This window comes from Mycobacterium sp. NPDC050853, assembly GCF_040653875.1.
Lineage (GTDB): Bacteria > Actinomycetota > Actinomycetes > Mycobacteriales > Mycobacteriaceae > Mycobacterium.
This window is the reverse complement of the sequence record NZ_JBFAGW010000001.1, coordinates 795,811-1,026,496: the sequence shown is the minus strand read 5'-3', so window position 1 is coordinate 1,026,496 and position 230,686 is coordinate 795,811. Positions and strand designations below refer to the sequence as shown.

213 protein-coding genes and 5 pseudogenes (2 of these 218 running past the window's edge) are annotated in these 230,686 nt (G+C 63.5%); 145 read left to right on the top strand and 73 right to left on the bottom strand.

What is annotated here, in order from left to right; genetic code table 11:
* The 3 genes from AB0H22_RS05045 to AB0H22_RS05035 form a co-directional block, all read left to right on the top strand.
* Positions 1 to 901, top strand: the 3' portion of a protein-coding gene (locus tag AB0H22_RS05045) for an aldehyde dehydrogenase family protein (protein ID WP_180748968.1). 629 nt of this gene lie to the left of the window's left edge; the window shows 901 of its 1,530 coding nt (coding positions 630-1,530); its start codon lies off the left edge, out of view; the stop codon is at positions 899 to 901.
* Positions 902 to 991: 90 nt separating this feature from the next.
* A complete protein-coding gene (gene ppk2 / locus AB0H22_RS05040) occupies positions 992 to 1,858 on the top strand; it encodes a polyphosphate kinase 2 (RefSeq protein WP_180748967.1) in 867 nt (288 codons plus the stop codon).
* Positions 1,859 to 1,905: 47 nt separating this feature from the next.
* Positions 1,906 to 2,742, top strand: coding sequence for a hypothetical protein (locus AB0H22_RS05035; RefSeq protein ID WP_180748966.1), 837 nt, complete (start codon positions 1,906 to 1,908; stop codon positions 2,740 to 2,742).
* Here AB0H22_RS05035 and AB0H22_RS05030 read toward each other — a convergent pair.
* Both AB0H22_RS05030 and AB0H22_RS05025 read right to left on the bottom strand, forming a co-directional pair.
* Positions 2,719 to 3,171: a hypothetical protein gene (locus AB0H22_RS05030; RefSeq protein ID WP_180748965.1), complete on the bottom strand. Its 453-nt coding sequence runs from the start codon at positions 3,169 to 3,171 to the stop codon at positions 2,719 to 2,721. The genes AB0H22_RS05035 and AB0H22_RS05030 overlap by 24 nt on opposite strands.
* Positions 3,172 to 3,230: 59 nt before the next feature.
* Entirely contained in the window at positions 3,231 to 5,258 is a 2,028-nt protein-coding gene (locus AB0H22_RS05025; RefSeq protein ID WP_358145164.1) for a prolyl oligopeptidase family serine peptidase, read from the bottom strand.
* 79 nt (positions 5,259 to 5,337) lie between these two features.
* On the opposite strand from AB0H22_RS05025, the gene AB0H22_RS05020 reads away from it, so the two are divergent.
* From AB0H22_RS05020 to AB0H22_RS05005, 4 genes are all read left to right on the top strand, one after another.
* Entirely contained in the window at positions 5,338 to 5,616 is a 279-nt protein-coding gene (locus tag AB0H22_RS05020; RefSeq protein WP_180748963.1) for a putative holin, read from the top strand.
* Positions 5,609 to 6,430, top strand: a complete 822-nt coding sequence (locus AB0H22_RS05015) for a hypothetical protein (RefSeq protein ID WP_358145161.1) — start codon at positions 5,609 to 5,611, stop codon at positions 6,428 to 6,430. The genes AB0H22_RS05020 and AB0H22_RS05015 overlap by 8 nt, the downstream gene beginning before the upstream one ends.
* Positions 6,431 to 6,468: 38 nt before the next feature.
* Complete coding sequence (gene lpdA, locus AB0H22_RS05010) at positions 6,469 to 7,866, top strand: dihydrolipoyl dehydrogenase (protein WP_180748962.1); 1,398 nt, start codon at positions 6,469 to 6,471, stop codon at positions 7,864 to 7,866.
* Between the two features lie 161 nt (positions 7,867 to 8,027).
* Positions 8,028 to 8,531, top strand: a complete 504-nt coding sequence (locus AB0H22_RS05005) for a carbonic anhydrase (RefSeq protein ID WP_358145159.1) — start codon at positions 8,028 to 8,030, stop codon at positions 8,529 to 8,531.
* Here AB0H22_RS05005 and AB0H22_RS05000 read toward each other — a convergent pair.
* From AB0H22_RS05000 to AB0H22_RS04985, 4 genes are read right to left on the bottom strand one after another with little or no spacing between them, the layout of a single operon-like run.
* Positions 8,528 to 9,853: an NtaA/DmoA family FMN-dependent monooxygenase gene (locus AB0H22_RS05000; RefSeq protein WP_180748960.1), complete on the bottom strand. Its 1,326-nt coding sequence runs from the start codon at positions 9,851 to 9,853 to the stop codon at positions 8,528 to 8,530. The two genes, AB0H22_RS05005 and AB0H22_RS05000, sit on opposite strands and share 4 nt — an antisense overlap.
* Positions 9,854 to 9,860: 7 nt before the next feature.
* A complete protein-coding gene (locus AB0H22_RS04995; RefSeq protein ID WP_358145156.1) occupies positions 9,861 to 11,042 on the bottom strand; it encodes a GNAT family N-acetyltransferase in 1,182 nt (393 codons plus the stop codon).
* Complete coding sequence (locus AB0H22_RS04990; protein WP_358145154.1) at positions 11,039 to 12,298, bottom strand: acyl-CoA dehydrogenase family protein; 1,260 nt, start codon at positions 12,296 to 12,298, stop codon at positions 11,039 to 11,041. Before AB0H22_RS04990 ends, AB0H22_RS04995 begins: the two co-directional genes overlap by 4 nt.
* Positions 12,295 to 13,848, bottom strand: coding sequence for an amino acid permease (locus tag AB0H22_RS04985; RefSeq protein ID WP_180748957.1), 1,554 nt, complete (start codon positions 13,846 to 13,848; stop codon positions 12,295 to 12,297). Before AB0H22_RS04985 ends, AB0H22_RS04990 begins: the two co-directional genes overlap by 4 nt.
* Positions 13,849 to 14,104: 256 nt before the next feature.
* Here AB0H22_RS04985 and AB0H22_RS04980 point away from each other — a divergent pair, with 256 nt between their 5' ends.
* Positions 14,105 to 14,512, top strand: a complete 408-nt coding sequence (locus tag AB0H22_RS04980; RefSeq protein WP_358145152.1) for a MerR family transcriptional regulator — start codon at positions 14,105 to 14,107, stop codon at positions 14,510 to 14,512.
* A 1-nt stretch (position 14,513) separates the two neighbouring features.
* A complete protein-coding gene (locus AB0H22_RS04975) occupies positions 14,514 to 15,527 on the top strand; it encodes an aldo/keto reductase (RefSeq protein ID WP_180748955.1) in 1,014 nt (337 codons plus the stop codon).
* On the opposite strand, the gene AB0H22_RS04970 is transcribed toward AB0H22_RS04975, so the two are convergent.
* Together AB0H22_RS04970 and ramB are read right to left on the bottom strand one after the other, a co-directional pair.
* Positions 15,524 to 16,066 carry a carboxymuconolactone decarboxylase family protein gene (locus tag AB0H22_RS04970; protein ID WP_180748954.1) on the bottom strand — a complete coding sequence of 181 codons (543 nt, stop codon included), beginning with the start codon at positions 16,064 to 16,066 and terminating at the stop codon, positions 15,524 to 15,526. The genes AB0H22_RS04975 and AB0H22_RS04970 overlap by 4 nt on opposite strands.
* A 61-nt stretch (positions 16,067 to 16,127) precedes the next feature.
* Entirely contained in the window at positions 16,128 to 17,549 is a 1,422-nt protein-coding gene (gene ramB, locus AB0H22_RS04965; RefSeq protein WP_180748953.1) for an acetate metabolism transcriptional regulator RamB, read from the bottom strand.
* A gap of 537 nt (positions 17,550 to 18,086) precedes the next feature.
* Between ramB and AB0H22_RS04960 the strand changes: the two genes are divergently transcribed.
* The 3 genes from AB0H22_RS04960 to AB0H22_RS04950 are packed head-to-tail and all read left to right on the top strand — an operon-like array spanning position 18,087 to position 24,340.
* Positions 18,087 to 18,503: an MmpS family protein gene (locus AB0H22_RS04960; RefSeq protein ID WP_358145149.1), complete on the top strand. Its 417-nt coding sequence runs from the start codon at positions 18,087 to 18,089 to the stop codon at positions 18,501 to 18,503.
* Entirely contained in the window at positions 18,500 to 21,385 is a 2,886-nt protein-coding gene (locus tag AB0H22_RS04955) for an RND family transporter (protein ID WP_180748951.1), read from the top strand. The genes AB0H22_RS04960 and AB0H22_RS04955 overlap by 4 nt, the downstream gene beginning before the upstream one ends.
* Before the next feature lie 9 nt (positions 21,386 to 21,394).
* Positions 21,395 to 24,340 carry an RND family transporter gene (locus AB0H22_RS04950; protein ID WP_180748950.1) on the top strand — a complete coding sequence of 982 codons (2,946 nt, stop codon included), beginning with the start codon at positions 21,395 to 21,397 and terminating at the stop codon, positions 24,338 to 24,340.
* Between the two features lie 107 nt (positions 24,341 to 24,447).
* On the opposite strand, the gene AB0H22_RS04945 is transcribed toward AB0H22_RS04950, so the two are convergent.
* The 3 genes from AB0H22_RS04945 to AB0H22_RS04935 all read right to left on the bottom strand — a co-directional run bounded on the left by AB0H22_RS04945 (position 24,448) and on the right by AB0H22_RS04935 (position 25,931).
* Complete coding sequence (locus AB0H22_RS04945; RefSeq protein ID WP_180748949.1) at positions 24,448 to 24,786, bottom strand: hemophore-related protein; 339 nt, start codon at positions 24,784 to 24,786, stop codon at positions 24,448 to 24,450.
* A 117-nt stretch (positions 24,787 to 24,903) separates the two neighbouring features.
* Positions 24,904 to 25,770: a glucose-1-phosphate thymidylyltransferase RfbA gene (rfbA, locus tag AB0H22_RS04940; protein WP_180748948.1), complete on the bottom strand. Its 867-nt coding sequence runs from the start codon at positions 25,768 to 25,770 to the stop codon at positions 24,904 to 24,906.
* Between the two features lie 8 nt (positions 25,771 to 25,778).
* On the bottom strand, positions 25,779 to 25,931 hold the full coding sequence (locus AB0H22_RS04935) for a hypothetical protein (protein ID WP_180748947.1): 153 nt from the start codon (positions 25,929 to 25,931) through the stop codon (positions 25,779 to 25,781).
* A gap of 320 nt (positions 25,932 to 26,251) precedes the next feature.
* Here AB0H22_RS04935 and AB0H22_RS04930 point away from each other — a divergent pair, with 320 nt between their 5' ends.
* The 8 genes from AB0H22_RS04930 (at position 26,252) to AB0H22_RS04895 (ending at position 35,345) form a co-directional block, all read left to right on the top strand.
* A complete protein-coding gene (locus AB0H22_RS04930) occupies positions 26,252 to 27,511 on the top strand; it encodes a glycosyltransferase (protein ID WP_180748946.1) in 1,260 nt (419 codons plus the stop codon).
* 153 nt (positions 27,512 to 27,664) lie between these two features.
* A complete protein-coding gene (locus tag AB0H22_RS04925; protein ID WP_358146075.1) occupies positions 27,665 to 28,726 on the top strand; it encodes an NAD-dependent epimerase/dehydratase family protein in 1,062 nt (353 codons plus the stop codon).
* A 164-nt stretch (positions 28,727 to 28,890) separates the two neighbouring features.
* The gene (locus AB0H22_RS04920) at positions 28,891 to 30,018 is read left to right on the top strand and encodes an acyltransferase (RefSeq protein ID WP_358145146.1); all 1,128 of its coding nucleotides are present in this window, start codon (positions 28,891 to 28,893) and stop codon (positions 30,016 to 30,018) included.
* A 190-nt stretch (positions 30,019 to 30,208) separates the two neighbouring features.
* Entirely contained in the window at positions 30,209 to 30,943 is a 735-nt protein-coding gene (locus AB0H22_RS04915; protein ID WP_358145144.1) for a class I SAM-dependent methyltransferase, read from the top strand.
* Between the two features lie 218 nt (positions 30,944 to 31,161).
* Positions 31,162 to 31,962 carry a TylF/MycF family methyltransferase gene (locus AB0H22_RS04910; RefSeq protein WP_180749739.1) on the top strand — a complete coding sequence of 267 codons (801 nt, stop codon included), beginning with the start codon at positions 31,162 to 31,164 and terminating at the stop codon, positions 31,960 to 31,962.
* A 50-nt stretch (positions 31,963 to 32,012) separates the two neighbouring features.
* Positions 32,013 to 33,281, top strand: a complete 1,269-nt coding sequence (locus AB0H22_RS04905; RefSeq protein WP_180748944.1) for a glycosyltransferase — start codon at positions 32,013 to 32,015, stop codon at positions 33,279 to 33,281.
* Positions 33,278 to 34,402, top strand: coding sequence for an acyltransferase (locus AB0H22_RS04900; protein ID WP_358145142.1), 1,125 nt, complete (start codon positions 33,278 to 33,280; stop codon positions 34,400 to 34,402). The genes AB0H22_RS04905 and AB0H22_RS04900 overlap by 4 nt, the downstream gene beginning before the upstream one ends.
* Positions 34,403 to 34,556: 154 nt before the next feature.
* A complete protein-coding gene (locus AB0H22_RS04895; protein ID WP_180748943.1) occupies positions 34,557 to 35,345 on the top strand; it encodes a TylF/MycF/NovP-related O-methyltransferase in 789 nt (262 codons plus the stop codon).
* 12 nt (positions 35,346 to 35,357) lie between these two features.
* Here the strand turns inward: AB0H22_RS04895 and AB0H22_RS04890 are convergent, their stop codons facing one another.
* Positions 35,358 to 36,611 (bottom strand): glycosyltransferase, encoded by a 1,254-nt coding sequence (locus AB0H22_RS04890; RefSeq protein ID WP_358145140.1) that lies wholly within the window; start codon positions 36,609 to 36,611, stop codon positions 35,358 to 35,360.
* 177 nt (positions 36,612 to 36,788) lie between these two features.
* Here AB0H22_RS04890 and mtf2 point away from each other — a divergent pair, with 177 nt between their 5' ends.
* The 6 genes from mtf2 (at position 36,789) to AB0H22_RS04860 (ending at position 58,197) form a co-directional block, all read left to right on the top strand.
* Entirely contained in the window at positions 36,789 to 37,568 is a 780-nt protein-coding gene (mtf2, locus tag AB0H22_RS04885) for a fatty-acid O-methyltransferase Mtf2 (protein WP_180749737.1), read from the top strand.
* A 73-nt stretch (positions 37,569 to 37,641) separates the two neighbouring features.
* The gene (locus AB0H22_RS04880; protein ID WP_180748941.1) at positions 37,642 to 37,887 is read left to right on the top strand and encodes a hypothetical protein; all 246 of its coding nucleotides are present in this window, start codon (positions 37,642 to 37,644) and stop codon (positions 37,885 to 37,887) included.
* A gap of 919 nt (positions 37,888 to 38,806) precedes the next feature.
* Complete coding sequence (locus AB0H22_RS04875) at positions 38,807 to 39,037, top strand: MbtH family protein (RefSeq protein ID WP_180748940.1); 231 nt, start codon at positions 38,807 to 38,809, stop codon at positions 39,035 to 39,037.
* 23 nt (positions 39,038 to 39,060) lie between these two features.
* Positions 39,061 to 49,476, top strand: a complete 10,416-nt coding sequence (locus tag AB0H22_RS04870) for an amino acid adenylation domain-containing protein (RefSeq protein ID WP_358145138.1) — start codon at positions 39,061 to 39,063, stop codon at positions 49,474 to 49,476.
* Positions 49,473 to 57,227: an amino acid adenylation domain-containing protein gene (locus AB0H22_RS04865; RefSeq protein ID WP_358145136.1), complete on the top strand. Its 7,755-nt coding sequence runs from the start codon at positions 49,473 to 49,475 to the stop codon at positions 57,225 to 57,227. Before AB0H22_RS04870 ends, AB0H22_RS04865 begins: the two co-directional genes overlap by 4 nt.
* A 166-nt stretch (positions 57,228 to 57,393) precedes the next feature.
* Positions 57,394 to 58,197 (top strand): GAP family protein, encoded by an 804-nt coding sequence (locus AB0H22_RS04860; RefSeq protein WP_180748937.1) that lies wholly within the window; start codon positions 57,394 to 57,396, stop codon positions 58,195 to 58,197.
* 9 nt (positions 58,198 to 58,206) lie between these two features.
* Here AB0H22_RS04860 and AB0H22_RS04855 read toward each other — a convergent pair whose 3' ends face one another.
* A complete protein-coding gene (locus AB0H22_RS04855; RefSeq protein WP_358145134.1) occupies positions 58,207 to 59,154 on the bottom strand; it encodes a helix-turn-helix domain-containing protein in 948 nt (315 codons plus the stop codon).
* A gap of 127 nt (positions 59,155 to 59,281) precedes the next feature.
* Between AB0H22_RS04855 and AB0H22_RS04850 the strand changes: the two genes are divergently transcribed.
* Positions 59,282 to 60,562 (top strand): MFS transporter, encoded by a 1,281-nt coding sequence (locus tag AB0H22_RS04850; RefSeq protein ID WP_358146072.1) that lies wholly within the window; start codon positions 59,282 to 59,284, stop codon positions 60,560 to 60,562.
* Here the strand turns inward: AB0H22_RS04850 and AB0H22_RS04845 are convergent.
* Positions 60,470 to 61,378 (bottom strand): type II CAAX endopeptidase family protein, encoded by a 909-nt coding sequence (locus AB0H22_RS04845; RefSeq protein WP_358145132.1) that lies wholly within the window; start codon positions 61,376 to 61,378, stop codon positions 60,470 to 60,472. The two genes, AB0H22_RS04850 and AB0H22_RS04845, sit on opposite strands and share 93 nt — an antisense overlap.
* A gap of 242 nt (positions 61,379 to 61,620) precedes the next feature.
* Here AB0H22_RS04845 and AB0H22_RS04840 point away from each other — a divergent pair, with 242 nt between their 5' ends.
* From AB0H22_RS04840 to AB0H22_RS04825, 4 genes are all read left to right on the top strand, one after another.
* Complete coding sequence (locus AB0H22_RS04840) at positions 61,621 to 62,385, top strand: acyl-[acyl-carrier-protein] thioesterase (RefSeq protein ID WP_358146070.1); 765 nt, start codon at positions 61,621 to 61,623, stop codon at positions 62,383 to 62,385.
* A 272-nt stretch (positions 62,386 to 62,657) separates the two neighbouring features.
* Positions 62,658 to 63,950 (top strand): isocitrate lyase, encoded by a 1,293-nt coding sequence (gene aceA, locus AB0H22_RS04835; protein ID WP_180748933.1) that lies wholly within the window; start codon positions 62,658 to 62,660, stop codon positions 63,948 to 63,950.
* Positions 63,951 to 64,119: 169 nt separating this feature from the next.
* Complete coding sequence (locus AB0H22_RS04830; protein ID WP_358145129.1) at positions 64,120 to 64,989, top strand: 3-hydroxybutyryl-CoA dehydrogenase; 870 nt, start codon at positions 64,120 to 64,122, stop codon at positions 64,987 to 64,989.
* 105 nt (positions 64,990 to 65,094) lie between these two features.
* Positions 65,095 to 65,904 (top strand): alpha/beta hydrolase, encoded by an 810-nt coding sequence (locus AB0H22_RS04825; protein WP_358145127.1) that lies wholly within the window; start codon positions 65,095 to 65,097, stop codon positions 65,902 to 65,904.
* Here the strand turns inward: AB0H22_RS04825 and AB0H22_RS04820 are convergent.
* The 5 genes from AB0H22_RS04820 to AB0H22_RS04800 form a co-directional block, all read right to left on the bottom strand.
* A complete protein-coding gene (locus AB0H22_RS04820; protein ID WP_358145125.1) occupies positions 65,864 to 66,574 on the bottom strand; it encodes a helix-turn-helix domain-containing protein in 711 nt (236 codons plus the stop codon). The two genes, AB0H22_RS04825 and AB0H22_RS04820, sit on opposite strands and share 41 nt — an antisense overlap.
* A 133-nt stretch (positions 66,575 to 66,707) precedes the next feature.
* Entirely contained in the window at positions 66,708 to 68,693 is a 1,986-nt protein-coding gene (locus AB0H22_RS04815; protein WP_358146068.1) for a 5-oxoprolinase/urea amidolyase family protein, read from the bottom strand.
* Between the two features lie 38 nt (positions 68,694 to 68,731).
* On the bottom strand, positions 68,732 to 69,340 hold the full coding sequence (locus tag AB0H22_RS04810; protein WP_358145123.1) for an urea amidolyase associated protein UAAP2: 609 nt from the start codon (positions 69,338 to 69,340) through the stop codon (positions 68,732 to 68,734).
* Entirely contained in the window at positions 69,337 to 70,170 is an 834-nt protein-coding gene (locus AB0H22_RS04805) for an urea amidolyase associated protein UAAP1 (protein ID WP_358145121.1), read from the bottom strand. The genes AB0H22_RS04810 and AB0H22_RS04805 overlap by 4 nt, the downstream gene beginning before the upstream one ends.
* Positions 70,171 to 70,241: 71 nt before the next feature.
* Positions 70,242 to 71,804 carry an amino acid permease gene (locus AB0H22_RS04800; protein WP_358145119.1) on the bottom strand — a complete coding sequence of 521 codons (1,563 nt, stop codon included), beginning with the start codon at positions 71,802 to 71,804 and terminating at the stop codon, positions 70,242 to 70,244.
* Between the two features lie 272 nt (positions 71,805 to 72,076).
* On the opposite strand from AB0H22_RS04800, the gene AB0H22_RS04795 reads away from it, so the two are divergent.
* Complete coding sequence (locus AB0H22_RS04795) at positions 72,077 to 72,736, top strand: TetR/AcrR family transcriptional regulator (RefSeq protein WP_180748925.1); 660 nt, start codon at positions 72,077 to 72,079, stop codon at positions 72,734 to 72,736.
* A gap of 73 nt (positions 72,737 to 72,809) precedes the next feature.
* Entirely contained in the window at positions 72,810 to 73,679 is an 870-nt protein-coding gene (locus AB0H22_RS04790) for a cyclopropane mycolic acid synthase family methyltransferase (RefSeq protein WP_358145118.1), read from the top strand.
* 25 nt (positions 73,680 to 73,704) lie between these two features.
* Here the strand turns inward: AB0H22_RS04790 and AB0H22_RS04785 are convergent, their stop codons facing one another.
* Complete coding sequence (locus AB0H22_RS04785) at positions 73,705 to 74,544, bottom strand: polyphosphate kinase 2 family protein (protein ID WP_180748923.1); 840 nt, start codon at positions 74,542 to 74,544, stop codon at positions 73,705 to 73,707.
* A 40-nt stretch (positions 74,545 to 74,584) separates the two neighbouring features.
* Positions 74,585 to 75,301 carry a TetR/AcrR family transcriptional regulator gene (locus AB0H22_RS04780; RefSeq protein ID WP_180748922.1) on the bottom strand — a complete coding sequence of 239 codons (717 nt, stop codon included), beginning with the start codon at positions 75,299 to 75,301 and terminating at the stop codon, positions 74,585 to 74,587.
* 64 nt (positions 75,302 to 75,365) lie between these two features.
* Here AB0H22_RS04780 and AB0H22_RS04775 point away from each other — a divergent pair, with 64 nt between their 5' ends.
* The 9 genes from AB0H22_RS04775 to AB0H22_RS04735 all read left to right on the top strand — a co-directional run bounded on the left by AB0H22_RS04775 (position 75,366) and on the right by AB0H22_RS04735 (position 82,844).
* Positions 75,366 to 76,700, top strand: a complete 1,335-nt coding sequence (locus tag AB0H22_RS04775) for a DUF445 family protein (protein WP_358145115.1) — start codon at positions 75,366 to 75,368, stop codon at positions 76,698 to 76,700.
* A 99-nt stretch (positions 76,701 to 76,799) separates the two neighbouring features.
* Positions 76,800 to 77,216: a helix-turn-helix transcriptional regulator gene (locus AB0H22_RS04770; protein ID WP_180748920.1), complete on the top strand. Its 417-nt coding sequence runs from the start codon at positions 76,800 to 76,802 to the stop codon at positions 77,214 to 77,216.
* 32 nt (positions 77,217 to 77,248) lie between these two features.
* Positions 77,249 to 77,896 (top strand): heparin-binding hemagglutinin, encoded by a 648-nt coding sequence (locus AB0H22_RS04765; protein WP_358145113.1) that lies wholly within the window; start codon positions 77,249 to 77,251, stop codon positions 77,894 to 77,896.
* 48 nt (positions 77,897 to 77,944) lie between these two features.
* Positions 77,945 to 78,223: a DUF2516 family protein gene (locus AB0H22_RS04760; protein ID WP_180748918.1), complete on the top strand. Its 279-nt coding sequence runs from the start codon at positions 77,945 to 77,947 to the stop codon at positions 78,221 to 78,223.
* Positions 78,224 to 78,237: 14 nt separating this feature from the next.
* The gene (locus AB0H22_RS04755; RefSeq protein WP_358146066.1) at positions 78,238 to 78,603 is read left to right on the top strand and encodes a DUF2599 domain-containing protein; all 366 of its coding nucleotides are present in this window, start codon (positions 78,238 to 78,240) and stop codon (positions 78,601 to 78,603) included.
* Positions 78,604 to 78,958: 355 nt separating this feature from the next.
* The gene (locus tag AB0H22_RS04750) at positions 78,959 to 79,417 is read left to right on the top strand and encodes a transglycosylase family protein (RefSeq protein WP_358145111.1); all 459 of its coding nucleotides are present in this window, start codon (positions 78,959 to 78,961) and stop codon (positions 79,415 to 79,417) included.
* 307 nt (positions 79,418 to 79,724) lie between these two features.
* Positions 79,725 to 80,000 carry an acyl carrier protein gene (locus AB0H22_RS04745; RefSeq protein WP_358145109.1) on the top strand — a complete coding sequence of 92 codons (276 nt, stop codon included), beginning with the start codon at positions 79,725 to 79,727 and terminating at the stop codon, positions 79,998 to 80,000.
* A gap of 34 nt (positions 80,001 to 80,034) precedes the next feature.
* Positions 80,035 to 81,678: a long-chain-fatty acid--ACP ligase MbtM gene (gene mbtM / locus AB0H22_RS04740; RefSeq protein WP_180748915.1), complete on the top strand. Its 1,644-nt coding sequence runs from the start codon at positions 80,035 to 80,037 to the stop codon at positions 81,676 to 81,678.
* Positions 81,675 to 82,844: an acyl-CoA dehydrogenase family protein gene (locus AB0H22_RS04735; RefSeq protein ID WP_180748914.1), complete on the top strand. Its 1,170-nt coding sequence runs from the start codon at positions 81,675 to 81,677 to the stop codon at positions 82,842 to 82,844. The genes mbtM and AB0H22_RS04735 overlap by 4 nt, the downstream gene beginning before the upstream one ends.
* Here AB0H22_RS04735 and AB0H22_RS04730 read toward each other — a convergent pair.
* On the bottom strand, positions 82,841 to 83,455 hold the full coding sequence (locus AB0H22_RS04730; protein WP_180748913.1) for a GNAT family N-acetyltransferase: 615 nt from the start codon (positions 83,453 to 83,455) through the stop codon (positions 82,841 to 82,843). The two genes, AB0H22_RS04735 and AB0H22_RS04730, sit on opposite strands and share 4 nt — an antisense overlap.
* 59 nt (positions 83,456 to 83,514) lie before the next feature.
* The gene (locus AB0H22_RS04725) at positions 83,515 to 84,333 is read right to left on the bottom strand and encodes an isocitrate lyase/phosphoenolpyruvate mutase family protein (RefSeq protein ID WP_180748912.1); all 819 of its coding nucleotides are present in this window, start codon (positions 84,331 to 84,333) and stop codon (positions 83,515 to 83,517) included.
* 18 nt (positions 84,334 to 84,351) lie between these two features.
* Between AB0H22_RS04725 and deoC the strand changes: the two genes are divergently transcribed.
* Complete coding sequence (gene deoC, locus AB0H22_RS04720) at positions 84,352 to 85,056, top strand: deoxyribose-phosphate aldolase (protein WP_358145106.1); 705 nt, start codon at positions 84,352 to 84,354, stop codon at positions 85,054 to 85,056.
* Positions 85,057 to 85,068: 12 nt separating this feature from the next.
* Here deoC and AB0H22_RS04715 read toward each other — a convergent pair whose 3' ends face one another.
* From AB0H22_RS04715 to AB0H22_RS04705, 3 genes are read right to left on the bottom strand one after another with little or no spacing between them, the layout of a single operon-like run.
* Complete coding sequence (locus AB0H22_RS04715) at positions 85,069 to 86,001, bottom strand: DUF2993 domain-containing protein (RefSeq protein WP_358145104.1); 933 nt, start codon at positions 85,999 to 86,001, stop codon at positions 85,069 to 85,071.
* A gap of 15 nt (positions 86,002 to 86,016) precedes the next feature.
* Positions 86,017 to 86,805 (bottom strand): carbon-nitrogen hydrolase family protein, encoded by a 789-nt coding sequence (locus AB0H22_RS04710; protein ID WP_180748909.1) that lies wholly within the window; start codon positions 86,803 to 86,805, stop codon positions 86,017 to 86,019.
* A gap of 10 nt (positions 86,806 to 86,815) precedes the next feature.
* Positions 86,816 to 87,586, bottom strand: a complete 771-nt coding sequence (locus tag AB0H22_RS04705; RefSeq protein WP_358145102.1) for a class I SAM-dependent methyltransferase — start codon at positions 87,584 to 87,586, stop codon at positions 86,816 to 86,818.
* A 191-nt stretch (positions 87,587 to 87,777) separates the two neighbouring features.
* Here AB0H22_RS04705 and AB0H22_RS04700 point away from each other — a divergent pair, with 191 nt between their 5' ends.
* Genes AB0H22_RS04700 through AB0H22_RS04690 form a run of 3 tightly spaced genes read left to right on the top strand, consistent with a single transcriptional unit; the run spans position 87,778 to position 91,167 of the window.
* Positions 87,778 to 88,236, top strand: coding sequence for a lipoprotein LpqH (locus tag AB0H22_RS04700; protein WP_358146064.1), 459 nt, complete (start codon positions 87,778 to 87,780; stop codon positions 88,234 to 88,236).
* 55 nt (positions 88,237 to 88,291) lie between these two features.
* Positions 88,292 to 89,977, top strand: coding sequence for a hypothetical protein (locus tag AB0H22_RS04695; protein WP_358145100.1), 1,686 nt, complete (start codon positions 88,292 to 88,294; stop codon positions 89,975 to 89,977).
* Positions 89,974 to 91,167, top strand: coding sequence for a CHAT domain-containing protein (locus AB0H22_RS04690; RefSeq protein ID WP_358145098.1), 1,194 nt, complete (start codon positions 89,974 to 89,976; stop codon positions 91,165 to 91,167). Before AB0H22_RS04695 ends, AB0H22_RS04690 begins: the two co-directional genes overlap by 4 nt.
* Before the next feature lies 1 nt (position 91,168).
* Here AB0H22_RS04690 and AB0H22_RS04685 read toward each other — a convergent pair whose 3' ends face one another.
* Positions 91,169 to 91,606 (bottom strand): hypothetical protein, encoded by a 438-nt coding sequence (locus AB0H22_RS04685; protein WP_180749733.1) that lies wholly within the window; start codon positions 91,604 to 91,606, stop codon positions 91,169 to 91,171.
* A 68-nt stretch (positions 91,607 to 91,674) separates the two neighbouring features.
* Between AB0H22_RS04685 and AB0H22_RS04680 the strand changes: the two genes are divergently transcribed.
* Both AB0H22_RS04680 and AB0H22_RS04675 read left to right on the top strand, forming a co-directional pair.
* A complete protein-coding gene (locus AB0H22_RS04680) occupies positions 91,675 to 93,003 on the top strand; it encodes a hypothetical protein (protein ID WP_358145096.1) in 1,329 nt (442 codons plus the stop codon).
* Positions 93,000 to 94,079 carry a hypothetical protein gene (locus AB0H22_RS04675; RefSeq protein ID WP_358145093.1) on the top strand — a complete coding sequence of 360 codons (1,080 nt, stop codon included), beginning with the start codon at positions 93,000 to 93,002 and terminating at the stop codon, positions 94,077 to 94,079. Before AB0H22_RS04680 ends, AB0H22_RS04675 begins: the two co-directional genes overlap by 4 nt.
* Positions 94,080 to 94,093: 14 nt before the next feature.
* Here the strand turns inward: AB0H22_RS04675 and AB0H22_RS04670 are convergent, their stop codons facing one another.
* The gene (locus AB0H22_RS04670; protein ID WP_180748903.1) at positions 94,094 to 94,609 is read right to left on the bottom strand and encodes a DUF2505 domain-containing protein; all 516 of its coding nucleotides are present in this window, start codon (positions 94,607 to 94,609) and stop codon (positions 94,094 to 94,096) included.
* Between the two features lie 10 nt (positions 94,610 to 94,619).
* The gene (locus AB0H22_RS04665; protein WP_358145091.1) at positions 94,620 to 95,123 is read right to left on the bottom strand and encodes a DUF2505 domain-containing protein; all 504 of its coding nucleotides are present in this window, start codon (positions 95,121 to 95,123) and stop codon (positions 94,620 to 94,622) included.
* A 98-nt stretch (positions 95,124 to 95,221) separates the two neighbouring features.
* Between AB0H22_RS04665 and AB0H22_RS04660 the strand changes: the two genes are divergently transcribed.
* From AB0H22_RS04660 to AB0H22_RS04640, 5 genes are read left to right on the top strand one after another with little or no spacing between them, the layout of a single operon-like run.
* Positions 95,222 to 96,307, top strand: a complete 1,086-nt coding sequence (locus AB0H22_RS04660) for a UDP-N-acetylmuramate dehydrogenase (protein WP_358146061.1) — start codon at positions 95,222 to 95,224, stop codon at positions 96,305 to 96,307.
* A 40-nt stretch (positions 96,308 to 96,347) separates the two neighbouring features.
* A complete protein-coding gene (locus AB0H22_RS04655; RefSeq protein WP_358145089.1) occupies positions 96,348 to 97,124 on the top strand; it encodes a prolipoprotein diacylglyceryl transferase family protein in 777 nt (258 codons plus the stop codon).
* Positions 97,121 to 97,459: a hypothetical protein gene (locus AB0H22_RS04650; RefSeq protein WP_358145087.1), complete on the top strand. Its 339-nt coding sequence runs from the start codon at positions 97,121 to 97,123 to the stop codon at positions 97,457 to 97,459. The genes AB0H22_RS04655 and AB0H22_RS04650 overlap by 4 nt, the downstream gene beginning before the upstream one ends.
* Positions 97,456 to 97,911 carry a hypothetical protein gene (locus AB0H22_RS04645; protein WP_358145085.1) on the top strand — a complete coding sequence of 152 codons (456 nt, stop codon included), beginning with the start codon at positions 97,456 to 97,458 and terminating at the stop codon, positions 97,909 to 97,911. The genes AB0H22_RS04650 and AB0H22_RS04645 overlap by 4 nt, the downstream gene beginning before the upstream one ends.
* Positions 97,912 to 97,922: 11 nt before the next feature.
* On the top strand, positions 97,923 to 99,476 hold the full coding sequence (locus tag AB0H22_RS04640; protein ID WP_358146059.1) for a radical SAM protein: 1,554 nt from the start codon (positions 97,923 to 97,925) through the stop codon (positions 99,474 to 99,476).
* On the opposite strand, the gene AB0H22_RS04635 is transcribed toward AB0H22_RS04640, so the two are convergent.
* Positions 99,365 to 100,603 carry an MFS transporter gene (locus AB0H22_RS04635; protein ID WP_358145083.1) on the bottom strand — a complete coding sequence of 413 codons (1,239 nt, stop codon included), beginning with the start codon at positions 100,601 to 100,603 and terminating at the stop codon, positions 99,365 to 99,367. The two genes, AB0H22_RS04640 and AB0H22_RS04635, sit on opposite strands and share 112 nt — an antisense overlap.
* An 86-nt stretch (positions 100,604 to 100,689) precedes the next feature.
* Between AB0H22_RS04635 and AB0H22_RS04630 the strand changes: the two genes are divergently transcribed.
* From AB0H22_RS04630 to AB0H22_RS04620, 3 genes and pseudogenes are all read left to right on the top strand, one after another.
* On the top strand, positions 100,690 to 101,169 hold the full coding sequence (locus tag AB0H22_RS04630) for a helix-turn-helix domain-containing protein (protein ID WP_180748896.1): 480 nt from the start codon (positions 100,690 to 100,692) through the stop codon (positions 101,167 to 101,169).
* Positions 101,170 to 101,229: 60 nt separating this feature from the next.
* Positions 101,230 to 101,673 (top strand): hypothetical protein, encoded by a 444-nt coding sequence (locus AB0H22_RS04625; RefSeq protein ID WP_358146057.1) that lies wholly within the window; start codon positions 101,230 to 101,232, stop codon positions 101,671 to 101,673.
* Positions 101,674 to 101,772: 99 nt separating this feature from the next.
* Positions 101,773 to 103,146 (top strand): annotated as a pseudogene (locus tag AB0H22_RS04620) (Ig-like domain-containing protein); the annotation flags it as partial.
* A 265-nt stretch (positions 103,147 to 103,411) separates the two neighbouring features.
* Here the strand turns inward: AB0H22_RS04620 and AB0H22_RS04615 are convergent.
* Positions 103,412 to 104,161, bottom strand: a complete 750-nt coding sequence (locus AB0H22_RS04615; RefSeq protein ID WP_358145081.1) for an SDR family oxidoreductase — start codon at positions 104,159 to 104,161, stop codon at positions 103,412 to 103,414.
* Between the two features lie 305 nt (positions 104,162 to 104,466).
* Here AB0H22_RS04615 and AB0H22_RS04610 point away from each other — a divergent pair, with 305 nt between their 5' ends.
* The 21 genes from AB0H22_RS04610 (at position 104,467) to AB0H22_RS04510 (ending at position 128,172) form a co-directional block, all read left to right on the top strand.
* The gene (locus AB0H22_RS04610; protein ID WP_180748893.1) at positions 104,467 to 105,705 is read left to right on the top strand and encodes an ROK family transcriptional regulator; all 1,239 of its coding nucleotides are present in this window, start codon (positions 104,467 to 104,469) and stop codon (positions 105,703 to 105,705) included.
* 171 nt (positions 105,706 to 105,876) lie between these two features.
* Complete coding sequence (locus AB0H22_RS04605; protein WP_180748892.1) at positions 105,877 to 106,338, top strand: SRPBCC family protein; 462 nt, start codon at positions 105,877 to 105,879, stop codon at positions 106,336 to 106,338.
* Between the two features lie 71 nt (positions 106,339 to 106,409).
* Positions 106,410 to 107,732, top strand: a complete 1,323-nt coding sequence (mshA, locus tag AB0H22_RS04600; protein WP_358145079.1) for a D-inositol-3-phosphate glycosyltransferase — start codon at positions 106,410 to 106,412, stop codon at positions 107,730 to 107,732.
* Positions 107,729 to 108,232 carry a YbjN domain-containing protein gene (locus AB0H22_RS04595; protein ID WP_180748890.1) on the top strand — a complete coding sequence of 168 codons (504 nt, stop codon included), beginning with the start codon at positions 107,729 to 107,731 and terminating at the stop codon, positions 108,230 to 108,232. Before mshA ends, AB0H22_RS04595 begins: the two co-directional genes overlap by 4 nt.
* Positions 108,233 to 108,276: 44 nt before the next feature.
* The gene (locus AB0H22_RS04590; RefSeq protein ID WP_358145077.1) at positions 108,277 to 109,851 is read left to right on the top strand and encodes an AMP-binding protein; all 1,575 of its coding nucleotides are present in this window, start codon (positions 108,277 to 108,279) and stop codon (positions 109,849 to 109,851) included.
* Positions 109,852 to 109,911: 60 nt separating this feature from the next.
* Positions 109,912 to 110,466: a pyridoxamine 5'-phosphate oxidase family protein gene (locus tag AB0H22_RS04585; RefSeq protein WP_180748888.1), complete on the top strand. Its 555-nt coding sequence runs from the start codon at positions 109,912 to 109,914 to the stop codon at positions 110,464 to 110,466.
* A 124-nt stretch (positions 110,467 to 110,590) separates the two neighbouring features.
* Positions 110,591 to 111,511 (top strand): SDR family NAD(P)-dependent oxidoreductase, encoded by a 921-nt coding sequence (locus AB0H22_RS04580; protein ID WP_180748887.1) that lies wholly within the window; start codon positions 110,591 to 110,593, stop codon positions 111,509 to 111,511.
* Positions 111,511 to 113,550, top strand: coding sequence for an alpha/beta hydrolase fold domain-containing protein (locus AB0H22_RS04575; protein WP_358145074.1), 2,040 nt, complete (start codon positions 111,511 to 111,513; stop codon positions 113,548 to 113,550). Before AB0H22_RS04580 ends, AB0H22_RS04575 begins: the two co-directional genes overlap by 1 nt.
* Positions 113,551 to 113,567: 17 nt before the next feature.
* Positions 113,568 to 114,509, top strand: a complete 942-nt coding sequence (locus AB0H22_RS04570) for a ferritin-like domain-containing protein (RefSeq protein WP_358145072.1) — start codon at positions 113,568 to 113,570, stop codon at positions 114,507 to 114,509.
* Complete coding sequence (locus AB0H22_RS04565) at positions 114,506 to 116,038, top strand: NAD(P)/FAD-dependent oxidoreductase (protein WP_358145070.1); 1,533 nt, start codon at positions 114,506 to 114,508, stop codon at positions 116,036 to 116,038. Before AB0H22_RS04570 ends, AB0H22_RS04565 begins: the two co-directional genes overlap by 4 nt.
* Before the next feature lie 45 nt (positions 116,039 to 116,083).
* Positions 116,084 to 116,854, top strand: a complete 771-nt coding sequence (locus AB0H22_RS04560) for a phosphoglyceromutase (RefSeq protein ID WP_180748883.1) — start codon at positions 116,084 to 116,086, stop codon at positions 116,852 to 116,854.
* Between the two features lie 150 nt (positions 116,855 to 117,004).
* A complete protein-coding gene (locus AB0H22_RS04555; RefSeq protein ID WP_358145068.1) occupies positions 117,005 to 118,324 on the top strand; it encodes an ATP-binding protein in 1,320 nt (439 codons plus the stop codon).
* Positions 118,321 to 119,007: a response regulator transcription factor gene (locus tag AB0H22_RS04550; RefSeq protein WP_180748881.1), complete on the top strand. Its 687-nt coding sequence runs from the start codon at positions 118,321 to 118,323 to the stop codon at positions 119,005 to 119,007. Before AB0H22_RS04555 ends, AB0H22_RS04550 begins: the two co-directional genes overlap by 4 nt.
* Positions 119,008 to 119,193: 186 nt before the next feature.
* Positions 119,194 to 120,474 (top strand): TetR/AcrR family transcriptional regulator, encoded by a 1,281-nt coding sequence (locus AB0H22_RS04545; RefSeq protein ID WP_180748880.1) that lies wholly within the window; start codon positions 119,194 to 119,196, stop codon positions 120,472 to 120,474.
* Between the two features lie 74 nt (positions 120,475 to 120,548).
* The gene (locus AB0H22_RS04540) at positions 120,549 to 121,898 is read left to right on the top strand and encodes an AarF/ABC1/UbiB kinase family protein (protein WP_180748879.1); all 1,350 of its coding nucleotides are present in this window, start codon (positions 120,549 to 120,551) and stop codon (positions 121,896 to 121,898) included.
* 101 nt (positions 121,899 to 121,999) lie between these two features.
* Entirely contained in the window at positions 122,000 to 123,001 is a 1,002-nt protein-coding gene (locus AB0H22_RS04535) for an alpha/beta hydrolase (RefSeq protein WP_180748878.1), read from the top strand.
* A 34-nt stretch (positions 123,002 to 123,035) separates the two neighbouring features.
* The gene (locus tag AB0H22_RS04530; RefSeq protein ID WP_180748877.1) at positions 123,036 to 123,893 is read left to right on the top strand and encodes an SDR family NAD(P)-dependent oxidoreductase; all 858 of its coding nucleotides are present in this window, start codon (positions 123,036 to 123,038) and stop codon (positions 123,891 to 123,893) included.
* Complete coding sequence (locus AB0H22_RS04525) at positions 123,890 to 125,440, top strand: NAD(P)/FAD-dependent oxidoreductase (RefSeq protein ID WP_358145063.1); 1,551 nt, start codon at positions 123,890 to 123,892, stop codon at positions 125,438 to 125,440. Before AB0H22_RS04530 ends, AB0H22_RS04525 begins: the two co-directional genes overlap by 4 nt.
* Before the next feature lie 26 nt (positions 125,441 to 125,466).
* Entirely contained in the window at positions 125,467 to 126,030 is a 564-nt protein-coding gene (locus AB0H22_RS04520) for an SRPBCC family protein (RefSeq protein ID WP_358145061.1), read from the top strand.
* 40 nt (positions 126,031 to 126,070) lie between these two features.
* A complete protein-coding gene (locus tag AB0H22_RS04515) occupies positions 126,071 to 127,642 on the top strand; it encodes an NAD(P)/FAD-dependent oxidoreductase (RefSeq protein WP_358145059.1) in 1,572 nt (523 codons plus the stop codon).
* 14 nt (positions 127,643 to 127,656) lie between these two features.
* A complete protein-coding gene (locus AB0H22_RS04510) occupies positions 127,657 to 128,172 on the top strand; it encodes an SRPBCC family protein (RefSeq protein ID WP_180748873.1) in 516 nt (171 codons plus the stop codon).
* Here the strand turns inward: AB0H22_RS04510 and AB0H22_RS04505 are convergent, their stop codons facing one another.
* The 11 genes from AB0H22_RS04505 to AB0H22_RS04455 form a co-directional block, all read right to left on the bottom strand.
* Complete coding sequence (locus AB0H22_RS04505) at positions 128,173 to 128,982, bottom strand: hypothetical protein (protein ID WP_358145057.1); 810 nt, start codon at positions 128,980 to 128,982, stop codon at positions 128,173 to 128,175. It lies immediately after the preceding gene.
* Between the two features lie 3 nt (positions 128,983 to 128,985).
* A complete protein-coding gene (locus AB0H22_RS04500) occupies positions 128,986 to 129,774 on the bottom strand; it encodes a hypothetical protein (RefSeq protein WP_358145055.1) in 789 nt (262 codons plus the stop codon).
* A complete protein-coding gene (locus AB0H22_RS04495) occupies positions 129,771 to 130,844 on the bottom strand; it encodes an MlaD family protein (RefSeq protein ID WP_358145053.1) in 1,074 nt (357 codons plus the stop codon). Before AB0H22_RS04495 ends, AB0H22_RS04500 begins: the two co-directional genes overlap by 4 nt.
* Entirely contained in the window at positions 130,841 to 131,875 is a 1,035-nt protein-coding gene (locus tag AB0H22_RS04490) for an MlaD family protein (protein ID WP_358145051.1), read from the bottom strand. Before AB0H22_RS04490 ends, AB0H22_RS04495 begins: the two co-directional genes overlap by 4 nt.
* On the bottom strand, positions 131,872 to 133,119 hold the full coding sequence (locus AB0H22_RS04485; RefSeq protein WP_358145049.1) for an MlaD family protein: 1,248 nt from the start codon (positions 133,117 to 133,119) through the stop codon (positions 131,872 to 131,874). The genes AB0H22_RS04490 and AB0H22_RS04485 overlap by 4 nt, the downstream gene beginning before the upstream one ends.
* An 8-nt stretch (positions 133,120 to 133,127) precedes the next feature.
* Positions 133,128 to 134,156: an MCE family protein gene (locus AB0H22_RS04480; protein ID WP_358145047.1), complete on the bottom strand. Its 1,029-nt coding sequence runs from the start codon at positions 134,154 to 134,156 to the stop codon at positions 133,128 to 133,130.
* A complete protein-coding gene (locus AB0H22_RS04475; protein WP_358145045.1) occupies positions 134,147 to 135,160 on the bottom strand; it encodes an MCE family protein in 1,014 nt (337 codons plus the stop codon). Before AB0H22_RS04475 ends, AB0H22_RS04480 begins: the two co-directional genes overlap by 10 nt.
* The gene (locus AB0H22_RS04470; protein ID WP_358145043.1) at positions 135,157 to 136,239 is read right to left on the bottom strand and encodes an MlaD family protein; all 1,083 of its coding nucleotides are present in this window, start codon (positions 136,237 to 136,239) and stop codon (positions 135,157 to 135,159) included. The genes AB0H22_RS04475 and AB0H22_RS04470 overlap by 4 nt, the downstream gene beginning before the upstream one ends.
* Before the next feature lie 3 nt (positions 136,240 to 136,242).
* Positions 136,243 to 137,121: an ABC transporter permease gene (locus AB0H22_RS04465; protein WP_358145041.1), complete on the bottom strand. Its 879-nt coding sequence runs from the start codon at positions 137,119 to 137,121 to the stop codon at positions 136,243 to 136,245.
* 2 nt (positions 137,122 to 137,123) lie between these two features.
* Positions 137,124 to 138,086 carry an ABC transporter permease gene (locus AB0H22_RS04460; RefSeq protein ID WP_358145039.1) on the bottom strand — a complete coding sequence of 321 codons (963 nt, stop codon included), beginning with the start codon at positions 138,084 to 138,086 and terminating at the stop codon, positions 137,124 to 137,126.
* A 348-nt stretch (positions 138,087 to 138,434) separates the two neighbouring features.
* Entirely contained in the window at positions 138,435 to 139,094 is a 660-nt protein-coding gene (locus AB0H22_RS04455; protein WP_180748862.1) for a TetR/AcrR family transcriptional regulator, read from the bottom strand.
* Between the two features lie 292 nt (positions 139,095 to 139,386).
* Here AB0H22_RS04455 and AB0H22_RS04450 point away from each other — a divergent pair, with 292 nt between their 5' ends.
* From AB0H22_RS04450 to AB0H22_RS04425, 6 genes and pseudogenes are all read left to right on the top strand, one after another.
* On the top strand, positions 139,387 to 140,082 hold the full coding sequence (locus AB0H22_RS04450) for a TetR/AcrR family transcriptional regulator (RefSeq protein ID WP_180748861.1): 696 nt from the start codon (positions 139,387 to 139,389) through the stop codon (positions 140,080 to 140,082).
* A gap of 176 nt (positions 140,083 to 140,258) precedes the next feature.
* Positions 140,259 to 140,357: pseudogene (locus AB0H22_RS04445) on the top strand (metal-dependent hydrolase); the annotation flags it as partial.
* A 55-nt stretch (positions 140,358 to 140,412) separates the two neighbouring features.
* On the top strand, positions 140,413 to 141,342 hold the full coding sequence (locus tag AB0H22_RS04440; protein WP_180748860.1) for an SDR family NAD(P)-dependent oxidoreductase: 930 nt from the start codon (positions 140,413 to 140,415) through the stop codon (positions 141,340 to 141,342).
* A gap of 6 nt (positions 141,343 to 141,348) precedes the next feature.
* Positions 141,349 to 142,395: pseudogene (locus tag AB0H22_RS04435) on the top strand (ferredoxin--NADP reductase).
* 18 nt (positions 142,396 to 142,413) lie between these two features.
* Positions 142,414 to 142,692 carry a 2Fe-2S iron-sulfur cluster binding domain-containing protein gene (locus AB0H22_RS04430; protein WP_358145036.1) on the top strand — a complete coding sequence of 93 codons (279 nt, stop codon included), beginning with the start codon at positions 142,414 to 142,416 and terminating at the stop codon, positions 142,690 to 142,692.
* A 14-nt stretch (positions 142,693 to 142,706) separates the two neighbouring features.
* Positions 142,707 to 144,524 carry an SDR family oxidoreductase gene (locus tag AB0H22_RS04425; protein WP_358145034.1) on the top strand — a complete coding sequence of 606 codons (1,818 nt, stop codon included), beginning with the start codon at positions 142,707 to 142,709 and terminating at the stop codon, positions 144,522 to 144,524.
* 5 nt (positions 144,525 to 144,529) lie between these two features.
* Here AB0H22_RS04425 and AB0H22_RS04420 read toward each other — a convergent pair whose 3' ends face one another.
* On the bottom strand, positions 144,530 to 145,282 hold the full coding sequence (locus AB0H22_RS04420) for a class I SAM-dependent methyltransferase (RefSeq protein ID WP_358145032.1): 753 nt from the start codon (positions 145,280 to 145,282) through the stop codon (positions 144,530 to 144,532).
* A gap of 268 nt (positions 145,283 to 145,550) precedes the next feature.
* On the opposite strand from AB0H22_RS04420, the gene AB0H22_RS04415 reads away from it, so the two are divergent.
* From AB0H22_RS04415 to mca, 3 genes are read left to right on the top strand one after another with little or no spacing between them, the layout of a single operon-like run.
* Entirely contained in the window at positions 145,551 to 147,107 is a 1,557-nt protein-coding gene (locus tag AB0H22_RS04415; protein WP_358146055.1) for an NAD(P)/FAD-dependent oxidoreductase, read from the top strand.
* The gene (locus AB0H22_RS04410) at positions 147,097 to 147,642 is read left to right on the top strand and encodes an SRPBCC family protein (protein WP_358145029.1); all 546 of its coding nucleotides are present in this window, start codon (positions 147,097 to 147,099) and stop codon (positions 147,640 to 147,642) included. The genes AB0H22_RS04415 and AB0H22_RS04410 overlap by 11 nt, the downstream gene beginning before the upstream one ends.
* A 57-nt stretch (positions 147,643 to 147,699) precedes the next feature.
* Positions 147,700 to 148,587, top strand: a complete 888-nt coding sequence (mca, locus tag AB0H22_RS04405; protein ID WP_358145028.1) for a mycothiol conjugate amidase Mca — start codon at positions 147,700 to 147,702, stop codon at positions 148,585 to 148,587.
* On the opposite strand, the gene AB0H22_RS04400 is transcribed toward mca, so the two are convergent.
* Positions 148,582 to 149,403 carry a hypothetical protein gene (locus AB0H22_RS04400; RefSeq protein ID WP_180748854.1) on the bottom strand — a complete coding sequence of 274 codons (822 nt, stop codon included), beginning with the start codon at positions 149,401 to 149,403 and terminating at the stop codon, positions 148,582 to 148,584. The genes mca and AB0H22_RS04400 overlap by 6 nt on opposite strands.
* A gap of 34 nt (positions 149,404 to 149,437) precedes the next feature.
* Here AB0H22_RS04400 and AB0H22_RS04395 point away from each other — a divergent pair, with 34 nt between their 5' ends.
* The 9 genes and pseudogenes from AB0H22_RS04395 (at position 149,438) to AB0H22_RS04355 (ending at position 159,500) form a co-directional block, all read left to right on the top strand.
* Positions 149,438 to 150,385: a Ppx/GppA phosphatase family protein gene (locus AB0H22_RS04395; RefSeq protein ID WP_180748853.1), complete on the top strand. Its 948-nt coding sequence runs from the start codon at positions 149,438 to 149,440 to the stop codon at positions 150,383 to 150,385.
* A 66-nt stretch (positions 150,386 to 150,451) separates the two neighbouring features.
* Positions 150,452 to 151,684 carry a hypothetical protein gene (locus tag AB0H22_RS04390; RefSeq protein ID WP_180748852.1) on the top strand — a complete coding sequence of 411 codons (1,233 nt, stop codon included), beginning with the start codon at positions 150,452 to 150,454 and terminating at the stop codon, positions 151,682 to 151,684.
* 16 nt (positions 151,685 to 151,700) lie between these two features.
* Entirely contained in the window at positions 151,701 to 152,546 is an 846-nt protein-coding gene (locus AB0H22_RS04385; protein ID WP_180748851.1) for a sugar phosphate isomerase/epimerase, read from the top strand.
* Positions 152,547 to 152,551: 5 nt separating this feature from the next.
* The gene (locus AB0H22_RS04380; protein ID WP_180748850.1) at positions 152,552 to 153,391 is read left to right on the top strand and encodes a thioesterase family protein; all 840 of its coding nucleotides are present in this window, start codon (positions 152,552 to 152,554) and stop codon (positions 153,389 to 153,391) included.
* A gap of 31 nt (positions 153,392 to 153,422) precedes the next feature.
* Positions 153,423 to 153,878, top strand: a complete 456-nt coding sequence (locus AB0H22_RS04375; protein WP_358145024.1) for a nitroreductase/quinone reductase family protein — start codon at positions 153,423 to 153,425, stop codon at positions 153,876 to 153,878.
* Between the two features lie 41 nt (positions 153,879 to 153,919).
* Positions 153,920 to 154,363, top strand: coding sequence for a nitroreductase/quinone reductase family protein (locus AB0H22_RS04370; protein WP_358145022.1), 444 nt, complete (start codon positions 153,920 to 153,922; stop codon positions 154,361 to 154,363).
* A 129-nt stretch (positions 154,364 to 154,492) separates the two neighbouring features.
* Positions 154,493 to 155,051: pseudogene (locus AB0H22_RS04365) on the top strand (R2-like ligand-binding oxidase); the annotation flags it as partial.
* 379 nt (positions 155,052 to 155,430) lie between these two features.
* Positions 155,431 to 158,946 (top strand): DNA/RNA non-specific endonuclease, encoded by a 3,516-nt coding sequence (locus AB0H22_RS04360; protein WP_358145020.1) that lies wholly within the window; start codon positions 155,431 to 155,433, stop codon positions 158,944 to 158,946.
* A 41-nt stretch (positions 158,947 to 158,987) separates the two neighbouring features.
* The gene (locus tag AB0H22_RS04355; RefSeq protein ID WP_358145018.1) at positions 158,988 to 159,500 is read left to right on the top strand and encodes a hypothetical protein; all 513 of its coding nucleotides are present in this window, start codon (positions 158,988 to 158,990) and stop codon (positions 159,498 to 159,500) included.
* Here the strand turns inward: AB0H22_RS04355 and AB0H22_RS04350 are convergent.
* From AB0H22_RS04350 to AB0H22_RS04340, 3 genes are all read right to left on the bottom strand, one after another.
* Positions 159,492 to 159,761: a helix-turn-helix domain-containing protein gene (locus AB0H22_RS04350; RefSeq protein WP_358146053.1), complete on the bottom strand. Its 270-nt coding sequence runs from the start codon at positions 159,759 to 159,761 to the stop codon at positions 159,492 to 159,494. The genes AB0H22_RS04355 and AB0H22_RS04350 overlap by 9 nt on opposite strands.
* 131 nt (positions 159,762 to 159,892) lie before the next feature.
* On the bottom strand, positions 159,893 to 160,399 hold the full coding sequence (locus tag AB0H22_RS04345) for a hypothetical protein (protein ID WP_358145016.1): 507 nt from the start codon (positions 160,397 to 160,399) through the stop codon (positions 159,893 to 159,895).
* 274 nt (positions 160,400 to 160,673) lie between these two features.
* Entirely contained in the window at positions 160,674 to 160,877 is a 204-nt protein-coding gene (locus tag AB0H22_RS04340; protein WP_358145014.1) for a helix-turn-helix domain-containing protein, read from the bottom strand.
* Between the two features lie 359 nt (positions 160,878 to 161,236).
* Between AB0H22_RS04340 and AB0H22_RS04335 the strand changes: the two are divergent.
* A pseudogene (locus tag AB0H22_RS04335) lies at positions 161,237 to 161,401 on the top strand (R2-like ligand-binding oxidase); the annotation flags it as partial.
* Here the strand turns inward: AB0H22_RS04335 and AB0H22_RS04330 are convergent.
* Positions 161,398 to 162,642: a serine hydrolase domain-containing protein gene (locus tag AB0H22_RS04330; protein ID WP_180748846.1), complete on the bottom strand. Its 1,245-nt coding sequence runs from the start codon at positions 162,640 to 162,642 to the stop codon at positions 161,398 to 161,400. The pseudogene AB0H22_RS04335 and the gene AB0H22_RS04330 overlap by 4 nt on opposite strands.
* Positions 162,643 to 162,813: 171 nt before the next feature.
* Between AB0H22_RS04330 and proC the strand changes: the two genes are divergently transcribed.
* The 5 genes from proC to AB0H22_RS04305 all read left to right on the top strand — a co-directional run bounded on the left by proC (position 162,814) and on the right by AB0H22_RS04305 (position 166,614).
* Positions 162,814 to 163,701 (top strand): pyrroline-5-carboxylate reductase, encoded by an 888-nt coding sequence (gene proC / locus AB0H22_RS04325; protein ID WP_180748845.1) that lies wholly within the window; start codon positions 162,814 to 162,816, stop codon positions 163,699 to 163,701.
* Between the two features lie 142 nt (positions 163,702 to 163,843).
* On the top strand, positions 163,844 to 164,104 hold the full coding sequence (locus tag AB0H22_RS04320; RefSeq protein WP_180748844.1) for a helix-turn-helix domain-containing protein: 261 nt from the start codon (positions 163,844 to 163,846) through the stop codon (positions 164,102 to 164,104).
* 193 nt (positions 164,105 to 164,297) lie between these two features.
* Positions 164,298 to 164,399 carry an AURKAIP1/COX24 domain-containing protein gene (locus tag AB0H22_RS04315; protein WP_003402602.1) on the top strand — a complete coding sequence of 34 codons (102 nt, stop codon included), beginning with the start codon at positions 164,298 to 164,300 and terminating at the stop codon, positions 164,397 to 164,399.
* A gap of 63 nt (positions 164,400 to 164,462) precedes the next feature.
* Positions 164,463 to 165,527, top strand: a complete 1,065-nt coding sequence (locus AB0H22_RS04310) for an SDR family oxidoreductase (protein ID WP_358145011.1) — start codon at positions 164,463 to 164,465, stop codon at positions 165,525 to 165,527.
* Between the two features lie 22 nt (positions 165,528 to 165,549).
* A complete protein-coding gene (locus AB0H22_RS04305) occupies positions 165,550 to 166,614 on the top strand; it encodes a lysophospholipid acyltransferase family protein (protein WP_180748842.1) in 1,065 nt (354 codons plus the stop codon).
* 39 nt (positions 166,615 to 166,653) lie between these two features.
* Here the strand turns inward: AB0H22_RS04305 and AB0H22_RS04300 are convergent, their stop codons facing one another.
* Positions 166,654 to 168,030, bottom strand: a complete 1,377-nt coding sequence (locus AB0H22_RS04300; protein WP_358145009.1) for an oxygenase MpaB family protein — start codon at positions 168,028 to 168,030, stop codon at positions 166,654 to 166,656.
* Positions 168,031 to 168,218: 188 nt separating this feature from the next.
* On the opposite strand from AB0H22_RS04300, the gene AB0H22_RS04295 reads away from it, so the two are divergent.
* The 4 genes from AB0H22_RS04295 (at position 168,219) to AB0H22_RS04280 (ending at position 171,152) form a co-directional block, all read left to right on the top strand.
* Positions 168,219 to 168,845, top strand: a complete 627-nt coding sequence (locus AB0H22_RS04295) for a TetR/AcrR family transcriptional regulator (protein ID WP_358145007.1) — start codon at positions 168,219 to 168,221, stop codon at positions 168,843 to 168,845.
* Positions 168,846 to 168,912: 67 nt separating this feature from the next.
* A complete protein-coding gene (locus AB0H22_RS04290) occupies positions 168,913 to 169,842 on the top strand; it encodes a nitronate monooxygenase (protein WP_358145005.1) in 930 nt (309 codons plus the stop codon).
* A 358-nt stretch (positions 169,843 to 170,200) separates the two neighbouring features.
* The gene (locus AB0H22_RS04285) at positions 170,201 to 170,809 is read left to right on the top strand and encodes a DUF4352 domain-containing protein (RefSeq protein WP_358145003.1); all 609 of its coding nucleotides are present in this window, start codon (positions 170,201 to 170,203) and stop codon (positions 170,807 to 170,809) included.
* Positions 170,810 to 170,912: 103 nt separating this feature from the next.
* Complete coding sequence (locus tag AB0H22_RS04280) at positions 170,913 to 171,152, top strand: hypothetical protein (protein ID WP_180748837.1); 240 nt, start codon at positions 170,913 to 170,915, stop codon at positions 171,150 to 171,152.
* 16 nt (positions 171,153 to 171,168) lie between these two features.
* On the opposite strand, the gene AB0H22_RS04275 is transcribed toward AB0H22_RS04280, so the two are convergent.
* The 3 genes from AB0H22_RS04275 to AB0H22_RS04265 are packed head-to-tail and all read right to left on the bottom strand — an operon-like array spanning position 171,169 to position 173,301.
* Positions 171,169 to 171,447: a hypothetical protein gene (locus AB0H22_RS04275; RefSeq protein ID WP_358145001.1), complete on the bottom strand. Its 279-nt coding sequence runs from the start codon at positions 171,445 to 171,447 to the stop codon at positions 171,169 to 171,171.
* Complete coding sequence (locus AB0H22_RS04270; protein WP_358144998.1) at positions 171,444 to 171,794, bottom strand: heme-binding protein; 351 nt, start codon at positions 171,792 to 171,794, stop codon at positions 171,444 to 171,446. Before AB0H22_RS04270 ends, AB0H22_RS04275 begins: the two co-directional genes overlap by 4 nt.
* 16 nt (positions 171,795 to 171,810) lie before the next feature.
* Positions 171,811 to 173,301 carry a DUF1254 domain-containing protein gene (locus tag AB0H22_RS04265; protein WP_358144996.1) on the bottom strand — a complete coding sequence of 497 codons (1,491 nt, stop codon included), beginning with the start codon at positions 173,299 to 173,301 and terminating at the stop codon, positions 171,811 to 171,813.
* A gap of 52 nt (positions 173,302 to 173,353) precedes the next feature.
* Here AB0H22_RS04265 and AB0H22_RS04260 point away from each other — a divergent pair, with 52 nt between their 5' ends.
* Positions 173,354 to 174,358, top strand: a complete 1,005-nt coding sequence (locus tag AB0H22_RS04260) for an AraC family transcriptional regulator (protein ID WP_358144994.1) — start codon at positions 173,354 to 173,356, stop codon at positions 174,356 to 174,358.
* Here the strand turns inward: AB0H22_RS04260 and AB0H22_RS04255 are convergent.
* Both AB0H22_RS04255 and AB0H22_RS04250 read right to left on the bottom strand, forming a co-directional pair.
* On the bottom strand, positions 174,355 to 174,819 hold the full coding sequence (locus tag AB0H22_RS04255; protein WP_180748832.1) for a MaoC family dehydratase N-terminal domain-containing protein: 465 nt from the start codon (positions 174,817 to 174,819) through the stop codon (positions 174,355 to 174,357). The genes AB0H22_RS04260 and AB0H22_RS04255 overlap by 4 nt on opposite strands.
* Before the next feature lie 87 nt (positions 174,820 to 174,906).
* Positions 174,907 to 175,842, bottom strand: a complete 936-nt coding sequence (locus tag AB0H22_RS04250; RefSeq protein WP_180748831.1) for an HAD-IB family hydrolase — start codon at positions 175,840 to 175,842, stop codon at positions 174,907 to 174,909.
* Between the two features lie 98 nt (positions 175,843 to 175,940).
* Between AB0H22_RS04250 and AB0H22_RS04245 the strand changes: the two genes are divergently transcribed.
* The 11 genes from AB0H22_RS04245 to AB0H22_RS04195 all read left to right on the top strand — a co-directional run bounded on the left by AB0H22_RS04245 (position 175,941) and on the right by AB0H22_RS04195 (position 186,110).
* On the top strand, positions 175,941 to 176,195 hold the full coding sequence (locus AB0H22_RS04245; RefSeq protein WP_180748830.1) for a glutaredoxin family protein: 255 nt from the start codon (positions 175,941 to 175,943) through the stop codon (positions 176,193 to 176,195).
* 116 nt (positions 176,196 to 176,311) lie between these two features.
* Positions 176,312 to 177,655 carry a glutamyl-tRNA reductase gene (locus tag AB0H22_RS04240; RefSeq protein WP_180748829.1) on the top strand — a complete coding sequence of 448 codons (1,344 nt, stop codon included), beginning with the start codon at positions 176,312 to 176,314 and terminating at the stop codon, positions 177,653 to 177,655.
* A gap of 90 nt (positions 177,656 to 177,745) precedes the next feature.
* Positions 177,746 to 178,669, top strand: coding sequence for a hydroxymethylbilane synthase (gene hemC / locus AB0H22_RS04235; RefSeq protein ID WP_180748828.1), 924 nt, complete (start codon positions 177,746 to 177,748; stop codon positions 178,667 to 178,669).
* A gap of 31 nt (positions 178,670 to 178,700) precedes the next feature.
* Positions 178,701 to 180,350, top strand: a complete 1,650-nt coding sequence (locus AB0H22_RS04230) for a bifunctional uroporphyrinogen-III C-methyltransferase/uroporphyrinogen-III synthase (protein ID WP_180748827.1) — start codon at positions 178,701 to 178,703, stop codon at positions 180,348 to 180,350.
* Between the two features lie 14 nt (positions 180,351 to 180,364).
* On the top strand, positions 180,365 to 181,348 hold the full coding sequence (gene hemB, locus AB0H22_RS04225; protein ID WP_358144990.1) for a porphobilinogen synthase: 984 nt from the start codon (positions 180,365 to 180,367) through the stop codon (positions 181,346 to 181,348).
* 33 nt (positions 181,349 to 181,381) lie between these two features.
* Positions 181,382 to 181,861: a hypothetical protein gene (locus AB0H22_RS04220; RefSeq protein ID WP_180748825.1), complete on the top strand. Its 480-nt coding sequence runs from the start codon at positions 181,382 to 181,384 to the stop codon at positions 181,859 to 181,861.
* Positions 181,862 to 181,881: 20 nt separating this feature from the next.
* Positions 181,882 to 182,319: a hypothetical protein gene (locus AB0H22_RS04215; RefSeq protein WP_358144986.1), complete on the top strand. Its 438-nt coding sequence runs from the start codon at positions 181,882 to 181,884 to the stop codon at positions 182,317 to 182,319.
* Positions 182,312 to 182,830: a hypothetical protein gene (locus AB0H22_RS04210; RefSeq protein ID WP_180748823.1), complete on the top strand. Its 519-nt coding sequence runs from the start codon at positions 182,312 to 182,314 to the stop codon at positions 182,828 to 182,830. Before AB0H22_RS04215 ends, AB0H22_RS04210 begins: the two co-directional genes overlap by 8 nt.
* 20 nt (positions 182,831 to 182,850) lie before the next feature.
* Positions 182,851 to 183,081, top strand: coding sequence for a hypothetical protein (locus AB0H22_RS04205; RefSeq protein ID WP_180749728.1), 231 nt, complete (start codon positions 182,851 to 182,853; stop codon positions 183,079 to 183,081).
* 42 nt (positions 183,082 to 183,123) lie between these two features.
* Positions 183,124 to 183,882 carry a class I SAM-dependent methyltransferase gene (locus AB0H22_RS04200; RefSeq protein ID WP_358144984.1) on the top strand — a complete coding sequence of 253 codons (759 nt, stop codon included), beginning with the start codon at positions 183,124 to 183,126 and terminating at the stop codon, positions 183,880 to 183,882.
* 47 nt (positions 183,883 to 183,929) lie between these two features.
* Positions 183,930 to 186,110, top strand: a complete 2,181-nt coding sequence (locus tag AB0H22_RS04195) for a heavy metal translocating P-type ATPase (RefSeq protein ID WP_358144982.1) — start codon at positions 183,930 to 183,932, stop codon at positions 186,108 to 186,110.
* Positions 186,111 to 186,176: 66 nt separating this feature from the next.
* Here AB0H22_RS04195 and AB0H22_RS04190 read toward each other — a convergent pair whose 3' ends face one another.
* On the bottom strand, positions 186,177 to 186,956 hold the full coding sequence (locus AB0H22_RS04190) for a sulfite exporter TauE/SafE family protein (protein WP_180748820.1): 780 nt from the start codon (positions 186,954 to 186,956) through the stop codon (positions 186,177 to 186,179).
* Positions 186,957 to 187,088: 132 nt separating this feature from the next.
* Between AB0H22_RS04190 and AB0H22_RS04185 the strand changes: the two genes are divergently transcribed.
* On the top strand, positions 187,089 to 189,173 hold the full coding sequence (locus AB0H22_RS04185) for a M13 family metallopeptidase (RefSeq protein ID WP_358144980.1): 2,085 nt from the start codon (positions 187,089 to 187,091) through the stop codon (positions 189,171 to 189,173).
* A gap of 90 nt (positions 189,174 to 189,263) precedes the next feature.
* On the opposite strand, the gene AB0H22_RS04180 is transcribed toward AB0H22_RS04185, so the two are convergent.
* On the bottom strand, positions 189,264 to 189,635 hold the full coding sequence (locus AB0H22_RS04180; protein WP_358144978.1) for a nitroreductase family deazaflavin-dependent oxidoreductase: 372 nt from the start codon (positions 189,633 to 189,635) through the stop codon (positions 189,264 to 189,266).
* A gap of 21 nt (positions 189,636 to 189,656) precedes the next feature.
* Here AB0H22_RS04180 and AB0H22_RS04175 point away from each other — a divergent pair, with 21 nt between their 5' ends.
* The 10 genes from AB0H22_RS04175 (at position 189,657) to AB0H22_RS04130 (ending at position 199,564) form a co-directional block, all read left to right on the top strand.
* Complete coding sequence (locus AB0H22_RS04175) at positions 189,657 to 190,046, top strand: nitroreductase/quinone reductase family protein (protein ID WP_358144976.1); 390 nt, start codon at positions 189,657 to 189,659, stop codon at positions 190,044 to 190,046.
* A 226-nt stretch (positions 190,047 to 190,272) separates the two neighbouring features.
* On the top strand, positions 190,273 to 191,412 hold the full coding sequence (locus AB0H22_RS04170; RefSeq protein ID WP_358144974.1) for a DUF262 domain-containing protein: 1,140 nt from the start codon (positions 190,273 to 190,275) through the stop codon (positions 191,410 to 191,412).
* The gene (locus tag AB0H22_RS04165; protein ID WP_358144972.1) at positions 191,412 to 191,918 is read left to right on the top strand and encodes a HEPN domain-containing protein; all 507 of its coding nucleotides are present in this window, start codon (positions 191,412 to 191,414) and stop codon (positions 191,916 to 191,918) included. Before AB0H22_RS04170 ends, AB0H22_RS04165 begins: the two co-directional genes overlap by 1 nt.
* A gap of 114 nt (positions 191,919 to 192,032) precedes the next feature.
* Positions 192,033 to 193,355 (top strand): glutamate-1-semialdehyde 2,1-aminomutase, encoded by a 1,323-nt coding sequence (hemL, locus tag AB0H22_RS04160; RefSeq protein ID WP_219602830.1) that lies wholly within the window; start codon positions 192,033 to 192,035, stop codon positions 193,353 to 193,355.
* 8 nt (positions 193,356 to 193,363) lie between these two features.
* The gene (locus tag AB0H22_RS04155) at positions 193,364 to 193,966 is read left to right on the top strand and encodes a histidine phosphatase family protein (RefSeq protein ID WP_180748816.1); all 603 of its coding nucleotides are present in this window, start codon (positions 193,364 to 193,366) and stop codon (positions 193,964 to 193,966) included.
* Between the two features lie 3 nt (positions 193,967 to 193,969).
* Entirely contained in the window at positions 193,970 to 194,581 is a 612-nt protein-coding gene (locus AB0H22_RS04150; RefSeq protein ID WP_358144970.1) for a TlpA disulfide reductase family protein, read from the top strand.
* The gene (locus AB0H22_RS04145; RefSeq protein WP_180748814.1) at positions 194,578 to 195,357 is read left to right on the top strand and encodes a cytochrome c biogenesis CcdA family protein; all 780 of its coding nucleotides are present in this window, start codon (positions 194,578 to 194,580) and stop codon (positions 195,355 to 195,357) included. The genes AB0H22_RS04150 and AB0H22_RS04145 overlap by 4 nt, the downstream gene beginning before the upstream one ends.
* Positions 195,357 to 196,946 (top strand): cytochrome c biogenesis protein ResB, encoded by a 1,590-nt coding sequence (locus AB0H22_RS04140; protein ID WP_358144968.1) that lies wholly within the window; start codon positions 195,357 to 195,359, stop codon positions 196,944 to 196,946. The genes AB0H22_RS04145 and AB0H22_RS04140 overlap by 1 nt, the downstream gene beginning before the upstream one ends.
* On the top strand, positions 196,943 to 197,935 hold the full coding sequence (gene ccsB / locus AB0H22_RS04135; RefSeq protein ID WP_358144966.1) for a c-type cytochrome biogenesis protein CcsB: 993 nt from the start codon (positions 196,943 to 196,945) through the stop codon (positions 197,933 to 197,935). The genes AB0H22_RS04140 and ccsB overlap by 4 nt, the downstream gene beginning before the upstream one ends.
* 228 nt (positions 197,936 to 198,163) lie before the next feature.
* Positions 198,164 to 199,564 (top strand): MinD/ParA family protein, encoded by a 1,401-nt coding sequence (locus tag AB0H22_RS04130; RefSeq protein WP_180749726.1) that lies wholly within the window; start codon positions 198,164 to 198,166, stop codon positions 199,562 to 199,564.
* Between the two features lie 32 nt (positions 199,565 to 199,596).
* On the opposite strand, the gene AB0H22_RS04125 is transcribed toward AB0H22_RS04130, so the two are convergent.
* Entirely contained in the window at positions 199,597 to 199,758 is a 162-nt protein-coding gene (locus AB0H22_RS04125) for a hypothetical protein (RefSeq protein ID WP_180748811.1), read from the bottom strand.
* Between the two features lie 75 nt (positions 199,759 to 199,833).
* On the opposite strand from AB0H22_RS04125, the gene AB0H22_RS04120 reads away from it, so the two are divergent.
* From AB0H22_RS04120 to AB0H22_RS04110, 3 genes are all read left to right on the top strand, one after another.
* On the top strand, positions 199,834 to 200,139 hold the full coding sequence (locus tag AB0H22_RS04120) for a DUF4229 domain-containing protein (RefSeq protein ID WP_180748810.1): 306 nt from the start codon (positions 199,834 to 199,836) through the stop codon (positions 200,137 to 200,139).
* A gap of 129 nt (positions 200,140 to 200,268) precedes the next feature.
* Entirely contained in the window at positions 200,269 to 200,490 is a 222-nt protein-coding gene (locus AB0H22_RS04115; RefSeq protein WP_180748809.1) for a sigma-70 family RNA polymerase sigma factor, read from the top strand.
* 6 nt (positions 200,491 to 200,496) lie between these two features.
* On the top strand, positions 200,497 to 201,078 hold the full coding sequence (locus AB0H22_RS04110) for a Clp protease N-terminal domain-containing protein (RefSeq protein ID WP_180748808.1): 582 nt from the start codon (positions 200,497 to 200,499) through the stop codon (positions 201,076 to 201,078).
* Between the two features lie 882 nt (positions 201,079 to 201,960).
* Here the strand turns inward: AB0H22_RS04110 and AB0H22_RS04105 are convergent.
* Complete coding sequence (locus AB0H22_RS04105; protein WP_180748807.1) at positions 201,961 to 202,833, bottom strand: 1,4-dihydroxy-2-naphthoate polyprenyltransferase; 873 nt, start codon at positions 202,831 to 202,833, stop codon at positions 201,961 to 201,963.
* Between the two features lie 35 nt (positions 202,834 to 202,868).
* A complete protein-coding gene (locus AB0H22_RS04100; RefSeq protein ID WP_358144963.1) occupies positions 202,869 to 203,486 on the bottom strand; it encodes a superoxide dismutase in 618 nt (205 codons plus the stop codon).
* A gap of 433 nt (positions 203,487 to 203,919) precedes the next feature.
* On the opposite strand from AB0H22_RS04100, the gene AB0H22_RS04095 reads away from it, so the two are divergent.
* Positions 203,920 to 204,693 (top strand): S-methyl-5'-thioadenosine phosphorylase, encoded by a 774-nt coding sequence (locus AB0H22_RS04095; protein ID WP_180749725.1) that lies wholly within the window; start codon positions 203,920 to 203,922, stop codon positions 204,691 to 204,693.
* On the opposite strand, the gene AB0H22_RS04090 is transcribed toward AB0H22_RS04095, so the two are convergent.
* Positions 204,690 to 205,187, bottom strand: coding sequence for a pyridoxamine 5'-phosphate oxidase family protein (locus AB0H22_RS04090; RefSeq protein ID WP_358144961.1), 498 nt, complete (start codon positions 205,185 to 205,187; stop codon positions 204,690 to 204,692). The genes AB0H22_RS04095 and AB0H22_RS04090 overlap by 4 nt on opposite strands.
* A 52-nt stretch (positions 205,188 to 205,239) precedes the next feature.
* Between AB0H22_RS04090 and AB0H22_RS04085 the strand changes: the two genes are divergently transcribed.
* On the top strand, positions 205,240 to 205,698 hold the full coding sequence (locus AB0H22_RS04085) for an SRPBCC family protein (RefSeq protein ID WP_180748804.1): 459 nt from the start codon (positions 205,240 to 205,242) through the stop codon (positions 205,696 to 205,698).
* A gap of 8 nt (positions 205,699 to 205,706) precedes the next feature.
* On the opposite strand, the gene AB0H22_RS04080 is transcribed toward AB0H22_RS04085, so the two are convergent.
* From AB0H22_RS04080 to AB0H22_RS04070, 3 genes are read right to left on the bottom strand one after another with little or no spacing between them, the layout of a single operon-like run.
* Positions 205,707 to 206,225 carry a cupin domain-containing protein gene (locus AB0H22_RS04080; RefSeq protein WP_358144959.1) on the bottom strand — a complete coding sequence of 173 codons (519 nt, stop codon included), beginning with the start codon at positions 206,223 to 206,225 and terminating at the stop codon, positions 205,707 to 205,709.
* A 35-nt stretch (positions 206,226 to 206,260) separates the two neighbouring features.
* Positions 206,261 to 207,409, bottom strand: a complete 1,149-nt coding sequence (gene menE, locus AB0H22_RS04075) for an o-succinylbenzoate--CoA ligase (protein ID WP_180748802.1) — start codon at positions 207,407 to 207,409, stop codon at positions 206,261 to 206,263.
* Complete coding sequence (locus tag AB0H22_RS04070) at positions 207,406 to 207,744, bottom strand: DUF3349 domain-containing protein (RefSeq protein ID WP_180748801.1); 339 nt, start codon at positions 207,742 to 207,744, stop codon at positions 207,406 to 207,408. The genes menE and AB0H22_RS04070 overlap by 4 nt, the downstream gene beginning before the upstream one ends.
* 264 nt (positions 207,745 to 208,008) lie before the next feature.
* On the opposite strand from AB0H22_RS04070, the gene AB0H22_RS04065 reads away from it, so the two are divergent.
* Positions 208,009 to 209,304 (top strand): inorganic phosphate transporter, encoded by a 1,296-nt coding sequence (locus AB0H22_RS04065; protein WP_180748800.1) that lies wholly within the window; start codon positions 208,009 to 208,011, stop codon positions 209,302 to 209,304.
* A 28-nt stretch (positions 209,305 to 209,332) separates the two neighbouring features.
* Positions 209,333 to 209,614 carry a hypothetical protein gene (locus tag AB0H22_RS04060; RefSeq protein WP_180748799.1) on the top strand — a complete coding sequence of 94 codons (282 nt, stop codon included), beginning with the start codon at positions 209,333 to 209,335 and terminating at the stop codon, positions 209,612 to 209,614.
* Between the two features lie 47 nt (positions 209,615 to 209,661).
* Here the strand turns inward: AB0H22_RS04060 and AB0H22_RS04055 are convergent, their stop codons facing one another.
* Positions 209,662 to 210,048, bottom strand: a complete 387-nt coding sequence (locus AB0H22_RS04055) for a VOC family protein (protein ID WP_358146049.1) — start codon at positions 210,046 to 210,048, stop codon at positions 209,662 to 209,664.
* Between the two features lie 29 nt (positions 210,049 to 210,077).
* Positions 210,078 to 210,962, bottom strand: a complete 885-nt coding sequence (locus AB0H22_RS04050; RefSeq protein ID WP_180748798.1) for an SDR family oxidoreductase — start codon at positions 210,960 to 210,962, stop codon at positions 210,078 to 210,080.
* Positions 210,963 to 211,163: 201 nt separating this feature from the next.
* Here AB0H22_RS04050 and AB0H22_RS04045 point away from each other — a divergent pair, with 201 nt between their 5' ends.
* A complete protein-coding gene (locus AB0H22_RS04045) occupies positions 211,164 to 211,994 on the top strand; it encodes an NAD(P)-dependent oxidoreductase (protein ID WP_180748797.1) in 831 nt (276 codons plus the stop codon).
* Here the strand turns inward: AB0H22_RS04045 and AB0H22_RS04040 are convergent.
* The 4 genes from AB0H22_RS04040 to AB0H22_RS04025 form a co-directional block, all read right to left on the bottom strand.
* Positions 211,991 to 212,923 carry a 1,4-dihydroxy-2-naphthoyl-CoA synthase gene (locus tag AB0H22_RS04040; RefSeq protein ID WP_358144954.1) on the bottom strand — a complete coding sequence of 311 codons (933 nt, stop codon included), beginning with the start codon at positions 212,921 to 212,923 and terminating at the stop codon, positions 211,991 to 211,993. The genes AB0H22_RS04045 and AB0H22_RS04040 overlap by 4 nt on opposite strands.
* A gap of 53 nt (positions 212,924 to 212,976) precedes the next feature.
* Positions 212,977 to 213,630: a hypothetical protein gene (locus AB0H22_RS04035; RefSeq protein ID WP_358146047.1), complete on the bottom strand. Its 654-nt coding sequence runs from the start codon at positions 213,628 to 213,630 to the stop codon at positions 212,977 to 212,979.
* A gap of 156 nt (positions 213,631 to 213,786) precedes the next feature.
* Positions 213,787 to 214,245, bottom strand: coding sequence for a carboxymuconolactone decarboxylase family protein (locus AB0H22_RS04030; RefSeq protein ID WP_358144952.1), 459 nt, complete (start codon positions 214,243 to 214,245; stop codon positions 213,787 to 213,789).
* Complete coding sequence (locus AB0H22_RS04025) at positions 214,242 to 214,592, bottom strand: GNAT family N-acetyltransferase (protein ID WP_180748794.1); 351 nt, start codon at positions 214,590 to 214,592, stop codon at positions 214,242 to 214,244. Before AB0H22_RS04025 ends, AB0H22_RS04030 begins: the two co-directional genes overlap by 4 nt.
* Positions 214,593 to 214,641: 49 nt before the next feature.
* On the opposite strand from AB0H22_RS04025, the gene AB0H22_RS04020 reads away from it, so the two are divergent.
* The gene (locus AB0H22_RS04020) at positions 214,642 to 215,652 is read left to right on the top strand and encodes a pirin family protein (RefSeq protein WP_358144950.1); all 1,011 of its coding nucleotides are present in this window, start codon (positions 214,642 to 214,644) and stop codon (positions 215,650 to 215,652) included.
* Positions 215,649 to 216,827, top strand: coding sequence for a GGDEF domain-containing protein (locus AB0H22_RS04015; RefSeq protein WP_358144948.1), 1,179 nt, complete (start codon positions 215,649 to 215,651; stop codon positions 216,825 to 216,827). Before AB0H22_RS04020 ends, AB0H22_RS04015 begins: the two co-directional genes overlap by 4 nt.
* Positions 216,828 to 216,830: 3 nt before the next feature.
* Here AB0H22_RS04015 and AB0H22_RS04010 read toward each other — a convergent pair whose 3' ends face one another.
* Positions 216,831 to 217,298: a nitroreductase/quinone reductase family protein gene (locus tag AB0H22_RS04010; protein WP_180748792.1), complete on the bottom strand. Its 468-nt coding sequence runs from the start codon at positions 217,296 to 217,298 to the stop codon at positions 216,831 to 216,833.
* A 32-nt stretch (positions 217,299 to 217,330) separates the two neighbouring features.
* Positions 217,331 to 218,032, bottom strand: coding sequence for a Clp protease N-terminal domain-containing protein (locus AB0H22_RS04005; RefSeq protein ID WP_358144946.1), 702 nt, complete (start codon positions 218,030 to 218,032; stop codon positions 217,331 to 217,333).
* Between the two features lie 89 nt (positions 218,033 to 218,121).
* Between AB0H22_RS04005 and AB0H22_RS04000 the strand changes: the two genes are divergently transcribed.
* The 6 genes from AB0H22_RS04000 (at position 218,122) to AB0H22_RS03975 (ending at position 223,870) form a co-directional block, all read left to right on the top strand.
* Complete coding sequence (locus AB0H22_RS04000) at positions 218,122 to 218,760, top strand: histidine phosphatase family protein (protein ID WP_358144944.1); 639 nt, start codon at positions 218,122 to 218,124, stop codon at positions 218,758 to 218,760.
* A 17-nt stretch (positions 218,761 to 218,777) separates the two neighbouring features.
* A complete protein-coding gene (locus AB0H22_RS03995; protein ID WP_358144942.1) occupies positions 218,778 to 219,746 on the top strand; it encodes an o-succinylbenzoate synthase in 969 nt (322 codons plus the stop codon).
* 11 nt (positions 219,747 to 219,757) lie between these two features.
* Complete coding sequence (locus AB0H22_RS03990; protein WP_180748788.1) at positions 219,758 to 220,594, top strand: alpha/beta hydrolase; 837 nt, start codon at positions 219,758 to 219,760, stop codon at positions 220,592 to 220,594.
* Positions 220,595 to 220,606: 12 nt separating this feature from the next.
* Positions 220,607 to 222,229 (top strand): 2-succinyl-5-enolpyruvyl-6-hydroxy-3-cyclohexene-1-carboxylic-acid synthase, encoded by a 1,623-nt coding sequence (gene menD / locus AB0H22_RS03985; RefSeq protein ID WP_358144940.1) that lies wholly within the window; start codon positions 220,607 to 220,609, stop codon positions 222,227 to 222,229.
* Entirely contained in the window at positions 222,226 to 222,666 is a 441-nt protein-coding gene (locus tag AB0H22_RS03980; protein ID WP_358144938.1) for a DUF3592 domain-containing protein, read from the top strand. The genes menD and AB0H22_RS03980 overlap by 4 nt, the downstream gene beginning before the upstream one ends.
* Before the next feature lie 61 nt (positions 222,667 to 222,727).
* Positions 222,728 to 223,870, top strand: a complete 1,143-nt coding sequence (locus tag AB0H22_RS03975; protein WP_180748786.1) for a glycosyltransferase family 1 protein — start codon at positions 222,728 to 222,730, stop codon at positions 223,868 to 223,870.
* Between the two features lie 65 nt (positions 223,871 to 223,935).
* On the opposite strand, the gene AB0H22_RS03970 is transcribed toward AB0H22_RS03975, so the two are convergent.
* Together AB0H22_RS03970 and AB0H22_RS03965 are read right to left on the bottom strand one after the other, a co-directional pair.
* Entirely contained in the window at positions 223,936 to 226,953 is a 3,018-nt protein-coding gene (locus tag AB0H22_RS03970) for an RND family transporter (RefSeq protein ID WP_358144934.1), read from the bottom strand.
* Positions 226,950 to 227,363: an MmpS family transport accessory protein gene (locus AB0H22_RS03965; protein WP_219602573.1), complete on the bottom strand. Its 414-nt coding sequence runs from the start codon at positions 227,361 to 227,363 to the stop codon at positions 226,950 to 226,952. The genes AB0H22_RS03970 and AB0H22_RS03965 overlap by 4 nt, the downstream gene beginning before the upstream one ends.
* Before the next feature lie 209 nt (positions 227,364 to 227,572).
* Between AB0H22_RS03965 and AB0H22_RS03960 the strand changes: the two genes are divergently transcribed.
* Positions 227,573 to 230,686 carry the start of an SDR family NAD(P)-dependent oxidoreductase gene (locus tag AB0H22_RS03960; protein WP_358144932.1) on the top strand. Its footprint extends 3,354 nt past the window's final position, so 3,114 of the gene's 6,468 nt are visible here — the first part of the coding sequence; it begins with the start codon at positions 227,573 to 227,575; its stop codon lies beyond the right edge, outside the window.

Below are 230,686 nucleotides of genomic sequence, written 5' to 3'. Positions count from 1 at the left end.
ACTGATCGACAACGTCGACTTCATCCAATTCACCGGGTCCACGGCCACCGGAAAGAAGATCATGGAGCGCGCCGCGCGTCGGCTCACCCCGGTCAGCTTGGAACTCGGTGGCAAGGACCCGATGTTGGTGCTCTCCGACGCTGACGTCAAGCGCGCCGCGCATGCCGCGGTGTGGGGCAGCATGTTCAACGCTGGCCAGACCTGCGTATCCGTCGAGCGGGTGTACGTCCACGACTCGATCTACGAGCAGTTCGTCGACCTGGTGGTCGATGAGGTCCGGAGCCTGGAGATCGGTGCCGGGCTGGACCACAGTGTCGGCGCGATTATCGACGAGGCCCAGCTCGAAGTCGTGGACCAGCATGTGCGCCAGGCCGTCTCGGCGGGTGCGCGAGCGCTTACCGGCGGGGCGCGGGTCCCGGGCGGAGGCAGCTTCTACGCCCCGACCGTGCTGGTCGACGTCGACCATTCGATGGACTGCATGCGCGAGGAAACCTTTGGGCCGACACTGCCGATCATGCGGTTCTCCGAGGAATCCAAGGCGATCGCGCTGGCGAATGACAGCCAGTACGGCCTCTCGGCGAGCGTCTGGTCCAAGGATCGTAAGCGTGCCGAACGTGTTGCACTGCAACTTGATTGCGGCACCGTCAATATCAACGACGTAATCATGAACCTGTCCTGCCTCACCGCGCCGCATGGCGGCTGGAAGGGTTCGGGTATGGGCTCTCGCTTCGGCGGCGCCAGCGGCCTGCTCAAGTACTGCCGCACCGAGGCCATTGTCGACACCCGGGTGACTCTGCCCAGTGAGCCGCTTTGGTACAGCGGGCCGAGCTGGCTGGCACCAGTGGCGCTCAAGAGCCTCACCAAGCTCTCCAACAAGGCGCTGCGCCCCTTCCGGCGGTGATGAGCCTCCTGCGCGAAGAACCTCGAGCGTGACACCTCACGTTCATTCACCGGCCATCCACGCGACGGTTGGTGCGGTTAGTTTCCGCTGGTGACCGACACCATTACCGCCGCCGCACAGGGCTACACCGTCGACGATGACGATGACGATGATCCGGTACTCATTTCGCCCGACGGTGTCGCGGTAGATACGTGGCGGGAGAACTATCCGTACGACGAGCGGATGAGCCGCCAGCAGTACGAGCTGGAAAAGCGGCTGCTGCAGATCGAGCTGCTCAAGCTGCAGAACTGGAGCAAGCGCACCGGTGCCCGGCACGTCATCCTCTTCGAGGGTCGCGACGCGGCGGGTAAGGGCGGCACCATCAAGCGGTTCATGGAGCACCTCAACCCGCGCGGTGCCCGCGTCGTCGCGCTGGAGAAGCCCAGCGAGCGCGAGCGCACCCAGTGGTATTTCCAGCGGTATGTGCCGCATCTGCCCGCTGCGGGGGAGATGGTGTTCTTCGACCGGTCCTGGTACAACCGGGCCGGTGTCGAGCGGGTCATGGGATTCTGCTCCGACCAGCAGCACTCTGAATTCATCCACCAGGCACCGCTTTTCGAGCAGATGCTGGTGGACGACGGCGTCAGCCTGACCAAGCTGTGGTTCTCCGTTTCGTCAGCCGAGCAGCGCACCCGTTTCGCGATCCGGCAGGTTGATCCGGTGCGGCAATGGAAGCTCTCGCCGATGGACCTGGCATCGCTCGACAAGTGGGACGCCTACACCAAGGCGAAGGAAGAGATGTTCTCGCTCACCGACACCGACCACGCACCGTGGATCGTGGTGAAGAGCAACGACAAGAAGCGGGCCCGCGTCAACGCGATGCGGCACGTTCTGGGCAAATTCGACTACGACGACAAGGATGTCGAAGTTGTCGGCCAAGCCGATCCACTGATCCTGGGACGCGCGCTCACGGACTAGATCCCCAAAGTCGCTTCGCTCCCGCCCGCCGGACTAACCTGGGGTCAATGCGATTCCTCTTCGCGGTCCTGCTGTGGCTGCTGACCACCGCCGCACTGGCCGTGACAGTGGCGGCGGCCTGGGCGCAGTCCGGGATTGTCGACGAGAACGGCTACGTAGCGCTGACGGCACCGGCGGCAGCCGATCCGAAGGTCCAGCACGCGATCGCCGAGGAGCTCACCACCCAGATCGTATCGCTGGGTAAGAAACAAGGTTCGCGCGTCAACGAGACCCAGGTCGCCGCACTCACCGCCGCGTACACCAGTGGGCCGCAGTTCCGTGACGACTTCGCGTCTGTGAATCGGGTGGCGCACCAATGGGTGTTCACGAACTCCAGCTCGGCGCACCGTGATTCGCAGGGCAGTTGGCAGATTGACCTGGCGCCGATGATCAAGAGCATGGTGCCGCAAGGTCTTTCCATCAAGGCGCCGGAGACGCTGAGGGTCTCGGTTACCGATGACAATCTGGGTGGCCTGACCCCGGGGCGTTTGGTGCCGGTGGCACGCTTCGGCCAGCTCGTCGTGTGGATATCCCTCGGTCTGACCCTCGTTCTCGCCGGGCTCACCCAGCTGGCGGTGCATAGCCGCGCCAAGGGTCTTGCCGGGCTCGGTATTTCGGCGCTACTCGTGGGTGCGGCCGGCTGGGCGGGGCTGGAGATCGGTCGGCGCTACCTGGATCGGCCGTTGAACCGGATAACCGACAATCTCCGCGATGTGGCCGACAGCCTGGTCACCCAGGCGGTGAGCAACGCTCATCATTGGCTGAGCCTCACGATGGCCGCCGGTGGCCTGGTGATCGCGATCGGCGTCGTCTCTGGGGTGCTAGGCGGATTGCTGCGCCGCTAGCCGGATCTTCACCATGTGCTCCACTGCGGCAGCCCGGTCGATATCCGACTGATCGAAGCTTCCGTCGGGATTGCGTCGCACATTGTGATATTTGGCATCTCGAGGCACCCGCTGCAGCAGGTCGGCCAACGGTCCGGCGATCTGAGGTCCGGTAAACAGCTCGGCCGTGCCGTGCAGCTTCTTGCCGCGTATGAGTGCCGTCACAGGCCGGCCGTCTCGCAGATTTTTCGCCCAGGTCCTGTCCGTGAATACCGTCAGGACGTCGCCGTCGAGAACGTAGGTCGCGGCGACGTTGTATTCCGTACCGCTCTTACGTCCGGTGAAGGTGAACAGCGCGATATTGCTGCTGATCACGGGATGCAGTGGGCTGCGGAGCACGCCCTTGACCATCTTGTTGACCCATGGTGGAACGGTATTGGTTTCACTCATGCCGTCATTCTGCCGACGCGGCGCAGTGGCCGCATCGGGGATCGCCCTGAGATTTCGGCTCAGGGTGCGAGCTGCCGCCAGAGGAACTCGATGGCTAACGCGGCCTTGAAAGCGGACTGGTCGTTGTTGGCCGCTCCGCCATGGCCGCCCTCGATGTTCTCGTAGTACCAGACCGGTTTCCCGGCCTCCTGCAGTGCCGCGGTCATCTTGCGTGCATGTCCGGGATGCACTCGATCATCGCGGGTCGAGGTGGTTATCAGAACTGGCGGGTACCGTCGATCTGACGAAATATTTTGGTAGGGGGAGTATTTCGAGATGAACTCCCAATCGTCGGGATTGTCCGGGTCGCCGTACTCGGCAACCCAGGAGGCGCCGGCCAGGAGCAGGTGATAGCGCCGCATATCCAGCAGCGGCACCTGGCACACCAACGCACCGAACAGCTCCGGGTAGGCCGTGAGCATCACGCCCATCAGCAGGCCGCCGTTGCTTCCGCCCTGTGCGCCCAGCTGTGCCGCGGTGGTGATGCCTCGCACCACCAGATCCCGCGCGACGGCGGCGAAGTCCTCGTACACGAGATGGCGACCCTCGCGCATCGCCTGCGTGTGCCATACGGGCCCGTACTCGCCGCCTCCGCGGATGTTGGCCAGCACGTACGTGCCGCCGCGGGATAGCCACAGCTTGCCCAGTACACCGTCGTACCCGGGAGTCCTGGCGACCTCGAAGCCGCCGTAGCCCCCGAGCAGGGTGGGACCCGATCCGTCGGAACCCTTGGGGCGCACCACAAAATACGGAACCGACGTCCCGTCGTCGGACTGTGCGAAATGCTGAGCCACTTCAAAGGACTCACCGTCGAAGAAGGCCGGTGCCGACTTGATGGGCTGTACTGAGGCCTCCGCGGTGCTTGCTTCACCGCGTAGCAGCATTGACGGCTGAGTGAAACCCGAAGTGTCAAGGAATATCTCGTCGCCCAGGTCGTCGACGGCGACAATCTGTGTGGTGGCGTTCTCAGGTACCCCGGTCAGCGGCCCCGAGTCCCAGGTACCCGGGGTGAACACCAGGATCTCGCTGGCCACATCACGCAGGATCGCGACGGTGAGCCTGTCTTGGGTCCACGCGTAGTGATGCAGGCTCCGGTGCTCGTCGGGAACAAACACCGGGGTCACGGTGCGATTGCCGGCAAGGAAGTCGGCATAGTTGGCCGCCAGCAGCGTCCCCGCCGAAAACTCGACGGCATCCAGCTGCCACGGCGATTTGAGCTCGACGAGCAGCCACTCGCGGTGAACCGAGACGGAGGCGTCGGTGGGCACGTCGATGCGCCGCAGCTCGCCATCGACACTCAGCTCATGCACTTCCGAGTTGAAGAAATCGGTGGCCCTGCTGATCAGGGTCCGCTCGAAGCCCGGGGTGTCGTCAAAGCCGGCACCCACCATCACGTCTGAAGATTCACCGCTGAACACCAATTCGGCGTCGTCGACAGGCTGCCCGCGCTTCCAGCGCTTGACCAGACGTGGATACCCCGAGTCCGTGAGGCTGCTGGGTCCGAAGTCGGTGCCCACGAACACGGTATCGGCGTCAATCCAACCGATCTGAGTCTTGGCCTCGGGAAGCGCGAAACCTTCCGACACGAACTGCCGTGTTTCCAGATCGAATTCACGCACCACCACCGCGTCCGAACCGCCGCGCGACAAACTGACCAGCGCCCTGCTGTAGTCGGGGCGCAGCGCGGTCGCGCCGGCCCAGACCCAGTTCTCTCCCTCGGCGGCTGCCAGGGCGTCGACGTCGATGATGACGTCCCACTGTGGATCGTCCAGGCGGTATCGATCCAATGTGGTTCGCCGCCAAAGGCCGCGAGAGTTATTGGCGTCGCGCCAGAAGTTGTAGAGGTACGAGCCCCGGCGGCGCACGTAGGGGATCTGCGCGTCCGTGTTGAGAATCGCCAGCGCCTCGCCGCGCATCGCCTCGAAACGTGCCCCGGAAAACTCGCTGGTAGTTATCGCGTTGCGTTCGCGTACCCAGGTCAGAGGTTCGTCGCCGCCGATGTCCTCAAGCCAGAGATATGGGTCCGGGGAGCGGCGCGCCGAGGTCATGTGAGCAAGTGTGCCAGGGACCGCAGTATGGTCGGAGGTGGCCCGGGGGCGTAAATAAACACCGAGCAGGAGCTTTGTCGTGATACCACTGCCACGCGCGCAGGTTGTAGCTAGCGCGATGCTGCTGGGGATAGCAGTAGGACTCGGCGTCGGAATGTCGGGCACCTTGATCGTGCACGAGGCGGTCCGACCCGACCTCGTTATCGGTCTCGTCGTCGCGGTACCCAGCCTGATTGGGTTCCTGATCTTGATTGCGTCCACGCGCAAATGGATGACGGCGGTGGCGGCATTCGTTCTGGCGATCTCTCCCGGGTGGTTCGGGATTCTGGCGGCGATACAGGTGATTCACGGTGTCTGACAGCGAAAAGACGACTGACAAGAAGGTCGATACCAGCGAGTTGGTGGACCAGTTGGAGAAGCCCAGCCTCGTCGAGGGCGATCTCGCCGATCCGCTGGAAGTGCAGATCGATAACGATGCACCCGAGCCTGTAGCGGTGACCGCGTTCTCGGCCATGCCCGAGACGGACACTGGAGGCATCGATGGCGTCAAGATCAGGGACGGTCTGGATACCTCCACGTTCACCGCGTTCTCAGCGTTCAAGGACGACGACCTTGAACGAACCGGCCGCCTGGACACCGACGCGTTGCCGCTGACCCAAGCGTTCGACGTCGGCGCCGACCGCACCGGTGCGATGCCGGCGACGTCGGCCGAGTCGATGACTCCCGACCCGCTCACCGGCGCGGTACCCGTGGTCGCCGACGAGCCCGCCAAGCCCATCCGGGTTTTCGCCGAGCGAGAACCTGCGTTCCTGAAGCGCTGGGTGCTGCTACTCGTGCTGCTGGGGGTATGGATTCCCGCCGGCGCGATTGGACTACTGCTGTACCAGCATTGGTTCGAGACACTGCTCCCGCGTGACCGGCTCGTTTCGGTCGCCTACGTGCTGATCTGGGTGTTTACCTGTGTGTTGGTCGCGCTGCTGCTGGCCATGGTGGAACCGCGTCCGATAGTCGTCGCCCTGGCCCTCGCCATATTGACGGCACCGGCCATTTCGGTGGCGGCCGCAGGCTTCAAGTACGGATATGTGGCGTGCACCGCGCCCTCGTACCCCGGTGTCCAATCACTGTGCCCGGAGCCGCTGCGCACCTGGGGCATGCAGTACCGAGACCGCTGACCTACCCCGGGTAGCGGTGCCCTACTAGGGTGGGGATCGTGACTGCACACTATGACGTCGTCGTTCTCGGAGCCGGTCCCGGTGGCTATGTTGCGGCTATTCGCGCAGCCCAACTGGGCCTGAAGACAGCCATCGTCGAGGAGAAGTACTGGGGCGGAGTCTGCCTCAATGTCGGGTGCATCCCGTCCAAGGCGCTGCTACGCAACGCGGAGCTGGCTCACATCTTCACCAAGGAGGCCAAGACCTTTGGCATCAGCGGTGAGGCCACCTTCGACTTCGGTGCCGCATTCGATCGCAGCCGCAAGGTCGCCGAGGGCCGTGTCGCCGGTGTGCACTTCCTGATGAAGAAGAACAAGATCACCGAGTACGAGGGCGTCGGCACCTTCACCGATGCCAACACACTGTCGGTCAAGCTGACGGATGGTTCGGCCGAGACGCTGACCTTCTCCAACGTGATCCTCGCCACCGGCAGCAGTGTGCGGCTGGTACCCGGGACCTCGCTCTCGGAGAACGTGGTCACCTACGAGAAGCAGATCCTCACCCGCGAGCTGCCCGGGTCGATCATCATCGCGGGCGCCGGTGCCATCGGTATGGAGTTCGCGTACGTCCTCAAGAACTATGGCGTGGACGTCACCATCGTCGAGTTCCTGCCGCGGGCGCTGCCCAACGAGGACGCCGAGGTGTCGAAGGAGATCGAGAAGCAGTACAAGAAGCTGGGTGTCAAGATCCTCACCGGCACCAAGGTGGAGTCGATCACCGATAGTGGTTCCCAGGTCACCGTTCGCGTCAGCAAGGACGGGCAGGAGAGTGAGCTCGTCGCCGATAAGGTGCTGCAGGCCATCGGCTTTGCGCCGAATGTCGAGGGCTTTGGTCTGGAGAAGACCGGTGTCGCGCTGACCGACCGCGGCGCGATCGCCATCGACGAGCGGATGCGCACCAACGTGCCGCACATCTACGCGATCGGTGACGTCACCGCCAAGCTGCAGCTGGCCCACGTGGCCGAGGCCCAAGCCGTCGTCGCCGCCGAAACCATCGCCGGTGCAGAGACTTTGGAGCTCGGCGATTACCGGATGATGCCGCGCGCGACGTTCTGTCAGCCGCAGGTCGCCAGCTTCGGGCTGACCGAGGAGCAGGCGCGCGCCGAGGGGTACGACGTCAAGGTGGCCAAGTTCCCGTTCACCGCGAACGGCAAGGCACACGGCCTCGCCGACCCGACCGGTTTCGTGAAGCTCATCGCCGACGCCAAGTACGGTGAGCTGATTGGCGGGCACCTGATCGGCCCGGATGTCTCCGAGCTGCTGCCCGAGCTGACGCTGGCACAGAAGTGGGATTTGACGGTCAACGAGCTGACCCGCAACGTGCACACGCACCCGACGTTGTCCGAGGCGCTGCAGGAAGCGCTGCACGGCCTCGCGGGACACATGATCAACTTCTGATCTTCCGGACCCCTTCTCGCGAGCAGACGCTTATTGCACATGCCACCTGGCAGCTCTGTGCAATAAGCGTCTGTTCGCGGTTGAGGCCTTAGCTCCCGCATCCTTGGATCAGGGCGTTCGTAACCGTTGACGACGCGGGGACGGGTTCATACCGTCGCGTCATGTCGACCACTGACGAACTGCTTGACAATGCCAAGGCGTACGCGGCCAGCTTCGACAAGGGTGATCTGCCGCTGCCGCCGGGCAGGAAGATCGCGGTCCTCGCGTGCATGGATGCCCGGCTGAATCCCTATGGGTTGCTGGGGCTGCGGGAGGGTGATGCCCATGTCATCCGTAACGCCGGTGGCGTTGTCACGGAGGACGAGATCCGGTCATTGGCCATCTCCCAGCGGTTGCTCGGCACGGAGGAGATCATCCTCATCCACCACACCGACTGCGGGATGCTGACTTTCACCGACGACGCCTTCAAACGCTCGATTCAGGACGAGACGGGGATCAAGCCGCCGTGGTCCGCCGAGGCCTTCACCGATCTGGACGAGGATGTCCGCCAATCCATTGCGCGTATCAAGGACAATCCGTTTGTTCCGCGGAAGGACAGCGTGCGTGGCTTCGTGTACGACGTCACCGACGGAACGCTGCGCGAGGTTGTCGCAGTCGAGGGCTAGCGCGCTAGGGCAGCGGGTGTGCGCACCGGAGCCGGCCAGGGTAGACCCAGGTGTTCGCGCAGTGTCGACCCGGTGTAGTCGGCGCGGAAGATGCCCCGGCGCACCAATATCGGCACCACCTGCTCGGTGAAAAGCTCGAACTGACCGGGCAATCCCGAGGTGCTCAGGATGAACCCGTCGGCGGCCCCTTCGGTGAACCATCGCTCGATCTCGTCGGCCACACGCTCGGCGGAGCCGACGAACCGGGTTCCGAATGCGTTCAGGGTGCGGTACAGGAACTCCCGAACCGTCGGATTACCCACGGTGGCAAGGTGCTTGTACCCCGCGAGTGCGGTCCGATGGGTCTCGGTGCTCTCCGGGAAGGCGGATGCGGGAACGGGTCCGTCCAGGTCGGCCCCGATCACATCGACATCCACCTCGAGTAGCCACCCCGCCTGGTACTCGGGGATGAAGTGTTCGTAGACGGTCGATTCGACAGCTTGTGCCTCGGCGTCGGTGGATCCGACTACCACCCCGAGCGAGGGTGTGACGAGAGGAAAGCTGGTCCTTCCCGCGGCGCGGGCCTCTTGGCTGAGTTGCCGATAAAAGTTCTTGGCGCGGTCGATATCGGTCTGACCCGTGAACACCACCTCGGCGTGCTTGGCGGCGAAGGCTCTTCCCGTGGCGGACGATCCGGCCTGGAAGATGACCGGCTGCCCTTGTTGGGACGGCGTAACCCCAAGTGGACCTTTGACCTGATGGAACTCGCCGTCATGATTGGCGACGTGAATCTTGCTGATATCGCTATAGATTCCGCCGGTTCGGTCTTCGACAACGGTGCCTGATTCGAACGAGTGCCACAGGGTCTTGATGACGTGCAGCGTTTCCTCGGCCAGTCGGTAGCGCTCATCGTGTGGCAGGAAACCGCGGTCACCGAAGTTGGCGGCAGCCGCCTGCGCGAAGCTGGTGACCAGATTCCATCCGGCGCGGCCGGAACTGAGGTGGTCGAGGGATAACAGTTGGCGTGCCAGGTGGTATGGCGGCTGGAATGTGGAAGAGCCGGTGACTACCAACCCCAGACGCTCGGTAACCGCGGCCAGATACGAGGTGGTGGTGAGTGGTTCGAAGTCCTCGGTGGACTTGTGTGCCCAGGTGGCTTCCGGGCCGAAGTTGAGCCCGTCGGCGAAGAAGATGGCATCGAACTTGGCCGCCTCGGCAGCTTTGGCGGTCTTGACCAGTGTGTCCAGCTGATTGGCAGGGCCGTTCTGCACGCCGGGCAGCCGCCACGCGCCACCCGAACGCACGTTTCCGAATGCGAGAAGATGAAGTTGACGGGTGCTCATGGCGCTCCTAGAAATTGGTACCGGCGAAAGGCTTTGCACCGGTAGAGAACAGCGTGTCGGCGGTGTCGAATGCCCCGGCCGAATGTGCGGAGACCAATCCGGCCCGGCCCAGTTGTGTCCAGGTGCTGCCGCCGAGATAGACCGAGGCAAGGGCCGCGGCGTCGAGCGATACGTCCGGGATGTGCTGGGTGCGACGGACCTTGTCGGAACCTACGGCGAACCGTGCCGAGTTGTGTGGCAGCAGGTCATCCCGGACTTCGATCACCACGGGTGCAGTGTCCGCGTAGGTGCGGGCTGCGAGAGCCGCCTCGACATCGACAAGGCGCAGCCAGGTCTCGTCGCGGATGCCAGTGACCTCTATCGCACGGGGGTCGGTCACCAGGTGGGGAAGTGGATCGTCGACTGGGCGTGGGGCGAGTTCGATGACATCGACCAGATCAAGCCCGAGCAGATGGCCGACAAGCGCTTGGTAAGCCTTATCGCTATGTGCAACAAGATCATCAACGGTTACCGTCCGCGCGCTGCTGGTGAACCAGCTGGAGGTGTCCAGCGGCCGGTACCGTACGTAGCCGTCCTCGTGTGTGACCACGTACGGCTTGACGGGGTCACCTGTGTCGATGAGCTCGTGTAGCCGCCACCACTGCGGTGGGCGGGCGATGGATCCCGTCCACGCGGCGCGTTCGTAGATCGATGACAGCAGTTCCGCTGTGGCCGCGGTATCGAGCAGCGTGAGGGGGCCACCGTCAATCGCGTTCTGCGGCAATGCTCGCCGCCGCTGTATGCGGTACGTCGCGCTGCTGGTCGCGACGCCGTACCCGAAGCGCCGGTAGATCAACGCTTCGGAGGCACGCAGGCTCGCGACGATTTCTCCGCGCGCGGCGATATCGGTGAGCTGTTGGGTGACCAATGAGGTGAGGATGCCGCGCCGGGTGTGCGTGGGCAGCACCCCGATGTGTGTGACGGCGGCATGCGGAACCCGAGAGCCGCCTGGGACGGTGAGCCAGCTGGTATACGAATCGGCCCCGCCGACAATCTCCTCGCCGTCGAAGGCGCCCAAATATCTTCCGGTTTCCAGTAACTCGTCGACAGCGACATCACCCAAGGGCGGCAGCCCCACCATGGACCGCCAGAACACCGCGAAGGCGCGCTCGCGTTCCGCCGGTGTCTGCAGGAACCGGACGTCCGTCACGAAGCCTTGCCCTGGGTGGTATTCGCGAGACGGCCGAGGCCGTTGAGGCTGCGCGGTAACGGCCACTCATCGGTCAGTAGGTAACGCCCGATCTCCCGCTGCCGGTACGGCAGCGGATCGTGGGTGGTGTGCGTGCGCACATTGCGCCAATAGATATCCAGTCCAACGGAATTGGCCGTCGACCGGGCGCCGGTTGCCTGGTAGATATTATGTGTCACGTCCAGGGATATCTGAGTGGACACGGATTTGGCCTGGTCCACCCGGATCGCCAGCTCACCCCACTGCACTGCGGTGAGCGCCTCACCGAGTGCCAGCGTCTGCTCGAACTCATTTGTCACCGCGTCGGCAAGCGCGATTCCCGCGGCGATCCCCGCGGAGAGCTGGCCCAGCAGTTGCAGGTGGTACGGATCCTCGGTCACCTCCGTGGAGTGCGCCTCCGGCCACGGACGGCCCTTTTCTCGGATGTAGGTGACGGCGGCGGCCAGTGCGCCCTCGGCGATCCCGAGGTACAGGTGCACGAAGATCAGCTGGCTGAACAGCGTGCGGAGCCCGTCGCGGCGCTCCTGGTCTCCGCTGAATTGTGCGAGGCCAGTGAGTACCTCGTCATCGCGTAACAACACATTGTGGAATTCGACGCTGCCGCTGGCAGTAAGCCGCTGCCCCAGGTTGTCCCAATCATCGTTGAACCGCAGCCCTTCCCGGTCGCGGGGAATGATCGCATTGACCGGCTTGTCCTCATAGAGCAGCACGGTGATCAGATCCGCGACAGCGACACCGGTGGCGAAGGTGCGCTTACCGTTGACCCGGTAACCCTCATCCGTGTGGATGACGGTGATACCGGGGTCGCGCGGATTGCTCACGCTGCCTTGGAACCAGCCCTGCTCGCCGATCCCGCGTGCGATGTACTCGCGCTGCGCCGGGGACCCGAGAATGTAGGTCCAGACACCATTCGAATAGTGGTAGAGCAGCAGCTGGCCGATCGACCCGTCCGCGGCTGCGATGATGCGGCTGAGCTGCAGGGCTTGTCCCAGACTTCCCCCGGCGCCGCCGAATTCGCGAGGAGTGGCGAAGGACAACAGCCCGCCGTCACGCAGCAGCGCGATCTCGGCGATGGGACTCTGGTTGGCCCGGTCCCGTTCGAGCGCGGTCTCGGCAAGCTCGCCGGCGACTCGCTGGGCGACGTGCGTCCACTCGTCGAACTCGGTATCGTTCACTCCCTGATACGGGGTGGCTTCGGGGGCGGCGGCGATAGTCATTTGACGAGGACTCCTGAATCGGCGGCGGCTGAGGGTTCTGGCTCGGCTTCCTGCTTCTCGTGGATTTCTTCGTGCAGGACTTCAAGGATGCCGAGCTCGGCCAATCGTTCTTGTTCGTCCTCGGAAAGCGTTTGGATGGAACCGATCCGGGCCGCCACCTCGGGGCGTCGTGCCCGTAGGTACCAGTAACGCAGCAGCCCGGCGAGCAGGATCGTGCCGAAGATGAGCGGCAGAATGTTGAACGGGAACGTGGGCACAGGATAGAAGTTGCTGAAGATCACGTATCCGATCGCCAGGGTGGCGGCGACGGATACCGCCAGGCGGGCCGGAGTCAGTGCCTTGATCCGGTACAACCAGATCGGGGTGGCCACCACCACAAGTAGGTAACTCGTGAGAAAGCCCCAATTCGCAACGTAATTGCCGTACACGTCGAATACGAGACGGCCGACCGAGCTGAGCGTTGCGGTGACCGAGAAGGCTGCCGCGATGATCCCGATGAGGACGATACCCGCAATCGGGGTCTTGTAGACGGGATGCACGCGGGTGAGAACCGTCGGCAGTGCACCTTCATGTGCGAGGGTGAACAATCCGCGTGCCGCTGAGCTGATGACGGCGGTGACGAACACGATGAACGCGATGGTCACCGCGAGACTGATCGGGTAAATAGCCCACGCGACACCGGAATTCGTGGCGACCTGCGGGAGTATCGCGCTGTCGCCGTCGATGTTCCTGAACTGCAGGATCTGGGGGTAGGTCGCGAGGATGTAGAGCGCGCCGATGATCAACACCACGCGCAGCAGGGAGCGGGCGATGGTGCGGTGCGGATCTCGGGATTCGGCGCCCAGAGATGCCACGCTTTCGAACCCCGCGTACGCACCCACCGCGGTGACTGCGGCGATGAAGGTGGTGCTGTTACCGAGGTTGGACAAGGACCACTGTTCGGTATCTATGTGCCAGCCGTAGCTGACGTATGAGGCCACGATAATGATGAAAATCAGTGCGGTGGCGATTATTTCGAAGACGAGCTCGTACTTGGCGGAGATGGAGACTCCGCGGTAGGGCAGGTAGACGGCCACCGCGACTATCACCGCGACCAGCGCGAGTTTGAATCCGGTTGCTTCCGAGTGGATTCCGAAGGCTTCGAGGAAGGACTCGAAGTAGAGCACTCCGCCCAGGGTGCCGGTGGTGGCGAAGGTGATGTACCCGATGAGCAGGCTGAATCCCGCGGCGTACCCGACACCGGGTCCCAGCCCGTTGCCGGCATAGGTGCCCAACGAACCGGAGGACACCGTTCGTTTGGCTTGGAAGCTGATGGTGGTGGCGATCAGGATGACCGCCACCAGGCCGATGACGGCGGCCCAGGCGGCGCCTTTGCCTGCCGCCACGAACAGCGAAAACGGCACCGTCGCGACGGCGACGCTGGGTGCGGCCGCCGCCAGGCCCTGCGCGAAGACACCCCAGGAGCCCACGGCATTGCGTTCGAGTCCGTGGGATTCGGCGGCATGCAGGGATCTGCCGTTGACAGTGAGCTGACGGTGCGGAGCAGACATGCTGAGAAGGGCCCTTCGATTACGGGAGGTGAACTGAAACAGTCAGCGCGCAAATGAGATTGCGCGCCTAGCTACAGTCCGGGGCCAAGCGCATGAACCGATGGTGAGGTGCCGTCAAGAAGGTGTCAACGGCGCTCCCGGCGTCGTCGCCGGTACCTGCGACGACTTTCGTCGCGTCCTGCGCTTTTCTGTCCGATCCGAGTGAGTCGAGCTTGGCCTTGACCTGGAGTCGACTCCAGGTTCTACCGTGGCAGCTGTGAGCACAGATGCAGGGTTTCCCATCTCGCACGTCGCCCAGCGGACCGGTCTGTCGATCGATGCGCTGCGCTGGTTCGAACGCGAAGGTCTGTTTCCCCGGGTAGCACGCGATGCGGGAGGCCGTCGCCGGTTCAGCGATAACGACATCGAACGTGTTGAGCTGATGCTGCGGTTACGCCGCACCGGTATGCCGGTTCGCGATATGCGCAGGTTCATCGAGCTGTTGGTGGGCGGCGAAGAGACCCATGCCGAGCGTCTGGAGCTGCTGTTCGCGCAGCGCGTCCGGATCCTGGCGGCGATGGAAAGGCTTACCGAGGATCTCAGGGTCGTGGATTTCAAGGTTGCGTATTACACCGAGTCGGTCAACGGTGCCTCGGCTCAATCCGCTGGAGGAAAGAAGAACTGATATGAAGTACACGCAGATCGGTGAGCTGAAAGTATCGCGAATTGGCTTGGGCGCCATGTCGATGTCATCGGGGTATCAACCCCTCGACACGGATAAGGGTCCAGACGCCGATCGGTCCATTCAGGCCATCCGCCGTGCGCTCGATGTGGGAATCACCCTGATCGACACCGCAGAAATCTACGGCCCGTATGTCAACGAGGAGCTTGTCGGCAAGGCAATCTCGGACCGCCGGGATGACGTGGTGTTGGCCACGAAGTTCGGATTGATTTCGCATGCCACCGGTGCGACGTTCCAGCCGGATAGCTCGCCGGCGAATATCGCTGTTGCGGTCGAGGGATCGTTGCGCCGACTTGGGACCGACCACATCGACCTGTACTACCAGCATCGCGTCGATCCCTCGATTCCGATCGAGGAGGTTATCGGCGCAGTCGCCGAATTGGTGACGCAGGGCAAGGTTCGCCATATCGGGTTGTCGGAAGCGTCGGCGGCGACTATCCGCCGCGCTCATGCCGTACATCCGATAGCGGCGGTCCAGTCGGAGTACTCGTTGTGGACACGTGATGTCGAGTCCGCGGTGCTGCCGACTCTGCGGGAGCTGGGTATCGGCCTGGTGCCGTACTCGCCGCTGGGCCGTGGGTTCCTGGCAGGCGCCATCCGGTCGGCGGACCAGTTGGCAGACGGCGACTTCCGTAAGAACCTGCCGAGGTTCAGTCAGCAGAACCTCGACACGAACCGTGCGATCGTCGGCGCCGTGGAATCCGTCGCGGCCGAGACAGGGGCGACAGCGGCTCAGGTTGCGCTGGCCTGGCTGCTCTCTCGTGGCGAGGAAATCGTGCCAATTCCCGGGACTACGAAGGCCGCTCGTGTCGAGGAGAACGCCGCTGCCACGGATGTGACCCTCTCCGATGCGCAGTTATCGCAATTGGAGACTGTCGCTCCCGCGGTGGGCGACCGCTACAACGAGGATCTGATGGCCATGCTCGACTGGGGGCACCTCCCACTTGTGGGGGACTAGTGGTCCAGCGGGATCCGCAGCGATGACATGGTCGCGGCCAGACCGTCGTACTGGGTAACCAACAGTGTGAAGCCGATGAGCTGGCGACTATCCAGGAACTTCGAGAGCTCCTCCCACGCCTGGTCGGAAAGCGTTCTTGTGGTGAGGATTTCGTCGACGCCGGTGATGAGCGCGCGTTCCTTGTCGGAGAGGCCTTCGGAGCCGGCCCCGGCGAAGATGCGGTCCTGATGTGCGGCGTCGATCCCTGCGGACTTCGCGATCCGGGTGTGGTGCTGTAGCTCGTACTCGCATTCGCGTACATGGGCCACTCGGAGGATGACCACCTCGGTGTCTCGGGTGGAGAGCTTGGTGCCGCGCAGGATGGCGCCGGAATAGGCCAGCCACGGCCAGAACCGGGTGCCCGTCTGTCCGAGTGTGGTCGCCAGGTGCATTTCGGGAGCGTTGACGGCACGCGCCATGCCCTTGGCGATCAGCCAGTTGATGGGGCCCAGCTCGCGGAGCCCTGGGGACGGGATACGGCCTTCGGTGCTCTTGCTCACTGGCGGGCTCCTTCTTGTCGGTCTTCGCGCATGCTGGGGGTCCCTCCCGCTTGCGGGGGCCTCATCCTTCTTGCTGGACGAGGTATGGCGACACCGTACTGCGATGCTCGTCGAGGTCGAGTGCCCGGCCAAGCGCCGGGAAGGCACGCTGGGGGCACTTGTCCCGCTCGCAGACTCGACAGCCCACGCCGATCGGTGTCGTCGCACCCTCCGACGACAGATCAAGACCTTCGGAATAGACCAGTCGATGTGCATGCCGCAGCTCGCAGCCCAGGCCTATCGCGAACGTCTTACCCGGCTGGCCGTACCGGGACGCGCGCCGCTCGACGGTGCGCGCCACCCATAGATAGTTGCGTCCGTCGGGCATCTGCGCCACCTGGACCAGGATTTTGCCCGGGTTGCCGAAGGTCTCGTACACGTTCCACAGCGGGCAGGTGCCCCCGCTGGAGGAGAAGTGAAAACCGGTCGCGGACTGGCGTTTGGACATGTTCCCGGCGCGGTCCACCCGGACGAACGAGAACGGCACGCCGCGCATCGACGGGCGCTGCAGCGTGGACAGTCGATGGCAGACGGTCTCGTAGCTCACCGAGTAGAACGCCGAGAGTCGTTCGATGTCGTACCGGAAGTCCTCGGCCACACCGTGGAACTGTCGGTAAGGGAGGACGGTGGCGGCGGCGAAGTAGTTGGCCAACCCCAGCCGCGCCAGCTTGCGTGATTCCTCGGAGGTGAACTTGCCGTCGTCCACCATCGTGTCGATGAGATCGCCGTACTCCAGGTAGGCCAGCTCGGCGGCCAGCTTGAAAACCTGTTGCCCCCCGGAGAGGTGATTGCTGATCTCCAGTGTCTTAGTTCCCGGGTCGTACTTGTGCAGGACGCTGTCGCCCAGGTCGATGCGCCGGGCAATCTGTATGCCGTGTACCTCGGTGAGCCGGCCGGCGATCTCTCTGGCCAGGTCCGCGCGGTGCATGCGCATCCGGACCGTCAGATCTTCGGCGGCGGTGTCGAGCTCGTGTAGATAGTTGTGCCGCTGATAGAAGTAGTCGCGCACTTCCTCGTGCGGCATGGTGATGGAGCCGCTGCCGCTGCCGTCGGAGTACCGGTCCTCGGTGGCAGCCGCGAGCTGTGTAGTGGTGATCCGGTAGCGGCGGTGCAGGTTGACGATGGCGCGTGCCAACGCGGGATGCCCGGCGACGACATCGGCGATCTCGGCGGGGTCGACATCGATATCCAGGTCCTTGTCCTGCACCACCTCGCGCAGCTCGGCGATGAGGCGGCTGTCGTCCTGGGAAGAGAAGAACGTCGCGTCGACGCCGAACACCTCGGTGATGCGTAACAGCACCGCGACGGTCAGTGGCCGGACGTCATGCTCGATTTGGTTGAGATAGCTCGGGGAGATCTCCAGCATCTGGGCGAGCGCGGCCTGGCTGAACCCGCGTTCGCTCCGGAGTTGACGAAGGCGCCCACCAACGTACGTCTTGGACACGTTGACCAGCGTACGCGCCTTGCAAACTCCATCTTCGCAGTCTTGGCAAGGTCCCCCGATCCAATCCTGGATCCTCGTCTTCGCCGAGAAGGGTGAGCCAGATATCACGGAGCGATCAAGCAGGTTTGCTTTCTGGGCCTACCAGGATTGAGTCGACCGGCGAACATGGCTGGCTGAGCTGCTTCTCGCTATGACCGGCGCCACTGTGGCCGGCTGTTCGGCCCGGAGGTCACAAAGAGGGCTCCCAGCTGCTGATTAGCCATCTGTTCGCCCATTCGCACGAAATGGCAAAACCGGTCACCGTAGTTGCCCGCGTGAGAGTGCAGTAAATCTGTACACGCTCGTATCCTAAATAGCGTGCTACTCATCGCATATCGGGTGTGCAACGGGCACATACGCGGCTCTCATGCATGGTCTAATCTTTAACGGCCGGGAGCACCGCTGAGGTGTTCGGCGTTTTGCAATTGGGATGTATATGTCCGAGCATGGTGCCGGATGCGGAGATAGACGAGGAGGGTTACGATTCTTCGGCTTTTGATGCGTCTGTGGATTCCACTACTTGTGCTTGCGGTAATTGGCGCCGGTGGATTTACTGTGTCGCGGCTGCACGGCGTTTTCGGATCTGAGAACCGTCCGTCGTATGCCGATACGAATGTCAGTGATGCCCAATCGTTTAACCCCAAGAAAATGTCGTATGAAGTCTTCGGTTCGCCGGGGACCGTGGCTGATATCAGCTATTTCGACGTCAACGGCGAACCGCTATACATTCAGAAAATCACATTGCCGTGGTCGGTGAAATTCGACATCACCAAGACGAGCGCCGTGGGAAGCATCATGGCGCAGGGCGATAGTCACAGCATCGGCTGCCGTATCACCGTGGATGATGAGGTTAAATCCGAGAAGGTGACAAATCAGACGAATGCCTTTACCTCCTGCCTTCTGAAGGCCGCATGAGCAAGGAAGACGGCGGCAAAGTTCGATCGCACCGGCCGATAATGGCGACCATTATCCGCCGGGGGGCCCCGCTCATTATCCTGGGCTGGCTTGCGATCACTGTCCTGTTGAGCGTCACGGTGCCGCCGCTGGAGATCGTCGAAAGAGAACATTCGGTTTCGCTAAGCCCGCCCGATGCGCCGTCCGTCAAAGCGATGACGCAGATGGGGAAGGTCTTCCAGGAATCCAATTCCGAGAGCGTCGCGGTGATCGTGCTCGAGGGGGATCAGCCTCTTGGCGACGATGCGCATAAGTACTACGACGCCGTCGTTCGTCAATTGAAGGACGACCCAAAGCACGTGCAGCACGTTCAGGACTTTTGGGGTGACCCACTGACCGCTGGCGCAGCGCAAAGTGCCGACGGAAAAGCCACGTACGTTCAACTGAATCTCACCGGTCGCTTTGGCCAGGCCGAAGCGAACGAGTCCGTACTCGCCGTCCAGAACATCGTGAAGAACACTCCCGGGCTGCCTCCGGGGGTAAAGACGTACGTCACGGGTCCGGCGGCCATCGTCTCGGACATGGCGGAGAGCGGTAACCGGACGGTCATCCTCATCACCTTGGTGAGCGTCGGGGTGATTTTCCTGATGCTGCTCCTGCTCTATCGGTCCTTCTTCACCGTCATCATCTTGTTGTTCACGGTCGGCATCGAGCTGCAAGTCGCGCGAGGACTTGTCGCGTTCCTCGGCATGCACGGGATCGTGGGTCTGACCACCTTCGTCGTCAATCTGTTGGTCTCCGTGGGTATCGCCGCAGGTACGGACTACGGCATCTTCTTCGCCGGGCGGTATCAAGAGGCTCGCCAGGCGGGCGAAGATCGTGAAACCGCCTACTACACCGCCTATCGCGGGGTGGCCAAGGTCGTCTTGGCATCCGGCCTGACCATCGCGGGAGCGATTGCCTGCCTGCATTTCACCCGACTGCCCTACTTCCAGCCGCTGGGTATCCCCGGCGCGGTGGGCATCTTGGTCGCGGTGGCGGTTGCGCTCACCCTGGTGCCGGCGTGCATTGCCGCCGGCAGTCGCGTCGGGCTGTTCGATCCCAAGCGGCAGGTGACAACGCGCCGGTGGCGGCGGATCGGCACAGCGATCGTGCGGTGGCCGGGACCCATTCTCGCCGCCACGGTGGCGATCGCGCTCATCGGGCTCTTGACGCTCCCCGGATATAGCCCGAGCTACACCGACGCGAAGTACATCCCGCAGGACATCCCCGCGACTCAGGGTCTCATCGCCGCCTCACGGCATTTCCCGGAATCGAAGATGTCCACGCCCGACATTCTGTTGATCGAGGCCAATCACGATATGCGTAACTCGGCCGACCTGCTGGTGTTGAACAGGCTGGCCAAGGCGGTTTTCGCGGTTCCTGGCATTGCCAACGTGCAGTCCATCACGCGGCCCGAGGGAACGCAGATTGAGCACTCGTCGGTGCCGTTCATGCTCAGCATGTCGAATGCGAGTCAGCGGCTGAGTCTGCCGTTCCAGAGAGCACGCATGGAAGACATGCTCAAGCAGGCCGACGATATGTCGACAACGATCGCGCTCATGCAACGCATGGCCGACCTGATGAAACAGATGGTGGACACAACCCACCGTATGGTCGGTACCACGAAGGACCTGCAGGCGGATATGTCCACGTTGCGGGACCATATCGAGGATTTCGAAGATTTCTGGCGGCCGATCCGAAACTACTTCTATTGGGAGAAGCACTGTTTCGACATCCCCATCTGCTGGTCGTTCAGGTCCATATTCGATGCGCTCGACGGCATCGATCAGGTGACCGACAAGATGCAGGTTCTGATCGGTGATCTGGACGAGCTGGACAAGCTCATGCCGCAGATGCTCGAGCAGTTCCCCGTGATGATCGCCACCATGAAGAGCACGCGCGAATCCATGTTGACGATGCACAGCACAATGTCCGGCATCTTCGCCCAAATGGATGAGTCAACCGAGAATTCGACCGCCATGGGCAAGGCGTTCGACGCTTCGAAGAACGATGACTCCTTCTATCTGCCGCCTGACGTTCTGAAGAACAAGGACTTCCAGCGGGTCATGAAGATCTTTATGTCGCCCGACGGAAAGTCCTCGCGGATGCTGATATCGCAGCGCGGAGATCCGGCGACGCCCGAGGGCATTTCGCGGGTGGAGCCGATCAAGACCGCGGCCGAGGAAGCGCTCAAGGGGACCCCGCTCGAGCACGCCAAGGTCTCCCTGGCCGGCACGGCGGCGGGTGTGAAGGAGCTGGTCGATGGATCAAAATACGATCTCTTGATCGCCGGTGTGGCAGCTCTGTGCCTCATTTTCATCATCATGCTGCTGATGACCCGGAGCCTGGTTGCGGCGCTGGTGATCGTCGGTACGGTGGCGCTCTCGCTGGGCGCGTCCTTCGGGCTGTCCGTGCTGGTCTGGCAACACATTTGCGGTATCCAGATCAACTGGGTGGTGCTGGCCATGTCCGTCATCGTGCTGCTGGCGGTGGGGTCTGACTACAACCTGCTGCTGGTATCGCGAATGAAGGAGGAGCTGGGCGCCGGCCTCAACACGGGCATCATTCGGGCGATGGGTGGCACCGGCAAGGTCGTGACGGCCGCGGGCCTGGTGTTCGCCGCCACGATGGGATCGATGATCGTCAGCGATCTGCTCACCATCGGGCAGGTGGGAACCACGATCGGTCTGGGTCTGCTGTTCGACACCTTGATCGTGCGCGCGTTCATGACGCCGGCCATTGCCGCGCTACTGGGTCGATGGTTCTGGTGGCCGCTGAAAGTGGGTCCCCGCCCGGCCGGTGTGGTTCACGGCTGGAAGGGGCCTCGCCCACTGGTGCGTTCCCTGTTGCAGAGGGACTAGCGGAGCCGCATGAGAACCGAGCACTCGCGGCCGTTCATCGCGCGAACCATACGAACGCTGTCGCCCCTGATCATTCTGGGGTGGCTGGCGCTGATTCTGTTTACCACCTTGAGCTCAGTCAATTGGAATTGGGCGAAGGCGATCCCGGCACTGGAGACGGTGGCGGAGGAGCGCTCCGTATCGCTGATGCCACAGGATGCGCCGGCCGTGAAGGCCATCTTGCGTATGGGCCAGGACTTCAACGAATCGAACTCGGACAGCTCCGCGATGATCGTGCTGGAGGGGCAGGATCCACTCGGCGAGGATGCACATAAGTACTACGCGGAACTGGTCCGCGAGCTGCGAAACGATCCCAAACATGTGGAGCATGTGCAGGATCTATGGGGCGATCGACTGACATCCTCGAGCGTGCAGAGCCCCGACGAGAAGGCCGCGTACGTTCAGTTGAATCTCGTCGGCAATCAGGGCACCGCCCTCGGCGACGAATCGGTGGCGGCGGTCCGCGCGATCGTGGATCGGACGGCGCCGTCGGCTCCCGTCAATGTCAAGGTCTATGTGGCCGGTGCCGCGCCATTGGCCTCGGACATGCAGCACTCCGGCAACAATTCCATTCTGAAGATCACGGCGGTCACTGTCGTCATCATCTTCACGTTGCTGCTCATCCTCTACCGCTCGGTCGTCACGGTGATCCTGCTGCTGACGATGGTGGGTATCGAGTTAGCGGCGGCCCGCGGCATTGTCGCGTTTCTTGGCTACCACGACATGTTCGTGCTCTCGACTTTTGCCGTCAACATGCTGGTCTTCCTCAGCATCGCCGCCGGCACCGATTACGGCATCTTCTTCTTCGGTCGGTATCAGGAGGCGCGCCAGGCCGGTGAAGACCGGGAGACCGCCTACTACACCACGTATCGCAGTGTGGCCCCTGTTGTATTGGCATCCGGACTGACCATCGCCGGAGCCATCCTGTGTCTGCATTTCACGCGTCTGCCCTACTTCCAGACCATGGGTATCCCGTGTGCCGTCGGGATGTTGGCGGCGGTCGCGGTCGCGGTGACGCTGGTTCCCGCGGGCATTGCGGTGGCCAGCCGATTCGGGCTACTGGAACCCAAGCGCAAGCTGCGGGTTCAGCGGTGGCGCGGAATCGGTACGGCAGTCGTCCGCTGGCCGGCGCCCATCCTGGTTGCCTCGTTGGCAATAGCCCTGGTCGGCCTATCCACGCTCCCGGGTTATAAGACGAGCTATAACGACCGGCTCTACATCTCCAGCGATATCCCGGCCAATCAGGGGTTCGCTGCCGCACAGCGCCATTTCTCCGAGTCGCGCCTGACGCCCGACGTTCTCTTGGTTGAGACCGACCGTGATGTGCGGAATCCGGCCGATTTCCTGGTTTTGAACAAGCTGGCGAAGGCGCTTTTCAAGATTCGTGGAGTCTCTCGGGTACAGGGGATAACCCGCCCCGAGGGAACACCGATCGCTAACACGTCTGTGCCCTTCCTGCTCAGCTTGCAGAGTGCCGGCCAAGTACAGGCGACGCGATTTCAGAAGAAACGTATCGCCGACATGCAAAAACAGACCGACGATATGACCACGATGATCAAGACGATGCAGCGCACATACGAAGTGATGAAGCGGATGTCGGAAACCACGCACAGGATGACGACCCATACGCACGAGATCCAGCAGCTTACCGACGACCTGCGGGGCAGCATCGCGCTCTTCGACGACTTCCTTCGACCGATTCGCAACTATTTCTATTGGGAGAAGCACTGTTTCGACATTCCCATCTGCTGGTCGATCAGGTCCATTTTCGATGCGTTGGATGGAGCCGACGTACTTAACGACGGGCTGATCGTTCTCGTCAAGAACATGGACGAGTTGGACGCGATCATGCCGCAGCTGATGGTTCAGTTCCCTCAAATGATCGAGGTCATGCAGAGCATGCGGACCTTGATGCTCACCATGTACGCCACCATGTCGGGGCAGTTCGCCCAGATGGACGAAACCACTGACGACGTCATGGCCATGGGGCAGGCTTTCGACGCCTCCAAGAACGACGATTCGTTCTTCCTGCCCCCGGAGGTGTTCAAGAACGCGGACTTCCAGCGTGCGATGAGTTCTTTCATCTCGTCCGACGGAAAGACGGTGCGGTTCATCATCTCCCACAACGGTGACCCCATGTCGCCGGAGGGTATTACGCGGATCGAGCAGATTCGGAACGCGGCAGAGGAAGCGCTCAAGGGAACGCCCCTGGTGGGCAGCAAGATTTATCTTGCCGGCGCGGCATCGACCGCGAAGGACTGGAAAGACGGCTCGACCTACGATCTCCTGATCGCGGGGATCGCCGCGATCTGTCTGGTTTTCATCATCATGCTCATCACCACCCGGAGCTTCATCGCGGCGCTGGTGATCGTCGGTACGGTGGCCCTCTCGCTGGGCGCGTCCTTTGGTATGTCGGTGTTGCTATGGCAGTACATCCTGGGGATCAATCTGCACTGGATGGTGCTGGCGATGTCTGTGATCATCCTTTTGGCGGTCGGGTCCGACTACAACTTGCTACTGGTCTCGCGGATGAAGGAGGAGCTGGGCGCCGGCCTCAATACGGGCATCATCCGAGCGATGGGCGGCACCGGAAAGGTGGTCACCTCAGCAGGATTGGTGTTCGCGGCCACGATGGCCTCGATGGTTGTCAGCGATTTGCAAATCATCGGTCAGATCGGCACCACCATCGGTTTGGGTCTGTTATTCGACACGCTAATCGTCCGTTCGTTCATGACCCCGTCGATCGCGGCACTTCTGGGGCGTTGGTTCTGGTGGCCACAGCGAGTGCGGCCAAAGCCGGTGAGCGCTCTCCGTGAGCCCGTCGGTGCGCATGCGAGGGCATCTGCTGCGCCTGGAACCGATCCGCGCCGTGAGGATGACGAGCCGACCACGGAGCTTCCGCGGCTATCCGAGTAGTTTGTGTTGCCGTTCAAGCGGTTCCGCGTCGACGCGGCAGACCAACGCACGAAGGGCCGGGCACGAGAGGTTCTCGTGCCCGGCCCTTCGGGTTTGTCTAGGTGATCTCAGTACTTGTGGCAGGCGCGCACCATCTGCTGGAACACCGGTATGACGTACTCGATCCCCTGATTACCCCTGACTTGGTTAATCATGCTCACCCGCTTGTCCTTTGGTGAACCGAGGAACTCTTGCATGAACTGCTGATTCGCTGGCGATTGGTCGAAATACTGCGCGGCCGTGGGGTTCTCCGCGTGTAGCGCCGCATTCGCCTGATCGTACGTACAGGTGGTGTTCACCATCTCGTCAGTAACCGGGTCAGCGGATGCGAGACCGGCTCCAGCGCTCAGGGCCAGTGCCACACCGCCCACAGTCGCCGCAATTTTCGTCAGTGACAGTTTCATCATATTTCAATCGCCTCCTAGTACCGGCCACATCAACTCTAGCCATTCAGCCGAGCTCACGCCGCATGTCAAGCCCTTGCTGTCTTATCTTCCCAATATTCAATTGTGTTACTGCGTTGGTTATTTCCGCTCCAAAAGCTGGAGTAGGTAACCGCCGTATCCAGATTTGAGTAGTTCCTGAGCGCGGGCCGCGAGCTGGTCATCGTTGATGAACCCGGCCCGCCATGCGATTTCTTCGGGCACGCCGATTTTCAGGCCTTGGCGCCGTTCGATGGTTCGGACATAATCGCTCGCGTCTAGCAGCGAGTCGAATGTGCCGGTGTCCAGCCATGCGGTCCCGCGCGGAAGCACCTCGACCGAGAGCTGCCCTCGATCCAGGTAGATCTGGTTGATCTCGGTGATCTCGTATTCGCCCCGAGCCGACTTGCGCAGCGATCGGGCGATGTCGATGACGTCGTTATCGTAGAAGTACAACCCCGGAACCGCATAGTTGGATTTCGGCTTGGCCGGTTTCTCCTCCAGGGACAGTGGGACCCCGTCGATGCTGAACTCGACCACACCGTACGCAGACGGGTTGGCCACCCAGTACGCGAATATCGCACCACCGCTGACGTTCTCGAATCTGCGCAGACTGGTGCCCAACCTGGGCCCGTAGAACACGTTATCGCCCAACGCCAGCATCACCGTGTCGGAACCGATGTGGTCGGCACCGATGATGAACGCCTGGGCCAGCCCCTCAGGTTCTGGCTGGACCGCGTAGCGCAAGTTGATACCGAAGGCTGAGCCGTCACCGAGGAGTCGCTCGAATGCCGGGGCGTCGGCAGGCGTGGTTATTATCAGGATATCGCGAATACCGGCCATGATCAGCGTCGATAACGGATAGTAGACGAGCGGTTTGTCGTACACCGGCAGTAGCTGCTTGCTGACACCCATCGTTATCGGATGCAGACGAGTGCCCGAGCCGCCTGCGAGAATGATGCCGCGCATATGTGCTCCTACTCGACGACAAATACGAAGGGTTCGTTGAGTTCGGTTGCAGCGGGGACACTTTCTACGTTGTCCTGGCGCAACACGTAGGCCACCATATCGCGTATGTAGATGGAATGCCGACGGAATCGAACCTCGGGAAGCCGGCGTGCGGGCAGCATCGGTGAACGATGTGCCGCGACGAGTCTGTCAAGACGGTTTCGGCTCGCACCCCTTCGTGCATGGATATCGGGATCGCCCGCGGGCTCAGGCTGGCTCGTACTTGTATTGCCGCCTCCGATTGAGGCAGTTGTTTTACGTGTGGCAACCTATGAAACGGAATTCATTCAGCCGTAGCTGTAATGATGTTCTGGAATTTGGAGACATGCGTTCCCCCATTGTCTTGAGGCTATCCGTGGCGCGCGAAATCGGGTAATAATGACCGACAGCACTGATGGCAATTCTGCGAGTACAGACACACATCGGGGAGGTCGATACCGTCATGAAATTTGCCATGGCAAGTTATGGCACCCGCGGCGATATCGAGCCTGCCGTTGCTGTCGGGAGGGAACTGCAGCGTAGGGGTCATGAAGTGCGCATGGCCGTCCCGCCCGACTTGGTTGGCTTCGTGGAGTCGGTAGGGCTTTCCGCGGTGCCTTATGGCATTCATGTGGGGCCGCAGCTCGATGAATACCGAGACTTATGGATGTCGTGGACCCGTCATTTTTGGAGGGTCCAGGATCTGGTTGCATTGTGTCGGCAGGCCCTGAAACTGGTTACCGAACAGTGGGCAGAAATGAGTAGGGCACTCGTGTCAGTGGCAGACGGGGCGGACCTGCTGTCGACCAGCGTGGGTTATGAGGAGCCGGCGGCCAACGTTGCGGAGTTCTATGGGATCCCGCTGGTTGCCTTGCACACCATGCCGTGGCGTCCCAACGGTCAGCTCTTTCCGGTTCTGCCGCCGCTGCTGACGCGTACAGCGATGACCGCATACGACTGGCTGACCTGGCGGGTGACCAAGAAGGCGGAGGATGCGCAACGGCGTGAGCTCGGCCTGCCCAAGGCGACGCGCCCTTCGCCGCAGCGGATCGGCCAGCGCGGATCGCTGGAAATTCAAGCGTACGACGATATTTGCTTCCACGGACTGGCGGACGAGTGGGCGAAATATGACGGGCGAAGGCCCTTCGTGGGTGCGCTCACCATGGAGTTGACGACCGAGGCTGATAACGAGGTCATGTCGTGGATCGCCGCGGGGTCCCCGCCCATCTGCTTCGCTTCGGGGAGTATCCCTATCGATTCTCCGGGGGAGACAGTCGAGATGATCAGTTCAGCGTGCGCAGAATTGGGGGAGCGCGCGTTGGTGTGCGCGGGTGCGACCGACTTCAGCGGCGTCCGAACTTCCGGGCACGTGAAGGTGGTCGGGGTGGTGAACTACGCGGCGATCTTTCCGGTGAGCCGGGCGGTCGTTCATCACGGTGGTTCGGGCACCACGGCGGCCAGCCTGCGTGCCGGCGTGCCGACCTTGGTTCTCTGGACTGTTGGTGATCAGCCATTCTGGGGAAATCAGCTCAAGCGCATGAAAGTGGGGACGTCCCGGCGGTTTTCGACCACGACCCGAGAGTCATTGGTCTCGGACCTGCGGCAGATCCTCACCCCGGAATGTGCCATTCGGGCTCGGGCGATCGCTCCCCACATGACTAAGCCGCACGAAAGTGTCGGCAAAGCCGCCGACCTGCTGGAGGCGAGGGCCGCCAGTGCCTAACTCGATCGCCGCCTCACGGCAGCCCATGACGGATAGAGTTCCGCACGGTGACAACTAGACCATCGATATCATTGACCCGGAACGCATTACCGATGCGTGCCGGTCACCTAGCTGCTCTGTAAAGAACGGGAGGCGTCGGCTTTGTCAACATCCGTGCTCATTTCCGGTGGTGCAGGATTCATCGGATCCACGCTGTCGAACCGGCTCGTCCAAGCGGGTTACGACGTCGCGGTGATGGACGTCTTGCACCCCCAGGTGCACGCGAGAGGCCGGGAGATCGATCTCCCGCCCTCAGTGCGGCTGTTCACGGGCGACGTCACCCATGCCCCTGACTGGGATGCTGTACTGCGGTTGTTCGAACCCTCCCAAATCGTCCATTTGGCTGCGGAGACGGGTACGGCGCAATCGCTTTCGGAGGCGACGCGCCACGGCTTGGTCAACGTGGTGGGCACAACCCAACTCCTTGATGCACTGAGCCGTTCGGCACTTGTGCCGGACCAGCTCGTGCTGGCGTCGTCGAGAGCGGTGTACGGCGAAGGCGCGTGGAATTCCGGCGGACAGGTCTTCTATCCGCGCCCGCGCAGCCATGCACAGCTACTTGCCGGCGAGTGGGACCCGCAAGGACTCGCCGGTGAACTGTCGGAGCCGCTTCCCAGCTGTGTCAGCCGAACCGAACCCCGTCCGACCAACATCTATGCGAGTACAAAACTTGCCCAGGAACATCTGTTGGCATCGTGGGCGGCCGCGCACGACACCAACCTGAGTGTCTTGCGCCTACAGAATGTTTACGGGCCCGGCCAGTCGTTGACCAATTCGTACACCGGAATCGTCACCCTCTTCGCACGGCTGGCACGCGAGAAACAGTCGTTGGAGGTCTACGAAGACGGCCGGATAGTCCGTGATTTCGTCTTCATCGATGATGTTGTCGACGCACTCTTCGCTGCGGTGCACGCACCGGCGGCCGAGCGACGCACCCTCGACATCGGTTCTGGCACTGCAACAACCATTCATGAGTTGGCCCGTAAGGTCGCCGACGTCTGTGCGGCGCCCGAACCGGTTGTCGTCGGGAAATTTCGAGACGGGGATGTGCGCGCGGCAAGCTGCGATATCGGGCCGGCCGTCGAACAGCTCGAATGGAGCCCGAAATGGACGCTTGAGGACGGGTTGCACGCGCTACTCGAATGGATTGACAAGGACTGCCCGAATCGCTTTTGAGCTCGCCTTCGCGTAACCGTGCTGTGGCGGCCAGCGCATCCGCCCTGATAGTGAATCATTAGTTGTGACAATGTTTTCCAACTACATGTGGAAACACCGGAAAGCCTGATCTTAGACAGAGATGACGATACGATGACGCTCCCGGCGAAGAGTGGTGGAGGCGAATGAAGCTCGGTTCTGTATTTGATCCGAAAAATAACGCGCTGAACGCATGTCGACTCGCTTTGGCGACCGAGGTGATCCTCTTCCACTCGTTCCCACTGACGGGGCACGTCGTGGAATCGAAGGCGGTACTCCAACTGCTGTTCTCGGTGGGAGTTGACGGATTCTTTGCCCTTTCAGGCTTTCTGATCACCGCGAGTTGGCTCCGTAACCCCAGCGCGCGCGACTACTTCATCGCACGAGCCCTCCGCATCTTGCCGGGGTATTACGTCGTGCTGGCGGTGACGGCGTTTGTCATCGCTCCACTGAGTGTGTTGATCCAGGGGGGCTCTGCCGCGAGGCTGCTGTTCTCCAGCGCGCCGATCGAATACATGCTGAAGAACAGCGCGTTGATCCAGCTTCAGTTCGATGTGGGTGGGACACCACGCGATATCCCGTACCCAGGAATCTGGAACGCGTCCCTATGGTCGCTTGTCTTTGAGGTGATGTGCTACATCGCCGTGGCCGGGCTTGGGTTACTCGGGCTCGCCAGCCGCCGTTGGACAGCGCCGGTGATACTGATACTGGCAACGATTGCGGCAATCCTCCTGCCGCCGCTGACCTTCCCCGGGCTATGGACCATCCCGCAGCTCGCGGTGCGGAGCGCCATCATGTTCTCCGCTGGTGCGCTGCTGTATCAGTGGCGAGACGTGATACCCGCCCGATGGTCACTTGTGGTGGCGAGCGTCGCGATTGTGCTGGCCTCGGGCATGCTGCCCGACTATCGGGTGGTCGGTGCGCTCCCGCTCGCATATGCCGTCGTCGTTTCGGGTGTGCTGATCAAGAACAAGCGCATGAACATACACACGGACCTGTCGTACGGCGTCTACATCTACGCCTCGCCGACACAGCAGTTTTTGGCTGTTGCAGGTTTAGCCAGCCTGAATCCGTTTGCTTTCTTTGTTGTTTCGGCGGGTGCGACGTTAGTGCCCGCCGCATTCAGTTGGTTCCTGGTTGAGAAGCGCGCACTGGCGCTCAAATCGCGCCTCAAACGCAAGAAGGCCGATCCGACGGAGACGCGGGCCGGGCCGGTGGATTCGGAGAGTCCGGGACTGCGAGAACGGGCGTTGTCGCCGCGCGAGGACAGATAACGCAGAGGTGTCACCATGAAGATGTCGGTAGGCTGATTTCTATGGCGTTTCGGGATTCGGAGAATGTGCCCTGTTCTTTGAATATCAAAGAACAGCAAAGGATTTCGTGACCATGCCGCTCTTTCGCCTGGTGTTACAGCGTAAACCGCCGTTCATAGCGCGGCGTTATCCGTACGGGGGTCGTCGTCGGATGCTTGATGCGTTGGGCCCAGACCTGGCCCGAACGGTCTCGATGCAGGCCGATGACTCCGCACCCGTCGACACCCCGATCGGACGGATTTTCGAGAACGCCGACAACGTCCACAAACTGCGTCATTATCTGCCGATCTATCAAAGCGCTCTCGCTCGGACCGAGCGAATGCTCGAAATCGGGGTGGATCGGGGCGGATCCCTGCAGATGTGGCGAGAACACCTGCCAAACGCCACCATCGTGGGCCTCGATATCAACCCCGCGTCCGCGCAGCACGACGATCCCGAGCGCCATATTCATGTGCGGATAGGTGATCAGACTGATACCCGCTTTCTAGGGGCCGTGGTCGATGAGTTCGGGCAGTTCGACAGTGTTCTGGATGACGGCGGGCACACCCCCAAACAGATGATCGGTTCGTTCAGGTACCTGTTTCCGCGCCTGCGGCCCGGCGGGGTGTACATCGTCGAGGACGTTTGCGCTAACTACTGGACGATCTATCGCGACCAACGCGAATCGTTCATCGACTTCACGAAGTGGCTGATGGATGCGATGCACGCCCACTACCTGGAGATGAAGTCGGTCTACCAGATCATGGAGGACCACCCCAAGCGGGCTGAGGAAGTCCAGGTGCCGTTCGCGGCGACCATCATCGACCGGATTGAGGTGTTCGACTCCGTGGTCGTGATTCACCGCGCGGAGGAACCCAAGCGGCTGCCCCGTGCAGTATTCCGATGAGAGTGAATTTAACTCAAAGATGACTGACTCATCGCCAGGCAACGGGCTGCAGATATCTGGCTACATCTGTTCATAAGAATTCTTGACAGATACCGCCGAAAATGCCTTGCCCGCAAGGGGAGTGGTCAGTACCGAAACGTGTCGAAGGGGTCGCGGGAAGGCTATTCTTGACGCCGGGACGGGGTCCTGGCATTTTGAGATAGGGGCTGTTCTTGACCGTGACCGATTACGACACTCGATCCGCATATCTGGACCTGCTTCGGCAGGACCTCACTCGATACGGAGTCGACGAACTTGTGCCAGTGGGTTGGAACTGGCTGCACCGTCCCTTTCTCAAATTCGGCGACTACGTGCTGGTGCGCAAGCGCCCGTTCGATGCGCACAAGCGCGACTTGGGCCTGGACTGGCCGGCAGATGCGCTGACGATGATTGGAATGGGGCGGCTGACGAGTCTGCAGCAGTGCGTCGAGACGGCGCTCGCCGATGACGTGCCCGGAGACCTGGTCGAATGTGGAGTATGGCGCGGGGGCGCGTCCATCCTGATGCGCGCGGTCTTGGCCGCATACGGGGATACGACACGAAACGTCTGGCTCTGCGATTCGTTTGAGGGTGTGCCTCCTCCGGATACCGCGAATTACAAGGCAGACAAGGGAGATAGGCTGCACCTCGCGGCGCCCATCCTGGCGGTGACCGAAAAGAATGTCAGGGCGAATTTCCAGCGCTATGGTTTGTTGGACAACCAGGTGCGTTTTGTTCCCGGCTGGTTCAAGGACACGCTGCACGATGCTCCGATTGAACAAATCGCGGTATTGCGGCTTGACGGTGACCTCTATGAATCCACAATCCAGGCGCTCGACGGGCTCTACGCGCGTTTGTCTCCCAGAGGCTTTTGCATCATTGACGATTACCACGCGCTGGACTCGTGCAAGCAGGCCGTCACGGATTACCGTACGAAGCATGGGATAACCGCGGAGATCGTCGAAATTGACGGCACGGGTGTGTTTTGGCGCAAGGAATGAGGACCGTTCCGACTCCACTGCACCGGGACACCTGAAAGGCGTTAGAGGCCGTGAAATTTGTGCTGGCCAGTTATGGAACGCGAGGCGATATCGAGCCTTCTGTCGTTGTCGCTCGTGAGCTGCAGCGTAGGGGCCACGATGTGGTGATGGCCGTTCCGCCCGACCTGATGGGGTTTACGGAGGCGGCCGGGCTGGAGACGGTTTCCTACGGGTTGGACACGAAGACCTGGTTGGACGTGTACCGCAATTTCTGGACGTTCTTCTTCCACACCTTCTGGCGGGTTCGGGACATCCGGAGAATGTGGCGTCAGATGTGGGAGCTCAGCGATCAGTGCTGGGCGCAGATGAACACCACGTTGATGTCGGCGGCCGAGGATGCCGATGTGTTGTTCGCCGGGCAGAGCTATCAGGAGCCGGCCGCCAACGTCGCTGAATACCACGACATTCCATTGGTCACGTTGCATCACATCCCGATGCGGCCCAATGGCCAGCTCGTCACCATCCTGCCGTCCCGATTGGGCCGTCTGGCGATGACGGTATTCGATTGGCTGGCTTGGCGTCTGAACAGGAAGGTGGAGGACACGCAGCGACGTGAACTTCGCCTACCGAAGGCGTCGGCGCCCTCCCCGGAGCGGATCGCCGAACGCAGATCGCTGGAGATTCAGGGTTACGACGAGGTGTGTTTTCCGGGGTTGGCCGCCGAGTGGACAAAATGGGATGGCCTGCGACCGTTTGTCGGCTCGCTGACGATGGAGTTGACCGCCGAAGCCGATAAAGATGTCGCATCGTGGATCTCCTCGGGAACGCCGCCGATCTTCTTTGGGTTCGGCAGCATGCCCGTCGAATCTCCGGCCGCCGCACTCGAAATGATCGGCTCGGCCTGTGCGGAATTGGGCGAGCGGGCCCTGGTGGGCGCCGGGTGGAGTGACTTCAGCGATACGCAGCTGCCCGATCACGTCAAGGTTGTGGGAGCCGTCAATTTCGCGACGGTTTTTCCGTCCTGCCGGGCGGTCGTACATCACGGTGGTTCGGGTACCACGGCTGCAAGCCTGCGTGCGGGAGTCCCCACCCTGATCCTATCGATGGACCCCAATCAAACGCTCTGGGGCGGTCAGGTCAAGCGTCTGAAAGTAGGTACCACACGCCGCTTTTCGGCCGCTACCAGAGATTCATTGGTCGAGGACCTGCGGCAGATCCTTGCTCCGGACTACGTCGCCCGGGCCCGTGAGCTTGCGAGCGGAATGACGAAACCCAGCGAGAGTGCGGTGGCCGCCGCCGATGCCATGGAGCAGTTCGCGCGCTCGAGGTGTTCCGCGTGAGTCGAGGAGGCGGACCGCAACCGGCCGGGAACTCCACGCTTGGCCGGGTGTTCGACCCACGAAACAACGCGCTGAACGCGTGGCGGTTGGTGCTGGCGGTGAGCGTCATCTACTGGCATTCCTGGCCGCTCACTGGTCGAACGATCACCTACCGGCCATTCGAGCAGCTCATTGAACAGGTTGGGGTGGACGGTTTTTTCGCCATCTCGGGATTTCTCATCACCGCGAGCTGGTTACGTAAGCCCAAGCTTCGAGACTTCGCCATTGCCCGAGGATTACGAATATTTCCCGGTCTGTGGGTATGTCTGCTGGTCATTGCGTTCGTCATCGCCCCCATCAGCGTTCTCATCCAGCATGGTTCGGTTGCGAATCTGATGTCCTCGCACAAACCCATCGAGTACGTCCTCAACAACGGTCTGATGAACGTGTACTACGCCGGCGTCGACGGAACACCGCGAGGAGTCCCGTGGCCCGGTGTGTGGAACGGATCGATTTGGACACTGGTCTTTGAACTGATCTGTTACATCGCCGTGGCGGTCTTGGGTGTGCTCGGATTACTGAAACGGCAATGGGTTGTTCCGGCAGCCTTCGTGCTATTCCTTTGTGCCACGGCGTATCTCTCGTACCCGGTCTTCGCCGCGACGACCATTCCGCAGATGGTGGCTCGGTTCGCCGTCATGTTCGCGGCCGGGGCCCTGCTGAACCAGTACAAAGACGTCATCCCCGCGCGATGGTCGCTCGTTGCGGTAAGCGTCGTCATCGTCCTGGCCTCCGGTCTGTTGGAGAACTATCGAGATATCGCGGCGCTGCCCTTGGCGTACGCGGTCATCGTCTCTGGCGCACTCATTCACAATCAACGATTGAATCTGCGCAACGACCTGTCTTACGGCATGTACATCTATGCCTATCCCGTGCAGCAGCTATTGGTTGTCTTGGGTCTGGGCAGCCTGAATCTGTTGCTGTTCTTCGGTATTGCGACGGCGGTCACGGTGCCGCTAGCGGCCTTCAGTTGGTTCGTAGTGGAAAAGCACGCGATCTCGCTGAAGTCTCGGCTCACGCGGAAGCGCCCTGCGGTGGTCAGCGAGCCATCGGCGGTACCTGTGGATCGCGACGTTGGTTAGACGGCCCGTTCCTGAGGTTGGGGTGTTCATCGTGAGCCGAACATGCTATACAAGCCGATCGGCTTGTGAGCCACGGTGATTCGCATAACTTGGCATCGACTTACGTGTCCGGTTCCTCGCCATCGCCGTACCCGCGAATGCTATCGTTTCCGTTGTGGCAGATGAGCTATCGCTCCGTACCCGTATTTGGCTATGGGCGGTGCGCAAAGAATACGGGCTTGCGCGCAAGCTCTTACCGGATGTCTATTCGAATGATGCGCTGATCTGTTTCAACAGTCATGCGTTTATGGATGATCCGGAGTTTCAGCGCGCATATCAGCGCGGTGTCCGTGCTCTCGGTGGCACGGACTGGTATCAGTGGCACTGGCGGGTGCATGTCGGGTTGTGGGCCGCGGCAAGCGCCAGCAAGGTAGAGGGCGATTTCGTCGAGTGTGGTGTCAGCTACGGGTTTTTGAGCAGCGCCATCATGGAGTACCTCGATTGGGATCGGTTGGGCAAGACGTTCTACCTGCTCGATACCTTCGCTGGACTCGATCCGCGCTTCGTCAGCGCGGGTGAACGCGACGCCGGGGCGCTCGAGAAGAGCGAAGAGCTCGTACGAAACGGCATGTACGTGAGCTCGGTGGACAGCGTCAAGGCGAACTTCGCGCAGTGGAAGAATCAGCGTGTCATCGCCGGAGCCGTTCCCGAAACGCTTGAGGAAGTCGACGCGGACGCGGTGGCGTTCCTGCACATCGACATGAACTGTGCCCCGCCCGAAATCGCCACGCTCCGTCATTTCTGGCCACGACTTTCGCCGGGAGCGTTCGTGCTCCTGGACGATTACGCGAACCGCGGGCGTGACGAGCAGCGCCTCGCCATTGATGAGTTGGCACGCGAGCTGGGCGTGTACGTCGTTGCATTACCCACGGGTCAGGGTCTCATCATCAAGCCGCCACGCTAGCGACTAAATCCTTTACCCAGCCTTGCGGAGGGCGGCGGCTTCGAAGAGATCGGCCGCCTTCGTGACGCTTTCGGTGGGTGTTGTCATCCGGGAGGCGAGCTCGCGGGCGTTGGCGGCGCACTCCGGGGTAAGGATCCGGCGCAGGTCGGCTACCAACGATTCGCGGGTAGTGGACGAGAAGCGCCGGGCTGCACCGACTTTCAAGCTGCCGAGCTGATTGCCCCAATACGGCTGATCGGCCGAGCTCCACAGGATCAGGGTGGGAATTCCAGCGCGAAGGCTTGCCGCAGTGGTACCCGATCCGCCGTGATGCACGATGGCGCGTGAGGCGGCGAACACCGTCGCGTAGTTCACGGCACCCACCACCTTCACATGGTCGGAAGTTTCGATGTCGCCGAAGTCGGTCCCGCCGGCGCAGACCAACGCCCGCTCGCCCAGTTCTGCGCAGGCCGAGCTGATCATTTCGACTGTGTCGGCGGGAGATTCGACCGGGATACTCCCGGTCGCGAAACAGATCGGCGGTGTGCCCGCGGCAATCCACGAGGCCACGCCCTCATCGGCATCGGTAGTGAGTCCCATCGTGAGCGCACCCACAAAGGGGCGTTGGCCATTCCACTTCTTCCATTCGGCTGCCAGGCCCGGGACGCAAATATCGTCGTAGGCCTGGATTTCCAACGAGCCTCGTTCGGCGATCCGCCGCGGTGAGGAGCTGGTCGCTCTCGGCAAGCCCAGCTCACGCCGTTGCGCGTCCTCGGCGTCCTTCGTCGAGCGCCAGAACAACCATTCGGATGCGGCCGCTCCGGAGCGGACGAGAGCAGCGGGCAGCGCCGGGATCAGTCGGCCATTGGGCCGCATCGGAAAGTGGTGCAGCATGACCAACGGAATGTCGTAGTACTCGGCGACATTGGCGGCAGATTGTTCGAAATTCAGTCCGGTCGACAACAGATCGGCCCCGTCTGCCAGCGATGTCAGCGTCGCGCCTGTTTCTGCCCAATATCGAGCAATGGGTTCCCAGAGCTCGCGCAACGAGCCAACAGGATTTCGGATCACCTGAGCCCAGAAGTTTCGGAGGAAATCCTCGCGCAGGAACGCCTGTATCTCGGGGCCGTACGCGACTGTCTTGAGTCCTGCGGCCTGCGAGAAATCAATGAGGTCGGGCGGGACGGCCAGGTGCACGTCGTGCCCCCGGCGCAGCAGCTCGCGTCCAATACTGACGGACGGCTCGACATCGCCGCGAGTGCCGTAACACGCCAGCGCAAACTTCATACCGTTCCTGGCCCTTCAGTTGTGGTCGATGGTGGACCGAGTACTCGGTCATTATCTCTGGTTCTCCAACTGTCGCAAGGCAGTTCGGAGTTCGATAAGTAAGTCCGGAACTCGGAACTCTGTCATACTCCGTTTATGGCACGCAGTAATCAGGTGCGAAAGTCGCGAGACTGGGTCCTGTTCAAGCTGAACGAGCAGTTCACCCAGGGAGTCCAGAAGTTCATTTACCGGTATGCCACCGGCAGGCTTGAATCCGATGACGTCAGGTTCCTCAATTACGGTTACGAAGAGGATCCGGTAATGGATGTGCAGCTCGCGGCTTCCGATGAGCCCGACCGGTATTCCATTCAGCTTTATCACAGCACCGCCGCTCAAGCGGACCTCAATGGTAAACGGGTGTTGGAGGTCGGTTGTGGCCACGGCGGAGGAGCCTCGTACCTCGTGCGTACCGCGCATCCCGCCTCATACACCGGGCTAGACCTCAACCCCGTGGGTATCGACTTCTGTCGGAGGAGACACGATCTCCCGGGCTTGGAGTTCAGACAGGGAGATGCTGAGGATCTACCGTTTGCCGATCAATCTTTCGATGCGGTAATCAATATCGAATCCTCGCATCTATATCCACGCTTTCCGGTCTTCCTTACCGAGGTGGCACGTGTGCTGCGCCCGGGCGGATATTTCCTCTATGCAGATGCGCGTAGCTCTCAGGAGGTCGCCGGTTGGAAGGTGGCGCTCGCGAACGCGCCGCTGCGGATGGTCTCGGAGCGGCCGATCAACGCCGAGGTTAGGCGCGGGATGGAGAAGCACCTGGATCGGTGGCAATACGTGATCGACCGAGCGACTCCCGCACTCCTGCGCGGGTTGGTTCGTAGGTTCGCCCCAGCCCGGCGTGCTTACGAGGACCTGCGGAGTGGAGGTTCGGTGGAGTACCGGATGTACAGCTTCACCAAGGTCTAGGTGGAGCGGCAGATTCGTCTTGCGCCAGGGAATTTCATCGGTTGTCTACCCATCGCGTAGGTATAGTCGACCCATGAACGTCGTCGATTCAATTGAACGCGGTCTGGATTGGCTGGCGACGCCCAGGCACCTACCCGGACGCCTGGAGATGGAGACTCGGCGGGGGAGGCGTCTGGAACTCGAGGTTGTGTCTCTCGCGATCCGGATGCCTATCGCCGGAGGGGTCATGGTGCGGATCCCGGTGTTCATGATGTTGATGCCGGCCGGGTCATCGCCCATTGAGGGATCCCATGCTCGCTCCGAGCATCCAGATGACTAACTAATTTTCCGTAACGCCGCGCCACGTATCGCCTATAGGCCTGGTATATCGCCGACGCGGCGGCACCTCAAAGGCCTCCCCAGCATCTCTCTGGGTTTATGACTCGGACCTTGCCGGTGTCCGTGATCGCAGAACCTGTGAACTTGGTCTGCGCGACGTAATGCAGAACGGTATGGAAGACCGGTACGCTAGTGACCGAACCCTGCATAACAATGTTTTTCATGGAGTTTGTTGTGGCGTCGATGGAGGCCGTTGAGGTGGTCAAACGACGGTGGAAATCTGCGGTATTTCTTATAGATAAGAACTTAATTCGTAGTGGTATGTCACCACATTTACTTCTCGGCGGCTGCAGTCGTGGCACATCCTGTTGCTAGAACTGTCCTCCTGGTGTCAATTTGAAGATGAATCTTAATTCAGGTCGCCGTGAGTTCATTGGATGCGCACCAAGCCGTAACACTCTCGGCAAGACTCGCAATGTGGCGATGCCGACCTAGCCGTCTTTGAACTCGGAAAACTGTTCAAGCATTGAAGTATTGGCTACTTCTTCAAGCTACTTAATCAATACGCGCAGCAAGGTTTCATATTGGGTAACGCCCGTCTCCAGTTCTGGTGCAGTACTTTGCTGAATCGAGGCGATATTGACAGCAATCTAGTTGCTCTCGCGCGCGGACCGAAGTCCGACTTACGTGGCGGGCATAGACTTGGTATACTCGTGTGTGCAATCATCGCAACAGTTTGATGTATCTATAATGCTTTCTGACCTGGCTATATACTGAAATAATAAAATCATGGCTAATTGCTTGCAGTAGCGAACAGGGATGTGTCAAAGTTACGAAGATTAGAACTTTATGAAACCCCGTACGCTGCTATAAATTCAGTCGTATGTTTGCGATGTCCACCCAAGCAACCTGGAGAAAGCGTGAGCATCAATCCATTTGATGACGACAAGGGCAGTTTTTTCGTCCTGGTCAACGACGAGGAGCAGCACAGCCTGTGGCCGGGCTTTGCCGAGGTGCCCGACGGTTGGCGGGTGGTTTTTGGTGAAGCGGACCGCGCCGCATGTCTCGAGTACATCGAACAAAACTGGACCGATATCCGGCCGAAGAGCCTGCGAGAGAGATTGGCGCAGGGTGGGGGTCTCGAGCGCTGAACCTTCGGAGAGGGGGCAGTCGAATGTTGGAATCTGAAGGCGGTGCATTACCGCTTTCGCGCGGACAATTGGATATCTGGCTTTCACAGGAAAGCGGACTTGTCGGCGCAGAGTGGCAGCTCGGCCTTTTGGTTCGGATCGAGGGAAAAGTAGAACGAGTTCTACTTGAGCGGGCCATCCGTCAGGCAATGACGGAGGCTGAACCCGCTCGCGCGGCCTTCTTCGAGGTAAACGGTCAGATAGTTCAGAGGCCGATCGATCATTCGGATCTCGAGCTGGTCTTCGATGATCTGCGTGATTCAGATGATCCGGTCGCGCGGGCCCGCGAGATGGCATCGTCTATCCAACGCTCGCTGATGCCATTGACCGGCCAGCTGTTGAAATTCGCGTTGTACCGGACAGCGGAGGATGAGTACTACCTGTTCGGACTGTGCCATCACATCAACCTGGATGGGTTGGGCATGGCCGTGCTGAGCCGCCGATCCGCATCGATCTACACGGCGATGGTCGCAGGCGAACCCATTCCTCTCGCGTACTTCGGCACGCTGCAGGACCTGGTCGATTTGGAGTCGGAGTATGTCGCGTCCGGTGACTACGCCGAAGATAAGGAGTACTGGAGCCGCAACCTTCCCCCGGAAAGCGGGCTCGATTACCGGATGCCGCACGCCACGGAGGATTCCGACGGCTACAAGCCATCGGACTCCGCTCAGATGGCTGACAGCACGGTCGGCCAAATAAAAGACCTGACAAAGGTTTTGCGCATTCGCCGATACTCGGTCATCACCGCCGCATGCGCGTTGTTGGTGCGGGGATGGTCCACGACCGGCTCAGAGGTGGCCCTCGATTTTCCGGTGAGCAGGCGTGTCCGGCCGGAGTCCAAGACGCTCCCCGGCATGCTGGCCGGGGTGGTGCCGCTGGTACTCAACGCCCCGCCGGAATCCACGGTCGCCGAATTCTGCCGCCATGTTGACACGCGCATTCGCGAGCTGCTGAAACACCAGCGGTTCCCCGTGCACACTCTCGAGGACGGGGAATTCGGGCTCCGGGGCCCCCGGCATGCGGGAAATCGTGTCGCCGTCAACTTCATTCCGTCCAGACTCACCTTGGACCTCGGCGGTGCTCCCGCGACGGCGACGTTCACCAACCACGGCCCCATGGGTCACTTCGGGCTCTTCTTTATTGGAGCCAGTGATCAGCTGGTCCTCAGCTCATCGGGTGACGGGGAGCCGTTCGCGCAGTTCGGAGTGCCGAATCTGGCGGTCCGGTTGCAGCGCCTGCTATCTGAGATGGCTGCCGACCCAGATCGTCGACTTTCTACGCTGGACTCACTCGTCGGCGACGAGCGCGCCGGACTGAATGAGCTCGGCAACACGGCCGTGTTGACCCGGCCCGCGCCTACGCGAATATCGATTCCGGAACTATTCGCACAACAAGTGGCCGCCGATCCCGGGGCCGCTGCACTCACCTTCGCGGACCGCACCCTGACGTACCGTGAGCTCGATGACGCCGCCGACCGATTGGCGAGTCGGCTTGTGGCCCAAGGAGTGGGCCCCGGCGAACGGGTGGTCCTGCTCTCGGAGCGGTCGGCCAATGCGGTCATAGGAATATTGGCTGTACTCAAGACCGGGGCGGCGTACCTGCCGATCGACCCGGCGGTGCCGGCGTCGCGGCTGGAGTTCATCCTCGCCGACGCCGCGCCGATCGCGGCGATCACCACTGCCGGGCTAAGAACGCGCCTACAAGATTTCGACCTCGCCGTCATCGATCTCGATGAACCCGTCGCCGACACCGAACGTGGCGCCGTGCTGTCGGCGTCCACGCCCGGCCCAAGCGCAGATGACATCGCGTACATCATCTACACCTCGGGTACCACCGGAGCTCCCAAAGGCGTTGCCGTCACCCACCACGGCGTCACTCAGCTGATGGTTTCGCTGGATGCCGGTCTGCTCAACCCCGGGGTGTGGCCGCTCTGCCACTCCTTGGCGTTCGACGCTTCGGTCTGGGAGATCTGCGGTTCGCTGTTGCGTGGCGGCCGGTTGGTCGTGGTGCCCGAATCGGTCGCGGGGGCGCCCGAAGATTTCCAGGACATGCTGGTCGCGGAACAGGTCACCGTGCTCACACAGACCCCATCTGCCGTGGCGATGCTTTCGCCGGAAGGTCTGGAGTCCACGGCGCTGGTGGTGGTGGGCGAGGCCTGCCCTGCCGCCGTCGTTGACCGGTGGGCACCCGGCCGGGTGATGATCAACGCCTACGGCCCGACCGAGACCACCATGTGCGTGGCGATCAGTGCTCCTCTGAAAGCAGAGCAGCCGGGTTCGGGTGTGGTGCCGATTGGCTCGCCGGTGCCCGGGGCGGCGCTGTTCGTGTTGGACACCTGGATGCAACCGGTGCCCGCCGGTGTCGTCGGCGAACTGTATGTCGCCGGTGACGGCGTCGCGTGTGGATACATCGGCCGATCCGATCTGACGGCGTCGCGCTTTGTGGCCTGCCCGTTCGGGGAGCCGGGTACACGCATGTATCGCACTGGAGATCTGGTGTCCTGGGGCGATGATGGGCAGCTGCAGTATCTGGGCCGCGCCGACGAGCAGGTCAAGATCCGCGGGTACCGCATCGAGCTCGGCGAGGTCCAAACCGCGTTGAGTGCCCTCGACGGGGTGGATCAGGCGGCAGTGATCGCCCGTGAGGACCGACCTGGGGACAAACGCCTCGTCGGCTATATCACGGGTACCGCGGATCCTGTCGAAGTGCGCAGCACGCTGGCGAAACACCTTCCGCCCTATATGGTTCCGGCCGTGGTGGTGGTGCTTCAGGCGCTGCCACTGACCTCCAATAACAAACTGAACACCCGCGCTTTGCCGGCTCCCGAATATGGCGGCCTGGGTACCGACTACCGGCCTCCCGGTACTGCGGTGGAAGAGATCCTGGCCGGTGTCTACGCCCAGGTGCTCGGTGTCGAGCGCGTCGGAATCGATGACTCCTTCTTCGATCTGGGCGGTGACAGCATCCTGTCTATGCAGGTGGTCGCCCGTGCTCGGGCGGCGGGGGTGCTATGCCGACCGCGTGACGTTTTCATCGAGCAGACCGTGGCGCGGCTGGCCGTGGTGGCCGAAATCTCTGGTGGCGAAGCCGATGTCGTGGACGAAGGCCTCGGTCCCGTGGAAGTCACCCCGATCATGCGCTGGCTGCATGGCGTGCAGGATGCCGCTGGCTCGATCAACGAGTTCAATCAAACTCTCGTGGTGCAGGCACCTTCCGAGGTGACTGAGTACGACGTGACTGTCGTATTGCAGGCGCTGTTGGATCGGCATGCCACCCTGCGACTCCGCGTGCAGGAAGAGGTTGCGGACAATGGCGGCGGATGGTCGCTTCTGGTCCCGGAGACGGGATCGGTAGACGCCCGCGATTGCCTGCGTGTAGTCGACGCGTTATCTGATGAGGCGTTGGTGGCGGCACGTTCTCGGTTGAATCCGGCCACCGGATCGATGCTCAGCGCGGTGTGGGATCCCGGCGCCGGTCAGTTGGCATTGGTGATTCACCACCTGGCCGTCGACGGGGTGTCGTGGCGAATTCTGTTGGAAGACCTGAACATCGCCTGGGCACAGCATCACAGCGGAGGGGATGTGGTGCTGCCGACCGGCGGAATCTCATTCGCCCGCTGGTCGTCACTGCTGTCCGAGCATGCGCGTTCCGCGGATGTGGTGGGGCATGCCGATGCCTGGCGGCAGGTCTTGACCACCCCGACGCGGGTGTCGGCGGTGCAACCGGGTACGGACACCTATGCCAACGCCGGACGATTGTCGGTGTCATTGGATGCCGAGACCACGCGACAACTGCTGGGTGAGGTACCTGCGGCGTTTCACGCTGGGGTGCAAGACATTCTGCTGATCGCGTTCGGGCTGGCTTGGAACGAATTCCTGGGTGCCGGCGGAGCGCCGGTCGGATTCGATGTCGAGGGCCATGGGCGTCAGGAAGAGATCGGCGGGGCTGCTCATCGGCACCTTGACCTGTCGCGCACGGTTGGGTGGTTCACCACCAAGTACCCCGTGTCACTGGCTGTGGGTGAGCTGTCGTGGGCACAGGTGGCGGCGGGCGAGGCTGTTCTCGGCCAGGTGATCAAGGCCGCGAAGGAACAGCTGCGTGCGCTACCCGACGGCTTGACCTATGGGCTGCTGCGTTACCTGAACCCTGATGTCGATCTGAGCGAGTCGGAGCCGACCATTGGGTTCAACTACCTCGGGCGCCTGGGTGCGGGAGCGTCCGACCTCTCCGAGGAATTCTGGCGGATAAGCCAAGACAGTCTGTCGATGACCGATGTGGCCGCGGCGATTTCGATGCCGTTGGCGCACTCGGTGGAGCTCAACGCCGGAACAATGGATACCGAGTCTGGTCCTGAGCTCCGCGCCAACTGGTCCTGGGCACCTTCGGTGCTGGACGGTGCGCAGGCTGATCGGTTGAGCCAGTTGTGGTTCGACGCGTTGGCCGGGATCTGCGCACATGTGCGTTCCGGCGGAGGCGGACTGACGCCGTCCGATGTGTCACCGGCCCGACTGACCCAACAGCAGATCGATACGTTGGTGCAGCAGTACGAGATCGCCGACGTCCTCCCGCTGACCCCGCTACAGCAAGGGCTGCTGTTCCAGGCCGGTTTTGCTGAGGCAACTGGGGATTCGGTTGACGATGACGTGTATGCGGTGCAGCTGGCTCTTACCGTGACCGGTCCTCTTGATCCGGGCCGTCTGCACGATGCGGTTTACACCGTGGTGAAACGACACCCGAATCTTGCTGCTCGATTCAGCGAGGAGTACGGGGAGCCGGTGCAGATTATGCTTGCCGAGCCCGTAATCGCTTGGCAGCATGTTGAATTGAACGGCGATGTCGATGAGCAGGTGGAGCAGCTGTGCGCTGCCGAGCGTGCCGCGGTCTGCCAGATTTTCACCGAACCGGTCTTCCGGGCGACGCTCATCTCGGGGCTCGGCGGTCCAGCTGAGAACCGGCACCGGCTCGTGTTGACCGCGCACCACATCGTGATCGACGGCTGGTCGCTGCCGATCCTGTTGCAGGAAATCTTCACCGCCTACTACGGGCAGCGCTTGCCCACGGCTACGCCGTATCGCAACTTCGTCACCTGGTTGGCAGGGCAGGATCGCGATGCGGCGCAAGCGGTATGGGGCGCAGCTCTCGACGGCTTCGAGACCCCCACACTCGTGGGTTCGCTCGCCACGGCAGGACGCCGAGGTGTCGAGTCCTACCGGATGTCCGAGCAGGTCACCCGGTCACTCACCGAGCTGGCCCGCGCACAGCGCACCACTGTCAACACGGTGCTGCAAGCCGCGTGGGCTCAAGTGCTGACATGGCTGACCGGTCAGCATGACGTCGCATTCGGCACCGCGGTGTCGGGCCGCCCCGCCGACTTGGCCGGAGCGGACTCGATAGTCGGCCTGCTGATCAACACGGTGCCGGTGCGCGCGAACATCACCGCGGCCACCACCGTCGCCGATCTTCTGGATCAGCTGCAACGTACCCACAACGACACCGTCGAGCACGAGCACCTGGCGCTCAACGAGATTCACCACGCCGTTGGTCTCGACCGACTTTTCGACACCCTTTTTGTGTACGAGAACTACCCGATCGACGCGGGCGCTCTGTTGGGTGTGCAGGAGTTGGCCATCACCGACTTCACCAGCCGTGAATACAACCACTACCCGTTGTCGGTCGTGGCCATGCCGGGCCACGAGTTGGGTCTACGTGTCGAATTCGATACGGATGTATTCGAATTGGCCGATATCGAGACCCTTGTCGACAGGCTGCGTCAGGTGCTCACGGCCATGACTGCCGATCCCGCCACACGACTGTCCTCCATCGATCTGCTGGATTCCGGTGAACACGACCGGTTGGACCAGTGGGGTAACCGCGCGGTGCTGACCCGTCCGGAATCGGTATTGACGTCGATTCCGGAGCTCTTCGCCGCACAGGTCGCGCGCGCCCCGGAGGCGGTCGCGATCACTTGTGGCGAGAGGTCTTGGACCTACGGCGAATTGGATGCGAAAGCCAACCGGTTGGCGAACCATTTGGCCGGCTGCGGTGCCGGCCCGGGTGAGCGGGTGGCGCTGCTGCTTCCCCGTACCGGTGAGGCGATCGCCGCGATCCTGGCCGTGCTGAAGACCGGGGCGGCGTATCTGCCGATCGACCCGGCGCACCCGGACTCGCGGATCGAGTTCGTGCTGCGCGACGCAGCGCCGATCGCCGCGGTCACGGCAGCGGACCTGTTGCCGCGGCTTAGCGCGTCCGGTGTGCCCGCGATCGATATCGACGATCCTGCCGTGAACATGCAGCCGGACACCGCATTGCCCCTACCGGCCGTGGACGACATCGCGTACATCATTTACACCTCGGGGACCACCGGCGCACCCAAGGGTGTTGCGGTCACCCACCGCAATGTCGCCCAGCTGTTGGAATCGCTTGACGCTGAACTGGCCTTGGGGCAGGTCTGGACGCAATGCCATTCTCTGGCCTTCGACTACTCGGTGTGGGAAATCTGGGGTGCGCTGCTCTACGGCGGGCGACTGCTCATCGTGCCCGACGCGGTCGTCCGCTCCCCGGAAGAGCTGCACGCCTTGCTCGTGAGCGAGCAAGTCAGTGTCCTGAGTCAGACGCCTTCGGCGTTCTACGCGTTGCAAACCGCCGATGCGCTGCAGCCCGAAATGGGGCAGCAGCTCAAACTGCAGACAGTGGTATTCGGTGGAGAAGCGCTTGAACCGCAGCGCCTTTCCTCTTGGTTCGATAGCCACCCGGGGCTGCCGCGCATGATCAACATGTACGGCATCACCGAGACGACAGTGCACGCCTCGTTCCGCGAGATCGGTGACGGGGATGTCGATAGCAACAGCAGCCCAATCGGCGTGCCGTTAGAGCATCTCGCCTTCTTCGTTCTGGATGGCTGGCTGCGACAGGTGCCGGTGGGCGTCGTCGGTGAGTTGTACGTGGCAGGTTCCGGCCAGGCGAGCGGATACCTCGGCCGTTCGGATCTGACGACAACCCGGTTCGTCGCATGCCCATTCGGGGCGCCAGGCTCGCGGATGTACCGCACCGGGGACCTGGTGCAGTGGGGCGAAGACGGACAGCTGCGGTACGTGGGACGTGCCGACAAGCAGGTGAAGATCCGCGGGTACCGCATCGAACTCGGTGAGGTCCACGCGGCACTCGCCCGCGTGGACGGCGTAGACCAGGCGGCGGTGATCGCCCGCGAGGACCGCCCCGGCGACAAACGACTGGTCGGCTACTTCACCGAATCCGTCACCGGGACTTTGGATCCCGCCACAGTGCGTGCCGCGCTGGTCGAGCGCCTCCCTGCTTATATGGTTCCGACCGCAGTCGTGCTGTTGGACGCCTTGCCGTTGACTGTCAATGGCAAGCTCGACACCCGTGCGCTGCCGGCACCCGAGTATCAGGATGCCGACCACTACCGTGCCCCAGCGGACGCGATCGAGGAGATCCTGGCCGGTATCTATGCCCAGGTGCTGGGTGTCGAGCAGATCGGGGTCGACGATTCGTTCTTCGACCTTGGCGGCGACAGCATTTCGTCCATGCAGGTGGTGGCTCGTGCGCGAGCTGCTGGTCTGCTGCTGCGGCCGCGCGATATCTTCGTAGAGCAGACCGTGGCACGGCTGGCCCACGTAGCCACGTTTGCCGACGGTCAGACTGCCATCGTCGACGCGGGCACCGGTGCGGTGGTGGCCACCCCGATCATCCGGTGGCTGCACGGGCTCGGCAATCCGAGTGGCTCTGTGGCCGAGTTCAACCAGACGGTCGTGCTGCAAGCTCCCGCGGGAGTCACCGACGACGATGTGGTCACCGTGCTGCAGGCCCTGCTGGATCGGCATGCCACCCTAAGGTTGCGCGCGGAAGGCAATGGCGAAACCGGTAGCGCCGCGGGATGGTCGCTGACCGTGCCCGAGGCGGGATCGGTTGATGCACGTGAGTGCCTGCTGTCGGTGGATGTGCTCTCCGATGAGGCGCTGTTGGAGGCCCGGTCGCGTTTGAACCTCGCCACCGGGTCGATGCTCAGCGGGTTGTGGGAACGCGGCCGCAGCAGGCTGATATTGATCGTCCACCATCTGGCGGTTGACGCGGTTTCATGGCGAATTCTCTTGGAAGACTTCAACATCGCCTGGGCGCAGCATCATGGCGGTCAGCCGGTGGAGCTGCCGTCCGGCGGGACATCGTTCGCCCGGTGGGCGACGCTGCTCGACGAGCGCGCGCGCTCTGCCGACGTGGTGGCGTTGGCAGACACCTGGCGGCAGGTGGAGGCGATTCCGGCCGCGCTCCCGGCGGTGCAACCCACGATGGATACATACGCCAGCGCGGGACAGTTATCGGTATCGCTGGACTCCGACCTCACTCGACAGCTCCTGGGTGAGGTGCCCACTGCGTTCCACGCTGGGGTGCAAGACATTCTGCTGATCGCATTCGCCTTGGCGTGGAACGAATTCCTTGGCTCGGGTGGCACGCCGATCGGCATCGACGTCGAAGGACACGGCCGTCAGGAAGAGCTCGGCGACGCCGATCTCTCGCGCACAGTGGGCTGGTTCACCAGTAAGTACCCGGTGTCGTTGGCAGTGGCTGAGCTGTCGTGGGCACAGGTGGTGGCCGGCGATGCTGCTCTAGGTCCAATCATCAAGGGCGCCAAGGAACAACTGCGCGCCTTGCCGGACGGACTGACCTATGGGCTGCTGCGGTACTTGAACTCTGATGTCGACGTCGCAGGCCCGGACCCGGCGATCGGATTCAACTACCTGGGCAGGCTCGGCGCCGGTGGTGCCGACCTCACCGATGATCTGTGGCGGATTGACCAGGACGGGGTGTCGATCACCGCCGCGGCGACGGCAGTGCCCACACCGTTGGGACACACCGTCGAACTCAACGCCGGTGTGATGGAAGGCGCCTCGGCCGACTCAGGTCGTTTGCATGCGACCTGGACGTGGGCGCTCTCGGCGTTGAGCCACGACCAGATCGACAGGATCAGTCGGCTCTGGTTCGACTCGCTGGCCGGGATCTGCGCGCATGTGCGTGCCGGTGGTGGCGGCCTGACTCCGTCCGATGTCGTGCCGGCCCGACTGAGCCAGCGGCAGATCGACGAGCTACACGAACAACATCAGATCGCCGACGTGTTGCCGTTGACCCCGCTGCAGCAGGGACTGTTGTTCCACTCGAATCTGGCGCCAGACGCCGGCCCAGATGGTCTGGACGGCAGCGATGACCTCTATGCGGTGCAGCTAGATGTCGCGTTGAGCGGCCCGCTCGATCCGCAACGGTTACGCGAGGCGGTGCACACCGCGATCAAACGTCGCCCGAACGTGGTGGCGACGTTCTACGAAGAGTTCGGCGAGCCGGTGCAGCTCATCCCCGCTGATCCCGAGCTGGCGTGGCAATTTGTCGAGCTGGACGGCGCTGATGTCGAGGAGCAGGTCGAACTACTCGCGGCCACCGAACGGGCGGCGGTATGCGACCTGACTGGCCAACCGGCCTTCCGGGCAGCGTTGGCCAGGACCGGAGCAGACCAGTACCGGTTCTTGCTCACCAATCACCACATCGTGCTCGATGGATGGTCCAAGCCGATCCTGCTGCAGGAGATCTTCGCCAGCTACTTCGGTGAGCGCTTGCCTGCGCCGGTGTCGTACCGCCGGTTTGTCACCTGGCTGGCCGGACAGGACAACACCGCGGCAAGATCGGCCTGGCACAAGGTGTTTGACGGTTTCGAGACTCCGACGCTCGTCGGACCGGCGGGCCGGATGACGCTTGGACGGCGAGGCGTCGAATCCTTCCAGGTATCCGCCGAGACCACGCAGGCCCTCGGCGAACTGGCGCGCTCCTGCCGAACCACGGTCAGCACGGTGTTGCAGGCCGCGTGGGCGCAACTGCTGATCTGGCTGACCGGCCAGCACGACGTCGCCTTCGGCACCGCAGTGTCGGGCAGGCCGACCGATCTCGTAGGCGCGGAATCGATGGTGGGCCTGTTGATCAACACGGTGCCGGTCCGCGCAACCATCACTCCTACCACTACCATCGCCGACCTGTTGAACCAGCTGCAAGGCGCCTACGGAGACACGTTGGAGCATCAGCACCTGGCGCTCAACGAGATTCACCATGTCGTCGGACACGACCAGCTGTTCGACACGATGTTCGTATACGAGAACTACCCGATCGACACGGCCGCACTGTCGCGGGTGCACGAGTTATCGATCACCGCGTTCAGCAATCGTGAATACAACCACTATCCGCTGGCGGTTCAGGCGACACCGGGGCACGAGCTGGGTCTTCGCGTCGAATTCGACACCGATGTCTTCGACGTCGTCCGTATTGGGAAGTTGGTCAAGAGGTTCCAGCGCGTGCTGGAGGCCATGACATCCGATGTAAAAGGGAAGCAGAAGGAGCCGTCATGAGCGCCGACCCCAGCCGGACGTTGTTGTCGATGGATCTTCTCGACGACGGTGAGCACGACCGACTCGACGAGTGGGGTAACCGGGCGGTACTCACCGAGCCCGCGCCCGTGGCGGTCTCGATCCCGGTGCTGTTCGACACGCAGGTGGAGCGCGCTCCGGAGACCGTGGCGTTGGTATGCAGAGACCGGTCGTGGACCTACCGCCAGCTGGACCAGGTGACCAATCGCTTGGCCCACCTGTTGGCCGGGCAGGGTGCGGGCCCGGGTGAGGTTGTGGCGCTGCTAGTTCCGCGTTCGGGCGAGGCAATCATCGGGCTTTTGGCGGTGCTCAAGACCGGCGCGGCATATCTGCCGATCGACCCCGCCCATCCGGACGAACGCATCAGGTTCATGGTCTCTGATGCGGAACCGATAGCGACACTGACCACCTCGGACTTGAGCTCGCGGTTCGACGGACTCGATGTGCCGGTTGTCGAGATCGACGATCCGGTGGTCGACGGCCAACCAAGCTCTGCGCTTTCGGCACCGGAACCCGATGACCTCGCCTACATGACCTACACCTCTGGCACGACGGGTGTGCCCAAGGCGGTGGCGGTCACCCATCACAACGTCACCCAGTTGGTGGATGCGGTGCGTGCCGATCTGCCCGCCGGGCCGGGGCAAGTGTGGTCGCAGTGGCATTCGCTGGTCTTCGATGTTTCAGTGTGGGAGATATGGGGCGCGCTGTTGCACGGTGGCCGGCTGGTGGTGGTACCCGAATCGATCGCATCCTCGCCGGACGATCTCCACGATCTGTTGATCAATGAAAAAGTCAGCGTCCTCTGCCAAACCCCTTCGGCAGCAGGGATGTTGTCGCCGGAACGGTTGGAGTCGACAACTCTCATCGTCGCCGGTGAAGCCTGCCCGACCGAGCTGGTGGATCGATGGGCCACAAGCGGACGAACGATGATCAACGCTTACGGTCCGACCGAATCGACGATCTATGCGGCGATGAGCGGACCGCTGACACCGGGATCCAATGTGGCTCCGATTGGTTCGCCGGTGCCCGGGGCGGCGCTGTTCGTTCTGGACAAGTGGCTGCGACCGTCGCCGGAGGGCGTGGTCGGCGAACTGTATGTGGCCGGTAATGGGGTGGCGTCCGGGTACGCGCATCGCTCCGGGCTGACCGCATCGCGGTTCCTTGCCTGCCCGTTCGGTGGCCCGGGCGCGCGGATGTACCGCACCGGCGACCTGGTGCAGTGGGGTGAGGACGGCCAGCTGCAGTATCTGGGCCGCGCGGACGAGCAGGTGAAAATCCGCGGCTATCGCATCGAACTCGGGGAGATCCAGGCAGCACTGGCGCGGCTGGATGGGGTGGAGCAGGCGGTGGTGATCGCCCGTGAGGACCGCCCCGGCGACAAGCGCCTCGTCGGCTACATCATGGGAAACGCCGATCCGCTCGAAGCCCGCACCGCACTCGCCGAACGACTGCCGGCGTATATGGTTCCGGCCTCAGTGGTGGTGCTCGAGACTCTGCCATTGACGGTGAACGGCAAATTGGACAAGCGCGCCCTACCGGCACCCGAATACCGCAGTGTTGGTACGGATTACCGGGCGCCGTCCGGCCCGGTCGAGAAAATCTTGGCTGATATCTATGCCCAGGTTCTCGGGGTGGACCGCGTTGGCGTCGATGAATCATTCTTCGATCTGGGTGGCGACAGCATCCTGTCGATGCAGGTGGTGGCGCGGGCACGTGCGGCCGGGGTGCTGTGCCGGCCGCGCGACATCTTCGTCGAGCAAACCGTCGCCGGGGTAGCCGGGGTGGCTTCCCTCTCCGATGGCCAGGCCGATGTCGTCGATGAGGGTATCGGTGCGGTGCAGGCCACCCCGATCATGCATTGGCTCCACGGCGTGCAGGGTCCCGTAGACCAGTTCAACCAGACGTTGGTTCTGCAGGCTCCGGCCGGGGTGAACGAGGGCGACGTAGTCGTGGTGCTGCAGGCGCTATTGGATCGGCATGCGACCCTGCGGTTGCGCACGCAGGACAACGGTGCTTCCGAGAACGGAGCATGGTCGCTGCTGGTCCCGGAGAAGGGTGCGGTGGATGCGCGTGAATGCCTACGCGTTGCCGAAACCCTTTCCGACGCATCGTTGGTGGCGGCCCGTTCGCGCTTGAACCCGGCTGCCGGGGCGATGCTGAGCGCGGTGTGGGTGCCCGAGACCGGGCAATTGGCGTTGATGATCCACCACCTTGCTGTCGACGGTGTGTCGTGGCGAATTCTTTTGGAAGACTTGAACATCGCCTGGGTGCAGCACCACAGCGGCCAGCCGGTGGAGCTGCCAACGGGCGGGACGTCATTCGCCCGTTGGGCTTCGCTGCTCGAGGAGCACGCGCGTTCTGCGGAGGTGGTGGCCCAGGCCGATACCTGGCGAGAGGTGACGGCGGTTCCCGCGGCATTGCCCGCGGTGCTACCCGAGTTGGACACCTACGCCACGGCGAAAACGTTGTCGGTGTCGCTCGACACCGAGACAACCCGGGAGCTGCTGGGTGATGTGCCGGCGGCGTTTCACGCTGGGGTGCAAGACATTCTGCTGATTGCGTTCGGATTGGCCTGGAACGAATTCCTGGACTCCAACGCCGCCTCGATCGGCATCGGCGTTGAAGGCCACGGGCGTCACGAAGAGCTGGCAGACGATGTCGATCTGTCGCGCACCGTCGGCTGGTTCACCACCAAATACCCGGTGGTCCTGAGCGTCGGTGGACTTTCCTGGGAAGAGGTAGCGGGCGGAGCGGCCGCCCTGGGGCCAATCGTCAAGGGCGCCAAGGAACAGTTGCGTGCACTTCCGGACTCGTTGACCTATGGCTTACTGCGCTATTTGAACCCCGACGTCGATCTGTCCGCGTCGGAGCCGACCATCGGATTCAACTACCTCGGGCGCCTCGGCGCCGGTGCCGCGGATCTCACCGACGAGCTATGGCGGATCAACGAGGACAGTCTGTCCTCGACCGGTGTGGCCTCATCCGTGTCCATGCCGCTGATGTACACAGTGGATCTCAACGCCGGAATTGTCGAGGGGCGTGGCGAGGCGGGCGCAGATACCGACTCCGGACCACATCTGCGAGCGGGCTGGACGTGGGCACCCTCGTCAGTCACCGAGCCTCAGGTGCAGCGGCTGAGTCAGCTGTGGTTCGAGGCACTCGCCGGGATCTGCGCACATGTTCGCAGTGGTGGCGGTGGGTTGACTCCGTCCGATATCGCTCCCGCCCAGCTGAGCCAGCACCAGATCGACGAGCTGCACGAAGAGCACAACATCGTCGACGTGCTGCCGTTGACACCCATACAACAGGGCTTGCTCTTCCACACCACGTTCGCACGCGCGGCCGGGGTGCTGGGGGACGACGCGGCAGGAATCGACTTCTATGCGGTGCAGCTCGATATCACGGTGACCGGTCTTGTCGACCAGCTCCGGCTCCGCGACGCGGTTCACTCCGTCGTCCGCCGTCATCCCAACCTTGCCGCCCGCTTCTTCACTCAGTTCGGCGAGCCGGTACAGGTGATTCTTGCCGACCCGGTGATCGCCTGGCGATACCTCGACCTTCGTGGTGACGATCTGACCCCCGATGAGGAGATTCAGCAGCTCTGCGCCGCCGAGCGCGCCGCGGTCTGCGATCTCGCGGACCGGCCGACCCTCCGTGCGGCGTTGATTCGGACAGAGGGGAACCAGCACCGGTTCGTCCTGACGTTCCACCACGTCGTGATCGACGGCTGGTCGCTCCCGATCCTGCTGCAGGAGATCTTCGCGAGCTACTTCGGGCAGCGCCTTCCGGCGCCTGCGTCGTACCGCAACTTCGTCGGCTGGCTGGATAATCAGGATCGCGACGCCGCGCGAGCGGCATGGGCCAAGGCTCTCGAAGGCTTCGATGCTCCGACGCTTGTCGCCGCACCGGCCCCGCCGGGACCGCGAGGCGTCGAGTCCTATCGGGTGTCCGCCGAGATCACCCAGGCTCTCGGCGATCTCGCGCGGTCACAGCACACCACCATCAGCACGGTGTTGCAGGCCGCGTGGGCGCAGCTGCTCATGGTGGCGACCGGCCAGCAAGACGTCGCTTTCGGTACTGCGGTCTCGGGGCGGCCGGCGGAGTTGGTCGGGGCAGACTCGATTGTGGGCCTGCTGATCAATACGGTGCCGGTGCGAGCGCGTGCCACAGCGAACACGACGGTCGCGGAGCTGCTGGAGCAGCTGCAACACGCCCGCAACGACACACTCGAACACGAGCATCTAGCGCTCAACGACATCCACCATATTGCCGGGCACGAGCTGTTGTTCGACACTCTCTTTCTGTACGAGAGCTATCCGATCGACACCAGCGCGTTCATGGGCGTGCAGGAGTTGGCCGTCACCGAGTTCACCACCCGCGAGTACAACCACTACCCGCTGTCGGTGATGGCATTGCCGGGTCATGAGTTGGGTATTCGCGTCGAGTACGACACCGACAAGTTCGATGTGGCCGGCATCGCAGCGCTGATCGAGCGGTTGCAGCGGGTGCTGATTTCCATGACCGTCGACCCCACCCAACGGCTCTCGTCGATGGATGTATTGGACGCCGGTGAGCAGGAGCAGCTCGATGACTGGGGTAACCGGTCGGTTTTGGCCACGGGGTCGGAGCCGGTGCTGTCCATTCCGGAGGTCTTCGCCCAGCAGGTGGATCGGGCTCCGGAGGCGGTGGCGCTGACATTCGAGGGTCGCTCGATGACTTATGGCGAGCTCGACGAGGCCGCCAACCGGCTGGCCAATCTCCTCGCCGTCTACGGTGCCGGTCCCGGTGAATCGGTGGCGCATTTCATGCCGCGCTCCGACAAGGCAATCGTGGCGATGTTGGCGATCCTCAAGACGGGGGCGTCGTATCTGCCGATCGATCCATCGGTGCCGGACGCACGGCTGGAGTTCATGCTCACCGACGCCGTGCCGATCGCAGCCGTCACCACCGGTGATCTGCGCGCCCGGTTGGACGTGTCCGGCGTGCCGATCGTCGAATTCGATGATCCTGACGAGGATCTCACCGGTGCCATCTTCGGCAGCACCACGTTGTTGACCCCTGCTCCCGACGACATTGCGTACACGATCTACACATCGGGTACCACGGGCGTCCCCAAGGGCGTGGCTATAGCGCACGGCAACGTGACGCAGGCGCTGAAGTTGCCGCTCACGCACATGCCCACGGGACCGGGTGAGGTGTGGACGCAGGCGGGGTCTCTGGTTTTCGACATCACCGTCTGGGAGATCTTTGGCGCGCTGCTGCACGGTGGCCGACTGGTTATCGTGCCGGATTCGGTCGTTCGCTCGCCTGACGACTTCCGTGACTTGCTGATCGCCGAACGAGTCACCGTCTTGTTCCAGACTCCGTCGGCAGTCGGAATGTTGTCACCGGAGGGACTGGACGGCATCACGCTGATTGTTGCCGGTGAGGCGTGCCCGATCGAGCTGGTGGATAAGTGGGCGCCCGGGCGGGTGATGATCAACGGCTACGGACCGACAGAGACGACGATCTACGCCACGTTCGGAGAACTGACAGAGGGATCGGGCGCGGTGCCGATCGGTACCCCGGTGCCCGATGCCGGATTGTTCGTGTTGGACAGATGGATGCGGCCGGTGCCGGCCGGTGTGGTCGGCGAGTTGTACGTGGCAGGCCTTGGCGTCGGTATCGGGTATGTACGCCGCCCCGGGTTGACCGCGTCTCGGTTTACGGCCTGCCCGTTTGGGGAGCCGGGGGCGCGCATGTACCGCACCGGAGATTTGGTGCGGTGGGGTGTCTCAGGTGCTACGGCTGGGCAGCTCGAGTATCTGGGCCGCGCCGATGAGCAGGTGAAGATCCGCGGCTTCCGCATCGAGCTGGGTGAGATTCAGGCAGCCTTGGCGGACCTTGATGGGGTGGAGCAGGCGGTGGTGATCGCCCGTGAGGACCGCCCCGGCGACAAGCGCTTGGTCGGTTACTTCGTCGGGAACGCCGACTCGGCCGAGTTGCGCAGCGCGTTGGCGAAGCGACTTCCGCCGTACATGGTGCCCGCCGCGGTGGTGGCACTGGAGGCTCTGCCGCTGACGGTCAACGGCAAACTTGACAGGCGCGCCCTACCTGCACCCGATTACGACGACGCCACGCGTTACCGTGCCCCGGCGACGGCGGTTGAGGAGACCCTGGTTGGCATCTATGCCCAGATCCTGGGTATCGAGCGGGTCGGGACCGATGACTCCTTCTTCGATCTGGGCGGGGACTCGATATCCGCGATGAGGTTGGTTGCCGCGATCAACACGGCCTTCGATGCCCAACTGGCGGTACGAACCTTGTTCGAGGCACCGTCCGTGCGCAGCCTGAGCGTGCATGTGGACGCCGCCGCCGGTGCCGAAGCCAGCGGACCGAGCTACGCGTCCGTGCATGGGCCCGGTGCCACCGAGGTGAGGGCCAGCGACCTCACGCTGGACAAGTTCATCGATGACGAGACGCTGCAGATCGCTCCGACGCTGCCCCGTGCCGGCACGACCGTGCGGACCGTACTGCTGACCGGGGCGACCGGATTCCTCGGCCGCTACCTGGTCCTGCAATGGCTGAAAGAGCTGGAACAGGTTGACGGCACGCTCATTTGCCTGGTGCGGGCCAAGTCTGAGGAAGACGCGCGGCGCCGCCTTGACAACACCTTCGACAGCGGCGATCCAGAGCTCATCCGGGTTTACGAAGCCCTCGCGACTAACCGCCTGCAGGTGATTGCCGGCGATAAGGCAGAACCCAGCCTGGGTCTGGACGAAGACACCTGGCAGCGGCTGGCCGACACCGTCGACCTGATCGTCGATTCCGCGGCATTGGTCAACAGTGTTCTGCCCTACAGCGAGCTGTTCGGACCCAACGTGGTGGGCACGGCGGAGCTGATCCGGTTCGCGCTGACTGCGAAGCTCAAGCCGTACACATTCGTCTCGACAGCCGATGTCGGTCGCGAGATCGAGAAATCGACGTTCCTCGAGGACGCCGATATCCGGCTGATCAGCTCCACCCGGCCTTCCGACGGGAGTTACGCCAACGGCTACGGCAACAGCAAGTGGGCGGGCGAGGTATTGCTCCGTGAGGCCCACGAGCAGGTTGGGCTGCCGGTCACGGTGTTCCGCTCGGGCATGATCATGGTCGGCACCAGTTACGCGGGCCAAGTGAACGCCTCTGACACGGTCGCCCGGATGGTGCTGAGCATCGTCGCCACCGGCGTGGCACCCCATTCCGTCTACCGGCTCGCCGATGACGGCAATCGTCAGCGTGCGCACTTCGACGGGCTGCCCGTGGAATTCGTTGCGGAGGCGATCACCACGCTGGGAGGCCAGGCCGCCGGTTCATCCGCCGGATCCTTCACGGGATTCGAGACCTACCACGTGATGAACCCCCACGATGACGGTATCGGGATCGATGAGTACGTTGACTGGCTGATCGAGGCCGGTCACCCGATCGAGCGCATTAGCGATTTCAGCGAGTGGGTGACGCGGTTCGAGGCCGGCTTGCATGCCTTGCCGGATCATCAACGCCAGGGATCCGTGTTGCAGATGTTGAAGATCTTGCAGGATCACGGTTGGGACGGGAAGCCGCCGGAGCCCTCGCGGGGGTCCATGGCTCCGGCGGACAGGTTCCAGGCTGCCGTGCGACAGGCGAAAATCGGCTCCGGTCACGACATTCCGCAAGTCTCGGCGCCGATTATCGCCAAATATGCCAGCGACTTACAATTGCATGGATTGCTCTAGAGTGCGAGAAATGGTTGGGGCCGCAACGCAAGTTCTTCCATGATGGCTAAGTCAATTGAGCCGCCTTCTGTTGGAATGATTCGCTATCTATCGAATGCGCACAAAGCAATTCGGCGAATTTCGACTGGAGATGCCATTATCGAGCAAACAGAGTAAGGTTATCGGCATGTGGCGCGAATTGTTGGGATTGGCATTCCTGATGTCACTCAATCCCGTGCTGCTTGGCCTGATCTTGGTGGTGATCTCCCGGCCTCGGCCAGTGCAAAATCTCCTGGCCTTCTGGGTCGGTGCGCTGATTGTGAACGTGCCGTCCTTTGTGATTGCACTTTTCGCATTGCATCTCGTACCAAGTTTTGCTTCCTTCGCAAAGGAACTGGCGACGGCGGATCCGGGCTCGTCCGTCAAGCCCCTTCAACTCGCGACTGGTGTGCTCGCACTCGTGGTCGCGGGCTTCCTTGCGGTGCGGCTTTGGGTGCGTCAGCGTGCTCAGCAGCCCGTGGCGAGTGGTGCGAGTGGGGATTCTTCTGTCTTGGTACTTGATCCGGAGACGCCGCCGGCTACCGCTCGGCCGGTCGGCAGGATTAGGAATGCGATATCGGGCATCGGATCTAGGATCCGGCGACTTCTCCATCTGGGCAAGGGCGCATGGGAGAACGGCGCCCTCTGGGTCGCCTTGGTGCTCGGTATCGGATACATGCCGCCACCCCCGCTGGTCCTCTTGGTGGACACCATCATCGTGGGCTCGGGAACCGCGATGGGTACCCAAGTTCTCGCCGCCGTCGTATTCGTCTTCGCGATGCTTGTGGTCTTCGAGCTCGCTCTTATCAGCTATGTGATCGCTCCGGCGCGGACCCAAGCGGTCCTCGAACCGGTCCACAATTGGGCGCTTGCTCACCGCAGCTTGGTCCTGCTGATCCTCTTCGCGGTGGTCGGGACCTGGCAGGTGCTCACCGGTGTCGGCCTCGTCTAACTGCTGGATTTAGCTGCCCCGGAACGTCCGTCGGTAGTGGGTGGGGCTCATTCCGAACCCGCGGCGCAGGTGATGCCGCAGATTCGCGGCCGAGCCGAGGCCTGAACGCCGGGCCACCTCGTCCACGGCAAGGTCGTGCGACTCCAACAGCGCTCTGGCGCATTCGACGCGCTGCTGCCGTACCCAGTCGCCGGGGGCGAGTCCGGTCTCGCCGCGGAACCGCCGATTGAAAGTCCGCACACTCATGCGGGAATGATCGGCCAGCTGCTGCACGGTCAACGGTTCGGTCAGATTCGCCAGCGCCCAGCTGCGGGCGGATGCTGTTGAATCCCCGGTGTATTCGGGAAGCGGCCGGTCGATGAACTGTGCCTGACCGCCCTCTCGCCACGGTGGCACCACGCAGTACCGCGCGACGTCATTGGCCACCGCGGTGCCGTGGTCTTGCCGAATAATATGTAGGCACAAGTCAATTCCCGAGGCGAGCCCCGCCGATGTCAGGATGTCGCCGTCGTCGATGAACAGGACCGTTTCGTCCAGCAGCACCCGTGGATACAGCGCACGGAAATCGTCCGCCTTGTGCCAATGTGTGGTGGCGCGGCGGCCGTCGAGCAGTCCGGCGGCACCCAGTACGAAGGCTCCGGTGCAGATGGACACGATGCGGGTGCCCGGTCGGATGGTGTTGAGCGCGGCACCGAGTTCCGCGGTCAACTCGCCATGTTCCCGTGCCGGTCGATACCGAGTGCCAGGGATGATGACGGTGTCCGCACGGGCGAGCACGGCAGGACCCTCCTGTGGGGTGATCGCGTACCCCGAGGTGGTTTGGACTGGGGCTGAAGATAATCCACAGGTGATCACTCGGTAGCGGTCATCGCCGGCCTGGCCGAACATGAGCGATGGGATGGTCGCGTCGAAACCGATCAGCGGTTCCAGCATCAAGACGGCTACCAGATGGCTCATGGCATGATTTTTACACCTATTGGCATTTATGCCAATTGTGAGAAGCCGCGTCATCGGGCAGCCTTGGCGAGTGCCGCATTCCTTCGCGCCCGAGGCGCCCAGCCGCCGGCGGCTCCACCCTGCCTGGATGATCGCCGGGGTGGCCTTCGTCGCGGTGCTGGCTGCGGCCGGATTCCGCTCCATCCCAGGTGTTCTGATGGATCCGCTGCACTCCGAGTTCGGCTGGTCGCACGGCACCATCGGGCTGGCCATGTCGATCAATATGACGCTGTTCGGGGTCACCGCACCGTTCGCGGCCGCGTTGATGGACAAGTTCGGCGTGCGTCCGGTGCTGGTGGTGGCGCTGATGCTCGTTGCGACGGGAACCTTTCTGAGCGTGTTCATGACCGCGGCCTGGCAGCTGCTGCTGCTCTGGGGCGTGCTGGTGGGTGTTGGCACCGGGGCGATTTCGATGGGATTCGTGGCCACCGTGGCGACCAGGTGGTTCATCGCGCGCCGCGGATTGGTCACGGGTGTACTGACGGCCGCCAGCGCCACCGGTCAGCTCATCTTCCTGCCCGTGGCGGCGGTCGTGACCGGCGCCTATGGCTGGCGGTGGGCCTCGGTGATCGTCGCCGCGTCGGCTATCGCGGTGGTCCCCCTTGTTGTGCTGTTTATGCGAAACCGTCCAGCCGACAAGGGGGTTGGACCGTACGGGGCCGCAACCGACGATTCGGGGGCCGCATCAGGAGGGTTCGGCGCGGCGTTCGAGGGGCTGCTCATCGGGTTGCGGCAACCGGTCTTCTGGTTGTTGGCGGGAAGTTTTGCGATCTGCGGAATGACCACCAACGGACTGATCGGCACCCACTTCATTCCTGCCGCACACGACCACGGGATGCCCGCCACCATGGCAGCGAGCCTGTTGGCGCTCATCGGCGTCTTCGATGTCGCCGGGACGGTCTTCTCTGGATGGCTTACCGACCGTATCGACGCGCGCATCCTGCTGGGCATCTACTACTTCGGGCGTGGAGTCTCGCTGATGTTGTTGCCTGCGTTACTTTCTCCGCGCGCGGAGCCCTCCACCTGGGTGTTCATCATCTTTTACGGATTGGATTGGGTGGCCACCGTGCCACCGACTATTGCGCTGTGCCGTAAATACTTTGGCGAACGTACGCCCGTCGTATTCGGTTGGGTTTTCGCCTCGCATCAGCTGGGGGCCGCCGTTGCGGCGGCAGGCGCGGGGTGGCTGCGCGATCAGCAGGGTACCTATGACACCGCGTTCCGGCTGGCCGCCGGGCTGTGCGTCATCGCGGCAGTGATGTGCCTATCGGTGCGCTCACGTCCCGACCATCAGCAGGTCGAGGTAGATCAAGTTGACGGCGATGTGAATAGCTATCGGAGCCCAGATGTTTCGGTACCGGCTCCATAGATAGCCTTGCATCACGCCGAAGGTCCCTTGGACCGCGACGATCGACGCAAGGTCCACGGCCAACGTGCTCATGTGCACGTGTGAGGCGATGTGCATCGCGGCGAAGAGGGTCGACGAGGTCGCGATGGCAGGCCAGCGGCCAACCAGCGATTCCAGCCGGGTCTGGAGGAATCCGCGGTAGAACACCTCTTCTAGTACGCCCGCCGTCAGCAGGGTGAGCACCGATGCCACGGCTATGGTGACCGAATCGGGCAGGCTCCCCGGCGCGAGGGCCGGCGGTGCCAGGGGGCCGAGTCGTGCCAGCAGGATCCAGGCCACAACGGGAACGATCGGTGCCAGCGTGCGGGTGCGGTCCAGCCGACCGATCCAGTGAACCTTTGGAGCCTGGGGGACACCGCGGCGGAACACGCGGAACGCCAGCAGGGGAATCACGAGGAACATCAGGATCTTGATCGGGATGTACACGGCATCACGCGGTATCCCGGCGACCGTCGCCGTGATGACAAGGGCGGGAAACGCGAGCGCGGCACCGACCAGCACCCAGACCTCACGGGTGAGCCGCTGTCGATCAATGTCGGCGACAGGATCGAGGGCCGCGAGGCGCGCAGGCACGAGCCGTGTGAGCAGGAGCACGATCAGGGCAGAGGTCAGCGGCATCCATAGTGGATAAGGCTCGGCGGACTCGTCTGAGGAGAACCGGACTGAATGTTGGCCGGTGATCGTGAGGCCGCCGATGGCGATGGCGAATATCAGAATGGCGGCGACCAACAACCCCCGGCCGACCTGCTTGTCGGTCGTTGACGGTGTCGATACCACAGGATCATCGTATGGGCCCGCCGCGAGGACTACTTGGCGTCCCTGTCCGACCTGCTTCAAATGATTTGGGAGACAAGGGAAAACTATGTGACACGCCGATTGGAATGTGTCTGTTTCGCGTATGGGACGATGGATTGCAAAGGAGGCGCGTGGGACGCGCTTTCTGTCGTGCCGGAGTCGGCGTGGCCCCACGAAAGGATCGACCTGTGAGTGTGGAAGTCAGCACCGGCCTCGACAAGGACATGATGCCCGTTCCGCACGCGCACCCGCATGTCCATGAGGGCCGTTGGCCCGTCCGCATGGCCGATATCGACAAGGACGGGCGCTTGCGGCTGGACGGGGCCGCGCGGCATATCCAGGACGTCGGGCAGGATCACCTCCGCGCGGTCGAGGCCGAGGAGAGCCACCCACTGTGGATCGTGCGGCGCACCATGATCGACGTCATCAAGCCCATCGAGTTCACGGAGGCGCTATGGCTACGCCGTTGGTGCTCGGCCACGTCCAATCGGTGGTGTCAGATGCGGGTGCGGCTCGACGGTCGAGATGGGGGGCTGGTGGAGTCCGAGGCATTCTGGATTCACGTCAGCCGCGAGACCCAGGGTCCGTCCCGCATCGAGGACGACTTCCTCGCCACCGTCGCCTCCACCACGGATGTCGACCGGTTGCGGTGGAAGTCGTACAACAAACGCGGGAGTCGCGAGACCGCGACGGATATCCGGGACTTTCCGGTGCGGTTCACCGATATGGATCTGTTCGACCACATGAATAACTCCGTGTACTGGAGCATCGTCGAGGACCACCTCTCGCGGCACCCGGAGCTGCTGTCTGGCCCGTATCGGGTGAGCATCGAGCACGATTCGGCGGTTTCGCTGGGGGACAAGCTTGAGATCATCACCAACGTCTACGAGGACGGAGCCGAGTTCGGAGTGCCCGGTCGCAGTGTTACAACGCTCACATATGTGGTTGGCGACGAGGTGAAGGCCCTCGCCTCGATATTCGCTCGGTAACTAGACACGGCGTCGGTCGTTTAACAGTACGAGCGTTCTGAACAGGGCATTGTTGGTTACCGCCCAGTAGCAACAGTACGAGCGTACGATTAGCCGCTTCGCAAAGTTAGCAAAAGCCCGTCAATGCCTAGCTGAAATTGGCATCCGAAATGGGTGGACCTGCGCAGATGGTCTGTGCCATCGTCGTAACAGTCAACACAGTGAACATGCCTGAGCGTTAACAATCTGTCAGCGACAGCCAAACGTCAGGGCAAGTATCAGAGGGAGCACCAATGTCGAATGTCGGCAAGCCGCGCACCGCGGCTGAAATCCAGCAGGACTGGGACACCAACCCCCGCTGGAAGGGCATCACCCGCGACTACACCGCGGCTCAGGTCGAGGAGCTGCAGGGCAGCGTCGTCGAAGAGAACACCCTCGCGCGCCGCGGCGCCGAGATCCTGTGGGACGGCGTCACCAAGGGCGACGGCTCCTACATCAACGCGCTGGGCGCGCTGACCGGCAACATGGCCGTGCAGCAGGTCCGTGCCGGCCTCAAGGCCATCTACCTGTCCGGCTGGCAGGTCGCCGGCGACGCCAACCTCTCGGGCCACACCTACCCGGACCAGAGCCTCTACCCGGCCAACTCGGTGCCGGCCGTCGTGCGCCGCATCAACAACGCCCTGCTGCGCGCCGACGAGATCGCCCGCGTCGAGGGTGACACCAGCATCGACAACTGGATCGTGCCGATCGTCGCCGACGGTGAGGCCGGCTTCGGTGGCGCGCTGAACGTCTACGAGCTGCAGAAGGCCATGATCGCCGCGGGTGCCGCCGGTACCCACTGGGAGGACCAGCTGGCCTCGGAGAAGAAGTGTGGCCACCTCGGTGGCAAGGTGCTCATCCCGACCCAGCAGCACGTCCGCACCCTGACCTCCGCTCGCCTGGCCGCGGACGTCGCCGGCACCCCGACCGTCGTTATCGCTCGTACCGATGCCGAGGCCGCCACCCTCATCACCTCCGATGTGGATGAGCGCGACCAGCCGTTCGTCACCGGTGAGCGCACCGCCGAGGGCTTCTACAACGTGCAGAAGGGCATCGAGCCCTGTATCGCGCGTGCCAAGGCCTATGCCCCGTACGCCGATCTCATCTGGATGGAGACCGGCGTGCCGGACCTGGCGGTCGCCCGCAAGTTCGCGGAAGCCGTCAAGTCCGAGTTCCCGGACCAGCTGCTGTCCTACAACTGCAGCCCGTCCTTCAACTGGAAGCAAGCCCTGGACGACTCCACCATCGCCAAGTTCCAAAAAGAGCTGGGCGCCATGGGCTTCACGTTCCAGTTCATCACCCTGGCCGGCTTCCACGCGCTCAACTACTCGATGTTCGACCTGGCCTACGGGTACGCCCGTGAGGGCATGACCGCCTACGTCGACCTGCAGGAGCGCGAGTTCGCGGCCGAGGCCCGTGGTTACACCGCCACCAAGCACCAGCGTGAGGTCGGCGCCGGTTACTTCGACCGGGTCGCCACCACCGTGGACCCGAACACCTCGACCGCGGCGCTGAAGGGCTCGACCGAAGAGGGCCAGTTCCACTAGGTCTCTAGGCCACTAAGCCCTCATCTAGCCGGGCTAAGCGCCCACGTCAAGACTCTCGGTGTGACCCACTGAGTTGACAGCACAGGCCCCGCCCACGTATCCCGTTGGGCGGGGCCTGTGTGCTTATGGATCGCGAAAACTAACTGTGTCTACTTCAGGAGTTCAAAAAATGACGGACGGAATTACGCGCGTAGGGGTTATCGGCGCCGGACAGATGGGTGCGGGTATCGCCGAGGTATCGGCACGTGCCGGTGTGGACGTGCTGGTGTTCGAGACCACCTCCGAGCTGGCGCAGGCCGGTGAAGGCCGGGTCCGTAAATCCCTGGATCGCGGCGTCTCCGCTGGGAAGATCACCGAGCGCGAGCGCGATGCCGCCGTCGCCAACCTGAGGTTCACCACCGATCTGGCCGACTTCTCCGACCGCCAGCTTGTCATCGAGGCGGTCATCGAGGACGAGTCCATCAAGGCTTCGATCTTCGCGAAGCTGGACGAGGTGATCGCCGATCCCGATGCGGTTCTCGCATCGAACACCTCCAGCATCCCGATCATGAAAATCGCTGCAGCGACCAAGAATCCGGGCCGTGTACTGGGTCTGCACTTCTTCAACCCGGTGCCGGTGCTGCCGCTCGTCGAGCTGATCTCGACACTGGTGACCACGCCCGCTGCCGCGGCACGCACGGAGACCTTCGCGAGCGAGGTGCTGGGCAAGCAGGTGGTGCGCGCTGCCGATCGCTCCGGCTTCGTGGTCAACTTCCTGCTGGTTCCGTACCTGCTGGCCGCCATCCGGATGGCCGAATCCGGTTTTGCCACAGTCGAAGACATCGATAAGGCCGTCGTGGCCGGGCTCTCGCACCCGATGGGTCCGCTGCGCCTTTCGGATCTGGTGGGCCTCGATACGTTGAAGCTCATCGCCGACTCGATGTACGACGAGTACAAGGAGCCGCTGTACGCGGCCCCGCCGCTGCTGCTGCGCATGGTCGAGGCCGGACGTCTCGGCAAGAAGAGCGGCGTCGGGTTCTACGAGTACAAGGCCAAGTAGCCACCTAAACCGACCAACACGGCGAGGGCATACCGTACGCACAATCTGAGCCCGATTGTGTGCGTACGGTATGCCCTCGCTGCATTCGGGGGATAGCGTCGGCCCATGCCTTCGGTCTTGGTGAACGGTCAGTCCCTCCACTACACCGACAGCGGCGGCGACGGGTCGCCCATCCTGCTTTCGCACCCGATGTTTCTGGACGCTGTCCATATGGCTCCGTTGGCACACTTGCTGGCGGGGGAGGGCTATCGGGTGGTGACCTTCGACCAGCGGTGTCACGGTGCGACAGAGTTCGACGGGCAGCCGTTCACGCTCATCGAATGTGCCAAGGACGCTTTGGGTTTGGCGTCCGACCTGGGGATCGAGCGGGCGATCTTCGCCGGTGAGCTTCTCAGTGCCACCATCGCGCTGCACGCTGCGCTGCTGGATCCGGACCGGGTGGCGGGTCTGCTGCTCGTCGGTCCCACTGCGTATGCCACCGATCCCGGCGAAATCGCCTCACTGGGTGTCGGTCTGGCGCAATGGAAGGAGTTCGGGCCGCAGGCCTCCGAGTTCGCACGCATTGCGCAGGCTGCGACCGGGTCATCGCAGGCGGCCGCGGACTTGATGGACCGGTGGCGCAGCGCGGATTGGCAGCAGGTGCAGGCGATGGCGGACGCGTGGCTGGGCCGGCCGGGCATCACGGAGAATCTGGGGCGGGTCACCTGCCCGGCGGTGGTGATCCACGGCAGCAGTGAGTTCTACATTCCGCTGGCGCACGGACAGCATGTCTACGAAAACTTGGGTGGCTCAAAACTTTTCGGGACCGTCAACCGCCAGTTCCAGGCGCTGAGCATCGTGCAGGACCCGCAGACCCTGGATCTGGTGCGCGGGCTCATGCGGGATCGGTTTCCCGCACAGCGCCCAACAGCATGATCCCGGAGGACAAGCCGGCTCGCCAGATACGCATATCGATGTTCAGTACAGCGGAGTTGTCGATATCGCACACCGTCCATTGACGTGCCGACGGGTCTGCGGGAATCACGTTGTTTTCCCACTGTTGAACGAAGGTGGCGACCTTCAAGAGCTTCTCGATCGTCTCGGTGAGATCCGGATCCTCGGGGGCGATCGCCATATTCAGGCGTAGCCAGGCGATCAGCCAGTCCGATGAGGACTGCCAATCGAGAATGATCTCGGGAGTGCGCCGTCCGATGTAGTGCCAGTACAAGAAGTTCGGCGAAATCCACAGCCCCTTGAAGAGTCTCAAGAACTCCGAATTGGCGTTTATCACCGTCCATGCGGGTGTGAGAAATGCCGCGGGGTTCGGGTTCAGCGATTCGAGGTAGTCGGAGATATCCGCGGGAGGGGCGCTCATGATCGTTACCGGCGGCGGTTTGTGCACGAGGAGGTGCAGGTATCCACTCTCCCACTGTGGCAGTTGCAGGGCCTCTGCGAGGGATTTCAGTCCTCTGGCACTGGGCGGTACCCCCGACTCGACGCCTTGTATCCACCGCAGGCTGAACCCCGTGGCCTGTGCCAGACCCAGCTGAGTCATCCCGTGCCGCTCGCGTGCGGTCTTCACGAACGGACCAAATTCATTCGCCAAAGTCATTACCTTCGGTTGCGCAAAAAGACTGCGTGTCCAAGTGTATTGACCAAGATCATTCGGGATGGTTAATTCGGACAGCAACGTGGCACGCCCCGGTATTCGCTTGCGAGGGGTTCGGGGCGTTCACTTGCTAGACCCGGGCGAATTCGCCCGCGGTACTCCATGCTTCACGTTCGACGGCGTATGCCGTGCGCTGGTGGTTGCGGAACTCGCCTATTGACGTCGCATTTTGGGCAAGGAACGTCGAGTACTCCGCCATGGAGAACTCACCGTCGGTGATCGTGACACCGCCGTTGCCGCGTCCCGTGGCCAACTCATCACGCAGCTCGAGCAGCTCCTCGGCGCTCACCGGGTACCAGCTGATCTGGTCGAAGAATCGCAGCAGCCAGGGTGTTCCGGGCTCGAATACTCCGGCGTTCTCCGGATGCCGATGGTTCCAGATCTGCACGGTCCGCCCCACCAACTGATATCCGCCGGGACCCTCCATGCCGTATATGCACAGGTAGGCCCCGCCGATGCCGACGGCGTTCTCCGGTGTCCAGGTGCGCGCGGGGTTGTACTTGGTGGTGACGAGCCGATGCCGGGGATCGACCGGGGTCGCCACCGGCGCACCCAGATACACATCGCCCAGCCCGAGTGCCAGGTAGGACGCGTCGTACACCGTGCGATACACGTCATCAACGGTGTCCAAACCGTTGATCCGCCTGATGAATTCGATATTCCACGGCATCCAGGGTGCGTCCGCGCGTACGCCCAGGCGGTAGCGTTCCATCGCCTCTCTGGCCGACGGATCATCCCAGGAGAGCGGCATGGCCACCCGGCGGCTGGGCACGACGAGCTCATCGGAGGCCGGTAGATGCTCGTCGATATCGTCCAGTAGCCCCAGCACCTTGCCCATCGGCAGTCTGTCGGGATCGAAATGCACCTGTAGCGACCGGATACCCGGTGTCAGATCGACGATCCCGGTGGTGTGGGTGTCCTCCAGCCGTTGATGCAACGCGTGGACGCGTGCACGTAGCGCCAAATCCAGTGTGATATCACCATATTCGACCAAGACGTTGTCGTCGCCGCTGCGGCGGTACGTCATATCGGGTGCATTGTCGCGAGCCGGACGATACGCGAGCACGCCGTCATCGCCGTCGCCCTGGGTGGAGAACACCGAGGGCCAATGCCCGCGCCGGTCGATACCGATCGAGCGCAACGATGCGCTACGAGCGGCTTCGATCCGGATGAATCGCAAAGTGTCGCCGGCGCGCAGCTGGCCCAGCTTCCACCGGTCGGCAGACACCACCGTGACCGGGCAGACGAAACCACCCAGGCTGGGGCCGTCCGGACCCAGCAGAATCGGCGTGTCGCCGGTGAAGTCCAGTGCGCCGATCGAGTACGCGTTGTCGTGAATGTTCGACGGGTGCAGGCCGGCCTCTCCACCGTCGGCGCGCGCCCAATGGGGCTTGGGGCCGATGAGGCGCACCCCGGTGCGATCGGAATTGAAGTGCACCTCGTAAGCGGTCGACAACAGCTCGTCGATATCGCCGCGGGTGAAGAAATCAGGTGCGCCGTGCGGCCCCTCGGTGACGGCGAGCTCCCAGTGGTGGCCGATCGCCGGCTGGGCGGTACCGGGAATGCATTGCGGTTCAGTGCCATCGGTTTCGCCGAGGGTGAGGACGTCTCCGGCGGCCAGGGCGCGCCCCGCGGGACCGCCAAATCCGCCGAGGGTGAAGGTGGACGCGCTGCCCAGGAATTCGGGAACCGAGATGCCGCCGGCGATCAGTATGTAGATCCGCATCCCGGTATCTGCGGCGGCACCTACTGCGAGTGTTCCCTCAGCGGGAACGGTGACGGCACGCCACTGGGGAACCGGCCGACCGTTGACGGAGATCTGCGTTACCGGTGCACCGGTAACGCAGACGAGGGTCTCGTCCGTGAAACGTAGTGTGGGGCCGGAGAGTGTCGCCTCCAGACCCGCGGCGCCCTCGGGATTGCCGACGGCACGATTGCCCAGCCGGAACGACAGGTCGTCCATCGGGCCGGACGGCGGCACACCCACCTGCCAGTACCCGGTGCGGCCGGGCCAGTCCTGCACCGTGGTCAACATGCCGGGTGTCGTGACGGACACCGATGAGCCGCTTGCGCGAAGAGGATCAGACATGGTTCTCATGCGCTGTCCACCACCATCTGCACCGGGGTGGGATCGAACCCATTGCACGGATTGTTGATCTGCGGGCAGTTCGACACCAGGACCAGGGTGTCGACCTCGGCGCGGAGCTTGATCTTCTTACCCGGTGCGGAGAGGCCGTCGACGATGCCGAGCGTGCCGTCCTCGTCCACTGGGACATTCATATAGAAGTTGATGTTGGACACCAGATCTCGCTTGCCCAGGCCCCATTTGGCGCCTTCCAGCAGAAAGTTCTCGACGCATGCGTGTTGGTGCTTGGTGTGATGCCCGTAGCGCAGAGTGTTCGATTCCTGCGAGCACGCACCGCCGATGGTGTCGTGACTGCCCACCTCATCCTCGACGATGGTCATCAACGCGCTGCCGTCCTCGGCGCGCAGCACGGTTCCGGTGCGCAGAAACAGGTTTCCCTGCGCGGCGATGGTTGCCTGCGCCGAGTAGCGCACCGCGGTATCGGCTGCTGAGTACAGCAGGGTGTCGACGGCCTGGTTGCCCTTCAGGTCGATGATCGTCAACACGTCACCCGCAGCGACAACGGCGCTCCAGGGTGCGCGTGCGGGAACTATCTCATCGAGGACCTTGCTTGTCACAGGGAATCTCCGTTCTGTGCCGCGGCCCAGGCATCTTCGGTATTGAGTACGGCGCGTTGATATTCCGGTTCCTTATTGGGAAGGTCGACCAACTCATCCAGTGCCGGCCAGGCCAACACCTGGGCAGGGCCGGTGTCGAAGGTCTCCGAGGGGTCGAGCGGATGTGCGGTGTTGACCAGCAATGCGATCACCGGCAGGTGGATCAGCAGATCCACGGCGGCCTGTGGGCCGGCGGTGCCGCTACTGCGCAGCGCGCCATCGGCCTCGGCACGGACCCCGTGGAAGAACGACACCGACGGGCCGATATCGCGCGGAGCCAGCCCGTGCTTGGCTCCGGCCAGCGTGAACAGTTCGCGTCCGGCCGGGCTTCTCGAATAGAGTTCACCCGCACCGTATTTGGCGGTGTTCGCGGTCAGAGTGCTGGTCCCGCAGAAAGTGTCGTGATGTCCGGAACTATCGGCGACGATGGTGGCCAATACCCGGCCCTGATCTGAGAGCAGCGGATGCCCGGTGCCGAGATAGGCCTGCCACGGCACTTTGACGGTGTCGGCTACGTTGAGCCGCTCCCATGGGGCATCGGCGCGCAGCAGCACCACGCTCACACACGCGGAGCCCGTGACGTCGGTGAGCCGCAGCCGGGTGCCGCGGCCCAGCACCTTGGTGGCGTACCGGCCACCGGGGATGGTCTCGGCCCAGGTAAGTGTCAACGGGTCGACGTCATCAAGGGTCCAGGGCCAGCTCGAGGCGGGCAGCACCGGCATGGCGTCGGTGATCTGACCTGCCTGGGAGCGGGCGTGGTCCCGCGCACCTTTGGTGGTAGCGGTGGTCATAGCGGATATCTCCTAAGTTTCTTCTGGCGAGCAGACGCTCAATGCACACGCATCCTGGGCTTTTGTGTGCACTACGTGTCTGCTCGCGGGGAAAGAGGCTTGCGCCACGGGTAGGCCCGGGGGTAGGCCAAGATCCCGGCGATCAGCACCGCGGCAATACAGAGCGGGGCTATCCACACCAAGTAGGGGTGTGCACCCGTCGGGTCGAAGACAGCGGCGCGTGGCCAGGACAGGTTGAGCACCATGAAGGCCCCGTACGCGACGGCGAGGATATTGATAGGTAGTCCAAACCGGCCGAGTGAGAAGAGCTTTCGTCCATCGGCATCGGTCTGGTCCTTGTTGCCATCCCACTTGCTTCCGCCGATCCCGAAGCGGCGCAACAACAAGGGTGTGGTAACCATCAGGTAGGCCAGGTAGATCAATGCGATGCAGACGCTGCACAGACTGGTGAACAACGCAGCGTTGCCGAAGTTCACCACCAGGATCAGCACACAGCAGAGCCCGACCACGACGGCCGGTGCGATGGGGGTGCCGGTGCGGGTGTTCACCCGGGACAGCACCGACGAGAACGGCAGCTTGCCGTCGCGGGCCATCGAGAACATGAGCCGGGAGGCCGCGGTCTGGATGGCGAGAGTGCAGACGAATACCGCGATCGCGACATCGACGAGCAGCAGAGTTCCGAACGGCGATGCCAGCTTGCTATCCAATACATAGGGCAGACCGCCGGTGGCGAGCTGGCCGTCGGTGAGGCTGGGTGCGGCCATCAGTGCGCCCAAGATCATCAGTGCGCCGCCGATCGCCGAGACCACGATCGCGGACAAGATGGTGCGGGGGGCGACCCGACGCGGGTTGCGGGTTTCCTCGGCCAGCTCGCTGGCCGACCCGAATCCGACGAGGACGTAGGCGGCCATGAGCCCGGCCGCCAGGAACGCCCACGGGTACCCGCTGCCGGCATCGCCGGTGTGCAGCACTACCCCCGGGCCGCGCTCGGCGTGGGCGAACAGCATGCCGACGACGGCGATGACACCGACTATCTCGCAGGTGACGCCGATCGAGTTGATCCGGGACATCCAGTTGACGCCGACGGCGTTGATGGCGGTGGTCGCGACCAGCAGCAGGGATCCGAGCAGCACTGCGTTCGACGCGCCGCTGACACTGGTCAACGAGGGGTCGGTGCCGATGATCTGAAATCCACTCCAGATGGTTGGCAGGACGACCTGCAGGGCGATGGCCGCTGCGGACGCGGTGACGATCTGGGCGATGATCATGAACCAGCCGGCGAACCAGCCCACCACGGCACCGCCGAGGCGGCGTGCCCATTGGTAGATGGCACCGGAGATGGGATAGCGCGCGGCCAGCTCGGCGAAGTTCAGCGCGACCATGTACTGCCCGGCGAACACGATCGGCCAGGTCCAGAAGAAGGCCGGGCCGCCGAAGCTGAACCCGAATGCGAACAGCTGGAAGATCGTCGTCAGGATCGAGACGAACGAGAACCCCGCCGCGAAGGATGCGAATTTGCCAAGGCTTCGGTGTAGCTGGGGTTTGTAGCCGAACGCGGCGAGATCATCGGAGTCGGAACCGGCGATGCTCGTCGCGGTCCGGGCCGCGGAGTCGGTGGCCGTCAGGGCGTTCATGGGCACTCCCGGGTAGGTCTTCGGGCAACACATTCTGTGCCCTGTGTGGTCGGTAAAACCCACGTCTATGTGGGGAGAAATATCTGTCAAGCGATAGGTAAGTAAGTCTGGCGGGTGGCCGGTACGCACGGGTGACCGTGCCGTTTCGGAACGCGGGCGCGGTGTAACATTGTGGTTGCGCAGATGTCGGGGTGATGACGAAACGCTCACCGTGCAATGGAATCGGGACGTTGCCGAGGACTTGTCGACTAGAAGATGGATAGGGTCGGCAGATGTCAGGGCGGCCGCGGCGTATCAGTCCGATTCGCGAGGGGAACACCACTCGCGACGAGATCCTCGATGCCTCCGCCGAGTTGTTCACCGCCGACGGGTTCGCGGCCACCACCACTCGGCGCATCGCAGAGTCGGTGGGTGTTCAGCAGGCCTCGCTCTACTACCACTTCAAGACCAAGGACGACATCCTCGATGCGCTGCTGGCGATGACGATCGACCAGCCGCTCTACTACGCGGCGCTGATCGCCGATCGACCGGAGCCGCCAATCGTGCGCTTATACGCGCTGGCGCTTGCCGACGCCGCCCAGCTGGCGGCGAGCCGATGGAACCTAGGTGCTCTCTATCTATTACCGGATCTGCGAGCCGAGCGATTCGTGGCATTTCGGCGCAAACGTGATCAGCTGCGCGCTCACTATCAGGATCTGGCCGCGGCGGTCTGCCGCGCGGATATGGTCCGCGAGGGGGTGGAGCGCTTGCCCTTCCGGCTCGTCGAGTCGGTCATCATGCTCCGGGCCGATGGGGATTCGATCGCTCCGGAGGCATTGGCCGACGCGACCTTGCGCGTAGTGGGGTTCACCGAGGATGCTGGAGAGGTCGAGACGGCAGCCAGGGCGTTGTTGGATCAGCTGGACTGGGCGGTCGCCGTTCCTAAGAGGTAGGCACAGTCGGCCATGCTAGTCTGCCGTCCAGTGCAAGAATGCCGATGGTGATGGGAATTAGGTGCTCTAACAGATGTCCGATCTGAAGCCGTACTACGAGGAATCTCAGTCCATCTACGACATTTCGGACGAATTCTACGGTCTTTTCCTTGACGAAGAGACGATGGGCTATACCTGCGCGTATTTCGAGCCCGAGGATTTGACTCTCGCAGAGGCTCAGTTCGCGAAGTTCGACCTCGCCCTCGGCAAGCTCAACCTGGAGCCCGGGATGACCCTGCTGGACATCGGCTGTGGCTGGGGCGCCTGCCTGGATCGGGCGATGCGAAAGTTTGACGTCAACGTCGTCGGTATCACCCTGAGCAAGAATCAGAGCGAATACAGCCGTAAGCGTTTAGCGAAGGTGGCCGAGGAAACCGGTCGCACCGCCGATATTCGCATGCAGGGTTGGGAAGAATTCAGCGATAAAGTCGACCGAATTGTCACGATCGGTGCATTCGAGGCATTTAAGCAGGAGCGGTACCCGATATTTTTTGAACGCGCCTACGACATTCTTCCCAATGACGGTCGGATGTTACTCCACACAATTCTTGCGCACACTCAGCAGTTCTTCCGCGAGAATGGTATTCCACTTACCATTAGCGATCTGAAATTCATGCAATTCATCGGTAAGGAGATCTTCCCCGGCGGACAGTTGCCCGCGGTGGAGGATATCGAGAAACTTGCCGCTGGATCGGGGTTCACCCTGGATCGGGTGCATTTGCTGCAGCCGCATTACGCCAAGACCCTGGACATTTGGGCCGAGAACCTCGAGCAGCGCCGCGAGGAAGCTATCAAGGTTCAGTCCGAAGAGGTTTACGACCGTTTCATGAAGTACCTGACCGGCTGCGCGGACTTCTTCCGGCGCGGTATCACCAACGTTGGTCAGTTCACGCTGGTCAAATAGCGGGACTTACCGCGCCGCTAAAGTCTCACGCTTGCGCGAGACGGCGCTTCTGTTCCTCAATATCGAAATCGGCGGGCGGCCATGCGAGATCTAGGCCGTCCAGTGTCTCGTCGAGAAGTGCGGTGACCGCAAGCCTGCTGAACCACTTGCGATCGCACGGCACGACATGCCAAGGCGCGTACTCGGTGCTCGTTTTCTCCAGCACCGCCTGATACGCCTCCTGGTAAGCCGGCCAGAACGCGCGCTCGTCGATGTCGTTCGGATTGAACTTCCAGTATTTGTCGGGGCGGTCCAGCCGCTCGGCGAGGCGCTGCTTCTGCTCGTCGAGCGACACCACCAGGGCGACTTTGAGGAGAGTCATCCCGGCCTCGGTCAGCTCCTTCTCGAAGGCATTGATCTCGTCGTATCGGGCACCCCAGACCTCCGGCGGAACCAGGTCGTGCACGCGCACCACCAAGACGTCCTCGTAGTGGGAACGATCGAAAACGCCGAGCTGCCCACCCGCCGGCAGTGCATTGCGGATACGCCACAGATAGTGGTGCTTGCGCTCCTCCGCGGTCGGCACGCCGAAGCTCGCATGCTCAATACCTTGTGGATCAACTTGTCCAACAACATGTTTGACGATACCGCCCTTACCGGAGGTATCCATCCCCTGCAATACCAGCAGCACCGCGCGGTGGTCTCCGCTGCGTCCGTTGGCGTACAGCATTTCTTGCAGTAGCCCGAGGCGTTCGGACAGCTCGGCCTGGAGGGCTTCGCCGTCCTCGCGTGACCCGTCGAACCCGGGAGTGGAACGGGAATCGACGTCGGCGAATGTGATGCCGGGTTGATAACGCAGTGCAGACGTGTCGATCCTGAGGGCCATGTCGACTGACCCTAGCCGGATTGGCCTACACCGTTTGGGTTCAACGCACTTCAGGCGGTGGGGGAACGGGCGACGGGTGCGGCATGGCGACGAACTTCTCCCGCGAGCCACCCACGCCCACGATGCCCAGTACCGCGTTCCAGGAAATCATCGTCAGGTAGTCGATGAGTTCATCGGATGTCATCCGGGGATGCGACATCCACGAGTGGGTGGCCAGCTGGACGCCGCCGACGATCATGTAGCCCCACGGCTCCACGCCGTGGGTATCCATGGATGCTTCGGCCATCTGGCGGCGTAGCGATAAGGCAAGCATGCGGGCGATGATGCGTTCGGAGTCGGCGATGGCCTTGCTGCGGCTGGTGGAGCTGTTCGCCATGACGAACGGGTAGATCTCCGGCTCGGCAGCCACCGTCTCGACGTACACCTTGATCGCCGTGCGAGTGAGGTCGTAGCCGTCGAGGCGGGCCGACAGGGCCGCAGCCATCTTGGGGATGAGGGTGGTCTGTGCGAACCGGGTCATGACGGCCGTGGTCAGATCGTTTTTGTCAACGAAGTACCGGTAGAGCACCGTCTTGGATACGCCGATATCGGAGGCGATCTCATCCATGCTGATATCGCGCCCGCGATGCCTGATGGCATCCAGGGTGCCGTCTACCAACTCGGTACGCCGCTCCACCTTGTGCTTGTGCCAGCGGCGCTTGCGACCATCTGTCTTGATTGCCGCAGGCTGGGTTTTACTTGCCACAGTTATCGCCATATTTCCCTAGTTATCTGTAACCGATACTACTTGACGGGCCGGTTGGGGGTGCGCAACGCGCTCGATGCCGGATGATGGAGACGTGGCAGGAAAGCACACCGATCAGCCGCGTGCGCGGAAATCATCCGGCGGCGTCTTCGCGATGGGGAATTCGGCCGTCGACGAGGAGCGCGGGAAGCAGCTTCGTTGGATGAAAGCCGTGGCCGCGGGGTTCCTACTCGGGGCCACCGTGCTGTTTCTGGCATGCCGTTGGTGGCAGTCGGTGGGTGCGCCGGGCTGGGTGGGTTATGTCGGGGCGGCCGCAGAGGCGGGTATGGTCGGCGCGCTTGCCGACTGGTTTGCTGTTACCGCGTTGTTCCGGCATCCGCTTGGGCTAAAGATCCCGCATACAGCGATCATCAAGCGCAAGAAGGATCAGCTGGGCGAGGGGCTCGGGAACTTCGTCCGAGAAAACTTCATGTCGCCCACCGTCATCACCACCAAGGTGCGCGATGCGCAGATCGCGGGCCGGCTGGGTAAGTGGATGAGTGATCGGTCGCATGCCGAGCGGGTCGCGGCCGAGGCGTCCACGGTGCTTCGGGTCGGCGCGCAGATGCTGCGCGACGAGGACGTGCAACAGGCCATCGACAGCATCATCGTCCGCCGAATTGCGGAGCCCAAGTGGGGTCCACCGGTGGGCCGCGTGCTGTCGAGCGTGCTCAAAGAGGATCGGCACGCTCCGGTGATTCAGCTGCTGTGCGACCGGGCCTTCGAGTGGGCACTGGGTGCCAGCGACACCATAGACCGCGTGGTACTGCGAGACTCGCCGAACTGGACGCCGAAGTTCGTCGATCACTTCGTCGGCGACCGTATCTACCGTGAGTTGGTGGATTTCACCGACAAGGTGCGCCGCAATCCCGATCACGACCTGCGCCAATCCGTGAACAGGCTGTTGTTCGAGTTCGCCGACGACCTGCAGTACGACGAGCTCACCATCGCCAAGGCCGAGGCGATCAAGGCCAGGTTGATGGCCCGCGAGGAAGTGCAGAAGGCGGCGGCCACTGCCTGGTCGGCGGCCAAGAAGATGCTCACCGAATCCGTCGATGATCCGTCCAGCGAGCTACGGACCCGCGTCGCCGACACGATCGTGCGGATCGGGGAGACATTGCGTGATGACGAGTCCATGCGCGACAAGGTCGACAGTTGGGTGGAGCGGGCGGCACGCCATTTGGTCGAGCAATTCGGTGCGGAGATCACGGCCGTTATTACCGAGACGATCGAACGCTGGGATGCCGATGAGGCGAGTCGCCGGATCGAATTGCATGTCGGCCGCGACCTGCAGTTCATTCGGATCAATGGCACGGTGGTGGGTTCGCTGGCCGGTTTGGTGATCTACACGGTGGCTCACTTTCTCTTCTGATCGGGGCCTCACGTGCGTATTCCCGGTGTGGCGTGACATGGCCCACATCGCTAACAGAAGTGCTTGCAATAGCTAGCAGTGCAGCTTACGGTGGTTCTTATGCCGCAGGAATCAGATCTCGCTGTTGTGGTGAGCAACGCCGCCTCCGATATCGGAGGCTTTATCCGAGCGCAACGCGAGGCCGCTCAGGTCTCGGTGCGCCAACTGGCCGAAAAGGCCGGTGTAAGCAATCCGTACCTCAGTCAGATCGAGCGCGGTCTGCGCAAGCCTTCTGCGGAGGTTCTCAACCAAATCGCAAAGGCACTAAGGGTTTCGGCGGAGGTGTTGTACGTGCGTGCTGGCATTTTGGATCGCAGTGATGCCAGCCCGGTACGGGACGCCATCATTGCCGATACCGTCATTACCGAGCGGCAGAAGCAAGTGCTGCTCGATGTGTATGCCTCTTTTGTGCAGCAAATCACCGATAGTCAGGTGGATGCAGCCGAATCGGCCCCCGAATCTTCTGGCGACAACTGAATAACTTTCCCCATCCCCGAAAGGAATCTGGAATGAACAAGAAGAACCCCAAGCTCGACGATTTGAAGACCCCGTTCTACGCCGCCATCGGCGCCGGTGACCTGGCCCTGACCACGGTCACCGATGCCGTCACCCGGTTGCGTGAGGCCGCCGAGGAGGCCGCGTCCGAGGCCGGTGCACGTGTCGAGGAGACCCGCGACCGGTTGCGCGAGCTGGGCGCCGACCTGCCCACCGATGTCAATGAACTGCGCGACCGGTTCACTCCGGACGAGCTGCGCAAGGTCGTCGATGACTACCTGCAGGCCGTGACCGACGTGTACAACGAGCTGGCCGAGCGTGGTGCAGAGGCCATCGAGCGCCTGCGCAGCACTGCCGGTATCGAGGAGAACGTCGCCAAGGCTGAGGAGCTGGTCGACAGCACCCGCGAGCTGACCGAGCAGGCCTTGGGCACCGTGTCCAGCCGGACCCGCGCCGTTGGTGAGCGTGCCGCCAAGCTGGTCGGTATCGACCTGACCGCCAAGGCTCCGGCCAAGACGGCGGCCCCCGCCAAGAAGGCTCCGGCCAAGAAGGCGGCCCCCGCCAAGAAGGCCGCCCCGGTCAAGGCCGCGGTCCAGAAGGCGGCTCCGGCCAAGAAGGCTCCGGCCAAGAAGACCGCGACCCGCACGATCACCCAGAAGTAGGCAGTTCCTGCTCTGACGGCCACCCGATCAGCCACGTAGGCTGATCGGGTGGCTTTCTCTTTTCATGTCTTCGCGCTAATATCGCTCATCGCCCTCGTCGCGGCGATCGTTGCCCTGGTTCACGCCGCGATCCAGCCCGCAGATGCGTTTGTGGCGGCAGAGAAGCAGACCAAGACCACCTGGATAGTCATCCTCGCCGCGGCGGCCGTGTTCACCCTGATTCCGGGGATAGAGCTGCTGAGTGCTGGGATCGCCGCGGTAGCGGCCGGCGTGTACTTCGTCGACGTTCGTCCACGAGTGCTCGAGGTCCAGGGCAAGTCTCGGTGAGATATCGCGCGGCCGTGTCGGCCACGCTGACGGCCGCGCTGCTGGCGATGAATGTAGTGCCTGCGGCCGCTATAGAGCCCGCGCTTGTCGATCATGTGTCTTGGGCGGCAACGTCTTTGGGTCGGACCTTGCGTGTCTATCCGACGCCGCTGGGGCGTACGTACGAGGCGCCCGATGGCGCGGATATCGCATGGTCCGAGGTCGTCGCGCTGGCCCCTGATGCGCAGTCGCCGGGTATGCGGATGCAGTTCGATTGCCATTGGTACGGCCGGGTTTTCATCCCCAACAAGACGAGCTGGAACCTGGAGCCTTGGCGGCCCGCGGTTGACGCGACATTGATGACGGTGTCGCAGTGCAACCCCGGTGGGCCCGAGGTTTAGGCGCCGATCTGTCCGTCGCCGAGCGACAAGACCCGCAGGCTTGGGTAGGTGCTCATAGCGTGTCGCTTGTAGGCGGCACATTGCGCTGTGATGTTTATCAATTGCGCGCCCGAATTACAAATGTGTAATTCCCCCGAGACCACTGGGTGATCTCGATGTTATTGGTGGAAATAAGAAAACGCTAAAGTCTCAGGCGGCCCACTGGCAACTTTTCTTACCATTCTCCGCTTGCGTAACGCACACCCCGTGAGTAACGATTACAACAGTGATCACAATCTGATCACGACCGGCGTGGCAGGTGGTGCATCGCGCACCACGCGGTTTCGGCGGGAACAGAGGATCGGGGTGCAGTGACATGAAGGTCGTCATGGACAGGGCGCACTGGGTACGTGACAGGCGTGCGGTGTTCCTGATCGTCAATGTGCTGTTCGTGATGTCGCTGTCCATGACCGCGAGCGTCGCGTCGGCAGACTCCGTGAATTGGGACGCGATCGCCGAATGTGAATCCGGCGGAAACTGGGCCGCAAATACCGGAAACGGCTTTTACGGCGGCCTGCAATTCAAGCCCTCCACCTGGTCGTCCCACGGTGGCGTCGGAAATCCTGCCGAAGCATCACGCGAACAGCAGATTGCCGTTGCCGAGAATGTCCTGCAGTCGCAGGGTATTGACGCATGGCCCGAATGCGGTGGCGGGGGCAGCGGACCTAACGCCGGGCGCTCCGGATGTCAGTTCGTCCCCGGCGGCAGTATTTTCGGGATCGTCAACTTCCGCCAGATGTGCAGCGGAGTCGTTGGACTGATCCCCGCGGGCTAGTCATACATCGAGCCCGTTGGGCATTGTTGACAGCTCCTGCCTGTTGCGGCCGCGCGTGGCATTGATCAAGGCGCCACGGTGTCGCCCATCCTGTTCGTCCGGATGAGTGTTTCTCATGCGCCCGCGCGGGTGTTCTCACGCGGCTGCGCGTTCGGGATTACTCCCGCTCTGGTCGTGTGGGCGCCAACCGGTAGCCCCCCGACCGACCTGTCGAGATAGTAGGTTTGGCTTACCTAATGCCGGTTGTGGGGTTCGGTGCCGCTGAGCGCTGGTACCCACCTGTATTTGAGCCACAAGGAGAACACTCATGTCGACCGATGTCGCCGAGAAACTAGAGAAGATCCTGCGCGGAGAGCTTGCGGTCAGCGCGGATGAGATCACCCGCGACAGGTTGTTGATCGACGATCTTGGACTCGATTCGGTGGGATTCGCGCTTGGCCTCGTCCTCATTGAGGAGCAGTTCGGCGTCACGCTCACGGAGGATCAGCTACTCGTTTGTGACTCCTTCGGCGACCTTGTCGACATGGTCTCGGACGGGCAGGTTAAGGCCTCGACCCCAATCAGCAGTGCGCTCGCCGAGTAGAAGTTCACGGACCTAGAAGGCGGGAGAGAGAGTCATGACTATCACAGCGAATGTGCATGCAGTGCAAGGCAATACATTGGCGGAGAAGGTCTCCCATTCGATGCTGTCCTCGTCCGCCGATTTGGTGGTCATGGACGGCGCGACGCGAGAATGGCATCGGTTCCCGTGGGCCGAGGTGCACGCACGCGCGGAGACCGTCGCCGTCGACCTGCTCGACAACGCGAACGGACCAGTGGGTGCGCTGGGACTGATCGGCAATCCGACCGTCGACTTGGTGGCGAGTGTCCAGGGCGCCTGGCTCGCCGGCACGAGCGTGTCGTTCTTCCCCGGCCTGGTGCGCGGTGCGGACCTGGACCGCTGGGCGCATACGACCTTGGAGCGTTGCGCGGCCATCGGTGTGCGCACCATCTACAGCAATGGCCGGGAGCTGGAGCAGCTGCGTGCAGTGGAGTCCAGCATCCGGATCGAGGACGTCGCGCAGGTCGGTGCGAGGCCCCGGCCGCAGTCCTTCACCCCCGTGCAGACCGGGGACGACACCACGCCGGCGGTCCTGCAGAACTCCTCCGGCTCCACCGGCACGCCGAAGACCGCCGTCCTCTCTCGGGGCGCTGTCATGAGCAATGTCAGTGCGATGGTGCGCCGCGCGGAGCTGACTGGGGAAGACCTGACCTGCAGCTGGCTGCCGCTGTATCACGATATGGGCCTGATCACGTTGCTAGCTTCGCTGTGGACGGGCATGCCGCTGTGGCTGGCGCCGAATAGCGCCTTTGCGGCCTCGCCGATCAGGTGGCTCGATTGGCTCACCGAGAGCGGCGCGACATATCTGATGGCGCCGAACTTCGCCTACGACATCATTGGCCGGTACGTCGACAAGATTGACCGCGGAGTCGACCTCGGCAAGCTGCGTGCGGCCGTCAGTGCGGCCGAGCTGATCAACTGCGATGGTTTCGAGCGCTTCCTCGCGGCGGCGACTCCCCATGGTTTCTCTCCGGGCGCGGCGGTAGCGGCTTGGGGCCTGGCGGAGGGGACGTGTGTCGTGACCATGACCCGGCCCGGCGTCGGGGCGAGATCTGATGACGTGCTCGTCGCCACCCCGGATGGTGGTCAGGCCCCTCGCAGGTACGCACTGGTCGGCTCCGCGTTCGACGGGATGGAGGTCCGGGTGGTGCCCGCCGCGCGCGAGGTACCGGCGATCAGCGGCAGGGAAGTCGGGCAGGTCGAAATCAAGGGCGCCTGCATGATGAACGGTTATCTGGGCAGCCCGGCGATCGGCAAGAACGAGTGGTTCAACACCGGTGACCTGGGCTATTTTCATGACGGCGATCTGGTCGTGGTCGGCCGCTTCAAGGAACTCATTGTTCTTGCCGGGCGCAATGTGTACCCCACCGACGTCGAGCGGGCAGCCGCATCGGTCGAAGGGGTGCGGGCAGGCAGAGTTGCCGCGGTGGGACTCGACGAAGGCGGCGTCCGCCCGAGGCTTGCGCTGGCCGTCGAGTACAAAGGCACCGACTTTGACGCGGCGCGCAGGCAGGTGGTCCAGCGGGTCACCGCCGATTGCGGGGTCGTGCCCTCCGAGGTGGTGTTCGTGACTCCGGGTGATCTGCCCATCACGACCTCGGGCAAGCTGCGGCGTCTCGAGGTCAAGCGTCTTATCGAGACGGGTGGAGGTCTGCGATGACTCTGGCCGATCCAGAGAACAAGGTGGCCGCCTCGCTGTCTACGGACGGTTTCCGCGCGCTGCTGAGCTCGGTCATCGATGACGAAGTGAAGTCGTGGGTGGCCGAAGCGGAGAAGGCCGAGCGGTTCCCCCGCGCGCTCATCGAACACTTTGGCCGCGCCGGTGTGTTCGCCGACAAGTGGTCGTCCGGGGCGCTCCCCGACGTGGCGAAGCTTGTCGCTTTGGGCTTTGCGCTCGGTGGGCTCGGTTCGATCGGAATCAGCATCGGCGCGAGCTTGCATGACTCTGCGATTTCCATCTTGCGCCGATTCGGCAGGACCGATTACCTGCGTGAGATTACCGAGCAGGCGATCCGCGGTGAGGCGGTGCTGTGCATCGGCGCTTCCGAGGAGGCCGGCGGGTCTGATCTCCAGATTTCGGAGACCTTGGCCCGCAGCGTCGACGGCGGTTATCACGTGCGGGGCAGTAAGAAGTTCGTCTCACTCGGCCCGATCTCCGATCACATCGTCGTCGTCGCCCGCAGCGCCGATGGCGCCAGCAAGCACGGGAACGTGATGCTGCTGCTGGTGCCGACCGCCCAGGTGGTGGTGCACGAGCGATACCGCAAGCTGAGCGCGGGACCACTCGATACCGCGCCGGTCGATATCGACACGTGGGTTCCTTCGGATGCACTGATCGCCCGCCCGGGCGCAGGGCTCGCTGCGATCAGCTGGGGGCTGTCCCACGAACGGCTCGGCATTGCGGCCCAGGTGGTCGCGCTCTGCGAGAAGGCCCTCGGGGTCACCATTGCCCGGATGATGGACCGCGTGCAGTTCGGCAGCACGCTCCTGGGGCACCAGGCATTGCGCCTGCGTATCGCGGATCTGCAGTCCAGGGTCGACATGATGCGCTATTCGCTTGAGGGCATCGCAGCGACAGGTGAGATGAACCTGCGTACCGCGGCGGCCGCAAAGGTCACGGCTGCGCGGCTCGGCGAAGAAGTGTTGTCCGAGTGCCTGCACATTTTCGGTGGCTCGGGATACTTGATCGACGAGACCCCGGTCGGCCGCTGGTGGCGCGATATGAAGCTGGCCCGGGTGGGCGGCGGTACCGACGAGACGCTCTGGGAGTTCGTTGCCGCCACCATGAAACCCGATGTCGACGGCTACCGCTCCTTGGGCGTTTAGGTCAGAGGCGCGGGTATATCCGCCGGGGTTCTCGGCGTGGTGTACAGCGCCATTCGGCGGTTGGGCATTTGGTGCTCCCCGAGGAAGGCGCAGCCGATGTGTTCGAAGACCCTGCGGGTTTCGAAGTTCTGGTACTCGGGGTCGAACATGACCCGCTTGCATTGCGGTTCTAGCTCGAAGAAGCTCTTGATGATCTTGGGCAGGATCATGACCATGAAGCCCTTGCTGGCCATGGCCTCGTTGGCGATTGCACCGTGTATGCCCAGGTCATATGGGTCGGCGGCGTACTTTTCTCCGATGGAGTCCTGGGCCGCACGATAAAACTCCAAGTAGCCGACGGGCTCATCGCGGAACAGGACCAGGTAGGGGTGCGAGTAGGTGCCCTCGACCTGAGCCTTGAGCTGGTCGTACCAGCGCTCGTCCGGCCAGTCCTGCTCCCAGCCGTTGACCAGTGCCGGCTGGCGCATCCATCGGGCAATCAGCGCCGTGTCATCGCTATCAGGGTCCACAAGTCGCAGGCCGAACGGGCTGGGGAGCACTGCGGCAGGAGGCGCGGGCACCGAAGGGTCGGGGGCGACATGGCGGTAGAGCACTGGCCAGGGACGTTCCATGGATATAAGGATAGGCTATCCAATAATTCTGTGTGGAAAGCCCAGGGGCGGCAACAGGTCTACGGAAACAGAGCGTTGGCTTCGCGGTAGGGGATTGCATCATTCACGAATCCAAAGGTGCCGTGCTGTGCGATCTCCCGCGCGCCGTCGACGAATGCTCCCAGTGCTGCGCGTGCCATCGCTGACCCGAGACTGATCCGGCGCACACCCCACTGCGCGATCTCCTCGACCGAGTGATTCAGCACGAACCCCGTGGCGAGGAGATTGACCGGGCGATCTACCGCCGCGCATACGGCGCGAACGGCGTCGGCATCGGGAAGGCCCGGCGCATACACCACATCGGCGCCCGCCTCTGCGTATGCGATCAGCCGGGCGATGGTGTCCGCCAAATCCGGCCGGCCGTAGAGGAAGTTCTCGGCGCGGGCCGTCAGCGTGAATGGAAACGGCAGATCGCGCGCCGTGTGCACTGCGGCGGTGATGCGGTCCACCGCTTCCGTCAGCGGGTAGATCGGGGCGTCGGGCCGTCCGGTGGCGTCCTCGATGGACCCGCCGACGAGTCCCGCTGCTGCTGCCGTGCGGATGGTCGCGGCGATGTCTCCAATGTCGGGCCCGCCGTTCTCCAGATCGGCCGAGACGGGGAGGTGAGTGGCCGCTGCGATGGCCGCTGCATTGGCCAGCGTCTCGTGTTGGCTGATCAGGTTGGCGCCGTCATGCCTCCCCAGTGCGAAAGCCAGACCGGCGCTGGTGGTGGCCAATGCGGAAAAGCCATAGCCGGTCAGGATGCGTGCGGTACCGGCATCCCATGGGTTGGGGACCACGAACGTCCCGGACTGATGAAGGGCCGCGAACGCGACCGCACGCTCATGCTGGGAGGTCATGTATGCGACGCTAGCTCTATGACTGAGCCCATGACGGATTCGGCAGGCACGCCAGCGGTTTGGCCCACACGGAGGGAGGTGGCCGCGCTCATCGACCACACTCTGCTCAAGCCCGAAGCGACGCCCGATGATGTGCGGGCCCTCATCGCGGAGGCCACCGATCTCGGGGTGCTGGCGGTATGCGTGTCACCGTCGATGCTGCCTGTGGATGCCAAGGGGTTGGTTGTCGCGGCGGTGGTGGGATTCCCGTCGGGAAAGCATCTTTCGTCCATCAAGGCACATGAGGCGGCGCTAGCGGTGGCGGCAGGTGCGACCGAGATCGACATGGTGATTGACGTGGGTGCGGCGGTGGCCGGTGACTTCGCGGCGGTGCAGGCCGATATCGAGGCGGTCCGGCGTGCGGTGCCGGCGGCAACCCTCAAGGTCATCATCGAGTCCGCGGCGCTGCAAGAGCACTCCGGTGCCGAGGCGATCCGTGCGGCATGTCGGGCGAGCGAGGCCGCCGGAGCCGATTTCGTGAAGACCTCCACGGGATTTCACCCGTCCGGGGGAGCGACGACGCATGCCGTGCGGATCATGGCCGAGACGGTCGGGGATCGACTCCAGGTCAAGGCGAGCGGCGGCATTCGGACATCACAGGATGCCGCGGCGATGCTCGACGCCGGCGCGACCCGGCTGGGCCTCTCGGGCAGTCGGAGTGTCCTCGACGGGTTCCTGCTCTAGGTCAACGCGAGGCTAGTACGAGAGGTTCTGCAGGCAGGGATTCTCAACCGGCTTCATCGGCTGATTGGTGCTCGACAGTTTCACCGTGATGCCGTCGTTGGTGACCTTCACCTCTTGGGCCTTGAGCCCCATGGGGTACTCGCCGCCCACCAGCCCCTTGGAGAACGTGTCGAGTGCCGGCTGGATGATCTCGCGGGGTAGGCCGATGAACGCGGACACGTTCTCGGACTGCAGTGTCACCATGCCGTCCTTGATGACGGGCTTGGTGGTGATCTGTGCTAAGCCTCCGGCGGCGCTCAGGGTCACCTCGCCGGTCGACTCGTTCGTGGTGGCATCGCCGACCATCGAGCCGAGCATTCCCGGCACGAGGGCCCGGGCGCTCTCGGTGATACCGGAGGTCGGCCAGGAGACCTCGACGTCGAGGCGACCGATAGTGCCGAGCGAGTCGGCCGTCTTCTTGAGCGAGATATCGCGCACCGTGATGGCGACGGTCATCTTCTTGGCCTGCGCGATCTGATTGCCCGCAGTCCTGATCGTGAGCTTGTCGATGTGGTCACCCAGGTACTGGAACACCAGCGGGGTAGCGCCGAACGACGCCGTCGCACCATCCTGCACCAGGCACGATGTGGCGGCGTTCACCTCGGTGCTGGTGCGCTTGCGCGCATACAGCTCGATGCCGAGGACCGCGGCCAAGGTCACCGCGACGACGATGACGGCGATCAGTATCAGCGACCTGTAGTCGCGATCCTTCTTCGGTTTGGGCTCGGGTTGGGGTTGGGGTTGGGCGGGCTGGGGTGTCCCGCTCAACGGCGGCGGCGGCGGCTCGGCCGGGGGCGGGGTCGTCGGCGGCACGACGGGCGCCTGCTGGGTCGACGGCTGCCACGGCGAAGGCTCGGGAGGTGTCGATCCGGAGGGGCCCTGCGGCGGCTGAGGCGGTGTCGTCACCCGCGCGATTGTGCCCTATTCGGCTGAGGACGGGTTAAGGACCGGCAAGATCCGGCGGGTGTCAGCGACCGCGTCCAGATCCAGGTCCGCAAGGATGAGCTGCGGGTCGGGTCCGGCCTGGGCAATCAGTTCTCCCGTCGGCGAGGCGAGCAGGCTGCCGCCGATCCCGGTCGGTGCCCTACTCGCCGGGGTTTCCAGGCTTGGCAGGGCTTGGCCGGCGGCGGCGATAAAGCTTGTCGAGTCGGCCGCCCGGGCGCGCGCGAGCAGAGTCCACTGATCCCATTTCTCGGTCCCCGCACCCCATGAGGCGCTGACGGTGATCAGCTGTGCGCCGCGACGCGCCAGATCCGTATAGAGGTCGGGGAAGCGGATGTCGTAACACGTCGTCAGTCCGACGCTGACCCCGTCGACCTCTATGAGGACCTGTTGGCTGCCGGGCGCGACGGTCGCCGATTCGCTGAATCCGAATGCGTCGTAGAGGTGGATTTTGTTGTAGTGCGTGTCGGCCGCGGGGCCGGTCGCCAGCAGCGTGTTGAACACTCGCCCGTCGGGCGCGGGGGTGAACATTCCGGCGACGACGGTGAGGGCTGCTTCCTGTGCAATCGTGCGGACCCCGTCGGCCCACGGGCCGTCCAAGGGTTCGGCGACGGGCCGGAGTGGTACGCCGAACCGGCACATGGTGGCTTCCGGGAATACCACCAAAGCAGCGCCCTGGTCGGCGGCATCGCGCACCGTGGCCGCGACCGTGGCCAGGTTCTCAGTGGGATCGGCGCTGCTGCTGATCTGCGCCAACACTATCCGCATAACCCCAAGCCTAGGTTACTGGCGCCACTGCTGACCATGGTGTCGTCAAGATGCAATCGCGGACCTGCCGTCGTTGTCGCTCGACGGGAAATCCATTGTCGCGCAATGATTTCAGCATCATGCGCCAGCGGACCCTGGGTCCGAAAACGCCGTGTGGGGCCGCCGCCGCCCACTGCCTGTCGGCGGCGGTGAGTAGGTCGTGGATGGGTTGTCCTGGAACATTTTGGTGGATAAGGGCTTTCGGTAACCGTTCGGCGAGATCGGATGGTTTGTTGATATCGAACGGATCGCACGCCAGCGTGAGGGTTCGTGGTCCGGAGGCGTCCAGTAGTAGCCATGCGCACCGACGGCCCAGTTCGTCGCAGGTGCCCTCCATAATGAGCCCGCCGGGCGCCAGCCGGGCGGTCATCGCGGCCCAGGCGTTCGCCACCTCCGACTCCGGGTACTGGCGCAACACATTGAACGCACGCACCAGAACTGGTGTGTGGCCTGCCAACTCGAAGCCGCCGAGACCGAAGTGGACCCCGTCACGTGCCGGAACCACCCGTTCGGGGTCGATCTCCAATCCCACCACCCGGACATCGGACCGCACCGTCCGCAGTCGCGAGGCCAGCTCGAGTGTGGTGGTGGGCATGGCGCCGTATCCCAGGTCCACCACCAGTGGGTCGTCGGCGCCGGTGAGCACGGAGCGCACCGCGTCATGGTGGACGAGCCAGCGGTCACTGCGGCGCAGCCTGTTGATCCCGGTGGTGCCGCGGGTGATGGCGCCGATGGGTTTCACGAGGCTGCCGCCGAGCGCGCACTGGGGTACGCGGTCTCCCGTGAAATGTGTTCGCAGCTGCGCACTCGGCGAAGGTATCAGTGCCAGCTGCCTGCGGAAACTGCGACTTCTTGGGATCGGTAGCGCTTCGGCCCGCCTTCACTTGAGCCATGACGGAGCCATCGGGGCGACGGACGACGAAGGGACAGATGATGAATCGAGTGATCGTGGGTGCCATGGGACTTCTCGCCGCCGGTGCGGTGGTGGTCGGCTGCTCGACCGACAAGCCGGGCGGCTCGCAGGTGAGCACCGGAACCAACGCCGAGGTGAAGGTGGACGGCAAGGACCTGGCCGGCCTCGACCTGAAGTCGGTGACCTGTGTCAAGCAGGGCGGCAAGATCAACGTCGCCAGCGGCGCCGCCAACGGCCAGCAGGGCCTGGGGGTCGTCATGACCGACGAGGCGCCTCCCAAGGTGCAGTCGCTGGGTCTGGTGTACGACGGGGCCGCGCTGGCGGTCAGTAACGGCATGGGGGCCAGCGTGGGCTCCGCCGATGTCAAGGTCGACGGGAAGACGTACACCATCACCGGCGAGGCCACCGGTGCCGACGTCAAGAACCCGATGGCCGGGATGATCACCAAGCCGTTCACCATCAAGGTGAGCTGCGGCTGACATCCCGACGGCGGCGGGCGTGCATAGCGCGCCCGCCGCTTCTTACTATGCGGAGGTGACGATCATCGGCGACCTGGAGCGCGCTCGTCACCTGGCCTTGGCGGCCAAGGAAGAGGCCGCCAAGGAGCTCCTGCTGTCGCTGCTGGCCCAAGCCGAGCAGTCGGACCGTGACGATGTCGCGCTGGAGGTGTTGGCGCAGCTCGGCGAGATCTACCTGGTGCGCACCGCATACGACGGCGTCGTGGAAGGTATCCGGCGGATCCGCGAGTGCCTGGCCACTTATACGGAAATTCGCGCGGGCCATCGACCCGATCTCGCCGAGCGTGTCGCCATGTCCGGCACCGAGGTCGACCAGATGGTCTGCCGGTACACCCGGCGCGCGGAATTCCTGGCCGCCGGATTGGCCGCGGCCAGCGGTGATCACGATGGTGCCGCCGTGCATCTGCGGGCGTTGGTCGAAACCGTCGGGAACTTCGAGAATTTGGCCGCCGAGCACCGCGGCCTCATCTGTCACGCCAGGATTTTGATCGCCAGGGGTCTGTGCGATGACGACATGTACGCGGACTCGGTTCCGTTGTGGGTCGAGGTTCTCGATCTGCTCGAGGAGTATGCGCGCGAGGGCGGCGCCGAGTCCGATCACCTGTTTGTCCACGGTGCACTCTCCTATGGCCGGTTCTGTGTCGAGACCGGCCGGCTCGACGAGGCGCAGCCGTGGCTGCGGCGGGCCGAGGCGCGTGCCGGGGCGCGGGACTGGCAACTGGCTGGTGCGCGGGCGCAGTTGGAACGTGCCGCGGCCCGGTGGGCGGACGGCGATATCGCCGAAACTCAGACGCTGGTCCACCAGGCATACCCGGCGATCGCCGAGCATGTCCGGGCGCATGACGTGTCCCGAAGCTGGCTGTACTTCGGTCTGATTCGGTTCAGGATGGGCGCTCTGGACGAGGCCGACGAATGCTGGGGCCATGCCGAGCGGCACTGGCGGGAGATCGACAAGCCATTGCATATTCACCGCATTCTGTTACAGCGCAGTTGGATTGCGATTCTTCGCGGCGATTTCGCCGAGGCCGTCGAGAAGGTGGCGCAGGCTCGGGAACTGTTGGACTCCTACCCGCGGCACAGTTGGCTGCAATACGCCCGTCTCGACGACCAGCTGGGCAACATCTGGCGCGCCGACGCGCTCGCCGACCTGGGCCTGGATCCCGGTACTGGGACGGTGTCCGGTGGCGCGGACCGTCCCGGATACCAGCGCGCGATGTCCAAGCTCCAACAGGCCGCGGACCTCAAGGTTCCGGCGGCGTTGGCGGTCGACGCGGTGCGCTATGCGATCTCGGACGCGGGGGCGCGGATGCGCTGGGCCAGGTGTGTCTCGGCGCCGATGCTGGCAGGCGCCTTCGCGGTGGCGAAGGAATGGGACAATGCCGGGCTGGTCAGTGAGTTGATTGAATACCACAGCGCGCGAGGGGCTTTCACTGCGGACCTGGGTGATGGTCAGGCAGGTCCGTCGGCCGGTGCGTGGGCTGCCACGGCCACCGCGGCGGTTCCCGTCGAGGGTGACCTGGCGCTCGTCGCCGCGGCACCGCCGGTACAGGCGGACGGGGGGCTCACCCGCCTCGGGCCGCTGCCGCCGTTGCGGATGGACCCCGCCGGTGAGCAGATCATGAGCGGCTACCGGGAGCTGGCCTGGCAGCGGTACGGCCGTGAGATCACCGCCGCCGACGACGAATGGTCGACGTGGCCATGACAAACACCCTGGTTCTACGATTCGCCGACGTCGGTATCGCCACCTACGCCAGCCTGCGGGTGGTGGGGGAGCCGTCACGAACGGTCACTTGGGCAATAGAGCAGCCGCTGCTGGAAAAGGCCTGCGATGCACTCTATTCCGCGTTGCCGGATGCGTCTGGATCCGAGACCGCGCTCATAGCCATTGAACGGGCTTTGACCACAGGGGCTTTCACAAGCTCGGATGCGGAACTCGAGCTGGCCCGCGTGCTCGGGACCGAGCTGGTGGCTGCCGACGGCTGGAAGCTGTTGTCCGAGTGCGCGTCATCTCCGCGGGCAGTGCTGTTCGTGACACCGAGCCCGCGATTGGCCCGGGTGCCTTGGGGGCAGCTGGCCGTGCCGGGGGCGGATGGTTTCCGATTGATGGAGCTGGTCGATGTGCTGATGGCCGTGCCGCCGAACATCGTCCACGCGCCGCGGCAGCCGGTGCGGTGGAGCGATCGTCATAACGGTCCAGCAGTGCTACTGCTGGACCCACGGATTCCCGGACAGCGACCGGATTCGACGCTGGGTTCGGTGCTGGGCCGCCCCTCGCCGGAGGCTGCGTTGACTTGCCATTTCGGGGAGCTGATGGTCAGTCATCGGGTGCTGCCTGCGGTCGGTGCACCGGTCGAACTGTTCCGCCGAACCGATATCGACCGCCATTGGCTTGCCGAGGTGTGTGCGCAGGACCCGGCCCGGCTGCTCTACGTGGGGCATGCCAGCGCGGCTGAGGGCGCTGTCGGCCACGCTGAGCGGGCTGCCCTGCACCTGGCGGAGGATCGTCCGTTGACCGCGGCAGACATGATGGCCGCGCGGCTTCCGATCCCGCCGCGAGTCGCACTGTTGGCCTGCTCATCGGGAGGCGATTACCGCTTCGACGAGGCGACCGGACTGGCCGCGGCGATGATCCTGGGTGGGGCGGAGTTGGTGACCGCGACCCTGTGGTCGCTGCCGACCGCTGCGGCTTACAGTCAATTTGGCTCGTACCCAACAGATCCCATGGCCGATACGGTTGCCGGTGTCGACCGTGCGCACCGGGAAGTTGACGCCGGGCGCGCGGTGAACCGCTGGCAGCGGGCTCAGTTGCGGCGCTGGCGGGGCGGTGATCGCGCGGCCAGCCCATTGCATTGGGCGGCTGTAGTCAGTTTCGCCGTCGACGGTGCCCGCTGAATCAGCCGGCGCGCACCCGGACCGCGATGATGCTGTGGTCACTGGGCCGGTAGTACGCGTCGATTACGCTGCCCGGTGCCATCTTCGGCAGCGTGGACGCGGGTATTACCGCGGTTTCACGCGCCGGGAACTGGCCGCCGTCCGGCCTGGTCACCATGAGGTCCAGTTGTACCTCGCGGCCGGGGCCGGTGACGCTCAACCCGGTGACCACCCCGCGGGAGCGGGTGCCCTCGCCGATCGCCGCGCGCCGCGCCTCGGTCAGTAGCCGTTTGCGGATCAGCAGGTGATCGAATTCGGCGGTGAATTCCTCGATGGTGACGAGCCGCTCGTCGGCCTCTTCCTTCGGGTGAACGGGTGTGTTCCGGCGGCCGGATAGCACAGCGACGCATCCGTCGAAGACCCTGGCAATGGTGAGAAGTAGTCCTGTGGTCATGTCGATAGCGTCGACCCGGCTGGTGGCTACCGAACCCAACTTTTGGCCGGCCGACAACGATTACCCTTGTGACGGTGAGCATCGGGTCGGCAGCATCCGAGGCCGCCGTCTCGCTACAGTCGGCGGTGCCGCGTCGTGCCGTGATCGATCGGGCCTGGCGCGCGATCGGCTCTGGTGTCGAGGTGCTCAGCGCCGACGACGGCGGACCGCTGCGCCGGACGGTGAAACGGATCCTCGACCCGCTGGTGCTGCGGCTGCGAAGCAATACCGCCTTCTCGGCTCCGGTGCTGGCTCCCGAGGTGGCCACGGCCATGCACGCCCTGATCGTGGGGCGTGGTCCGCAGTTGCGGGCCACGGCCGACTGGTTCGTGATGCTCAAGGCCGAGCGGCGTAGGCAGCGCATCACCACCGGCAATGCTCAAGAGCTGTACTTCCCGGTGTGTTTTGAATTGGCTGTCACCAAGGGCGTTCCGCAGGTTGCGGATCAGCGCACCGCGACGGAGGTTCTGCACGATCTGCACCGCGGTCGCGACCGTACGGCGATCGAGGTGCTCAACCGCCATATCGAGGATCCCGACGTGGTGGCCAGACTCGCCAGGTTGCGGGACCGGAGCTGGCGCGACGTGCGGTCGGACGACGCCATCACGGGCCCCTTCTTCGCAGGTCTCACGACGGTGCTCGGTGCGGCTGGCAGCCATCGTGAGATGACTGCGCGCCAACGGGTTTGGAAGGCACTGATCGCCGACGCCACTCCCTACAATCTCGGCGCAAGCGTGCATGGCACCGTCGCCACCCTGCCGTGGTCCATTGTCGAGATCGGATTGAGTTCCGTTGAACCACAACGACCCCCGGCTATCAACGGCGACGTCGACGGTCACCGTCCGATGGATCGCAGCGTCGTGGATCGGGTGCGGGCCACGCTGCGACGGGCGCTGGACCGCGACGAACTGCCCGACGTTCCGCTGCTGTGTGCCGAAGAGGTCGACCGGGCCTGCGCGCCATGGGGTCTGATGAGCGAGGACAAGCAGGCCGCCCTGCTGGCCGGGGTCGAGATGGCGACGGACCTGCGGCCACTGGGTGATTCGGTGACGACGCGCTACGAACTGTCCGCGCGCGTCCAGGCTCGGCTGGTGAAAGAGGCCTACGTTATGCATGCTCGGCGCTATCTTGTTGCCGGCGAGGCCATCCACCCCCGGCAGCGACAGGTTGTCGACGACCTGGCCGCGTTCGCTCGGCCGTACCTGAGCCGGTTGTGGGCCAGGTTGCACGGTCGGGATGTTTGGCAGGAATCCTGCGGTGACGTCGATGATCTCCGGTCGCTGCTGGAAGGGGTGGCGCGCTCGGTGAGCCTGGACCACCGGCAACGGATCAAGGCCATGCTGGAATTGCAGGTCGCCGGATGAGGCTGGCCAACGAATCCGGTTTGTGGGCAACGGGTCCACCGCCTGCCCCGATTCCGGCGGTAGCGGTTCTCGAGGTCAGTGGTGCGGTGTTGTCCTGGCCCGTCGACGATCCCTCGCATCCGCCGGTGCTGGCGTTCACCGATCCGGCGCGGGCCGATTGGATGTGGCGCATTCTCGGCGAGGCCGGACATGTGGCTGTTGTCGAGGCGCTGCGCGACCGCGATCGGACCGAGGTGATCGAGCTGCCGTCGGTGTCGGTGCTGTCTGGGTCGGCGGATTCCTTGCGGCGCTTGGCGCTGGGCCATTGGCTTCGGCGATGGTGGCCGGCCAGTCGTCGCGACGGCATCACCGCGCTGGACCCGGCGGTGCTCGACGCCGAGCTCGCGGTGCTGACTGCGGCGGCCGAGGACTATTTCACCGACGACACCCTGGACGCCGATGTGGTTGGGCTGTTGGCACCCCACGGTGTGGCACTGGGTTCCTATCGTGACCCGCGGGTGGACGCGCTGGTGGCACGGTGTCGCGATCTGGCGGACGAGCTTGGGGTTCGGTGGGATTCGCAGGGCAGCGGGGCCGCGCGGCGTGAGGATTATGCGCTGGCTGCCGGTCTCGGCGACGAGCCCCGATCGCCGGGCACCATCGCCGCGGGCGGTGTGACCATCGCCTGGTCGGATGTGCCGCCGGCGATCTTCGACGCGGCCGAACACAATCTCGACTGGGCGGTCGTTACCGAGGATGCGACGGTAACTGTCCAGGTGCGGGCGGCGGTATCCGGCCCGGATTCCGCCGCAGGGATTCCGGTCTCGTTGCGCTGCGGTGCATTTCACGGAGCGGGCCTGTTGGATGCCGAGGGCGGTGCGGTGCTGCCGGTGCTCGATGCGGACGGTCGGCCCGCCGAGGAGGCGCAGGCGTGGAACGCCGACTGGTCGGCGACACGGGTCGGCGTGGGTGGCGGGGGAGCTGCGGAGTCGAGCGAGTTACGCGATCGGGTCCGGGCATTCGCCTGCGCCCGGCTGGCCACGCCTGCTGCCGACGCGTTCCTCGCCGAGCTGCTGGCCGCCGAATCGGACTACTGATCTCGGCGTCGGGGCTAGTGGTGCTTCGAGATCCAGTCGGCGATGAAGCCTTCTTCCACCCGGAATAGATCGTTGATGTGGTGCAGGATCAGATCCTCGAGCTTGCCTCCGATAAACGGGATGTACACCTTGCACGTGCTGGACAGCCGCAGCTGGGAACCCTGATCGGTATCGGATAGCTTGCACACCCCGGTGAAGGCGCCCGGTCCGGCGAGCACCGATGCGCTGTAGCTGCCCACCGCGGCGCCCTTGGATTGATCGAACGGGCCGAACCGCTGCGCCCGGGTGATGATCATGTCGGTGAGCATTACCTTCTGCGCAATCGGCGGCAGGTACATGCGGGGCAGATTCTGTTTGACCACCACGTCGATACCGCGGTCGGTCACCGTAAAGGTGCGAATCTCGGAGATCGGCGTGAGCCATCCGTACGCCGACATCAGGGTTTCCCAGTAGTCCCGGCTCGCGAAGTCCTGGTAAATCTTCTCGGCCGGAGCCGCGAAGTTCACCGTGAAGACCGACCGCCTGGACATCGGACCCAGGTTAGCCGTGGGCGGCGATCCACTCCGAGGTAAATCGCTGTTCGGCAGATAACAGGTCCATGAGTTTTCCGCCGACGAAGCCCTCGATCTTGCCGCCCACCAGGGGGATCTTGACCTCGACGCCTATCTTCATGTCCAGCCGCGAACCCTTGCCGCCGGGATGCAGCCGGGCGGTGCCGGACAGGGTGACGGGTGCGCCCGATATCGAGCCCAGCACCGTGCCGTCGGATGCACCGCCGGCGATCGGACTCCACTTCTCGGTTCGGACAATATGCAGGTCACCGCGGTGAAACTGGGAGACGATGCCGGGCAGCCGGTCACTCCGCAGCACCTGTGTGGTGACTATTTCGATGGCGCCGCCCTCGGACTTCAGAGAGTCCAGTGTGGCGGTGTCCGCACCCGAGTCGGCCAGACGTTGGTTCCAGTAGGCCTCGTCGGCGAAAGCCGAGTGGACTTGCTCGACGGTGGCCGAGTACTCCACTGACAGGTCAAATGAGCGCGCCATGGGTGGCAAGGCTACCGTTAGCGCCCGTGAGCTTGGATGAGCCGCTTGCGCGAAGACCAGCGGGTGCGGATGCGCCGCTTGCGCGAAGACCGACAACTCTGCCACGGACAACGCGCGCGGAGATCGAGGATCTCGGTGCCGTTGTGGTCGACGATGCTCCGCTTGCCTCGTTGACGACATTGCGGTTGGGGCCGGTGGCGTCGACGCTTGTTCGTTGCGATAGCAGCGCCCAGGTGGCAGGCACGTTGGCGGCACTCGCCGGGCATTCCACTCTGTTGCTCGCGGGTGGCTCGAATCTAGTTCTGGCCGATGATCTTCCGGACCTCATGGTGGTGCATATCGCTTCGGCCGGTGTGACGGTGGACGGGCCGCTGCTGCGCGCGGACGCGGGGACCAATTGGGACGAGGTCGTGGCGCTGTCCCTGCGCGCCGGTCTCGGTGGACTGGAATGCCTCTCGGGAATCCCAGGAACGGCGGGCGCCACCCCCGTCCAGAACGTGGGCGCCTACGGCGTCGAGGTGGCATCGCTGCTGCGACGGGTACGGGTGCTGGACCGGGCCGCAGGGGAGGTGCGCTGGTATGAGGCCGGCGAGCTGGGGTTCGGCTATCGCACCAGCATTCTCAAGGGCACCGATGCGCGCGTGGTACTGCAGGTCGAGTTCGGTCTGTCCACCGACGGGTTGAGCTCCCCGATTCGTTACCCGGAGCTGGCCAAGGAGCTCGGGATCGAGCAGGGGGAGCGCACCGACGCGCTGGCGGTGCGTGAGGCGGTGCTCGGCCTGCGACGCCGTAAGGGAATGGTGCTCGATGGGGCCGACCACGACACCTGGAGCGTCGGTTCCTTCTTCACCAATCCTGTTGTTTCCGAAGGTGATCTGGACGAAGTCCTGGTACGCGTGCGTGATCGGTTGGGGCCCGATATCGCCGTACCGCGGTATCCGGCCCAGGGTGGGGTGAAGCTTTCAGCGGGCTGGCTGGTGGAGCGGGCCGGGTTCGTCAAGGGCTATCCGGGTGAGCAGTCGGCGGTGCGGGTGTCGACCAAACATGCACTGGCGCTGACGCATCGCGGGGGCGGGAGCACCGGTGAGCTGCTGGCGCTCGCGCGTACCGTTCGCGACGGGGTGTTGGATGTTTTCGGTGTGCGGCTGGTCCCCGAGCCGGTGCTGGTGGGCTGTTCGCTGTAATGCCCTGCGCGTGCCGCGCCGTGGCTCGTAGAGTGGGCTGATGGGGCTGGGAATCGGTCTGCACGGGCTCTTCGTGGGGCTCGGTGTGCTGGTCGCCGCCGTTGTCTTCGCCTACGAAGCACGTCGAAGAGGCGCTCCCACCGAACAGTCACTGATCGCCGTGGCGGGTGCATTGGTCGGCGGTGCGATCGGTATGCGGCTGTCGGGCTGGATCGAGTACGTCAACCCGGCGTTGAATCCCAGCCTGGGTGAGGCGTGGATGTTCGGGTCGCGCAGCATCATCGGCGGGTTGTTGGGGGCGTATATCGGTGTGTTGGTCGCGAAGCGACTCATCGGGTATCGCGTGAAGACAGGCGACCTGTTCGCGCCCGCGGTGGCGTTGGGTATGGCGGTGGGTCGGATCGGATGTCATCTCACGGAGGCCCCGGGACGGCCGACCTCTTTGCCGTGGGGTGTGCACGCTCCCGTGTCTCGGCCGGAATGCCCGGGATGTTTGGCGGGGGTGGCCATGCATCCGTCGTTCTTGTACGAGATCGCTTTCCAGCTTGTAGCTTTCGCGGTGCTGTGGTGGTGGCTGCGTCCACGCGTAACACATCCCGGTGAGCTGTTTGTGCTTTACGTGTCCGCATATGCGGTGTTCCGGTTCTTTGTCGAGTTCACCCGGGCAAACGAGACTGTATGGCTGAATCTCACACGTCCACAATGGGTTCTGCTGCTGGGTATGAGTCTGGCTGCCTGGAGGTTGTGGCGCGGACACCGTGCGGGCTACTACGACAACATGTTCCGCGGGCGCCTTCCCGAAGCGGTGGCGGCATGAGCTATCCACCACCAGAACAGCCCAAATCCGGTGTGAGCGGCGCGATGATGTTCGCCGGTGCACTCTCATTCATTTTCGGTAACGCCGTATTCGGTTTCCTTGCGCTGATGATCGGCGGATCGTTGGCCGACAGGCACCACACCGGCTTCGAGGTCGTATCCGGATTCGTTGCGGTGATGGGGATTTTGGTCGCGTTTGGGGTGGGTACGGTGCTCATCAGAAAGGGGGGTCGCGACAAGCGCGGTTGGGGAGTGGGACTGATGGTCGGCTGGGCGTTGGTATCCATGCTCACGGTCGGGATCTGTACCGGGCTAAATCCGATGTTGTACCAATGACCACCCCGCCGCAGCCGCCCTCAGAGGGTGAGCAACCGCAGCAGTACCCGTATAGCCACTACCCCTACGGCCCTGGCGGGTATCCACCGCCGCCGGGTTATCCGCAGTATCCGTCGGGTTATTACCCGTATGGGCAGCCGCCGCCGAAGAAGAGCGGTGGCGCGGTTTTGGGGATGACGTTCGCCGGTGTCTTCCTCTTCTGGGTGATGACGTTTGGCACGTGGATGCTTCTGGCGAGCGTGATGAGTACATCGTCGTCCGTCGAATCCGGGGCAACGGTTCTGGCCGTGGTGATGTCCGTCATCGGTCTGGGCGGCGGCCTGGCCATGACAGTGTGGGGACGAGACTGGTTCCGCGGCTTGGGTATCGGATTCTTGATCGGGTGGGCAACGGTGGCGATTACGACGGGGTTTGTTGTGGGGTGCATTTCGATGTTGGAGGGGTTGGAGTAGCCATGGCGGGAATGGGGCTGCGCGGGGACCGGATCCTGCGGTACGTCAACGCTTTTTGTCCGCGCTGCCATGAGGAGAACCCGGAGCGTCCGTTGGCGGAGGTCGACCGGCTCTCCGGCTGGCTCGCGCACCGTGACGATCGGGTGTGGCTCGAACGCGCCTGCCGTGTACACGGGTTGGTGCGCACCCTGTACGACGAGGACGCAGAGATTCTCGAGTACCTGGAGGAGTGGACGGCCCCCACCAAGACTCATATCCCGGATGTGCCGGGAAATTTCGATCCGATCCCCATGGCGTATCTGCGCGGGCTGCCCGAGATGCAGACCCAACACACTTGCATCCTGCTGGCCGATATCACCGAGGCGTGCAATCTGCGGTGTCCCACCTGCTTCGCCGATTCCTCACCTGATCTGCGCGGGGTGGTACCAGTCGAGCGGGTGCTTGCCAATGTGGACCAGCGTCTGGCCCGCGAGAACGGCCGGCTGGATGTGTTGATGCTCAGCGGCGGCGAACCCACCGTCTACCCGAATCTTGCCCGGCTGCTCGACGAGCTGATGACTCGGCCCATCACCCGAATTCTCATCAACACCAACGGAGTGCTCATCGCCCGCGACGATGCGCTGCTGGATCTACTGGCACGTCACCGGGAACGTGTGGAGGTCTACCTCCAATACGACGGCCCGTCCGCCGACGCCTCACGACACCATCGCGGTGGTGACCTGACGAGGATCAAAGCCCAGGCGGTGCAACGGCTCTCCGATAGCGCGATCTTCACGACATTGGTCATGACCGCGGCACTCGGTGTCAACGACGGAGATATCGGCGCCGTCATCCAGCTTGCCCTCGACACCCCGTACCTGGGTGGTGTCTCGATCCAACCGCAATTCGGTTCGGGCCGAGCGGGTGCGATCGACCCCGTCGAGCGGCTCACCCACACCGGGGTGCTGAAACGTCTGGGCCCGCAGACCGGTGACGTTGTCTCGTGGCGTGACTTGACGGCACTCCCGTGTTCGCATCCGCATTGCTGCTCGGTGGGATACATGCTGCGCGACGATGCCGGCGTGTGGCGGTCGTTGACCTCCCTGATCGGACACGACCGCCTCAAGGAGAACCTGGGACTGGTTTCCAATCGCATTGCGGATCAGGAGGTTCCACAGCAGCTGCGACTGGCGGTCAAGGAATCGCTGCTGGGACTGCTTTCGGAGCAGTCTTCCCTGTCGCATCCGACTATTGGCGATGTGTGGAAGACCATATGCGACAGTTGCGATTTGGGAATCTCCACGTTGATGACTGTCGCCGCCTCGGCGTTACCCGGACGTCGGGCGAAGCTGCGGCGCATGCTCGGCGAGCGAATCGTGCGAATCACCGTCAAGCCGTTCATGGATATGTCCACGATGATCGAGGAACGGCTCACCCAATGTTGTGTGCACGTCGCGACGCATGCCGAGCAGGATCAGTGCGCGCCGTTCTGTGCGGTGCAGGCGTGGCCGGCATTGTCGCGGCAACGACTGTCGGTGTCGGCGGCGGCCGCTGTGCCGGAGCTGGTGCTGTTACCGATCCAATAGGCTAGTGCGCCAAGGCTGATGACGGCACCGAGAACGCAGACTCCGGTCCATCCGTGGGCTGAGTAAACCCAGGTCGACGCGATGGCGCCGGCGGCGCTGCCAACGGAGTAGAACGTCATGTAGGCGGCGGTCAGGCGCCCGTGCAGTTCGGTGTTCAGGCGGTAGATGAGGCTTTGGTTCGCCACATGCACCGACTGCAGGCCGAAGTCGATGATCACGACCGCGACAGCCAACCCGAACAGGGTCCAGGGCAGCGTTGCCGCGAACGCCCACGCCGCCAGCATCAATACCAGGCCGCCGCCGGTAACCCGATTCGCCAGGCCGTTATCGCACCACGATCCGGCCTTGAACGCGCCGAGTGCGCCCGCCGCTCCGGCCAGGCCGAACAAGCCGACTTCGGTATGCGACAAGTGATATGGCGCGGAGGTGAGGGGTAGCACCATGGGCGTCAACAGCACCGTGATGGCGGCGAAGATGAGCATCGCGATGATGGCCCGGGAGCGCAACACCGGCTCGTCGCGCAGGAGCCGTAGCGTCGAGATGAGCAACCGGCGGTAGGGCAGCGCCCGGTGTGTGCGGGTGGATTCCGGCAGGGTGCGTGTCAAAATCCCGGCCGTTATGACCGTCGCGACGGCGGCCGCAACGTATACCGATCGCCACCCGAGGAGATCAGATAGGGCGCCGGACACGGTGCGTGCCAAGAGAATTCCGCTGATGATGCCGCCGGTCACGACGCCGACGGCCCAGCCCTGTCGCTGCGGCGACGCATGTACCGCGGTGTAGGTGACCATCACCTGGGTCACCACGGCGAGTGCGCCCACTGCGGTGATACTCAGCAGGAACGCCCATGTGTTCGGGGCTATTGCCGTGGCGGTCAATGAGACCCCCAACAGGACAGTCTGCCCGATGATGAGCCGGCGCTGATCGATGATATCGCCGAGGGGCACGATGAGCAGCAGGCCGATGGCATACCCGATCTGGGTGAGTGTGAGCACGATACCGACTTGTGCTGTGGGCATGTCGAATTGCGCGCCGATGGTATCCAGCAGCGGCTGGGAGAAGTAGACGGTCGCCACCGCGAGCCCGCAGGCGAGCGAGAACAAGACGATGACGGGTCTGGTCAGCACGCGAGCTCCTCGGTACAGTTGGTTTCACTTCGCAACCGTTCGAGCCTTGCATGGATGGTTGCATATTGCAACCAAAGGAGTTGTCGATGGTGGGCCGTGCAAGTCATGCGGAGTCAAGCTGCACCCTGGCCAGGCCGCTGGGTGAGGTCGGGGACGGCTGGTCGCTGCTGATCGTTCGTGACGCATTCGACGGACTGCGCAGATTCGGAGAGTTTCAAAAGAGCCTCGGGCTTGCCAAGAACATCCTGGCGTCCCGCTTGGCGACGCTGGTGGACGGCGGCATCCTCGAGGTGATCCCGCTGGGGGCTCGCCACGAGTATCAACTGACGGATAAGGGCCGCGGGCTGTTTCCCGTCTTGGTTGCGTTACGGCAGTGGAGTGACGAATTCTGTTTCACCCCGGGGGAGCCGCGCGCCACGCTGGTGGACCGCACGATGTCACGCCCGGTGCGACGGTTCGAGCTTCGTGCGGCTGATGGTCGGGCGCTGGCACCGGAAGATACGGCCGTTATCGAATCCGCACCGAAGGACGCGCCCTCTAGTCTGATGGGCACTAAGCAAATTTGACGCAGGGATGTCATAGTCGCCATGTCTGACCGTTCGAGGGTCGCCGACGAAAGAGGGGCCGTGCGGATCGGATTCCTGGCACTACTGGTGTGGCTCGGCATGCTTGCGGCGCCGTTCGCAGCGGCCGATCCTGGGGCGACGTCGGTGGACCCGGCATCTCCGGAGGCCTCCGCGATCCTGGCGCCCGCGATTGCCGACGTGACCGCCCAGCTGGGCAAGCCGGTACGTCTGGATGTGCGCAGCCTCAAGGCGGCCGAAGGCTGGGCGTTCCTCTGGTCGGCGATGCAGGAGCCCGACGGTAGCCCGATCGACTACACCGGTACTCCCTTTGCCGAAGCCGCTGCCAACGGCGTCCTGTCGAAGAAATACGTAACTCTGTTGCATCAAGACGAGCAGGGCTGGGTCATCGTCGATAAGCGGGTCGGTCCGAGTGATGTCGCCTGGGCCGGGTGGGGCGCGCAGTACGGCGCGCCCGCGGCGATCTTCGATATCCCGGTCTACTAGCCGTGGGGCGAGGTAAAATCGCACGTCACACGTGATCCAGCGAGTGATCTTGGTCGGGCTGGGCGAACTTGTCCACGGCGGGCCGTATCGTGGGATGTCGTGAGTGGCCCCAGACCAGATCCCCGTGATGCGCTGACGCGGCGACGTGCGCTCACGATTCTGGGCCTGACTGTCCCAGCTGTTGCTGCGGCCTGCTCGGCCGTCGGCTCGAATGCGCCGGAAGAGGCCCCATCGCCGGGACCCACTCTCGCCTTCACGCCCGATGACAAGGCCAAGGACGTCAACCCGACCGTGCCGGTCAGTGTGACCGTGGCCAACGGCTGGTTCCAAGACGTGAAGCTGGTTAACGCCGACGGCAAAGTCGTCGCAGGAGTCCTCAGTCGCGACCAGACGAGGTTCCGCACCACCGAACCGCTCGGATTCGATGTGACCTACACGTGGAAGGGGTCGGCGGTAGGCCTGGATGGCAAGGCAATCCCGGTGTCCGGCGCATTCACCACCTTGGTCCCGACGGCGAAGGTCAACGGCCAGTTCCAGCTCGGCGACGGGCAGACGGTGGGGATCGCGGCTCCCGTGATCATCCAGTTCGACGCGCATATCGCCGATAAGGCCTCGGTGGAGCGGATGCTGAGCATCACCTGCGATCCGCCCACCGAAGGCGGCTGGGCCTGGCTGCCCGATGAGCAGCAGGGTTCCCGAGTGCACTGGCGTTCACGTGAGTACTTCAAGGCGGGTACCAAGGTTGAAGTGAAGGCTAATCTCTACGGAATTCCGTTGGGGGACGGGGCATTCGGCAACGAGGATATGTCGTTGGAATTCTCTGTGGGGCGCCGACAGGTTGTCTATGCCGATGCGCAGAGCCATCGCATTCGCGTGACCACCGACGAGGGGACCATCCTGGACCTGCCGTGCAGCTATGGCGAGGCAGATCTGCCGCGCAACGTCACCCGCAGTGGAATCCACGTCGTCACCGAGAAGTATGAGGACTTCTGGATGTCCAACCCGGCGGCCGGATACACCAACGTGCACGAACGCTTCGCGGTTCGAATCTCGAACAACGGCGAGTTTATTCACGCTAACCCGAATACCACTGGGCAACAGGGTAATACGAACGTCACCAATGGCTGTATCAACCTGTCACTCGGCGACGCCGAATCGTATTTCCGCACCGCGATCTACGGCGACCCCGTCGAGGTGACCGGCACCTCGATTGAGCTCTCCTACTCCGACGGCGACCTGTGGGACTGGGCGGTGGACTGGTCGACCTGGCAGTCGATGTCGTCGCTCCCGCGGAATCCTCAGGAACGAACCGTCACGTCGACGTCGACGACCTCGTCCCTTCCGACCACCGTCCCGCTCACTCCGTCGGGCGCGCCGACGCTTTCTGGGACACCGACGAGCACGTCGATTCCCACTACCGTTCCGCTCACTCCGTCGGGCGCGCCGACGCTTTCTGGGACACCGACGAGCACGTCGATTCCCACTACCGTTCCGCTCACTCCGTCGGGCGCCCCGACGCTTTCGGGGACGCCGACATCCACACCGCGTTAGCGCAGCGACCGAAAAAACAATGCCGCCCAGTGCCGATGCGCCATTGTTTTGCGACACAGGCGCGGACGTGCCGGTGTTCGAGGTCGCCTTCGTGAAAAGACGCCTTCGTGAAAAGAACTGTGCCGCAATATTTTGAGAAAACCGTGCCGGGGCGGCGTGCCCGGAGGGATCGATTCCTGCCGGAGGCTCAGTCGCGGGTCGCTCGGCGGGTGGACGAGGCCTGATCCCGGGGTTTAACGACGATCTGATCCAGATTGACGTGCGGGGGTCGCGATGACACGAACGCGATGATCTCCGCGACGTCCTCGGCGACCAGTGGCGTGATGTCCTGATACACCGAGTCGGCGCGGGCCTGATCGCCGTCGAAGCGCACCACCGAGAACTCCGTTTCCACTGCACCCGGCGCGATCTCGGTGAGCCTCACCGGTTTTCCCAGAAGCTCGCCGCGCAGTGTGCGGTGCAAGGCTGCCTGTGCATGCTTGGCGGCCGTGTATCCGCTGCCGCCGTCGTAGACGTCCAGTGCGGCGATCGAGGTGATGGTGACGATGAGCCCGTCGCCGGAGGCAATCAGTTTGGGCAGCAGGGCGCGGGTCACCTGCAGAGTGCCCAGGACATTGGTTTCCCACATCCAGCGCCAGTGCTCCAGATCGGCTTCGAGAACCGACTCCAGGCCCCAGGCGCCGCCGGCGTTGTTCACCAGCACGTCTACCCGGTCCAGGCTCTGCGCAAGGGCGGCAACCGAATCGGCATCGGTGACATCGAGCACAACCGCAGTGCCCCCGATTTCCTCGGCTACTGAGTTGATGCGGTCCTCGCGCCGCGCCGCGACAACGACATGGAACCCAAGGGCCGCAAGGGATTTGGCGGTAGCTGCGCCGATTCCGGAGCTGGCGCCGGTGACGACCGCGACCCGGCCCTCGAACGTGGGATTGCTCATGGACGCCACTGTAGTCAGGTGCGAGTAGTGGGCCGGTAGTAGGAGATTTCGTCGTGGGGATGCTAAATTGCGGCTGTGTCCATCAAGCGTGCCGCCGAACCCCGGGTCACTTTCGTGATCGCGGGTATTGGTTCACGGCTGCCGCTGGCTCGCGAGCTGTGTTGTCGCTGCGTCTGTCGCTGCGCCTAGTTTCTGCACGTCTTTCTTGACGTTTCGGGCGTGGTATCGCCCCAGTTCACAACACCAATAGCCCTCGTTTCAGCCTCGGAATTCGCGGGCTGACCTCCCGCCAAAGGACCCTTCTCATGACTTCTCCGGCTCGCCGACCAGTTTCCCGCCACCAGATTCATCCGCCCGCCCTGTACATCGGCGACAGCGCCGCATCCTCGGTGTTCCGCGCCGCACGTGTGCGCGGTCCGGTGGCTCGCGATGCGATTGCCCAGATCACAGGCCTTTCTATCGCTACGGTCAACCGGCAGGTGACAGCCCTGCTGGACGCCGGGCTGCTGCGTGAACGTGCTGACCTGGCAGTTTCCGGCGCCATCGGCCGTCCACGGGTGCCGGTCGAGCTCAACCACGAGCCATTCTTGACCCTCGGCATCCATATCGGTGCCCGGGCCACCAGCATTGTGGCGACCGACCTGTTCGGCCGGACCCTTGATGTGGTGGAAACCCCCACGCCAAACGGTCCGCAAGGCGCCGCGCTGGCCTCGCTCGCCGGTAGCGCACAGCGGTATTTGGCCCGTTGGCACCGGCGTCGGCCGCTGTGGATCGGGGTGGCCACCGGTGGTGTGGTCGACGGACCGGCCGGGACGGTGGATCACCCGCGTCTGGGCTGGACGGAGGCCCCGGTGGGCCGCGTCTTCGCCGACGCGCTGGGTCTGCCGGTATCGGTGGCCTCGCACGTGGATGCGATGGCCGGTGCCGAGCTGTTGTTGGGGCTGCGTCGATTCGCAGCCCGCTCCTTGACCAGCCTGTACGTATATGGCCGTGAGACAGTCGGTTTCGCGCTGGCCATCGATGGGCGAGTGCACAGCCCGTCGAGCGGTCCGGGAACCATCGCGGCACTGCCTGTTGATTCCGAATTACTCGGCGGCAGCGGTAAGTTGGAGACCACGGTGAGTGATGAGGCGGTGTTGGCCGCGGCCCGAAAGCTGCGCATCGTGCCCGCCGGCGAAGGCGTCTCGGTGAGCGCGGTGTACAAGGCTGCCCGTGGCGGTAATGAGTCTGCGCGCCAACTACTTTCCGAACGTGGCCGGGTGCTTGGTGAGTCGGTCGCACTGCTGCGCGACATCCTCAACCCCGACGAAGTGATTGTCGGAGGGCAGGCATTCACCGAGTACCCCGAGGTGATGAACGACGTCGAGAAGGCTTTCCTGGATCGGTCGACATTGTCGAAGCGCGATATTCGCGTGACGGCCTTCGGTAACCGGGTGCAGGAGGCCGGAGCCGGTGTGGTGTCCCTCGGCGGGTTGTTCTCCGATCCGCTGGGTGCCATGCGACGTGCGTCGGCCCGGCGCGGTGAGGTCTCCGCACTGGCATAGGAGACAGTTCCTACGCGCCGAGAGTGAAGCCATGGCGGGATTCCCGTCGATGTTCCGCCACAGCTTCACGCTCGGTGGACCGGGTAGCCACAATTTTGGGGTTTGCGCGGTTTGCTCGGTTTTGTCGGAGTTGCGGATTCGTGGGCGTCGAAAAGTGATAGGGATGTGCGTATGACGCATATCCACCACCGGTCCACGGCGAAGGTGCCCATGGCGTACGCCTTCGACTACATCAGTGATGCGCACCATCTGGCGGATTGGATGTTCGGGATCGAGCACGTCCGCTTCGTCAACGAGGTAGAGCGTGGGCCCGGGGCCAGGTACGACGTCGCGATCAACCTTGGTGCCACTCTCCGGTCGACGATCGAGGTGGTGGGGTGGGAGCCTGACACGCTGTTCACCACCGAATCACGTTCGGGAATCGACAATCAGATCGAATGTCGTTTTCAGCCTGTCTCCGCTGACGAGACCGAGCTTGAGATCAATATCGACTACCGGTTACCCGGCGGGCTTGCCGGCCGTGCGTTGGGCAAGGTCATCTCACCGTTCATATCGCTCGCCATCACCCACTCGGACGAGAAGCTGCGCAAGATCCTCGAAGAGGGTTATCGCCGCGAAGTCACGTCACGCTGACACCCAAACCCCCAGGTGAGGGTGCTGCGCGCCAGCCGATGATCGGTAGATGACAAGATGGTGATGTGTTGATGGGCGATGAGCCGCGCCGCGCCGTTGCGGCGCTGAAGCCGCGCCGTATCGCTGTCCTCTCTGTACACACCTCGCCGCTGGCCCAGCCCGGCACCGGCGATGCCGGTGGCATGAACGTTTACGTGCTGCAGACAGCCCTTCAACTGGCCCGCCGGGGCGTCGCTGTCGACATCTTCACCCGGGCGACCGCATCCTCCGATGAACCGGTTGTGGCGGTTTCTGACGGCGTGACAGTGCGCAATATCGTCGCCGGGCCGTTCGAGGGCCTGGACAAATACGACCTGCCGACCCAGCTGTGCGCCTTCACCGCCGGGGTGCTGCGCGCCGAGGCCGTCCACGAACCCGGTTACTACAACCTGGTGCACTCGCATTACTGGCTCTCAGGTCAGGCGGGCTGGTTGGCCCGCGACCGCTGGGGCGTCCCGCTGGTCCATACCGCACACACTCTCGCCGCGGTCAAGAACAGGACCCTTGCCGAGGGTGACCGCCCAGAGCCCGCGTTGCGCGCGGTGGGGGAACAGCAGGTGGTGGACGAGGCCGATCGGCTCATCGTTAACACCAAAGACGAAGCCGATCAATTGGTTTCGATACACAACGCGGATCCAGGTCGCATCGATATCGTCCATCCCGGGGTGGACCTGGATGTATTCACGCCCGGTGACAAAGCCGCCGCCCGTGCCGAATTCGGCCTGCGGGCCGATGAGCAGATCGTCGCTTTCGTCGGACGCATCCAACCGCTCAAAGCCCCCGACCTACTGGTGCGCGCGGCCGAGAAGCTGCCCGGGATTCGCGTTCTCATCGTCGGTGGGCCGTCCGGTAGTGGTCTCGACGAGCCGACCGCGCTACAGGACCTCGCTGCGGACCTCGGCATCGCCGACCGGGTCACCTTCCTGCCACCGCAGTCGCGAGAACGGCTTGCACAGGTGTATCGGGCCGCCGATATCGTTGCGGTGCCGAGCTACTCGGAGTCGTTCGGGCTGGTGGCCATCGAGGCGCAGGCCTGCGGTACTCCGGTGGTGGCAGCCGAGGTGGGAGGTCTTCCGGTCGCGGTCGCCGATCAGCGCACCGGCCTCTTGGTTCCGACGCATCGCACCGAGGACTGGGCGGATTCGATCGGGAACCTGCTGGCGCGCACCGGATCCACGTTTAGTCGTGCCGCCGTCGAACATGCCGCCGGTTTCTCCTGGTCCAGTACCGCCGATGCCTTGCTGGCCAGCTACAGCCACGCTATTGCTGATTACCGTGCGCCACAAAGGCCTTCAACGCAGCGCCCACCGCGTTCACGGTTCCGGTCGCGTCGGCTGTCGGGGCTGCGGCGATGACGACTGCCGAGCAGGCCTACGCCACCATCGCGCAGACGCTCGTGGAACGGGAGATCACCTTCACGGAGCAACGCGGGCCCGACGGTAAACCCGCGCTGATCGTGGAGCTGCCCGGCGAGCGCAAGCAGAAGATCACCGCGATGCTCAGCCCGGGCGAGCACGCCCTGCGCATCGAGACGTTCGTCTGCCGTCGCCCCGACGAGAACATCGAAGGCGTCTACCGGTATCTACTCAAACGTAACCGCCGCTTGTATGCCGTCGCCTACACGATCGACAACATGGGTGACATCTACCTGGTGGGCCGGGTGCCCTTGCCGGCGATAACCCCGGAGGAGATCGACACCATCCTCGGTCAAGTGCTTGAGACGGTGGACAACGACTTCAATGTCTTGCTGGAGTTGGGTTTCCGCACGTCCATCCAGAAGGAGTGGGCTTGGCGCACCTCGCGGGGCGAGTCGCTGAAGAATCTCGAAGCCTTCGAGCACCTCATCGAGGATTGACCAAGCCGGGCAAGGAATAGACGCGGCGTGCAAGACTGTCCGACGTGACTTTTCGTAGCCCTCTGCCTGACGTATCCATTCCTGAGTGCTCCGTCTACGAGTACGTGTTTGGCGATAGGGGTGCAGACGATAACCGAGTGGCGCTGATCGACGGTCTGTCCGGTGCACAGACCACCCTGGGCGAGCTGCGGTCGCAGATCGACGCCGCGGCAGCGGGCCTGGCGGACCGCGGATTTGGGCTCGGGGACGTCGCAGCGGTTTTCCTACCCAACTGCACAGCCTTTGCCGTTGTGCTGCACGGCATCCTGCGCGCCGGCGGCACCGCCAGCACCGTCAACGTGCTGTACACCGCCGAGGAGCTGGCCAAGCAGCTCACCGACTCGAAGGCGCAGCTCCTCTTCACGGTGTCGCCCCTACTGCCGCGTGCGTTGGAGGCGGCCGAGGCGGCGGGAATCGATTCGGTCAACGTGATCACCATCGACCCCGTCGAAGGACGTCTCTCGTTGGCCGACATTGTGCGGCCGGATCTGGCGCCGCCGGAGGTAATTTTCGACCCCGCAACGCATTTGGCTGTGCTGCCGTATTCCTCGGGGACCACCGGCAAGGCCAAGGGCGTCATGCTCACCCATCGCAACTTGGTGGCCAATATCGCCCAGGCCAAGCACCTCTACGGGGTGGAACGCGGAGATCGGGTGCTGGCCATCCTCCCGTTTTTCCACATCTACGGTCTGGTCGTGCTGCTGAACGTGCAGCTCAAACTGGGTGCAGAGCTGGTAATCCTGCCGCGGTTCGATCTCAACACCTTCCTGGGTGCCATCGCCAACTACCGCGTGGATCATGTCTTCGTGGCCCCGCCGGTGGCGGTGGTGCTCGCCAAGCATCCGGATGTCGACAAGTACGACGTCTCCTGTCTGCGTTCGGTGTTCTCGGGTGCCGCTCCGCTGGACGAGCAGCTGGGTAATGCCGTTGCCGCACGTCTCAATTGCCGTGTGAGCCAGGGGTACGGCATGACCGAGCTCAGCCCCGTCAGCCACCTCATCCCGCCGGGTCGCCCCGATATCCCGCTCAGCTCGGTCGGTATTCCTGTGCCCAACTCGGAGAACAAGCTCATCGACACCGAGACCGGGGTGGAGATCGACATCCCGGCCGAGGGGGAGAGTGCGCCCGGAGAACTGCTGGTACGCGGCCCGAATGTGATGGCCGGGTACCTCGGCAACGAGGAGGCCACCGCCGGGACAATCGAGCCGGACGGATTCCTGCACACCGGCGATATCGCCGTCGTACGCGCCGATGGTGTGGTGACGATCGTCGACCGGCTCAAGGAGCTCATCAAGTACAAGGGCTACCAGGTGCCGCCCGCTGAGCTGGAGGCGCTGCTGCTGACCCACCCGGGTATCGGCGACGCTGCTGTTATCGGGGTGCCCGACCCTTCCAGTGGCGAGATTCCCAAGGCCTTTGTGGTGCGTACCGATGCCGAACTTACCGATGAGGCCGTGATGGCCTTCGTCGAACAGAAGGTCGCTCCGCATAAGCGGATTCGGCAGGTGGAGTTCATCGACGCGATCCCCAAGAGCGCGGCCGGGAAGATTCTCCGCAAGGACCTGCGCGCCCGCGTCTAGATATCCCGGACGCCTAAAACGTCTGGCGAGCTGACGGACCCAGGTGGCAACCTGGAGCCTATGGGTCACGTTTACGAGGAGATCGACGACAAGCTCGCCCGTTGGCTGACCGAGCAGCCGGTGTTCTTCGTGGGCACCGCACCGAGTGGTTCGGAAGGGCATGTCAACGTCTCTCCCAAGGGGATGGCCGGGACATTCGCCGTGCTCGGGCCCAACCAGGTTGGTTACCTGGACTACTTCGGCAGCGGTGCGGAGACCATCGCGCATGTGCGCGATAACGGGCGCATCGTGCTGATGTTCTGTTCGTTCGACAAGCGCTGCCGCATCATCCGGTTGCACGGGCGGGCTCGTGTCGTGCAGTTCAACGAACCCGAGTACCCGCAGCTGCGCAGTCACTTCTCCAAGGAACTCGAAAAGGGCGCGCGCTCAATCATTTTGGTTGATGTCACGCGGGTCGCCGACTCGTGCGGTTACTCGGTTCCGCTGATGGAGTTCGTGGGCCACCGGGACGTGTACGAGAAGCATGTCGAGAAGGTTCCGGAGGAGAAGCTCACCCTGGAGAGTGCGCTGGAGAACAACGGCGCCTCCATCGACGGGCTGCCGGCCCTTCAGTAGCTCGATGGTGGGACGACTCGGCCGGAACTAATCTCACGCATGCCTTGACAACCGGCGTGACGTGACACACCCTTGATTTACGTTTTCGTGCGATGCGTAAGCGACGATCAGAAGGGTGATGCCAATGACGGCACCCGACGTGGGAGCCTACCCGCGCCGACGTCCGAAGATCAGCCATGGCGCGAGCGCGGTGGTGACCGGTGCCGGTAGTGGCATCGGAAGGGGTTTCGCCGAAGTCATCGTCGCCCGCGGAGGCCGGGTGGTGTGCGCCGATATCAATCTAGCCAGCGCCCAGGAAACAGTAGACAAGCTCGGAGCTGCCAACGCCCTCGCTGTTGCCTGCGATGTCAGTTCCTACGACGAGATAGTCAAGCTGGCCGACACCGCAGCCGACTGGTTGGGTCACGCCCCCGATCTGGTGATCAACAATGCCGGTATTGGCACCGGAGGCAAGCCCATCGGTGAGGTATCGATGGAGGACTGGACCACCACCATAGGCATCAACATGTGGGGGATGATCTACGGCTGCCAGGTCTTCACGCCCCTGCTGCGCGAACAAGGATTCGGCGGCATTATCAACGTTTCGTCCGCTGCCAGCTTCGCGGCCGCCCCTTTGATGGGGCCGTACAACGTCAGCAAGGCCGCCGTGCTCGCGCTCTCGGAGACACTGCGTGCCGAGCTGGCGGGCACCGGTGTGCGGGTAACCGTGCTGTGCCCCACGGCCGTCAAGACCAACATCCTGGAGGGCGCGCGCATCCCGAGTCAGCTCAGTGGTGTGGCCAGCACCGTGTTCAAGTGGGTCGGGGTATCGCCGGAATGGATCGCGAAGACCACCCTCAACGCACACGACCGGGGGCGTCTGTACGTGGTGCCGCAACCCGATGCGAAACTCATCTGGGCCATGAAACGTCATGCGCCCGTGCCGTACTCCTGGGGATCGGGGATTATCTCCCGGCTGGGACGGCTCCTGCCCGAGGACACCGATCCACGCGAATTGTGGGATACCGCATATGACCAGGAATCTCCGGTCAAGGTGGTGCGGTGATGCCGGGCGCCGTGCTGTCGGTCGTTGTGGTGGGGGCCGGATACACCGGTCTGGGCACTGCGGTCGGTCTGCTGGAGGCCGAGGTTACCGACTTTATGGTGCTCGATCGTGCACGCCCAGAACCGGGAAGCTGGCGTGACGACACCATCGCGCTGTTCAGGCTCGGTCGTCACGTGGAGTTCGGCAATGATGTCACCCGGATCGCGCTCGACGGTGACGACTGGGTGCTGGACACCGAAGCCGGACAGCGCTTTACCGCACGCACCGTGGTGCTGGCCACCGGCTCGGTAGAGGGCAGCCCCGATATTCGGGGCATCGAGAACTACACCGGAAAGATCATCGACGCCGCACAGGTCGGTGACGGCGCCGATCTTGCCGGGCTACGCGTCGCGGTCGTCGGGAACAGCGCTGCCGCAGCATCGGTGCTCTCGACAGTGGTGCGAAAAGCGACCAGCGTCAAACTTTTCCAGAGCTCGCCCGACTGGATTCTGCCCCGGTCGAACAATCGCTTCGGTGATCTCGTCGACCGCACGCTGCGCCGTGAGACACGCCAGGCATGGTTCTCCGGGAGACGTCCTAAATCGCTTGGGCTACTCGAAGTAGTGGCCCAGCGCAACCTGCGCCGGCGCGTGCCGGACCCCTGGATTCGGCGTCAGTTGACGCCGCTGAGGCTCACCGGTCGCCCCAACGTCGTGGTGGCCGATGAGTTCCTTACTGCCTTGCAGGCACCCAACTGCAAGCTGGTCACGTGGCCCATCGCCCGGTTCAGCACCGGAGGCATCCGCACCGCCGAGGGCATCGACCACCAGTGCGACGTAGTTGTTTTCGCGTCGAACCCGGATGCCGGCTCAACTACGGCGGCGGTGCCCGTAGTGGGGGCGCGGCGTCGGAAGCTGAAGCCGGCCGACCGTGCGTCGGTCACCGTGGCGGGTTTCCCGAATTTGTTCATCGCCGATCTGCCGGCCGCCGAACCAAGTCGCGATAGCGCACGCAAGACGCAGGCCAGGATCAACACCGTGGTGGGTGGGGTGTCGCTGGCGATTCGCGCGGTGGACACAGCCGGCGCGGCAGTGCCGTCGCCTTCGCGGCGTACCCGGGCAACTGCCACGCTCACCGCGATTGGCCTACGCCCCCTGCTATCCCGGGCTCGCGTGGACAAGACGGGTAGGCCGGGTGTGCTCTTGGCGCGGCAGATCGTATCGACCATCATGGCGGTAGGCGGTTCGATGCCGCGTGGAACCGAGGTTACCCGAGTGCGCGATCCTCTACGGGGAGAATGGGTTCGGGCGGGCGCTGCACTCAGTGCCGATGACGTAGGCCCGGTCATCCTGTACATCCACGGCAGCGGATACGTCATCTGTTCGGCTAAGACCCATCGCTCGATGGTGGCGCGCCTGTCCGAGGCGACCGGGCTGCCGGCCTTCACCGTCGACTACCGGTTGGCGCCCGAACATGTGTTTCCCGCCGCCGCCGATGACGTGCGAGCTGCCTACGATTGGCTGCTGGAACGCGGCCACGCCGCCAAAGACATTGTGATCGCCGGTGACTCGGCGGGCGGCCATCTCGCGATCGACCTGCTCATCGAGAACCACAGGCTAGGTGTGCCACAGCCCGGCGCGGTGGCACTGTTCTCACCCTTGCTGGATCTGACGCTCGGTTTGGCCGCCGAACGCGAGAAAGTACACGCCGATCCGGTGATCACCGCGGAGGCGGCCAAGCACCTGGTGGACAAGTACACCCGTTTCGAGCCTGCAGACTCGCCGCGCCTGCGGCTGAGCCTTCCTGCCGGAATCTCCCTACCGCCCACCCTGATTCAGGCCGGCGGCGTTGAGTTCCTCGCCGATGACGCTGCGGAATTGGCGCAGATGATCGAACGGGCCAGCGGACAATGCGACCTACAGATCTGGCCTGGGCAACTTCACGTGTTCCAGGCGTTGCCCCGATTGATCCCCGAGGCCGATCCGGCACTACATGAGGCCGCCCGATACATCAACGGGGTGCTGACTCAGCAGCCGTTGCGCACAGCCCGGACCGCATAGGAAGTGAGGTAACAACGATGGCCGTTGTTCTCGAAGACATGCTGCAGACCATCAAGGACAAGCAGTGGGCCCTGGCCGATGTGGACTGGGATGCGCCCGGTGCCGAACAGATCACCGACGAGCAGCGCCCGAAGCTGAAGGCCTTCATGGCCGATCTCGTGTGGATCGAAAACATTGGGGCACGCGGCTTCTCGGCGCTGGCAAAAAAGGCTCCCAACGAGACGTTGGCCGAGATCTACCGGTATTTCCATGCCGAGGAACAGAAACACGCCAACGCTGAACTGGCGCTCATGAGGCGCTGGGGCATGCTCGAAAAGGACGAGGTTCCTGTTCCGAATGTGAACGTGCGCTTGGCTATCGAGTGGCTTGACCGGTACTCGGACGGGTTATCGCTGACGATTCTTGGCACTATCATCCCGCTGCTGGAAGTGGCTCTGGATGGCGCACTGCTCAAATTCCTGTTAGAAGAGGTGAACGATCCGATCTGCCACGAGGCGTTCCGGCATATCAACTCAGACGAATCACGACATCTGGCAGTCGATTTCCACGTTCTCGACATGATGGGGCAGGGCACTCTGCGTCGCGTCGTCGTCGGGAACGTCGGCACCGTGCTCAATCCCTCGTTGCTTATGGGGCTGCTGCTGGGGCTCGGCACCGGTATCCCGCTTATCAATCGGATCAAGGGCAACCTCATCGGCATGGGCCTGCGAGAACAGCGCCTGTACGACGCCATGGAGCGGTTCGTCAGCATCGGCAACCGGGGCAAGGGCACCCGGCTGCTGGTGTACCAGGTGCTCAGACTCGGCGCGAAGATGATCACCGACCCGGAGAACCGACTGCACGGCCCGTACCACGCGGTCGCGAACTCGATGGTGAGGCTGTCCGACTACTACCCGCGTCGGTGGCTCGCCCAGCAGCCGAGCTGGTCCAAGGAACTCACCTACGAGGCCACCGCATGACCGAGCAGCCAGATCATCACGTCGCCGTCATCGGAGCGGGGCTCGCCGGCTTCGGTATCGCCGCCGAGCTGCACCGTGGGGGCATCGACGACTTCGTCGTCTACGAGCGCATGGATGGCGTCGGCGGCACCTGGCGGCAGAACGTGTACCCCGGTATCGGTGTGGATATCCCAGCCCAGGCGTACCAGTTCCGTCACGCGCTGAACCCGGAGTGGACCAGGTTCTATGCCAAGGGCGAGGAAGTGCTCAGCTACATCGAGCGGCTCTACCGCGAAAACGACCTGCTGCGTTTCGTCAGATTCGGCAGCGACGTTGGTGCGCGCGGGTGGGACGAGCACGCCAAAATGTGGCGGCTGCAGGTCAACGGGCAGGAGGTGACGGCGCGGTTCGTCGTCGTCGCGGCCGGGCCGTTCCCCGAGCCGAAACCGGCCGAGCTGAAGGGGCTGGAAGATTTTGGCGGCACCATCTTGCGCTCGGCCTCGTGGGACCACAGCGTGGATCTGAAGGGCAAGCGGGTGGCGGTGATCGGGACTGGTGCCAGTGCGGTGCAGATAGTTCCCGAGATCGCGCGCACAGTGGCTCATCTCGATATCTACCAACGCACCCCGATCTGGGTCTTCCCCAAGATCGACCCGAGCATGCCGGCACCATTGCGGGCACTGTTCCGTCGGGTGCCCAGGACGCAGCGGATGCTGCAGGAGAGCCTGGAGTTCATCGTCGGGGGCGCACTTGTATATGGGGTGCTGAACGCCGGTCGTCTGGGAAACACCCCGGCTGCAGTGCGCTGGCTGCTCGGCAATGTCTCGTACCGACTGCAGGTACCCGACAAGGAGCTGCGAGCCAGACTTACCCCCGATTACGACTTCGGGTGCAAGCGCCCGGCCACCTCCAACACCTATCTGCCGACCTTCAACCGGGCCAACGTGGATCTGATCACCGATCCGATAGACACCATCACCGACAAGGGCATTCGTACCGTCTCGGGTGTGGAGCGAGAGATCGACATCCTGATCCTTGCCACCGGTTTCCGGTTGTTCTTCGATCCGCAGGTGTACCGGGACCGACCGGTCACCGGCCGTCATGGCTTTGACCTGGCCGACTTCTATCAGAATCACCTGCCCCTGAGTTATCACGGCTTCTCCACCCCGGGACTGCCCAACAGCTTCAACGTCTTTGGCCAGTACGGCTGGACCGGTGGCACCTACCACAGCGTGGTGGACACCGCGGCCATCCACATTGGACGGGTGATACGCGAGGCACAGCGGCTTGGCGCCACCGATGTCGAGGTGCGGGCCGAGGCGGCCGATGCCTGGACCGAGGACGCACGGTCCAGGTACACCTACTCGTTGTTCCAGACCGGCAACTGCGGGACCGCCAACAGCTACTACTTCGACCACAACGGCGAATCGGCCTACATTCGGCCCGCGACCACACAACGGGCCCGGCAGGTCGCGCAGACCTTCCCATTGGACGATTACATCTTCACGGTCGCCAAAGCCGCGCGTCACGCCAAGGCCGCTGCGGGCTGAACACGCACAGGGAGAGCTGCGTCGCGTCATGAGAGACTTGCGCTCATGAGCGGCGAGACCACCAGTCAGGCAAACGGAGCCACCCTGATCCTGCTGCGCCACGGCGAGAGCCAGTGGAACGCGAAGAACCTGTTTACCGGCTGGGTCGACGTCGACCTGACCGAAAAGGGCAGGTTAGAGGCGCAGCGCGGTGGCGAGCTGCTCGCACAGCAGGGGCTGCTGCCGGACATCCTGTTCACCTCGCTGCTGCGTCGCGCTATCAACACCGCACACCTGGCCCTCGACACGGCCGATCGGCTATGGATTCCGGTGGTGCGTGACTGGCGCCTCAACGAGCGGCACTACGGCGCCCTGCAAGGCTTGGACAAGGCCGAAACCAAGGCCAAGTACGGCGAGGATCAGTTCATGGCCTGGCGCCGTAGCTACGACACCCCGCCGCCGCCCATCGAGCAGGGCAGCCACTACAGCCAGGACCAGGACCCGCGATATGCCGATATCGGCGGTGGTCCGCTCACCGAGTGTCTCGCCGATGTGGTGGCGCGGTTCGTGCCGTACTACGAGGAAGCCATCGTGCCCGAGCTACGTGCGGGCAAGACGGTTCTCGTTGCCGCCCACGGTAATTCGCTGCGCGCCCTGGTGAAGTACCTGGACGGCATCTCCGACGAGGACATCGTGGGGCTCAACATCCCCACCGGTATTCCGTTGCGGTACGACCTGGACAGTGACCTCAAACCGGTCACTCCGGGCGGGGTTTACCTGGATCCGGACGCCGCGGCCGCGGGCGCCGCTGCGGTGGCCAACCAGGGCGCCAAATAACGCCCTATTTGTCTGGTGGCCGCCAAGAGTTCGCCAAAGGGCGAACAGCTCGTGAACTCACGCCTAACACCTGTGCCGGAATATGTGACTTGCTTGGCTTTTAGCCGCACGCTGCTGGGGTGACGTTCACCGAATGCGTACGATTTTCGCGTGACCGCCGCATTGGCTCTTCTCGTCGCGATCGCTGCACTCGCGGCGCTTGCTGGGGGCGCGGCGCTGGGTGCGTGGTTCTCGCGTCGCTCCTCGACCCGCCGAAAGGCCTCAGAAGTAGCCGACGGCGGCCTGACCGTCTCCCAGATGCTGGAGCGCATTGTCGCCATATCGCCGACGGGGATCGTCGTCGTCGACAAGCATCAGGACGTGGTCCTCGTCAACGCTCGTGCCCGGGAGCTTGGCTTGGTGCGCGACCGCCAGCTCGACGAGCAGGCATGGAACGCCGCGCAACGGACCTTGGCCACCGGTGAGGCCGTCGAGGTGGATCTGACCACCAAGCCGAAGGCGCCGGGCCGCGCGGGGTTCTCCCTGCGTGGACATGTGCGCAGGCTCTCCGACGCCGATCCGCGCTGGGCGGTCATCTATGTCGACGACGACTCCGAGCACGTCCGCATGGAAGCCACCCGCCGCGATTTCGTGGCCAACGTCAGCCACGAGCTCAAAACGCCGGTCGGCGCGATGGGCGTGCTCGCCGAGGCGCTGCTGGAATCCTCGGACGACCCCGAGACCGTGCGGCATTTCGGTGAACAGGTGCTCGCGGAGTCGCGCCGCCTGGGAAACATGGTCACCGAACTCATCGCGCTCTCACGGCTGCAGGGGGCCGAGAAACTGCCCGATCTGGAGGTAGTCGACGTCGACTACGTGGTCTCCGAGGCGCTGAGCCGGTCCAAGGTGGCCGCCGAGAACGCCGATATCGCGGTCACCACGGACGCACCCAGTGGTCTTGAGGTGCGCGGCGACCCCACTCTGCTCATCACCGCCATCAGCAATCTGGTGGCCAATGCCATCGCCTATTCGCCACCGGGATCGCCCGTCTCGATCAGCAGACGCCGCCGTGGCGACAAGATCGAGATGGCGGTCACCGATCGCGGCATCGGGATCGCCAAGGAGCACCAGGAACGCGTCTTCGAACGGTTCTTCCGGGTCGATAAGGCGCGTTCTCGTGATACCGGCGGCACCGGCCTGGGGCTGGCGATCGTCAAGCACGTGGCGGCCAACCACAATGGCGCCATCAAGCTGTGGAGTCAGCCGGGCACGGGGTCCACCTTCACCCTGTCCATCCCGGTCTACGAAGACGACGACGATACTGCCGAGGAGACCTCAGACCCTCATCAGTCCAGCACCCGCAACGAGGCGGTTAACCACACCGCACCACGATCTGCTGGTCTTCCCGCAAGCGGATCATCCCCAGTACCTATCAGCCGCTTACGCGAAGAGCGCAAAGCGACTACACGAGAGGAACACGTACGTCGATGACCAGTGTCTTGATTGTTGAGGACGAAGACTCGCTGGCCGATCCACTGGCCTTCCTGCTACGCAAGGAGGGCTTCGAGGCGACCATCGTCAACGACGGTCCCTCAGCGCTCGCCGAATTCGAGCGTTCCGGCGCCGATATCGTGCTGCTGGATCTCATGCTGCCGGGGATGAGCGGTACCGATGTTTGCAAGGCGCTGCGCGCCAAGTCCAGCGTTCCGGTGATCATGGTGACCGCGCGTGACAGCGAAATCGACAAGGTGGTCGGGCTGGAACTCGGCGCCGACGACTACGTGACCAAGCCGTACTCGGCCCGCGAACTCATCGCACGTATCCGCGCGGTGCTGCGTCGCGGATCGGACACCGAGGAATCCGCAGCTGGTGACGGGGTGCTGGAGGCCGGGCCGGTGCGCATGGATGTCGACCGGCACACGGTGTCGGTCGGTGGCCAGGCGATTACCCTGCCGCTCAAGGAGTTCGACCTGCTGGAGTATCTGATCCGCAACAGTGGCCGGGTGCTCACCCGCGGTCAATTGATCGACCGGGTGTGGGGTGCCGATTACGTGGGCGATACGAAAACCCTTGACGTGCACGTCAAGCGACTGCGGTCCAAGATCGAGTCGGATCCGGCCAACCCGGTGCACCTGGTGACGGTGCGTGGCCTCGGCTACAAGCTCGAGGGCTAGTTCTCTCACCCCCGAGTGTTGGGGCTAGCGCCAAATCTGAGTGGATGCGCCTGGGCATTCGCCTACGTGTTTAGACTCGAGCAGCAATGGGGAGTGCATATGCGCTCGTCATTGGGTCGGTTTCGGTCGGATACGTCGATGGAGTAGCCAGTGGCGCAGGAGCCCCCTCGTAGAGGACGGCCCCCGGTGTCCGGACTTGCCGACAGACGGCGTGAGCAGATCGTCCATGCGGCCTTCGCGGCGTTCACCGAAAACGGTTACGAGCAGACCAGCATGTCCGATATCGCTACCCGGGCGGGCATGGGGCAGGGCACCGTCTACCGGTACGTCGACAGTAAGCGTGAGGTCCTCGATCTGGTTTTCGACTATGGCGTGGAACGACTTTTCGACACCCTGGCGCTCGACAATTTTCTTGACGTGGTCGGCGGGACCGCCGGTATCGAAGAACGAAACGACATCATTATGGAGGGTGGCCGCCGCCTGTACGCGCTGGTGGACCAGGAGCCCGCGCTGCTGAAACTGCTGGCCGTCCAGTCGGCCGCCGCCGATAAAGAACTCAAACAGCGTGTCGTCGGCATTCAAGCAATGCTCGACTCGTACATTCAGCGGGGCCTGGACGGCGGCCGCCGGGCCGGCTGGCTGCCGGAGGACGCCCAGGATCATGTCGTGCTCGCCCGGCTCTTACCGGCTCTGGTGCTTCCGGGCTTTCTACTCTCCCTGAGCCGGCACGATAACCCCAGCACCCGAGAGCGTTTCGTGAGTACTGCTTCGCGGATCGCGGAGAAGGGCATGCTGCGTGACGGTGTGAACTTGGAGGCCGGAGAGAGTCACACGACGGCGGAGTCTGTTGAGTCCGTGCGTGTTCCGTCACCTGTCGCGGCCGACCGGCGTAATGAACTTCTCGATGCTGCGCTCGAGTGCTTCCTACACGACGGCTATCACGCCGTCGGGGTGAACGAGATCGTGGAAAGGCTCGGGGTAAGCCACGGCACGTTCTACAACTACTACCAGAACAAACGCGATTTACTCGATGCGTTGATCGTCCGGGAATTTTCGGCAATGGAGCCCGCGCTGTCCCGGTCGGTTGCCCGCCTCGATGTGCGCCTGGACATCGAATATGCTCTCGCGCAAGGATTTAGGACCGCACTTGAGGCGGTGGCCGGTCGGCTGCCTGCGCTGACCTTCTTGTGCACGGAGGCCGCCGGAGTGGACGCGGAAGCGCTTCAGTCCATTATCCAGTTCTTCCGTTTTGCGTCCGTACGGTCCGAGCAGTCCGTGTACTCGATGATCGGCGCCGATCGGATCGACCCGTCAATCGACACCGAGTTCCTGGGCCAGGCATTTATGTCATTGCTGGTGGGCGCCGTCACGCTGATTGTTGACGACGACGGGCGTACGGACCATATTGACGAGTACGCGCGGGCCATTGCGCAGTTTTTGCTCTATGGTCTGAACCCAGCGCCGTAGAGCGGCGCGGGAAATGAAGGAGCACTCCCATCGGTGAACCAGTTGACAAGGAGGTCAACGCAACTCGGGGTGGAGTGCCGCTGCGTGCGAAAAGGGCGGCGGCGCTGGGAAAGGTTGTCGCCGGACACGCTGTGCGCTCCGCGATCACGGCGGCGATCAAGCCCGTCGCCGCTGATGTGGCTGCGCGGCGCGATGCCGATATTCTGCGGTTCGCCGACGAGCTGGTGGCCGTCGCGGGTGCGATGAAGGGCGCCGCGCAAAAGCTGGGGCAGCTGCTGTCGGTCGTGGATGTGGGCATCACGTCAACATCGACCCGTGATGAGTTCACCCGGCGGCTTGCGCCGTTATTCGACAGCGCCCCAAAGCTTCCCGATGAGACGATGTACCAGGCGTTGGAACGGGAATTGGGCGAGTTGCGGTCGCGGATCGTGAGCATCGACGATGGCGCGATCGCCTCGGCCTCCATCGGCCAGGTTTACCGTGCGCTGCTCGACGACGGCCGGGTGGTCGCCGTCAAAATCCAGTACCCAGATATCGCGTCCAAGGTTCGGGCGGATCTGAAGAACCTGCAATTGGTGGTCAAGCTGGCGTCGAAGAAGATGCCGGCAAGCAACACCCAGGCCATTGTCGCGGAGGTGCAGCGGCAGATGCTCCGGGAGGTGGACTACCGGACCGAACTGGCCCATCACCAGCGGTTCTTTGAGACGTTTCGGGAACATCCTGCGTGGCGTATCCCCGAACCGATCGCCGAACTGTGCACCGAACACGTGCTGGTCACCGAGTACCTCGATGGTGTGCCGTTTGCGGATCTCGCCGGCCAGGACGCGGTGGTGCGAGACCGTGTGGGCGAATCGATTTACCGCTTCTACTGCGGTGAGATGTACCGGACGGGGTTCTTCTGCGCCGACCCGCATCCCGGCAACATCATGCTTCTTCCCGATGGGCGAGTGGGGTTCTTGGACTTCGGACTATGTGTGGATATGCATCAGGAGGATGCGGAGGTTCAGCGCGACGTGTTCCGGGCGCTGCTCAACGGGGACGACGACGACGCGTTTGAGCTCGCCAGAGCCGCGGGATTCCTGGCCGACGCGGCGAGTATGGACAGGCGGGATGCCACCGAATACATCCGCGCTGTGAGCAGCTGGCATCTGGGGGAGGGGAACCTCCGGATGACACCCGATATCGCCCGGCATTCCGTCGCGACCGCCGTCTTGCCCACATCCAAGTTCTACGACGGGATCCGCAACCAGCGTTTGGTGGAGACGCACGCAATGGCGCGGCGCACCGAGATATGTGTGGCGGCACTGCTCGGCAGGATCGGCGCCGAGGCGCCCTGGGCGGACATCGCCCGCGAGTATCTGGGGTTGGCAGACAGCGCCACCCCCATGGGTGATTCCATTAAAAGTTGGTCTCAACTGGGGTGACCGCCTAGCTAGGCGGTGTTTCAACAGCCTATTGCCTTTTTGTGAATGGCATGTCAGTCTGTTAAATACCTACCCGTGCTGGAGATCACCGAGGAGTGTTGATGACGGCTGATGTGGTGCCGTTGCACCCGACCCGTGCGGAGTTCACGCGAGTTGAGCGGGGCTCGTTGACGGTTCTGCTCCGATTGGGGCGGTTGGGTATCCGGGTTTTCGTGTATCCGGTGATTGCCCTGTGGGCACGGTTCCCGGATCTACCGTGGCCATACCGGATCGTGGACCTCGCCGCCGTCGTGCTGCGGCCCGTACGGGGAGTGCGCCGTATGCGCATTCGACTCGAGCACTGCCAGGCCGAGCTGATGACCCCCATCCGTGGCCAATCCAGCGGTGCCGTCCTGTATCTGCACGGCGGTGCGTTCGTTGTCGGCGGCCTGAACACGCACCGGCGGCTGGTGTCGCGCATTGTCACGAGCGCGGGTGTTGCATCTCTAGCCGTCAACTACCGCAAGCTGCCAGACCACCCGGTTTCAGCTGCGGTGGAAGATGCGCTCGACGGATACCAGTACCTCATCGATAGGGGCTACCAGCCTTCGGAGATCGCCATCGCGGGGGATTCGGCGGGAGGCTTTCTCGGCTTGGTCACGGCTCTGGTCGCACAGGGCCGCGGGCTCGGCTCGCCGGGCGCCCTGGTGTGCCTTTCGCCTCTCGTTCAGCGCGACCCGGCCGCCAAGCTGGTGCTCGCCACACAATCCGATGACCCATTGTTCCCTCGTGCGGCGTTGACCGCCATGGAGCGGACCATGCTGTCCGCGGAAAAGAGCGCAGCCGGACTCGCGGTTCTCGACAGCTTCGTCGAGGCCAGCCCCGCTGTGCTGGCTTGCCTGCCACCGATGCTTGTTCAGGTGGGCAGTGATGAAATCTTGCGCCCTGATGCCGAATTCGCGGCTGCTCGGCTCGTCGCGGCCGGAGTGCCGGTCGAGTTGCAGATATGGAGGAACCAGGTGCACGACTTCCAGATCGCCGCGGACGTACTTCTCGACGCAAGAGCCGCTGTTGGGGAGATCGCCGCATTTGTCAGGGCCCATGTTGGCCGGCAGGCCGCATGACGGGCACATGCACACACGTGTTGGGAGTACATGCATGAAGTTCACAGAGATTCCGATAGAGGGCGCGGTCGCATTGGTCACGGGGGGCGCTCGGGGTATCGGTCTTTCCGTCGCGCGCCAGCTTGCGCGTAAGGGCGCGCGGGTGGTGATCGCTGACCTCGACGGTGCTGCCGCCGAACAGGCTGCCCGTGAAATCGGCTCGGGTGCAAAAGGTGTCGCGCTAGATGTGACCGAGTTTGACGAGTATCTGCGCGTTGTGATCGAGGTTGAGGAGACCGTCGGCCCCGTTGACATTGTGGTGAACAACGCGGGGATCATGCCCGTAGGTCCCCTGTTGGAGGAATCCCGCGGCGTGGCGGAGGCCACGATGCGTGTCAACTTCTGGAGCCATTACATCTCCTATCAGGTCCTCGCGCCGCGGATGATCGCCCGGGGGAGAGGGCATTTCATCAACGTGACATCGGCCGCGGGCGCAATCCATTCGCCTGGCCTGGCGAGCTATGTCGCCTCGAAGCATGCTGCCACCGGCTTCGCGCGCAGTGCCCGCGAGGAGCTGGTCGGTACCGGGGTGACGATCTCGACGGTCATGCCGGCGGCCGTCCGGACACAGCTGGTGGACGGGATTCCCTTCAAGTGGTGGGAAAAGATCGGGATCATCCCGCCGGGATGGGTGGCACACGATGCGGTGAGGACCTTGTGGCACCGGCCCGCCGTGGTCGGTTCTCCGAGGGGTACGGTCCTCGCCCTCCGGCTGCAGCATCTCGTTCCCGAGTGGCTGTGGCTCCTCGGTAGGCGAGTCGTGGACGCCGACAGGACGGTTGGGCCTGTCGACCGGAGTGCTCGCAGCGAGTACGACGGCCGGATCGAGCGGCAGGTGCAGGCAGCCCTATGACCACCCCCGAGCATGAAACCGTCATCATCGGCGCAGGAATCGGCGGTCTGGGTGCCGCCATCGGGTTGAAGCGGGCCGGCCTCACCGACTTCGTCATCCTGGAGAGATCAGACGGAATCGGCGGTACCTGGTACAACAACCACTATCCCGATGTCGCCGTCGATGTCCCCGGGATCGTGTACCAGTTCTCGTTCGCGAAGAACCCCAACTGGTCCCGCACCTTCCCCAAGGGGCGCGAGGTGCAGCAGTACATCGCGGGCTTGGTGGACCAATACAGTCTGAACGACCATCTGCGGTTGGGCCATGAGGTCATGAAGCGGGTATGGGACGAGGACAATCACCTGTGGTGGCTTACCCTCGCCGATGGCCAGACCATCACGTCACGGTTTGTCATCACCGCCGTCGGTGCCTTCGTCGAGCCGAAGGTGCCGGACATCAGCGGTCTGGACTCCTTTGAGGGCAAGGTAATTCAATCCCAGAACTGGGACCATGATTACGTTCTGAAGGGTAAGCGGATTGCCGTGATCGGCACGGGGGCCACCTCGGTACAACTGATTCCGCAAATGGCGCGCGTGGCCTCGCATCTGGATGTGTACCAGCGCCGAGCCATCTGGGTCTTTGCCAAGCCCGACTTCCCGATACCGCGCATCGCCCGTTGGGCGTTGAAGCATGTGCCCGGTCTACAGTCTCTGATCCGGGGGATCGCTGCGGCCGTGGTGGAGGTCGGTCTGGTGGCGATCACCGTGTACGGCAAGCAGATCGCGCCAATAACGCTAGTGCCGAAATGGGCGTGCCGGGCCTTCCTCTTCACGCAGGTCCGCGATCGTGAGCTCCGCAAGAAATTGACACCGCCGTATGGCTTCGGGTGTAAGCGCCCGAGTGTCTCCAACGTCTATTACCGAACCTTCACCCAGCCGCATGTGGATCTGGTTACCGACCCCATCGCGGAAATCACCCCGACTGGGATCATCACCAAGGCTGGTGTGCATCGGGAGATCGACGTCCTCGTGCTCGCCACCGGGTTTGAGATGTCTCAAAGTCCAGAGGTCTATCGCGCCCGTCCTGTCAAGGGGCGTAACGGGTTCGATCTCGCCGACTATTACGAGAACAACCGTGCCAGGGCGTACGAGGGCGTGACGATGCCTCAGCTGCCCAACACCTTCATGGTTTTCGGTCCGTTCGCGTGGAGCGGAAGCTCGTGGCATGTCATGGTAGAGAACGCGACCCGTATCGCAGTGCGGGTTATTACCGAGGCGCATAAGCGTGGTGCGACGGCCTTCGCGGTGACCGAAGAGGCCAACAACAGATTTTTTGAGTTCATCGCGCCCAAGGCGGAGTCGACGCTTATGCACGGGCGCGCCTGTGTCAACGCCAACTCCTATTACATCGACCGCCATGGTGATTTCTCATTCCTGCGTCCCACGACGGCCTACCAATCCACACGGGCCAGTAAGCGGTTCCCGCTCGAGGACTTCCGCTTCGAGCGGCCATCGGCCTCGGGAGAGGGCGGTACGGTCCTGAAAACAACTGCTGTCCAGGCGAACTAGTCGATTCACTTCGAAGAAGGAGACACGTGTCCATGCCATTGTTGCTCGGGATCGCAGCGGTGCTGGTGATCATCGGCGGTGTGATCGCGGCGGCAGTGCTCGGTGCGCTGGCATCCGGGACCAAGGGGCCACAGCGCTTCGAGGTATCAGGAGTCGGTCCCGATGTCGATGCCTACTTCGACAAGGGCGCCACCTGGGCTGCGACAGTGGAGACAACGGTTCCCGCTCCCGCCGAGCATGTGTGGCAACAGCTCAGCGCAGGTGACTATCTCGGTGCAGTGCCGTTTGTCACCGGGCCCCATATCGCAGGGCTCGACCTGAGTTACCGGGCTGTCCTTATCGCGCTCAGCGAGCGCATTGTCCGCAATGACCCGGCCAAAGAGCTTGTCGCCGTGGGGACAGGTTTGTCGATTCCCTTGTTATTGACATCTTTTGGGGAGCGCTGGGTCATCCTTTCGGAGGGGGCCAACACCAAGGTGCAGTGGACGGTGGCCTTGACACCGCAGTGGATTGGTTGGTTCCCGCTGCGCTGGACCGCTTTCGTGGTCCGCCCGTTCATGCGGGCAGTTCTCAAGATGGCGATTCGGTAGGCGGTTGAATCACATGCCCAGCTTCAGTGAGGAGTCCCATATGACGGCATCAACTCCCGATCATCACGTTGTCGTGATCGGTGCGGGTATCGGAGGTCTGTGCGCCGGTGTGCGTCTCCAACAGGCGGGTATCGAGGATTTCGTGATCCTCGACCGGGCCGCGGATTTGGGTGGGACGTGGCGCGACAACGTATACCCGGGTATCGCGGTCGACATCCCGTCGGTGATTTATCAGTTCCCGTTCTTCCGTAACCCACAGTGGTCCCGCGTATTCGCCCCGGGCGCCGAGGTGCAGGCGTATCATCAGCGGACTGCCGAAAGGTTCAATCTGAGGCCGCACTTCCGCTTTGGTGTCGAGGTGCGCACCGAAGAGTGGGACGAGGAGAACCATTACTGGCGCCTGATTCTCGCCGATGGCGCGGTGATCACCGCGCGGTTCGTGATCTCCGCGATCGGCCCCTTTTTCGACCCGAAGCAACCCGGTATCAAGGGTCTTGATGACTTCACGGGCACCCGGGTAACGCCGGTGCAGTGGCTGCCCGAGCACGATGTGCGGGGCAAGCGGGTGGCGGTGATAGGCACCGGAGCCACCGGTGTCCAGCTATGCGGCGCGATAGCGGACGACACCGAATCGCTCGTGGTGTTCCAACGGACACCCGTCTATTGCATCCCCAAACCCGATTTCCGGATCCCGGTGATTGCCCAACGGGCACTGCGTATCCCGGGGCTTTTCTCGGTGATCGAGTGGGGAGCCCTGTTGGGCGGCAGCCTCGGGCTGTGGTTCATGATCCACACCCCGGGGGCCGTTATGCGGCCGCTGATGCGGGCCTTCGACCGTGCCGGCCGTGCACTGTACGGCGCGTATTTGCGTGCTGTGGTCCGCGATCAGAACGTGGCCCGCGAGCTGCTCCCGTCTTTCGGGCCGTTCGGGAACCGCCCGACACTCAACTCCGACTTCCCGAGGGTTTTCAACAAACCGCACTGCTCGCTGGTCACCACCCCGATCGCCGAGGTGGTGCCCGAAGGAGTCCGGACCACCGACGGGACCGTCTATGAGGCGGACTTTCTCATCACGGCAACGGGTTTCGACCTGTTCTCCGAGCCGGCCTCGTACAAACGGGGGCGTGTCGTCGGAGCCGGGGGGAAGGACCTCGGCGACTTCTTCAATGCCCGCGGGATGCAGGCGTATGAAAGCGTTTCGATCACCGGCTTCCCGAACCGCTGGATTATCGTCGGGCCGTATTCCTGGACCGGCAACGGCGGATGGCACGGGCTCGCCGACACTGCCGTGACCCACATTATCCGCGCCATCTCGCTCGCGGGTGAACGCCGAGCCACGCGCATGGAGGTACGGCAGGAGGCGCTGGATCGGTTCCACCAGAGCATGCTGCGCAATGGTCGCAACCTGAAGTACTACTTCACCGAACTCAATAACAATGTGCGGTCGTACTGGAAAAACGCCGACGACGACGTCCCGCTCCTGCGGCCCACCACGACGCTGCAGGCGCGTCGGGCGGCGCGGAAATTCCCCGCCGATGACTACGCATATGGACAGCGCCTTGCGAATGCCGATTCTGCTGCAGCCGTGGATCGTTCGCAGGCAACTGTCTGAGGGTGAGCCGGCCGATGCTTGCACCCAAGTTTTCCGTCTCCATGGCGGACGATTCCGCGTTCGAATCGGCGGCCATCGTGCTGCACACGTCGCACACCTTCAATGCGCCTATTGACCGGGTGTGGGCAGCGCTGGATGGTGACCGTGCCTGGTCCTGGCTCCCGTTCGGTTGCGGTGTGCGCTACGACGAACCGGAACGGCGTGTTGGCATGGAGCGGGAGATGGGCACGGTCTCGGCGCCATGGCGGTTTCTGTGGATCCAGCGGGAGAGGTTCTGGCGGTATGAGCCGCCGCATCGCATCACCTACTCCGCCGTGGCGGGCAGCTGGCCATTGCTGGGGCTGTGGGCCGAGGACTACGTGCTCACCAGCATTCCCGATGGCTGCACGCTTGACTGGACCGTTGCGATAACCCCGCGCTTTGTGTCCTGGCTGCCGCTGCATTGGCTGCAGCCCCTCCTCCGAGTGGTTTTCACCTGGGGGCTACGTCCGGGCTTGCGGTCACTCATCAAGCTGCTGGACACCCGCTAGCTAGCGGCCCTGGACGCGGCGGTTGGTCTCCACCCGCTCGGCACCGGGCCAAATCGATTTGGCTGCAGGCGAATCGCAGAACACCGGGGCGTCCTGCCAATCCATGTCGATGGCGCCGAGGCCAGCTTGCTTGTGCACCATGCAGCTTGCGGTGAGCACTTTGCGGGTGTCCGGGTCCACTTCTTCGGCAGTCATCGTCAGGGTGATGATGTGGGTGTACCCGGCCGCGGTGGGTAGGTAGAAGTCGAGGTCGCGGCTGGAGAATGCGCCGCTGTTGACCGCGACGTAGCCGTCGCCGCTGGGGTAGATGGCCTGACCGAACATCTGAACCCGCTCGAAGTGGGTTGTCTGCTTCTCGGCGCGCCACACCGAAAACCGGCTGTTCACAGCGCCGTTCATGACACGGGTGGCGATCGGAATGATCATCTCGTCCCGGCCGTCCCCGTCGATGTCCTGTAAGCCGACCGGCGCGGGGCTGGACGGCTCCAGCAGTTCGTTGGCCTCTTGCAACTTTTTGCCGGAGGCGTCCTTGATGGTGACCCTGACCGACAGCGACGGATAGTCGGGCGCGTCGTTGTTATCGGGGTGCGGTCGCCAGTACTCGACATCGAAGGTGATTCCCGTGCCGTCGGCAGCCGACAGGCGGCAGTCCGTGTGTGCCATAGAGCGTTCCGGGACGATCATCGTGCTTCGGCTGGGGCAGGGCGGCAATGCCGCTCGTGCCATGGCAACCGGGTAAATCGCCTGCGCCGAAGCGAGCAGGGCAGCCACGGCGATACCAGCGCCCAGCCCATGCATACGCCGGGGCATTGCCTACTTCTGACCGGGAAGCGCAGGCAGCGGCGGAAGACTGGGGGCGGGCACCTTACCGGGCGCCGGGGTCAGCTCCTCGGGAAGCAGCTTCTGGTCGCCGGGATGCATGATGGTGCCGGTGGAGCTGGCATTCTTGGGGCCGATATCGGTCACCTGCCATCCGTCGCCGTCTTTTTTGACGGTGATCTGCAAGACCAGCGTGGTGGCCCGTGGCTCCGGGTTCTGCACGTTTCGGGTGGTCTGCCGGGTGGTGACCACAACCTGGTAGATGCCGTTCTGCTGCGCCACCGCATCCGAGGCGATGATCTCGCCCTTGGACGTCACCTGCGCCTGCAGCATGATGGCCTTGAGGAGCTTCTCGGCATCGCTGTACTTGCTCTGAAGCGGCTCGGCGGCACCTTCTTTGACGTTCTTGAAGAACTTCTCGGGATCTTCGTAGCTGTAGGTGAGCGACTTCATCGCGTATGCGGATGCCGCATCGGTGGCCGAGGTGCGTTCGGTGTCGCCCGAGCGGGTGGCGGCGAGGGTATCGGACAGCTTCTGGTATTGCCAGACTCCGAATACCGCGCCGACGACACCCAAGGCCAATAGCCCGATGGCGATCCATTTCCAGAGATTGGGGCCGCTGTCCACCGTGTCCGTATCGGCTTCTTTTTCAACGACCTTGGAGCGCTTCGTGGGCTTCTCTTCGGCCTTCGCGGGGCTCTCGATTGCCTCGTCGGTGGTCTCCGAGAGTTCCTCGGGATCTGCGTCATCCAGGGTGAGCTTCCGCTCGTCGATGTCGGTCATGATCCGGGCCTTCCTGCTGTCGCTGTTTGTGGCGCCGCGGTTGTTTTGGGTGCGGCTGGTTGTGATCCTGGTGGGGCTGGTTTGGCTGCTGCCGGTGGCGATTCGGGCTGTGGCCATTCGGGCACGCCGAGGTGGACTCGCACTCCGCCCTGGTTGTTGAATGTCGAATCCCAAAAGTCCAGCCAGTGTCCGGCGTCCAACTTGATATCGCGTAGCGGAGCGACGATCGGTTCGAGGACCGTCACGAACTCCGAGAGCGGTTCGGACAGGGCATTGACATAGTCGATGAGCTTGTCCACCAGATCGCTCAGCGGTCTACCGTCGCCCATGCCGGCTTCGATGAGGGGTTCGAGCTTCTCGATCACCTTCACCAGAGACCCCAGGCCGTCGAGACTGCTGGGAACGGTCTTGGCGGACTGCTTCAAGACGTCGCCGGCCCGGATATCGCCGAGACCGTTGGTCAGGGTTGACGTGTTGCCGATCACCTGCGTCAGATACTGTTTGTCGTCCCTCACCATCTGCGCGAACAACCGTGCGGTGGTGGCCAACTGGTCGATGGTCTTGGTGTTGTCCACGAATCCGGCCGCCACGTTGTTAAGCGTCATCTGCAGGTCGTCGGTGTTCATGGCCTGCAGGAGCGCATTGCCCTTCTGCAGCAGATCGCTCACGGTGTAGACAGGCAGTGCCTTCGACGCCGGGATCACGGCGCCGTCGCTGTAGTACGGGGGTTCGATACGAACGGGTTTGAACTCCACATACTGTTCGCCCGCGGCCGAGAGGTTCTGGACGCTCACTTGGCTGTCGACGGGGATGGGATAGCCGCTGTCGAGGGCCATCGAGACTGCTAAACCCGTTGGGGTGGCTTGAATGTCGGTGACCCGTCCCACCTTGATTCCCCGCAGCGTGACCTGCGAGGTGGACATCAATCCACCCGAACTGTTCAGCATGAGCGTCATGTGATGGGTCTTGTTGGTGGAGGCGATGTCGAGTACACCAAAGGCCATGTAGACGGCGCCGACGAGCGAGATGATCGAGAGCACCGCGAGAGTGAGCAGTACGTTGATCCTCATCGCACCAGCCCCATTGTCTGCATGTTGCGAATGACCGAATCGGCACGTTCCCCGGGGCTGACGCCCAGTGTGCTGTCCGGAGTTTCAATATCGGTGACGGTGTATTTGGGGCCGCCGTCCTTGAAGAAGGGGATGATCCTGTCGCGGATGGTGCGGACCATCTTGTCGCCGAGCACCGGGATGGTGGTGTCGGCAGTCGAGGCGCTGTCAATAAACGGGGTGAGGTAGGACAGGATCTGCATAAGGTTGGGATAGTCCAGCAGCTGTCCGATCTGCCGCACAAGCTCGGCGGCATTGATGATCAAATCACTAACGCTCAATACCACTTTGGCCAGTGAGGGCAACTTGCTCGGCCCCTCGGCGAGCAGCCGTCGATACGTCCCCTTGTTGGCGCGGAACGACTCGCTGATGGTTTGCATGTTGGTCAGGATCTTGTTGAGGGTGTCCTGGTTGGCGGATAGGTCGTTGACGATGCCTGCCAGCGCACGATGGATGCGGTCGAGCTCCTCCGGTGGGGGAAAGGAGCTGTTCATATTGGCCACCGTGGTCTGCATGGTGTTGAGGCTGCCTCCGCCGATCAGGTTCGACATGGACCGCATGAGATCCTCCACATTCGCGGCGGGGACTGTATTGGCCAGGGCCACGGTGTCGCCGTCCTGCAGGTGAGTGGGAACGGGATCGGTGGGTGAGATCATGGCGATGTAGACGTCCCCGAGCACGGTGGCCTGCCGAAGTTCGGCCCTGACGTTCTGCGGGAACTTTGCGCTGCCATCGATATCGACATACGCGACAGGGGTGGTGCCCTTGAGCTCCACCCGGTCCAGCAGGCCAACCTGTACGCCGCCCGAGTCGACCTTTGCCCGTCCGGGAAGGTTCAGCACGCTGGAGAACTCGAGCTTGAGGCGGTAGGTGTCCTTCGGGATGTAGGCGCCGGGCATGGGCATCTTGGTGGGGTCCAGAGCCTCGGTTGAACACGCCGGGACCACGGTGAACACTGCGGCGAGAAGGATGATCACTAGGCGTCGAATCATGACAGTGCCGCTCCCATGATCAGGTTGGTCAAACCGAGGGTCACCGGGTCCGACGCGGTCCCGGGTGCACAGGCTGCCTGGGATCCGGGGGTGTTCCGATCGCGCAGATTCTTGCAGATGGCACTGGCTTGTTCGGGTGAGATGGCCACGCGCGGAGGAACATAGGTGACGTTATGGGTTTTCGTATTCGGCAGGTATATGTCATCGGCCAGCCAGTTGATCACCGGCGGCAAGGTGCTGAAGAACGTGAGGATATGCGGGGTGTAGGCGTTGAGGATGTCGCGTACCCAGGGCACGATCTTGTCGAAGAGGTTCTTGTACAGCCGGCCGGCGGCGCGCTGCACCATGCCGGTCAGCGTTGGAAGAATGGTTGTCAGGTACTGGAGTCCGTTAGCGAAGTTGTCGGAGATGCCGGCGATCAGTCGTGCGGTATCGGGGAGAGAGCCGACCACGCCCGCGAACTCGTTCCAGTACTGCAGCCAGTTCGAGGTGACGATGGCGCTGTTCTCGAATAGCTGACGGTAGTCGGCGTCCGCCTTATACGGATCCCCCACCATTGCGGTGAGGCTGTTGAGCATTTCCCGGAATCCGGGGCCCACACCGTCGAGCGATCGGGCGGCTCCCTTGAGGGTTTTGTTGAGTGCCTGCACGCCCGGCGAATTCGCCGGATCCTGCCCGGGTGCTGCCTGCATCAGGGTGTCGGCAAGCTCGCCGATGGCGGAGAACGATTCGGTGACGGTTACCGGCGTTCGGGTGTTCTCGATCGAGATGCATTGATTTCCTGCGAATTTGGGACCTTCGCTCCACGATCGGGTGAGTTCGATACTGCGATTGGTGATCACCGATTGCGAGTAGCTCGCCGCACCCACATCGGCAGGCAGGTCCATGTCATTGGGGATCTCGAAGTCGACCTCGACATGGTCGGGCTTGTTGGTGACCGCTGTCACAGTGCCGATCTCGACACCGAGGAGCAGGACCTTGTTGCCCTTGTACAGCCCGGACCCGTCGCGGAAGTCCGCACAGAGCGATTTGGTGTTGTCCAGGAACGGGACGTGGGCATTGCCCAGATACGGCATCACCATGTTCTTGACGGCGGGAAAGACGGTGCGAGCGCCGAAGATTCCGGTGATTGTTACCACCGCAACAAGCGCTACACCGACGGCGGTCACCAGGCCCGCCCGTGCCGCAGGGCGCATGCCGGCGAGGCGAGTCAGGATGTTCTGGATAAATGCTGGCTGTGTCATCAAGGGCCTCAACAGAACCTGAAGAAGTGGGGTAGACAGACGTCTTGTCCGGGGATCACCCGGTCGTTCTCGTTGATGGTGATGCCGTTACCGCTGAGCATGGGCAGGACAATTCCGACGAGTTGGCCCCACTGTTCGGCGGCCTTACCGAGTTTCTCGGGATACTTGGTGAGGGTGTCGACGATGTCATCCAGTCCATTGAGCATGGGTTCGTAATCACGCGCATACGCCTTGAAGAATCGGTCGAAAAGCCGGATGAGCTCGCGCAGCAGGGAGAAGACCTCGATCAGGTCGGTAGTGGACTTGCTGTATTTGGCACCGATTTTGGAGAGCGTGGTGACGATCTTCGCGAGCTGCTCTTTGCCCGTCTTGAAGGCTCGGAGGTACTCGTTCGCGTAGTTCAGGGTGGCGTGGAAATCCTCGGTGGTCGGTGCAAGCGCGCTGATGAGTGATTGAGAAGAGGTGAAGAAGTCGCGTAAACCGTTGGGGTACTTCTCCACTGCGTTCGCGACTTCCATCAGGCTGTCGTGGATGACCTTGGCGTCCACCTTCTTGACCACCGGTGTGAACTTCTGGAACAGCTCATTGATCTCGAAAGGGATGCTGGTGCGTTCGGGCGGAATGGGGGTCTTTCCCAGCGGGGTCGAGCCTTCGGGGTAGAGGGCCACATAGTGCCCACCCAACGGGGTGAGCATCCGGATGTCGACTCGCGAATCGGATCCGACCGGTACCGACTGATCCACCGTAAAGGTGGCCTCTACCAATGATTTATCGATGCGTACGCTCGAGACCTTGCCCACCGAGATACCGGCGATTCGGACGTCGTCGCCGGCGCGTAGCCCTCCGGAGGCCCGCAGGTGCAGCGCATAGGTCTTCATACCGCTGGTATTGACGAATGCCACTCCGGTGGCGGCCAGGATCGCGACGATGACGAGGACGCCGATAAGCCCGTTACGGCGATTGCGCTTGGCCGCCTGATGTTCATCGAGGATCGGACGGTTGCCCGCGAAGCGTCGCGTGAGCGCGTTCAATTGCACACCACCAGATCCTGATTGGCGAACGACACTTCACCGATTCCGGGAAGCTTGACCACCCCGTTCTTGCATTCGTACGAGGTGGGGGGTGCCGTCTTCTCCTCGATCAGTGCGTCGCGCATGCCCTGCACGAGGTCGGGGATCAGTGACAGACCCGCCATGATGGTCGGCGTCCCCGGGGTGGTGCGGCTCGCCACGTCGTACAGGGGCAGCTGGGCGCCGTCGACCGTGTTCTCGATATACCGCAGCAGGCTGACGACTCTGCGCAATACCGGCAGTGCATCCGTCCCGGCTTTGGTGAACTCGTCGGCTTGTTTCTCGAACGGCTCCAGCACATCGTTGAGGTCGTTGACCAAATAGAACAGCTGGTCGGAGGTGCCGCCGAGATCCTTCGAGATGTCACCAAGATTCGTGATGATGGCCTGGAGGGCAGCTTGCCGGTCTACCGAGAGTTTGAGGACGGCGTCGATATCGCGCAGGATCGGCCCTATCCCGCGCTCGTCACCTTGGATGAGCTGCAGAATGTTCTCGGTCAATCTGTTGAACTGGGCGGGGTCCAATGTTTGGAATATAGGCCGGAAACCGTTGAACAGCTTGGCGATATCGAATGAGGGGATGGTCTGCCCGAGCGGTATGGTCGCGCCGGCCGCCAGGGGTGCGCTGGGTGTTGGTGCCTGGGCGATCTCGACATACCGCTGGCCGACCAGCGATTGGTACCGGATCGCGACGGTGGTGTTCTGGTACAGCGGATGGTCCGTCAGCACATTGAACGTCACTCGGGCGTTCTTGCCGTCGAGATGAATTCGTTCGACCTTGCCGACCTGTGCACCCGAGATACGCACATCGTTGCCGATGATCAGCCCCGAGGCGTCGGTGAACAGCGCGTCGAAGCGCCGGACCGGACCGTTCACCGGTGTGCGCAGGGCATTCACGATGATCAGGGTCAGCACCACTGCCACCGCGACAATCGCGGTGAGGCCGGCCATTAGAAGTGCTATCCGCTTCATCGCTGTCCTCCGGCGGTTGGTCCGAGGGCGGGGCCGACAGCCGCGGAGGCGGCCCGGCCATCGGGCCCCGTCGGCAATGCCGCAGCGAGTCCCGGCGCGGTGTCCATGATGAGTTGGACGTTGAGGCGTACCTTGCCGTCGTCAACGGGGAAGGCGGCGGTTGTTCGGTCGAGCAGGCCATTGAGCCTGTCGTACGCCGGAGCGAGGCTGCCCAGGAAAAAGGTGAAGGGCACGGCGAGATCCAGGAGGGATCGAATCAACGGAGCCAGCCAGTCGTTGTTCGCGCGCAACCCGTCCCCGCCTGCCTTCAACAGATCCGACAACGAACCCAGTGCGCCGGTTGCTCGTTCGGTGTTACCCGGCCCCACCGCGAACTCGAGATTGTCGAGCAGCTTATTGATGGACCCGATGGCGGGTAGGAAGTCGTTGGTGCCCTCGATCAATGAGGCCATGACCTCCAGGGTTTTAGAGAAGGGCACTTTCTGAGAATCGGCGATCATCGCGAACAGGTCCCAGAAGGATTTCACGACCGGGCCGGTCAGGTCGGCGTGCCGTTCGAAAGTTGCGATGATCGCGTTGAATTCGCGGCCGTCCAGGATCGCGCCCAGCCGCTGACCCATGCGCAGGAATCCGGTGATCGATGCGGCCTGCACATCGCTGCTGATTTCCAGCACCCCACCGGATTTCAGTGGTTCGCCGCCCCCGTTGCTGACGAGCTCAACGGCGGCGGTGCCGAAGATGTTCGACGAGGTGAACTGCGCCTTGGTGTCAGAGGAGAGTGCCTTAGCTTGCCGGCCATCGAGGATGACCGTCATTCGCTGCTTGTTGTACCCGGTGGTCTGCAGGGACTTGACCTTGCCAATGTTGTAACCGCGGTACTTCACCTCACCACCCGGACCCATGCCCTCTCCGATGGTGTTGGTGATGAGGGTGAGCTCGAAGGGCTCGCCATAGCTGCCGATACCGGACTGGTAGAGCGAGTAGCCGCAGGCTGCGACCACAAGTGTCACGGCAAGCCCGCGCACCTTGAGAGCGCTCGGACCTGCGGACCGTCCGCTCGGATCTTTATAGATGGCCACGTGTTACCCCGATATCTGAATTCCAGGATTGTTGCCCCAGAAGAGCAACGTGAGAAGCATGTCGACGAGGACGATCGCGACCAGGGAAGCCCTGATGGCGCGACCGGAGGCCATACCCACGCCCTCTGGTCCGCCGCCCGCGTAATAACCCTGATAGCACTGGATGGCGATGATGATCACGACGAACACCACGGCCTTGATCACCGAATAGAGCACATCTATCGGATGGACGAACGAGTCGAAATAGTGCTTGTACACGCCCTGCGACTGGTTATGGACGAAGAACACCATGAAGGCGCAGGAGCCGTAGGCCAGTAGCAAGGTCAGTATGTACAGCGGAACGATGATGATGATTCCGGCGATCACGCGGGTGGTGACTACGAACGGGATGGATCGGATGCCCTGCGCTTCTAGTGCGTCGATCTCCTCGGAGATACGCATGGCCCCGATCTCGGCGGTCATGCGGCATCCCGCCTGGGCGGCGAACCCGATGGCGGCGATCATTGGGGCCATTTCCCGGGTGTTGACGTAGGCGGAGATGAATCCGGTGAGCGAGCCCATCCCCACCATGTCCAGGGTCGAGAAGCCCACGATGCCGACCGACGCGCCGACCGCGATCCCCATGAAGACCAGGACGCCGATCACCCCGCCGCCGACGATGATCGAGCCGTTGCCCCAGGTCATATCGACGAGCAGGACGCCGGTTTGGCGTCGGTAACGCTTGATGGTCTGCGGTATGGCGGCCAGCACCAAGCCGACGAAGGTGATTTGGTGGCCGAGATACTCGGCGGAGCCACCCGCGCCCTTGGTGAAGTTCCAGATGGACCGCGCGACCGTGGGCAGTTCGTCGGGGAAGTACCGGGAGGGACGGGAGGTGGCCACTCTCAGCCCACCTTCGACGGCATGAACATCGCGACGATTTGAGTGATCACGGTATTGAGCACCATGACCGTGACCACACCGATCACCACGGTGGCGTTTACCGCATCGGCGACTCCCCGTGCGCCACCCTTGGCCTCCAGGCCGCGTTGACAGGCGACGAGGATGACCACCACGCCGAACAGCCAGGTCTTGAGAACCGCGACGGTGACGTCATTGACGCTCGCGAACGCGGCGAACGAGGACAGGTAGCTGCCGGGGGTACCGCCCTGAAAACCAACGTTGACCAGGTAACCGGCGAAGATTCCGACAAAGATGATGAAGATGCACAGCAGCGGTGAGACGAACAGGATCGCTGCCAGTCGGGGCGTCACCAGCCGCTGGATGGGATTGACGCCCATCACTCGCATGGCATCCACTTCCTCGCGGATGCTGCGGGCGCCAAGGTCGGTGGCGACCGCTGAACCCGCCGCGCCGCCGAGGAGTAGGGCCGCGACAATGGGCGCGCCTTGCTGGATGACGCCCAGACCACCGGCAGCACCGGAGATGGAAGATGCTCCGACCTGCGAGATGATGCTGCCCGCCTGCACAGCGACGATCACACCGAAGGGGATTGACACCAGGATCGCCGGAACAACCGTGACCGTCAGGATGAACCAGGACTGAATGACGGTGTCTTGCCACGGGTGCCGTAGGCGGACGATGTCGCTCACTAGAAACGCGAAGGACTGCGCCACCAGATCGACATAGCGGCCCAACGTTTTCAGCATCGAATCGGTTTGGGAGACCACATATTCGACGGGGCGCCGGACAAGTCGAGGGGCCCGATCGAGTAGCTGGAAGCCGCCGCCCGATCCCGAGGAGGCCGGGCTGTCGACGGTGGATTTGCTGCCGTATTCAACATCGGGGGATTGGCCCCAGTTGTCCGCGACGGACTCTGGGTACGCCTCGGCCGCTATTTGACTCATGGCTGAGTTCAACAACGGCTCCTTTGGCTTTGCATTTCAGGGCTGACCTCGACAACAGCCCGCTTAATGGACAGCTGTGTAACAATTAGTACCTAGTACCCTGAATCACAGTCGGTGGCTTAGTGTGGTGTAGGTCATGGTCCCTGTCAAGCGCGGGGTCACCACGTTGATCAGGTTGCAGCATGTGCCCACGCAGGTAGATATGCGACGCGTCCCTGTCGGAACGCTGTCATGACGAGGCTGTCGGAGGTCCCCCGACCCGGCCTCTCGGCAATTCACTGGCTCAGCGGTCAGTTTATTGGCTAGAGCAGAGGCTAGCGGAGGGTCGGCGTCTGGGGACGCGTTTTGTCAAGAATTTGCGAGACTTGGCGGACTGGTGGTCGCGGACCGGACTAGCTCGATGAATGACCTGATGTAGTCCTCGCGCGCCTCGCTGCGCAGCTCCCCCCGGATTGCCTTAAGGATGGCCGCCATCGAGAGGCCGGTGATGGCGTGTGCGAGGAAGGGGACGTCGACGGGGGTGGTGATGGCGCCATCGTCGATGGCCTGCTCAATGATGGTGATGTTGATGGCCTCGATGAGGTCGAGCATGCCGAACATGCGTTTGGTCATTGCCGTATCGAGCAAGCCCTCACGCAGGATGACCTGCGCGATCTCCGGGTTGTGATCCAGACTGTCGAATAGCCGGGTGAACACGGTGTAGAGATGCTGCTCCAGGTGACCGGTGGTGCCCTGCAGGTCACTGGTGTCGTTGACGGTCGTGACCATTCTCTGGAAATAGCTGTCGATCACGGCATCGAGCGCATCGCGTTTGGTGTCGAAGTACAGATAGAACGTGCCTCGGCCAACGCCCGCGCGACGAGTGATATCGGTGATGCTGGCCTTGTGATAGCCCTTCTCTGCGAACTCCTGGGCGGCTGCTTCGGTGAGGGCGCGCAAACGCTCGCGAGCGCGCTCCGGGTCGGGCGGGCGACCCGGCCCTCTACGCTCGCCATTGGTGCTAGCCACGGGCATCACAGTAACCATTCCTGGCTAAGAAGTTGGGAAAGATCCGAAGACGCCGCGAATCATTCGGGCGCTATCACAAGCCTTCACTTTAACTGAACGTAAGACCAATTTAATACTCCCTGGTCAATTACTTCTAGTGTTGATCCTAATCTTTAGGGGTCAACTAACCGTGTCGGCGTCACAGGTTTGCTAAGAGTTCGGCGGGTACCGGTGTGCCGATGTGTTCTATGGGAGCCCGGCGCGCGGATGCACCCGCGGACGGTGCGGTGCGCGTGAATTCGGGGTCTACGATGTGGGCGTGTCAACGCAGGTGTATCCAGGTCGCGGCCTTCCCGAGCCGACCGGTGATGCGCGCGTCGACCGGTGGCGTGAGCACCGTGCCAAGGTGCGTGCTGAATTGGTCGAGGCGACACTGCAGGCGATCGATGAGAACGGTCCTGACCTATCGGTGGACGATGTCCTGAAGGCGGCGGGCATCTCCCGGCCGAAGTTGTATCGATTCTTCACCGACAAGGAAGCACTGTTCGCGGCGGTGGCGATGCGCGTTCAAGAACTAGTCGCCGAGCGCGTGGTGTCGAGCATCGATCTCTCTGTGTCTCTGCTCGAGGTATTCCGCTCGGCAATGGCGCAATACGTGGACCTGGTGGACGAACGCCCCAACCTGGTCAGGTTCTTGTTGAGTGTTCAGTTCGCCAATGCGACATCCCTCATCGAGAACGGCCGGCCGCTGTCCGATGCCATTGCCCAGCTGGTGAGGTCTGTTTTCAGTGCGAAGGGCGGCAATGCCGACCACATCGAGTACGTGATTGACGCGATACTGGCTTCGACTGGAGTCGCGGTGCTGCGCTGGTTTGACGAGCCAACCATCAGCAAGGAAGTGCTTGTGGATGAGTTGGTCGTGTACGTGTGGGGCGGACTGTCGGCTTCGGCCAAGGCGCGTGGTGTGGAGCTGCGCCCGGACGATCCCATCGCTGTTGTTGCCGACTAGCCTCTGAGCCTTCGCTACGAAGGCGCTTTCCCGTTCGAATCCCCGTTTCGGTTATCGCCGCGTTGTCTTGCGCGTGGTGCCATGCCCGTCCTATGGTTGACGTCACATAGTACTGAAAGTACTAGTAACTTGGCGTTTCGGACGGGAGTGGCGACATGAGCCAACACTTCGTGGCCGGGTTCCATCCCGATGACGTCGATACCCATGCGCTGCTAAAGCACTGGCAGCAAGAGCTTTTCGGTGCCGAAGGCGTCCTCGTCGATCACCTCAAATAGTCCGATTGCAGCTAGGGGCCGTAGCTCGCGTCGGTCATCTGAAATAAGGGAACACGTGAAGAACAACTCGCTGGAGCCGCGCCTGGTCGTCGTTACCGGGGCGGGTAGCGGTATTGGGCGTGCGACCGCGCTGAGGTTCGCCAAACACAATGCCCACGTGGTGGTTTCGGATGTCAACCTGGAAGCCGCCAACGAGACGGTGGAGCTGATCCGCGACCACGGACACAGCGCCTCTGTGGTGCATCTGGACGTCACCGACCCAGAACAGTGGGCAGATGTCGCGCGGTTTGTTGAGATTGAATACGGCGTGCCGGATGTGCTGGTGAACAACGCCGGCATCGTGGTCGGCGGGCCCTTCTTGAAGCTGGGCCCTGCCGACTGGGACAAGCAGCTTTCGGTCAATCTGCTGGGTGTGGTGCACGGCTGCCGGGTGTTCGGCGCCCAGATGGTGGAACGCGGCAGTGGGCACATTGTCAACATTGCCTCGGCGGCCTCATACACTCCAACGGCGGTCATGGCCCCGTACTCGGTATCCAAGGCCGGGGTGAAGATGTTGACAGAGTGTCTGCGGCTTGAGCTGGGGCCCAAGGGAGTTGGCGTCAGCTCGGTATGTCCTGGTTTCATCAATACCAACATAGGGATCAACGGCACCATGGTCGGTGTTGATCAGGGGATGCTCGATGCCGGCCAGCAGGTAATGCAGAAGCTGCGGGATATCACCGACAAGCTGCCCTTCACGCCACGCAGCCCCAATTCGGTGGCCCGGGCCGTGACGCGGGCCGTCAGATTCGACTTGGTGGTTGTTCCGGTGAAGTTCGAGTCGTGGCTCGGCTACGTCTTGTCGCGTGCTCTCCCCGGCCTCAATCGGCGGTCCATGGCACCGTTCGGGGTGGATCGGATAGAGCGGCTGGGTGCGCGTTTCCTGCCAAAACACCCCCCGGTGTCATCGGCCTCGGAGTCCGTCCTCGTGGAGAGTGTGGGGTAGTCCTGGATGCCGTACACATATCGCCTGCCCGTCTTCGAAGTGATCAAGGAGACCGAAGGCGCGATCACGTTGGTGTTCGACGTGCCAGCAGAGCATCTGAACCAATTTAGTTACGCACCAGGGCAATTCCTCACCCTGGAAGTGCCGAGTGACTCGACCGGCTCGGTGGCTCGCTGCTACTCGCTGTCCAGTAGTCCCCACCTGGATGAGCGTCCCGCCGTCACGGTGAAGCGAACCGCCGGGGGATACGCGTCAAACTGGATCTGCGACAACATTGCCGTCGATTCCGTCATCACAGTGCTGGCTCCCTCCGGACGATTTGTGCCGCGCAGTCTCGACGACGATGTGCTGTTGTGCGCGGCCGGTAGCGGGATCACGCCGATTGTTTCCATTGCGACCTCGGTACTGTGCGCCGGGAATGGCAAGGTGGCGCTGTTCTATGCCAACCGCGATCGCGAGTCGGTGATATTCGACGCGCGGATCGGTGAGTTGGCAGAGCGGTATCCCGCCCGGTTGTCCGTGGTGCACTGGTTAGAGGAGGAGCGCGGCGTACCGACGGCGGACGGTATCGCCGCGGAACTCTCCTCCTTCGTGGGCTGAGAGGTATATCTTTGTGGACCAGAGGGATTCATGGCGGTGATGCGTTCAGCTCTCTTGACGCTATCCGTTTCGGATAGCCCTTTGCACATCGAGGAGTATCGCTCGCTGACCGACAACCCGTTTGTGGCCTCGGGTATTGAGCCATCGCTGCACGAGACTGCCGCTGAGCGCGGAAAGCCGCTTCAGGTCGAATTCGACGGTGCTACCTATCATTTCGACTGGCCTCAGGGCACCCCGCTGTTGGATGTACTACTCGACGCGGGCTTGGATGCGCCGTACGTCTGCCGTGAGTCGGCCTGCGGTACCTGCGTGTGCTCGGTCAAGAGCGGTCGGACCCGGATGTTGATGAACGAGGCGCTGATCGACGACGAGCTGGAGGCGGGCCTGACCCTCGCCTGTCAGACGGTGCGCGAATCCGATCAGGTCCACATTGCGTTTGATCAGGACTCATAGGGCGCTCGGAGGAGATAGGTGCCGAAGAGCGTGGAAGACATGGCGGATATCGGTGACGTTGCGCTGCATGCGCGTAACGTTGCGGCACGTCGCAGCGCCCTGGAAACCATCCTTGCGAACAAGCCCGGCACCGCACACTCATGCAGGCAAGGCTTTTGTGGCACCCGCAAGGTCAAGGTGCTCGCAGGACGACCCGATCACCGTGACACCACCCTGACCGAATCCCAGCGCGCCAAAGGCCAGACGCTCATATGTGCGTCTCGTGCCGACGGCGGGCGGCTGGTACTGGATATCTGAGAAACGGAGACGCTATGACCATCACCGCCGACACCCTCGTGACCGCCGAGGTCACCGAACATGTAGTGCGCAACGGGGATATCGATGTCGCTTACTTCATCCAAGGTAATCCCGAGGGCGAGACCATTCTGCTGGTGCACGGCTGGCCCGACTCACACCATCTTTGGGATGGGGTCGTTCCACTGTTGCGCGACCGCTTCCGGCTGGTCGCGATCGACAACCGCGGTGCGGGAAAGACCAGCAATCCCAAGAGCTTCCGCGAATTCCGGCTCACCGAAATGGCCGGCGATTATGTGGCGGTCGCCAACGAGGTAAGCCCCGACAAGCCGGTACACGTGCTGGGCCACGATTGGGGCAGTGTGGCGATGTGGGAGGCGATCTGCGATCCGGATCTGGAGCATCGGTTCTCCTCCTTTACGTCGGTCTCCGGGCCGTCGGTGCACCACATGAGTCGGTGGATGCGGGCCCGGCTCGCCCGTCCCACTCCGAGAAACATCGCGCTGGCGTTGGGGCAGTTTGGTTCGCTGCTGTATATGTTCGGCTCGATGACTCCTGGAATCCCGAACGTCTTGCTCAAACTCACCATGAGCGAGAACCGTTGGCGTGCAGGGCTGTCTGTCGCAGAAGGAGCGCCCGTCGAGCAGATCCACCTGGGCTCGACATTCATGAGCGACATCACCAAGACGCTGCGGGTGTATCGCGCCAATGCGCTGCCGGCGATGTTGCATCCGCAGGACCGGCACACCAACGTGCCCGTCCAGGTCATCATCGGCACCCGAGACCCAGCGGTGCGCCAATCCAACTATGACGACGAGCTCAAGTGGAACAGCCGGACCTGGCGGCGTGTGCTCGACGGCGGTCACTGGCTGCCGTTCTCGCACCCGCAAATTCTCGCCGCGGCCGCCACGGAGCTGATCGAAGCAGTGTCCGGGCAGGAGCCATCACGTGCGCTGCGGCGGGCGGAGATGGGGAAGAACCGCAAGCCCTTTGAGGATCAGCTTGTGGTGATCACGGGCGGGGGCAGTGGTATCGGCAGGGAAACTGCGTTGGAGTTCGCGAGGCAAGGTGCCGAGGTAGTGCTTTCGGACGTTAATCTGGATGGCGCCAACGAAACGGTGGCACTTATCGAGCAGGGCGGCGGCACCGCCCATGCCTACCGACTCAACGTCGCCGACGAGGCCGCTATTAATGCACACGCCGAGGAGGTTGTTGCTCGTCATGGAGTGCCCGATGTCCTGGTGAACAATGCCGGGGTGGGGGCCGCAGGAGGCTTCCTAGAGACACCCCCGGAGGAGTTCCGGCGCGTCATCGATATCAATCTGTATGGGGTAGTCAACGGCAGCAGGGTATTTGGCGCCAAGATGGCCGAACGTGGGCTGGGCGGACATATTGTCAATCTCTCCAGCATGGCCGCATACAGCCCGCAGAAGGCCTTCACGGCGTACTCGACGAGCAAGTCGGCGGTCTTCATGTTCTCGGACTGCCTGCGCGCCGATCTCGCGGCGCACAACATCGGGGTAACCACCATCTGCCCGGGTGTGGTGCACACCAATATCGTTGCCACCACAAAGATCTCGGGTGTGAGTGCCGAGGAAGAATCACGTATGCAGCAGGCCGGTGACAAGGCTTACGCGATGCGCCGCTACGGACCCGAGAAGGTGGCCCGGCAGATCGTCAACGCCGTGCGCAAGAACAAGCAGGTAGTCCCGGTGACTCCCGAGGCACGGCTGCAGTACCTCAACAACCGGCTCGCGCCGGGGCTTACCCGCTACTTCGCCTCCAAGGCGGGCATGACCGATCTCATCAAGCTGGTGCCCAACAAGAAGGGGTAAGCCGTCTAGCGTCGGGCCCTGATGAATTGTCCTTGGCCGGTGAGCGTCTGGTCGATATCGACCCATCCATGGGCGCGAAGCCAGCCCGTGATCTCGTCACGTCCGAAGGCTCGGAAGCCGCCGATACGCATCGCCGCTTCGGCGCCGGGCAAGGTTGCGAGTGGAGTTTGCAAGGACGTGAAGATCGCGATCTGACCAGCTGGATTGGCGACCCGGCACAGCTCCCGCACGGCCTGTTCGGGATCGGGGATCAGATACAGTGCGGCGAGGCACACCACGGTGTCAAATGTGCCGTCCGCGAACGGTAATGCGTGTGCGCTGCCGCGGACGTAGTCGACGTAATCGGTGGTGTTGTCGCGTACCGCCCGGCGCAACATGGGTTCGGAAAGATCGAGCCCGATACAGGCGCCGCCGTCGGCCAGGCTGGTCGCCAACTGCCGCGTGTAGAGCCCGGGACCGCATGCGACATCCAGAATCTTCTGGCCACCACCGGTCGTGATATCGCGCATGAGCTCGGTGTGCACGGTGGCGGTGCCTCTGCCGCCGTAGCTGAACATCCGGGTGAACATCGGGCGCCATGCGCGCTCGTATACCGCGGCGAGCAGAGGGCTCTGCATGAACCGGTTGGCCAGAGACACCGGCTCATCGGTACTAGGGGCGAGGACATCGAGGTATCCATGGATGCGCACCGGCGGGTGCGCGACCCGCGTGGGGTCCACGAATGTCTCGGCCAGCTTTGGATCCGGCAGATTGCCCACGGTCTCTCCAGTTCACGTCGGTTGACTCGAAATTAAGTGAAACGGATGGTACTGGATACTGCGCATAACGCATAGATCTGGGAGTTCGAGTTTTCGCAGCGCCGAGGCCTGGAAGCTTCTTGTCTTTTACCGAATGGCATGTCAGTCTATTAAATATCTCGGGCTCGGCCGGGTGGGGAGTCCCTCGTGGGGGCGGGCCGCTGCAGTGGGTTGTGAGCCAGCGAGATACGTCGCAGAAGAACGGAAGGAAGGTGCCGTGGGACGAGCCATGGAACTGCATGACGAACCCGACTATGAAGTCGCGATCATCGGCGCGGGGCTGGGCGGCATCTGTGCAGCCATCAAGCTGCTCGAGATGGGTGTCGAGAACTTCGTGATTATCGATCGCGACGAAGACTTCGGCGGCACCTGGCTGCGCAACACCTATCCGGGTGTGGGAGCGGACATTCCGGTGGTTGCCTACCAGTTCACCTTCGCCCCGAAGGGTGATTGGCAGCGTTTCTTCGCCACCGGCGCCGAAATACAGCAGTACGCAATGGATCTGGTAGCCAAGCACGGACTGCGCACCCACGCGAGATTCGGGACACGCGTTGAGCGAGAGGTGTTTGACGAAGATAACCACCTCTGGCAGGTGCACACCGCCGGCGGCGGGGTCATCTCGTCGCGGTTCCTGATCAGCGCTATCGGCGCCTACATCAATCCCCGGACCGCGCCGGACATCCCGGGACTGGACACCTTCGCCGGGCCGGTCCAGATCCCATCGCGGTGGCAACACGATGTGGACATGCGCGGCAAGCGTGTGGGAATCGTCGGTGTGGGAAGTTCCACCGTGCAGATCGCTCCCGCGATCGCCGGTGAGGTTGAACATCTGGATGTGTACCAGCGGACTCCGCAGTGGTACTTCCCGAAACCGGATTTCCGGATGCCGCGGCTGCTCCAGCGGCTGCTGGCCGGGCGCAGGTTCGCCAACGCCGTGAACGGGATTGCCCTGGCGGGCATCGAACTTGGCTTGCGTGTCCTGATCTACACCCCCAAGCCGCTGTTCCGGGCGGGCGCGGCGGTCTTCGACCGGGTCGCGCTGTGGGCCTACCTCGGCTGGCTCCGCCACAAGGTTGACGACTCGGAGGTCCGGCGGCAGCTGCGACCGCAATTCGGGGCGGGCTGTACGCGCGGCACACTGGGGGCCGACTACCTGCCGACCTTCAACCGGCCGAATGTCACGCTGGTGTCGAACGGTATTGAGCGGATCACCTCGACCGGCATCGTGGACAAGACCGGTACCGAACGTCCGGTCGACGTGCTCGTGCTGGCCACGGGGTATGAGATGTTCTCCGACCCGGAAACGTACCGGGTGGGAACCGTGCTGGGCACCAACGGATTCGACCTGGCCGAGTTCTACCGCAGCGACGGGCTGCAGGCCTACCAAAGCACCTCGGTCCCGGGCCTGCCCAATAGGTTCATGCTCGTTGGCCCGTACTCGTGGACCGGCACCAGCTTCCATTACATCCTGGAGAACTCGATGCGGCATATCGAGGCCGTCATCAAACTCGCCCGTGCCAAACGAGCCACCCGGGTCGAAGTCACCCAGGAGGCACTGGACGACTTCCAGGCAAGCATCGCCCGCAGCGGAGCGAACCTGAATCGGTACTTCACCGTGAACTGCGCCGGGTCGAACAGTTATTTCATCAACTCGCAGGGCGATACGCCCTATGTGCGACCGTGGACGGTCTTGCAGTCCTACCGGCGCAGTGTCCAATTCCCCGCGAGTGCCTACGAATTCCGGCAGATCAGCAGCTCGGTGAAGGAGGTCGAACATGCGGTTTGACGCAGTCCCCATCGCGGTCGACGGGGTGGAGGAGTTCTTCGCCACCGCCCCGTTCATCACCCGAGTCCGGCGTACCTTCGACGCGCCGCCCGAGGAGGTATGGCGGGTGGTATCGGGGGACCGGATGTGGTCGTGGCTGCCTTCGGTATGGGGCTGCCGATATCCACAGGACACCGCGCCGACCGCCGGCACTGTGCGGGATTTCCAGATGTATATCCACTCCTGGATGGTGTTCGCCCAGCACGAGCAGATCATTCACTTCGACGCTCCCCGCGTCATGCGATACACGGCGCTCGACGCCACCTTGCCTGTGTTCGGGTCCTGGTGCGAGGAGTACCGGGTGGTGCCCGAGCGCGATCCTGGCCGGGCGACCGTCGATTGGACACTGGCCTGCGCGCCGCGTTACCTGACGAATATCCCGGGGTCGCGGTTCGCGATCCGGCCCGTGGCCGCCATTCTCAAGCCGGTCTTCTGGTTCGGCCTTGGTGGGCTTGCACGCGAGCTCCCGGCGCGCGGCCCACAACGCACGGGCTGAGCTCGGCGGGGTCGGCCGGGCCGGTGTCATCCCGGCGCTCTGTGGTCCACTGGCGATATGCGGTTGATGGCGGTGCACGCGCACCCGGACGATGAGTCCAGCCGGGGTGCGGCCACGCTGGCCAAGTACGCCGCACAGGGGCATGAGGTTCTCGTCGTCACGGCCACCGGCGGGGAGCGGGGCGATATCCTCAACCCGGCCATGAACCGGCCGGGTATCCACGAGAACCTGCCGCTCGTGCGCCGCGACGAGATGGCGCGTGCCGCGGCGATCCTTGGTGTGCAACATCATTGGCTGGGCTACAAAGACACCGGATTGCAGCTCGACCCCGCGCTACTACCCCACGATGGATTCGCGCGGGTGCCGTTGGATCAATCGGTTGGCCGCCTCGTCGAGGTAATCCACGCATTCAAACCACACGTGCTGATCACGTATAACGAATGCGGCGGCTACCCCCACCCCGATCACATCCGCACCCACGAGATGGCGGTCGCCGCTTACCGCGCGTGCGCTGAGGTATCGAAGCTCTACTACATCCACGAACCGGTACGGGTGACACCCACGATGGTCAGGAACTTCGAGCGACTGGAGCGGCTGCGGCGCAAGGCCGACCGGCGTCGCGCGGACCGCCCCCAGAATGCTCGACCGGTTGATGAGCGGCCGTTGACGGTACCGCGCTGGGTGCGGGCGGTGGGTGTGCTCACCAGGGGGTTGCGAACGTTGTCGGCACGCCGCGCCACCACCGAGATTGCCTGCGTCGACTATTTCGAACTGCGCGACAAGGCATTACGCGCGCACGCAACCCAGATCGACCCACGGGGGCATTTCCTGGTGCTGCCCTGGACATGGCGGCAACAGCTGTGGCCGACGGAGAGGTTCGAACTCGCGCACGCCCGCGTCGACACGACCACGCCCGAGGCCGATCTGTTCGCCGGTCTTCTATGACGAGAAGGATCCGGCGGCCAGAGTCGCCGGATGTACTGCTATCAGCCCCAAACCCTTGCGGCGCTTGCACATCGCGGCCAGCTCCGCGTACGCCTTCTCGCCCAGCAGCTCGGTCAGCTCCGGCCCGTACGACTGCCACACCTGCTTCTTGCCGACATGCGCTGCCGGGTCACCGGTGCAATACCAATGCAGATCGGCGCCGCCCTCGCCCCAGCCGCGGCGGTCATACTCGGTAATCGTGGTCTTGAGGATCTGCGAACCATCCGGCCGATCCACCCAGGCCTGGGTGCGCCGGATCGGCAGCTGCCAGCACACCTCGGGTTTCATGGTCAGCGGCTCCACGCCGAGCTTGAGTGCCTTGGAATGCAGCGCGCAACCTATACCGCCGTCGAACCCGGGACGGTTCAAGAAGATGCACGCACCCTTGTACTTGCGTGTGCGCCACTGCTTTTCCCCGTCGAGCTCGTCCTTCTCCAGATAGCCCTTGCGGCCCAGACCCTTGTCGTGGAATTGCCAGTCCGCCGCGGTGAGCTGTTTCACCGATTCGTCCAAATTCGCCCTGTCATCGGCGTCGGAAAGGAAGGCGCCATGTGAGCAGCAACCGTCATCTGGACGTCCAGCAACGGTGCCCTGGCACGCCGGGGTGCCGAAGACGCATGTCCAATGTGACAGCAGCCAGGTCATGTCGGCCTTGATCAGATGCTCTGGATTCTCCGGGTCGTAGAACTCCACCCATTCGCGGGCGAAGTCCAGCTCCACCTCTTGCCCCTCGAGGGAAGTGTCACGCCGATATGGCTGTTTTGGCAGCGTCGTCACAGATGTAAACGGTAGACCCACTAACGTGTGGTGCGTGCGATTAGGCGTGCTGGATGTCGGCAGCAACACGGTGCACCTGTTGGTGGTCGATGCCCGACGGGGTGGTCACCCCACACCCATGAGTTCCACCAAGGCTGCGCTGCGTCTGGCAGAGGCGATCGACGAGTCTGGCAAGCTCACCCGCAAGGGCTCCGACAGCCTTGTGCACACCATCCAAGAGTTCTCCAAGATTGCCCGTAGCTCCGGCTGCGCGGAGATCATGGCGTTCGCCACCTCGGCGGTGCGGGATGCCACGAACTCCGATGAGGTGCTGACTCGTGTCAAGAAGGAAACCGGCGTGGATCTCGCCGTTCTCTCCGGCGTCAACGAGTCCCGCCTCACCTTCCTGGCGGTTCGGCGTTGGTACGGCTGGAGTGCGGGACGCATCATCAACCTCGATATCGGCGGCGGCTCGCTGGAGCTGTCCTGTGGTGGCGACGAGGAACCCGATATCGCGTTGTCCCTGCCCCTGGGGGCGGGCAGGTTGACTCGGGAGTGGTTGGCCGAAGATCCGCCGGGACGTCGCCGCGTCGCTATGCTGCGTGACTGGCTGGAATCGGAACTGGTGGACGCCGCCAAACAGGTGGAGGTGGCAGGGGTGCCCGACCTGGCCGTAGCGTCCTCGAAAACGTTCCGGTCGCTTGCGCGACTCACCGGTGCTGCACCTTCCGGCGCAGGACCACGAGTTAAGAGGACACTTACAGCAAGCGGACTGCGTCAGTTGATCGCGTTCATCTCGCGAATGACGACCGCAGACCGTGCGGAGTTGGAGGGAGTCAGTGTCGACAGGGCGCCTCAGATCGTCGCTGGAGCACTCGTTGCAGAGGCAAGCATGCGTGCTCTGTCGTTAGACGCGGTCGACATCTGCCCGTGGGCTCTGCGCGAAGGGCTGATTCTGCGCAAGCTGGATAGCGAAGTCGATGGCACCGCACTCGTTGACTGAACCCGTCCCACTTGGCGTCGGAGCCGCAACGCCGGCGACATTCAGCCTCGGACGGTAGGAGAGGACATGACCGACTCAGACGACACGCAGCGGCCGGTATCGGTTGCCGAGCTGCTGGCGCGCAATGGCGCTGCTGAAGGCAAGATCAGCGGACACCGCCGCCGGATGCGTGGCAATGCCGACGCCATCCCTGTCGCCGAGCTCACCGGCGAGATCCCTGTTATTCGGGACCGGAAGGGCGGCCGTGCGCGCCCCAATCCTGCGCCGACACCTACCCCGGAAACGTCTGCGACGCCCGAGACACCCAAGGCGCCCGAAGCGGGCGTGTCGCCTGGAGCGCGGTCATACCTGCGTTCCAATGAGGATGCGCTGTTCGGCGGCGGCACCATGGTGGACGAGGCCGCGCGCCGCGGGACCAGCGCGCCGTCGACGCCAGCTCAGCCTTCCTCGATGGCGTCACCGCTTCGCAGCATCTTCCCGCCGACCCCCACGCCCGTGGCACGGCCGGGGGAGCCGCGGAAGTCGATCGACTTCAACGACGCCACCGGTGTCATCGAGCCGATTACCGCCGAACCCAGCCCTGCGCCGAAGCCCGAACCGAAGCCCGTGTCGGTGGTACCCACCCCGCCGGTGGCGCCTACGCCTCCCGTGACCCCGCCCCCGCCGGTGTCTCGCCCCGAGCCCGTCGAACCGGAACCCGAGCCCGAACCGGAGCCTGTGGCTGTCGCACAGCCGGAACCGGCGCCCGAGCCGGACGTTCACGAAGACGAGTACGACGACTACGTGGAGTACGAGGAGGGCAACCGGGCCTCCGCCGTCCAATGGACCTCCCACGATGCCGAACAGGATGTCGAGGACGACGAGTTCGAGGATCAAGAAGGCCATTACGAGCTCGAGCAGGAGCTCCGGGAACTCGTCAGTCAGCACGGGAGCCCGGCCGACTCCGAGGTCAGTCAGCTTGCCTCCGTCGACACCGACCCGAAGTCCGAATCCGGCACAGCCGCGACCAAGGCCGACCGGCGGGAGAAGCTCAAGACGTACCTGCGCGGCACCTGGATCGCATCGCAGTATCTGCTGGCCGCCGCTGTGGGTGCGGGGCTGTTCCTCGGATTCCGCGAACTGTGGGGCTGGAATCAGGGCTTCGCGTTGATCCTGGGTGTGTTGTTCATCGCAATTCTGGTCGCCTCGCTGTGGGTGATTCGCAAGACTGTCGACCTGGCCAGCATTCTCATCGCGATCGTGGTGGGAGCGCTGATCGCATTCGGCCCCCTCGTGCTCATGCTGCAAGCGGTTGATTAGGTAGCGTTACCGAACCGTGCGCCCTGCGATCAAGGTTGGTCTGTCAACGGCCTCGGTATATCCACTCAAGACCGAAGCTGCATTCGAGTACGCGGCCCGGCTCGGCTATGACGGTGTCGAGCTCATGGTGTGGGCCGAGGCGGTGAGCCAGGACGAGCACGCCGTCGCGAAACTCTCCCGCAAGTACGACATGCCGGTGTTGTCCGTGCACGCCCCATGCCTACTGGTGTCACAACGCGTCTGGGGCCCCAACCCGATTCCCAAGCTGGAACGCAGCGTTCGCGCCGCCGAAAGGCTGGGCGCCCAGACCGTCGTCGTGCATCCACCGTTTCGCTGGCAGCGCCGGTACGCGGAGGGGTTCGCTGAACAGGTTGCGGCGCTGGAGGATTCGAGTGGTGTCTACGTCGCGGTGGAGAACATGTTCCCGCTGCGTGCCGACCGCTTCTTCGGCGCCGGGCAGACATCGGTGGAGCGCATGAAGCGCCGCGGCGGCAGGCCGGGTATCGGGGTCTCGGCGTTCTCGCCGTCCTTCGACCCCACCGACGCCAACCATGCCCATTACACCCTCGACCTGTCGCATACCGCCACCGCCGGGACGGATGCGCTCGACATGATGCGCCGCATGGGATCGGGGCTGACACATCTGCACCTGACCGATGGAAAAGGCGCCTCGGTCGATGAACATCTGGTGCCCGGCAAGGGAACTCAGCCCGTCGCAGAGGTCTGCCGCGAACTGGCCACCGGTGACTTCACCGGGCAGGTGGTGCTTGAGGTGCACACCTCGACAGCGCGCACCGAGGATCAGCGCGAGGCCATTCTGAGGGAGTCCCTGGAGTTCGCCAGAACGCATCTGGTGCGATAGGACACGTGGTTAATGCCCCCTTCGCGCAAGCAATGTCTCTTACGCCCGCGGGCGACGGGCTGTTTGACGCGCACCTGAACGACATCTGGACCATTGGATCCAAGCTGCACGGCGGCGTCATGCTTGCGCTGCTCGCGGGCGCGGCACGGGAGACTCTGGCTGAAAGTCTTCGCGCAAGCGGCTCATCCGAAGCGGAGCGCGAACCCATCGCCGTCAGCGCGAGCTATCTGTCGGCGCCCTCGCCCGGTGACATGCAGGTGCGTACCTCTATCCGCAAGCGCGGCAAGCAGATCTCGCTCATCGATGCAGAGCTGGTGCAGAACGGCCGGACGGCTGTGCACGCCGTTGTCACCCTCGGCACTCCCGAGCAGCATGTCGGCCCGCTCCTGACGGCCCTGCCACCGGCCCTCATCCAGTTGCCCGCCGAGCCGCCGCCCGGGGTAAGCCCGATCGCCGAAGGACACCCGATGGGCGATATTTTCCACCTGTTCGGGGGGTTCGATGTGCGTCCGTCGCTACGCTCGATGAGCGACCTGAGTGAGCGTGGCAAGCCAGAGATCGTGCTGTGGGCACGTCCGCGCGATATGGCCCCTGACGGGCTGTTCGCGTTGGTGTGCGGCGATATCTCGGTACCGGTGACATTCCCATTGGGGCGATTCGGGTGGGCGCCCACCGTGCAGCTGACGACATATCTGCGCACGTTGCCTTCCGACGGCTGGTTGCGTGTGCTGTGCAGCACCAACCAGATCGGCCAGCACTGGTTTGATTCTGAACACACCGTCATCGATTCCGAGGGCGCTCTCGTGGTGCAGTCTCGCCAGCTGGCGATGGTGCCGGTAAACTGATCGGGCTACCTGACCGGAGGAGTAGGTGACCATGGCCGATAAGCAGAAGACGCCTGACTGGGCAGCAGAAAAGGGCGCATGGGTGCTGGAGAACGGGCACCGCGCCTTGTTGAAGCTGACCGGCGGCCGGTGGCCGCACAAGCTTGGTCCGATGCCGACGCTGGAGCTGCACACCATCGGGCGCAAGTCCGGTGAACGTCGCTCCTCGTTGTTGAGCTCGCCCATCTTCACGACCGAGCGGATCGTCGTGATCGCCTCGCTGGGCGGCGCCTCGCACAACCCCGCCTGGTATCTGAACCTGGTTGCCAATCCGAATGTCGAGATCACCGTGCGCGGTGAGACGAAGCCGTACACCGCGCGCACCGCTTCGGCGCAGGAGAAGTCTGAACTCTGGCCCGAGATCACCCGGGGATTCGGCAACCCGTACGCGGGATATCAGCGCAGCACCGCCCGGGATATCCCCGTGGTGATCTGCGAACCGGCCTGACGGCCACATCGACCTTGCACACTGACTGAGGGAGTACGAATATGGGCAAGCAACCCGATTGGGCCATCCGAATTGGCGCCTGGTTTCTGGAGAACGGTCACCGTGTCGTGCTGGCGCTGACCGGTGGCCGGTATCCCAAGAAGGTGCTGGGCATGCAGCCCGTGGAGCTGTACACCGTCGGCAGCAAGTCGGGGCAGCGCCGCGGGACTCTGCTGACCGCGCCGATCTACGAGGCCGACAGGGTGGTGCTGGTGGCCTCCTACGGTGGCGGCACGGACAATCCGGCTTGGTACAAGAACCTCGTCAAGAACCCGGCCGTCGAGATCGCCGTCGACCAGGTGACGCGCGCGTACACGGCCCACACCGCCTCGCCGGACGAGAAGGCCGCGCTGTGGCCGACGATCACCAAGGTCAACCCCGGCTATGCGGGCTACCAGAAGAACACCGACCGGGAGATCCCGGTCATCATCTGCACGCCTGCCTAGTACCAGGCTTGGCAGGATCCGCTGCCGCAGGAACACGAAGTACACGCCCGGTCTGATATCAGCCCTTGATTGTGAGCTGACTCATATCGAGGATGGTCACTAGGTCAATGTCGACGCTAGGAGGCCCTCATGACGCGCACGGATTATGGATCTCTTCGGGCGGGAGGGCTCAACTGGGATTCCCTGCCGCTCAAGCTGTTCGTCGGCGGTAATGCGAAATTCTGGGATCCGGCCGATATCGACTTCTCCCGCGACCGCGCCGACTGGGATTCGCTCACGGATCGTGAACGCGACTACGCCACCCGGCTGTGCGCGCAGTTCATCGCGGGCGAGGAATCGGTGACTCAGGACATCCAGCCGTTCATGACGGCCATGCGCGCCGAGGGGCGACTCGGCGACGAAATGTATTTGACGCAGTTCGCCTTTGAGGAAGCCAAGCACACGCAGGTGTTCCGGCCTCTGGCTCGACGAGGTCGGAGTCCGTGACGATCTGCACGGGTACCTCGACGACCTTCCGGCATATCGCGAGATCTTCTTCGACGAGCTTCCCGATGCCCTCGGGACGCTAGCCACCGACCCGTCACCAGCGGCGCAAGTACGCGCATCGGTGACCTACAACCACGTCGTGGAAGGCATGCTGGCGCTCACGGGATACTTTGCGTGGCACAAGATCTGCGTTGACCGCTCAGAAGACAAACCCGCAGCCGTGGCCGCGATCAGCCGCGAGACCCTCTGCAACTCTTCGGGAGGTACCCCCAACACCCCATCGGACATGCCGTGATGCTAGCCACGCCGACGGAAAGGGGCGACACATCGTTGGTGTCCCGAATCCGTCGCGCTCTAGGTCGGCTCGATGAGGCGGGTTTTGGCAACATTGAATAACGTTGATCGAGTGATCGTCTGCTGGTAGGGGCAGAAAGGATCTTGGTCTCTCCATCATGGAAACAGGCACCGTGAATATTGTTTGCCACCGACTCTCACGCGATCTTGAATCCTGGCTTATGCTGGGCTGATTGTTGGGTCGCAATGCATGTCGTGATTGCGGGTGTCGGGAGGGTGAACCGTCGGTGAGTTCCGTGGACCGTGATGTGACCGAGGCAACAAACGTGCTGACATGCCGCGACCTAACCCATTCCAGCGAACCGCAGGCGGCACCGGTCGCAGAGCCCTCGCCTGCCGGTGATACCAGTCGTCGGGTGGCTGCCGTTTTCGCTGGGGCGGTGTTGGTGGTGGCGGCGGTGGCCGGTCTGCACAGCCTGTATCGGGCTGGTAGCGATGTTGCGGCCTGGGGCGTGTGGATCGTGGTGCTGCTGGCCGCAATGACGGCCCTGGCAGGTGGCGTGAAGCTCATCATGTGGGGCGCCAAGCCGGTGGTAGCGGCGGTGTCTGCTGCGGGTAAGGAACGTTTGTCTGAGCCGGTGCAGGCGGTGGGCGCGTCAGGGGCGCTCATCGCCGGGGCCGTGGGTATGTGGTGGACTCTGCGCGGCGGCTACTCCAGCTGGTGGCAACACCTTTCGGGAGAGCCCGGCTGGACACTGCTGCTTGGGGTAGGGCAGATGCTGGTGGCGGTGCTGGCGGGAGCCGCCCTGTTTACCGGCGGTAAGTACCTGACCGGCCTGGCCAAAGATGCTCTGTCCGATGCCGGAATGCTTGGTGCACGCGACCGCGCTACAGGCGCCGAAGATGTTGGGGCGCATCGCCAACTAGCCATCAAGGACTCCGGCGATCAGGAGAAGCTGTGGCATCCGGGGCTGCTGGCGGCGTTGATCGGCGGCGCGGCGGGTTTGGTGCTGCTGACCGCTGGGATCGCGCCCCGGTTGTATGTGTGGATCACCGGCCCCGATGTGCTTCCGGCTGTGGCGGCGATCGCGGCCACGTTGGTGTGGGCGATCGGGTCGAATCTGGGGTGGTGGGAAGGCCTGGCGGGTCTGTACGTGTGGGCTACGGATGCCTCGCAGAAAGCTACTGCGACAGCCGGTGTTATCGCGGTATTGATGTTCTCGGCAAGCGGTCTCGGTCTGGGCTGGTTTACTCCGGCCACCGTCCCGCAGGCCCATGCGGCATGTCCACCCGATTGCGGTGGCGGCGGTTTAGATGGTCCGCCTGGGGGTGGGCAAATGTTCCAGCCGCCCAGTCAGGGCGGGCAGCAGATGCCCGATTATCAGGGCGGCATCAATCAGCCGCCGATGGATCAAAACAGCTCGATATCGATCTATAACACTCAGGCACCCTCGAGCGGCAATAACGGCGCTAACGGGTCCAGCGGACAGCAGGGTCCTCAGCAGGGGTGGGATCAGCCCGCACACGGCACTCAACCCCCGGATTATCAAAACGCTACCCCGTACACCCAGGGACCGGGCAAGCCGAACCCCGAATACAACCCAGGATCCCAAGGCGGACAAACCAACTCGGGCACCAATGCGGGATCGCAAGGCGGGCAGGCCAACCAGGGCGCACCACAACAGCAGCCGCCGTCACAGAATGCCGGCCAACAGCCACCCCAAAACCAGCCACCGCAGAACAACAGCGGGCAGCAGCCGAACCAGCAGCCCAACCAGTCCGATCAGCAGAAGATTGACGATCTGACCCGGCAGTTGCAGCAGCAACAGCAGCAGTCTGGCCAGGACAGCCAGAAGATCGATGACCTGACCAAACAACTCCAAAATCAGCAGGGGCAGCAGAAGCAGAACGGGAATCAGAAGCTGCCCAAGGCCCCCAGCAAGGACAAAAAGAAAGACGACAAAAAGGACGAGCAGCAGGACCGCGACCAACAATCCGACACCACGGATCTGGCATCGCTCCTACTTGGTGCGGCCTCGACGCGCCGCCGCAAACAAGACGAGCAGGAGCAGGGCCCGGATACGCAAGCGCTCGGTCAGGATGCATCCCAAGCGGTGCAAGGGCTTCCGGGCGATATCCAGACTTATGTGCAGTCGGGGCAGCAGATCGGCGAATCGTCCGGGCAGGCCGCCCAAGGTTTCGGATCAGCGGCTCAGGCCGGTGCCTCGCTGGCCTCTAGCGCCCAGTCTGGGGCGGTGAACCCGCAGGACGCCATCACTCTGGTGCAGGGCGTTTCGCAGGGTGTGCAGGGCACCGCCGATGCCATCAACGCGGGCTCCCAGATCGTGAAAACCGCCCAGGGAGAAGCCGATCAAGCCGCGCAAGCGGTCGGTGATGCCAACCCGCAACTCAAACCCCAGATGGACCAGGTCCGCCAGCTCAACCAACAAGCCGGACAAATCACCGACCTCGTGGGGCAAGGATCGCAGCTCACCTCCCAAGGCGCCGGTGCGGTCAACACTGTCTCCAGCCTCGGCACCTCCGGCATGCCAGACACCTCGGGCGCCACGGATGCACTGTCGGGGACCGCTACCGCCGTGGATGGCCCCACCGATGTCCCGAAACCACCGACGCCACCGTCCGCTCCGTCGCAGTCACCGCCACCGAGTGCGCAGGCGTTGGACAACACAACCACCCGCGCACCCCAGCAGCCACCTCAGCCGTCAAACCCCCAGCCGCAAAACCCGAATCCTGATGCGGGCAGTCTGCGAGGGCTGCTGGAGCCTGTTCCTTCGGCCGATCAGGTGGGCAAACAACTTGATTTGGTGAACCAAGCCCAGGAACGGGTTAAGGCGGCGCAGGCTCTGGTGGATCGTTCGGCGTCGCAAACTTATACGTCCCCGCAGAATGCTCCCAGTGTTGATGATGTGAAACGGCAGGGGCAGTCGCTGTTCGATGCCCGCAGCGAGCTCACCGATCAAACGATTGCCTTGGCGCAGATGAATCAGCGGCTCGTCAATAACGGCCAGTCGCCTATCCAGGTACCGCAACTCCCGGACAACGTGTCCAGGCAGGCGTACCCGCCTGGACCGTCTAAGGCCCAGGAGTTTTCGGGGGCATGGTCTGAATTCAGCAAAAGCACGTACGGGATCGTCCCTGACATTCCTACCGACATCCGCACCGCCACCAACTTTGACCAAGCATCAGGCGCGGACAAAGCCTCCCTGGCGCTGGACAGCATCAGTATCGTGCCCGGCCTGGGCGCGATAGGAAGAGGACTTAAAGGCGTCGAAGGCATTAGAGGTGGTGAAGCTGCCATCCGCGCCGCAGACGACATACCTCTACCCGCAAAACCCATTGGTACATCGGTCGTCACCGATGTCACCAAACAGGGCGGACAAGCCATTTACCAGGGAGTCGATAACCTCGGTCGACCCACCGGCATCACCGCCCGAGTCACACCCGACATGATCAGGACCGGCAGTGACGCAATGAGGACTCCTGTGCCGCCTGGGTTTGGTGGTCAAGCTGCCGGACATGCCCGAGGACACTTATTGGCGAACGTTCTCGGCGGATCGGGAAAGTTATCGGAGAACCTTGTTACTTTGATCAATAATCCTGTGAACAGTCCGGTGATGCGAGGTTTTGAAATGAGCGTTGCAAAAGCCGTTGAGGGCGGGCAGATTATTGATTATGCCGTGACTCCTCTCTACAGAGGTGCTGAGGCGATGCCCGAGGCTGTGCAAATAATTGCGAAAGGTAGTGAAGGGTTTGACTTGGCGGTCACGATACTTAACAGATAAGATAATCAGCGTCTAGGAATTAGTTAGTAAAGGATGCGAGTATGGCCTCAATCGAAGAATTCGCGGTCTTGGTCACCCCTCCCGGACATGTGGAGCGGAAAGACTGGATCGCTGTGGACAGGGAGCTTGGTTTCGAAACGCCTGGGGACTACCAGTTGATCATCGACCACTATGGTCGAGGCAACTTCGATGACTTCCTGTACGTTATGCAACCGCTAGACGACAATAAGTTCCTCGACCTTGCGTCTCAGGTAGCCGCCAACCATGAAATGCTTCACGCACTTACGAACGAGACGATACCCTACTCAATTGAGTCACTGTTTAAGTGTGCTTCGACTGATAATGGCGACTCAATCTATTGGCTCACCGATAAATCTTTCGAGTCCAATAAGTGGCCGATAGTAATAAATGCGGCGAGAGATGACCGCTGGGAAGAGTTCGACGGTACTCTGCTTGATTTTTTGGTAGCACTTTTCAGTAAGTCGTATGTATGCCCGATTTTTCCGGATGATTTCCCAGTGCAAGATGGCAGCTATTTCACGCCGTCAGCCTAAGCCCGCGTTCGAATCTGCGATGCCGTTTATTCTGGAGGCCGGTTTGGCCTTGTTGGGTGGGACAGGGTTGCGGTTGTTCGGCCCGCCGCGTCCACGTAGTTGGGTGCCTGTTTCGATGAGCGCGTCGTGCACGTACCCGTACGAATGCCCGGTAGCGGCAGCCAGGGTGCGGATACTCGCGCCGTCTTCGTAGGCGGCTTTCAACGCCGCACGTTCCCGCTCACGTTCGGCCCCTCTCCAGTTCCGCCGCCACTGAGTGATTCTCGCAGCCTGGACAGCTGGCCTAGGTTGCGGTGTTTTAGGCGCTGGCGGTGTTGATTTCGTTGAGTAGGCGTACTGCCTCCATCGCGTGTTTTTGGCGCAGCCGAGTGCCATCCGGGCCACTTTGACGGTTACGTTGGTTTCTTCGTCGTGCAGTTCCATGAGGGTGAGTACGTCCGCTTCCATGTCGCGGCCTGATTTGGCTGCTGAGAGTCCCGAGCCGTCTTGGGTGATGGTGTAGTGCGGGTCGCCGGTTTCGTCATCGCCGGTAACGTGTATGTCCCGATGACCGCCTTCGTGCCGCTGCCGGTGGGAGCCGGGAGGTGTTGGCGGATGCCGCCGTGGCGGTCCTTGAACAGCTCTAGCGTGGCTGCCCCTCCCTGGCCGGGGACGAATGGGCGCGAGTTGGTGACGCGCACCGAGGTACCGCCTACTGCACGGTTTTTCGCGTTGGTGCCGGTGGGTCCGTACTGGCGCGAGTCGGCGTTTCCGGGCAGGTGGTCCACTGCGAGTACAGCGGCCCCGGCCTTGGCCAGAGGCGAGATTACGGTGGCGTGGACCTTGGTGAAGTCATCGGCGTTGTTGCTGTTGGCCCCGAACAGGGGCAGTACTTCGCCGAGGGAGTCGATGGTGACCACCGCTGGCCCGAACGTGCGCAGACAGAATGAACGCTGACCCCGAGAAGATCAGCAATACCTTGGGCGTCGATGTAATCCATCGCGTGTGTTTCCCACCGGTGAGCCAGGCCCCCGACAGCGTTGATCGTTCGGTGGTCCATCACGGCCCACCCCCTCAGCCGGTCACCACCTGCCGTGACCAACACAACATAGATCGAACATCCATTCGAATCAAGAGGGTGTGCGTCGGCGTGTTGCGTCCGGACGTTGAGGCACCGCCTGAGGGTGACATGGCTCATGAGGTCGGCCGGCCGCGTCCCGTTGATGCCTTCTGGGTGGCGATCCACGCCTCCAGATCGACTACGTCGTACACGCAACGCCGACCTAGCCGATAACTAGGCGGCCCCGTCCCGGTGGCACGCCAATACCGCATCGTGTTCTCCGGTACACCGCCGAGATACGCGGCAGCCTCCTGCATGCCTAACCGTGATGGGGTCATCCTGCAAAACCTTCCCTGGTTGTTGGCCTCGGAGCTATCCAAAGCCGTTGTGGGACCAAGCATTGCACCGCCTATCGAGTTCATGTGGGTGGCTCAGCCCCGCGAGTGCATCAGCCTAAAACGGCTGGCGCACAACCCGAATCGCATTGGCGTGACTTGGCCACAGCCATCGTGACAGAAGGGTGCGGCGGTAAGGCGGGATCAGGCCCTATCGCCTGCGCCATGTACATACGCAAAACGTACGCAACATAGCCGTCAATAGCCATCGCTCACCGCTGTTGTCCGCTAGTCATTTACGGCATTTGAACTGCGAAGGCAATGATTATTCGTCAACTGTCATTAATAGCCATGTCATCAGAAATGAATTCATGCAGTACTCCGCCGACAAGGGGATGCGGCGATTCGGGACGATCGGCAGCGCCCGTGGCCGTCCGCTGGGGGAGATTGACCTCGACTACTCACCACTGCAACTGGAGGACACCTTCGCGGCCGAGGATCGCCTCGCGTTGGCGGCCACCGCCTAGCGGATGCTCCGCACGATCGTCGCCCATAACCGGGGAAACGCCACATTGTGCATTGGGTTGGGAAGTAGCAGGTGATTCTGTGATAGCCCAATGGCAATGCGGCGCTTCGGATCTGCCCACCCGGTGGATCCGCCCGCACCCATATGTCCAAATCCGCCCACGAGGCCCGGTGCCGGGATGCAGTGGTAGCCGAGTTCCCAGATATCGCGGGCGATGGGGAGGTTGGGCCTGATCCCGCGTCCGTTGGCGAGTTCAGCGGTTTTTTCTTCGGAGAGCAGCTGGCGGCCGTCTACACTTCCTCGATTACTCAGTGCGGCATAGAGTTTGGCCAATGCGGGTGCGGTGCAGATGGCGTTACCCGCGCCCATCTGGGTGTCGTAGATCGGAGCGCAGGCGTGCCCGTCGTCGGCCACGATCCGTTCGGCCCCCGGTACGTGGATCGCTCCGGTGGCGCCCCGTGTACCCGGAATGGCGTCGACGACCCGTGCGCCGATGGACAGGCCGCGGGACAGAAACGGCATCGTGACCGCATTGGCTAGCTGCGCGTAGATACCGGCAGGGACGGTGGGCGAGCCCGCCGGCGGGCGGCCGAGGTGAATACCGTCCACTCCAAGGGGTTCCGCGATTTCGGTGCGATACAGCTCGCGCATGTCCTTGCCGGTGATCGCCCGTGCGAGCCCGGCCAGCAGCCAGCCGTAGCTGATCGCGTGATAGGCGGCCTTGCCGTAGTAGCGCCCGACTGGCGCGGCGGCGAGCCGCTGCTCCATCAGCTCATGATCGAGGATTTCTTCTGGGCTGGACGCGATCGGGGCCAGCGCCGACAGCCCGGACTTATGCGCCAAGACGTCCCGTACCGTGATCGCTTCCTTGCCGTTGGTGCCGAACTCGGGCCAGTAGCGGGCCACCGGGGCGTCATAGGTGAGCAGTCCCCGGTCGGCCAGACGATGGATCACTGTGGCGGTCACACCCTTGGAGGCCGAATAGATGATCGGTGCGGTGTGACGGGTCCAGGGCACGCCGGGTTGTGCTTCCCCGGCCCAGATCTCGAGCACCGGTTCGCCGTCGATATAGACGCAGAGCCCGCCGCCCCCTACGCGGCCGACGTACAACGCGGCGAACTTCTGGACCACTCGGTCGAATTCTGGTTGCGCCCAACCGTGCACTCCATCGGGTATGTCGATATCGATGGGGTGGGGTGCAGAATCAGGCCTCGCCTCGTTGCGACGCTGCGGTTGTGACATACATAACTTGTAGTCCGAGTATCCGGCTGTGCGCCATGAAATGGGCAGAGCTCTGCGAATAGTCACAAACCGAGGCGGATGTGCATATCTCCGCGCACATACTCACGGCACGTTCGTGCACGCACGGAAAGCCGTTTCCGGCACCCCAACTGGTCTGCCATGCTGGTCGCCATGTCAAGAATCGCGGTTATCGGTGGCGGCAATATCGGTGAGGCACTTATCTCCGGGCTGCTGCGCGCCGGACGGCAAGCCAAGGACATCGTCGTCTCGGAGAAGGTCCCGGCCCGGGCGAAGGCGCTCGCTGAGGCGTACTCCATCCGGGTCAGCACGGTGGCTGATGCCGTCGAGGGCGCCGATTTCATCGTTGTCGCGGTGAAACCGTCCGATGTCGAGTCCGCGACTACCGAGATCGCGGCCGCGCTGGCGAAACTCGATGCCGAGGGCGACGCCCGGGAGACCGAACAGGTGTTGGTATCCGTGGCCGCGGGAGTGTCAGCGAGCTTTTTCGAATCCAAACTGGCCGCCGGCTCGCCGGTCATCCGTGTGATGCCCAATGCGCCGATGCTTGTCGGGGCCGGGGTCAGTGCCCTTGCGAAGGGTCGGTTCGCGAATGACGAGCAGCTGAGTGCGGTCTCCGAACTGCTGGAATCGGTGGGCACCGTCATCACGGTCGCCGAATCGCAGATGGATACCGTCACCGCACTGTCCGGGTCGGGCCCCGCGTACTTCTTCCTGCTTGTCGAGGCACTGGTCGATGCCGGGGTCGCTTCGGGCCTCACACGGCCCGTCGCCACCGATCTGGTTGTCCAAACCATGGCCGGATCGGCTGCGATGCTCCTCGAACGGGCCGAAACCGACGAAAATCGTGCCCCCGGACTACAGACCCGTACCGAGGTCGATACGACCGCTGCCGAGCTACGCGCGACGATTACCTCGCCGGGTGGCACTACCGCCGCTGCGCTGCGTGAATTGGAACGCGGAGGTTTGCGGGCAAGTGTCTATGCGGCCGTCGATGCCGCAAAAACACGCTCCGAGCAGCTGGGAATCACATCAGAGTAATTTAACCAAATCTTGATCAATTAGCCCACACGGGTATCAGTAACCCCACTGGTCCCGCTATTCTCCTTCTAGCACGTGCGTGTCCGTACCGCCGATGGGGAAGATTGGCGGCACGACATGTGCCAAGGGAAATGGGTATGCGATGACGTCAATCAACGGGCCATCCGGACGCGACGGGGCCGGCGCCAAGCCGGGCCGGGACGCGGCCGCTGCTGGCCAACCTGGGAAGGCGCAGTTCCTCACCGTCGCCGAGGTCGCCGCGCTGATGCGCGTCAGCAAGATGACTGTTTACCGACTGGTGCACAACGGAGAGCTGCCCGCGGTGCGGGTCGGCCGGTCGTTCCGTGTGCACGCCAAGGCGGTCAACGATCTCTTGCAGGCCTCCTACTTCGACGCCGGGTAGTCGGCCGACTAGTAGGACCGGCCGGGGGCGCCCTTCGCCACTCGGCCGGTTTCCTGACGAGGGGCCGTAGCGGGTAGAGTCGCACGGCACCCTGGTTTTAGCCTTGAGGGGTTAGGGCGCTTGTGTACGGCTGGCGTCAGCCGCTGTGCACCGCCCACCGTAAAGACGATTTCAAAGTAGTTAGCAGGAGTTCATGGGTTCAGTTATCAAGAAGCGGCGTAAGCGTATGTCCAAGAAGAAGCACCGCAAGCTGCTTCGTCGTACCCGCGTTCAGCGCAGAAAACTCGGCAAGTAAACGCTGTGTTAGTGGGCATCCGCTCCGGATGCCCACTGCCGCATTGATGGATAAGCTTCGTCCGTGAGCGCTGGCGAGACCAATCTGCACTACCCACGGGTGGTGCTGGTCACCGGTGCCAGCAGATTCCTCGGGGGCTACCTGGCCGCGCGCCTGGTCCAGAATCCGATGATCAATCGCGTTATCGCGGTGGATGCGGTGGCGCCGAGCAAGGACCTGCTGCGCAGGATGGGTCGGGCCGAGTTTGTGCGGGCCGATATTCGCAACCCGTTCATTGCCAAGGTCATCCGTAACGGCGAGGTCGACACGGTGGTACATACCGCCTCGGCCTCGTACTCGCCACGTTCGGGTGGACGCGCTGCGCTCAAGGAATTGAACGTGATGGGCGCGATGCAGCTTTTCGCGGCCTGCCAGAAGGCACCCACCGTGCAGCGGCTGATCGTGAAGTCCACTTCACAGGTGTACGGCTCCAGTGGCCGTGATCCGGTGATGTTCACCGAGGAGATGAGCGCACGGCGCCCACCCGCAGACGGGTTCGCGCGTGACAGCATCGACATCGAGAGTTACGCGCGCGGCTTGGGCCGCCGACGGCCCGACCTCGCAGTGACAATCCTGCGGCTTGCGAATCTGATCGGCCCCGGTATGGATACCGCGTTGGCTCGGTACCTGGCGGGGCCCGTGGTTCCGACCATGATCGGACGTGACGCCCGCTTGCAGCTGCTACACGAGCAGGACGCCCTGGGCGCGCTCGAGCGGGCCACCATGGCGGGTAAGTCCGGAACGTTCAATGTCGCGGCCGACGGCGTCATGATGATGTCGCAGGCAGTACGGCGCTCCGGCCAGCTCGGCATCCCTGTGCCGTCGTTTGCGGTATCGGCCATCGCCTCCTTCACCAAGGGCACCCGCTACACCGAGCTGAGCGCCGAACAGCGGGACTGGCTGGCGTACGGGCGCGCGGTGGACAACACGCGCATGAAGACCGAGCTCGGGTATCAGCCCAAGTGGACGACCATCGGAGCCTTCGGAGATTACGTTCGGGGTCGCGGGATCACTCCAGTTATCGAGCCGGAGTGGGTACGCTCATTGGGAGATCGCGCGGTCGCTCTCGCGCAGAAGATCAGTTCGTAGAAATAGGGTGGAGGTGAAAAGCATGGCCGGTGAGACAAAGGCGAAAGTCATTCAACTGCAGGCTAATTCGGAACGCCATGCTGCACGCGCTCGCCGAGCCGAGGCGCGTGCCGACGCTGGGCGACGGCACCCGTCATCGTTGGCCAACGATACGTCGGCAACAGATACCGCAGCGGTGATCCATGACCTTAATGAGATCCGTGCGGCGCAGGGTAACGCACAGGTGGGCGGCGATGAGTCGCTGACCGAGCTTGCGGCCAACATCGCCGCCGTCGCTGAGTTCATCCGCAGGCGGGTGGGCGGCGACTACACCGTCGACGATTTCGGGTTCGACGAACATCTCAACGAATCACTGTTATTGCCTTTGCTGAGGCCATTGTTCAACCGATGGTTCAGGGTGGACGTGACCGGGGTGGAGAACATCCCGGCGACCGGTGGAGCCTTGGTCGTGGCTAACCATGCGGGTGTGCTGCCCCTCGATGGGCTGATGCTGTCGGTGGCCGTGCACGACCGCTGCCCCGGTAACCGGAACCTGCGCAACCTGGCCGCCGATATGGTGTTCGATTCACCGTTCCTAGGGCAGTTGGCGCGAAAGGCCGGTCATACGCTGGCCTGCGCCGCCGACGCGCACCGGCTACTGTCCGCGGGCGAGCTGACAGCCGTGTTCCCGGAGGGGTACAAGGGCCTGGGCAAGCCGTTCAAGGATCGCTACAAGCTGCAGCGCTTCGGCCGGGGTGGGTTCGTGTCGGCGGCCATCCGTACCGGGGCGCCGATCATCCCGTGCTCGATCGTCGGGTCGGAGGAGATCTACCCGATGATCGCCGACCTCAAGGTGATCGCCCGGCTGTTCGGGCTGCCGTACTTCCCGGTGACCCCCCTTTTCCCGGCGGCCGGACCCGTCGGACTGGTGCCGCTGCCGTCCAAGTGGCATATCGAATTCGGCACGCCCATCCCGACGCAGGGATATGAGGACGCGGCCGCCGACGACCCGATGGTGACGTTCGATGTCACCGACCAGGTGCGCGAGACCATCCAGCAGACGCTGTACCGGCTGCTGGCCGGGCGGCGCAACATGTTCTTCGGCTGAGCTGCTTCGCCTCCCCGCTCCGACAGGGAGGTACAGGTTCTAGCGCGCTGCCGCGGCGGAACGGTTTCGGAGGAAGTCCTGCGCGGTGGTGTGGCCGTTGTCGTGGGCGCTGTAGTCAAGGCTTAGCTTGTTCTTCTTCGCAAGAGCGCGTCCGGCCGTTTCTATCAACTTGCCCAAGAGGGCTGTCTCGGCGTGCACACGCCGGCGAATCGGGCCGCTTCCGGGAACGTGGTCGATAACGCTGCTTGTGAAGGCTGCCATTTTCGTAATCTGTCGTGTCCACCGCCCCGCTCGCGCGAAATCGATATTCTCGAACGCTGTGTCGGCGAATGCCAGCCGTGTGGTCTCAGGCCCCATGATGAGCACGCCCAGACCTGCTATCAGGTACGCGCTGAACGTTCGGCCCGCTCTAAATGGCCATCCGCGCGCAGCCTCCAATCCGTAGAGATTCGTAAAATTGGTGATTAGCGAATTCATGAGTTCCGCGCGCTCCGGCGCTGGACGGCCCGACCGCGCCATCAGATAGTCAAAATTGCGCAACGCCGCCATGCCGTTCTCTGGGAGCAACGGCTCGCTTACCCCGAACAAGTATGACCAGTACGAAAAGTAATGCCAGACATCGTCGTACTCGTTTGCGGTGCAGGTGCGGCCCATCGCGTGATCGATCAGCACCCCAGCTGAGGCCGCTTCCCAGAAACCGCACAACGACGCGTTGGATATCGGGTTGCCGTGTTCGCGATAGTGCTCATCACCCCAGGCTTTCCGGAGTCCGTGCCGGGCGAAGGCGTGCATCAACCGGACCCGCAGCGCCAGCCGGTACCCTTCGCCGCCCGGCAGTACCGCTCCGCGGTACGCCTCGGAGACGATGAACATGGTCTCTGCAGTGCGGTTTGCTCCGTCGTAACGGAACCTTCCACTCGCCCCGGTCGCCAGGGATACGTCCGTGTTCAGCACTGTGTCGAATAGTCCGAACACCAATGTCCCGACTTGCGCGGGTAGCGAGACCGCCAGCATCCGCTGGCGCCCCCGTTCAGCTTTCACCGGGTCAAACCACTCTGGGAGCTGCTCCATCTCCTTGAACAGGCGCAACAGCTCCTCGGGAGGATCATTTAGTGAGTCAACGCCCGATCGCAATGCCTGCTCAAAAAGTGCCCGCCCTTCACTCGTCCCGATCCGCTGGAATGAGGCCACCACCGCATCCATCGGCTCATCGCCCTGCCACATGTGGTCATCAAACAGCCGGGTCTGCGGCGTGGAGGCCACCTTGTCTTGGACCTCGAACCAATCGCTGAACAGGAAGTCTCGGCAATACCGCCAGATCGGGTCCCATTCCGCCTTCGCCGGAGGTATGGGGCGCAGCGCCATCCCAGGTAGATATGTGTAATCGCAGCTGACGGAATCGGATCCTTGTGTCATGAGAACCGCGGCTCCTTGTCTAGGTACGTTGCCTCGGTAGGGCACCGAACATCTGCTTGGCTGGAATGCTGAGACCGAATTCTTGCCTACTGCAGATGACGTATGACCTAGGGTAGAAGTGAGTTGTACTCATTTACTACTCACTTTTAGCGGCCTGTCCGGAGACTTAACGAGTCGGGGAAATGTCCATGTCACGGCGGCACCAACCAGTGCAGAAGCGCTCCCAGGAAACCATCGAGGCGATCCTGAACTCAGCAGCTCAACTTCTGGGAGAACTTGGATATCGCGAAACGTCCACTAACAAGATTGCCAAGCACGCGCATGTGAGCATCGGAACGGTCTACCGGTACTTCACTGACAAGGACGCGGTCATCCTCGCACTGCGCACCAGGGCCGAAGATGCTGCGATGCGCGACTTGGTGATCGCTATCGGGGAGGCGCTGTCAATGGAAACCAGCGTCGGCGCCGAGCACATCCTCACCGCCCTCGTCAACGCTATAGAAAGCCACGGCGCAGTGTTGACCGCAATGATCAACGACGTGCCGCTGGGCATTTACGCCAACATAGTGCCCGGAATCGAAAAGCAGCTCTATCACCTTGCGCGATACGCACTGATGCAACGCGAGCCTGATCTCACCGACCAAGATGTCGACGAAATCCTCTACCTTGGTATGGGAGCGATGCTGCACCTGGCGCTCCGTATCGCGATAGAACGTCCAGCGGGCGTCAGCAAGGAATCACTCATCCAACGAGCCGTCGCCATGATTCCCATTCCTAGTCTTTTTTTCGCCAACTCACCGGGGTCCGTCTCGTGAAGGGTGTTTCCGCGACCCTGCAGTTGGAATCCGTGATCGGCCTATCTGGCGGCGTAGGTTTCCTTGGGTGATCACAAACCGGCTGACGGAACTGTTGGGTGTCGAGCGGCCGATCGTGCAGGCCCCGATGGGATGGATCGCGCGATCACAGCTCGCAAGCGCGGTGTGCAACGCGGGCGGGCTTGGCATCATCGAGACCAGCTCCGGCGAGCTCGATGCCATCAAGGGCGAGATCCGCGCCATGCGCGAGCTCACCGACAAGCCGTTCGGGGTTAACATCGCCCAGGCATTCGTGCGTGATCCGTCCATCGCGCAGTTCGTCATCGATCAGGGTGTGACGTTCGTGACTACCAGCGCGGGGGATCCGAACAAGTACACCAGCATCCTGAAAGGCAATGGGCTCACCGTCTTTCATGTGGTCCCGACGTTGGCCGCGGCGCTCAAGGCCGTCGACGCCGGAGTCGACGGACTGGTGGTGGAAGGTGTCGAGGGCGGTGGTTTCAAAGACCCGAAGGGTGCCTCCACCATGGTGCTGCTGCCACTCGTGCGGTCTCAGGTCGACGTCCCGATCATCGCCGCCGGAGGCATCTGCGACGGCGCATCGATGGCTGCGGCGTTCGCGCTCGGTGCCGAGGGCGTGCAGATGGGCACCCGAATGATGTCGGCCGCCGAGTCGCCCATCCACGGCAACTGGAAGGCAGCGGTGGTCGCCGCCCGAGAGACCGACACCGTGCTGCTCAACCGGTTGACCAAGCCGGGCCTGCGCGCGCTGCGCAGCGCGCGCACCGAGGAGATGGAACGACAAGATCTGGTGTCGCTCATGGAAACGGGGAATCCGCTGGACCTCTACTTCGGGGGCGATATGGACACTTTCATACCGCTCGGCGGTCAGGTCGCCGGGCGCATCGGTGCGGTCGAGTCCGTCAAGGACATCCTTGACGGAACCATGGAGGAGTTCACCGGAGTGATCGGTAAGCTCGCCGCCCAGTACGGCTGAACACGACGTCGGTGCGGACGGACCAGGTAACCGGCCGCACCAACCCCATCTTCGCTGCCTACATCTCCGTGTGCCGGTGGATTTTCAGCGGCAAACTGGTTGCCCAACCTGGGCGTCCTCATCGGTCGCCCGTCGCCATCGTCTCTGCTTTCGGCGCCTGTACCAGCGGGAATCCCTGTATCAGCAAAGCTTGACGGTGTTTGGCGTTGAGAGCTATCAGTATTTCCTCGCAGCGGCCGGCTGTCGTCCGGTAACGAACGTTCTGCGATGCCGATAGACCCTGCGTACTATTAGCCTGTCATCAACACAGCGGGTGTTTCAGCTGTTGCGCCGCTACCCCGAGTAAAGGACTTATGCTGTGACTCAACCTTCGCTGGAGGGCCAGAATGGTGTCGCCGCCCGCCATCATTTGAGCAGCAATTTCCCTGCTGCACCGATGATTTTTGGCGGCGTTATCGCCATCTTTCTTGTTATTGCCACGTTGGCCGGTATTGAAGACGGCAGGAACCCTCGATACCCTCGGTCGGCACTCGTTCCTGATGTTGCCCCGGTTGAACCCGACGGCCGGGCAGACCTGGGCCGCGAGGCGCGGTCAGGCCAGTTAGCCATCGCTGTGACTGAGGTGACGGTGTCTGACGCTTTGGGCGATCCTCGACTGCCCCAGACTGTGCAGGTCGGCCATGTTCTGGTCGGTGTGCGTGTAGTCAATGACGGTGCCGACGGCGAGAGGTTTGAGCCGGCAATGCAGCAACTTGTTGTGGGCGATCAAACCTTTGGCGCAGACCGGGAAGCTTCACTGCCCCTGCTCGGCGCGGACCTCGGTCCGGGCGACAGCGTTGTTGCGTCCATAGCGTTCGACGTTCCCGCTGGAGCCGAGCCGTCGGCGATTATCCTGCGCGACTCGCTGACTGACACTGGCACACAGGTGAGTCTGGCTGGAGCGGGCATTAGTGCGCAGGCGCAGTGATCATGCCCGCGGCTTCCAGCAGCCAGCGCAACGGAGATTTCTGCTCGGGGATAACGACTTCCGGGTGCTGGTCAGCGCCCGGGGCAAGAGTGAGAGGTACTGAGTGAGCGCGGATCTGAATCCGGAAGCAATTTGGAAGGCCTTGCCCAAGGAACTCAAATCAGCATTGAGTCACCAGGCTGTCGAACCATTGAATGACGAGCTGCTGATCAAGTGCCACCACGCGGCTGAAAAGAACGAACTGCCGATTTTCTGGCGGCCTGATCCGGCGGCCGGTTTCGGCCAGCACCGGCTGCACTCGGCCCTCGTCGAGTACATCGCCGGCATCAAAACGGACAGCTAGGGGCTGCCCAGGACGGCTAGGGGTTGCAGCCTCCAGCGCTCACCCAGCGGCCGTTGTAGTGCACGCAGGCGTTGACCCCGGGTGGCGGCGGAGGATCTTCCGGCATGGGTGCGTAGTACGCCGGGGGAGGTACGTACGGCTGCACCGCATCGGCGACGTTGGCGCAGCCGCTGACCTGTACCCGTCGTCCGGCTCCCACGCAGACGTCGGCGTTGGCGGTGCCGCTCGGCGCGATGACGATAAGGGAGGCCGGTGCGAGGATGAGCGCGAGCGCCGCTACCGTCAGGCGCTTCACGGCTGTACCTGCGGTGCGGCGGGCAGCTGGCAGCGGTCTCGTAGATCGACGAGCGGTTGCCGGATTCCTCGCAGGTCTGCGGCCGTCTCCGGGTTGGCGTCCATGTAGCTCTTCACCGTGCTCTGCACCTCGGGGTGTGGACGCCCCTGCAGACCGGTGAAGAACTCGTTGACGTCCGGATGGGTGAACAGGTAGCTCGAGGTGGACGCGGCGACGCCCGCCGAGACTCCGGCAAGGTCGGCCGCCGTGCAGTTGGCTGGCCGCTCCGGTTCGGCGCTCGCGGCTACCGCGGTGAAGAGCGCCGCGGCACCGAGAGCGGTAAACAGGCTTGTGGCGATGAGTTTCATAGTCGACTCCTTGCTATTACGGGACGCGCTGAACGGCGGGCGGTTTCCAGGTGCCGTCGATGATGGACGGCGGTGTTTCCCTGGGCCAGTACAGGCGAAGCACGAGATTGAACTTGCCGGCGGGTGCGGGCAGCCAGTTGGATTCCTTTCCGGGCCCTGGATTCTCGTGTTGCAGGTAGAGATCCACCGAGCCGTCGGGATTGGGGGTCAGATTGTTGCGCTCACTCAGCGTGTAGCGGTTCAGGGGATTGGCCACGAAATACATGCCCTCGTCGTACATCGTCAACGACCAGAACCCCTCGGCGGGCGGCAACCGATCCTTGGCGAAACGCAGCACATACTTGTTGGCGCCGTCATAGGGCTGACCAGTGCCGTCGGTCCCGGACATGGGGTAGACCGCATCCTGAGGGCGGTTGGCGCCCAACCCGAGCGCCGCAATGGTGGCGCGCTGCAGGTAATCCGTGCCGTAGAGACCCATCTTCGTGGTGAATTGCCAGCCGTTGATGTCCTGGCTGGCCTCCTTGAGGTGGCCCAGGATCTTCTCGACGGCTTCCTTGGGTACCGACTGCAGCGCGCTCACGGTGTCGGCACTGAGCTTGTCGATATCGAAGGGCTTCCCGGCCTCTATGCCGATCTTGGCCATCTTGTCCACCATGGGCTTATCGGCCTCGGCGGGCGGATTGTCCTTCATCAGGGTTGCCAGCAGATCGAAGTACGCCTTGATGCTCAGATTGTTTACCTGATCGCGGACAGGGGTTTTCATGTCAATGCTCGAGTCCACCGTGCCCGCGGGCGGGGTGTACGGCTTGCCGTACGAGCTGAGCGGCACCAGCGTGGTCTCGTCCTGCAGCTTGTGAACGGCAGCGTAGTCCTCCGGGGTGCCCGTGCAGTAGGTGCGGCCGATCAGCCACACGATGGATGTCGGGGACTTGTACTCCTTTACCCCCTGGGGCAGTGTGCCTTTCCAGCCTGGACCGGTAATGGCGTAGGTCTGCGGCCCGGTACCAGTCGTGCGCTTGCCGGGAACCTCGAACACATCGGTCCACCCGTCCAGCATCGGGAACAGGTAATAGCGACCGTCGGCCTCGGGGAGGCTCAGGACGTACGGTTCCTTGCCGACATCGATAAAAGCGTTGGTGTACAGGGTATCCGCGTTGGGTGTCGTGACATCGCGGAAGGCCGCGTCGGGATACTCGCCCAGCCGCACGAGCTGTCCCATCGGCGCGCGCATGGCCTCGGGCTTGGCCACGTTGGTCATCACTCGCCGCGTCATCTCCACCGTGACGAGCGGATAGCCGTAGACGTACGCATCCATGGCGATGGCCTTGGCTTCATCGGCGGAAAGCTTCTGGGAACCAGATTCTTTCGAGCAGCCCGCAAGTCCCGCCGTCAACGCGACGGTACTCATCACGACCAACAGTTTGGTCCACTGCGTACACCAAATCTTCACGCGCCCACCCTTTCTGGATACGACGATCTTGATCGCCGAACGTTGATCGTGCAGCATGCTCCACCTGCTTGTCTTGACAATGGAAGACAAATATTTGACAGTTTGGGACATGTCGGTGATCCGGGGCTCGGCGCTGACCAATTACCACCAATTAGTGGCCGAACTCGGCGGCGACGGCAGTAAACTGCTTGCCGCGGCTCGGGTTTCGGTGGCCGACGCCGGCTCATACGAGCGGTTCATCTCTTTACCCAACAGTGCCCGTGCGCTGGAGGACACCGCGGTGGCTCTGAATGCGCCTGACTTCGGGCGCCAACTGGCCCGGCGGCAGGGTATCGAAATTCTGGGACCGGTTGGTTTGGCCGCGCGCACGGCCGCGACCGTCGCCGACGCATTTGCCATCCTGGAGAAGTTCATGGGCGCTTACTGTCCGGTCATCAGCGCCCGGGTCACCGACCATCTCGACCCGACGCTGGCTCGTTTCGAGTTCGAGTTTCTACTAACCCCCGCGCCTCCGCAGGCACAGGCGGTGGAGCTGTCCTTGGGTGTCACGCTGCGGGTGTTGTATCACTTCCTGGGCAGCAGCTACCGGCCTGTTTCCGTTCATCTGCCGCACCAAGCCCTCACCGCAGCGTCGGCGTATCAGCGTTACTTCGGCTGCCCGCCGTTCTTCTGCGAACCCGTTGGCGGATTCACCCTGCGCGCCACCGATTTGCAGAAGTCACTGCCCAAAGACCTTCTTACGCACCAGACCGCCGTCGACTACTTGACGGGCACCCTGGCCAAGCGCACGCCAGATTCCAGTCAGTTGGCCCGTATCCTCATCCGCCAGCTGCTTCCTACGGGGGCGATCGGGTTGGGGGACATCGCATTACACCTCGGTCTGCACCCAAAGGCACTGCAACGACGGCTTGGTGCCGAGAACGCCACCTTCGCCGAGCTAGTCGACCAAACCCGTCAGGAAGCTGCCGAGCGATTGCTTTCCGACACCGATCTGAGCCTCGATCATGTCAGCAGGCAGCTCGGCTACGCCGAACAAAGTGTGTTCACCCGAAGTTGCAAGCGTTGGTTCGGAACCACCCCAAGCGCTTACCGGTTAAGCCGGAGACGCTTCTAGTCCTTGCGATGCGAGGCGATGTTGGCGGTGACCGAGTCGGAGTTCTCGTGCCCCTGCGCTTCGCCGATCATGGTGACGATGCTCGTCGCGACCGGCTCCCCGTGGGCGTCGGTGACCTCGGCGCGCACCTCGGCGGTCACCATGCCGTGCGACTCCAGCACGTTGTCCAGGTAGCTGTCGAAGTACAGCCGATCGCCCGCCTTGATGGGGCGGTGGAACTTGAGCTTCTGGTCGCGGTGCAGCACCCGGGCCAGGTTGATGGGCAGATCCATCTCGGTGAAGATCTTCAGCTGCACGCGCCGGCCCGCGACGGCCAGAAAGGTGACGGGGGCGACGACTCCGGAGTTCTCCTCGCAGTCGTCCTTGATGGCCGCTGCGAACTCACGCATCTTCTCGCGGCCCACCTCGAAGTAATCGGGGTAGCGGTAGTGAGTTCCGATGATGTCTTGGCGGATCGCCATGCATTAACCCATTTCGCTGCAAAGTCTGTGACGTATCTAGTCAGTTCGAGCGGCGCTGAGCCTATCAGCAGCGCTTTTGGGTGATTGTTACTTCTCGCGGCGCGCCAGTGCGGCAGCCAACGCACCACCCGCGGCGCCGAGCAGTACCGCTGACGGCACGCCGACACGGGCGGCCTTGCGTGCGGTGCGGAAGTCGCGGACCTCCCACCCCCGGCGTCGTGCCACATCCCGCAGCTCCGCATCGGGATTGATGGCCACGGCGGTGCCCACTAGGGACAGCATTGGCACATCGTTGACGCTGTCGCTATAGGCGCTGCAGCGCTTGAGGTTCAGTCCATTGCGGATGGCCAGGTTGCGTACGGCCCGCGCCTTGCCCGGTCCATGCAGGATGTCGCCGACCAGTCGGCCGGTGAACACCCCATCCACGGATTCGGCGACGGTGCCCAGTGCTCCGGTGAGGCCGAGTCGTCGGGCAATGGTGTCGGCCAGCTCCTTGGGTGTCGCGGTGACCAGCCACACCTGCTGTCCGGCATCGAGGTGCATCTGGGTCAGCGCACGGGTGCCGGGCCAGATCTTCTCGGCGATCGTCTCGTCGTAGATGTCCTCGCTGAGTGCCACCAGCTCATCAACACTGCGGCCCTCGATGAACGACAGTGCCTTCTGCCGTCCTGCTGCGACGTCGCCGGAGTTCTCCCGGCCGGTCAGCCGGAACTTCGCCTGCGCCCAGACGAACTGAAGCATGTCCGAGTACTTGAAGTAATCGCGTTCTGCCAGGCCGCGGCCGAAATGAACCAGCGAGGAGCCGTGCACCAGAGTGTTGTCGACGTCGAAGAACGCGGCCGCCGTCAGGTCGGCGGGCGGAGGACCGGGAATCGGTTCGGCAGCGGCCGCCGCGTCGGCCTCGGCGAAGGATGCGGCCCGCGCGACATCCTCGGCCAGGTCCTGCGCAGCAGCGTCCGTGAGTAGTTGCTCCTCCGAGGAGTCTTCGGTAAGGGGGTCACCGTTGAGCTGGGGGCTGGTCATGACTGGCTTACCCGCCCTTCCTGTCCGCCGTTTCCGAATGCCGTTCAACCCTACTGAGGGTCGTGGGAAGTCGGGGGACCCGGTGGCAGAATTGGTGTATGACGGCATTAACACTGCTAACGCGCGCAGGGTGCTCCGCCTGTGACCGGGCGCAGCGTGAGTTGGAGGCCCTGGCAGACGAGCTCGGTGTCCCCCTCACCATCACCGATGTCGATGTGGCTGCGGGCACCGATTCGTCACTGCGCGCGGAATTCGGCGACAGGCTTCCGGTGGTGCTGCTCGACGGCCAGGAACACAGCTACTGGGAAGTGGACGAGCCTCGGCTGCGGGCGGACCTGAAACGTGACCGATAACAGGCTGTTTGGATTTTGCCCAGTGGCCATTTACGGGCTACCGTTCTTAAAGTTCGACCCTCACCAAAGCAAGGGAGCTGGCCGGTGATAGCAGCCTGTCCGTGGAGTGACCTGCGGTGAGCGTCCTGCTGTTCGGAGCCTCGCACCGTAGCGCGCCTGTGCCGGTGCTGGAAAAACTGGCGATTGGCGAGGCCGATCAGCCCAAAATGATCGAACAGATTCTGCAATCCCCGCTGGTCAGCGAGGTCATGGTGCTGTCGACCTGCAACCGGGTCGAGGTGTACGCCGTGGTCGAGGCATTCCACGGCGGCCTGACCGTCATCGGCGAGGCCATCGCCCGCCATGCCGGGATCGACATGAACGAGCTCACCAAATATGCCTACGTGCGATACAGCGAGGCCGCCGTCGAGCACCTGTTCGCGGTGGCCAGCGGCCTGGATTCGATGGTGATCGGCGAGCAGCAGGTGTTGGGCCAGGTGCGCAACGCCTACGCCACCGCCGAATCGCATCAGGCGGTCGGCCGGGTGCTGCATGAGCTGTCACAGAGCGCGCTGCGCGTGGGCAAGCGCGTGCACTCGGAGACCGCTATCGACGCGGCCGGGGCCTCGGTGGTGTCGGTGGCCCTGGACCTGGCCGACGGCAAGCTTGACGGCCTGCCCGGGCGCACGGCTGCCGTTATCGGTGCCGGAGCGATGGGCTCACTGGCGACTGCACAGCTGATCCGTGCCGGTATCGACAACTTGTGGATCGTCAACCGCAGCGCGGAGCGTGCTCAACGGCTCGCCGCGACCGCGCGAGAGGCCGGAGTGAAGGCGCAGGCCATCACCCTGGACAGCCTGGACGAGGCGTTGGCTCAGGCCGACGTGGTGGTGTCCTGCACCGGCGCGGTCCGCCCGGTGATCTCACTGGCCGATGTGCACCGTGCCCTGACCGGCGGACGTCGACTGGTGTTCTGCGATCTGGGTATGCCGCGTGACGTCGACCCGACGGTGGCCGGTCTGCCCGGTGTGGTCGTGGTGGACATGGAGCGCATCCAGCGCGAGCCCACCGCGCGCGCGGCAGCCAACGACGCGGGAGCGGCCCGTCAGATCGTCAACGACGAGGTCGCCCGGTACCTCACCGGTGAGCGGATGGCGGAGGTCACCCCGACCGTCACCGCGTTGCGCCAGCGGGCCGCCGAGGTGGTGGAGGCCGAGCTGTTGCGTTTGGATGGTCGTCTGCCCGGCCTGGCCGGGACCGACCGGGACGAGGTGGCCAAGACGGTGCGCCGCGTCGTGGACAAGCTTTTGCACGCCCCCACGGTGCGCGTGAAGCAGCTGGCGTCGGCACCCGGTGGAGACAGCTACGCCGAGGCGCTGCGCGAGCTGTTCGAGCTCGATCCGCACACCGTCGAGGCAGTGGCCACGGCTGGCGAATTACCGCTCGCCACAAAGGAATTACGCGAAGAGAGCCGTGGTTGACGGTGTTCGCCCACGTGGCTCATCGACGTTCGATGGTCCTCGCCTGACAGGCTCATCCATCCCGACGGTCTTCGCCCGAGAGGCTCATCCATGATCCGAATTGGTACCCGCGGCAGTCTGTTGGCGACGACTCAGGCCGGGGGAATCCGCGACGCGCTGCGCGCCAAGGGGCACGACGCCGAGCTGGTGATCGTGACGACGGCGGGAGACCAGTCGTCGGCACCTGTCGAGCAAATCGGTGTGGGGGTCTTCACGGCCGCCCTGCGGGAGGCCATCGCCGATAACGTCGTCGATGTTGCCGTGCACTCCTACAAGGATTTGCCAACCGCTGCCGATCCCCGGTTCGTCATAGCCGCCATTCCGCCTCGTGAAGACTATCGGGACGCCCTTGTGGCCCGTGATGGTTTGGTGCTGGGGGAGTTGCCGACGGGCTCTGTGATCGGTACCTCGGCCCCCCGGCGGGCCGCGCAGCTTAGAGCACTGGGTCTCGGTTTGGAAATTCGCCCCCTTAGAGGCAACCTGGATAGCAGGTTGAGCAGGGTCTCCAATGGTGATCTTGATGCTGTGGTAGTCGCCCGGGCGGGTTTGGCCCGTATCGGACGGCTTGCCGACATCACCGAGACACTGGAACCGGTGCAGGTTTTGCCCGCACCGGCTCAGGGAGCGCTGGCGGTGGAGTGCCGTAGCGAGGCCACCGAACTGGTGGCTGTGCTGGCGGAACTCGATCACGCCGACACGCGCGCCGCGGTGACTGCCGAAAGGGCTCTGCTTGCCGAGCTGGAGGCGGGTTGTACCGCACCGGTTGGCGCGATCGCCGAGGTGGTCGAGTCGATCGATGAGGATGGCCGCGTCTTCGACGAATTGTCGTTGCGCGGATGTGCGGCGGCGCTGGACGGATCTGACGTGATTCGGGCCTCCGGGATTGGCACCCCCGATCGGGCCGCAGAGCTTGGGCTCGCGGTTGCGAGGGAACTGCTTGATCTCGGTGCACGAGCACTGATGACAGCTGAGTAGGCGGCACAAACCGCCGATATGGGAGGCAGTAGTGACCCGAGGGCGCAAGAAGCCAGGGCGCATCCTGTTCGTTGGTTCTGGTCCGGGTGACCCCGGCCTGTTGACGGTTCGAGCGCGCGCGGTGCTGACAGGCGCCACGGTGGCGTTCACCGATCCCGACGTACCGCAGGCTGTGCTCGATCTTGTCGGATCCGCGGTCGAGCTTCTTGAACCCGCGCCCGTCAAACCCGCACCGGCTGACGTCGAGGCGCCCACTCCGGGTAGCAGTGAGGCCGCTGCCGAGCCCGCGCTCACCATCGACATCCGTCCGGCGCTGGGAGATCCCGCCGATGTCGCCAAGACCCTGGTCGCCGAGGCCAAGAACGGCGTGGACGTCGTGCGACTGGTCGCCGGTGATCCGCTGTCGATTGATTCGGTGCTCGCCGAGGTCATTGCCGTCACACGGACACAGGTGGCCTTCGAGATTCTGCCCGGTCTGACGTCGAGCACTGCGGTGCCCGCCTACGCCGGTGTGCCGCCGGGATCCGCCCACACCGTTGCCGATGTGCGCGGCGATGTGGACTGGGCCGCGCTGGCCGCCGCTCCCGGCCCGCTGATCCTGCACGCCACTCCGACGCATGTGCCCGATGCCGCCAAGGCGCTCCTCGAGCATGGACTGTCCGACCAGACGCTGGTCGCAGTGACCGCGCAGGGCACCACCTGTGCACAGCGGACAGTGGAGACCACGCTGGCCTCGCTGATCGACGGCATTCCGCTGGATGCCAATGATCCGCACGGGCCGATGACCGGTGCGCTGGTGCTGACCATCGGTCGTGTGGTGGGTGGTCGGTCCAAGCTGAACTGGTGGGAGAGCCGTGCGCTGTACGGCTGGACGGTTCTGGTGCCGCGCACCAAGGACCAGGCGGGCGAGATGAGCGAGAAGCTTGTCGGATACGGAGCTCTGCCGGTCGAGGTTCCCACCATCGCCGTGGAGCCGCCGCGTAGCCCTGCCCAAATGGAAAGAGCCGTCAAGGGTTTGGTCGACGGCAGGTACCAGTGGGTGGTCTTCACCTCCACCAATGCGGTGCGCGCGGTGTGGGAGAAGTTCGGTGAGTTCGGTCTGGATGCCCGGGCCTTCTCCGGTGTGAAGATTGCATGCGTGGGCCAGGCGACCGCCGACAAGGTGCGCGCGTTCGGTATCAACCCCGAGCTGGTGCCCGACGGAGAACAATCGTCGCTCGGCTTGCTGGATGAATTCCCGCCCTATGACGACATTTTCGATCCGGTGAACCGGGTGCTGCTGCCCCGCGCGGATATCGCCACCGAGACCCTCGCTGAAGGGCTGCGCGAGCGCGGCTGGGAAATCGACGACGTGACCGCGTATCGCACCGTGCGTGCGGCACCGCCGGCGGCGCAGACCCGCGAGATGATCAAGACCGGTGGTTTCGACGCGGTGTGCTTCACGTCGAGCTCGACGGTTCGCAACCTGGTGGGTATCGCCGGGAAGCCGCATGCGCGCACCATTGTGGCGTGCATCGGACCGAAAACCGCTGAGACCGCCATCGAATTCGGCCTGCGGGTGGACGTGCAGCCGGAAACCGCAGCCGTCGGTCCGCTGGTCGAAGCCCTTGCCGAGCACGCCGCGCGGTTGCGCACCGAGGGTGCACTGCCGCCGCCGCGTAAGAAGAGCCGGCGGAGATAAGCGGAGGGCTTGCCGTGCCTTTTCCCTACCAGCGTCCACGACGGTTGCGAACCACCCCGGCAATCCGCCGGCTGGTGGCCGAAACCACGCTGGCGCCACGGCAATTGGTGCTGCCGATGTTCGTGGCCGACGGTTTGGCGGAATCGCGCCCCATAGCTTCTATGCCGGGGGTGGTGCAGCACAGCACGGAATCGCTGCGCCGGGCTGCCGAGGATGCCGTGAAGGCCGGTGTGGGCGGGCTCATGCTGTTCGGGGTTCCCGAGGAGAAGGACAAGGACGCCAGTGGCAGTACCGGACTGGCGTCGGATGGCATTCTCAACCGGGCGCTGTCGATCCTGTCTGAGGACCTGGGTGATTCCACGGTGCTGATGGCCGATACCTGCCTCGACGAGTTCACCGATCACGGCCATTGCGGGGTTCTGGCCGCCGACGGTCGCGTCGATAATGACGCGACGCTGGTGCAGTACGCGAACATGGCGGTGGCACAGGCGAATTCTGGCGCTCATGTGGTGGGACCCAGCGGCATGATGGACGGCCAGGTAGCGGCCATCCGCGACGGCCTGGATGCTGCCGGGCACACCGATGTGATCATCTTGGCGTACGCCGCCAAGTACGCCTCGGCGTTCTACGGACCGTTCCGCGATGCCGTCGGATCCTCGTTGCGCGGCGACCGCCGCACCTATCAGCAGGACGTGGCCAACGGGCGAGAAGCCCTGCGCGAGGCCGAGCTTGATGTCGAAGAGGGTGCCGACATCCTGATGGTCAAACCGGCCATGGCGTATCTCGATGTGCTGCGGCAGGTTGCCGACGTCTCGCCGGTGCCGGTAGCCGCGTATCAGGTGTCGGGTGAGTATTCGATGATCTGTGCTGCGGCGCAAAATAATTGGATTGATTTACAGGCCATGGCCCTGGAGACGCTGACCTCGATCCGGCGTGCGGGCGCCGATATCGTGCTGACCTACTGGGCGGCAGACGTGGCGGGTTGGCTCGCCGACTAGGGGTGTAGTGCCGTCCTCCACTACCGTGGTCGCGTGACATATCCCGATCCGCACCATCCCGGCGGATTGGCTGGACCACCCCCGACTGGTCCGGCCAAGCCGCGACCCGCCGATATCGAGACCGGCTGCTGGCTTTGGCTGGCCGCGCTTCCGCTGATGATCGTGAGCTATCTGGCCGCGAACGTCGGCCAATGGCAACTGGACCCCGAGGTGCGCAAGTCCGCGCCGCTCTGGACGGTGTACGCCTCCAACGGGTTCATCGTCATCGTGGTGGGGTCCCTTGTCGTTACCGCGATCTTCCTGATGCGCGCGGGATATCGCCTGGCCCGCACCTTCCTGACCGGTGGCGCAGTGGGCTCGGTGGTGTTCACCGCAACACGGCTGTTCGGCCTGGAGGGCGTGCCGGCGGTCGTGCACGCGCTCTCGGGGATTACCGCGGCCGTCTTGATCTGCGGCGGCCTGTTTCTGCTGCATCGCGAGGACTCCACCGCGTACCTGACGAGGCAGCGGTAACGCCCCGATACGCTGCTCGAATGACTCCGGAACAACTGCGGCCACGCATCGTCGATGTGGCGTTCTGGTTCTGGGCGGTCGCGGCGGCGGCGCTGTTCCTCAACGGGTTGGCCGGGGTGACTCAGCGCTTCGGTCCGGTGCGGGCTGCCGCGAAGCCTGCGCTGACCGACGAGGACGTAAGAAACCTCGTCACCTACTTCCGGGTGTGGGGCGTGCTGTGCATTTTGCTGGCGATCGGCATCGCATTTCTTGCCGGGCGGACACGGCAGGGGGACAAGCGTTTTCGTCGCGCATTGATCGCGCTCTCGGTCGTCTCGGTCCTCGGTGCCATTGTGATGGCCGGCTTCGGGTCGGTGGGACCGCTACTGCTCATCGCCGCGCTGTCCCTGATCGTGGCTAATGTGCTGATCATCAGGCCGACCGCGCAGGACTGGTTCGATGGCGGTGAACATGCCTGAGAAATCGACCGATGGCGAAAGGCTGTTCTACGAATCGGGCGGCCGCTGGCGATGGCTGCTACTCGGGCCGCTTGCGGGTCTCATCATGTTGGGCCTGCAGCTGTGGAGCAAGATGGGCGTCGATCTCCTCATGCCGGTGGGCACCGCGGCGGTGGTGTCCTTCTTCATCGCACTGCAGATCTATGCCGCACGGATCCACGCCAGCGTCGAGCTGACGCCCACCGTGCTGCGTCAGGGCGCCGAAACCCTGGCCGTCAGCCAGATCAAGTGGCTGTATCCCGACGCCGATCGCGATATCTGGGAGGAGGCCCGTCCCCTCGGGGAGCTGACGGGTGTGCCCAAGGGGCGCAAACCGGTGGGTCTGCGTCTCGCCGGGGGGCGGCGTGCACAGGCGTGGGCCAGAAGGCATGAGGAGCTGCGGGCGGCGCTCGCGAAGTTGGTGCCCGCCCCGCCGGCGGGCATGGATCTGGGTAACGACCCGGAAATCGATATCGAAAGTGAGCAGTGGTGAAGTTTGGAGCGCGAGCAGCGGTGGATCTCGCCATCGCGGTGGCGGCGATTGCACTCGCCGGCTGGGCGGCAGTGGCCGCCCGCATCCCGACCGAGATAGCACCCGTCGCGAAGGGTGAGCCGACGCTCTACTTCACCGCGCTGGATGGCGCATGCGTGGCCCGGGCGCTCGCACTTGCCGCTGTCGCCGGAGTATTCCTGGTTCTGGCGATATCGCGGGGTGTCCGTGACCGTCGCATGATTCACAGCTAATCCTCATGTCAGGATAACTGACATTGGCATAGGCTGCTGTTTATGACGAAAACCACTGATATCGATGTGATGCCACGCGCTGGATTCGGCGCCTGCGTGTTGGACCGCAAGCTGCAGACAGACCGGCTCGAGTACCTGGACCGTGACGATGTCCCGGCGAAGAAACGGGCCGTCGTCGAGTCCCTCGACCTCATGGGCCAGAAGAAGGGTCTGCACAGGTGGAATGCCGAACAGGCGGCCGGGTTCCTTGTCGGCATCGACAATCCCCGGGTGCTCGAGCTCGGTGCGGCGCATGGTGGCTTATCGCGTGAACTGCTGAAGCTGCGTCCCGATGCCTCGATCACGGTGACGGATATCGAGCCCACCTCCGTCGCGGGTATCGTGGCTTCCGGCCTGGGTTCGGACTCGCGGGTCACGGTCCGCGCCATGGATGCGACAGCTATTGAGGCACCCGATGGGGCTTTTGATCTGGTGGTATTCGCGCTGTCGTTTCACCATCTCCCGCCGTCACTGGCCGCGAAGGTGTTCGCCGAGGGCACCCGGGTGGGGCGCACCCTCTTGATCATCGACTTGCTGCGCTTGCCGGCCCCGCTACTGGCCCCGGCGTTCCTCTTTGCGGCGGCCGTCGGTTGGGTGCGTCCGGTTGCTCACGACGGTGCGATCAGTCAGTTGCGCGCCTACGGCCCCAAGGCGTTGCGTACCCTGGCTGCACACGCGGACCCCTCGATCGCTGTCGAACTCCGTGCCAGAGTTCAGCTGCCGATGCCGTTGCAGATCGTGGCGGCGCGTCGGGGGCAGTAGCGTAGGTCACCCTATCGATTAGTACCCCCTAGGGGTATCATTTAGGCATGGAGTTTGTTGACACCGGCATGGAGACCACTGATCTGCGGTTGCATGGCATGACATGCGCCTCGTGCGCGTCCCGTGTGGAAAGAGGCCTCAACAAGATCGAGGGTGTGACGGCGCGGGTCAATCTCGCGTTGGAGAGCGCTCGTGTTGAGCACGACGGTTCGATCTCCGATGTGGATCTGGTCAAGGCCGTCGAGTCGGTGGGTTACCAGGCTCAGGTGATCGGCGGCTCGCAGCGCGGTGCTGGTGCCGGTCACGAGCATGCCGGTCACGATTCGCAGGACCACATGAGCCACGATGTGCCGGACCGTCAGCTCAAGTCGCGGCTCATCGGCTCGCTCATTTTGGCCATCCCGGTGGTGGCCATCTCGATGGTGATGCCATGGCATTTCCCCGGCTGGGAGATCGTGGTCGCGGCACTGACCACCCCGATCCTGCTGTGGGGCGGCTATCCGTTCCACCGCGCCGCGTTCGTCAACGCACGCCATGGCGCGTCGACGATGGACACCCTGGTTTCGTTGGGCACCATCGCCGCGTTCGTGTGGTCGCTCTGGGTGCTGTTCGCCGGTGCCGGGCACACCCACGGCGACGTCCACGTCTACTTCGAGGTGGTGGCGGCGGTGACCGTCTTTCTGCTCGCGGGCCGGTTCGCGGAGTCACGCGCCAAACGTTCGGCGGGCTCGGCGCTGCGCGCGCTGCTGTCTCTGGGCGCAAAGGAAGTCGCAGTGCTGCGAGGCGGGCATGAGACACGCATCCCCGTCGAACAGCTGGCCGTGGGCGACGAATTCGTCGTGCGGCCTGGGGAGCGCGTAGCCACCGATGGCGCGGTGATCGACGGCCACTCGGCGTTGGACACCTCCACCATGACGGGCGAGTCCGTGCCCGTCGAGGTGGGTGCGGGCGATCCGGTGGTGGGCGGCTATGTCAACACCCACGGACGGATCGTGGTCCGCGCCAACAAGGTTGGTGCGGATACCCAGCTGGCCAGGATGGCGCAGCTGGTTTCGGATGCGCAGACCGGCAAGGCGCAGGTGCAGCGGCTCGCCGACCGGGTGTCGTCGATCTTCGTACCCGTCGTGCTCGGCATCGCGGCGCTGACGTTCGTGGCCTGGGTAGCGCTCGGCTTCCCGCTCTCCGCGGCGTTCACCGCGGCCGTCGCCGTGCTGATCATCGCGTGCCCATGCGCACTCGGATTAGCCACGCCCACGGCCATTCTGGTGGGTACCGGACGCGGTGCGCAGCTGGGTGTGCTGATCAAGGGCCCCGAGGTCCTGGAGAACGTCAAGAACATCGACACCGTCGTGCTCGACAAGACGGGCACCGTGACCACCGGCGCGATGAGCGTCGTGGCAGTGCGGCGCAGCATCGGGTCAGGTGTCTCCGATGCCGATGAGATCCTGCGCATCGCAGCCTCGGTGGAATCGGCCTCCGAACATCCGGTTGCCCACGCGATCGTTGCGGCGGCAGGAGCTGCTCAACTCATCCTGTCGCCCGTCACGAACTTCCGCAACGAACCCGGCATCGGCGTTGTGGGTCTTGTTGACGGTCAAGAGGTTTCGATTGAGGCCATACCCGGTCAGAACACCACCGCGGCGGTCAGCTGGGGCGGATTGCGCCGCGGTGAGATCGAGGTGGCCGATACGGTGAAGCCGTCGAGCCGGCAGGCCATCGACGAGCTCAAGGCCATGGGCATCACCCCGGTGCTGCTGACGGGCGATAACGCCGAGGTGGCCGCGCGCGTCGCGGAGGAAGTCGGCATTGACCCCGGCAATGTGATCGCCGGGGTCAAGCCCACCGAGAAGGCTGATGTCGTCAAACGTTTGCAGGCCGAGGGCAAGAAGGTGGCCATGGTGGGCGACGGTGTCAACGACTCCGCCGCACTCGCGACCGCCGATATCGGGATGGCCATGGGCACGGGTACCGATGCCGCGATCGAGGCCAGCGACCTGACCCTGGTGCGTGGTGACCTCACCACCGTGCCGACGGCACTGCGTTTGTCGCGCAAGACACTTGGCACCATCAAGGCCAACCTGTTCTGGGCTTTCGCCTATAACACCGCCGCGATTCCGCTGGCCGCATTGGGTTTGCTCAACCCGATGATCGCGGGGGCCGCGATGGCAGTGTCATCGGTCTTCGTGGTGCTGAACAGCCTGCGGCTGCGAACCTTCCGTCCCCTCTAGCGCCGACACGCCGTGTGGTGGCGGTTCCGTATCGCACGTTGTCGCCACAGGACGGCGTGTCGACGCTCAGAAAAGCAAGCGCCACAGGCCGATCAGGCCCACCGCCACGATCACCACGCGGAGCGCGCCGGGCGAGAGCCTGCGCCCCCAGCGTGCACCCGCCAGACCGCCGGCAAACGAACCAACCGCGATGATTCCCGCCACGGTCCAGCTCACCCGGTCGAAGGCGACGATCGTATAGGCAAGAGCCGCAACAATATTCGTGACCATTGCGAGCACATTCTTGGCGGCGTTCATCCGCTGCATGGATTCAGGCAGTAGAGCGCCCATCACCGCGATCTGCATGATTCCTTGGGCAGCGGTGAAGTACCCGCCGTAGATCCCGACAAGAAAGTTGCCTCCGGTGAGCGCGGCCATACGGCCCGGAGGGACATGGTCGGCGTCCAGGCCCTGCGCTTCAGAACGCTTTCGCGCCCACGCCTGAATACGCGGCCCGACCACCACCAGAACAAGCGCCAGGATCAGCAGTATCGGCACGATGGTGACGAACGTCTTCTCGGGTAGGTGCAGCAGCAGGAACGAACCGATGAGTGCGCCGAGCAGCACCGCGGGTATCTGCCATTTGAGTCGCGACCATTGTCCGGACAGTTCGCGGCGGTATCCCCAGACGCCCGTCATGCTGCCGACCGTCAGCCCGACGGCATTGGACATCGTCGCGACCACCGGTGGATAGCCGAACGCGATGAGCGTGGGGAAGGTGATGAGGGTGCCCGACCCGGCGACCACGTTGATTGCGCCGGCACCGAAAGCGGCAAGCGCGACGAAAAACATCTCCTGCACCGGCACTCGTGCCAGCGTACGACCGTTAGCCAGTCGAACCAATTCCTACTCTCAGTGAAACCCGCCACAGGTGCTGGATCCTCTTCGCGCACGCGGCTCATCGACGTGATGCTCGACGCGGCGGCGTAGATGGGCAAAATGGTGGGCATGCGTGTAAGTCGATCCGCCGGTGTGGCGGCATTAGTGCTGGCCATGTCCATCTCAGGGTGTACCCGAGACCAGCCGACCGCCCCGGTGGCGTCGAACGCTCCCGTTCCGACGTTCGACAACGCTCAGCTGAGCATGCGTTTTGCCGCGTGTGCCGACCTCAACGGGTTTGTGAACGCCAAGTGGGTCGAGCAGGCCACCATCCCCGCGGACAAGTCCAGCTATGGCAGCTTCGACATGCTGGCCGATGAGTCCCGCAAGGTTCAGCACGAGATCCTCGATGGTGCGGTCTCGGGGCTCGGGACCGCCGACCATGAGTCCGTCAACTATCAGGTCGGTGTCCTCTATCGGGCTGCCACCGATGACGCGAAGCTGGACTCCGCGGGATATGACCCCATCCGGCCAACGCTCGCCGCGATCGAGCAGATCACGTCACCCGAGGAGCTCGCGGCATTTCTGGCCGCCGATGGAGCCACCGGACAGCATTTGGTGTTCGATTTCACGGCGGGTGCGGACTACGCCAACGCCACCGAGCAGATCGGCTACGCCACCGCCGACGCGCTGGGCATGCCCGCCAAGGACTACTACACCGATCCGAAGTACGCGACCGTGTTCGATGCCTACCGTTCGTACATCACGTCGACCTTCGGATTGATCGGAGCGGACCAGGGGGCCGCCAAGGTTCGTGCAGAGCAGGTGGCCTCGCTTGAATCGGGATTGGCCGCCGCGACGTTAAGCCCGGTGCAGCGACGCGATCCGGCCAATCAGTACAAGCTGGTGACCGTCGAGCAGGCCGACGCGGTGACACCGCATTTCGAATGGGGCGCCTACCTGAAGGCGCTCGGAGCTCCGCCCGCCAGGCCGTTCTCGCTGGCCGAGACCGAGTTCTTCACGACGTTCGATCGGCTGCTCGCCACCACTGACGTGGACACCTGGAAGTCGTACCTGACGTTCCATGCGGTACATCGGTCGGCTGACGCGTTGTCGAAGGCATTCCGGGACAACGCCTTCAAGTACAAGTCGGCGCTTACCGGAACCACGGCACAGCGGCAGCGCTGGGAGCAGGGCGTTGAGATCGTCAACAAGCTGGTGGGTCCCGCGCTGGGACAGTTGTACGTCGACCGGATGTTCAGCGATCGCGCCAAGCACGCCGCCACCGAAGTGGTGGGCAACGTCAAGGAGGCGTTGCGCAAACGCATCGAGGCCGTCGACTGGATGAGCCCGCAGACCAAACTTGCCGCAAAGGGCAAGTGGGACAAGCTGATCCTCAAGGTGGGGTTCCCCGATAAAAATCGGGACTACTCGAAGCTGAAGCTGGCAGGCGATAACTTCTACGCCGACCGGGCCACGGCGCTGAAGTTCAACCATGACTTCGACATGGGCAAGATCGGGCACCCCACCGACAGGTCGCTGTGGGGGATGACGCCGCAGACGGTCAACGCTCAGTACGACCCCACAGAGAACAGCATCACCATTCCCGCCGCGATCCTGCAGGCACCGTTCTATGACGCCAAGGGTGATCCCGCGTTCAACTACGGCGGTATCGGTGCGGTGATCGGTCACGAGTTCACCCATGCGTTCGACGACGAGGGCAGCCAGTTCGACGGTGAGGGCAACCGGGTCAATTGGTGGACGCCGAACGATCGAGAGGAGTTCGAGAAGCGTGCCAACCGGCTGGTGGAGCAGTTCAACGCCTACGCGCCGATTCCGGGCCGTCCCGAGCTGCACGTCGACGGCAAGCTCACCTTGGGGGAGAACATCGCCGATCTCGGCGGTATCAACACCGCCTATGACGCGCTGGTCGCCGAACTGGCCAAGAAGGGCGGCGGGGACACGCTCAGCGGCATTGTCGGATTCAACGCCAAGCAGCGGTTCTTCCTGAACTACGCCAGGATCTGGCGTGACAAGCAACGACCCGAGGACGCCATCACGCAGCTGGCCAGCGATCCGCACTCTCCGGCCGCGTTACGCGTCAACGGTGTGGTGCTGAATGTCGCACCGTTCGCCGCCGATTTCGGCTGTTTGTCAGGCGATCCCATGGTGAACGCGCCGGGCAAGTTCGTGAAGATCTGGTAGGCGCTCTCGCGTTTCCCCTCGCGAGCAGACATGTATTGCACGCTCGACCTGCGATCTGTGTGCAATACGTGTCTGCTCGCGGGATGGAAGTTAGGCGTAGGTCAGCAGTACGGCCTGCTCGAACGGGAGTTTCCCGAACGTGCGGCTCTTCACCAGCGTCGCGGCCTCATCCCGGTTGACGACCCGGGGGTTGACCACGGTGTGTGTCTTGCCTCGGCGCACAACCTTCCCGCCTCCGGCGGCTTGCAGGTTCTTGAGCCAGTCGCGGTCCGGGCCATAAGTCAGCAGGATGGCAACGCCGTCAGGCGTTAGGAACGCCGTGACGGGTGTCCGGAAGTCCTTGCCGGACTTGCGGCCCTTGTGCTCGATGATCGCGAAGCTCGGTGCCCAGCCCGCCCACAACCGCTGGATGGGGTTGGTGACGTACTTGTTGATACGTGCGACCGATTGCGGTATTTGCATGCCCCCATCAAACTGTGATTCATGGCATACCTCAAGCCCCCATGGTTCGTGAAGAACATCTTCAACCGGGTGGCCATGGCCGCCAATATCGGTGAGACGCTCACGATCACCAAGCGGGTCAGCGGAGAGTCGCAGCAGATCCCCGTGGCCACTGTCGACGTCGCTGGCGTCAAGTACCTGGTATCCACCCGCGGCGAGAGCCAATGGGTCAAGAACATCCGGGCCAACCCGCAGGTGACGCTGACGGTCAAGGGCGCCAGCACGGTATACACGGCCGCCGAGGTCCCGGTGGCCGACCGCGCGTCCATCATCGCCGCCTACAAGCCGAAAGCCGGAAAGGTGGTCGATGGTTACTTCGCCAAGCTGCCCGAGGACGCCGATCACCCCACTTTCGCGCTGACACCTGCCTGATCCACTACACCCTGTAGTGGACGGTTGAATAGTCCCGGCGCCTGCATACCAAGCTGGTCGAGCCGCCTACATTGCGCGATTGGAAGCTCTGCGTCGAGTCACTTGTCTGAAGCAGTCGAAGGCGACCTGAACGCAATCGAGGAAGTCCGGCGAATACTGGCGGCGCAAGCGAGTCTGTTTGTGCTCAAAGGTGACTAGCCAACCTGGTTGCGGGTAAGTTCGCCCCGTGACGTCAGGTGATGAGGAAGATGAGATTCCGCTCGAGCCGGGCGATCTAACAGATGATGAAGGTCTTTCTGAGAACGAGGTCGAGGAGCTAGACGAGGCCTCTCCTGAGTCCTACAAGGTTTCGTACTCAGGCCAGGACTTCGATGTAGATGGGCTGGTTCGCCGGCTGGACCGCGAAGACATGCTTGTGCCAAAGTTCGGTCACGACGACGATCGAATCACCACGGCCGGGTTTCAAAGAGGGTTCGTCTGGAACAAACCTCAGATGGATCGATTTATCGAATCGCTTCTACTTGGTTATCCGATCCCGGGTATTCTTCTGGTCCGCCAACCAGACAAACGCTACCTTATTCTTGACGGTCAACAACGGTTGCGGACTTTGCAACGCTTCTATGACGGATCACACCAAGACCGTCCATTTGTTCTGCATAACGTTTCACGCGCATACCGCGGATTGAAGTATTCAAACCTCTCCGAGGAGCAGCGGCGCCTCATTGACAACACATATATCAATGCGACGATCGTAGACACTGATGGTTCACCGGAGTCGCAAGAGGCGCTTTACCAGATTTTCGAGCGTCTGAATTCGGGCGGTACCCAGCTCACGGCACACGAGATCCGCGTGGCGCTCTACGCGGGACCGCTGATCGATCGTCTCCACAACCTCAACCACAATCCCGACTGGCGCTCGCTCTATGGCAATACATCACCGAGACTTCGGGATCAAGAGCTGGTCTTACGCATCATCGCTCTCTACTGCGGCGCCGACGAATATGTCAGACCGCTCAAGAGGTTCTTGAACCATTTCGTCAGCTCGAACCGCGTCGACGCAGCTCTGATCGTTGATGAAGCAGAAGACTTGTTCGCGCGTGCAGCACGCCTAATTAACGAGGGCCCGGGTACGAGCGCACTTCGGCGACGGGCACGTCAGATCAATGTCGCACAGACTGACGCCGTGTTCATTGGTTTGATGCGGGCTGTGCGGCAGCGCGATTTCACCCCAGACATGGTCACGTCGGCTGTTGAGCGGATTCGGCAAGACGAAGCCCTTGATAAGACGATGACTACTGGTACGTCGTCGGAAGAGTCGGTCCATACTCGACTTGCTGCAGCGACCCTCGCCTTTTCCGAAGTCTGATGGCTTGGGAGGGTGCATGGCCTCCTCATGAGGTCTACCAGAGCAGACGACGGCTGACACAGCTTCGAGACACGATCGACCAGCTACCTGCAGATACAGATGACGAGATCAGGGCGTCGCTGGCGAGGTTCCTCGCCGTCCGCTCATGCGGGCACGTCGAGTTCACGTTTGACGAGTGCGTAGCGCAGTATGCGAAATCGAAGTCACACCCAAACATTGCAGGATACGTCCGTGGAGGACTTTTCAAAGGTCGCAATCCGCGTCCGGAGATACTTGTTCAGCGGCTTCGAATGCTCAACCAAGAATGGGGCAATGAGCTAGATGTCCTCTTCCAAGAAGGCGATAACTTTCGCTCGCGTGAGCTGGGGCTACTTGTCAACCGCCGCAATGGAATCTCGCACGGTCAGAACGAGGGTCTAACGCCACGCAAGGCACTGGATCTGGCGAAACTCGCACTTGAGGTTGCTGATTGGATAAGCACGCGTCTACACCCAGAATCTGACTAGCGACGCGCGGGCACTCATCATCAGCTTGGTTTCACCACTCCGCGCTGGGATGCCAGGGTGACACGTGCCCCTCCACTACACCCTGTAGTGGACGATTTGGCGGCTGCTGAGACACTGGATGCCGTGCCTGACGCGTCCTCATCGCTGCCTAACTCTGCGCGACTGTTCGCCGAGGCCTCCGCCGTCATCCCCGGTGGTGTGAATTCGCCGGTGCGTGCCTTCGCCGCGGTAGGCGGTACGCCGCCGTTCATTAGATCGGGCTCCGGGTGCTGGCTCACCGATGTCGACGACAACCGATACGTCGACCTGGTCTGCTCGTGGGGCCCGATGATCTTGGGGCATGCTCACCCGGCGGTCGTGGATGCCATCCGGGAGGCCGCGCTAAGCGGTACGTCCTATGGCGCCCCCACCGCGGGGGAGATCGAGCTGGCGCGGGAGATCATCGACCGCGTGGCACCGGTGGAGCGGGTGCGTCTGGTCAACTCCGGCACCGAGGCCACCATGAGCGCGGTGCGCCTGGCACGCGGATTCACCGGACGGCCCAAGATCATCAAGTTCGCCGGCTGCTATCACGGCCACGTGGACGCGCTGCTTGTCGACGCCGGATCGGGGGTCGCCACCCTGGCGCTACCCTCAACGCCCGGTGTCACCGGCGCTGCGGCTGCTGACACAATCGTGTTGCCCTACAACGATATCGGCGCAGTGGCTCGCGCATTCGCCGAGCAGGGTGACCAGATCGCCGCGGTCATCACCGAGGCCGCCGCAGGCAATATGGGCACCGTGGCCCCGGCCCCGAATTTCAACGCAGGGCTGCGCCGCATCGCCGAAGACCATGGCGCACTGCTCATCATGGACGAGGTCATGACGGGCTTCCGGGTCAGCCGATCCGGCTGGTTCGGGGTCGAACAGGTGCCTGGCGATCTGTACACCTTTGGCAAGGTGATGAGCGGTGGTCTGCCGGCTGCGGCTTTCGGTGGCCGCGCCGACATCATGGAGCGCCTGGCGCCGCTGGGGCCGGTGTACCAGGCCGGCACGCTGTCCGGCAATCCAATCGCGGTCGCCGCAGGGCTGGCCTCGTTACGTGCTGCAGACGCCAAAGCGTATGAGACGCTTGACCGTAACGCTGACGCGATCATCGCGCTGCTCACCGCATCGCTGGACGCCGAGGGTGTTCCACATCAGATCAGCCGGGCCGGCAACATGTTCAGCGTCTTCTTCGGTGCCGAGCCGGTGCACGATTTTCAGACCGCGAAGGCGACGGAAACGTGGCGGTACCCCGCGTTTTTCCATGCGCTGCTGAGCCGTGGCGTGTATCTGCCGGCGAGTGCGTTCGAGACCTGGTTCGTTTCAACCGCCCTCGATGACGAGGCGTTCGACCGTATCGCCGACGCTTTGCCTGCCGCTGCCCGAGCCGCGGCCTCTGTTGAGGAGAGGTAAGAAACCCGATGACCCGCACCATCGTTCATTTGATGCGCCATGGCGAGGTACACAACCCTGAAGGAATTCTGTACGGCCGGCTGCCAAATTTCCGGTTGTCGGAAAAGGGCCAGGCGCAGGCCGCGACGGTGGCGAAATCGTTGGTGGATAACAAGATCACCGCCGTAGTCGCCTCACCGCTGTTACGTGCCCAGCAGACCGCCACGCCCATCGCCGAAGCTCACGGGCTCACCATCGTCACCGACGAGGACCTCATCGAGGCCGGGAACTCCTTCGAGGGTATGCGGGTGTCGGTGGGTGACGGCGCATTGCGTGACCCCCGTAACTGGTGGAAGCTGCGGGACCCGTTCACCCCGTCTTGGGGAGAGTCGTACAGCGATATCGCCCACCGGATGACGGCGGCGATCGACCGCGCCCGCACCCGCGCCGAGGGTGCCGAAGCGGTGTGCGTGAGCCATCAGCTGCCGGTGTGGACCGCGCGCCAGTATCTGCTCGACAAGCGACTGTGGCATGACCCGCGCAAGCGCCAGTGCAATGTCGCGTCGCTCACCTCGCTGGTGTTCGAGGGGCCGGATTTCGTCGACGTCGTGTACTCGGAACCGGCGGGGTAGTCGGTGCGACGTGTGGTCGCGGCGATGGCCGCGCTGGTACTGCTCATCACCGCGTGTTCCACCGGTGATGACGCGGTCGCGCGCGGCGGGCAGTTCCAATTCGTCTCACCGGGCGGTAAGACCGATATCTTCTACGACCCGCCCGAGACGCGGAAGACGCCCGGCCCCATCGAAGGGCCAAGCCTCCTGGATCCCACAAAGACGCTGTCGCTCAACGATTTCAGCGGAAAGGCCGTCGTCCTCAATGTGTGGGGGCAGTGGTGCGGTCCGTGTCGTTCGGAGTTCTCGGCCCTGGGAGACGTCTACAAGGCCACCCATGCGCAGGGTGCGGAGCTCCCCGTCGAATTCTTGGGCATCAACGTCCGGGACAACGAGATCACCAAGGCACAGGACTTCGTGGCCGACCGCAAGGTTCCGTATCCGTCAATCTATGACCCACCGATGCGCACGCTTATCGCGTTCGGCAAGAAGTTCCCCACCGGGGCCATCCCGGCCACCCTGGTGCTGGATCGTCAGCACCGCGTGGCCGCAGTGTTCCTGCGTGAGCTACTCACCGAGGATCTGCTGCCTGTCGTCGAACGTGTTGCGAAAGAGCCTGCAGGAGAAATGAAGTGATTCTCGCCGACGCCGGCTCCTCTTTCCAGGAGGTGGCGACCAGTGGACCGCTGCTGCTGGCGCTGGGTGCCTGTGCACTGGCCGGGCTGGTGTCGTTCGCCTCGCCGTGTGTGATCCCGCTGGTGCCCGGGTACCTGTCCTATCTCGCGGCCGCGGTGGGTGCTGATGATGAGGACGGCGGACGCGGCGCACGGCTGCGAATCACCGGATCCGCACTGTTGTTTGTGGCCGGATTCACCGCGGTGTTCCTACTGGGCACGGTGGCCGTGATGGGCATGACGACCACGCTCATCACCAATCAGGTTCTGCTGCAACGTATCGGCGGCGTCATCACGATTGCGATGGGACTGGTGTTCATCGGTCTGGTCCCGGCGCTGCAGCGCGATATCCGGTTCACGCCCCGCCGCCTCTCCACAGTGGCCGGTGCGCCGCTGCTGGGCGCGGTGTTCGCGCTCGGGTGGACGCCCTGTCTGGGCCCCACCTTGACCGGGGTCATCGCGGTGGCATCGGCCACCGAGGGCGCCGATGTGGCCCGCGGGATCGCGTTGGTGATCGCGTACTGCCTTGGGCTGGGCATCCCGTTCCTGCTGCTGGCCTTTGGATCGGCGCGCGCGGTGCGCGGTTTGGAGTGGCTGCGGCGGCACGCCCGCACCATCCAGGTCATCGGCGGTATTGCACTGCTGGTGGTCGGAATAGCCTTGGTGACCGGAGTGTGGGCGGACTTCGTTGCCTGGGTGCGTGACTCATTCGTCACCGACGCGAGGTTGCCCATCTGATGAGAAGGATTCTGGCCTTCGCGCGGAACACCTGGCGCGGTCTGACCTCCATGGGCACCGCGCTGGCGCTCCTCGTATTGCTTGCTCTCGGTGCGATACCCGGTGCGATGCTGCCGCAGCGTGCACTCAACGAAGCCAAGGTCGACGAGTACCTGGTGGAGCACTCCACCCTGGGCCCCTGGCTCGACCGAGTACAGGCCTTCGACGTGTTTTCCAGCTTCTGGTTCACGGCGATCTACGTGCTGCTGTTCATCTCGCTGGTCGGATGCATCATCCCGCGGACCGTGGAACACGCCAAGGCGCTTCGCGCGCAGCCGGTTCCGGTGCCACGAAATCTGGGGCGCCTGCCCAAGAATACGAAGAGCACCGTGCGGGCCGACCAGTCCGCTGTTGCCGCAATCATCGACGGCCACCTCAAGGGTTGGCGCAAGACCACCGGTCAGAACGGCGAGATAACCGAAATATCGGCCGAAAAGGGCTACCTGCGCGAGTTCGGGAACCTGGTTTTCCACCTCTCATTGGTGGGCCTGCTCGTCGCGTTCGCCGTCGGCAAGCTGTTCGGATACGAGGGCAATGTCATCGTCATCGCCAACAACGGTCCGGGATTCTGTTCGTCATCGCCCGCCGCCTTTGACTCGTTCCGGGCGGGCAACACCGTCGACGGCACCAGCCTGGACCCCGTCTGCGTCAAGGTCAAAGATTTCAAAGCGACATATTTGGCGTCGGGACAAGCACATTCATTTGAATCCAATATCGAGTACCAAGCCGCCAGCGACCTGCAGGCCAACAACTGGCGGCCCTATCGGCTGGAGATGAACCACCCGCTGCGCGTCGATGGCAACCGCGTCTACCTGCTCGGCTACGGATACGCACCCACCTTCACGGTGACTTTCCCGGACGGCCGTAAGCGCAGCGAGACCATCCAGTGGCGCCCTGACGACCCGAGGACGCTGCTGTCCTCGGGTGCCGTGCGGATTGATCCGCCGGCCGGGACATATCCGGATCCCAACGTGCGTCGCAAGAACCAGATCGCCATTCAAGGACTGTTCGCACCCACGGAGCAGCTGCACGGCACCTTGCTTTCGTCCAGCTTCCCGGAGATGCGTAAGCCGGCGGTGGCCATCAACATCTACCGCGGTGACACCGGGCTGGACTCGGGCCGTGCCCAGTCGATCTTCGAGCTCGACCCCCGGATGATCGAACAGAAGCGGCTAAACCAGGTGGCCCGCGCCAACTTGCTGCCGGGGCAGTCGGTCAAGCTGAACGACGGCACCATCATCAGGTTCGAAGGCGCCGTCAACTTCGTGAACCTGCAGGTGTCACGTGACCCCGCTCAACTGTGGGTGCTGATCTTCGCGCTGACCATGATGGCGGGCCTCGTGGTGTCGCTCATCATCAAGCGCCGTCGTGTCTGGGCTCGGCTTACTCCCGGCGCGGTCGCGGGTACGGTAAACATCGAGCTCGGAGGGCTGGCGCGTACCGACAGCTCCGGCTGGGGCGATGAGTTCGAGCGGTTGTGCGACCGCTGTCTTGACGGTCTGCCCGTCGTCGCAGCCGGGAACGGCCACACAGATGAGGATGCCGAATGAATTCGACCGATATCGACGTGAATCTGGCCAGGTTTTCCGACTACGCCTTCACCTCCGCGATCGTGGTGATGGTCGGTGCGCTGGTGCTGTTGGCCATCGAGCTGGCGTACCGGCAGAGCAGCAAGACCGCCCAGCGGGAGCTCGTCAGCTCGGGCGGCGAAGTGGTGTCCGCCGACGAAAATCGGCCGGGTCTGGTGGTGCCGAAGGGCAAACGCCCCCTCGGTGAGCGGGTCGGCGGCGCCGGGTTGGCGCTTGTCTACCTGGGCATCGGACTGCTGCTGGTGTGCATCGTGTTGCGCGGGCTCGCTACCACCCGGGTGCCCTGGGGCAACATGTATGAGTTCATCAACCTGACCTGCGCCTGCGGCTTGATCACGGCGGGGGTGGTGCTGCGTAAGAGATCCAATCGTGCGCTGTGGGTGTTTGTGCTGATTCCGGTGCTGATCCTGCTCACGGTGTCGGGCCGGTACCTCTATACCTATGCCGCACCGGTGATGCCGGCGTTGCAGTCGTACTGGCTGCCCATTCACGTGTCGGTGGTCAGCCTCGGGTCGGGTGTTTTCCTGGTCGCCGGCGTGGCGAGCATCTTGTTCTTGGTCAAGATGTACTTCCCGGACGATGCCGAAGCTTCTTCGCGCGAGTCGCTCATCAGAACGATGGTCCGGCGGCTGCCCGACGCCCAGACGCTCGACCGGTTGGCGTATCGGACCACCATCTTCGGATTCCCCATCTTCGGGTTCGGCGTGATCTTCGGTGCGATCTGGGCCGAGGAGGCGTGGGGCCGATTCTGGGCCTGGGACCCCAAAGAGACGGTCTCCTTCATCGCCTGGGTTATCTACGCCGCCTACCTGCACGCACGATCGACGGCCGGCTGGCGAGACAGGAAGGCGGCATGGATCAACGTCGCCGGATTCATCGCGATGGTGTTCAACCTCTTCTTCGTCAATCTGGTGACGGTCGGTCTGCACTCGTACGCCGGCGTGAACTAGGCGTGAAGTCTGGGGGACTGTTCCGCCGGATGGGCCCATCACACCTGCGATAGGGTGCGAACCTAGTGCTCTCCGAACTCGAGCTGCACATCCGACCAATGCATTGGGGGATCGATGTCTGACTATCCCGCGCACCGCGCGCCGGATGGGCCGTCGCCGTACGCCGACGAGGCGCACGGCGGGCCCACGGCTCCGCCATGGGCAGCGCAGGAACCGGCGCAGCCCGTGATGTACGGCCAGGGCGTGCCGCAGCAGCCTCATGAGATGACGCAGCAGTTCCAGGCGATCCCGTTCCAGGACCCGTTCGCGCCACAGCAGGACATCGCCGGCCTGGGCGGGCACGATCCCTCGGTACCTTCGCTGAACACGCTCGGCGGCTCGTTCGCACCGCTGGACTTCACCCCGTCGGGAGCGCAAGAGATCACCGATCCCACCGCGATCGGTGCGGCCGGATCGTCCGGTGGCCCGGGTGGCTTTAGAGCCGACAACCGATTCAGCGATATCGGTGAGCAGCAGGCCGCGCCGACTCCCTTCACGGCCGATCGCTGGGGTAGCGACACCCCCGCAACGGGTATCCCGCAGCAGGCCCAGCAGCCTCCTGTCAGTGGCTCTCGGTACTACACCCCGGTCGGCGGCCAGCAGACCGGTATCGGCGCCCAGGTTCGACCCGAGCTGCCGCCCTCCTCGCGTGACCTGTCCACCTCGGCACTGCTGCGCCCGCATAAGCCGGCGCCGTCCGCCGGTTGGCGAAAGACCGTATACCGCGCGTCGTTCGGGACGGTCAACCTCGGCGAGGGCACCAAGAAGACCGAGGAAAACGACCTCGTCGCCCAGGTGAACCAGCCACTGCAGGGCTGCTACAAGATCGCCCTGCTGAGCCTCAAGGGCGGCGTCGGCAAGACAACCGTCACTGCCACTCTCGGCTCGACCTTCGCGTCGATCCGCGGTGATCGGGTGATCGCCGTCGACGCGAACCCGGACCGCGGAACGCTGAGCCAGAAGGTGCCGCTGGAGACGCCGGCGACGGTGCGTCACCTGCTGCGTGACGCGAACTCGATCCAGCGCTACAGCGATGTCCGCAGCTACACCTCGCAGGGGCCGAGCCGTCTGGAGGTGCTTGCGTCGGAGAGCGATCCGGCGGTATCGGAAGCCTTCAGCGCCGAGGACTACTCGCGCACCCTGGAGATCTTGGAAAAGTTCTACAGCGTGGTGCTCACCGACTGCGGTACCGGACTCATGCACTCGGCGATGTCGTCGGTGCTGGAGCAGGCCGACACGCTGGTCGTCATCAGCTCCGGGTCGGTGGACGGTGCGCGCAGCGCTTCGGCGACCCTTGACTGGCTCGATGCGCATGGGCACCGGGAGCTGGTGCGCCGATCTGTTGCCGTCATCAACGCGGTGCGCCCGCGTTCGGGCAAGGTCGATATGCAGAAGGTCGTCGACCACTTCTCGCGTCGGTGCCGTGCAGTGCGGTTGGTGCCATTCGATCCGCACTTGGAAGAGGGCGCCGAGATCAGCCTGGACCGGCTGCGGCCCGCGACGCGTCGCTCGCTCATCGAGTTGGCCGCCGTTGTGGCGCAGGGATTCACCGGCACGCAACGCCAGCAGCAGCAGACGTTCCGGGGCTAGTCGCTAGTGGTGCGGCCGCTCGCCGCACAACTTCAGTGTTCGGACGGATCGTCCCTGCTGATGCGCCAGAGGAATTCGGGGTCGTCGTCGGGGCCGGTGACGCGGGTCTGCGGACGGGTCGGGACGGATTGGCTGATCCGCCAACCCGCATAGATCAGCGCCGCGAGCACAGCCGCGATGAGCACGTAATACACAAGAGCCTCCTGAACAACTAACTCCGAATATACGCGCGGCCAACGTCTGCGTTTTGGCAACGATAGGGTGGTGACGTGGCTGAACGGTCGCCGGGGAGCCGGCTCGCTATGGATATCGCGTTGTACACCCTGGCGCGGTTGGGTCTCGCGGTCGTCTTGACGCTCGTCATTTTCGGGGTGGCCCGGCTCATTGGCTACGCGGACTTCCCGTTGGCGGTCGCGATCTTGTTCGCGTTGATCATCGCGCTGCCGTTGGGTATGGCGGTGTTCGCACCGCTGCGCCGTCGGGTGACCGCAAGCATTGCCGTCGTCGACGAGCGGCGCCGTGCCGAGCGTGCCGACCTGCAGGCGCGGTTGCGCGGCGAGAAGCCGAAAGACTAGTTCTCGCCGACACTCCGCCTTGTGGCGGATTCGTGTCGCTTATTTCCGCCGTAAACGGGCGTGTCGACGCGCACCTTGACGTGTCAACTTTCCTTGACACATCTGGGATGTCAATCTATGTTGACAGACATGAGCGATCTCCCGACTGCTGATCTGGACGACGCCATCAGCAGTACCGATCCGGCCGTGGGCCTGCGGGCAGTGCAGGCCCTGCGGCGCCTGTGCGAACGACTGGAGGCGATCCACGTCGCCAACGCCCGCGGCCAGGGCTGGAGCTGGCAGGCCATCGCCGAGGCGCTCGAAGTGAGCCGCCAGGCAGTGCATCAGAAATACAACCGCGCGAGGAAGTGAGCAGCCATGTTCGAGAAGTTCCAGAAGTCGGCGAAGGTCGCTGTGGTGCTGTCGCAGGAAGAAGCCCGCGAGATGGACGAATCCCGCATCGGCGCCGAGCATGTCCTGGTCGGTGTGTTGGAGAGTGCCGGTGAGTCGCTGACCGCGTTATTGGGTGGATACGGCCTGACGGCCGACACCGTCCGCGACCGGCTGCGCGCAGGTGCGCAGGAACCGCCGTTGGATGACGAGGACGCGCAGGCGCTCAAGGCGATTGGCATCGACCTTTCCCAGGTGCGCGACAGCGTCTCGAAAGTCTTTGGCCCGCAGGCGTTCGACAAGGCCTTCGAACAGTCGGGGCGTCGTAAGGGGCGTATCCGTGGCTGGCGTCCGTTCGGCATGATCCCGTTCAACTCGTCGGCCAAGAAATGCCTGGAGCTGGCGCTGCGGGAAGCCATTGCACACAAAGACAATTGGATCGGGTGTGAGCACATGGTGCTGGGCATCCTGCGCGGCTGCGACCCGGTGGCATTGGCCGTCATCACCGAGCGCGTGCCTGCCGATGAACTGCGGCAGGCTGTGGTCGGTCTGCTCGATCAGGCCGCTTAGCGGCTTCGACGACTGGCGGAGCTGGGGCAGGGCCGAGGACATATCGCATTAGCGGAGACGGGCATCGGTCTTGTCGTGAGCGAATTTATGACGTTGAAATCGCGAGGCCTGAGGCACGCTTCGACTGGCCACGAGGCGCTCGAATCACCTTTTACCACTGGGGTGTTCCATGGTCAACAGGTCATTGGCTGCAGCCCTCGTCAGAATCTGCCGATGGCGGCGGTCCCTTCGTGCGGCCATCGCCTTGCCGAGCTTCCGGTCCAGGTAGCGGGCGGTTGGACCCCCATCGCGGCACGCATACCCCTTCCGGGGTAGGGGTTCCGCATCCATTAACTTCAGATTGAATTAAAATGAACAAAAGGTGTACTGTGAGTGACATACAAGTGGCGCCTAGCGCTTTCGTTGGCAGTGGGTTACCGGGGGCCGCACCTGAATACGCGGACCTCACGGAGTCGATATGTATGCACTTACCAAGGCAAGAAACATTCTTTGTTGTACGGCGCTGTTAGCTCTACCGCTCTATGGACTCGGGGTGCAGGGCGTCAGTGTTCTGCGCGAGCCGGCGGTAGGGGAATCGCTGGCGGGCCCGATCGAGCCGCCAATACCCGGACCGGGCGTGGGAGATGGTTCGCGTCAGTCATTCACCAATCAGCAGCCCGGCAGGGATGGCAACAGCGGCTGGGGAACGCTTCCCCAGGGCCAGGGACATGCGTGCCAGAACAGCTGGATATTTTGCGATGCCACCGGTAACCCGAATCGCTCAGATCTACCTCCGGGCTACACACAAGGGGGCGGATGGGTGAGCGCACCCGACCACACCGGTGTTACATGCCAAAACACTGGCGTTGTCTGTAAGAACTTTTCGTAGCGGCCCTCGGGCGCTTAGCTCAACCAGGCCAGCGCGGAGGCGGTGAGAACCGCCCAGCCGAGCATGGCGAGTCCGGTGTCACGCAGCGTCGGGATCAGCGCTGGCCCTTGGGCTTTAGTGACCACCGGACGAGCCGCCTTGACCATCAGGGGCAGCATCACGAGGCCCAGTAGGTACCACGGGTGACGGACGCCCAGGCCGATGCTGACCAGGATCGGGACGCTAAGCAGTGCCGGGAACAGGATCCGGGTGCGCGCATCGCCCAACCTGACGGCCAACGTGATCTTCCCTGATTCGCGATCGGTGGGAATGTCCCGCAGGTTATTGACGACCAGTACCGCGCTGGAGAAGCTGCCGATCGCCACCGCCAGCGCCACGCCGATGGGGCTGACCGCCCGGATCTGCACGTACTCGGTGCCCAAAACGGCCACCAAGCCAAAGAACACGAAGACGGCGATCTCGCCAAAACCGCTGTATCCGTATGGTTTCGACCCACCGGTGTAGAACCAGGCGCCGGCGACGCACACCACACCAACCGCCACCAGCCACCAGGCGGTCGTGATGGCCAGTGCCAAACCTGCCGCCGCACCCAGGGCCAGGAACCCGATGGCGACGGCCTTGACCGCTGACGGGGACGCCAGCCGAGAACCGACGAGGCGCAGCGGACCAACCCGGTCGTCATCCGTCCCGCGGATTCCGTCGGAGTAGTCGTTTGCGAAATTGACGCCGATGATCATGCATACCGATACAGCCAACGCCAGCAGGGCTTTCCACCACACAGCCGAGCAGGCGGCCGCAGCGGCGCCCGTGCCCGCGATCACCGGTGCCAGCGCGTTGGGCCAGGTGCGGGGGCGGGAACCTTCGATCCATTGCGCGACGCTGGCCATGTGGCGATCCTGCCATGGCCGCGTCCGAACATTCGCTACGGGAAGATCAAGCCAGGTGTCTTCGATAGTGCCGCGGAAAAACGTGCCTGTACATCGGGCCAATTCACCACGTTCCAGAAGGCCTTGACGTAGTCGGCCTTCACGTTCTTGTATTGCAGGTAGTACGCATGCTCAAAGACGTCCAGGCCGAGGAGCGGGACGGTACCGAACGGCACGTTGGCCTGTTGGTCGTACATCTGGAAAGTCAGCAGCTTCTTGCCGAGGGTGTCGTACCCGAGCCATGCCCAGCCCGAGCCCTGAACACCGTTGGCAGCCGCGGAGAACTGCCCGCGGAACTTGTCGAAGCTCCCGAACTGCTGGTCGAGCGCGGCAGCCAGGTCGCCCTGCGGTTTGTCACCGCCGTTCGGGGAGAGATTTTTCCACCAGATCGAGTGGTTCACGTGGCCGCCGAGATTGAACGCGAGGTTCTTTTCCAGTAGCAGGATCGTGGCGTTGTCGCCCTTCGCTCGAGCCTCGGCGAGCTGGTCCACGGCGTCATTGGCGCCCTTGACATATGCGGCATGGTGTTTGTCGTGGTGGAGTTGGTTGATCTCGCCGGAAATATGCGGCTCCAGGGCTGAATAATCCCAGTCCAGATTCGGTAATTCATACACGCTGGTTGTCTCCTTCGTGGGGGCCGTTCCTTCCCCGGGCTGATCGGCACATGACGCGAGTGCCAGGGCTCCGGCGGATGCTGCGGTAGCTATCAGGAACTGTCTTCGATGTAGTTGAGGCCCAATCGAATTCATCTCCCCACCGTAGCCTCGACCTGGGGCGCGTCAAGGCCAGCGAGCCGGAGGCATTATCGGCGGGCAAGTCTGAATTTCCACCAGCAATTCATACACCTGCGACGCGATCGCCAGGAGCGGGAGTATTCGCTCTGCTATTCGGTTGCGGCAACTACGTATGTATTGCTTGGTAAATTGAGAAATTGGCAGCCGAAATTTGTCGGGAACTATTGCGGGTATTTGGGCGACTAACTATTTGTGCAGTGCGGCCGCACACCCCAACTGGTCGCAAGCCGAAGCGTTGAACGACAATATCGGGATGCTCGCGGTGATTGGTGGTAGCGGCTTCTACTCGTTCTTCGACAAACCCGTGCGGAGCGTCACCCCGGAGACGCCGTACGGTCCGCCCAGCGCACCCATCACGATCGGGCTGGTTGGGGAGCGCGAGGTGGCGTTCCTGCCTCGGCATGGCCGCAGCCACGAATTCTCGCCGCATACCGTGCCCTATCGCGCCAACATGTGGGCCTTGCGTGCGCTGGGAGTGCGCCGGGTCTTCGCGCCGTGCGCCGTCGGCAGCCTGACCCCGGACCTGGGTCCCGGCGCCATCGTGGTGCCCGATCAACTGGTGGACCGCACCAGCGGACGTGAGCAGACCTACTTCGACAGCGGCGGTATCCATGTGGAGTTCGCGGACCCGTACTGCCCCGGGCTGCGTGCTGTCTCCCTGCAACCCGGTGCCGTCGACGGCGGGACCATGGTGGTGGTGCAGGGACCGCGGTTCTCGACCCGCGCCGAAAGCCGGTGGTACGCGTCGCAGGGATTCACTCTGGTCAACATGACCGGCTACCCCGAGGCTGTGCTGGCCCGCGAACTCGAAATCTGCTACGCCGCAATAGCCTTGGTCACCGATCTGGACGCCGGTATCGAACACGGCCAGGGAGTGCGAGCCGTGGATGTGTTCGCGGAATTCGAGCGGAACATCGGCGGATTCAAGGAGCTGGTGCGCGCCGCCGTCACCGCCACCGAATCCGTCGACTCCTGCGCACACTGCCGCGCACACGACGGCGTGAAACTCCCGATCGAGCTGCCCTAGCGAACGTAACGCGTCTGTCCGTGCGGGTTCTTCATGAAGGACAGCACCTTCGACGGCACCACTGTGAACACGATCGCGAACTCGTCGCCCTCGCCGAACCCACCCTCGCTCGTGGTGAACTTCCAGTCCTCGCCGTACTTTTGGAGGTAGGCGTCCGCGAGGTTCTGCAGGGTGTCGGCGTCGATGACGCGTTCGGCCGTCCCCTCGACGACGATGTCGTGCCCGTCATTCCAGGTACTGATACCGGTGGCAATGGCCACGCTGCCGTTCGATTCGAGATTGCGGGCCTTCTGCTCGGTAGGGCCAGTGCAGAACGCGAACGAGTCCCCCTGCCAAAGGCCGACGAGTGGAGTCATGTGGGGGCTGCCATCCGCGCGGACGGTGGTCATCCAATACAGCTCGGCAGTGGCCAGCAGTGCCGACACGTCGCTCCATGGAGGCGCGGAGGCGCCGGGCTCGCTGAACCGCTGATCGAAATGCGAGGTAAAGGTCATGGTGATACAGACCCGCCCCGTCGCCAGGATTCATCGCGGGTACCGTCAACCCATGCGTGATTCGGTCACCGTGCACATCGCAGCCCCCGCCGACAAGATCTGGGAACTGGTCAGCGATATCACCAACACGGGGAAATTCAGCCCGGAGACTTTCCAGGCCGAGTGGCTCGACGGCGCCACAGGCCCCGCGGTCGGTGTGCGCTTTCGTGGCCACGTCAAGCGCAACGAAATAGGGCCGATCTATTCGACTGTGTGCCGGGTCGTCGAATGCGACCGTGGCCGCGCCTTCGGGTTCGCGGTGCTGTTGCCCAATGGCAAAACCGTCAACACCTGGCGCTATCGTTTCGAGCCTGTCGGCGATGCCACCGATGTGAGCGAATCCTTTGAACTGACACCGACATTGCCGCTACGGGTCTACTGGGCGCTGCTGGGCTGGGCCCGCGGGCGGAGGAATCGGCGTGACATGCTGACCACCCTCAACCGGATCAAGGCGGTTGTCGAGGCCGCCTAGCCGCTGCGCTACCGGGCGTCCAATGCCGACAGTCCGCGCCCCTCTGCCCACACCGGACTCGTGGTGAAGTGGTTGTCATACATCTCGGGTGCGGCCTCGAGCTCGCTGATATCGGCTTTGTTGTGGACGATTCGGTCAAGTAGCCGAAAGTAATCGAAGCGCTGCACGCCGGGGGACAACACCGTGAAGATGCTCGCATCGCTATCGGCGGTGGCGCCGAAGGCGTGCGGCATGAGCCGTGGAACCAGCAGGGTGTCGCCTTGTTCAAGAACCTCGATACGATCTCCCGCCAGAATTTCCAGTCGCCCCGACACCAGGTAGAACAGCTCAGTGGACCGGGTGTGGAAGTGCGGGGCCGCACCGTCGGCACCCTTCGGCAGATAGATGCTGAGCACGCTGACCGCCCCACCCGTCGCGTCGGCATCCATCACCAATCCGGTCTTGTTTCCGGCCGCGGTGCTCACGATCTCCTGTTCACCGTCCCGAACCAGCGGCGCGGAACCCAGGACAAACTTTTCGAGTGTCATGGTGGGCAACGCTATGAACTCAAGTGCACTGGAGGTCAAGAGAAGCGTTTGACGAGGGCGCGACGGTCCAGCTTCCCGATCCCGCGGCGGGGTAGTTCGTCGACGACGTGCAGTTCACGCGGTGCAGCGGTGCCATCGAGCGCGGCCGTGACATGTGCCCGGAGATCATCGAGGGTCGGAGTGCCCTCCGGAGACGGCACCACCGCGACGGCGACACGCTGGCCGAGTCGGTCATCGGGCACACCGAACACCGCGCACTCGGCGACCAGCGGATGGGCGGCAAGAGCGGCCTCGACCACCTGGGGCACCACGGTGAGCCCACCGGTGCCGATCGCCTCGTCCAACCGTCCCAATACTCGTAGCCGTCCGTTGTCGAACTCGCCGAAGTCATCGGTGTGGAACCACCCTGGGTCCGCAAAAGACTTGTGGTCGGGCATGTTTCGATATCCGGCCGCCACCGTGGTGCCGCCGAGGCTGATCCGCCCCTCCGGACCGATGCGCACCACGACGCCATTGAGGGCAACGCCGTCGTACACGCATCCCCCACAGGTCTCGCTCATGCCGTAGGTCCGCACCACCGGGACTCGCGCTTGGGCCGCCCGAACGGCGACAGGGGCGGGTAGAGGACCACCGCCCAGGAGGACCGCATCGAAGGAGGCAAGTGCCTCCGATGCTGCCGGGTCGTCCAGGGTCTTGACCAATTGTGTTGCCACTAAGGAGATATACCGCCGATTCCCGGTCATCTCGGCGGCCGCCCGCACGAAGTCGGGTACGGAGAAACCGGCCGAGACGTCGAGTACCACGGGTTCGGTTCCGGCCTGGATGCTGCGCAGCAGCACCTGCATTCCGGCGATGTGATGGGGTGGCAGCGCGAGCAGCCATTGGCCGGTACCGCCCAGGCGTGCGTGCGTAGCCCATCCACTGGCAGCGAGGGCGCCGCCAGTGAGCATGGCGCCCTTGGGTTTTCCCGTTGTGCCGGAGGTCGACACCACCACTGCGACGTCCTCGGCGATGGGTTCGTCGGCGGACAGTTCGGAGGCGAGGAAATGTGCCTGATCGGTGTCATCGGCAGGCACCGGCAGCACGGCGTCGCCGCGGCCGTCCAGCAGCTCAGCGAGGCGGGGGAGCAGGCCGAGCATCGTCTGCCCGCTGGGGACGGGCAGGGCGCGCAGCAGATGTGTCACGCCGGATGATCGGAGGCCTGATCGGAGCCGTTCTCGTCGTGGTCGGCGGGCTCACGCGGATCATCAAGGGGCCAACCCTTTTTGGCCAGTCGCTGGCGTACCCGCTCGATATCGTCCTCGCTCGGCAGCTCGTCGGTGAGCTGGGTGATGAGCACGCCGATGTCGATATGGTCGAAGTCGCTACGCGTCATCAACGCGTTGGCCACGGTCTTGACCTCGTCATTACTCAGACGCCGCCCCAGCAGGGCCAGCAGGGGAACATAGTCGGGCGGCGGGACGCCTTCGGGGTATCCCGCCCGAAGCCAGGTGACGATCTTGTTCAGAAATGCGTTCACGGCCTCTAACTCCTGACAGGGGACGGGCGGCCGTCCTGGTACATGGCGACTGCTAGCGATGGTAGTGCGGATGGCTTGTGTTGTCGCCAGACAAAAACTAGCCGCAATCAGCGTGGAAACCGGCGCGCAGTCCTAACAGTCAGCACCCGAAAGGTTAACGGAATATGAACTCCTTGCGGGAAATACCAAACTGGCCGGTCAGGGCACGGACTTTGATTGTCATCAGCTGGTCAAAGTCAAGGCCTTTACCCCAGAATTAGCGCCATGGACGCAACCATGATCATCCTGGTGCTGTTGATCGCAACAGCACTGGCCTTCGACTTCACCAATGGGTTCCACGACACCGGTAACGCCATGGCGACGTCCATCGCGACGGGCGCGTTGAAGCCCAAGACCGCGGTACTGCTGGCAGGCGTCCTCAACCTCGTCGGTGCATTCCTGTCCGTCGAGGTTGCCCTCACCGTCACCACCTCGGTGCTCAAGGTGCAGGACAGTAAGACGGGCCACCTACTACCGTCGATCGACGCCTCCACTGGGCTGACGATCATCTTCTCCGGCCTCATCGGCGGCATCCTCTGGAACCTGTTGACTTGGCTGTTCGGCATCCCGTCCAGCTCCTCGCACGCCCTCTTCGGCGGATTGATCGGCGCGGGACTCGCGGCCATCGGCACTGCGGGCGTCAACTGGAACGGTGTCGTCCAGAAGGTGCTGATTCCCGCGGTTGCGGCCCCGCTCATCGCGGGCCTGGTGGCCGCGGCCGGTACCTGGCTGGTCTACCGCATTACTCGCAACGTGGTGAAGAAGCGTCGGGAAGAGGGCTTCCGCTGGGGCCAGATCGCCACCGCGTCCCTCGTCGCGCTGTCGCACGGCACCAACGATGCGCAGAAGACCATGGGCGTTATCGCCTTGGCGCTCATCACGACCGGCCATCTGACCGGCAACGTCAAGGAGCAGGGGCTGCCGTTCTGGATCATCGCCAGCTGCGCGCTCGCGATCGGCCTGGGCACCTACCTCGGCGGTTGGCGCGTCATCCGCACCCTGGGCAAGGGCCTCGTCGAGATCGAGTCGCCCCAGGGCCTGGCTGCCGAGGCATCCTCGGCCGCCATCATCCTGAGCTCCAGCGCTGCGGGTATGGCGCTGTCGACCACCCACGTCGCGACCGGTTCCATCCTCGGTAGCGGTGTGGGCAAGCCGGGCGCCGAGGTGCGCTGGGCCGTCGCCGGCCGCATGGTGCTGGCTTGGCTGGTCACCCTGCCCGCCGCCGGAATCGTTGGCGCGCTGTCCTACTGGCTCTCGCACGTTGTGGCCGGTGTCAGCTCCCCGCTGGTCGGCGCGATCGTCATCTTCGCCGTGTTGGTCGCACTGTCCGGCTACATGTGGTGGCGTGCGCAGCAGCAGAAGGTTGACTCAAGCAACGTCAACGCCGATTGGGACGAGTCGACCAACTCGGTCGTGCCTGCCGACGCCCGCGAGCTCGATGTCGATGCCAGTGGCGATGTGGAGGCCCAGGCGCCCGCGAAGGACAAGACCGGCTCCACCGCCGACACGGCTTCGGTCTGATCAACCCAGCGAACAGAAGGAATCTTCGATGAACTACGCAGAATCCATCCTCAAGGTGCTCGCCGTGGGATTGATCCTCGGTGCAGGCCTGCCCGCCGTCTTCGCCGCAGGCTTGGTCGCCTTCTCCACGGGCTCGGGCGGGGCAAATGACGACGGCACCGTCACGGCGCCCAACCCGGCCGTCAAGTTCCTGGGGCTTGCGCTCTTCACGCTGGTGAGTGCGGTTGTCGTGCTTGCCATCCTCTGGATCACCCGGACCACGATCATCCACCACACGGGAGTCGACCTTTTCCCGTTCCTCAAGAAGTAACGGTCCTCAAGAAGTAACACGGCATCTCACAAGACACCCGGCGGGCGCTACCGCCGGGTGTCTTTGCGTAGAGGGTGGTCCGGCGGTATCTGCACGAAGATCAGCGTGACGCCATCGGGGGCGGCGACATGCATTTCATCTAGGCCCCACGGTTCCTGTTGCGCGGCACGGGTGATCGATGCCCCGCGGCTCTCGAGGTCGGTCTGGGTTGCGTATACGTCGCGTACCTGGAGCCAGAGCGCACCCGGAAATACCGCCGGGTGGCCGTCTGTGCGGCCGTGTCCGGCGATCTCGATGAGGGATTGCCCCGCGAAAAACACCATGCCAGCCCCGTAGTCGCGCGCGACGGCAAGCCCCAGCGTGTCTCGGTAGAACGCCAAGGTCGTGTCATAGTCCTTAGGCCGCAACAATATTCGGCTGGACAGAATCTCCATCCCCGTGTTTACCACGGGGATGGAGAATATTAGAGGGCTTCGCGCGCGGAAGCCGCGACCTTTGTCACCAGCGAGGGTGCCACGGCGTTGGTTGCAGCGGCCAGCACAGAGAACCGTGGGGCGATGCGCACCGGCCGGGTTCTTGCCGCCAGCACCATCCACTCGGCGGCTTCCGCGGAGGTCAGCGCTGCCGCGTTCGTGTACTCCGCGGTCGGCGCGATCATCGGGGTGCGGACCAGGGGGAAGTACAGCGTGGTGGTGTGCACGTTGTACTTGCCGTATTCGGCGTCGACGATCCGGCTGACCGTCGAAAGCGCGGCCTTGGAGGCGTTATAGACGGCGAACTGGGGAACGACGTCGTTGAGCACACCCCAGGTGGCGACGTTGATGATGTGCCCGCCGCGGCGCTCGACCATGCCGGGGGCGAAACCGCGGATAAGCCGCAGCGGTGAGAAGTAGTTGAGCTGCATGGTGCGCTCGGCGTCATGCCAGCGGTCCAGAGATTCGTGGGTTTTGCGCCGGATGGAACGCCCTGCATTGTTGACCAGGATGTCGACGCCGCCATGGCGCTCGTTCACGGTCTCCACCAGCTTGTCGATGGCATCCAGATCGGACAGGTCGCAGGTGATGGCGTCGGCGGTGCCACCGGCGGCGGTGATACGCGCGGCGACCTCGTTGAGCAGGTCTTCGCGACGGGCCACCACGATGACCTTGGCGCCAAGCTTTCCGAACTGATACGCCGCTTCCTCGCCGATGCCCGAGGATGCGCCGGTGATGAGGACACGCTTGTCCTTGACGGATGCGCCGTAGCTTGCATCAAACTTGGCCCGGACTAGCGACGGGCTGGGGAAAGGCTGCATTAGCGCGCGGGCAAAAGCAGTGCTGAGCCGCTTGCTCACCGAGTTCTTACTCACGAGTAAGAATCGTATGCCCCTTTGGGTGGATGCGTACCGCCGGGCCTCGTGACTTACGTCTCGTGGCTGTCGCGGATCGAGGTTTCTCGGCAATTGCTTAGGGGCGCAACCTGTCCCAATTTTCCAGACACGCTGTTCAAGAAGTGAGAGACCCGTGACTTATGGTGAGCTCACCAACCATCTGACGACAAGGATGTAGCTATGGGATCGCTGGCAGGTAAGACCATCATCATGTCGGGAGGCAGCCGCGGAATCGGCCTGGCCATCGCGTTGCGCGCGGCCCGAGACGGTGCGAACGTCGCGATCATGGCGAAGACCGCGGAGCCGCATCCCAAGCTTCCCGGCACCATCTACACCGCTGCCGAGGAGATCGAAGCCGCCGGCGGCCAGGCGCTGCCCATTCTCGGCGACGTCCGCGACGACGATGTGGTGATTTCGGCGGTGGCTCAGACGGTCGAGAAGTTCGGCGGGATCGACATCGTGGTCAACAATGCCAGTGCCCTGAACCTCGCTCCCTCGGAATCGATTTCGATGAAGGCATACGACCTGATGCAGGACATCAATGCGCGGGGTGCCTTCTCGCTGTCCAAGTCTGCGATCGGTGCGCTCAAGGAGTCGGAAAATCCGCACATTCTGACGCTGTCACCGCCAATCACCTTGGACGCCAAGTGGTTCGACCAGACCACCACCGCGTACACGATTTCCAAGTTCTCCATGAGCCTGGTGGCAATTGGGTTGGCTGCCGAGCTGCGCAGCTACGGAATCGCGTCGAATGCGCTCTGGCCGCGTACCACTATCGACACCGCCGCCATCCGGAACATCCTCGGTGCGGAGCTGGTTGCCCGCTGTCGTTCTGCCGAGATCATGGCCGACGCCGCGCACGAGATCCTCACCAAACCCAGCCGTGAGGTCACCGGAAACTGCTTCATCGACGACGAGATACTCACCGAGTCGGGCGTCACCGACTTCTCGAAGTATCGCCAGTGCGCCGAAGAGGAGCTCGAACTCGACTTCTGGATGCAGCGGTCCTAGTAGTGCCAGGGGTAGGGCGACCAGTCGGGCTTGCGCTTTTCCAGGAATGAGTCGCGGCCCTCGACGGCCTCATCAGTCATGTAGGCCAATCGTGTTGCCTCCCCTGCGAATAGCTGCTGTCCGACCAGCCCGTCATCGGCGAGGTTGAAGGCGTACTTGAGCATCCGTTGTGCCTGAGGTGACTTTTCGTTGATGGTGTCAGCCCACTCCAGTGCGACCGTCTCCAGGTGTTCGTGGTCGACGACCTCGTTGACGGCGCCCATGCGATGCATCTGTTCGGCGGTGTACGGCCGGCCCAGGAAGAAGATTTCGCGGGCGAACTTCTGGCCAACCATCTTGGCCAGGTATGCGCTGCCGTAGCCGCCGTCGAAGCTGCCCACATCGGCGTCGGTCTGCTTGAAGCGGGCGTGTTCGCGGCTGGCCAATGTCAGGTCGCACACGACGTGCAGGCTGTGTCCACCGCCGGCGGCCCAGCCATTCACCAAGGCGATCACCACCTTTGGCATGAAGCGGATGAGTCGTTGTACCTCGAGGATGTGCAGACGGCCCGCACGACCGGGGTCGACAGTTTCCGCGGTCTCGCCCCCGGCGTACTGGTACCCGGTGCGGCCCCTGATCCGCTGATCGCCGCCGGAACAGAATGCCCAACCGCCGTCCTTGGGGCTGGGCCCGTTCCCGGTGAGTAGGACCGCGCCGACATCGGAGGTCATCCGCGCGTGATCGAGGGTGCGGTACAGCTCGTCGACGGTATGGGGGCGGAAGGCGTTGCGTACCTCGGGCCGGTCGAACGCGATCCGGACGGTTCCCCTTTTGACGCCCTGGTCGACGTGCCGGTGATAGGTGATATCGGTCAGGTCCTCGAATCCCGCGACCGGCTGCCAGCGCGTGGGGTCAAAGGGGTTAGCGGTCTGCCCGTCGTCCTGCGTCATGCCTCCGACTCTAGAGGCCGCTCGGTGTGCGGTCGGTCGAAGCTACCCGTGAACTACTGCGCCGCCGACGGTGCCGACGCGGATGCCGTCCATTGAGTGAAGGCGCCTGGCGGCGGTTGTTGGCACCACGACCACTTGCCGCCCTCTTTCCGGAACTGGTTCGACTTGGTCTGAGTCTGGGTAGCGGCTCCGCCGATGCTGTACGTCGCGGTGATATCGCCCGTGGCGGTGTCGCCGACGATTTTGATGTTGTCGATCGCGAACTTCTCGACCGTGGTGGACTCGCGGATTACCTGCAGTACCGTGGCCGCGTACGCGAACTGGTCGCGATTGACAATGGTCTTGACGAGGGCAGCGCGCTCACTTCCGCCGGCGCTCGGGAACCGTTGTGACACCTGGCTGGAAAGCGTGGAGGTGTCGCCGTACATCAGCGCCTCCTCGGAGCCCTTCCAGGAATTGATCGAGGGGACGAGGTTCTCGTCGGCGGTGCGACTGGACACCTGATAGCGCGGGCAGGTCAGCGCATTGGCGGCGAACAGGTCAAGACCGCCGAGGGCCTTCCCCATCTGCCCCGTCACGTCACGGATCTGATCCTGGTCAGTGGCCTGTATTGCTGCGGGCGTCGTCACGACGGTCTCCGTGGGCTTGGTGAGTGTTTGGTAGACGCTGCACCCGGACAACGCGGTGGCGAGGGTGGCGGCCAGGATCACCGAGCGCGCTGTCTTCTTGAAATACGCGGCACGCACCTGAGGCATCGTTGAGTACCTTCCCCGTGAGATATGTCAATGACCAGATCATTAGGCTGGCTTAAGAAATCCAACTCATGGGGATTCCGGTGTATTCCCGTCCGGCGCGACCAGATATCAGCGTTTCTTGATGGGGTGGCGGCTGAGGATCGAGATCCGGTTGAAGGTGTTGATCATGACGGCCGACCACACCAGCACCGACACCTGATCATCGGACAGATGCTCACGTGCGGCGGTGTACTGCTCGTCGGTGAGGTGCTCGTCGGTGACCTCCGTCACCGCTTCGGCGATCCGCAGGGCCGCGCGCTCCACATCGCTGAACAGCTCGGCCTCCTCCCACACGGGCAGCACGGCGATCCGCTGGGTGGACTCGCCCTCCTCCAGCGCCACCCGGGTGTGCAGGTCCAGGCAGAACAGGCATCGGTTGAGCTGGGATACCCGAATGTTCACCAGTTCCAATGTTATTCGCGAGAGTCCTGCCTCGGCGGCCCTGGCGCGAAGCTCGGCGGCGGTCTTGGTCAGGGCCTGGTAGACCGAGGGAGTCTGCTTGTCGATGTAGACGCGGCGCCCGGTCATCCCTGGCGTGCCTCGACCGCGGCCAGCGCCTCCCGGGTCACGGGGTCGACGATGTCGTCGAACTCGTGGTGCTTTCCGACGAACTTTTTGACGTATGGACATACCGGGATGATGCGTCGTCCGGCGTCCCGGGTGCGTGTCAGCGCGGACTGCACCAGCGTTCCGGCCAGGCCTCGTCCGCCGAACTTCTCGTCGATTTCGGTGTGGTAGAAGATCCGGACTTGTGTGCTGTCCAGCGATGTATCCAGGTACTCGGTGAATCCGGCGAGTTCACCGTCAGCGGTGATTTCGAAGCGGTGCGAATCGGGCGCGTCGGCAACCGTGGTTGTGGGTTCGGAATCGTCCATGCCCGCCAACTATGCCGCACGTCTCGTGAGTACGGACCATGATGGTCGCATGAGCAATACCGAGACCACGCCGACGGAAACCCGATGCGGTGTCGGCCCATGCCCCGTTGACGGAGAGGGGCATCCCGTCGTCGAAATACTCACTCCCCGTGAGGTTCCACTCGGAGGACCGCGGGCTATGACGGTATTGCGCACCCTTCCCCAGGCGCAGCGATCGCTGATCGGCGCCTGGTGCTTCGCGGACCATTACGGACCCGACGACATAACGCAGACCGGCGGGATGGATGTCGCGCCTCACCCGCATACCGGATTGCAAACGGTGAGCTGGTTGTTCACCGGAGAGATCGAGCATCGTGACAGCCACGGCGTACATGCGATGGTGCGACCGGGGGAGCTCAACCTGATGACGAGTGGCCGCGGCATCTGCCATTCCGAGGTGTCGACGGCTGAGACGAAGACTCTGCACGGTGTGCAGTTATGGGTCGCGTTGCCCGATAAATCCCGGGACGCAGCACGCGATTTCCAGCACTACGCACCCGAGGCGATCGTGATCGGCGGGGTCAGCCTGCGCGTGTTCCTGGGAACGTTGGCGGGGCAGGTATCGCCGGTGCGTACGGCGACTCCGTTACTTGGGGCGGAACTGCTATTGGAGCCGCGGAGCATGACGCGGTTCGATATCGATCCCGGATTTGAACACGGGCTACTGGTGGATACCGAGGCCATCGAGTTGTCAGGCACCAGGGTGTCTCGGGGTGAACTCGGCTACGTCGGTACCGGGGTGGAACAACTCACCGTCGTCAACCCCACCGATGCGCCGTCGCGAGCGATCCTGTTGGGCGGCAAGCCATTCGGCGAGCAGATCGTCATGTGGTGGAACTTCGTCGGCCGTGATCATGATGAGATAGCCGCCTTCCGAGAGGAATGGCAGGCAGAGTCCGAGCGTTTCGGCCGCGTCGAGGGATACCAGGGTGCGGTGGCGCGTCTTCCCGCACCGCCGTTGCCGACCGTCAGGATGGTTCCGCGCAGGAATGCCCCGACGGCCAACACCGCCCCACGATGATCTCGTATATCCGCAACACCGCCTGGATGGGCTTTCTGCGCCAATGGTGGACCGAGCCGGTTCCCACGGGCTGGTTGCGGGCGTTCCTGCACGCCCGCAAGCTCGATCGGACGGTCCGTAATCTCATCGGCGGGTATGCGTTGATCTTCGCCGCGATCTGTATCGCCCTCCAGTTCAGCGACACCGGGCCCCGAAGTACGACCGGCCGTGTCATCGTCGGTCTCTGTGCTGTCGGGGCGCTGGGTTGGGCGGTTCGGTGGGTGGTCGGGCCGTGGTTGAGCCTGCGTGAAGCGGTTTTCTTCGTAGCGTTCGCGGATATCGCCATCGCGGTGGCCTGCGGGCAGGACTCAAACGCTCTTGCCGGTCTCGTCGGGACGGTTCTGTTCACGCCCGTCGGTGCGTACGTGAGCTTCTTCCTGGGTAACCGGCTGCTGATAGCGCATGTGGCGTGGTGCGGCGCAGTGATCGTCCTGCTATCGGCACGTATGTTCGCCGAGGGTACGGTCGGCGCGGCGATGACCGCATTGGTCAAGGTGACCAGTTTGTTTTTGGTCGTGGTGCTGATACCCGCGGTCATCCAGTTCGGGATCGCGGTGGTGCGGTTGGATGCGCTTGCCGCGCAGCGGGACCCGCTCACGGGGCTGCTCAATCGTCGCGGCATCTTCGGCGAATGGCAGCGCCTGCACAGCGGGTTGTCCAGCGAGTATGGGTTGGAAGGTGACTTCGTTATCGCGGCAGCCATCGTCGATATCGACCGATTCAAGTCAATCAACGACCGGCACGGCCACGGCACGGGGGACCAGGTGCTTGTCGACCTGGCCGCATCGCTCGCCGCTGAGGCGACCCCGGGCACGATGGTGGGCCGCTCGGGCGGAGAGGAGTTCCTCGTGGTGACGGTTTGCCCCGCCGGGGCCGTCGCCGATTTCGCCACCCGCCTCAAGGAATCCGTCATGGCCTGCAGGCCGGCGGGTATTGTCGTGACCGCGAGTGTGGGTGTTGCCGCCCAACCGGTCGCGAGCGTCGCATCCGCTACCTCGCAGGGGGCGATCGACGCACTGAACGCCTGTGCCGATCGTGCCATGTACCAGGCAAAGCGCAACGGCGGCAACCAATCACGGATACTCCACCCGGACCGCGGCTCCGATGAAAACTATCTGTCGCAGTGGGGCGCATAGCGACTAGGGGTGCTCGGTAGACCCGTCTTCCAGGGGATCGAACCGGAACACCGCGGCTATCCCGGCGAGCGCCTCGAACTCATCAGGGGTGCCCTCCTTGACCAGCCCGGCGTTCCTGATGAAACCAACACCGGTGGGCACCTCGATCGGAAACGCGCGCAGCACCGGGCGTGAGTCCTCAGGGGACAGCTCGACAATGCCGACCCGCTGGGTGTGGCGCCCCTGCGTCAGTGTGCCCTCCTTGGCCTTGCGGGCGTTGGCAATCCAGGAAGAACCCGGCACACCTCCAACGGCATAGCGTCGGCCATCGAGTGTGAATGGAGTGATCGGGGTGGAACGCGGCTTGCCGGACTTGGCGCCGGGCACTGTCAGCACCAGCATGGGCAATTTGAGGCCCACCTTGTGCCCGCCGATGACGACCTTGTTGAAGTACTTGAGCCATTTGGGAACCGGCTTGATGTCAACTGACATGACATAAAGGTACGCCAACGTGAGGGGTATGGCTAGGGGGCCTTATCCGCCAGGATATCGCCCAGTAGCCGGTTGGCCTGCTCCTCGGCCACGACCGCATTGAGGCCCAGCTCGGATAGCTTTCGAGAGGTGTCGGTGTGGCCGGAGAGTATGGCTAGCAGGATGTGTTCGGTTCCAATGAAGTTGTGGCCCAAGCGAAGCGCGGTGCGTAAGGTTGCCTCCAGCGCTTCCTGAGCATCGCCGTCGAACTCCGCGGTGGGCAGCTTCGGGGCGACGGCCTCGTAATCGGGAGCCGGTCGGCCGGGGATTCCGAGTGTGTCTGTCGTTATCCCGGCATGGGAAACGATGAGTGCGGCAAGTCCTTTCGGGTCGCTCAGGGTGCCGGCGAGCAAGTGGGCAACGGTGATCGGAGTGCCATCGGCGAGGGCAAAACCTGCCGCAGCGACGACCGAACGCCGAGCCCGGTCGGTGAACCGGGAGAACATCCGCACGGACGGTACGTAGCGCTTCTGCGCGGCCTGCTTGGAGACGCCCATGCTGGAACCGATTTCGCTCCAGGAGGCGCCGGAGCGGCGTGCCTGGTCTACGAAATGCCCGATAAGGGCATCGGCGTGGTCGGACAGCCGTCCCGCTAGCAGCATCGCATCGGTGAGATGGTCCAGCGGGTTGCCGGCGGGGTGCATCTGGCGCACCCCGACGATGAGGGTGTCCAGCGAGATGGGAAACTCAACCATGCGTCAACCATAAGTTGACGATCTGGGGCTGTCAACCAAAAGTTGACCAGTTGATGAGGTAGTAGCCCGGAACATGCGACGATCGTGATGTGGACCTGCGCCGGATCTATGTCGTGACGCATCCGGAGTCGGATCATCATGTAGATCGGTTGGTCGGCGGCTGGTACGACTCTGCTTTGACACCGACGGGTTTGAATGCGGCCCGAGCGATAGCAGCGTCGCTGCGTGCGCGTATCCCCAACGGGAGCGGCGTGGAGGTGTACAGCTCGGATCTGATCCGTGCGGCGCATACCGCCGAGGCGATCGGTGACGCGTTGGGGGTCGCGCCGATTGTCGATACGCGGTTTCGTGAGAAGTCCTATGGCGAAGCTGGAGGCAGACCTCAAGAGTGGCTCGATCGGAGGTTCGTGCCGCCACCTGCGATGGGCGAACGGATGGCACACGATGAGGGGATCCCCGGTGCGGAGACCAAAATCGTTTTCGCGCAACGGATCTACGATGCCATGGGCACTGTCCTGGACAGCAGCTGCCGTCACCAGGTGATCGTGACGCATGGCGGTGCATTGACGTTCGCGGTGTCCGCGTGGATCAAGATGCCCATCGAGTCGGCGGACTACGTGTCATTCCGTGCGCCATCGGGGAGCATCAGCGTCCTCAGCGAGGACGATTTTTTCCACAACCGCGCGGTGGCCGAGCTGGGGAGCGTCAGTCACCTGGCTTCGCCTTAGCGTGCGACGATCGCAGCGTGGAGCTGCCCGCGCTGGATGACGTGCTCGACCGTATGCACGTCGTCGCGTTGCCCATGCGGGTGCGATTCCGTGGCATCACCACCCGTGAGGTGGTGCTGATCGACGGCCCGACGGGTTGGGGCGAGTTCGGCGCCTTCCCCGAGTACGAGGCGCCCGAAGCCTCCGCCTGGTTGGGGGCCGCCATCGAGGCCGCCTACGCCGAGCTACCCGCGCCGCGGCGTGTCCGGATTCCCGTCAACGCGACGGTGCCCGCGGTGGACGCCGCGTTGGTTCCCGAGATGCTGGCCAGGTTCCCCGGCGCTCGCACCGCCAAGGTCAAGGTGGCCGAACCGGGCCAGACCCTTGACGAGGACATTGCGCGTGTCGATGCGGTCCGTGCGCAGATCCCCACCGTGCGGGTGGACGCCAACGGCGGCTGGACCGTCGAACAAGCCGTCCACGCGCTGACTTCACTGACCCGAGACGGCGACCTCGAGTACGCCGAACAGCCCTGCGCCACGGTCGAGGAACTGGCCGAACTGCGTCGGCGTCTTCCGGATGTACCGATCGCAGCCGATGAAAGCATCAGGCGGGCAAGCGATCCGCTCCGCGTTGTGCGGGCACACGCGGCCGATATCGCGGTGCTCAAGGTGGCGCCCCTCGGCGGTGTGGCCGCGCTGCTGGGTATCGCGGAACGGATCGCCCTGCCCGTGGTGATCTCCAGTGCCCTGGACAGCGCGGTGGGTATTGGCATCGGTCTGCGCGCGGCGGCAGCGCTGCCGGTGCTGGAGCATGCGTGCGGACTGGGAACCGGAGGATTCTTCGTGGAGGACGTGGCCGACACCCCCGCCCCCGAGGACGGTTACCTCGCGGTGGCATCGTTCACGCCTGAGCCGGCCCGGCTCGCCGCGCTCGCCGCGCCCGCCGACCGGCGCGATTGGTGGCTGAGGAGAGTGGCCGACTGCTACCCGCTGTTGAACCGGTAGGTTCAACCAGCGTGCCTCTCGCGAATATCAACGGTGTCCAGATCAGCTACGACGAGCGTGGCCCCCTAGCGCTCGGTGCCTCGGGTGATCCGGTCGTCTTCATCTCCGGGCGAGGTGGCGCGGGCCGCAGCTGGCACCTGCATCAGGTACCGGCATTCCGCGCCGCGGGATATCGCACCATCACCTTCAACAACCGGGGGATACCACCGACCACCGAATGCGCGGATGGCTTCACTCTGGAGGACATGGTGGCCGACGCCGCGGCGCTCATCGAGCATCTCGGTGCCGCCCCCGCCCGGTTGGTCGGCTTCTCGATGGGCGCGCTCATCGCACAGGAGCTCACGCTCACCCGTCCCGACCTGGTGACCGCTGCGGTATTCATGGGGACCCGCGGCCGGGAAGATCTCACGCGGTCGTTCTTCCGCAAGGCCGAACTAGAACTTTCCGTCTCGGGTGTTGAGATACCGGCGTCGTACCAGGCGGCCATGCGATTGATGGCCAACTTTTCGCCCAAGACCCTCAACAACGACGCCGCCATCAAGGACTGGATCGACATGTTCACCCTGTGGCCTGAGCCTGCCTCGGGGGGTATCGACCACCAGCGCAGTGCCGTGCCCGGCCCCGACCGGCCCGGCGCCTACGCGGGAATCAGCGTTCCGTCGCTGGTGATCGGGTTCAGCGATGACATGACCTTGCCGCCTTACTTGGGCAAGGAAGTAGCCGACGCTATCCCCGGTGGCCGGTACGTCGAGATCGCCGACGCCGGGCATCTGGGCTTCATCGAACGCCCCGACGAGGTCAACCGCGTGATCCTCGAGTTCTTTGCGAGCACGTCGCGGGCGGTGTGACACCCTGATGGCATGAATCCGTCGACCGCACAGGCCCATGCCGTCGTCGACGAGCTCATCCGCGGCGGCGTCCGCGATGTGGTGCTGTGTCCCGGATCGCGCAATGCCCCGCTGGCCTTTGCATTGCACGACGCGGACAAGGCCGGGCGGCTGCGGCTGCACGTGCGGATCGACGAGCGCACCGCAGGCTTCTTGGCCGTCGGACTGGCGGCCGCCAGCCGCGCGCCGGTACCGGTCGCGATGACCTCGGGTACCGCGGTCGCCAACCTGGGCCCCGCGGTGGTGGAGTCCAACTACGCGCGCATTCCGCTGATCGTGTTGTCCGCCAACCGCCCCTACGAACTGTTGGGCACCGGCGCCAACCAGACCATGGAGCAGCTCGGCTACTTCGGCACTCAGGTTCGCGCCGCGATCAGCATCGGTCTGGCCGAGGAGGGTTCGGACAAGATCGAGGCGCAGAACGCGCATTGGCGCTCTGCGACCTGTCGAGTCTTGGCCGCAGCCAAGGGATCCCGCACCGCAAATGCCGGCCCCGTGCAATTCGATATCCCACTGCGGGAACCGCTCGTGCCCGACCGTGACGGGGGGTCGGCTCCCGCCGGGCGTCCCGGCGGGAGACCGTGGACGTACACCCCGGAGGTGACGTTCGACGAACCCGTCGAGATCGATCTGACCCCCGATACCGTGGTGATTGCGGGGCACGGTGCGGCCATGCACCCCAATCTGTCGAGGTTGCCGACGGTGGCTGAACCGACTGCGCCGCAACCCGATAACCCGGTGCATCCGCTGGCGCTCGCACTGCTGCACCCACAACAGGTGATCATGCTGGGACGCCCGACCCTGCATCGGCAGGTGTCGTCCATATTGGCGGACAGCCGGATTCCGGTGTACGCGTTGACCACCGGCCCGCGCTGGCCCGACGTGTCCGGCAACTCGCTGGCCACCGGGACGCGGGCGGTGACATCCGGTAACCCGGATGCCGCATGGCTGCAACGGTGCGCGCATGCGCACCAGAAGGCACTCGACGCGGTGCAAGGGCAGCTGGACACCCATCCACTGACCACGGGTCTGCACGTGGCGGCCAGGGTCTGCGGGTCATTGCGCGACGGCGACCAACTGGTGCTCGGCGCATCCAACCCGGTGCGCGATGCCGCGCTCGTCCCTTGGGGGGCCAAAGATGTTCACGTGCGCTCGAATCGGGGAGTGGCCGGTATCGACGGAACGGTATCCACCGCCATCGGTGCGGCGCTCGCGCACCCGGGTGGCCGCACCATCGCATTGATCGGCGATCTCACCTTTGTGCACGACAGCTCGGGCCTGCTGATCGGCCCGACCGAACCGCACCCGGAAGATCTGACCATCGTTGTCTCAAACGACAACGGCGGCGGCATCTTCGAGCTGCTGGAGCAGGGAGACCCGCGATTTCGCGACGTCTCCTCGCGTGTCTTCGGCACCCCGCACGACGTGGATATCGCGGCCCTCTGCCGCGCCTACCATGTGGATTCGCGGTCCATCTCGATTGAGGAGCTCGGCCCGGCATTGGACGAACCAGCCGGGGGCATCAGGGTTCTGGAGGTCAAGGCCGACCGTTCCACCCTGCGCGAGCTACACGCCGCCATCAGGGCGGCCCTGTGAACCGGCGCTCCCGCGTCATCAGGAGAGTCCGGATCGGAGTGTGGGTTCTGGCCGGACTGCTGACTCTGCAGTCGCTGCTGCTCATCGTGGGGGCCTGGCGTAACGACAAGGCCATCGAACGAGATATGGGCGTCGCGCTGGCCGAGGTGCTCAGCGCGGGGCCGCGCCGTTCCACGATCGAGTTCGTCACACCCGAACGGGTCACGTACCGACCGGAATTGGGAGTGCTCTATCCGTCGGAGCTCAGCCCGGGCATGCGCATCTATGTCGAGTACGACAAATCCAACCCGGATTTGGTTCGCGTACAAGGACGTAACGCGTCACTGTCGATTGTCCCCGGTGGGTCCATCATCGTCGTGGTGTGGGCAGTCGCCGGGGCGGCGCTGTTAGGCCTCGCCTGGATCCAGCGCCGAGGTCCGGCTCCTATTCACGCTTAAATTTGCGCGACGTATGCCTGGGGGCAACCTAACTGCCAGGTGACGCTGACATGCTGTCCACGTGCGCATCGCGATCGTCGCCGAGTCGTTCTTGCCGAACGTCAACGGAGTCTCCAACTCGGTGCTGCGGGTGCTGGAGCACCTCGGCCGCACCGGGCATGAGGGCATCGTCATCGCGCCCGACACCCCGCGCGGGCAGGCGCCCGCCGCCGTTGAACATGACGGGGTGCCCGTCCACCGGGTTCCCGCGATCATGTTCCCCAAGGTGAGCACCCTGCCGCTAGGAGTGCCGCAGCCGCGGATGGTGCGTATTCTTCGCGATTTCGCCCCCGATGTGGTGCACCTGGCCTCGCCGTTCGTCTTGGGATACGGCGGCCTGCGCGCCGCGCAGCATCTCGATATCCCCACGGTCGCCGTCTATCAGACCGATGTGGCCGGGTTCGCCGACAGCTATGGCGCCGGGTTCGCCGCGCGCGCGGCCTGGCGTTGGACCAGGCACCTACACGGACGCGCCGACCGCACCTTGGCCCCGTCCACCTCGGCGATGGAAGACCTTGCCGCGCACGGTGTCCCGCGGGTGTTTCGGTGGTCTCGCGGTGTCGACATCGAACGCTTCGCACCGTCGGCGCGTGACGAGGATCTGCGCCGCTCCTGGTCGCCAGAGGGCAAGCCGATTATCGGATTCGTCGGGCGGCTTGCTCCCGAAAAGCATGTGGAGCGACTGGCGGTACTGGCCGAGCGCGACGACCTACAGCTCGTCATCGTGGGCGGTGGGGTAGGGCGGGACGCACTCGAAAAGCTGATGCCCACAGCGATTTTCACCGGTGAGCTGTCCGGGTCCGCACTGTCGCGGGCGTACGCCAGCCTCGATGTCTTCATCCATCCGGGCGAGCACGAGACGTTCTGCCAGGCAGTGCAGGAGGCGCTGGCCAGCGGGGTTCCCGCCATCGCGCCGGATGCCGGCGGGCCGCGCGACCTCGTGATCCCGGGTCGTAACGGAATGCTGCTGCCGGTAGCCGATTTCGAGGCGCGGCTGGGCATGGCGGTGGATCACCTGGTGCAGCCCGCGACCCGCAGCCGATTTTCGGCGGCCGCGCGCAGGGGAGTGTTGGCGCGCACGTGGCCTGCCATCTGCGATGAGCTGCTGGAGCACTATGCCGCCGCGGCGGGCACCACGCTCGGTCGCGGCATCATGACGGCCTGAAGCTTAGGACGTGACGCGCCGCCACCGAGACCTGTGCCGACGATAAACAACGGCAAGTTGCGTTGTCACGCCGATACTTTGTTCGATCCTGCGCCATTGCCTGCTTCCCGCGCGGGGCGGCTCGAGACCCGGATGGGCCACCAGAACCACCGGCCCAGGAGGGTCGCGATGGAGGGGATGACAAGCGAGCGGACCACGAGCGTATCGAGCAGGAGCCCGACGCCGACGGTGGTGCCGATCTGCGCGAGGGTGCTGGAGTAGCCGGCGATCAACGCGAACATTGTGAAACCGAATATCAGGCCCGCCGTGGTGACCACGCTGCCGGTGCCCACCATGGCGCGGACGATCCCGGTTTTGATTCCGGCGCCGATCTCTTCTTTGAACCGGGCGACGAGCAGCAGGTTGTAATCGGCCCCGACCGCGACGAGAAAGATGAAGGAACACGGTGCGACAGCCCAGTGCAAGGGCAGACCGATGCCGTACTGCCAAATGGCGACGCTGAGTCCCCACGCGGAAAGAAAAGACAGTCCAACGGTGCCGACGACGGCGACCGCGGCGACAAAGCTGCGCAACAAAAGCAGCACGACGCAGAACACGAATGCGAACGCCGCGACGGCGCTGGTGAGGAAGTCCTCCTTGGCGAAGGCGGCGATATTGAGCAGTGTGCCCCCGGCTCCTCCGATGCTCACCGTGCTCCCGCCGAGCGAGGTGCCCTTGAGTGCCGACTTGGCCGCGGGGATGATCTTTGCGCTGTAGTCCATGCTCTCTTGGCTGAAGGAGTTCACATCGCCCATGACGAGCATTCGGGTGATCTTGCCGTCCGGAGAGAAGAAGACGGAGAGCGCGGATTGGAACAACGGGGATTCGAAGGCCTGGCTCGGAAGGAAGAAGTACCCGCCGGGGTCTCCCTTCATGTAGGTGTCGGCAATCTCTCGCAGGAATGCCGTCACCTCGTTCATCTGCACCAGTAGCGAATCGGCCATGCCGCGGATCGGAGCGAGTGTCTGCTTGGCGTCGTTGAGAAAACCGTCCAGCATCTGGACCTGATTAACCAATCTCGGCAACGACTGCGTGGCGACCTGGGAGGCGTCCACCATGTCCTCGAACTTGCGTGCGCCGGCCTGGTTGAGTCCATCGAGAACGGTGAGTCCGGTAAGCGCCGCGTTGCAGGGCAGCACCTCCCTGCAGTCGGGGACCATGTCGACGAGCTGTCCTGCTGCATCGATTCCGCCCGCGGCGACCGGCTTTATCTGGCTATGCATCGCCTTCGCCATTTTCAATAGCTCGACGAGGCGTTTTCGGGTGGCCTGCACACCGCCGCCGGGCAGTTCGGCAGCGCGCTGGACGACCTGGAGATCGTTGAGGACCTCCTTGACACCGACCGAGAGCTGATCGATCTCACCGGTGATCTTGGCGATGCCGTTGAGCTGAGTGCTGACCATCTCGGCTATCTGCGCCATCCGTTCGCCGATGTATCCGCCTTGATAAGTCAGGGTTCCTTGTGGCAGCGGCGAGATGAGCGGGCGCGTAATACCTTGTACCGCTTGGACTCCCTCCACGGAGTAGACGGAACTCGTCAGCTTCGCGAGTGCGATCAAGTCCGCTGAGTTGCGCATGTCGTGATCGGACTCGACGAAGAGCAGGTTCGGATTGAGCATATTCGGCGGCAGGTGCCGATCCGCGGCATCGAGACCCAGATTTGCCTCGGTGTTGGCCGGTTGGGCCGCGCGTTCGTTATAGCTGATGACGTACGTCGGCAGGACGAGAATCGCGAGTGCGAGCACGGCAAGGCTGCCGGCGAGCACCGGGCCGGGCCAGCGGACGACGTGGGTGGCGATGCGCCTCCAGCGCCTGACGGCTCGCTCTCCGCGCGGCTCGTAGAGTCCGAGCCTGCATCCGATCGCCAATAGTGCGGGGCCGAGGGTCAGCGCCGCGGCAAGAGCGGTGAGGATGCCGATGGTGCACGGCAGACCGGAGGTGGAAAAGGCGGCGAGTCTGGTGAGCGTCATGCACGCGGTCGCGCCCGCCACGGTCAGTCCAGAGGCGAAGATGATGCGTTGCACGCTGAACAGCGCGGTGTAATACGCCGTGGTCGGGTCCTCACCCGCTCGTCTGGCCTCCTGATATCTGCCGAGCAGGAAGATGCCGTAGTCCGTCCCCGCGCCTAGGACGATGCCGGCCAGCAAGCTCGAAGCGAAGATGGAGATACCGATGATCTCGTGCTGGCCGAGAAGGGCGACTATCGGCCGGGCGGTCACCAAGGCGACCGCCACGACGAGCAGCGGCATCGCAGCGGTGAACAGCGAGCGGTAGGTCAAAGACATGATGATGGTGATGCAGATGGCGCACGCGAAGATGATCGGCAGGATCGAGCGGTTGATGGCGAGCAGTTCGTCGTTGACGACGGCGGACGGACCCGTCACGTAGATCTTGACTCCCGCGGGGGGCGGGTAAGCCTTGACGATGTCGCGCACGGCTTGAGTGGATTCCATGGCCAACGCGGTGCCCATGTTGCCGCCCAGGTTGAGGTAGCTGAAGGAGGCCTTCCGATCCTGGCTTTCGAACGCCGGCGCGAATGAGGGGTCGGACCACAGGTCGATCGTCGTGATGACGTGCTTCTTGTCCGCCTTGAACTTCTCCATCAGGCGCGCGTAATAGCTGTGCATCTCCGCGCCGAACGGATGCTCGCCCTCGGCCAGCACCGCGACGAAGTTGTTCGTGCCGCCGTTGCCGAAATACTTGCCCATGTTGGAGAGCGCCTGCACCGAGGAGGCCTCGTCGGGCAGGAAGGACAAAGCGTGCCCTTCGATCACCTTCTCAAGCTGGGGGCCTGCGGCATTGAGCCCGCACGCGAGTAGCACCCACAGCACAACGATGGGTATGGAGAGCCCGTACAACAGCCTCGCGTACAGGGGCCTGCGCTGCTCGGCGCGAGCGTAAGTCTCCCGACGGAAAGGCACAGTGAACTCGCCGCGCACTCGGCCACCGAATGCTCGCGATCGGGCGGCGAACCCGGCACGTGCCTCAGGTGTGCCGGGAGCCGTTATCGGGCCGGTGTCTGCTTCGGCCTCGTCCCGGGTCATGCGACCTGCACCTTGCAGCTCGCGATGCCTCCGGTGGCGGTCGCGACTTGTTCGTCGCGGACCTGCCCGTTGACAGTGATCCGGCAACCGACACCGGAGGCATTGGACTGTACGACCATGCTGGTCACGAGGGACGGCTCCACGGTGCGCAGTGCCTCCTGCCAAGGCAGGACCGTGCCGACGTTCTGGTTGTGGCCGTTGTCGTCAAGATAGGACACCGTCGCCGGAGTCCCATCCGGCCCGATGGCCTCGTACTGGATGGTCCGTTCGGTGAGACTGCCCAGCGCGGGGAGGCGGCTCACGGTCCCCACCGCCTCGTCCGGGATCTCGCTCCAGCGCAGTTTGAGGATGAATGCGGCCGCGACAGTAAGCACAGCCAGCACAACAAGGTACACCCAGACTTTCCTCATAGAGCTACCTTCGAGAGGAGCGAGAAAGTCATCTGAAACACCCTTCGTATCGCCAATCAGACGGGTACAGTGCGAACTCCACGGAATTAGACGACAGGCACGGCATCTTTAGTGGTCAAGATGATTCCAGAAGAGTTCGAATGTCTCCCTATTTCGGCGAAAGTTCCATTAATCTCCAGATAGTTCGTTAACGAGGAGAGGGCAGCGCATTGGTCGCAGTGGCTATCATCGGTATCGGATGCAAATTTCCCGGGGGAATTGACGACGCGGACAGTTTCTGGGAATTCGCGTTACTCAAAGGTGACGCTGTTGCCGATATTCCAAAGGACCGCTGGGACGCGGACAAGTATTACGATCCCGACCCCGACACTCCGGGCCGGATGTACACGCGGCGGGGCAGCTTCCTCACTCAGGGATTCCGCCGATTCGACGCGGACTTCTTCGGGATCTCACACCGCGAGGCTGCCGTCCTGGACCCACAACAGAGGCTTCTTCTCGAGACCACCTGGGAGGCGCTCGACGATGCGGGCATCGCCGGGCAGGCGTTGGGCGGCAACGTGGGGACGTTCATCGGCGGCTTCATGAACGACAACATGATCAGCCGGGGGCTCGCCCGGAACCTCGAGAAGATCAATAACTTCGCCGCCTTCAGCGCGTCCCAGACTTTGCTCTCCAACCGCATCGCCCACGCGCTCGACTTGTGGGGGCCGAGCATGACCGTGGACACGGCGTGCTCTTCCTCGCTCGTCACGACGCACCTCGCGGTACGGGCGGTCGCGGGCGGCGAATGCGACGTGGCGCTCGCCGGTGGGGTGAACGTCATGTTCCAGCCGGAAACGTTCATCACCATGTGTAAGGGCAGATTTCTGGCCGCGGATGGCCGTAGCAAGTCGTTCGACGCTGCCGCCGATGGCTACGGCCGGGGTGAGGGCGTTGGCATCGTCGTGCTCAAGAACCTCGAGCAGGCGCAGCGCGATGGTGACCGTATATATGCGGTGATTCGCGGCAGCGGGGTCAATCAGGACGGCAGAACGATAGCGCTGCCCGTGCCGAATCCGGTGTCGCAGCAGCGGCTCGCGGATCGGGTGCTCAGGGAGGCGGGTATCGACCCGGCCCTTGTCGGATATATCGAGGCGCACGGCACGGGCACGAGCGTCGGAGATCCGCTGGAGGCGGAGGCGTTGGGCCATTCGTACGGTCAGGCGGCCGGCCGTACCGAGCCCCTGGTGATCGGCTCGGTGAAGAACAACTTCGGGCACACCGAGGCCGCGGCGGGTGTCGCGGGCCTGATCAAGGCCGCGCTCACCGTGCAGCGCCGGACCATTTTGCCGCAGGTCGTTCTCGACAAGCTGAACCCTGCGATTCCATTCGATGAGCTCCAAATTCGGATCCCGACAGAGGTCGAAAAGTACCCCGGCTTGGGTGCACCGGCGTACGCCGCAGTGAACAGCTTCGGCTACGGCGGGACCAACGCGCACGTCATCGTCGAGGAGCCCCCCGCACCCGTAGCCGCCGCGGCTCCCGCCCGTGACAGCATCCGGATCTTCCCGGTCTCCGCGCGCAGCGGTGCCGCGCTGCACGAGGTCGCCGGGAGTTACGCCGAGCTCCTGCGCTCCGAAGAGGGCACCGCGGGCACAGCGGGCACAGTCTCAGACGAGGCCGGTGTCTCCGATGAGTACGTGCAACGACTGAAGACCGCGGTCACCGGGCGCCGGGCGCAGCATTACCTCCGTAAGGGCTTCATCTACCGTGACGGGGATGACCTCCTTGCGCAGCTGAATTCCTATGCCGAGAGCGACGAAGCGGCACCGGCGCGTGCCCTGGTCGAGGGGATCTCCGATCCGGTGTTCGTCTTCAGCGGCATGGGGCCGCAGTGGTGGGGGATGGCGCGCGGTTTGTTGGAGCGCCCCGGCGCCTTCCGCGAGGCCGCCGCCGAGATCGACGCGGTGTTCCAGGAGGTCTCGGGCTGGTCGGTGATCGCGGAGCTACTGCGATCTGAGGGAGACTCTCGAGTCAGCCGTACCGAGATCGCCCAGCCGGCGAACTTCCTGGTCCAGGCGGCACTCGCGAAGCACCTCGAACAGTTCGGGATCCGGCCCACGGCAGTAATGGGACACAGTGTCGGTGAGGTCGCCGCAGCGTATGTGGGCGGCGCATTGTCCCTACGGGACGCCGCCACCGTCTCATTTCACCGCTCCCGTCTGCAGGCAAAGACAGCGGGGTCCGGCGGCATGCTCGCGGTCGGTCTCGACGCGGAGGAAGCCCTGCGCCGCATCGCACGTTTCGGTGGCTCGGTATGTGTTGCGGCGATCAACAGTGCATCGGCGACGACGCTGTCCGGCGACTCGAAGGCCCTGCAGATACTGCACGATGAGCTTGCCGAAGATGGGGTCTTCGCCCGGATGCTGCACGTGGAGGTTCCGTATCACAGTCAGCTCATGGACCCCATCCTTGATGAGCTCGCGACTGCGCTGGCCGGGCTGGCTCCACGCCCAACGGACATCCCGCTGTACTCGACGGTCACCGGCGAGAAGATCGACAGCGAGGCGTTTGCGGATCCCGCCTACTGGCTGAAGAACGTGCGCGAAAGCGTCTTGTTCGCGAAGACAGTGGACACGCTCATCGCAGATCGGTACCGGGTGTTTCTCGAGCTTGGGCCGCACCCGGTGCTTCTCGGGAACATGCGTGAAAGCTTTGTGCGCCACAGCGTCTCCGCCGCCGCGGTCCAGACGCTGCACCGCGATCAGGATGACGAGCAGTCGGTGCTGCAGGCCGTCACCGACTTGTACGCATTGGGCGCAATCGACGCCCCTGGTGAGGCGGACCTCTACGCGAACGGCTTGATCCCGCATATGGACCTGCCGAAGTACCCGTGGTCGCAAGAAGAACTGTGGGAGGAAGACCCCCTCACGCTGCGGGCGCGCTATGGGGACGCGGATCGCTTCGCCCTTCTCGGCGACCGGGCGGAGGGGCTGACACCGCAATGGGAGGTCACCCTGGCTGCCGCCAACCTGCCCTGGCTGCCCGATCACACGGTCCTCGGTTCGGTTGTGCTGCCCGGAACCGCATATCTCGATGCCGCATTGTCCGCTGTGCGGCAACGCTCCGGCCGGGGCCAGGCCGGACTGGACTCGGTTGTCTTCGCGGTGCCGTTGGTCGTCGCCGAACACGACGCGCCGATCACTCGCCTCACCGTGGACGAGCCCACCAAGCGATTCACCTTCAACGGCCGTTCCGCGCATACCCAGCTGTGGACCGCGCACGCCAACGGCAGACTGGTCGAGGCGAATCTGGGGACATTGCGGATCGACGTTCCGATACGG

Excerpts from the sequence above, each read along its gene's own strand:
- AB0H22_RS05035 (WP_180748966.1), top strand. The coding sequence starts at position 1,906 with ATGCGATTCCTCTTCGCGGTCCTGCTGTGGCTGCTGACCACCGCCGCA.
- AB0H22_RS05030 (WP_180748965.1), bottom strand. The coding sequence starts at position 3,171 with ATGAGTGAAACCAATACCGTTCCACCATGGGTCAACAAGATGGTCAAG.
- AB0H22_RS05025 (WP_358145164.1), bottom strand. The coding sequence starts at position 5,258 with ATGACCTCGGCGCGCCGCTCCCCGGACCCATATCTCTGGCTTGAGGAC.
- AB0H22_RS05005 (WP_358145159.1), top strand. The coding sequence starts at position 8,028 with ATGTCGACCACTGACGAACTGCTTGACAATGCCAAGGCGTACGCGGCC.
- AB0H22_RS05000 (WP_180748960.1), bottom strand. The coding sequence starts at position 9,853 with ATGAGCACCCGTCAACTTCATCTTCTCGCATTCGGAAACGTGCGTTCG.
- AB0H22_RS04990 (WP_358145154.1), bottom strand. The coding sequence starts at position 12,298 with ATGACTATCGCCGCCGCCCCCGAAGCCACCCCGTATCAGGGAGTGAAC.
- AB0H22_RS04985 (WP_180748957.1), bottom strand. The coding sequence starts at position 13,848 with ATGTCTGCTCCGCACCGTCAGCTCACTGTCAACGGCAGATCCCTGCAT.
- AB0H22_RS04975 (WP_180748955.1), top strand. The coding sequence starts at position 14,514 with ATGAAGTACACGCAGATCGGTGAGCTGAAAGTATCGCGAATTGGCTTG.
- AB0H22_RS04960 (WP_358145149.1), top strand. The coding sequence starts at position 18,087 with ATGCGTCTGTGGATTCCACTACTTGTGCTTGCGGTAATTGGCGCCGGT.
- AB0H22_RS04955 (WP_180748951.1), top strand. The coding sequence starts at position 18,500 with ATGAGCAAGGAAGACGGCGGCAAAGTTCGATCGCACCGGCCGATAATG.
- AB0H22_RS04950 (WP_180748950.1), top strand. The coding sequence starts at position 21,395 with ATGAGAACCGAGCACTCGCGGCCGTTCATCGCGCGAACCATACGAACG.
- AB0H22_RS04945 (WP_180748949.1), bottom strand. The coding sequence starts at position 24,786 with ATGATGAAACTGTCACTGACGAAAATTGCGGCGACTGTGGGCGGTGTG.
- rfbA (WP_180748948.1), bottom strand. The coding sequence starts at position 25,770 with ATGCGCGGCATCATTCTCGCAGGCGGCTCGGGCACTCGTCTGCATCCG.
- AB0H22_RS04935 (WP_180748947.1), bottom strand. The coding sequence starts at position 25,931 with ATGCTGCCCGCACGCCGGCTTCCCGAGGTTCGATTCCGTCGGCATTCC.
- AB0H22_RS04930 (WP_180748946.1), top strand. The coding sequence starts at position 26,252 with ATGAAATTTGCCATGGCAAGTTATGGCACCCGCGGCGATATCGAGCCT.
- AB0H22_RS04920 (WP_358145146.1), top strand. The coding sequence starts at position 28,891 with ATGAAGCTCGGTTCTGTATTTGATCCGAAAAATAACGCGCTGAACGCA.
- AB0H22_RS04915 (WP_358145144.1), top strand. The coding sequence starts at position 30,209 with ATGCTTGATGCGTTGGGCCCAGACCTGGCCCGAACGGTCTCGATGCAG.
- AB0H22_RS04890 (WP_358145140.1), bottom strand. The coding sequence starts at position 36,611 with ATGAAGTTTGCGCTGGCGTGTTACGGCACTCGCGGCGATGTCGAGCCG.
- AB0H22_RS04880 (WP_180748941.1), top strand. The coding sequence starts at position 37,642 with ATGAACGTCGTCGATTCAATTGAACGCGGTCTGGATTGGCTGGCGACG.
- AB0H22_RS04870 (WP_358145138.1), top strand. The coding sequence starts at position 39,061 with ATGTTGGAATCTGAAGGCGGTGCATTACCGCTTTCGCGCGGACAATTG.
- AB0H22_RS04865 (WP_358145136.1), top strand. The coding sequence starts at position 49,473 with ATGAGCGCCGACCCCAGCCGGACGTTGTTGTCGATGGATCTTCTCGAC.
- AB0H22_RS04860 (WP_180748937.1), top strand. The coding sequence starts at position 57,394 with ATGTGGCGCGAATTGTTGGGATTGGCATTCCTGATGTCACTCAATCCC.
- AB0H22_RS04855 (WP_358145134.1), bottom strand. The coding sequence starts at position 59,154 with ATGAGCCATCTGGTAGCCGTCTTGATGCTGGAACCGCTGATCGGTTTC.
- AB0H22_RS04850 (WP_358146072.1), top strand. The coding sequence starts at position 59,282 with ATGATCGCCGGGGTGGCCTTCGTCGCGGTGCTGGCTGCGGCCGGATTC.
- AB0H22_RS04840 (WP_358146070.1), top strand. The coding sequence starts at position 61,621 with ATGATGCCCGTTCCGCACGCGCACCCGCATGTCCATGAGGGCCGTTGG.
- aceA (WP_180748933.1), top strand. The coding sequence starts at position 62,658 with ATGTCGAATGTCGGCAAGCCGCGCACCGCGGCTGAAATCCAGCAGGAC.
- AB0H22_RS04830 (WP_358145129.1), top strand. The coding sequence starts at position 64,120 with ATGACGGACGGAATTACGCGCGTAGGGGTTATCGGCGCCGGACAGATG.
- AB0H22_RS04825 (WP_358145127.1), top strand. The coding sequence starts at position 65,095 with ATGCCTTCGGTCTTGGTGAACGGTCAGTCCCTCCACTACACCGACAGC.
- AB0H22_RS04805 (WP_358145121.1), bottom strand. The coding sequence starts at position 70,170 with ATGACCACCGCTACCACCAAAGGTGCGCGGGACCACGCCCGCTCCCAG.
- AB0H22_RS04800 (WP_358145119.1), bottom strand. The coding sequence starts at position 71,804 with ATGAACGCCCTGACGGCCACCGACTCCGCGGCCCGGACCGCGACGAGC.
- AB0H22_RS04795 (WP_180748925.1), top strand. The coding sequence starts at position 72,077 with ATGTCAGGGCGGCCGCGGCGTATCAGTCCGATTCGCGAGGGGAACACC.
- AB0H22_RS04790 (WP_358145118.1), top strand. The coding sequence starts at position 72,810 with ATGTCCGATCTGAAGCCGTACTACGAGGAATCTCAGTCCATCTACGAC.
- AB0H22_RS04785 (WP_180748923.1), bottom strand. The coding sequence starts at position 74,544 with ATGGCCCTCAGGATCGACACGTCTGCACTGCGTTATCAACCCGGCATC.
- AB0H22_RS04780 (WP_180748922.1), bottom strand. The coding sequence starts at position 75,301 with ATGGCGATAACTGTGGCAAGTAAAACCCAGCCTGCGGCAATCAAGACA.
- AB0H22_RS04775 (WP_358145115.1), top strand. The coding sequence starts at position 75,366 with ATGCCGGATGATGGAGACGTGGCAGGAAAGCACACCGATCAGCCGCGT.
- AB0H22_RS04770 (WP_180748920.1), top strand. The coding sequence starts at position 76,800 with ATGCCGCAGGAATCAGATCTCGCTGTTGTGGTGAGCAACGCCGCCTCC.
- AB0H22_RS04765 (WP_358145113.1), top strand. The coding sequence starts at position 77,249 with ATGAACAAGAAGAACCCCAAGCTCGACGATTTGAAGACCCCGTTCTAC.
- AB0H22_RS04750 (WP_358145111.1), top strand. The coding sequence starts at position 78,959 with ATGAAGGTCGTCATGGACAGGGCGCACTGGGTACGTGACAGGCGTGCG.
- AB0H22_RS04745 (WP_358145109.1), top strand. The coding sequence starts at position 79,725 with ATGTCGACCGATGTCGCCGAGAAACTAGAGAAGATCCTGCGCGGAGAG.
- mbtM (WP_180748915.1), top strand. The coding sequence starts at position 80,035 with ATGACTATCACAGCGAATGTGCATGCAGTGCAAGGCAATACATTGGCG.
- AB0H22_RS04735 (WP_180748914.1), top strand. The coding sequence starts at position 81,675 with ATGACTCTGGCCGATCCAGAGAACAAGGTGGCCGCCTCGCTGTCTACG.
- AB0H22_RS04730 (WP_180748913.1), bottom strand. The coding sequence starts at position 83,455 with ATGGAACGTCCCTGGCCAGTGCTCTACCGCCATGTCGCCCCCGACCCT.
- AB0H22_RS04725 (WP_180748912.1), bottom strand. The coding sequence starts at position 84,333 with ATGACCTCCCAGCATGAGCGTGCGGTCGCGTTCGCGGCCCTTCATCAG.
- deoC (WP_358145106.1), top strand. The coding sequence starts at position 84,352 with ATGACTGAGCCCATGACGGATTCGGCAGGCACGCCAGCGGTTTGGCCC.
- AB0H22_RS04710 (WP_180748909.1), bottom strand. The coding sequence starts at position 86,805 with ATGCGGATAGTGTTGGCGCAGATCAGCAGCAGCGCCGATCCCACTGAG.
- AB0H22_RS04700 (WP_358146064.1), top strand. The coding sequence starts at position 87,778 with ATGAATCGAGTGATCGTGGGTGCCATGGGACTTCTCGCCGCCGGTGCG.
- AB0H22_RS04690 (WP_358145098.1), top strand. The coding sequence starts at position 89,974 with ATGACAAACACCCTGGTTCTACGATTCGCCGACGTCGGTATCGCCACC.
- AB0H22_RS04675 (WP_358145093.1), top strand. The coding sequence starts at position 93,000 with ATGAGGCTGGCCAACGAATCCGGTTTGTGGGCAACGGGTCCACCGCCT.
- AB0H22_RS04670 (WP_180748903.1), bottom strand. The coding sequence starts at position 94,609 with ATGTCCAGGCGGTCGGTCTTCACGGTGAACTTCGCGGCTCCGGCCGAG.
- AB0H22_RS04665 (WP_358145091.1), bottom strand. The coding sequence starts at position 95,123 with ATGGCGCGCTCATTTGACCTGTCAGTGGAGTACTCGGCCACCGTCGAG.
- AB0H22_RS04655 (WP_358145089.1), top strand. The coding sequence starts at position 96,348 with ATGGGGCTGGGAATCGGTCTGCACGGGCTCTTCGTGGGGCTCGGTGTG.
- AB0H22_RS04650 (WP_358145087.1), top strand. The coding sequence starts at position 97,121 with ATGAGCTATCCACCACCAGAACAGCCCAAATCCGGTGTGAGCGGCGCG.
- AB0H22_RS04645 (WP_358145085.1), top strand. The coding sequence starts at position 97,456 with ATGACCACCCCGCCGCAGCCGCCCTCAGAGGGTGAGCAACCGCAGCAG.
- AB0H22_RS04640 (WP_358146059.1), top strand. The coding sequence starts at position 97,923 with ATGGGGCTGCGCGGGGACCGGATCCTGCGGTACGTCAACGCTTTTTGT.
- AB0H22_RS04630 (WP_180748896.1), top strand. The coding sequence starts at position 100,690 with ATGGTGGGCCGTGCAAGTCATGCGGAGTCAAGCTGCACCCTGGCCAGG.
- AB0H22_RS04615 (WP_358145081.1), bottom strand. The coding sequence starts at position 104,161 with ATGAGCAATCCCACGTTCGAGGGCCGGGTCGCGGTCGTCACCGGCGCC.
- AB0H22_RS04610 (WP_180748893.1), top strand. The coding sequence starts at position 104,467 with ATGACTTCTCCGGCTCGCCGACCAGTTTCCCGCCACCAGATTCATCCG.
- AB0H22_RS04605 (WP_180748892.1), top strand. The coding sequence starts at position 105,877 with ATGACGCATATCCACCACCGGTCCACGGCGAAGGTGCCCATGGCGTAC.
- mshA (WP_358145079.1), top strand. The coding sequence starts at position 106,410 with ATGGGCGATGAGCCGCGCCGCGCCGTTGCGGCGCTGAAGCCGCGCCGT.
- AB0H22_RS04595 (WP_180748890.1), top strand. The coding sequence starts at position 107,729 with ATGACGACTGCCGAGCAGGCCTACGCCACCATCGCGCAGACGCTCGTG.
- AB0H22_RS04585 (WP_180748888.1), top strand. The coding sequence starts at position 109,912 with ATGGGTCACGTTTACGAGGAGATCGACGACAAGCTCGCCCGTTGGCTG.
- AB0H22_RS04580 (WP_180748887.1), top strand. The coding sequence starts at position 110,591 with ATGACGGCACCCGACGTGGGAGCCTACCCGCGCCGACGTCCGAAGATC.
- AB0H22_RS04575 (WP_358145074.1), top strand. The coding sequence starts at position 111,511 with ATGCCGGGCGCCGTGCTGTCGGTCGTTGTGGTGGGGGCCGGATACACC.
- AB0H22_RS04570 (WP_358145072.1), top strand. The coding sequence starts at position 113,568 with ATGGCCGTTGTTCTCGAAGACATGCTGCAGACCATCAAGGACAAGCAG.
- AB0H22_RS04565 (WP_358145070.1), top strand. The coding sequence starts at position 114,506 with ATGACCGAGCAGCCAGATCATCACGTCGCCGTCATCGGAGCGGGGCTC.
- AB0H22_RS04560 (WP_180748883.1), top strand. The coding sequence starts at position 116,084 with ATGAGCGGCGAGACCACCAGTCAGGCAAACGGAGCCACCCTGATCCTG.
- AB0H22_RS04550 (WP_180748881.1), top strand. The coding sequence starts at position 118,321 with ATGACCAGTGTCTTGATTGTTGAGGACGAAGACTCGCTGGCCGATCCA.
- AB0H22_RS04535 (WP_180748878.1), top strand. The coding sequence starts at position 122,000 with ATGACGGCTGATGTGGTGCCGTTGCACCCGACCCGTGCGGAGTTCACG.
- AB0H22_RS04530 (WP_180748877.1), top strand. The coding sequence starts at position 123,036 with ATGAAGTTCACAGAGATTCCGATAGAGGGCGCGGTCGCATTGGTCACG.
- AB0H22_RS04525 (WP_358145063.1), top strand. The coding sequence starts at position 123,890 with ATGACCACCCCCGAGCATGAAACCGTCATCATCGGCGCAGGAATCGGC.
- AB0H22_RS04515 (WP_358145059.1), top strand. The coding sequence starts at position 126,071 with ATGACGGCATCAACTCCCGATCATCACGTTGTCGTGATCGGTGCGGGT.
- AB0H22_RS04510 (WP_180748873.1), top strand. The coding sequence starts at position 127,657 with ATGCTTGCACCCAAGTTTTCCGTCTCCATGGCGGACGATTCCGCGTTC.
- AB0H22_RS04505 (WP_358145057.1), bottom strand. The coding sequence starts at position 128,982 with ATGCCCCGGCGTATGCATGGGCTGGGCGCTGGTATCGCCGTGGCTGCC.
- AB0H22_RS04500 (WP_358145055.1), bottom strand. The coding sequence starts at position 129,774 with ATGACCGACATCGACGAGCGGAAGCTCACCCTGGATGACGCAGATCCC.
- AB0H22_RS04495 (WP_358145053.1), bottom strand. The coding sequence starts at position 130,844 with ATGAGGATCAACGTACTGCTCACTCTCGCGGTGCTCTCGATCATCTCG.
- AB0H22_RS04490 (WP_358145051.1), bottom strand. The coding sequence starts at position 131,875 with ATGATTCGACGCCTAGTGATCATCCTTCTCGCCGCAGTGTTCACCGTG.
- AB0H22_RS04485 (WP_358145049.1), bottom strand. The coding sequence starts at position 133,119 with ATGACACAGCCAGCATTTATCCAGAACATCCTGACTCGCCTCGCCGGC.
- AB0H22_RS04475 (WP_358145045.1), bottom strand. The coding sequence starts at position 135,160 with ATGAAGCGGATAGCACTTCTAATGGCCGGCCTCACCGCGATTGTCGCG.
- AB0H22_RS04460 (WP_358145039.1), bottom strand. The coding sequence starts at position 138,086 with ATGAGTCAAATAGCGGCCGAGGCGTACCCAGAGTCCGTCGCGGACAAC.
- AB0H22_RS04425 (WP_358145034.1), top strand. The coding sequence starts at position 142,707 with ATGACCATCACCGCCGACACCCTCGTGACCGCCGAGGTCACCGAACAT.
- AB0H22_RS04415 (WP_358146055.1), top strand. The coding sequence starts at position 145,551 with ATGGAACTGCATGACGAACCCGACTATGAAGTCGCGATCATCGGCGCG.
- AB0H22_RS04410 (WP_358145029.1), top strand. The coding sequence starts at position 147,097 with ATGCGGTTTGACGCAGTCCCCATCGCGGTCGACGGGGTGGAGGAGTTC.
- mca (WP_358145028.1), top strand. The coding sequence starts at position 147,700 with ATGCGGTTGATGGCGGTGCACGCGCACCCGGACGATGAGTCCAGCCGG.
- AB0H22_RS04390 (WP_180748852.1), top strand. The coding sequence starts at position 150,452 with ATGACCGACTCAGACGACACGCAGCGGCCGGTATCGGTTGCCGAGCTG.
- AB0H22_RS04375 (WP_358145024.1), top strand. The coding sequence starts at position 153,423 with ATGGCCGATAAGCAGAAGACGCCTGACTGGGCAGCAGAAAAGGGCGCA.
- AB0H22_RS04370 (WP_358145022.1), top strand. The coding sequence starts at position 153,920 with ATGGGCAAGCAACCCGATTGGGCCATCCGAATTGGCGCCTGGTTTCTG.
- AB0H22_RS04355 (WP_358145018.1), top strand. The coding sequence starts at position 158,988 with ATGGCCTCAATCGAAGAATTCGCGGTCTTGGTCACCCCTCCCGGACAT.
- AB0H22_RS04340 (WP_358145014.1), bottom strand. The coding sequence starts at position 160,877 with ATGACCCCATCACGGTTAGGCATGCAGGAGGCTGCCGCGTATCTCGGC.
- AB0H22_RS04330 (WP_180748846.1), bottom strand. The coding sequence starts at position 162,642 with ATGTCACAACCGCAGCGTCGCAACGAGGCGAGGCCTGATTCTGCACCC.
- proC (WP_180748845.1), top strand. The coding sequence starts at position 162,814 with ATGTCAAGAATCGCGGTTATCGGTGGCGGCAATATCGGTGAGGCACTT.
- AB0H22_RS04320 (WP_180748844.1), top strand. The coding sequence starts at position 163,844 with ATGACGTCAATCAACGGGCCATCCGGACGCGACGGGGCCGGCGCCAAG.
- AB0H22_RS04315 (WP_003402602.1), top strand. The coding sequence starts at position 164,298 with ATGGGTTCAGTTATCAAGAAGCGGCGTAAGCGTATGTCCAAGAAGAAG.
- AB0H22_RS04305 (WP_180748842.1), top strand. The coding sequence starts at position 165,550 with ATGGCCGGTGAGACAAAGGCGAAAGTCATTCAACTGCAGGCTAATTCG.
- AB0H22_RS04300 (WP_358145009.1), bottom strand. The coding sequence starts at position 168,030 with ATGACACAAGGATCCGATTCCGTCAGCTGCGATTACACATATCTACCT.
- AB0H22_RS04295 (WP_358145007.1), top strand. The coding sequence starts at position 168,219 with ATGTCACGGCGGCACCAACCAGTGCAGAAGCGCTCCCAGGAAACCATC.
- AB0H22_RS04270 (WP_358144998.1), bottom strand. The coding sequence starts at position 171,794 with ATGAAACTCATCGCCACAAGCCTGTTTACCGCTCTCGGTGCCGCGGCG.
- AB0H22_RS04265 (WP_358144996.1), bottom strand. The coding sequence starts at position 173,301 with ATGCTGCACGATCAACGTTCGGCGATCAAGATCGTCGTATCCAGAAAG.
- AB0H22_RS04260 (WP_358144994.1), top strand. The coding sequence starts at position 173,354 with ATGTCGGTGATCCGGGGCTCGGCGCTGACCAATTACCACCAATTAGTG.
- AB0H22_RS04255 (WP_180748832.1), bottom strand. The coding sequence starts at position 174,819 with ATGGCGATCCGCCAAGACATCATCGGAACTCACTACCGCTACCCCGAT.
- AB0H22_RS04250 (WP_180748831.1), bottom strand. The coding sequence starts at position 175,842 with ATGACCAGCCCCCAGCTCAACGGTGACCCCCTTACCGAAGACTCCTCG.
- AB0H22_RS04245 (WP_180748830.1), top strand. The coding sequence starts at position 175,941 with ATGACGGCATTAACACTGCTAACGCGCGCAGGGTGCTCCGCCTGTGAC.
- hemC (WP_180748828.1), top strand. The coding sequence starts at position 177,746 with ATGATCCGAATTGGTACCCGCGGCAGTCTGTTGGCGACGACTCAGGCC.
- AB0H22_RS04215 (WP_358144986.1), top strand. The coding sequence starts at position 181,882 with ATGACTCCGGAACAACTGCGGCCACGCATCGTCGATGTGGCGTTCTGG.
- AB0H22_RS04210 (WP_180748823.1), top strand. The coding sequence starts at position 182,312 with ATGCCTGAGAAATCGACCGATGGCGAAAGGCTGTTCTACGAATCGGGC.
- AB0H22_RS04200 (WP_358144984.1), top strand. The coding sequence starts at position 183,124 with ATGACGAAAACCACTGATATCGATGTGATGCCACGCGCTGGATTCGGC.
- AB0H22_RS04195 (WP_358144982.1), top strand. The coding sequence starts at position 183,930 with ATGGAGTTTGTTGACACCGGCATGGAGACCACTGATCTGCGGTTGCAT.
- AB0H22_RS04185 (WP_358144980.1), top strand. The coding sequence starts at position 187,089 with ATGGTGGGCATGCGTGTAAGTCGATCCGCCGGTGTGGCGGCATTAGTG.
- AB0H22_RS04180 (WP_358144978.1), bottom strand. The coding sequence starts at position 189,635 with ATGCAAATACCGCAATCGGTCGCACGTATCAACAAGTACGTCACCAAC.
- AB0H22_RS04175 (WP_358144976.1), top strand. The coding sequence starts at position 189,657 with ATGGCATACCTCAAGCCCCCATGGTTCGTGAAGAACATCTTCAACCGG.
- AB0H22_RS04165 (WP_358144972.1), top strand. The coding sequence starts at position 191,412 with ATGGCTTGGGAGGGTGCATGGCCTCCTCATGAGGTCTACCAGAGCAGA.
- AB0H22_RS04155 (WP_180748816.1), top strand. The coding sequence starts at position 193,364 with ATGACCCGCACCATCGTTCATTTGATGCGCCATGGCGAGGTACACAAC.
- AB0H22_RS04140 (WP_358144968.1), top strand. The coding sequence starts at position 195,357 with ATGAGAAGGATTCTGGCCTTCGCGCGGAACACCTGGCGCGGTCTGACC.
- ccsB (WP_358144966.1), top strand. The coding sequence starts at position 196,943 with ATGAATTCGACCGATATCGACGTGAATCTGGCCAGGTTTTCCGACTAC.
- AB0H22_RS04130 (WP_180749726.1), top strand. The coding sequence starts at position 198,164 with ATGTACGGCCAGGGCGTGCCGCAGCAGCCTCATGAGATGACGCAGCAG.
- AB0H22_RS04115 (WP_180748809.1), top strand. The coding sequence starts at position 200,269 with ATGAGCGATCTCCCGACTGCTGATCTGGACGACGCCATCAGCAGTACC.
- AB0H22_RS04110 (WP_180748808.1), top strand. The coding sequence starts at position 200,497 with ATGTTCGAGAAGTTCCAGAAGTCGGCGAAGGTCGCTGTGGTGCTGTCG.
- AB0H22_RS04105 (WP_180748807.1), bottom strand. The coding sequence starts at position 202,833 with ATGGCCAGCGTCGCGCAATGGATCGAAGGTTCCCGCCCCCGCACCTGG.
- AB0H22_RS04095 (WP_180749725.1), top strand. The coding sequence starts at position 203,920 with ATGCTCGCGGTGATTGGTGGTAGCGGCTTCTACTCGTTCTTCGACAAA.
- AB0H22_RS04090 (WP_358144961.1), bottom strand. The coding sequence starts at position 205,187 with ATGACCTTTACCTCGCATTTCGATCAGCGGTTCAGCGAGCCCGGCGCC.
- AB0H22_RS04085 (WP_180748804.1), top strand. The coding sequence starts at position 205,240 with ATGCGTGATTCGGTCACCGTGCACATCGCAGCCCCCGCCGACAAGATC.
- AB0H22_RS04080 (WP_358144959.1), bottom strand. The coding sequence starts at position 206,225 with ATGACACTCGAAAAGTTTGTCCTGGGTTCCGCGCCGCTGGTTCGGGAC.
- AB0H22_RS04065 (WP_180748800.1), top strand. The coding sequence starts at position 208,009 with ATGGACGCAACCATGATCATCCTGGTGCTGTTGATCGCAACAGCACTG.
- AB0H22_RS04060 (WP_180748799.1), top strand. The coding sequence starts at position 209,333 with ATGAACTACGCAGAATCCATCCTCAAGGTGCTCGCCGTGGGATTGATC.
- AB0H22_RS04055 (WP_358146049.1), bottom strand. The coding sequence starts at position 210,048 with ATGGAGATTCTGTCCAGCCGAATATTGTTGCGGCCTAAGGACTATGAC.
- AB0H22_RS04045 (WP_180748797.1), top strand. The coding sequence starts at position 211,164 with ATGGGATCGCTGGCAGGTAAGACCATCATCATGTCGGGAGGCAGCCGC.
- AB0H22_RS04040 (WP_358144954.1), bottom strand. The coding sequence starts at position 212,923 with ATGACGCAGGACGACGGGCAGACCGCTAACCCCTTTGACCCCACGCGC.
- AB0H22_RS04030 (WP_358144952.1), bottom strand. The coding sequence starts at position 214,245 with ATGACCGGGCGCCGCGTCTACATCGACAAGCAGACTCCCTCGGTCTAC.
- AB0H22_RS04025 (WP_180748794.1), bottom strand. The coding sequence starts at position 214,592 with ATGGACGATTCCGAACCCACAACCACGGTTGCCGACGCGCCCGATTCG.
- AB0H22_RS04020 (WP_358144950.1), top strand. The coding sequence starts at position 214,642 with ATGAGCAATACCGAGACCACGCCGACGGAAACCCGATGCGGTGTCGGC.
- AB0H22_RS04015 (WP_358144948.1), top strand. The coding sequence starts at position 215,649 with ATGATCTCGTATATCCGCAACACCGCCTGGATGGGCTTTCTGCGCCAA.
- AB0H22_RS04010 (WP_180748792.1), bottom strand. The coding sequence starts at position 217,298 with ATGTCAGTTGACATCAAGCCGGTTCCCAAATGGCTCAAGTACTTCAAC.
- AB0H22_RS04005 (WP_358144946.1), bottom strand. The coding sequence starts at position 218,032 with ATGGTTGAGTTTCCCATCTCGCTGGACACCCTCATCGTCGGGGTGCGC.
- menD (WP_358144940.1), top strand. The coding sequence starts at position 220,607 with ATGAATCCGTCGACCGCACAGGCCCATGCCGTCGTCGACGAGCTCATC.
- AB0H22_RS03970 (WP_358144934.1), bottom strand. The coding sequence starts at position 226,953 with ATGACCCGGGACGAGGCCGAAGCAGACACCGGCCCGATAACGGCTCCC.
- AB0H22_RS03965 (WP_219602573.1), bottom strand. The coding sequence starts at position 227,363 with ATGAGGAAAGTCTGGGTGTACCTTGTTGTGCTGGCTGTGCTTACTGTC.